Source organism: Aquirufa antheringensis (assembly GCF_023921165.1).
Taxonomy (GTDB): Bacteria; Bacteroidota; Bacteroidia; order Cytophagales; family Spirosomataceae; genus Aquirufa; species Aquirufa antheringensis.
This window is the reverse complement of sequence record NZ_CP049835.1, coordinates 561,029-791,714: the sequence shown is the minus strand read 5'-3', so window position 1 is coordinate 791,714 and position 230,686 is coordinate 561,029. Positions and strand designations below refer to the sequence as shown.

Here is a 230,686-nt window from a genome sequence, read left to right as displayed (position 1 = left end):
TTGAACATCTAGAACTAAACGTCTCCCACGTCGATGACGCGCACCGTAAATTAGAAGTCGTATGGCGAAGATACTAGAGCACAATCCCTTTCAGGATTTACTTTCAAAACAGGGCATCGCCCCTTTAGAGGCGATGGCTTGGACAAAGCAGAATGCCCAAAGCATCCGAATCAGTCTACCTAAGGAATCCGATCCCAACGAAAACCGCATTTCTTTAAGCCCACAAGCCGTTGCCTTATTAACCAATAATGGCCACGAAATTGTGATCGAAAAAGGGGCTGGTGAACGTGCAGGCTTCAGCGATTCTGACTATTTATTAGCCGGCGCGAGTGTGAGTGAGGATGTGGCGATGATTTGGCAAAGTGCGTTGACTTTAAAAATTACCCCTCCTACCATCGCAGAAATCGCGCGCATGAAAGAAGGTCAAGCCTTTATTTCGAGTGCCTCGTACCAGCATTTGTCATCCGAATTAATCGATGCGATGAATGCCAAAAAGCTGATGGCCATCGGCCTAGAATTCGTCGAAGACAATGGCGGCGGCTTTCCTTTCATTAAAATAATGGCAGAAATAGCCGGACAATTGATCTTGCCGATAGCCACCGATTTAATTCAAAAGAAAAATGGATTGCTGTTAGGGCATGTCACAGGTGTTCCTCCATGTAATCTAGTGCTGTTAGGTGCGGGTCAGGTGGTGGAGCAAGTGGCGCGAGCGGCAGCGAGCGCAGGAATTCAGTTCCAAGTTTTCGATAAAGACATTTATAAGTTACAACGCCTAAAAGCGGCGCTGGGATTCCCCATCGTCACGCAGGTGATTGATTCGGAAAATCTAGCTAAAGCTTTACAAGAAGCCCAAATCATCGTAGGTGCCTTGCGTTCAGACAGCGGAATTACTCCTTGCATCGTGACGGAAGAAATGGTGAGCAAGCTGAAACCTGGAACGTTGATTCTGGATGTTTGTATTGACCAAGGCGGCTGTTTTGAGACTTCAGAGCCTTGTACGATTCAAAAACCCACCTTCGAAAAATACGGCATCACTCATTTCTGTGTTCCTAACATCCCATCCCTTGTGGCTCACACCGCTAGTTTAGCGATGAGCAACCTCATGACGTCTTTCATCTTGAAGGCGGGGAAGACCGGGGGGGTGGAAGAAATGCTTTGGCAAGGAAAATCCTTCATGAAAGGCGTATTCTGCTACCGCGGCTTCGTAACACAACCAAGCACCGGAAAATTGTTCCACAAACCTGTCAAAGACATTCAATTATTATTACTAAGTAAGAGTTAAATCATGATCGAAGATTACACAGCCCTTTCAAACGCGCCTAATTCCCCGGACTTAAACGGAAAATACTTAGGTCTCATTTCCTCTGATTTCATCAAAGTAGCCGATGCCCTGAAAGAGGCGTCTTACCAAATCAAAAAACGAGGATTCTCCGATTTCCCCATCTTCGTGACCTCCCAACGTCCCATCGAAATCGGCCAAAAACTGATCGGCGTAGGTGAATTGCACGAAAATAAGTGGAATTACCATGCTTCGATGATGGAAGAATTTGTGCAGCGTAAACTCATCGCAGAAGAGAACATGGAGCTCTTCGTCCAAAACTTCAAAGATATCGAAGAATTCGCTTGTCTTTTTGTGGTGGATGGACAGTTTACGAATTTTGTGTTTATTCCTTTTCCAGAGGAGGGGTCGGAAATTAGAGAGTAAAGATTATAGATAATAGAGTAGAGAGTATAGATACGGTTATTTATCTCTACTCTACACTCTATAATCTCTTATCTATTTTGGAAAACGGATGAAAATCCTGCACCATCTGCGTTAAATACGCCCGATCCAAGTGGGTATAAATCTCCGTCGTTAAGATCGATTCATGGCCTAACATCTCCTGAACGGCGCGCAAGTCAGCTCCGCCTTCAATTAAATGCGTTGCGAATGAATGGCGAAAGGTATGGGGGCTGATTACTTTCGTGATGCCTGCTTTCGCGGCGAGGTCTTTGCAAATCAAGAAAACCATCACCCGGCTTAATCCTGAACCTCGGCGGTTTAGAAAAACGAAATGGGTGGCGTCTTTTTTGACGGGCACAGATGGCCTAACTGATTCCAAATACAAATTCAAATACTTGAATGCATCGCGGCCAGCGGGAACCAAACGCTCTTTGTCGCCCTTTCCACGGACTTTGATGAAGCCTTGATCTTCGTAGATATCTTCTCTTTTTAGGCCAATTAATTCAGAAACGCGTAAACCGGCCCCATATAAAAATTCCAGCATTGCTCGATTTCGTACCCCTTCCGGACTAGAGAGATCTGCCTGTTCAAGTATAGCCGTAATCTCGTCGAAAGAGAGGGTGTCGGGTAATTTGCGCCCCATCTGGGGATTTTTTACGTGAACGGTGGGGTCTGCTTTTAGCGTGCCGTCGAACACGAGAAATTGAAAGAAAGCACGGATGCCCGATAGAGTACGCGATTGGGTGCTTGCTTCGATACCTAAGGAATGTAGGTCTTTTAAGAAGGCCAAAATATGAGATTCCTCTACCTCGCTAATCGCAATAGGAGCAATAGATAGATAGGTGGACAGCTTTTGGATATCCCGTAAATAGGCTTCGTGGGAGTGCTTAGATAAGCCACGCTCTATTTTCAAGTAATCACCAAAAGACTGGATTTCTGTCTCCCACATATACATTTTGTGCTATGAATCCCGTAAATTTAAAGTAATTACGTATTTTTACACCGCATGTCCCTTTTTAAATATGGTAAGAAAGAAAATATTAATCCTGAATGGTCCTAATTTGAATTTATTAGGCACACGAGAACCAGAAATCTATGGGGCACAGACGTTCGAGCAGTTTTTGGAAATCTTACAAGATAAATTCGGCCAGCAACTAGATATCTCTTACTTCCAATCCAACGAAGAGGGAGCTTTAATTAATAAATTGCACGAAGTGGGATTTACCTATGATGGCATTTTATTCAATGCGGGAGGGTATACACACACTTCGGTGGCCTTAGGCGACGCAGTAGCAGCCATCAAAACACCCGTGATTGAAATTCACATTTCAAATGTTCACGCACGAGAAGAGTTCCGCCACCACAGTTATTTAAGTCCTAAAGCAAAGGGAATCATCGTCGGTTTAGGCTTGCGCGGTTATGAATTAGGCCTTTATTCTTTCCTTTAAACCATGTTATCCTTCTACCCTGGCCCCTCTAAGGTTCATCCAGAGGCCCTTGGATACATTCAAGAGGCTTTTGAGCAGGGTATTGTCAGCATCAACCATCGAAGTGAGCGATTCGAAAAACTGCTCGAGGCTACATTTGAGGTGCTTCATCAGAAATGGAATATCCCATCGAATTATACCATCTATTTCGTTTCTTCCGCTACTGAGGCTTGGGAGATTGTCATTCAATCCCTTGTTAGAGAAAAATCAACTCACGTATATAATGGAGCCTTTGGAAAAAAATGGGCGCATTATGCGGCATCCACCGCAGAATCTATTGAGTTCTCTTTAGACCAAAGCTTAGCAGAAATCGGCCTTCAACTAGGTCCTATCAAGGGAGATACGCTATGTCTAGTTCAAAGTGAAACTTCGAATGGGACCGGCCAGCAAATACGAAGAGCTGATTTTCAATTAACCGAAGACGCCCTAATCGCCGTGGATGCCACCTCCTCAATGGGCGGAATTGAATTGCCGTGGGATGAAGCCGATGTTTGGTTAGCATCCGTACAGAAATGCATCGGAATTCAAGCGGGAATGGGCCTACTCATTTGTTCTCCCAAGGCATTAGCTAGGGCAAAAGAACTAAATCGATCGACGCATTATAACGATGTTTTGTTTTTGGAAGAAAACAGAAAAATGTTTCAGACGCAAATGACACCGAATGTGTTGAGTATTTACCTAGTTTACCGATTAACGCAGCAGCTGCCTTCGTTATCAGAAGTACATCTTGCCACTTTAGCTAAAATGAAATTGTGGACGAATTTCTGGGACAATCAACCTGATTTTAGCTATTTAATAGAGAACCCAGCGTTGCGTTTGCCTACGGTTTTGGCCTTAACAGGGGACCCAGGTAAGATTAAGCAGTTGCATCAACTCTGCTTAAAAAAAGGGATAGAACTAGGAAAAGGCTATGGCGCTTGGAAGGAAACCAGTTTCCGTATTGCAAACTTCCCCAGCCATACGTTTGAAGATATTGAAACACTCATCCAAACCATACAATATGAACTTTAACTCAAAAGAGATTTTATCCTCCTCGCTGATCCTTTTTTCCGTGATTGATATCTTAGGGTCCATTCCCATTATCATCGAATTGCGTAAAAAAAATGGAGATATACATCCTGGACAGGCGACTTTAGCCTCGGGAATCATCATGATCGGGTTCTTTTTTGCCGGAAAATTCATCCTCCATTTATTAGGGGTCGATACTAATTCCTTCGCCATGGCGGGGGCCTTGATCATCTTCCTCATCGGTATGGAGATGACGCTTGGTCGAAACATTTTCAAAAGTGAAGAAATCGAGACTAATACGCATTCCATTGTACCATTAGCCTTCCCTATCATCGCTGGAGCGGGAACGATGACGACTTTAATTTCCTTGAAGTCACAGTTCGAAGAGGAAAACATCATTATCAGTATCTTCATTAACCTCGTATTCATTTACATTGTCTTGCGTTCTAGTGTCTGGATTGAGAAGAAACTAGGAAATGCAGGGACGCAGATTTTGCGCAAGATTTTCGGGGTAATTTTGATTGCGATCGCGATTAAAATCTTTAAATCACGTTTGATGTAGATGGCCAAAAAACAAAAATATTACGTGATTTGGGCGGGTCATCAGAAAGGAATCTTTGATTCTTGGGCGGAGACCGAAAAGAACATCAAAGGCTATGCGGGTGCGCAATACAAGTCTTTTGAATCGAAAGCCGAAGCTGAAAGCGCGGCTAAAAAGAATTATTGGGCCAGCGTATCTCCTGCTTCTAAGACGAAAACGCCTCGCTTAAACGCGGCTAAAATTGTTGTTCCAAGTATTTCGGTGGATGCTGCCTGCGCAGGCAATCCAGGTAAATTGGAATACCAAGGCGTAAATACAGAAACGAAAGAAGTGTTATTTGCGCGCGGTCCCTTTCCAGAAGGCACCGTTAACTTAGGTGAGTTTTTGGCCATTGTTCACGGTCTGGCCTATTTAAAGAAATTAGATTGTCCCTATCCTTTGTATTCAGATTCGAGAACGGCTATTGCTTGGGTAAGAAACAGAGCGATCAAAACGAATCTTGAGCGCAATGCACGAACGGAAGAACTATTCCAGATGGTCGATAATGCCATCGCGTGGTTAAAAAGTAACCATTACACGACTAAAGTTCTGAAATGGGAAACGGAGGACTGGGGTGAAAATCCGGCGGATTATGGCCGAAAATAGATCTACTTTTGAGTTCAAACAATTTTCGCTACATCACGGTAATCCGGGATTGAAGATTAGTACGGAGGCCTGTCTTTTTGGCGCTTGGGCTTCTATGAAGGCACGGGGTAATTGTCTAGATATTGGAACGGGATGTGGTTTGTTAGCTTCCATGCTCGCACAGGCCAATCCCACTTGTTCGACGAAAGCACTTGAAATTCACCCCGAAGTGGCCAAAATTGCTTCCGAAAATTTCAATAGCAGTCCTTTTAAAGAACGCCTGCAAGCCATCGAAGCGAACGTTTTAACATTTAAGTCAGAAGAAAAATTCGATTTCATCTGCTCTAATCCACCTTTTTTTACAAATCACCTCGCGGCTTCGGATGAAGCAAAACACATGGCGATTCATGCGGATCATTTAAGTCCGGTAGATTTAGCAGCCTCCATTGATCGACTACTAACAAAAGAGGGAGAATTTGCGGTGCTGTATCCGGAAGATGTTTTGGCCCAATTCGAACAATCTCTACAGGTAAATGGGCTATTCTTACATGAAAAGGTAACCATCCATTCCACCCCCTCTAGCCCCGTATTACGCGTAATGGCGAACGGATCTAGGAAAAATAATCCAATCAAACAGGACCGAATAAATATCAAAACAGAACTAGGGGAATACAGCCCGGAGTTCATCGAATTATTAAGACCCTATTATATCATCTTTCCTTCGCAATAATTTTGTATTTTTGCTCGTATGTTACAGCTATCCATCGTAGTCCCTCTTTATAACGAAGCCGAATCGCTTCCAGAACTATGTTCTTGGATCGATCGAGTGATGAAAGAAAATGCATTTTCTTACGAAATGATCTTCGTAAACGATGGCAGTAACGACAATTCCTGGGAGGTTTTAAAGCAATTATCCACGCAGTACAGCACGATTATAGCCATCTCTTTCGCGCGTAATTATGGCAAATCGGCAGCTCTTCACGAAGGATTCAGCAAGGCTTCTGGCCAAGTGGTGATCACGATGGACGCCGATTTACAGGATTCCCCAGATGAAATCCCAGAATTATATCGCTTAATTACCGAAGAAAATTACGACCTGATTTCAGGCTGGAAACAGAAGCGCTTTGATCCTATTTCGAAGACGATTCCAACCAAATTATACAATGCAGCAACCCGCAAATTGTCAGGCGTTCATTTACATGATTTCAATTGCGGCTTGAAAGCCTATAAAATTGAAGTAGTGAAAACGTTACGTTTGTACGGTGAAATGCACCGCTACATTCCGGTTCAAGCGAAATGGAACGGATTTACGAAGATTGGCGAGAAAGTAGTTCAACACCAGGCGCGCAAGTATGGAGTGACTAAATTTGGTTTAGAGCGCTTCCTATATGGTTTCTTGGATCTGTTATCGATTTCATTTGTGCAGATTTTTGGCAAACGTCCGATGCACTTATTTGGAAGCCTAGGAATCTTGTCCTTTTTAACGGGTTCTGGTTTGACCATCTATTTAATGGGTGTTAAAATTTATAACATTGCTTATAATTTAAAGTACCGCAATGTCACAGACAATCCGCTGTTCTTTTTAGCGCTAGTGGCCATCATACTGGGTGTACAGCTCTTTTTAGCCGGTTTTATCGGAGAGTTATTGATTACGAACTCAGATAAGACGACGAATTATCAAATCAAGGAAGAAATATCCTAATTATGCCAAACAATGATCTAAGCTGGCTAAGCCGCTCTGAACTCTTGATCGGACCGGATGGGATCGATAAATTACAAAAATCACACGTTTTAGTTGTCGGATTAGGGGGCGTAGGCTCCTTTGCCGCTGAATTCATCGCGCGTTCTGGTGTAGGCCGAATGACCATCGTGGATGGAGACGTAGTCGATCCTACGAACCGTAACCGACAATTACCCGCTTTAGCGACAAACCATGGGGTTTCTAAAGCCCAAATCATGGCCGAACGCCTACTAGCCATCAACCCAGCTCTTGAATTAACGGCAATCGAACAATTCTTAAGTCCTGAAGAGGCGAAGAACTTGTTAGAAACGACGAAATTCGATTACGTCATGGACTGTATCGATTCCGTAACCCCTAAAGTCACCTTGCTAAAAACAGCTTATGACTTGGGATTTAAAATCGCAAGCTCCATGGGAGCAGGCGGAAAAATGGATCCCACCCAAATTAGAACAGCTGATCTCCTGAATACCCGCGAATGCTATTTAGCCTCTTTAGTGCGCAAGCGTATTCGCAAGATGGGAGTAGGCAAAGGGATTAAAGCGGTGTTCTCTTTGGAAAAAGTCAAAGACGAATCACTTATTCTGACTGACGGAAGTAATTTTAAGAAGTCCGCTTATGGAACGATTTCTTATTTACCAGCCGCCTTCGGAGGCGTAGTCGCATCCATCGTCATTCGCGATCTATTAGACGAACCCATACCGATGGAGAAGAAACTTAAATTACCCAAAAAAAATGATCAAAATAGGCGTCATTAATGTGTCTGACCGGGCTAGCGCGGGTATCTACGAAGATATTCCTGGCAAGGCCGTAGTCGAATTATTAAAAGAATACCTCGAATCCGATTTCGAGGTGGTGTACGCCGTCGTTCCCGACGAACAAGACCAGCTCGAGGCGAAGATGATCGCAATGTCAGAAGAGGTTTGCCTGCTTGTCACCACTGGAGGAACAGGTCCAGCCCTGCGCGATGTCACCCCAGAAGCGACAGAGTCAGTTTGCCAAAAGATGATGCCAGGTTTCGGCGAACTAATGCGCTCAGTCAGCTTGCAATACGTTCCTACCGCTATCCTAAGTCGCCAAACAGCGGGCATTCGCAATCAAACGTTAATTCTAAATTTACCAGGAAAACCGAAAGCCATCAGACAATGCTTGGAGGCTGTTTTCCCAGCCATCCCTTATTGCATCGATCTAATTGGTGGACCATTTTTAGAGTGTAGGGAGGAGAATATGAAGGCTTTTAGGCCAAAGTAGAGTATAGATTATAGAGTAGAGATAAGAGATAAGAGATAAAAATCTATACTCTCTACTCTATAATCTCTACTCTTATTCTTCATTAGCTAACAACATCCCATAAAGCCTCTCCGTCACTTTCCCCCTCTTCCCATCTCCTATCTGTTTCCCATCAATGGAGAAAATAGGCAAGACACGTTTCGTGCTACCCGAAGTAAATACTTCGTCCGCATTCATAAAATCGGCTAATGTGCAGGCGCCTACTCGAACTTTGAACTCAGTGGAAGCTAAAGCAATCACCTTTTTACGGGTGATTCCTTCTAAAATATGGTCTTCGGGTGTGTGAATAACCCCGTCTTTGACATAAAACAAATTAGAGCGTGAGGACTCTGAAACGCCGAACTCAGGTGTGTGATAGATCAAATCATCGCCACCTGCAGCTCGAACCGCAGGCATTTCCCGTAAAGCGAAGGCATAATTCAACGATTTAATATCCGCCATTTCACGCTTGTACTCGCGACTCATTAGACGCATTCCAGCGGTAGGCTCGGCAAACGCGAAGACACTCGGAAAAATATACAATTCAGACTCCCCTACCGGATCGAATCCATTTAAACTAAATCCAGCCGTTAAAACCAACTTAACTCCCAGGCAAGGATCGACGGAAAGCGACGCAATCTCATGAATTAACGCAGCCAGCGACTCTTTAGAATAGCTATGCGACAAACCCATTTTCGAAGCCGAACTCAAAAAACGATCCAAATGATCCGACATAAAAATGGGCTTTCCATCCATGATTCGGAAGAAATCGAAGATGCCAAAACCGCGTAAAAAACCGACATCCTTAACGGACACAGTCACTTTTTCAGGATCTTGCCATTGGCCTTTATAATAAATGGGATATGCCATTTTGTTGTAGTTTTTGGACTAAATGTATGGTTTCTTGGGCCTCCTTCACGTCATGGACGCGCAAGATAGAGGCTCCTTGCAATAAAGCAACGGTGTGTAAAACGGAGGATCCATTTAATGCCTCATCTGCCGTAACACCTAATTCTTTCCAAATCATGGTCTTGCGCGACAACCCTGCTAAGATGGGAGCCCCTAATAATTTAAAAGAGCGTAAATGAGCTAATAATTGATAATTATGATCTATTGATTTAGAAAAGCCAAAGCCTGGATCCACAATCAAATCCTTGAAGCCGCGTGAGCGCAACTCTTGGACTTTTGGCAATAAATTGTGCAATACCTCTGCTACTACGTTTTGGTAGTTTGGTACTTCGTGTACCTGGTCGAATCGTCCTACGCTATGGCTCAGAATATAAGGAACTTGATTTTCAACGATGTAATCGAACACACCTTCGTCCATTTGACCTGCACCGATGTCATTAAACAGATGTGCGCCAGCCGCTATAGCAGCCTTTGCAACCGCCACTCGGTAGGTGTCGATAGAAATAATGACAGTAGGAAAGGCCGACGAAATCGCAGAAATTATGGGACAAACCCGATCTATTTCTTCCTGTGGACTCACCGATGCTGCTCCGGGTCGAGTCGAATGTCCGCCAATATCCAAAATCAGGGCACCGGCAGCGATCATATCAGAAGCCTGTTTCAAGGCTAAATCAACCGATGAAACGCGGCTTCCCTCATAAAAAGAATCAGGGGTAATGTTCAAAATTCCCATGATTTGGGGCTTCGAAAAATCAAGCAATTGCCCATTTAAACGGATTGTTTGACCTGTGGAAAAAAGAGCGTCCAAATCGAGTGAATTTTAGGATAATTTAAATAATTTTGTAGGCTATAAAAACGTGAGCATCGTCTAAAAACTGTATCTATGAATAGGGACTCAACGCCTTCCCAAACCGAAATCGAATATCGCCAAGTAATTTCATACTGCAAAGCCTTGTTTGATAAAAAAAACAAAGATTACGGCACTTCATGGAGAATTTTAAGACTACCTAGCTTAACTGACCAAATCTTCATTAAAGCCCAACGCATTCGCAGCATCCAAGAAAAAGGAGCGCAAAAAATTGAGGATGGCATCGAGGGAGAATTCATTGGCATTATCAATTACTGCATCATCGCTTTAATTCAAAAATCACTGGAAGGTTCTGATCAAATGGAATTTGCCCCAGAGGAATTAGGCCGCATTTACGATGAGCAAGTAGAAATTACCTTAGAATTATTGCGCAACAAAAACCACGATTATGGTGAGGCTTGGCGGGACATGCGTATCAGCAGCATGACGGACTTGATTTTGATGAAAATCTTCCGCACAAAGCAAATTGAAAACAATGACGGCAAAACATTGGTTTCGGAAGGCGTAGAAGCTAATTACCAAGATATGCTTAATTACGCCGTGTTCTGCCTAATTACATTGAAAGGCGAACAACAACAGCAACAACAACAGCAATAATGACCAAAATCGCGAAGATTTTATTGGTGGGAATTTTCCTCTTCTCAGGTCTTATTAAATTAAACGACCCAATAGGAACCCAACTAAAACTAGAGGAATACTTTGAGGTATTCTCGGTGGACTTCGCCTTTATGGCCGGTTTTTGGCAGTTTTGGATTCCTTATGCGCTGGTTCTTTCCATCCTATTAAGTAGCTTGGAAATCGTTTTAGCCGTTGCCTTAGCGCTAAATTACCGCATCAAACAGACATTATATGCTTTTGTGGGCATCCTTGCTTTCTTTGGATTCCTAACTTTCTATTCAGCCTATTTCAACAAGGTAACGGACTGTGGATGCTTTGGCGAAACAATCAAATTAACTCCCTGGACGTCCTTCTTAAAGGATGTTTTCTTACTCGTTCTAACGGCCATTTTATTAATCGCTAAAAAACCGGCAGATAGAAAATCAGGGAAATGGGTTTTACTCACATCAGTCCTTAGCATCGCATTAGGAACATTCTGCTATTTCCACTTACCTATCAGCGACGGATTACCCTATGCGGTAGGTGATCATATTCCTAGTAATATGAAGGAAAGGGAGCCCTTAAAATTCACCTATGTCTATAAAATTAAAGGTGTTGAGACAACTCTAACAGAGATGCCGACGGACACGACGGCGGAATTCATTTCGATGCAGGCAACGAACGAAAAAGAGGCCAAACCTTTGATCACCGACTACCAATTTTGGGCGGAAGGAGACACAACAAATTATACACAAGAGAGCTTTAAAGGCGCTAAACTGATGATTATCATCCCTAACATTCACCACATGAATGAAGGAGCGATACCGCAAATTGAGCAACTGACAAAGGGTTTAAAAAATATCACTGTTTGGCTTGTCTCTGCTTCCCCTGACGCGGAGGTTAATGCCTTGCGACACAAATACCAATTAGCGTTTCTTGCTTTATCTGCAGACACGAAAATATTAAAAACCATCATTCGCTCTAGCCCAGGATTATGGCTAGTAAAGGATGGAACGGTAAAGGGCAAATGGTCTTCCTATTCCTTACCTACCGCGGATGAAATTCAACAAAGCCTAGAATAAAAAAGAATGAAGAATATCTATTTAGTAGGAATGCCCTCCTCGGGTAAAAGTACCTTAGGAAAAGAATTAGCAAAGAATATCGGATACTCCTTTATGGACATGGACAAGTTAATTGAAACCCGTGAACAAAAGACCGTATCGGAGATATTCTCCAATTTTGGCGAGGCACATTTCCGCGAAATAGAAAAAAAGACGCTGAGAGGCTTTCAGCCAGATCAATCCATGGTGATCGCTACGGGTGGCGGGGTACCTTGCTTTCATGACAATATGGATTTCATTAAAGCCAATGGGGTCAGCGTATTTTTAAATGTGGACGTAAATGATTTAGCCAAACGTTTGTACAAAGCGCAAGGCAATAATCGTCCTTTGTTAGATAAGACCCAAAGCGAGGAAGTAGTCATCGCCTCCATCAAAAAGACCTTTGAGGAGCGCTTACCATTTTACCAGCAAGCTGATATTCAAGTAGACGGAGAAATTACTGTGAGCCAATTACTTTGGCTTTTAGATCAATACTTACCCGTTTAGAAGTAGATTCCGCCTCCTAGCATCAGCTGAGTGGACGTCAAATCTAATGTAGCTGAACTAAAATCCGCTGTATTCTTTAGGGTATACGGTGTATAGGCATCTTTCTGGGTCCGTTGAATAGCTGTCAAATCTAGATAGAATGTTGATTTTCGATAGCCAATCCCGCCCGAAAATTGAAATGCGTTACGATCGATCGTGTCATAGCTTTGCGCATATCCACTTCCAAACATCGCCACCCCACCACGTAAACTAATGGACGGTGAGACCCGTATTTCAGATCCCACTTTCACATTTAAAGCACCTTCGAAATTGCGGGAAATTTGACCATTGTACTTCGTCTGGAATGCTTGATTTGCAGAACCACCTAATTCAGCAGAATAAACTTTCATTCCTCCAAAACCCACATATTCCAAGTCCGCCGTCAAGAAACCTCTCTTTGAAAAGAAAAAGGCAAAACCACCCGAAACTTTCATCGGACTTAAAAACTGGTAGGTAAACTCATTTGTTGTTAGTCTCATCGGATTTACTTTCGTAATTGTGATGGGATTTCCGGTGGAACCTATGGCCGGAATGCCGATGACATTAGGGAATAAACGCGCATCATACGTCTCATTCATCTGATCATAATACGTAGGACTTCGGAAGGCAAAGGACAATCGCAAAGATGGATTCACTTTATAGATTCCTCCCAGACTTAGCCCAATCCCAGACCCTGAAGTCAGTAAGGTCTCAGCGTACTGAAAGCCTGAAACGTATTTTGCGCCCACAAATTCATCCTCCCAGGTAGTCGAAGAACTCGCATTAATTTTAGAAAAATGGAGGGTTGCACCTACATACAACTTATCGCGATAGGACGCACCATAAGCAAAATCCCACGAAGTTAATGCTCCTGAATTAGAAGCAGATCCATATTGCTTCGTAGGCAATAAAGACTGAAAACGCTCAAAAGGAGCGCCACCTGTGACTGAATTAGGATTAATCAAATACGTTTGGTAGGCCAAAGCTTCGGCAGAAGATGCCGTCCCAGAATAACTATCATACTCCTCATCTAAGGAAGCGCCTGTGGCTCCTTTATCATTTGCCTTTTCAATGAAATTATCAAGCAAAGAACTGCGATTATTCGTACCTGAAATCTGTAGCGGCTGAATAAAAATTGCTTGACGCGAATAGCCAAATCCGAAAGCCCCATGCCAATCTCCTCCACCGAGGTAATTTCCGGAAATCACCATGCCCAGTGTGGGCATTTGAAATTGATTATCAGACGCCTCACCAGTCGAAGACAAATACACCGATTTCGTTTGAACAGCGGTATAGGCAAGACTCATGTTCACCTCAGAACGCGTATAAAAACCAAGACCAGCGGGATTACCTGTAAGTGAGCTTAAATCAGCGCCTAAAGCACTAGACGCGCCGCCTAATGCCTGCATACGTGCTGTTCCTGTTGAATACGAAGTGGAGAATTGCTTCGCTAAACTAGGATAGGTATAGATTTGGGCCACAGCCACGTTCAGCGTACAAACGCTGAAAAATAAGAAAAGAGCTTTTTTCATGATCGTAAATTAACGAGGACCGCGACTTGAACCACCTCCGCCACCGCCGGAACTAGAACCTCCGCCAGAGCTTGGGTTACTATAAGAGGGAGTTGAAGTGGAATTTGATCTCTGGCCTCCATCTACCGGAGCTGCACGGTATTCATAATTTGAATTACGACGCGGTGCCACATATTGTTGAGAACCAGAACCCGTACTGTTGTTCTGTTGTGTATTCACACGTGGCAAATTATTTCCTTGCGTATTATAGGAATTATTACCCCCACGAGGAGAATTCGTGTAATTACCGCCTGAATTTCGGTTATTCGAACGATCGTCCCGCGGCCCAAAATTTTTCCGTTCACGGGTATCATTGGTCATGTATTGACCACTGTATCCCGTATAATTTCCACCAGGACCATAATAATTATAATTCCGGTAAAAGGAATTAAATCCAAATGGACTGTAGTAGGGACTATAAAAATATGGATCGTAAAAAAGACTATTGTAAGGACTATAAACTGAATAAGGACTAAAATATGAATAGCCCATACCTAAACTAAACGTGGTATACGGATTCACGAAATAGGAATACGATGGGCTCCAATACGAGAATGGTGTATAACGGTAGCCATAACCAAGGTACGGACTATTGTACAAACCATCTGAAAGTCCTTGCTGATAAGCAGATTGATACAAATTAGGATTAACCGTATTGCGCTGAGCTAGACCTTCTTCCTCCTCTATCACCTCCACATCATCTTCGGCTAAATCTTGAAAATCGAGGTATTTCTTATCTTTAGCGGCTTTCGTAGCCTGCGCTTTCGCTACCTGAACGGAACGATTCGCTTCATCGTATAAATCATCTGTGGCGTAAGAATTGTTAGTCACATTCACGCAGCTGGAGAGGATTCCAAATCCCACTAGCACTAGATAAGCAAAGGATTGATTTTTCATGGTTTTTAGCGGATGATGTCAATTAAAAGCCTAACAAAACGTATCTTTGTAACGTTCCATTTTTCAAACGTAAAGTAAACGAAAAAACGAACAATACATGACGATTTTAACATAATTTATGAGTAAATCCCTACCAAGCCGCGCGGACAATTATTCTGAGTGGTACAACGAATTAGTGAAGAGAGCAGATCTAGCTGAAAATTCAGCGGTGAGAGGCTGTATGATCATTAAACCTTATGGCTATTCCATTTGGGAGAAAATGCAGCGCGCATTGGATGATATGTTTAAAGAAACGGGCCACACAAATGCCTATTTCCCCCTTTTCATCCCTAAATCTTTTCTTTCGAAAGAGGCTTCACACGTGGAGGGTTTTGCCAAAGAATGTGCCGTCGTAACACACTACCGTCTAAAGAATGACCCGAATGGCGGCGGAGTGATCGTCGATCCAGACGCGAAATTAGAAGAAGAATTAATTGTGAGACCTACCTCGGAAACGGTGATTTGGTCCTCTTATAAAAACTGGATTCAATCCTACCGTGATTTGCCTTTATTGATTAATCAATGGGCGAACGTAGTACGTTGGGAAATGCGTACGCGTTTATTCTTGCGTACGGCGGAGTTCTTGTGGCAAGAAGGCCACACGGCTCATGCGACAAAGCAAGAGGCGATTGAAGAGACCGAGCAGATGTTAGAGGTATATGCGGAATTCGCAGAGACTTTTATGGCGATGCCAGTATTGAAAGGAATTAAGACGGCGAATGAGCGTTTCGCAGGTGCGGATGAAACGTATTGCATCGAAGCGATGATGCAAGATGGGAAGGCGTTGCAGGCGGGAACGTCGCACTTTTTGGGCCAAAACTTCGCTAAAGCCTTCGATGTAAAATTCGTTAACAAGGAAAACCAATTGGATTATGTATGGGGAACCTCTTGGGGTGTTTCGACGCGTTTAATGGGTGCCTTGATTATGGCGCACTCCGATGACCAAGGTTTAGTCTTGCCTCCTAAATTAGCTCCCATTCAGGTCGTGATCGTTCCGATCTATAAGGGTGAAGAGCAATTAGAAAATATCAAAGCGCGCATCAATCCATTAGTGAAAGCGCTAAAATCTCGCGGAGTATCCGTGAAGTTTGACTTCGCTGAGAACCAGAGCCCAGGCTTTAAATTCGCTGAATACGAATTAAAAGGGGTTCCGGTACGTCTTGCGATCGGTAACCGTGATATGGAAAATGGAACGATCGAATTAGCACGTCGCGACACGAGAGAGAAGACGAGTATGCCATTCGAGGGAATCGAAGACGTGATCGTGGATACCTTGGAAGACATCCAAAAAAGCATTTACCAAAAAGCCTTTGACTTCAGAGCAGCGAATACCTTCGAGGTGAACAGCTGGGAAGAGTTTACAGCTAAAATCGAAGATGGTGGATTCCTTTCTGCGCACTGGGATGGTTCATCTGAGACGGAAGAGAAAATCAAAGAATTAACAAAAGCGACGATCAGATGTATTCCTTTAGATGCAAAAGAAGAAGCTGGAAAATGCATCCTAACAGGAGCACCTTCCAGCCGCAGAGTTATCTTCGCGCGCGCCTACTAGGACACGATATTTTTCAATACTTCTAATACCCGATCGATCTCCGTTCGGGTATTATTTTTACTAAAGGAGAAACGAACGGCCGCACCCGTCGCTGTCGGGTTCAAGGCCGACAATACGTGTGAACCCACCGAAGTACCGCTCGAACAAGCGCTACCGCCTGAAGCTGAAATCTTTTCGATATCTAATTGAAACAACAACATGTCGCCGTCCGCCACCGATGGAAAACGCACGTTCAACACCGTATACAAACTATTTTCTACATCCCCAGAAGCTCCGTTGAAGGAAATGCCCGGGAATTGCTTTTGTAAACCTTCGATGAAATACGCTTTCAAGCCTTTGATGTAGGTTGCGTGCTCGTCCATGGCGGAGTAGGCCATTTCTAGGGCTTTGGCAATACCAATCATTCCATACACGTTTTCCGTGCCTCCACGCTGGTTACGCTCTTGCGCTCCACCGTGCATCAGCGGACTGAACTTCGTTCCGGCTTTTGCGTACAAGAAACCAATACCCTTTGGACCGTGGAATTTATGCGCGGCACCCACCATGAAATGCACTTTCAAGGCTGAGGCGTCGTGCTTGTAATGGCCCATGGTTTGGACCGTATCGGAATGAAATAAGGCTCCATATTGCTCGCACAGGTCGCCCACCGCGTTTAAATCCAATAAATTACCAATCTCATTGTTCCCGTGCATCAAACTCACAATCGCCTTATCTGAAGAAGCTAATAATTCTTCCAAATGCGCTAAATCAATCGCTCCATCCGGATTCACGCGAACTAATTTCAATTCCGCTAAACCGAGTTTCGCCCAAGCCTCCGCCGTATGCAATACCGCATGGTGCTCTAAAGGCGACGTGATGATCACCTTGCATCCTCCGTGCAAAACAGCTGATTGCAAGACCGTATTATCCGCTTCCGTTCCACCAGAGGTAAAGAAAATCTCCGATGGCGACGCCCCTAATAAAGTGGCGATCGTTTTACGCGCCTTTTCTACGGCCACTTTAGCTTGGCGACCGTGGGAGTGAATCGACGAGGGATTCGCAGTAAAATTCTCGAAATAAGGCTGCATCTCAGCCCAAACAGCTGGATCCACCGAAGTAGTCGCCGCGTTATCTAGGTAAATAGGTGTTTTATCTGACATTTAAACTTTTGCGATTTCTTCAATCACGTGTATAATTTGTTGAGCGAGTGTATCCGCTTCAGCCTCCGAAGATGCCTCCGCGTAAATCCGAATGATCGGTTCCGTGTTCGACTTGCGTAAATGAACCCAGCGATCTGGAAAGTCAATTTTCACGCCATCGATCGTGTTTACATTTTCATTCTTGTATTTTTCTGCCACCGTTGCGAGAATTAAATCGACGTTCAGGTCAGCGGATAATTCGATTTTGTTTTTGGAAATCACATACGCCGGATAGCTCGCGCGCAGTTCGGATGCTTTGATGCCTTTGTTTGCCAAATGCGTCAAGAACAATCCGATCCCCACCAGGGAATCACGTCCGTAATGCGACTCAGGGAAGATCACGCCTCCGTTTCCTTCGCCTCCGATGATCGCGTTCACCGCTTTCATCTGAGTCACCACATTCACCTCTCCTACCGCTGCCGCGTGGTATTCGCCACCTGCTTTGCGGGTTACATCCGCTAAAGCGCGGGTAGAAGAAAGATTGGATACGGTATTGCCAAGCTTCACAGAAAGCACATATTCAGCTACTGCCACAAGTGTATATTCTTCACCAAAAGGTGTCCCATCCTCCGAAATAAAGCAAAGGCGATCCACATCTGGATCCACCACGATTCCTAAATCGTAATTTCCGCCTTTCATTTTCGAGATCATCTCCGTTAAATTCTCCGGAAGTGGTTCTGGGTTATGACCAAAATGACCAGTAGCCTCGCCAAAAATCACATCCACGTGCTGAACACCCAAAGCTTTCAACAACATAGGCACCACGATTCCTCCCGTCGAATTCACTGCATCGACTAAAACGCGGAAGTTCGCTTTTTCAATCACTGATTTATTTACCCAACTCAAACCTAACACGTGATCCACATGCTGCTGTAAAAAGCTATCGTCTTGGGTTAATTGACCTAACTTCATCACGTCCGCAAAATCAAAATCTTGATTTTCTGCGATAGTTAATAAGTCTTTTCCATCCTGATCCGAGATAAACTCTCCACGATTATTCAATAATTTCAAGGCATTCCATTGCGCTGGATTGTGGCTAGCGGTGATGATGATTCCACCCGCCGCTTTCGTCCACGGCACCGCTAATTCAACAGTTGGGGTCGTAGAAAGACCGATATCTAAAACATCCCAGCCTAAACCGATTAAGGTATTCGCTACTAAGGAACTGACCATTTCTCCGGAGATACGCGCATCACGACCTAACACGATCGAGTTCGATGGATGTCCTTTTTTCTTTAACCAGGTACCATAAGCCGCTGCGAAAGTAACGACGTCGAGTGGACTTAAACCTTCGCCCGGTTTTCCACCGATGGTACCACGTATGCCTGAGATTGATTTGATTAGTGCCAAAACAAAAATGAATTAGAATGAATAGATGATCAAAATTAAAGAAAATATCCCTATTTTTCGATGAAAATTTAGCTAAACCTATCCTACATGAATTCCGAAAGATTAGAGACCATTTTGGCTCGAATCCAACAACTGCGTATGGCAGTGATGGGGGATTTTGCTTTGGACTTCTATTTTGACCTTCAAACCTCTACAGGAGAATTTTCTCTTGAAACCACGAAAGAAGTGCATTTGGCTTCCGAGCCGCGGGCTTATTTAGGAGGCGCGGGTAATGTGGCGAAGAATCTAGCTGTTTTAGGTGCACGCGTATCGGCCTTTGGGGTACGCGGAAATGACCTTTTCGGAAGAGAGATGGCACATCAGATGGCGGCACTAGGTATCGATGCGACGAACATTAAAGAAACGAATATCGATACCCCTACCTATTCGAAACCGCTGCAAAAAGAGGAAGAATTGAATCGAATCGATTTTGGAACAAGGTCTTCGAATTTTCAAGCACAGACAGGAGAGCTCCTACAAGCCTTAGCTGCTGAAACGTTCGACTGGATCATCTTCAATGAACAATTTAGTATTCCCCTATTGCAAGCGCAACACATCGAGTCGCTAACTAATCCACAAGCCATAGCAGATCTTCGCAGCTTAGGTAGCTTTGCTAGAAACCTCCCTCTAAAAGTAAATGAGGCTGAGTTTATCAAAATACACCAAAAGCCAGCCACTCCAGAAAACATAAGAGCGTGGGCTAACACGAGAAACAAACCAGTATTAGTCACCTTAGGCGAAAAAGGAATGGTATATGCCAGTACAAGTGAATTTCATCACCAACCTGCTTTCCCAGTGAAAGGCCCCATCGATACGGTGGGTGCGGGAGATATGGTAGTAGCAGGTTTTTCTGCGGCGAGAGCGGCGGGGGCCTCGGTGGAGGAAGCTTGTGAATTCGCCTCTTTGGCCGTACATATCAGTATTCATCAACTAGGTGAAACGGGCTCCGCGAGTCCGGACGCCATTAGACAATTACACGATGGACATACAATCGCTTAGAGCAGAAATCAAGGACTATACCGAGGGCGCTTTGTTGCCCTTTTGGATTCAACGCACGGTCGATATGAAACTGGGTGGGTACATAACCCACTTCAATGAATTTGGGGAGGATGCGGGGGATGATGAGAAGTCGTTGATTGCGATGACGCGATCCGTATTTACGTACTCGCAGGCCTATCGCCACGGTTTTGGAGGAGAGGTTATGAAAGAGATGGCTACACATGGAGTTCGGTTTTTATTGGACAAAATGTGGGATACAGAACACGGCGGTTTCTATTGGATGGTCAACCGCGCTGGTGAGGCGACAAACAAGCAAAAGATCGGCTATGGCCACAGTTTTGCGATTTATTCTTTAAGCGAATATACCCTGGCGACGGGGGATCCGGTAGGATTAGAATATGCGGAGAAGGTGTTTGATTTACTCCAAAAATATGCCGTTGATACCCATCACGGCGGTTACTGGGAATTCTTTGCAGCAGATTGGTCGCTGATGGGACCAGGCGCGCCGGGCGGGGACCGCAAGACCTTAGATGTACACATGCATTTGATGGAAGCGTTTACGACTTTATATGAGGCAAGTGGAAAAGAGATACACCGCAGAAAGCTAAAGGAGTCAATTGATATTTTGATTTATAAAATAATGGACCCGAAGACGGGGACAGGTATTCCTCAGTTTTGGGCGGACTGGAGCGTAGCGCCACAGATTAAATTCGATATCGTGTGGGGATGGGATCGTTTTCAGGAGGGAGGCCAAAAAGCCTCAGCCGTCGACAATACCTCCTACGGCCACAACTCGGAATTTGGCTGGCTCTTATTGCACGCGTTGAAGGTAGGCAAGATTGATGTCGCACCCTATTTGGACAACATCAAAAAAGCTTTCTACCATTCGATGGAAAATGGCCTTGACTGGGAGTATGGCGGAGTCTTTGTGGAAGGATCGCACAGTGGTGGGCCTACGGATGTAGAGAAAGAATTTTGGCAACAAGCTGAAATGCTCATCGGAATGCTGGATGCTTATTTATTAACGAGGGATCCGCAATTCTTGAAAGCCTACGAACAAGTGCATCGCTTCGTTTTTGACAAAATGATTAACCGAAATACGGGTGAATGGTGGCCGTTGATGACCCGTGAGGGGGAACCGATTTGGCGACACATGGCCCATAACTGGAAGATAAATTACCATAATGTTCGCTCGATGATTCTCTCCTATGAGAAGCTAGGCGAAATAAACCTAAACCTATGACAAACATTAGTCGCCGCGATTTATTAATTGCGTCTGGAACTGCCGCGGGAGCGGCCTTTTTACCTTCCGCTGCCTCCGCCGCACCGGTTGCAAAGGCTCATAAATTCGAATTCTCATTGAACATGAGTACAATTATGGGCCAAAAGTTAGGACTCATCAAAGAACTCGAAGTCGCCTCCGCGGCTGGCTTTCAGCATTGCGAGATTTGGGTACCTACGCTAGAGGCTTATTTGAAATCGGGCGGAACGCTATCAGAAGCGAAGAAACGCATCGATGATTTAGGAATTAAGATCCAAAACGCCATCGGCTTTGCTCAGTGGATTGTAGATGATGAGGCGACTCGCAAACAAGGTTTGGAACAAATGAAACGTGAGATGGATATGCTCGCGCAATTAGGCTGTTTCCGCACCGCCGCACCACCGATGGGCGCCACCAAAGAAGCTGGCCTCGACCTACGCCGCGCCGCAGAACGCTACCGCGCCATCCTCGACTTAGGAGTCAGCACCGGCGTGATACCCCAACTGGAAATGTGGGGACACTCGAAAAATCTGAACCGCGTTGCTGATGTCCTTTTTGTAGCCGCAGAGGCAGGTCAACCTAACGCCAAACTTCTATTAGACGTATTCCATATCTACAAAGGCGAATCCTCCATCGACTGCCTCCACCTAGTAGGAGAAAACTCGATCGAAGTCTTTCACGTAAACGACTACGTCACTTCCATCAAACCCACCTCCATTACGGACGGCGATCGTATTTATGCGGGGGATGGAGAAGCACCCATTAAAGAAATCATTAAGCGCTTAAAGCCATCCGAAAAACCGGTTATTCTATCGTTGGAATTATTTAATAAGGAACTTTGGGCACAAGATCCTCTGAAAGTGGCTAAGACTGGACTGGAGAAGATGAAGAAGATGATTTAGGGATAAAAAAAAGAGCTCGTCTTGCGATGAGCTCTTTTAATTTATGTTGACCTACCAGGATTCGAACCTAGAAAACCAGAACCAAAAACTGGTGTGTTACCATTACACCATAGGTCAATACCATAATGTGATGCAAAAGTAAGGGCTTGCACCCAAATTATCAAATGTTACCGAAAAAATAATTGAATTATTTCGGTCATTTTTTGCTACAGCGCTCACAATCAGCGCATCAAATTCGATTATTCTTATGCTAATTCTATAGAAGAAACGACAGCCTCCGCGTGAATCTTACGAACAAGGCCTTGCAATACTTTACCTGGTCCACATTCGATGAATTCGGTTGCACCTGCGGCTACCATCGCTTCAACTGACTGTGTCCAACGAACTGCACCTGTTAACTGTGAGATTAAGTTCGCTTTGATTTCAGTTGGGTCTTGAGATGGCTTAGCGTTCACGTTTTGGAAGATAGGGCAAATCGGCTTTACGATTTCGGTTGCCTCGATCGCTGCGGCTAACTCCACTCGAGCTGGTTCCATATAAGGCGAGTGGAAGGCTCCACCTACTGGTAAAGGTAATACGCGCTTCGCTCCTGCTTCTTTCAATTGAATACCCACTGCTTCGATTCCTTCTACTGATCCGGAGATCACGACTTGGCCTGGGCAGTTAAAGTTCGCAGCTACTACGGATGGACCGTAAGCCTTACAAATTTCTTCAATCGTTGCATCTGGCAAGCCCAAAACGGCAGCCATCGTGCTTGGCTCGATTTCGCAGGCCTTTTGCATCGCAAGAGCTCGTTGGTACACTAATCGTAATCCATCTTGCCAGCTTAAACCACCTGCAGAAACAAGGGCAGAGAACTCGCCTAAGGAGTGACCTGCTACCATCGAGGGAGCGAAATCTTTGCCTAATTTGGCGATCAAAATAGAATGTAAATAAATCGCAGGCTGCGTCACTTTCGTTTGCTTCAATTCCTCCTCTGTTCCCTCGAACATCACAGCCGATAACGAGAAACCTAAGATGGCATCCGCCTCATCGATAATCTGCTTTGCCAAAGGAAAATTCGTGTACAGATCCTTTGCCATACCTGGAAACTGAGAACCTTGACCTGGGAAAATATATGCTTTCATTTGAATGATTTTTGATTAATTGTTTCACAAAGATAGGCCAAAAGCCCTAAATGGCACAATCGTCCACCGATTTACCCCAAAATAATCGATTCTTCGCCACCCAATCATAGCCTTTATCCAATAGGCCAGCAGGCAATAAAAAAACCAAACGAAGAGGTTGAAAATACCAATGGGCATTCACTAAAATGCGCGATAGGGCATCCGATTTCACATAGACATCATGACCGACTACCCATTTAATACTATCGATGTCAGGAAGAATGAAATCTGTAAAAGAGGTCTCCGGGATAACAGGCAGATCACCCGTTACCATCCGCTTCAGTAGCTTAGAAGCGAAGCAGCAAAAGCGGCAATTACCATCGATTAATACGATTCCGTCCATTTTAGCGAACTAGTTCTACCCAGCCTTTCAGACTCTTGTTTTGTGCAGATTTGTCAAAAAGATCGAAAACCACATCGCACGTATAGAAATAAGACGAGGCAGCCATCTGAACTCCGTTTGAATCCGTTCCATTCCAACCAAAGCCATCCAAAGGCCCCGCATATTGGTAAATCAATTGGCCGTTGCGATCCACAATTTTGGCACTGACAAACGAAACAAAACGAGGGCAGCGCATCGGCTTAAAGGAATCATTTAGTCCATCACCATTAGGACTAAATAAATTAGGCAAGTCAAACGAAGCACAGTTCTCTACGCAAATCTTGTTACTAGGCGTACTCTCCTTCCCTAGCGCGCTGACCGCCGTTACATAATAACATCCTCGGTAGGAGTTTTGAAGAATGTGCGAGAAGTTCAACGTGGAAGAAGAGGCTAATAAGGTATAGGCAGACGAAGGGTCTTTAGCATAATAGATCTTATAACTCACAATATCTGGATCGCAAACACCGGAAACCGTAGGCGTCCAAGTAAGTTGATTCGTAAAACTGCTAAACGAACAATCCGCCTTTGCATTTAACGATGCACAATCCACGGAATAGAGCTGCAAAGAGGGTGGACAAGGGAAAATATCTGTCTGCGGAATACCACAAATGATTTGCGATTTATTAATTAATTCCATCGCGGGCAATCCAGGCCCATACGAACCCAATGTCTCCACGTAATAGCAATACGATGAATCCGTCTTCATGGAAATAGAAAACGTCCCATCCGCTGCATAAGTATCTGCACCTGAATCCACATATTTAAAGGTCGCAGCCGTGGTCACCGGCACATCTGCTATACGGTTAAAAATCCCAGAACCTCGTTGCGTTTCACGATAGACACGGTGCACCTTGTTTTCATTCGTCCAAGGAACGGTCGCCGCCCAAGCTAATTTCACCGAGGCGATGGCTACTTGCGTACTTAACGGTACGTTCGAAGCAGGAGTAGGCGACTCGAGTAAAGTACGCACTCCATTCAGCGTATAATAGAAATCCGTCCGGTAGCGGTAAGTAACAGCGGAAGTATTAATCCCGGTATCTGTGTAAGACGTATCATTTACCGCGGTGCGTATCGAAGCTGAAATAGGCGAACCAATTGCACTAAAAGCACCCGTTCCAGCCGCGCGCATCAATTGATAGGCATAAGGACCTGGATATTGCAAGGTATCTAATTTTATTGGACGTGTCCAGCGCACAAGGTTCTCCCCTGCCGTCGTACTCGTCTTAAGTACCGAAACATTCGTCATGATAGGCGAAGCGCTCGCGATCAAATAACAAGCCGAATTAGACATCGGACTGAAATCATCTACTCCTTTCGAATTCGTAAAGGCCACCACTAACACATAGGAGTAGTTTGTGTTTTTCACGATCGCATTATCCGTATAGCTCGATGTGCTGATAGGCAATCGAGTCAGTTCTGTATAGCCAGAAGCCGTCATTCCGGTCGCACAATTCGCATTCACCGTGGCATCACAGGCACCTTGTTTGCGGTACAAAATCAACGTGGCGTTAGATAAGGCGCAAGTATAAGAAGTCCATTTAAGCGCGATGGAGGTTCCAAGGCCTGCTGTAGCCGTCACATTTTTCACCGCTGGAGCTAAGACGCGGATGTTCCAAATCTTACTATCCACTAAATTACTCACCCCTGCATTCGTCACAGGCGGAAAGTCCTCTGCCTTGAAAAAGACATCATAACCCTCTTTTCGAATGTGAACACAATCTGTTTGCCAGTTGAAGGTACCTATAGCCGTAAGAGCCGTTTGGCGAGCCGCCGACACGAAAGTTGCGTTAGGAGGTTTTACCGCATAGGAGGAATCAATCGAATAGACATTTCCGCTACTTGTAATGGATATCGGATCCACCCGGCCCGTTTTGGAAACCTGATCAATGGCTGTGATCGTTTGATTAATCCGGGTTCCTGCCTGAACGCACACGTCTGCAGGGATGTTTAGAAGAGGTCCTCGATTGTCTAAATCCTTCACTTCAATCTGCATATCCCGAACAGTTTCAGATATTTTAACTCCATTCCTCCATTCCTCGATGATAAAAGCGCAGTTATATAAGCCTACTTCTTGGGGTGATTTCCAGATTAAATCCCCGTTTTTAGCATTCATCGTAAAAGAGGATGGGGTAGCCGAGACTTCATTCGGTTGTTTGAAATTAGGGGCTAATAAACCTCTTCCTGCCGGATCACAGCTGAGTTCTGCTCCCGTTCTGGAAACAGATAAGCGGTAGGCCAAAGAATCTCCCTCCGCGTCTACCGCATTCGAATTATGTATAAAGGGCTGACCGACTACAGCAGTCAAATCGACTGCGGGATTTAATAATATAGGCGTTGAATTTAAGCCTAGACCCGCATTAATGGAAAAAATGGTTTCCACATAAAAAGCAACATCGACCGAGCGAGTGATGTTCAACACGCCATCATTTCGGTTAGGAACTGCCACAGACACCTTGTAGAATAAGGAAGCGGCTGGATAGGTATATTGAATTTTATAGACATTTTTCATTGTCCCATTTCCCAGATTAATGGGATAACCTGCAGAACGACGCGCCGGTAAAATGGAAGAACCGTCACCAAAGCAAAAATTCACCACATTCTGCTCCACGTTCGCTCTGTTATTTTCCGTGTACGTCGTTAAGGTGAATTCGAAAGTCAATGTTTTATCTGACACACGCTTTACTGTGATCTCCCCCCCCTTTAAGTGGGTCGCTTGTGCTGCAAAACTTAGCCCGCACAAAAACAGAAAATAAAGGCTTATTCTTTTCAGGTACATAAAACATTTTTGATTAGCTGTAAGTTAAGAAGGCAATTCGTTTTTTTCAAAAAAAATGGATTTTTTACGTTTTAAATTTGATAGAGCGGCGTTTCGATTGTAGTTTTGGTAGCTAAAAAAAATCGAACCTGTTCGTTTATTTTTATTTCCTCTTAACAAATACATTTATTTATGGCTTGGTTAGCAAAATCACTTAATTCATCTCTCGGGAAAAAGCTCCTGATGGCCATTACGGGCCTCTTTTTAATTAGCTTCCTGTTAGTTCACTGCAGCTTGAACGCTCTAATCTTCCTAAATGATGGAGGTGTCGCTTTTAATGAGGGCGCCGAGTTCATGGGCACTAACCCAATCATCCGTACCATGGAGATTGTGTTGTTCGCAGGATTGTTATTACACATTTATGATGGTTTACGCCTTTGGTTAGAAAACAAATCGAAGCGTCCTGTCGCTTATGCGAAGGTAGATGGCGCTGCGAATAGCAAGTGGTACTCTCGCTCGATGGGCCTTTTAGGAACGCTATTATTATTGTTCTTAATCCTTCACTTGAAGCACTTTTGGTACTTCTCTCGTTTAACCGAGGGCTTAGAGGACCATACGTTATATGCAGAGATGCAAGCGGTATTTGTGAACCCAGTTGTCGTAATCGTTTATGTATTAGGATGTATTTCGCTAGGTTACCACTTGTTACACGGTTTCTCTAGTGCTTTCCAATCCATCGGTTGGAACCACCCTAAGTACACTCCGACGATTAAAACAATCGGTGCGTTCGTCTCGATCGTTATTCCTGCGGTTTTTGCTGCGATGCCGATTGCCTTTTATTTCCATTTGATTCAATAATATTTCAGCGATTCGATTGATATGACAAAATTAGATGCCAAAATTCCAGAAGGCGCGTTAGCCGACAAATGGACCAAATATCGTTCCAGCGTTTCCCTAGTAAACCCTGCGAACAAACGTAGCTTAGAGATCATCGTGGTAGGTTCAGGCCTAGCAGGTGCATCTGCCGCTGCCTCGTTAGCTGAATTAGGATATAAAGTAAAAGTATTCTGTTTCCAAGATTCTCCACGTCGTGCGCATTCGATTGCCGCACAAGGAGGTATCAACGCAGCGAAGAACTACCAAAACGACGGTGACTCCGTTTACCGTTTATTCTACGATACCATCAAAGGTGGTGACTACCGTGCGCGTGAGGCGAACGTCCATCGTCTAGCGGAAGTATCTGGAAGCATTATCGACCAATGCGTAGCGCAAGGGGTTCCTTTCGCTCGTGAATACGGCGGATTGCTTTCTAACCGTTCATTCGGTGGAACGCAAGTACAACGTACGTTCTACGCGGCAGGTCAAACTGGACAGCAATTATTATTAGGTGCTTATTCTGCTTTGCAACGCCAAGTGGGAATGGGTAACGTAAAAATGTATACTCGCCACGAAATGCTAGATGTCGTAACAATCGACGGAAAGGCTCGTGGTATTATCGCTCGTGATTCAGTGACAGGAGCTTTAGAGCGTCACTTCGGACACGCTGTGTTATTGTGTACAGGTGGTTACGGAAACGTATTCTACTTGTCTACTAACGCGATGGGATCGAACGTAACAGCGGCTTGGAAAGCACACAAAAAAGGTGCCTACTTCGCTAACCCTTGTTACACACAGATTCACCCGACGTGTATCCCGGTTTCTGGCGATCACCAGTCGAAATTAACCTTGATGTCTGAATCCCTTCGTAATGACGGTCGTATTTGGGTTCCTAAGAAACAAAACGATAACCGTAAGGCGAACGAGATTCCAGAAGACGAAAGAGATTACTACTTAGAGCGTCGTTATCCTGCGTTCGGTAACTTAGTACCTCGTGATATTGCCTCACGTGCAGCTAAGGAGCGTTGTGATGCTGGTTATGGTGTAGGAACGTCTAAAATGGCGGTTTACTTAGACTATGCTGCGGCGATCATCCGTTACGGAAAAGGAGAAGCGAATAAAAACAATATGCACAATCCATCAGATGAAGAGATTCAAGCGATGGGTAAGGCAGTCGTAAAAGAGAAATACGGTAACTTGTTTGACATGTACAAGCAAATTACGGGTGAAGATCCATACGAGGTGCCTATGCGTATTTATCCAGCGGTTCACTATACGATGGGTGGACTTTGGGTAGATTATAACTTAATGACTACTGTTCCTGGTTTATACGCTTTAGGAGAAGCTAACTTCTCTGATCACGGCGCTAACCGTTTAGGAGCTTCAGCCTTGATGCAAGGTTTAGCAGATGGTTATTTCGTGATTCCTTACACGATCGGTGCTTATTTAGCATCAGAGATTCGTACGCCAGCGATGTCAACGGATTCAGAAGATTTCGTCGCGGCAGAGAAAGCGGTACGTGATCGTTTAGAGACCTTGATGAACATTAAAGGATCTAAGCCAGTCGATTACTTCCACAAGCGTTTAGGTAAGATCATGTGGGACGAGTGCGGTATGGCTCGTAGCGCAGAAGGTTTGAAAGCTTCTATCAAGGAGATTCAAGCTCTGCAGAAAGAATTCTGGTCAGATGTGAAGATTCCAGGTGAAATCGATAACCTAAACCCTGAATTAGAGAAAGCGGGCCGTGTGGCTGACTTCTTAGAATTAGGCGAGTTAATGTGTATTGATGCCTTGGATCGCAACGAAAGTTGTGGTGGTCACTTCCGTACGGAATACCAAACAGAAGACGGGGAAGCCCTTCGTGATGACGAGAACTACGCCTACGTAGCGGCTTGGGAATACGAAAAACAATCGAGCTTCAAACTTCACAAAGAAGAATTGAAATACGAAAACATCAAAATTGCTCAAAGATCTTATAAATAATTCGATACAATGGAAGGACATTTAAACCTGACACTCAAAATTTGGAGACAAAAAAATGCAAGCGTAGCTGGTAAGTTCGAAACTTATCAGGTGAGCGGCATCTCCACAGATATGTCATTTTTGGAAATGATTGACGTGTTAAACAACCGTTTGATCGAAGAAGGAGATGATCCGGTAGCGTTTGACCACGATTGCCGCGAAGGTATTTGCGGTATGTGCTCGATGTACATTAACGGTCGTCCTCACGGGCCAAACCGAGGTGTTACGACTTGCCAATTACACATGCGTTCTTTCCAAGATGGCGAAACGATCACGGTTGAGCCTTGGAGAGCGAGTGCGTTCCCAGTGATTAAAGACTTAGTGGTGAATCGTTCTGCTTTTGACCGCATTATCGCGGCAGGCGGATTCGTTTCCGTAAATACAGGAAATGCACAAGATGCAAACAACCTACCCATTCCGAAAGAAAATGCAGACGAAGCTTTTGCAGCAGCGGCTTGTATCGGTTGCGGTGCTTGCGTAGCGGCCTGTAAGAATGCCTCAGCGATGTTGTTTACGTCTGCTAAAGTTTCTCAGTTAGCTTTACTTCCTCAAGGACAGGTAGAAGCAGCGTCACGCGCACAAGCGATGGTTGCTCAGATGGACGAAGAAGGTTTCGGTGCTTGTTCAAACACTGGTGCTTGCGAGGCTGAATGCCCTAAAGGCATCTCGATTGAGAACATCGCGCGTATGAACCGCGAATATTTCTCAGCGACATTCTCGTCTAAATAATTTTCATTTTATAGCCCCTGGATGCAATTTCAGGGGCTTTTTACGCCCTTGTTTTTAGAACCTACCCATTCCAAATCTGCTGAACGCAATCCACCTGCTGGTTGGATTGAAGTGATATGCGGTTCCATGTTCTCTGGTAAAACAGAGGAACTGATTCGCCGCCTAAAGCGCGCGAAAATCGCACAAATGCGCGTCGAAATCTTCAAACCAATGGCGGATACCCGCTATCACGATGAGGATATCGTTTCGCATAACCAAAATTCCATCCGCTCTACACCGGTTAACAACTCGGGAGAAATCCTTTTGTTAGCGGGCGATTGCGATGTGATCGGTTTAGATGAAGTACAATTCTTTGATGATCACATCGTAGAGGTATGCAATTCACTGGCCAACCAAGGCAAACGAATCATCGTCGCTGGATTGGATATGGACTTTAAAGGGCAACCTTTTGGACCTATGCCCGGCTTAATGGCCATCGCTGAGTTCGTCACGAAGGTACACGCCGTTTGTGTAAATTGTGGCGCAGCTGCGCATTACTCTTACCGCAAGGTGGAGCAACAACAAACCGTCTTATTAGGCGAAACAGAGTCTTACGAGGCACGCTGCCGTTCTTGCTTCCATGGCCAAAACTAAAGACCCCTCTTTCCGAAAACTCATCCAACGTTTAGTGGCTCGTAAGCCTAAGAACCTGGACCAGCAATTTTTTCAAGCTCACACCGAAGTTTTCAAGAAAACCGATTGCCTGACCTGTGGCAATTGCTGTCGCACGACTAGTCCGATGTGGAATGATACGGATATCCAGCGTGTTTCTCATTTATTCAAAATGAAAACCTCCGCTTTCTTGGATGCCTATTTAGTCCAAGATTCTGACGGCGATTGGGTGTATCCGAAAGCTCCTTGCCCCTTTTTAGACTTGGAAGATAATAAATGCGGCATCTACGATCACCGCCCCAAAGCCTGCCGGGAATACCCCCATACCGATAGAAAGAACATCATGGGGATTTTAGGATTAACCTCAAAAAATGCGCTCATTTGCCCCGCAGTGACACAAATTCTAGAAAAAATCGAGCAAATTTACCCTTGAACCACTTTTGATTTGAAATTCACGTCAAAAATCGGCAATTTCGTAATTCAATAAATCAAAACTATGGCAGCAGCAGAATACTTAGGAATCGATGTAGGTGGAACCGGCGTTAAAATGGGAATCGTCCACGCAGACACAGGTCAAATCAACAATTTTCAAAGTTATGATACTGCTACCTGGAGAGAATCACACCATTTTTTAGAGCGTTTGGCGGATGCGATTGCCTTGCAATTATACCAACACAAGAATGTCAAGAAAGTGGGAATTGGTCTTCCAGGTATCCTAACAAAAGACCGCCGTACCTTAATCGAGATCACGGCTATCCCTGAAATTGATGGATCTCCTATGATTGATATGCTAGAAAAACGTTTTCCTGAGCATGCTTTCTTTATGGAAAACGATGCGAACGCAGCGGCTTTAGGCGAATTTTACTTCTCTCCTGAGAAAACAAATATGCCAGAGGACTTCATTTTCATTACCTTGGGAACAGGTGTAGGTGGAGCGGCAGTCATTGACCGCAAAATCTTCTTAGGTGGTGATGGTAATGCGATGGAGCCAGGTCACGTGCCTTCTCGCGATGGAAAAGTATTAGAGCGAAACGTAGGAAAGAAAGAATTATTACAAATGGCTACCGCCATGCGTGCGGCCTACACGGGCAAAACCTCGCTTCCTGCAGATGGAACTATTTCAACGACGGCTTTAGTGGTAGGTGCAGAAGAAGGAGATGAATTAGCCTTAGCGATTTGGCACGAAGTAGGAACGATGCTAGGTGATATGCTCGTTTCATTGATTCGTATCCTAGATATCAAAAACATCTTCATAGGTGGCGGATTATCAGCCTCTTACGACTTCATTTTACCAAGTATAGAGAAGCAGTTAAATTACTGGTTAACGCCAGCTTATTTGGAAAAATTAACTATTAAGAAAGCCTTATTAGGCAATGACGCAGGTCTTTTAGGGGCTGCATCGCTTTGTTTTTAAGGTAAACAGCCTAGAACAGGCTAATTAGAATGAAATTTGTTTGATAAATTCAACTTTAATTCTAATCTTTGCAACGTTTTTGAACCCCAAAATAATATTAAAATGTCAGATATTGCAGAAAAAGTAAAAAGCATCATCGTTGAAAAATTAGGTGTAGAAGCATCAGAAGTTACTCCTGAGGCATCTTTCACAAACGATTTGGGAGCTGACTCTCTAGATACAGTTGAGTTAATCATGGAATTCGAAAAAGAATTCTCTGTTTCTATTCCAGATGATCAAGCGGAGAACATCCAAACAGTAGGCCAAGCTATTACTTATTTGGAAGAGAACGCAAAGTAATCGAAGCAACCATAAAAATTATGTCAATTAGTTAACAGTAATCAGGTGGATTTTTCCATGGGATTTCTCGGACTGATTGACATTTTTTATTTTAAGCAGATTCATAAATAACAAGAATATGGAGTTAAAACGAGTAGTTGTCACGGGCTTAGGCGCCCTAACCCCCATCGGGAACACAGTCAGTGAATATTGGGATGGATTAAAGAACGGCGTAAGCGGTTGTGGACCCATCACGAAATTCGATGCGGAAAAATTCAGAACTCGTTTTGCTTGTGAATTAAAGAACTTCAAGGTAGAAGATTTTATCAATGCCAAAGAAGCGCGTAAAATGGATCCATTCACTCAATACGCTGTGGTGGCGGCTGATGAAGCCATCGCTGATGCGAATTTTGACATGGATTCCTTAAATAAAAACAAAGTAGGTGTTATCTGGGGATCAGGTATCGGTGGTTTGAAGACATTTGAAGACGAAATGATTTATTTCGGACAAGGAGACGGAACCCCGAAAATCAATCCATTCTTTATCCCTAAGATGATTGCAGATTCATCATCAGGCCAAATTTCGATCCGCAATGGATTCCGTGGCCCTAACTACGTTACCGTTTCAGCTTGTTCTTCTGCGAACAACGCGATCATTGATGCGTTCAACTATATCCGCACAGGCCGTATTAACGTGTGTGTAACGGGCGGTTCTGAGGCTCCAGTGACGATTGCATCGGTAGGTGGTTTCACCGCAATGCACGCCATGTCCACTCGTAATGACGATCCAGCTACAGCTTCACGTCCTTATGACGTAGATCGCGATGGTTTCGTGGTAGGAGAAGGAGCGGGTGCCTTGATTTTAGAAGAATACGAGCACGCTAAAGCGCGTGGAGCAAAAATATACGCGGAATTAATCGGTGGAGGTTTCTCTTCTGATGCTCACCACATTACAGCACCACACCCAGAAGGTTATGGCGCTTTATTGTCGATGATAGATGCCTTAGAAGACGCAAACATCAAACCAGAAGAAGTAGATTACGTGAATACACACGGAACATCCACTCCGATTGGTGATCCACAAGAGATTAAAGCGATCGTGGATTGTTTTGGAGAACACGCTTACAAAATGGCCATCTCGTCTACGAAGTCGATGACGGGTCACTTATTAGGTGGTGCAGGAGCAGTAGAGGCGGTAGCGTCTGTATTAGCGATTCAACACCAATTTGTCCCGCCTACGATTAACGTATTTAACCGCGATCCAGAAATCGATCAACGCATCGACTTAACGGAAAACGTAGGTAAAGCACGCAAAATCGATGTGGCATTGAGCAACGGATTTGGTTTCGGTGGTCATAACGCAACGGTTATTTTCAGAAAAATCTAAGACAAATATGGCCGTAAAATCTCTCCTAAACTGGTTAGATCCGATTCGACTAGACGAACGAGAGAAATTCTTAAAGAAATCGGTTACTCATCTTATTGGGGCTAGTCCAAGTAATTTAACCTTATATAGACTAGCCTTTTTACACTCCTCTGCTTCGAAAGAGAGTGTGGCAGAAAACTACAAAGAGTCGAATGAACGCCTGGAATTCTTAGGCGATTCTGTCCTAGGGATGATCACAGCGACGTATTTGTTCCAAAAATTCCCCTTCAAAGACGAGGGTTTCTTAACTGAAATTCGTTCTCGAATGGTCAGCCGGGAGTCTTTGAATGTAATTGGCCGTAAACTTGGCCTAGAAGAAGTAATCGAGTACGAAACACAGCGCAAAAACGCGATGTCCCGCACCTCGATGTACGGAGATGCATTGGAGGCTTTTGTGGGAGCTATATATTTAGACAAAGGTTTCGCATTCACCCAAAACTTCATCATTAAAAAGATTCTGACGCAATACTTTGACCTAGAAGCCGTTGTACAAAACAACCCAAACTTCAAGTCAATGTTGATCGAATGGGCTCAAAAAGAAGGCAAAAAGGTCTCTTTTGAGCTAGATCAAGAGGGAGAGCACCACAACCGCGAATTTACGGCTTTGGTCATCTTAGACGGCGAAAAGATCTCTGAAGGGAAAGGTTACTCGAAGAAGAAAGCAGAACAAACAGCCGCTAGAATGGCTTGTGAACAATTAGACATTAAATAATCAACACCTATGGCACCTAATATATTCTTGCAATACTGGAATGATTCACCTGAATCAATCACATTTCAAGAGGTATTAGCCTGGGAGGTTCCCACTCCTATCATAGAATCCATTCAAGTGGATTTGTTAGCTCAGCTGAATTCAGCGCGAGCCCAAGAAAACTTCCCTAATTTTCCCTGGTCTAATCCACGCTTTTTAGAGAAATGGGAAGGCATTGCCCAAACCTTATTGTACCAAGTAGCATTACCAGCATTCATTTGGGGCTCGTGGATAGAAAGCTTGGCTGTTCCCGTTGCAGAAGACGTACCGCAGCCTAGTTTTGCCGATTTATTGAATGCCTATGAAGCACCAGATGCGCCCTATGCTCCAGCGGAAACGCCAGCAGAGCCCTTCGACTTATTGAATACAGAGGTTTATTTTGAGGCTCCAGAAAGCCTAGAAGATTCTTCAGAAGAGGAATTTACGCGACTAAAGGATTTATTAAGTGGTTCATCGGATTCTTTGAAGTCCAAAGTCGAATCGCAAATGACGCAACGCATCGCTGACACGATCAGCCTTCACCAACGAATTCAATTCATCCAAAAAATATTCCTAGGGGATGTGGCGCAACTAGAATCGTTGATTCAATTCATCGATGAAGAGGCGGAAGCTGAAACCTGGTCTCAAGCCCTTTTGGAACGCTATGAGGCGTATCGAGTAGCAGAGAATGAAGCTATTTGGCAAGAACTACACCAACTCATCGAACGGAAGTTCAACTAACTGATTTTCATTATCAGTTTTAACCCGCATTTAACCTAGAACACCCGGTAATTTCAAGGAAAAATAATCCCTTGAAAACAATCTTGTTCTTTCTAACCTCTTTCGCCTGTTTTGCCCAAATCCCCACACAGGAGGAAGAGGAAAAGCAATCCAGTTTTGATTATTATATCACCAATCCGCTAAATATCAATCTAGTATCTGAAACGGAACTACAATCCTCCCTCCTATTTAGCGCGGAACAAATCGCTTTATTTATCGCCTTTCGCAAACAAATAGGGACCTTCCAATCCATTTTAGAGTTACAAAGCATTCCGAATTGGGACCTTGACTTCCTACGCAGGATTCAGGATTTTTTAGTATGCCATCCGCCTAATCCCCGCTGGTGGAAACCCCATTCCTCTACCCATCAGATCTTATTTAAAACGGATTGGACAGCGGAGACAAAGAAAGGGTTTACAGCACCCGATTTGCGCAGCAAAACACGTTATGTGGGGGACCGAACGAATCAAACGCTTCGATACCGCGGGCAGTTAAATGCGAACCTTCGGATCGGATTTCTATTGCAAAAGGATGCGGGAGAAAAAAACCTAAGCGACTTTAGTAGTGGGTTTGTGGAGTTTAAATCGAAAGGAATTTTAGAGAAAATCATCCTAGGCGATTTCATCAACCAATGGGGTCAAGGGCTTGTTCAATCGGGTGGATTTTCTTTAGGTAAGAGTTTTGAAAGCATTAAAGCTACCCAAAAATTCAACCTAGGAGGATTAGCCTACAGTTCCAGCATGGAATATGGTTTTTATCGCGGAATCAACACCACCCTAAAACTCAGCGAATTCCTACGAATCCAAACTTTCGCATCCTACAGAAACTTAGATGCCACAACGGGAATTGACTCTACCGGAAGCAACTACTTACGCACAAGAGTAGAAGATGGCTTCCATCGAACTAACTCGGAAATCAGCCACAAAGACGCGATGCAAGAAAAAACGGCGGGGGCGAATCTAGTTTATTCTCCTCTAAGTAGGCCACTCGTCATTCAGTTCACTGGTGTTTTCACTCATTGGTCCTTATCTAAGCCTAGTGGTTTAGGTTATAAACAACCCGAATGGGCTGGAAATGAACTAGAAAATTATTCCATCAGCTTTCAATATCCCCTTCGAAACATCCGAATGGTGGGTGAATTTGCCTACTCAAATAATCATCACTATTCTCTGATACAATCCGCCGCCACTTCACTTTCTAAAAAAGTGGACGTATCTTATTTATTCCGGCACTATGGGGCAGGCTATTTTAGTCCTAAATCCAATGGCCTATCTGAAAACTCGGAAAATCTCAACGAAATAGGCCTATTCCTTGGCCTAGGTTACCAAATCAACAAGCGAATGAGGCTTAGCTCCTATGTCGATTATTTTCGCTTCCCTGGCCCTAAATACCAAATTGTAGCCACTAATACCTCTGGTTGGGAATTCTTGAGTCGATTGCAGTGGGATAAAAGGCATAGCGCCCGCGGATTCATTCAAGGCAAATGGACTCAAAAAGAAGATAAACATCTGATGATTCAAATCAGCCTGGACGGACACTACATAGCCCTTAAGTCCTGGGATTTTCACGTGCGCGCAATGGCCTCTAAACTAGGTGCAGAGATCGGGTACTTACTATTGCAAGACATCAAATGGGATCAGGGCAAATGGAATGTACAGGGACGTTTTGCCTATATGAATACGCCTACCTATGATACCCGAAATTATGCCTATGAACCAGGTGTTCCCTATTCTTTCCTCTTGCCTGCGTATGCGGGCAAGGCCATCAAAACGACCTTAGTAATGGCCTATCAATGGAATAGAGAAATCTCTGTAGCGGCTAAGTGGGCACGTATTCAATACCACGATCGAACGGAGGTGGGTTCTGGCTTAGATACGATTGAAGGGAATACCAAAACCGATATTACCCTTCAAATCAGCTATAAAATGCATTAAACGATCGCTTCGCGAACGCGCAATAATTTCTCAAGTAGACCCTCTAATTGATCTAATGGCAACATATTAGCACCATCCGATTTTGCTACCGAAGGATTCGGATGAGTTTCGATAAAGATTCCATTAGCACCTACAGCGATGGCTGCTTTAGCGATGGTTTCAATCAAAGCAGGTTGCCCACCGGTTACACCCGTCGTTTGATTCGGACGTTGTAAGGAGTGCGTGCAATCCATGATAACAGGAACGTTCATCGCAGACATCTCCGGAAGATTACGGTAATCCACTACTAGATCACCATAACCAAAAGAATTACCTCGATCTGTTAAGTAAACAACCGCCTCAGGATTCTCGTGTAATACTTTTTCTACGGCAAAACGCATGGAAGCCCCTGACATGAACTGACCTTTTTTGATATTCACGGCTTTACCTGTTTGGGCAGCAGCTGCTAATAAATCGGTTTGACGGCAAAGGAAAGCGGGAATTTGCAAAACATCGACATAAGCCGCTGCCATGGCTGCTTCTGCACTTTCGTGAATATCTGTCACCGTAGGCAAGGAATAATGTTTACCCACCGCTTGCAAAATTTCCAAGGCTTTGATATCACCAATACCGGTAAAGGAATCAATTTTAGTCCGATTCGCTTTGCGGTAGGAACCTTTGAAAATATAAGGAATACCCATCGCCTTCGTGATACCATCTATTTTTTCTGCAATCTCAAAAGCTAAATCGTTGCTCTCAATCGCACAAGATCCAGCCATCAAAAAAAAGGGGCCTTTGCCTAAATTATCTAAAGTCGGTAATGTCATGTTATAAAATATTTACTTCGGTCTCTAATGAAACGCCGAATGTGTCTTTAATTGATTGCTTTATTTCTTCAGATAGGGCCAAAATCTCAGCGCCCGTTGCCTCTCCATAATTCACTAAAACGAGTGCCTGCTTTGCATGAACCCCCGCATCCCCTCTTCTAAATCCTTTCCAACCCGCTTTTTCAATAAACCAACCTGCCGGAAATTTAACCTCCGTGCTACCCTCTACAGGATAATTCGGGATACCAGGGAATTCTGCCATCAGTCGCGATGCTTCTGAGGCAGAAACGGTTGGATTCTTAAAGAAGCTACCGGAGTTACCGATTTCTTTGGGATCAGGCAATTTACTTTTGCGGATTTCAATCACAGCATCTGCCACGTCTCGGATGGAGGGCTGGGTAATACCTTTAGTCGCTAAGACTTCCTGAATGGCGCCGTATGACGTTTTAACAGAAGGTTTCTTGGATAACTTGAACGTAACAGAACCGATTAGGTATAAACCTTTCCCGGCACGTTTGAAAAAGCTTTCACGGTAGCCAAAAGCACAAGCTTTGGCATCAAACACCTCTATCGCCAATGTCTGTAGATTCAATGCCTCCAAGGAGTCAAACGTATCTTTAATTTCTGCACCATAAGCTCCTATATTTTGCATGGGAGCCGCACCTACCGTTCCCGGAATCAAGGATAAATTCTCTAATCCGGACCAGCCATGGTTCACTGCATATTGTACAAATTCATCCCAAACCACTCCAGCTCCGCCTTTCAACCACACAAAATCAGCATCCTCCTTTACGACAGAAATACCTGGAATCGAAATTTTAACTATAAGAGCCTCTTGGGCTTGCGTAAGCAAAACATTACTCCCCCCCCCTAAAAAAAGATGGGGTAAATGGGCATATTCCCCTGATGTACGAAGGGCAACATATTGATCAATGGAACTAATCTCTACGAATTGACGAGCTTCCGCCTCAATCCCAAACGTATTAAATGCACGTAGAGAAAACATATTAAACTAATTTAGTAGACAAAAACTCCTCTAATTCAGGAACGCCAGAATGGTGAAAGGTGTCTGAATTTCCTTCCCAAATCTTTTTCCCATCCTTCAAGAAAATGATCGATTCACCCATCCGCATCACCGAATTCATATCATGCGATATGACTACGGTGGTCATATTGTATTCCTGCGTGATTTCCTGGATTAAATAATCAATTTTCACTGCCGTTAATGGATCTAATCCTGAATTAGGCTCATCACAGAACAAATATTTCGGATTCATAACAATGGCACGCGCAATACCTACCCGCTTTTTCATACCTCCTGAAATCTCGGATGGCATCAATAAAGCAGCACTCTCTAGACCGACGCGTTGCAAGCAAAGCATCGCTTGTGCGTTCTTTTCTTCGAGGGTTTGGGAGGTAAGGGTATCCAAGGGGAAACGTACATTTTCCAAAACGGATTTAGAATCAAAAAGGGCTCCTCCTTGAAACAAAACGCCCATTTCGCGTCTAATTTCTTTCACCACATCTTGATGAGCCTTTAAAAAATCACGCCCATCATACAGCACTTTACCTCGCTCTGGAACTAAAATCCCGATCATGCATTTCAACAGTACAGATTTACCTGTACCACTACCACCGATCACCATATTCGTCTTTCCTTGTTGGAAATTCGCACTAATGTCATCGAGCACTACACGACCGTTAAAAGATTTAGATAAACCCTTGATTTCAATCATATTCAAAATTAGGGATTATTGAATACTTTATGATAAATTTGATAACATTTAAATCAAAAATCTATGTTTTTCATCTTCCTCGGGGTTTTGTTGTTTATCGGCGGTAACGCGATCGCTAACCCTAATTTAGTATTCTCTAAATACAGCAAAACGTTGAAAGTCGTAGGGGCCGTTTTTGCCATCCTAGGGCTAACTAGTTCTGCCGTAGTGCAAGTAGACGCAGGTGAAGTAGGCGTTCAAAGCGTCTTTGGAAAAGTGCAATCTTCCACTTTAAATAGTGGACTTAATTTCGTGAATCCCTTAGCTAAAGTGGTCGTTTTCGATGCCAAAACACAAAACTACACCATGTCTAGCGTACACGACGAGGGCGACAAAGCCGGAGACGATGCCATTCGCGTTTTAACGAAAGATGGATTAGAGGTGGTAGTAGACTTGACTGTACTTTTTCGAATTATTCCTTCGGAAGCTCCGCATGTTTTAGCGGAGATTGGAGAAAACTACAAGGACAAGGTTGTTCGTCCCATCACCCGTACGATGATTCGCGATAATGCCGTTTATTACGATGCTGTGGGCCTTTATTCGTTAAAACGGAACGAATTCCAGCAACGCATTTACTCTGACATCGAGAAGAACTTCAAGAAACGTGGCTTAGTGTTAGAGCAATTATTGATCCGTAATATCAACCTTCCTACTTCTGTTAAGACCACCATTGAGTCAAAAATCAATGCAGAACAAGATGCACAAAAGATGCAATTCGTCCTACAAAAAGAGAAGCAAGAAGCGGAGAGAAAGCGCGTAGAAGCGCAGGGTATCGCAGATTACCAGAAGATTTTATCGACGGGATTGAGCGACAAGCAATTGCAATATGAGTCGATTATTGCCCAAAAAGAATTAGCTAAATCCCCTAACGCAAAAGTGATTATTATGGGAGGTAAAAGTGCTCCCATCATTTTAGGGAATCAATAATAAAATGGGGTACGTGATTCTAGCGAATCGCGTGCCCCATTTTATCTCGTTTCGTTTCTAAGTATTTCTTGTTGTGTGGATTAGCTGGTATCTCAATTCCGATCGAATCAACAATCTCTAATCCATAACCCATCAATCCCGCTCTTTTCTTCGGATTATTCGAAATCAAACGGATCTTGTGAATGCCTAAATCACGTAAAATCTGAGCACCTACGCCGTAATCGCGCTCATCCATTGCAAAGCCTAGTTCTAAATTAGCTTCCACCGTGTCACGGCCCTGCTCTTGCAATTTATAGGCTTTCAATTTATTGATTAGACCGATTCCTCGACCCTCTTGGAACATATATAAAATCACTCCTTTTCCCTCTTTCTCCACCATTTCCATCGCGGCGTGCAATTGTTCGCCACAATCACAGCGACAAGATCCAAAAATATCCCCTGTCACACAAGAACTATGAACACGCACCATCACCGGTTCATCTTTCTCCCAGCTTCCCTTGATCAACGCTAAGTGGGTGTCGCCAGTATTAATCTGCTTGAAAGCGACTAATTCGAAGGAACCCCACTCGGTAGGCATATTCACGCCAATCTCTCTTTTGATAAGGGATTCTTTCGCCAAACGGTATTCGATCAAGTCCTTAATGGTCACTAATTTCAAATCAAACTTATCCGCGATCACGCGCAAGTCCGGCAAACGTGCCATACTACCATCCTCGTTCAAGATTTCGATCAATACACCAGAGGGTTTAAAGCCTGCTAGACGTGCGAAATCCATCGATGCTTCCGTGTGACCCGTACGACGCAAAACACCTTCGGTACGCGATTTTAAAGGAAAAATATGACCGGGTCTTCCTAGGTCTGCCGGCTGAGTAGCCGGGTCGACAAGCGCTTGTATCGTTTTTGCTCGATCTTGCGCAGAAATACCCGTAGTGCAACCGTTGCCTAACAGATCGACAGACACCGTAAATGGCGTCTCGTGAGAGGTCGTATTTTGATTCACCATCATCTCTAAACCCAAAGCCTGGCAACGCTCATCCGTCAAGGACACACACATCAAACCACGCGCCTCCTTAATCATAAAGTTCACAATCTCAGGCGTAATCGCTTCCGACGCGCAAATCATGTCGCCCTCGTTCTCTCGATCTTCATCGTCAGCGACTATAATTATTTTCCCTTGGCGAATATCTTCCAAGGCATCTTCGATACGATCTAAGCGAATTTTATCTAGCATTTTGTAGGCATTTGAATCAGAAACACAAAGTTACACGAAATAATTCCCTTTTTGACTACCTTTGTCAATATGTTCATCGAGGCTAAAAATCTTTCTAAAAACTACGGAAAACAATCCGCTGTTCAGGACCTAAACTTCCGTTTAGAACAGGGCCAAATCGTGGGATTTCTAGGACCCAACGGCGCGGGAAAATCGACAACATTAAAAATGCTGTTAGGACTCATTTCTCCCTCAACAGGTAGCGTACTTGTCGATGGCAAAGACCCCCAAGAACAGGAGATTAGCCTCAAAAAGCGAATTGGCTATTTAGCCGAGAAAAATCCGCTCTACCCGGAAATGTATGTCCGAGAGTTTTTGGCCTTTATCGGAAACATCCACGAGCTCTCGAATCTAGACAAGCGAATCCAAGAAGTAATCGAATGGGTGGGACTTGAAAAAGAAGCGCACAAGAAAATTCAGGAGCTCTCTAAAGGATACCAGCAACGTGTAGGCATTGCTCTGGCGATCTTACATGATCCTAAGGTATTGATTTTGGACGAACCTACTAGCGGCCTAGACCCGAACCAACGGGATGAAATCCGCCACTTAATCAAAAGTCTACAAAAAGACCGGATCATTTTATTCTCCAGTCACATCCTATCGGAGGTGGAAGCCATTTGTGACCGTGTCCTACTGATTCACCAAGGTAAATTAGTCTGTGACCGTCCAATGAAGGAAATCAAGGATTTAGAGAAGTTCTTTAAAGAGAAGACAAGCTAAACAAATCAGCATCTAAGTGCGCGGGGAATTTCGCTCTGAAATCTGCTAAGTCAACAGCGGACAATTCACTCGTTAAGATTTGATCCTTAGCCTGCAAATCCAATTGTAGTCCGCCCTTAAAATCCACAAGCAAGGAATCTCCCGCATAGGATAAGTTATTCGCATCAGTCCCTACGCGATTCACTCCCACTACATAGGCTAAATTTTCAATGGCGCGAGCCTGCAATAAAGTCCTCCAAGCATTCGCCCGAGGAGCCGGCCAATTCGCTACATAAATAGCCGCATCATAAGCCATTCCTACATTACGAGACCAAACAGGAAAGCGAAGATCATAGCAGATAAATACCGCTAAGTTCCAGCCCTTGTAAGAAACAATTACCTGCTTGTCACCTGCTTGATAAAATTCGTTTTCTGCACCCATTCGAAACAAATGGCGTTTATCATACGACACAAAAGAGCCATCTGGATGGACGGCATAGAGGCGATTTAAAAAAGAATTTTGCTGTTTTACTTTTAGAGAGCCTATCATTAATGCCCCTAACCGACTTGCTTGTACCTGCATCCACTGAAGTACAGGTCCCCTACCTATTTCGGCACCGGTGGGTGACATGGAGAAACCCGTTGCAAACATTTCCGGCAAAACGACCACATCTGTTTTACCAGCTAAGTCAGCGAGCCTTTCCTCTAATTGAGCACAATTAGCGGCAGGATCCTCCCAAACTAAATCGGTTTGAACTAAGCTTACCCGTAGATTCATCATGATTGCCGGTGTTTATTTGGCAATATAAGAATAATAGATTTTCAAACGAGCTTTCATGGCCTGTAATGGCACAAAACGCGCACTTTCATTGATAATTCTAGTGTTTCCTGCAGAGTTAGCTGTCAAAGCCGGCGTAATCAACCAACCCGTATTAGGCTGCTTTCCTACTAAAAGCGATTGAACAGCCGTCGTAACATTGAAGGTATACGTCTTAGCACCTGGATCAATCGCGGCAGTTAACACACTCGAACCACCCTCTGATAGCAAATACTTCAAACCATAACTATTTCGTAGCGTACGATTCGTCGCATTTGTTTCTACAATAGATAATTGACCGATAGTTTGTTGTAAATCAATATTGTCTGCAGCTGTCAAAACCAATTCCGCCTTATTCACTGCCACATTGCGATTCCCTTTTAAGTTAAGTAGATAAGGAAATTCTACTTTCGTGGCGACACCCGTACCCGCCTGGATATAGGTGATACCACTTGTGGCAGTGGATGAAACAATGTTACCTGGATTTTGCAGAGCTGCTAAAGCACCCGATTTAGTAGACTTAATCTGGTTAAATCGAGCTAATAATTCAGGATAAAGGGCATTTGAAAGACTAAAATAATAGTCCAAATTATATTTAGTCGTATCACCAGGGTTGTGGTAATACAAAGTCATCCGAGAGTAACCTGGATTAAATCCGATTAATGCCCCCGTAGAAGTAGCCGATGCCTTGAACAACATACCCGGAAAATAATCTCTAAATCCTTTACTTCCAGCCCCTACGGTAACATCCGCGTATTTACTGAGTAATTCCCGCCCAAACGTATCTGACATTCTAAAACGCAAGGTGTCAAGACGAACAGAATCCCCATTAATGGCTTTCGAACGAATAGGTCTAGGAGTAAAGGTATGTCTTCCTAAAAGCGAAGCGTCGTTGCGAACAGCCGAATTAGCAAAATAGTCAGTTCCCCGATTTAAGCTATCTAACAAACGGTACACACTTATGGTCTGTGTTTTTGTCGTATCTCCTTGGTAATTAGCATAGGCTAAACGAAGTGTCAATGAATCAAAAACAGACGTGCTTTTAGCCCGAAGTGTATCAATATTAGACAGCTGTGTATACGCAGCAGCCTCAGCTGTACCTAACACGGGATGGGTGTAATTTCCGACTAACAAGGTATTAGGCGAACCCGTATAGATAGAATCAATCAATACGGTAGACGACTTAATCGTAACCGTATCTGAATAATTCAACCCTACTTCCACACTAAATAAATCGTCGCCGATTTCTTTAGGTGTATCACAAGATGCAAGGAATAAGGAAAGAATTCCTACCCATTTAATTGCCGGACATTTCCAAGTACGTTTTTTCGAAGAAATCGAGGTCATTGTCGGCAATGTTTTGAGAGGTTTTATGTTGATATTCATCAATAATCGATTGGATACGGCTGTTATCCGCATTTTCTAAAGAAACTATTTTGTCTGCATACTCCGCACCTATCTTGATAAATGCCTCGTAATTTCCACCGGCTAAGCTACCTAAATGTGCTTCATCTAAATCTCCGATCTTCACTTTTTCGATCAAATCGTCTGCTTCAAACGCAAAATCAAAGGCAGAATTGTGTGGAGAGAAAATAGTTTTCGAATCTTTGTAAATCGGGTGATTTTGGTAATGCGTCGATACATACAAAGGAACTAAACTAGACATCCAGTCATTGCAGTGAATGATATCAGGAGCCCAACCTAACTTCACAACTGTTTCTAAAGCTCCTTTACAGAAGAAGATAGCACGCTCGTGATTGTCCGCATAAAATGCGCCTTCTTTATCAGTAAGCACATATTTACGTTGGTAATAATCTTCATTATCGATGAAGTATACTTGTAATTTCGCAGCTGGAATACTCGCTACTTTAATGGTCAAAGGTTTTTCTTCCTCACCCATTGGAATGGTAATACCTGAAAGACGAACTACTTCGTGCAATCGGTTTTTACGCTCATTGATCGAACCGAATCGGGGCACTAAAATTCTAATTTCCATTCCCCTCTCCTGCATAGCAGTAGGAAGAGCGCGTACGAAATCAGCAATTTTTGACGTGTTTTGAAAAGGATCTACCTCACTTGAAACGTAAAGAATACGTAATTTGGCCATTCTAAATTGATTACTAGGGGCAAATTACCCCAAAAAACATTACAAAAATACAAAAAAATAATCGGATTATCACCATCATTATACAATGAAAGGTCTTTAATTTGCCTTCTGATTAAAGAACCAGATGCTAAAATCAATCTTAAAATACCTTATATCTAGTTTATTAGCCGGAGGCCTATTGTATTGGGCTTTTTCTAAAAGCCAATTGCATTGGAATGACATCATCAGCACCTTCCAGCAAGCCGATTACAATTGGGTTGCCGTTTCCGTGGTCATCGCCATCCTTTCCCACCTATTGCGCGCCTTGCGTTGGGAACAATTATTAGACGCAATGAACTATCAGCCGGGCACTGTACGCACCTTTTCAGCCGTATTAATTGGCTATTTTGCAAACTTTCTAGTCCCCCGCTTGGGCGAAGTATCCCGTTGCGGATCATTAAAAAAGACGGCGGATATTCCGTTTGAGGAATCCTTTGGCACCGTTATTACAGAGAGGATTGTGGATTTATTGAGTCTAGTAGCCCTGGTTGGAATTACGTTTCTATTTGAGTGGGAACCCCTACAGAAGAGCCTTTTCCCTACCTTGCATTTGCCGTCTGGCACCTTAATTATCACCGCTTCCATACTAGGCTTAATGGGATTAGTGATTTTATGGAAGTTTAAAGATTTTCTCCAAAACATCGGCGCCGAATCGAAAGTGGGCAAAATGATCCTCGGCTGGGTCGCTGGAATTGGTAGCATTCGCCACCTAGCCCAACCCGGAAAATTTATCGGATATAGTGTGGGCATTTGGCTTTGCTATTATTTGAGCACCTATACCCTCTTTCTTGCTTTCCCTAGTAGCGAACATTTAGGCATGAGCGCAGCGCTCACCGTTTTAGTGATGGGCACTTTTGGGATGGCCACACCTACGCAAGGAGGAATTGGGGCGTACCACAGCCTAGTGGCCTCAGCCTTTGTATTCTATTCACTTGCCTACAAAGATGGCTTTATGCTAGCCACCTTTTTCCACGGAACTCAAATGATTACTTTGTTGTTATTGGGTGGATTTAGTTTTATTTTAACCCTATTTTTACCCAAAATTTCGTCTCGTGAACAACAGAACTGAACATAAAATTGTCACATTAGTCCAGGGAATCGAACTCCGTAAACAATGGAAAGCTAACGGCGATAAAGTCGTTTTCACGAACGGATGTTTCGACATTTTGCATTTAGGCCATGTAGATTATTTGGAGAAATCGAGCGAATTTGGCACTAAAATGATCGTTGCCGTTAACTCGGATGCCTCTGTTCGTACCCTAGAGAAAGGAGTCGAAAGACCGGTGAATGCGGAGTATGCCCGAGCGCGCTTAATCGCTGCACTGGGTTTTGTTTCGATGGTTATCATTTTCGGGGATTCGACCCCTTTAGAACTCATTCAAGCCCTTCAGCCAGATGTCCTTGTAAAAGGGGACGATTATACTATTGAGACGATTGTGGGGGCCAAAGAAGTGATTGCCGCTGGCGGATCCGTCAAAACCATCGCGCTAGTCCCTGATTACTCTACTACTAAAATCATTCAAAAACTTAAACAATAAAACCATGTATTTCATTGCCATCCTTTTCGGAGTCGCAGGTATGCTTATCTCTTGGCGACTAAAATCCAAGTTCAAAACCTATTCACAAACACCCATCCAGAGCAACCTATCTGGCCACGAAATTGCTGAGCGTATGCTAGCAGATCATGGCATCACGGATGTTCGGGTTATTTCAGTGGAAGGACAATTAACCGACCATTATAATCCTGCTGACAAAACAGTCAACTTAAGTGCAGATGTATATCACGGCCGTAACGCAGCAGCCGCTGCTGTTTCAGCGCACGAATGTGGCCACGCGGTTCAACACGCTAGAGCTTACGCCTTCTTGCAATTCCGCAGCGCCATGGTTCCCATGCTGAGCATTGCAAATGGCTTTATGCCCATCCTATTAATGATCGGAATGATGGTCTTGTATTCCACCGGAAACACCACCTTGCTAGCGATAGGTGTCGCTCTCTTTGCAATGGCCACTTTATTTAGCTTTGTCACCTTACCTGTTGAATTTGACGCTTCCAATAGAGCCCTAAACTGGATTAAAGAAAAAGGAATCGTAACGCCTACGGAATATGCGATGTCAAAGGATGCGCTTTGGTGGGCTGCTATGACCTACGTCGTGGCCGCGCTGGGTATGTTAGCGCAGTTGCTGTATTATTTGAATTTGTTGGGTGGGAGAAGAAATGACTAGAGTAGAGATTATAGAGTAGAGATTATAGAGTATAGAGTATAGAGCAAAGAGCAAAGAGCAAAGATATGGTAACAAAAAAGGGAGCATTTGCTCCCTTTTTTGTTTAAATCTGGAAGAAAAGAGTCCGAAGTAAAACCATCTATACTCTCTACTCTATAATCTATGCTCTATTATTTAACGTTCAACTTCGACTTCCGATAACTATACCCAAAATAAATAACCACCCCCGCCAAGCACCAGTACATAAAACGTTCCCAGTTCGTAGAGCCCATTTGAGTCATTAAATAGAGGTTAACTAATGATCCCAAGACAGGTATTAATGATAATTTCTTGGTTACACTGAAGAAGGACATTACAGACCAGATGATAAAGAACCCGAACATGATAAAGTGATCCGCCTTCGTTTCACCTGAATATAGCCCCCCTAACCATTCGCCCAGATTTACACCTGAATAGGAAATCAGACCAAGCGCTAAAATAAGCGACAAACCCACATAGTAGCTTGAATTGATGTAAGGGATCTTGAATTTGGATTTCTTTTGATTCTCTGGATCTAGATCTAATACTAAAACACCACCGCAGACTAATACGAAGGCGAAGAGCGTTCCGATACTACTTAAATTGATCACCTCTTCCAAGTTTGCAAACAAAGCAGGAACACCTACTAAAACGCCCGTCATGATCGTCGAGAACGAAGGAGTGCGGTATTTAGGGTGAATTCGAGAAAAGGCTTTTGGCAATAAACCATCACGAGACATCGTCATCCAAATACGAGGCTGACCTAATTGATAAACAAGCAAAGCAGAGGTTAAGGCAATGACCGCACTCGCTGCTACGATTCCAGCTACACCTGGCAAGCCTACTTGCATAAACATGAAGGCCAAAGGATCCTCAATTCCAGCTAAATTTTCAGATGGCACAATACCCGTTAAAACCAAGGTAACTAATACGTAAAGGACCGTACAGATGATTAGGGCATACATCATGGCTTTGGGAATATCCCGCTGCGGATTCTTGCATTCTTCTGCGGTAGTCGAGATCGAGTCGAAACCGATGTAAGCAAAACAAACGGCCGCCACACTTTTCAACACCCCAGAAATTCCATTCGGTGCAAAGGGTGTCCAGTTCTCTACCTGCACATAAAAAGCGCCCACCCCTACTACAATCATAATGACCAATAGTTTCAAAATCACCAGAATATTGTTCGTGTTTTTAGACTCCTTAATTCCAATGTAGACCAAATAGGTAATGGCTACCGTGATCAAAAGCGCCGGAATATTAGCGACAAAATGCCAACCAAAAATGGTAGGAGCCGATTGATAGGCGGTAAAACCTTCGCGTAGGTTAACAGATAAAGCTTCAAATTTCTCGCCACTAGCTAGTGCGGAGGAGGTTTCGGTGAAGGCTCTTTTGGCAGACAAATAATCCATCGTCATAAACTCTGGCACGTGAACACCTAAACCTTCTAACAAATCCACAAAGTATTTTGACCACGAAATAGCCACAGCTACGTTCGAAATGGCATATTCTAACAGTAAATTCCATCCTAAGATCCAGGCAACAATCTCACCCAAACTCGTATAAGCATAGGTGTAAGCACTACCAGAAATAGGAACGGTAGCTGCAAAACGTGCATAACAGAAGGCCGTAAACATACAGGCCATCGCCGTAAACACGAATAACATCGATACCGCTGGACCGCCATTTGCAGATGCCTGACCGATCGCAGAGAAAATACTCGCCCCGATGATGGCCGCCACACCCATAAAGGTCAAATCGCGCACTCCCAGATTTCTGTCCATAGAATTACCCTCTATGCTTTCAATCTCTAACTGATCTGAAATAATTTTATCGATGGATTTCTTGCGAAAAAAACTTGACCACATACGGTATTGGATTGTTAATGAAGAGACAAAAATACATCTTTCTGAAAGAAATTCTAATTTGATTGATTTCGATTACCTTTGTGACATGTCAGTCGCCGTCGTTATTTTAAATTACAATGGTCGGAAATTCTTAGCCGACTTCTTGCCTATCGTCCTCGAAAACACGCAGGATGCGGCGATTTATGTAGCCGACAATGGCTCTTCTGATGATTCTTTGGCCTTATTAGCAGCTGATTTTCCTAGCGTTTCCGTCCTTTCCTGGGCTGAGAATTTAGGCTATGCGGGTGGCTATAATTTTGCTTTAGGCCAAATACAAGCCGACTATTTCGTGCTAATGAATTCCGATATAGCGCCACGTAAAAATTGGTTACAACCATTAGTAGCCTATTTCGAAGCAAATCCTTCCGTTGCTGCGGCACAACCGTTTCTATTAGATTATCATAAACCGGAGTATTTTGAATACGCGGGAGCTGCGGGTGGATTTTGGGATTCCTACGGATACCCTTTCTGCCGCGGAAGACTATTCGATACCATTGAAAAAAATGAGGGGCAATATGCAACCTCCATGGTAAACTGGGCGACGGGCGCCTGTTTAATGGTTCGAGCTGAGGTTTTTCACTTAGTAGGAGGATTAGACGCTTACCTTTTTGCTCACATGGAAGAAATCGACCTTTGCTGGCGCATGCAAAGAGCAGGATATTCCATCGCAGCAGTGGCTGAAAGTGAAGTATTACACGTAGGTGGCGGGACGTTAAACAAAGAAAATCCTTTCAAAACCTACCTGAATTTCCGTAATAACTTGATTTTGCTCTATAAAAACGTAGAACCCTCTTTACGTTTTAAGACTATTTTCATCCGAATGATCTTAGACGGAATCGCAGGAATCAAATTTTTAACAGAAGGAAAACTCAGTTCCTTTTTAGCGATCTTAAAAGCCCATTATGGCTTCTATCACTATTTGTTCTTCGAACCAAAAGCGTCCCCTGTTCAGAAAAACTGGATAAAAAGTTATTCAGGAAACATTCTAGTCGACTATTTCCTTCGAGGCAAAAAGAAATTCAATCAAATCAAATTTTAGATATCCCAGACACTTGGGTTATTTCTTTGACGTAAATAGCGACGGATATTCATCCAAAAAGCCAAAATCAAATAAATAATCACCGGGGAACCCATCGTGATAAACGAGGTGTAGATAAAGTACAATCGAATACTACTTGTGGAGATTTTAAACTTCTCTCCTAGGTGAGTACACACGCCAAATGCCTGATTCTCAACAAAAAATTTCAGCTTTTCCATAAGTGATTGATTGAAGGAACAAATTTAGTCAAATTTAAACGCAAATGACACATAATTAAAATAGTTATATATTTTATATGAATAATATAATTATATTTTCAAATAAGTGATTTATTATTTTAAAAGTCTTGCATACAATTGTTTTTTTTCTACATTTGAGAGCTTGAAAGACTTTCGTCTGGATGGCATTAATATTTTTAACATTTTTTTTATGCAAACTGGTAAAGTAAAATTTTTCAACGAGACGAAAGGTTTCGGATTCATCGTTGACGATCAAACAGGTGAAGACATTTTCGTACACGTAACTGGCCTTTCAGGTGTTACTATCCGCGAAAATGATTCAGTATCTTATGAAGTTACTGATGGAAAGCGTGGCGCAAACGCTATCAACGTAAAGAAAATCTAATTTTTCTTTCGTTTTTTTGATTAGAGCAAATCAGTATTTTACAATATATATTTAGGTTTACCTACAAAAATTGCAACATTGATCTCTAGTTAAAGAGAAATAAAAAAAGCCTTCTTAACGGAAGGCTTTTTTTATGCAATAGGGTAAAGCGATTATCCTTGAATCCAAGCAGTCACTTCGTCCTTCGTGGGCAATGCCGCATCAATCTTTAATTTTTTGCGCATCCCACCTAAGTCATTGAATACTTTGTTCGGGTTTGCTGCATCCAATGCTTCTAAGGTTAAAATACCCATCTTCTGTAAGGCAGGAATCCATACTTCAGAGATGCCTCTTTCCGCGAAAGCTGATTCAGAATCCACTTCCTTAATCACTTCTGCCCGCATTTGAGGGAAAAATAATACTTCCTGAATAGACGATTGATTCGTCATCAACATCGTTAAGCGGTCAATTCCGATACCAATACCTGAGGTAGGTGGCATCGCATATTCAAGTGAACGAATGAAATCGTGATCCATCGCCATCGCTTCGTCGTCTCCGCGCTCTGCTAAGGCTAATTGATCTTCGAAACGTTCTTTTTGATCGATTGGATCATTTAATTCAGAGTAAGCATTCGCGATTTCTTTACCATTCACAAATAACTCGAAACGCTCTACTAAACCTTCTTTCGAACGGTGCTTCTTCGTTAAAGGCGACATCTCCACTGGGTAATCCGTGATGAAGGTAGGCTGAATCAAGTTTGCTTCTACTTTCTCGCCGAATAACTCATCGATCAGCTTTCCTTTGCCCATTCCTTTGTCCACTTCCATTCCGAATTCCACACACTTCGCGCGCAATTCATCTTCTGACAAGGCATCCACATCTACTCCGGAATACTGTAAAATAGCACCTGAAATAGTTAAACGAGGATAAGGTCCAGCAAATTCAATTTCGTTCTCCCCTACCGCGATTTTGGTTTTCCCGTGTAAACGAGAGGCAACCGTTTCGAAGATTAACTCCGTCAGGTTCATCATCCAGTTGTAATCCTTGTAGGCTACATAGAATTCCAATGAGGTAAATTCTGGGTTGTGCGTGCGGTCCATTCCTTCATTACGGAACATTTTACCGAACTCATAAACGCCATCAAATCCACCTACGATTAGACGCTTCAAATATAATTCATTTGCGATACGCAAATAAAGAGGCATATCTAAAGTATTGTGATGGGTTTTGAACGGACGAGCCGAAGCTCCACCGTGTACCGCTTGCAATACCGGTGTTTCCACCTCTAACCAACCACGTTCGTCAAACATCGCACGCATCGTGGAGATGATCTTCGCACGCTTGATGAAGATATCCTTTACGGAAGGGTTAACGATTAAATCTACGTAACGCTGTCTGTAACGCATTTCTGGATCAGAAAAGGCGTCGTATGTTTGGCCATCTGCTTCTTTAACGACAGGAAGTGGCTTTAAGGCTTTGGAGAGAATCGTAAACTCACGTACGTGAACGGAGATTTCTCCCATCTGCGTCGTGAAAACATATCCTTTTACACCGATGATGTCACCGATGTCTAGTAACTTTTTAAATACCGTATTGTACAAGGTTTTATCCTCGCCCGAACAAAGGTCGTCGCGGCGGAAGTACAATTGAATACGGCCATTCGCGTCCTGAAGTTCCGCAAAAGAGGCATTTCCCATGATACGGAAGCCCATCAAGCGACCTGCTAATACGACGTCTTGGAAGTTTCCAGACTCCGGTTTAAATTCTGCCAAAATCTGATCAGAATAAACATTCACCGGGTATTCCTGTGCAGGATAAGGATCAATTCCCATCGCCAATAATTCTTGGCGCTTTTGTCTCCTCAATAATTCTTGCTCACTTAAAATCATTTGAACGTGTTTTTACGAATGAACCACAAAATTAGCCATTTCCTTTGGGATTTAAAACTCTTAAAACTTGTTAATGAGGTTGTGCGAGGCGAATTTTCGATTAATTTCGCAGCAGTAATTTTTAAATTTAAATCAAAAATAAAAATGAATAATCAGCTTAAGTCGTATGCGATCATTGCATTAATGTCCAGTGGAGTCACTTTAGGTGCCTATTCTCTTTTTAATTTAGGAAACTCATCCGGATTCTCGGATGCACCCTCCGCTTTTACTACTTCCGTATCTAATCCAAACGTACCCGGTAATCCTGGGGAATTCACCTATGCTGCCGAGAAAACTACTCCTGCGGTAGTTCATATTAAGACGAAAATGGAAGTACGCCAAAGACAACAATCTTCGAGCCCTTTTGATGATTTCTTCGGATTTGGCGATCCATTCGGTGGCGGTGGTCGTAGACAACAGCAACAACCACAGGAAGCGTCTGGCTCTGGCGTCATCATCTCAGCCGATGGCTATATCGTAACGAATAATCACGTGGTGGCTGAAGCTTCAGAAGTGACGGTCATTCTAAATGACAAGCGCGAGTACAAGGCCAAAGTCATTTCAACAGATCCATCTTCGGATTTAGCGGTTATCCAAATCAAGGAAACGAATTTACCTTTCTTGACTTTTGGCGATTCAGACGCCCTGCGCGTGGGCGAATGGGTATTAGCCGTGGGTAATCCCTTTAATTTAGAGTCAACGGTTACTGCAGGTATCGTGTCTGCCAAAGGTCGCCAAAACATCATCGACCGCGATTCTCCAGATGTTAATCCATTAGAGTCCTTCATCCAAACGGATGCCGCCGTTAATCCAGGCAACTCTGGAGGGGCTTTGGTGAACTTAAAAGGAGAATTAATCGGTATCAATACCGCCATCTATTCTCGTACAGGTCAATTCGCCGGCTATTCTTTCGCCGTTCCTGTGAGCATCGTGAAGAAAGTGTCAGGTGACTTAATCAAATACGGTAACGTTCAGCGCGGTTTCTTAGGAGTTCAAATCTCTGAGGTGAATGCCAAACTAGCGGACGAAAAAGACCTTAAAACTAGCGCCGGAGTGTACGTGGGTGGTTTCTCTGAAAACTCAGCTGCGAAAGATGCAGGTATCAAAATCAATGATGTGATCGTGAAGATCGACGGAGTAGAGACTAAATCATCTTCGAAATTAATGGAAATCGTTAGCCGCAAGCGCCCAGGTGAGGCTATTCAAGTAACCGTTAACCGCGATGGCGCTACAAAAGAATTCAAGGTTACCTTAAAGAACAAAGACGGCAACACCGAAATCGTAAAAGGCGATAATTCTACTGAATCAGCGAAATCAGAATTCTTAGGCGCTAAGTTTGCGAGCTTGACTCCTGCTGAAATGAAGAAATTCGGAGTTAGTTCAGGTGTGAAGATCGCCGAAGTATTACCGGATGGCCGTTTAGAAATGTACGGACTTGCGAAAGGTTCTGTGATCACTAAGATCAATGACCGCGCAATAAACAGTCCTAAGGAGGCAGTTGAGGCTTTAGAATCCAGAAAAGGACGCATCAAGCTGGAAGGTGTGGATGTGGATGGGTCGAGGTTTATCTATGTGTTGTAAACAGTAACCAGTAAACAGTAGTCAGTAGAGTAGAGAGTAGAGCACAAAGAATAAAGCATAGAGTATAAAGTTTGAATCCGCTTCGCGGATGAAATTGTGAAAAATACTTCACAAATGAATCGCCCCAGGCGATACCATCTTTGAACTTTGAACTTTGCTCTTTGAACTTTAAAAAGTCGCGACTGTTAACTGTCCACTAAAAAAAGCCGAAGCTTCTCGCGAAACTCCGGCTTTTTTTTATACACTGAAGAAGGTAATTACTTCTTATAAGTTACTGTTTTAACCGCTTGGATCGTACGCTCGATGCTTGGAAGAATTTCTTCGATCAAGGTAGGTGCGTATGGAAGTGGTAAGTCACGTGAGTTTACACGAACAACAGGCGCATCTAAGTAATCAAATGCCCAACGTTGTAAGTGATAAGCGATCTCAGATGAGATTGCAGATAATGGATTCGCTTCTTCTACTACAACGCAACGATTCGTTTTCTTCACTGATTCTACCACGGTGATATAATCAATCGGACGAACAGAACGTAAGTCGATTACTTCGCAAGAGATTCCTTGCTTCTCTAATTCCTCTACCGCTGGCATCACCACACGAGAAAGCATTTTACCAAAAGTTACGATCGTTACCGCTGAACCTGGTTTTACGATATTCGCTTTGCCGATTGGGATTAAGTATTCGCCTTCAGGTACTAAACCTTTGTCACCGTACATTACTTCCGATTCCATGAAGATCACCGGATCGTTATCACGAATCGCTGATTTCATTAAACCTTTCGCATCTGCAGGATTAGAAGGTACGACTACTTTTAAACCTGGAGTGTTAGCAAACCAGTTCTCGAAGTTAGACGAGTGCTGAGAAGATAATTGGCCAGCATTTCCCGTAGGTCCACGGAAAACGATAGGACAAGAAAATTGCCCACCGGACATAGACATCAATTTAGCCGCAGAGTTGATAATTTGGTCAATTGCGACTAAAGAGAAGTTGAAGGTCATAAATTCAACGATGGGACGAAGGCCATTCGCAGAAGCACCTACGGCAATACCACCAAAACCTAATTCAGCAATCGGCGTATCAATTACACGCTCCGGACCGAATTCATCTAACATTCCTTGGGAAACTTTGTAGGCTCCATTGTATTCCGCCACTTCCTCACCCATTAAAAAAACAGATGCATCACGACGCATTTCCTCTGACATCGCCTCACGTAAGGCTTCTCTAAACTGAATTTCTCTCATAAAAAAATGTAAATCTTGTGGGATTAACAAGCGGGTACAAAATTAGGCAAAAAATAGTCCATTTTCACAAAATCATGGTAATTTTGAGGAATCCATTGAAGAAAAAATCCTATGTCAGTAGAAATCGCAGCTATTTCAAATTCTTTGCCGGCTTTTTTGAGCCAAAATTCCTATTTGCAAATAGCGGTTCTGGTAGACGAGCAGACTTCAAAACATTGCCTTCCGTTAATTCAAGCCTATTTACCCAAGAGCTTCATCAAGATTCAGATTAAGTCTGGAGAGAATAACAAGCATTTAGCAACTTGCGAAAAAGTGTGGGAAGCGATGACAAAGGCGAATATGGACCGGCATGGCTTATTGATTAATTTGGGTGGTGGAGTGATCGGTGATTTAGGTGGATTTTGTGCTTCCACGTACAAACGTGGAATTGATTTTATTCAGATTCCTACGACGCTCTTAGCGCAAGTAGATGCGAGTGTGGGAGGAAAATTAGGAGTTGATTTTCAGGGTTTGAAGAACCACATTGGGGTATTCAATTTACCTAAAACGGTATTAATCGACCCTACTTTCATTCAAACTTTACCGGCTTCTCAAAAACTTTCAGGATATGCAGAAATCATCAAGCATTGCCTGATTCGTGATGCAGAGAAATGGGAACAAATCAGCCACACAGATTTCTCGGAGGTCGATTTCTCCTCACTTATAGAACATTCCGTCGAAATTAAAAAGGCAGTGGTGGCTGAGGATCCGACCGAAAAAGGGTTACGCAAGATCTTAAATTGGGGACATACCTTAGGTCATGCGGTGGAAACGTTCTTATTGGATCAAGGAAAGCGTAAGATCTTACACGGGGAAGCAATCGCCGTAGGAATGATTATGGAAGCTTTCGTAGCCTTTCAACGGGGATTGATTAGCGAACAAGAATTAGGTGATATCGAAATATACTTGTTTGAGACCTATGGAAAGGTGCCGCTGAAAGCGTCTGAAATTCCTGCGATTATAGCATTAACGCTTCAAGACAAGAAGAACAAAGGTGGAGAAGTTCGCTTCTCGCTGTTAACGGGTATTGGAGATTGCGGCTATGATATTCCGGTGAGTAAATCGGAAATGAAAAAGGCGATTGAGTACTATATTGGCTAATTATTCCATTATTATTCGATTACTTGCGGCACTTTGAAATAGGTATCATTTGTGTCAGGACCTAAAGCTAAGGCTTTGGCACGATCTAAAGTCACTTTACCCTCGTCTTCGCGGAAATGATTTAAGGCAGAGGTCATATGGACCAAAGGCTCCACAGACGTTGTGTCCACCGAATTTAGCGCTTCCATCCAGACTAAAACCTTGTTAATAGAATCTTGCATTTCGCCTAATTTAGATTCGGGCATCTCTAATCGAGCCAAATGCGCGACTTTCTTCACATCTTCTTGACTAACCTTCATTTTCTTTCGGTTTTAATTTTTTATCCTCGGGCATGTGCTTATCCAAAAAAGCATTCAAACGATCTCGATCAAGGCTAGACGTAATCGTGCCTAATGAATCGATATTCATTTCAAATCCCGCTAATTCTGGATGAACGGTGGGCAATTCCTTCTTTTTGTCCTTTTTGGCCATGTTCTTTTATAGTGCTGGGAATTTTGCCAAAGCCGTAGACAATCGCTCGATCACCTCCGCTTTACCCCATAATTGCATCGAAATCATCAAATCTGGACCTGCTCCGTTTCCACTCAAGGCCACGCGCAAAATCTGCATCACTTTGCCCATCTTAATACCATTCGCCTCTAAAACCTCATGAATCGCGTGCTTGATGCCTTCTGGCTCCCACGAATCCACACCAGGTAAAGATTGTGCAATAAATTGCAATCCACTCAACGCATCTGCATTCCACTTCGAAGCTAATACCGCTTCATCATAAATCGCTGGACGCGCTTGGAACTCTGCCACTTTCACCGCTAATTCTTGTGGGAACGTAATGCGATCTAAGAATAAAGTCACAAAGGCAAGACCCTGATCAGCTGGTAAGTTAGGCAAATAATCTGCGGCTAAAGCTGCTGGATCTTGTTGCTTAATGTATTGCTCATTAAACCATTGGGCTTTTTTTACATCGAACTTCGCGCCTGCTTTGTTAATGCGCTCTAAAGAAAAAGCATCCGCTAGTTCTGTCAAACTAAACATCTCTTGCTCTGTGCCTGGATTCCAGCCTAAGAAAGCTAAGAAATTCAAGGTGGCTTCCTTCAGGTAGCCTTCTTGCTTAAATCCTTTAGAAACCGCACCCGTCGCAGGATCCGTCCATTCCATGGGGAATACCGGGAAACCACCTAAATCCGCGTCTCTTTTGGACAACTTACCATTCCCCTCTGGTTTTAATAATAGAGGTAAATGAGCAAACTGAGGCGCTTTCCAACCAAATGCTTGGTATAATAAAATATGCAATGGTGCTGATGGCAACCATTCTTCTCCACGGATCACGTGGGTAATTTCCATGATGTGATCATCCACCACGTTCGCCAAATGGTAGGTAGGCATTCCGTCCGACTTCATCAAGACTTTGTCATCAATGCTGGACGTGTGCACGTGAACCCAATCGCGAATGCTGTCTTGGAAACGCACCTCCCCTTTCGCTGGAACTTTCAAACGAATCACGTATGGTGTTCCCGAAGCGATCAATTCCTCCACCTCAGCCGGGTCCAAGACAATCGAATTTTTCAACTTCACGCGAGTCAAAGAATTGTATTGGAAGGCAGAACCTTGGCTTTCAAAACTAGCGCGCATCGCATCTAATTCCTCTGAGGTATCAAAGGCGTAATAGGCTTTGCCATCTGCTAATAATTGATCCGCATAGGCTTTGTAGAGGTCTTTGCGTTCGCTTTGGCGGTAGGGTTCGTGTGGTCCACCCACCCCTACACCCTCGTCTGGGCTGATGCCTAACCAAGCTAAGCTCTCTAAAATATAGTTTTCCGCTCCCGGCACAAAACGCGCCTGGTCGGTATCTTCGATACGTAACAAGAATTTACCCCCCATTTTGCGGGCAAACAAGTAATTATATAAAGCGGTTCTTACCCCTCCGATGTGGAGTGGTCCCGTAGGACTAGGCGCAAAACGAACACGTACTGAATCAGACATAGTTATTATTTATAGGCAATACACGAAATCTCAACACGCACATCCTTAGGCAAGCGTGCCACCTCTACCGTCTCTCTAGCGGGAGGATTTTGAACGAAATAACGACCGTAGACTTCATTTATTTGGCCAAAATGACCCATATCCTTCACGAAAATGGAACATTTCACGACGTGATCGAACGTATAGCCCGCCGCTGTCAAAATATGTTGCAAATTCAACATCACTTGATTCGTCTCTTCTTCGATCGATCCACCTGCCTCGAAAACTGCCAAAGCAATCTGTCCAGACACATAAAGCGTGTTGTTCACCTCAACTGCCTGGGAATAAGGTCCGATGGGAGCAGGTGCTTCAGGAGATAAAATTATTTTTTTTGTCATACCTTTGAAATGAAATGCAAGTTACCAAAATTTGAGCTAATCCTCGAAATTTAAATACAGATGTTGAAACGAATTTACTCCAATAAAGGGGTCTTTTTCATGTTGCTCTCCTCGCTTTGCTTCGCGATTATGTCCGCGATCGCCAAAGAAATGAGCCACACGTTCAGCTCCATTCAACTCGTCTTTTTTCGAAGTGCCGTAGGTCTCCCCTTTTTATTAACAAGCCTTTACCGCAAACCAGCCGTTCAAGCGGGAGGCAAACTCTATTTCATTATCCTACGCGGACTTTTAGGCGCCTTCACCTTGTATTGCCTCTTCTACACGCTGGAACACCTAGGACTATCGTTAACGAACACCTATGGCCAGGCATTCCCGCTCTTCATCGCCGTTTTTAGCTTCTTTTTATTGCCAAATGAGGGACTTTCCAGCAAACAAGTTTTATTTCTGCTCATCGGCTTCTTCGGTATCTTGCTCATTTTCCAACCCGACAGCGGTGGATCGCTTTGGCATCATAGTACCGGAATCATCTACGCTATGGGAACAGCCTTAGGCTATTTAGCGATCAAAGAGGCCCAAAAGTATTATGACTCCCGCTGGGTCGTCGTTTCCTTTATGGGGGCAGGATTAATCGCTTCGACCCTTTCCCTTTTAACGGGAACGCTAGGTGGTTTTGAGAATAGCTTCGTGACGGGTGTTTGGGTGCAGCCCTCTCTCGCGGAATGGATCTGGGCCTTAGTGATGGGTCTCTTAGCTTTAGGCGTTCAATACTTTACGACACAGGCGCTATTGAACGAAAAAGCCAGCATCGTAGGCGTAGTGGGAAATAGCGCCGTTATCTTTTCTATTGCGATTGAGGTAATTCTAGGCCACGGGTTCCCCGATTTCATTACCATTCTGGGGATGGGACTGATTGTGTGGGCGGGGTACGCGGTTAGTCGACGCGGTTGAGTCGTCCTACGGACTTAGTCGTCACTGCGTGACTTAGTCGCGACTTTGTCGCTTAGTCGTTGCTTCGCAACTTAGTCGACTTCGTCTTTGTCCGTGTTCAAATTTTAAAGTTTTTTTTGACTAAATCGCGTAGCGATGACTAAGTCATGCAATGACGACTAAGCCGCTTGCGGCGACCTAATGACTTTAAATAAAAATAGCCCCAGATGAACCAGGGCTATTCTCAAACTATTTCTTAGGACTAAGCGACGCAGTCGCGACTAAATCGCGTAGCGATGACTAAGTCTCGAAGTGACGACTGTTTAATCGCTCCTCGATTAAACCGCTGCATTATTCATCACTTCGGTTTGCTTACGGATAGACTCTAAGTGAACTAATTTGAATAGTTCTTCTACGAATTCTGGATATAAAGCTAAACCTTTCGCTTGGTTTGCACGGTCGTTGTGTAATTGCTTCCAACGATCTAATTGCAATACCGCTACGTTGTTATCACGCTTGTATTCCCCTAATTTCTCTACTACTGACATACGAGCAGCCAAAACCTCTAATAATTCACGGTCGATGTTATCGATTTTCTCGCGAAGACCTGCTAATTCATCAGAGAAGTCTGCGCCATAGCTCGCGTTGCGAACTTCTAAGTCACGTAACATTTCGCCTAATTTCTCCGGAGTTACTTGTTGTGAAGCATCTGACCACGCTGCATCTGGATCGCGGTGAGTCTCGATGATCATACCATCGTAGTTCAAATCCAAAATACGTTGAGATAATTCCATCAATAACGCACGCTTACCTGCCATGTGAGATGGGTCTCCGATTAAAGGCATTTGAGGGAACAAACGCTTTAATTCAACTGCCATCGCCCACATAGGTGAGTTACGGTATTTTGTTTCTTGTGCATTCGAGAAACCACGGTGGATAGCACCTAATTTCTTGATACCTGATCCTTGAAGACGCTCGAAAGCACCTACCCAAAGAGCTAAATCTGGATTCACTGGATTCTTTACTAATACAGGAACGTCTACTCCTTTCAAAGCATCCGCTAAATCTTGTACGTTAAACGGGTTAACCGTTGTACGAGCACCGATCCATAAAACATCAACGCCATATTTCAAGGCTAATTCGATGTGCTCTGGAGTAGCTACTTCAATCGCTAAAGGTAATCCTGTTTCTTTCTTTGCTTCTACTAACCATTTCAAAGCTGGTTCTCCCATCCCTTCAAAACTGCCTGGACGTGTACGAGGTTTCCAAACACCCGCTCTCATGATGTGAGCATAACCCTCCGCTTTGATACGGCGAGCGGTTTCTAATACTTGCTCTTCTGTCTCAGCTGAACAGGGACCCGCGATAATCAAGGGCTTGCCGTTCGTCTGAATCCAGTCCTGCATCGGTACAATGTCTAAATTGGCATTCATAATAATCTGACGGTTAACGAGGACTTCCGTCCCCTATTGATTTGTTTATTTATTTCTTAAGCAATCGATAATAATTCACTTATATTTGCAACAATTTTTCGCACAAATGACAAAAAAATCATCAACACAATCCTCTGTAAGTTTATCTTTTGAGGATACGCAAATCGCCTTTGCTTCGAAAGACAATTTTCAGCTGAAGAAGTCCTATTGGATTTTCGCCACAATGAACCAAAATTGGCTCGTAAATTTAGGCACTTTTTTCATCAAATTGTTCCTTTTCCTGCATTTTCCGGTTAAAAAAATCATAAAAAGTACCATTTTCGCTCAATTTTGTGGGGGAGAAACCATAGATGGCTGTGAATCAACGATTCAAGAACTTGAAAAAGCGAAAATTGGGACCATTTTGGATTACTCAGTAGAAGGGGAAGAAAGCGAAAAATCTTTCCAAAAAACCAAGGAAGAAATCCTCAAAACCATCCGTAAATCCGCCGAAAATCCGGCCATTCCCTTCGCCGTATTTAAGGTAACGGGGATCTTTAAGGCAGAACTTTTGGAGAAAGCACAAACCGAAGCAGCTTTAAGTGAGGAGGAGCAGGAATTATTTAACCATAGCAAAGACTTATTAATCGAAATTTGTGACCTAGCACACGCCTTAAAGGTTCGCTTATTCATCGATGCAGAGGAGAGCTGGATCCAGACAACGATCGACCAATTGACCTACGAAATGATGGCAAAATACAATCAAGAAACAGCCATCATCTACAATACCTTCCAAATGTACCGCCACGATATGCTAGCGAACTTAAAAGAGGCAATCGCAGCGGCGGAGGAAAAGAACTATTTCCTAGGAGTTAAATTAGTGCGAGGGGCCTATTTAGAAAAAGAACGCCAAAAAGCGCACGAAGACGAGTATTCCGAACCCCTTCACGTCTGTAAAGAAGATACAGATCGCGATTATGATTTAGGCGTTGAATTATGCTTAAAACACGTGGATCGCGTTCATTTCTGCATGGGAACACACAATGAGTCGAGCTGTTTACGACTTTGTGATGCGATGAACGCCTTGCAAATCCCTAGCAATCATCCCAATATCTATTTCGCGCAATTATTAGGTATGTCTGACAACATCTCTTATAATTTAGCTGCCTCTGGCTATAATGTGGCCAAATACGTACCTTACGGCCCGGTAGATGCGGTAATGCCCTATTTATTTAGACGCGCAGAAGAAAATAGTTCCATCGCTGGACAAACGTCCCGCGAATTTGCCTTATTACAAAAAGAAGTAAACCGCCGAAACAACGCATGAAAAACTACCGCTATTTCCTGTTAAGTCTGTTGATTATTGCCCTAGATCAGGGAATTAAACTAGCGGTGCATACCTGGATGGAGCCTGGTTATTTTGGCCAAATCCCTCTGATAGGCGACTTTTTCAAATTACATTACACCTTAAATCCGGGCATGGCCTTTGGAATTCAAATCGGGTCGATTTGGGGCAAATTAATCTTGACGACCTTCCGCATCGTAGCTATGTTCGGAATAGGCTACTACCTACATTCCTTAACTGTTAAGAAGAGCCCTACGGGCCTTTTAATATCCGTAGCTTTGATTTTAGGGGGTGCGATTGGCAACCTAATTGACTCCGTATTTTATGGGGTTTGGTTTAATAATGCGCCCACAGGAGCTCCGATGAGCTGGTTTCACGGCCAAGTCATCGATATGTTCTTTGCGGATTTCTATGAGGGTCCGTTGCCTTCGTGGATTCCACTTTGGGGTGGTTCCTATTATTCTACCCCTATCTTTAATTTCGCGGACGCGGCCATCTTTTGTGGGGTAATGGCCATCCTGTTTTTTCAGAACAAGTTTCTCATCAAGGAGTAAGCAAATGAATCAAGGCTTTTATCTTTTCTTTTTATTAGCCTTGCTAGCGGAGATCGTTGGTACGATTAGTGGTTTTGGATCCTCTATCCTATTCGTTCCTTTAGCATCGCTTTTTATTGATTTCAAACTGGTATTAGGCATCACAGCCGTTTTCCATGTATTTAGTAATCTATCAAAGATTTTTCTTTTCCAAAAAGGAATCCACCAAAAAATCGCCCTAAAATTAGGGATTCCCGCTGTCCTTTTCGTGATTTTGGGAGCTTATTTGACCTCCGTTATTCCTTTGAAAGAGATTGAGCTCAGCATGAATTTAATCATCCTGGGATTAACCGTATTCTTGATTTCAGGGGCAGGCAAAAAAATTAAACAAACGAATTTCAATCTGTATACGGGCGGTATTATTTCTGGATTTTTAGCGGGTCTAATCGGTACGGGTGGAGCTATAAGGGGAATTACGCTGGCGGCTTTTGGCCTGGAAAAAGATATATTTATAGCCACATCTGCCCTGATCGATCTAGGCGTGGATTCAAGTAGAGCCGTGGTCTATATTATGCAGGGATATTTTACAAGCGAACATCTTATGCTGATTCCTTTTCTCATTGTCATCGCTATTGTAGGCTCCTACCTAGGCAAAAAGATATTAGCCTTCATCCCTGAGAAATACTTTCATTACGTTGTCTTAGGCGTAATAGGAACCATTTCTATTCTACAAACGATCCAATACTTTAGGGCATAAAAAAAGCCTGACCGTTTCCGATCAGGCTTCCTTATAAAGGCTTTAGCCATTACTTCTTAGGAGCTGCTGGCTTCGCTGCTGGCGCTGCTGCTGGAGCCGCTGCCGCTGGAGCTGGAGCACCTGCTGGACGAGGCGTAATTCCCATTTTCTTTAATACTAAGTCTGAAATATCTGCCTCCGCTGGGAAGTGCAATAAAACAGGGTTAGCACCTGTTCCTGGCTCGTAGTTGTTGAATACGAATGTGTATGCATTCTCGTTTGCCACAGCGTGCATGTTCTCTTCTATCTTCTTCACGATAGGTTGTAACAATTGAGCTTGCTTCTTTTGAATCGAAGTTTGTGCATTTTGTTGAAACTCTTGGATCGAAGTTTGTAAGTTTTGTAATTCCTTCTCTTTGTCTTGCTTGATGATGTCAGACGTGTTAGCTGGCATTTTCTCGTAAACAGCCGCTTTGTCTTGGAAATCTTTGATTTTAGCTTGGATCAAGGTTTGGTATTGCTTCTCCGTGTTTTTCAAATCTTCCTCTACTTGCTTAGCCTCAGGCATTTGGCTATAAATTTTCTCTTGGTAGATGAATCCGATTTTTACTTGAGCCGTTGCAGGCAACGCAGCTAATCCGAAAAGTAGGCCTGCGGCCAAAATAAACTTGTTTTTCATGTGTATTAATAATTTGTTTGTGTTCTCTGTATTATTTAGGGTAAAATTAATTCTTTTTAGGACTTTTCGGCTCTTGCGCCTCCTCTTTCTTTGCTTTTTCTACCAAATTAGGATCTAACTCTAGTCCTAATTCTTCTAAAACATAGTCAGAATAGTCATGAACCGGATTTGTGTACAAGAGGACTAATCCATCATTTGCTTTGTCAAAGATAAAATCCAAACGTTTCGCCCGAACCACCTTCTCAATCGCCTTCGAAATTTGATCTAAGATCGACTTATAGGCTGCTTGCTTTAACTTGAACAACTCTCCCTCTTCCCCAAAAACCTGATTCTCAAAAGCCTTCGCCTCTTTGCTCTTCGATTGAATCTCCGCTAGTCGTTGCTGCTTCAAATCCTCCGTTAATAAAAGCTCCTCTAGCTTGTATTCCTTTTCGAGCTTCTCTACACTCAACTTTTTCTTTTCTACTTCAGCTAACCAAGTCTTCGTATTCTGATCGATTTGCTGCTGGACTTTCGCATAATCCGGCATCTTAGAGGTAATAAATTCCGTGTCTACATAACCGAACTTCTGTGCAAACGTGTGGCTTGCAAAAAACAGAATCCCCAGCGATATAAGCAACAAACGTCTCATTCCTATCTAAGTTGTTGACCAATCGAGAAAGTGAAGGCTTGACGGCCAAAATCTGATTCTCCTGGACGCGGCTTATCAAAGCCCATACCATAATCAATTCCAATCATACCAAAGGCTGGCATAAAGATACGCGCTCCAAATCCAGCCGACTTATATAGATTAAATGGATTGTATTCCCCTAAAGAAGAGAAGTTATTCCCACCCTCCGCAAAACCTAAAACGAAGATCGTCGCTGATGGGTTTAAGGATACAGGATAACGCACTTCCATCACAAACTTGTTATAAGCAACCCCACCGTTACCATACGAACCTGAAGGCCCAATAACGCGGTCTTTGTATCCTCTTAGACCTACGATATCCCGGTTAAAGGAGAATCCTTGCACCATACCAGAGCCCCCTAAATCAAAGCGCTCAAAGCGAGTAATCTCTTTACCCCCATAAGAACCTAAGAAACCTAAGTGAGCGCGCGTATGTAAGATGAATTTACCTACTAATGGACTAAACCAACTCGCGTCCATCATCCACTTATGATACTCAATCAATAAGTTATCCTTATTCAAGCCTAACATGCTGAACGGAGGCGTTAAAGTACCTGATAAAGAGAAACTAGACCCTGAACGTGGGAAAGTAGGATTATCAATACTATTTCTCGAAAGATTCGTCATGAACGTGACAGACGTAGAAATACCTTGAGGATAAGCCCACGTATAGTAACGATCCACATCGAAACGCGAGAAAGCTAAGGAATGACTTAACGAGAAGTAATCATCCGGCCACTTTAATCTTTTTCCTAAGCTTAAAGACAAACTCGTTACGTTAAAGTGCGCGTCTACTAAGGAATCCGGCACCGCATAATTTCCGTAGCCACCACCCAGCGCACCACCGTAACCGCCGTAACCACTTCCATAGCCACCATAACCACCATAGCCTCCGCCGTAACCACCTAGTCCACTACCACCAAAGTTGTTATAACCCGTTTGGCGGAATTTATAAGGGTAGGAAATACTGCTATTTAAGGAAATAGAGAAAGAATTAGGTTTCTTACCCCCTAACCAAGGCTCCGTAAATGTTAAGCTGTAATTCTGGAACGATGCTCCGTTTGCTTGGAACTTAACAGCTAGCTTTTGGCCATCCCCTGCAGGCAATGGATGATATGATTTCGGATTAAAGATATTCTTAGCCGAGAAGTTATTAAAAACAACCCCTAAAGTACCTACAAAACCGATGTAGCCACCCCAACCTCCTGAAAGTTCAATTTGATCGGATGCTTTCTCTTCTACATTGTACTCGATATCCACGGTTCCGTCTGGACGCGGAATCGGGTTAGGGCTAATCTTCTCCGGGTTAAAATAACCAATCGTCGAAAGCTCACGTACGGTACGAATGATGGCAGACTTATTGAATTTTTGACCCGGAAGCGTCCGAATCTCCCGCATCACCACGTGATCTGAAGTCTTCGTATTTCCGTTCAAGGTAACTTTATTAATGGTCGCTTGCTTTCCCTCTGAGATGCGAATGGTCAAGTCGATGGAATCGCCCTCGATAGCCGTTTCTACAGGTTCTGCTCGGTAGTATAGATACCCATTATCCATGTAAACTGAACTTAAATCCTCGCCTGGATTTGAATTCATTTTCTTGTCTAATTCTTCTGTATTGTAGACATCCCCCTTCTTAACGCCTAATACATCGCGCAATAAAGAATCTGGGTAAATGTAATTTCCTTCAAATCGAATAGTGCGGTAATAATATTTTCGCCCTTGTTCAATAGTTAGTACTAGGTTAATGGACTCTTTATTGAAATTACCAATGGAGTCAGACTTCAATTGGAAATCACGGTAACCTAATTTATTCATCGCCGCTAGTAACTTTTCCTTGTCTTCATCCCATTTCTTAGGAACGAATTTAGACGGCTTGAAAATACGGCCAAAACGAATCTGCTTGGTATTTTTAATCTTACGCAAAATCAGTGAACGCTGACTTTCGTCAATCCCGTTAATGATGATTTTGTTTACTTTCACCTTCTCCCCTTTATCTACTGCAATTTGAAGGATGGCATTGTTTCCACGCAAGGTGTCTGTCTTAATCGTCGACTTGGTCTTCGCATTAAGGCGACCTTTTTCTTGGTAATATTTGCGAATCGTTAATTCTAAGTTTTTACGAAGCGTCTCTGTGATGATCTTACCTTTATACGTCTTCATCTTTTCGTTCAAAGCTTCTTGCTCGCCTTTTCTGATCCCTGTGTATTGGATAGAGAATAAACGAGGACGTTCTTTCAATTCGATCATCAACCAAATTTTTCCTTCCTCGGCCTTCGTGGCATAGATTTGGACTTCATCTAAAATCCCTTGATTCATGATCTTGCGAATCGCAGAACCGATCGCATCACCTGGAACCTTGATTTTATCTCCCACTTGAAGACCGGAGATATTAATCATCGAAGTTCCGTCGTAAAACTGAGAACCCGTTACTTGAATATCCGCAATGGTATATTCCTTCGGATCAGCATACGAGAAATTGGTTTCAGGCAGTGCAGAGCTGAGGGAACGAGCGCCACCCAAAATTTGGGCAGAGGCAGAATAAGCTCCTAGGATAAAAATAAGTAGGCCAAAAAAGAGGCTACGGTTATTGTGTAATCGGATGGCAATTGATTTTTTCATACGGGGGCCTCAGCCCTTAATTTAATTGTTCACTAATCTTTCCAAAACGTCTCTCACGCATTTGAAAGTCTATAATCGCTTCATTTAGATGTTCTTTTCTAAAATCAGGCCAAAACAAATCTTCAAAAATATACAACTCTGCATAGGCTAATTGCCACAACATAAAATTACTAATCCGGTGGTCTCCCCCTGTTCTGATCATTAAATCAGGGTCAGGCATTCCTGCCGTAGACAAGTACTCGTTTATCGTATCAGCCGTAATCGATGCTGCGTTTAATTCGCCACTTTTTACTTTCTCAGCAATCTGCTGAGTCGCCTGTACTAGATCCCATTTACCGGAATAAGACAAGGCTAAATTCAAGGTCAATCCCTGATTGTTCGCCGTTTTCTCCATCGCTTTTTCTAATTCAGCGCGGGATGAGGCGGGTAATTTACTGAGATCCCCTATCGCTTTCAGGCGAATATCTTTCTGGATCATTCCAGGCAATTCATCTTTAATGGCGCCCACTAAAAGACTCATTAAGGCAGTTACCTCTGCTTTAGGCCGATTCCAATTCTCTGTAGAAAAGGCATACAAGGTCAAAAACTTCACTCCTAATTCTCCACAACCTTCGATGGTCTCCCGCACCGCTTTCAAGGCAGATCTATGTCCAAAAACACGATCCATGATGCCTTGTTGCTTAGCCCAACGTCCATTACCATCCATAATAACGGCGATGTGAACAGGAACATGATGTAGATCAATTAACTCTTTCAATGTAATTCAGAATTTGTAATCAATAAGGGGCAAATGTAGTCATATTGGCCACCCTATCCAATTAAAACTTGTTAATAGGTAGGACAAAAAACGGATTGAATCGTGTAGGTAACGGTGAGGGAGGAATTCAGAAATTGATCCCCTTTCGTCAGATTAAAGGATGCTTCGCCCTCTGACAAAGGACGATCTAATGCATCTGTAAAGGTCTTTCTCGCCCCTAAATCGAATTGAATTCCCCAGCTAGGAGACAGTTGGTATTTCACCCCAACCCCGAAAGGCAAGGCATAATTCATTTTCGTATTGGTCTTGAAACCGACGCCATCTTGGTTGCCGGATACTTTGGCAAAAACCGTAGAAATACCCGCATAGAAATAGGGCGTCCAGTTGTTTACGCGTCTAACGGAGTTTTGGTAATTCAAGAAATTATATTCCACCAAGGCGTCTAAACCGAATATGGACGTTGCAAAATTCGTTACAGGAAGCGCCACTGTCACCGGAGAAACACGGTTACCGGTGCCACCTTTCAAATCCGTAAACACGGCTTGAAGTCGGTAAGCAAAAGTGGGGCTGTTTTGATAGCGCACCTGCAGATTTAAGGCAGGACGAGTCATCGCAAACTCCTTATTGTTAGGGAGTGTATGCCAATTTGCCCAGGTTCCGTGGTAGAGGGAGCCTCCTAAACCAGCACCATAAGACCAGCGTTGTGCGCTTGCAGACAAGCTAAACAACGTAAGTAAAAGCAATAAATAGAAGTTCTTTTTCATCAATCTACAAAGATAAGCATCTGATTCTAATTTACTATGATTAATCGTTTGGTAATTCTTGCTCCGGTGGAAGCGGCTAAACTAACTAAATACGTGCCCGCCGGGAATTGCGTTATATCTACTGGATAGGTATAGGTTCCGCTCGGCACTTCGCCGGCGAAAATCGATCCCAGTTTTTGACCTTGCATGTCGAAAAAAGCAAGCTCAATGCGCATCGCCTCAAAGGCTGCGAATTGGATTCGAACTTGACCGGAGGCTGGATTAGGCGCTGGATCAAGCAAGGTCACTTTGACACCCGCCTCAGCGATGAGCGGCGAATTCAAGAAGATGGGTAATCGATCAAACGACTTTTTGAAAATACCGGCAGTGCTCGTGGTGGACAAGCCTAAATGATCCGATAAAACGGTGGAATACACTTGACGGTAGTCAAAATTAGGTTTTAAATCGCCGTTGGAATCTAGATTTACTAGATTCGGATTCTCCCCTATTAAGCCTCCGCGTACGGTATTTCCGATGACGAACATAGGAGCTGCCGTTCCGTGGTCGGTTCCGGTGGTGCCGTTTTGGTTCACCCGTCGCCCAAATTCCGAGAAGGTCATCAGGGTGACTTTGTCTGCTTTGTTTTGGGTTTTTAAATCTTTCTGAAAGGCGGTTACCGCATCCGAAATCTGTTTCCACAGATTCGCGTGCTGATTCAATTGATTCGCATGGGTATCAAAACCACCGATCGTGCACAAATAAACAGGGGTCTCGAGTCCTCCTGAGATCAGTTTTGCGACGATACCTAGCTGCTTAGCCAGATTAGTGGCCGGATAGGTAACGGAATTGGCTCCTTTCAAAGCCCCATCTCGAATGACAGTAGAATACTGAATCGAGGTGCTGGAGACCTGTTTTAAAAACGCTAATTCATCCCCCGCTAAGGTTGCCGGAGGAATTTCGTCATCTGATAAAGTGCCAGAGACGAGTTGATAGAAGAGGTTAGGGTCTTCAAAAACGGTGCCGAAACGACCCATGTCCGATTGAAATAAAAGAGATTCCACGGAACCTAATTGGATCGCCATGGGGTGAGCGGGCATCGAAATGGGGTATGCAGGGTATTTTTCAGCCAAATAACGTGCCGCCCAGCCTTCCTCCCAGACTACATTCGCATCCGATCCGGTATTCCAGATGTCGGTGGCGCGGAAGTGGGAACGGTTCGGGTTTGCGTAGCCTACGCTTTGGACTATTGCCACATTTCCTTGATCATACAAAGATTTAATTCCCGTCATCGAAGGATGCAAATACATCCCATTTTTTAGGGCGAGCGCGTCAACTTTTTTGATCGCGATGTCTGGTCTTTTCGCAAAGTACGTATCGTTTTCCGCTGGAATCACCGTATTTAATCCGTCATTCCCCCCAGACAATTGAATGATCACTAACGCATTTCCTGCAGGCACAGAGGCCGCTAAACCAGCAGGCAATGCGGCGTAGGCCTGCCCGGGAATACCCGAAATGCCTAATCCGACCCCTCCAGAAAGAAGCGCCATCCGCCGTAAAAACTCAGACCTAGTTAGTTCCTTCTTCATTTTTAGCAGAGTTGAAATTCAGGTAGGCGCATGACCGCTTTGAAAAATTGCTGCAAATTCACATTAGCTCCTGGAGTGTAGGTAGACCAGTTTTTAACGATGGTTCCACCTAATAGCGTCTCAAGCAAAAAGGCTTTTTTCTTTGCGGTGACCGGAAATTGCAAAAATAAGGCTAACACGTCGTCGACGAATTCCACCGCATTCTCTGAATTCAGGAAAGTTTGCGCATACGGCACCGGAACTAATTTACCTGACACTGCCACCCCATTGTAGCGCTTACCTGTGATTAAGGAATCACTAAATCCACCTCGGTAGGAATAGGTAGTGGACGAAATCCATTCGCGCTGACCCGGCCAGCCCGCCACATCGGGTGGTTGGAAGAGTTGCATTTGAAGGACTTTGGAAAGCTCATACATATTGATGTAATCCGGAGTAGGCAATTCTAATAGCTTACAAGCACCCACCATTAATTCCGTCGGGTTTTTGATTTTACTTCCCAGGTAAGCGGGCGTAAAAAATTCTTCCGAACTAAACAGGAACTTAAGTAGCGGTTTTATTTCGTAGTTGTTTGCACGCAAGACAGCGGCCATTTGTAGGACAAAAGCCTCGTTCGGTTTGTAGTAGACGAATTCCTTGTAGAGTTTTCGACAGAGGAATTCCGCCGTGGCTTTTTGTTCAAAAATATGATCCACTAAGGAGTTAATATCGAATTTTGCCGTTTTACCCAATACCGTTACCGAGGATTCGGTATACCAGCGACCAGCCACAAAATTCGCTTTTAAGCCGCTTACTTGCCAGCCAGATAGGACTTTAGCAGCCTGCTTTACATCCGCTTCTGAGTAATTCCCAATCCCCATCGTGAATAATTCCAAAAGCTCTCGGGCATAATTTTCATTCGGTACGGAGCCGCGGGAATTATTTCCATCCAAGTAGATCAAAATGGCGGGATCAATGGAGATCTCTTTTACCAGTTGTTTGAAATTGCCAAAAGCATATTTCCTGAACAAGGCATTCTGGGCGTACATGTTTTGGGGATACTGAACCTTATCCCGCTCATTCGCAAAATGATTATGCAGGAAGAGTACCATTTTCTCCTGCATGTTCAGGCCCTCTTTGTACATTAATTTAAACCACCAATAATTGAATTCCCGGTACCAGGTGCCTACCTCGTTCGAGGTGACTTGAGAAGCGGCAGGCGGAGTATTTACCCAGGCGTTCGGAGCTGCGGGAGCCGGAATCTCTTTTAACAGGGCTGCGTCAAGTAGTTCTGAAAACGAGCCGTAGCTCATAGCAACCGATACATCGTTCTTCGAATACCCAAAGAGTGTCCTCGCTACTAAGTGCCTCACATGTGTTGAATTCCAGGCGGCCATCTTAGTCGAGGAATTTAATGCGCAAAGTCGTATCCGGCTTGGAAAAACGCTGCACGCGCACATCCAATGAATTCGCGGCTTTCGTCACGCGCTGAGGAACAGCGATCTGATCAAAGAAAACGGGGTCCGCATCCACCAAGTCAATAACCTGTTTTTTACCCTTCTCGCCTTTAATCACGAGGTAATAATGGATTTCACTCTTGTATTTTGCGTCGGTGTATTTCTTGCGGATGGTTCCATTCCAGGTCATCTCCGTGATTTCATCCGCATCGTTGTATACTTTTTGAGACCAAATGTTAGGCAGAAAAATCTGCGCCGCGAAGGCCATTCCGGTCATGGCGATTAAGATAGAGCCAAAGTTCTTACCAAAAAAGTCATCCTTGTTCGCCGATCCGCCGCCACCCATTCCTCCGAAAAGGGGCATTTTTAATTTTTTACGGGGAGCTCTTCGCGGTGGAACTGGAACGTCTGACATTTTGTTGAGGAGATTAATTTACAAATCAACTAATTTTGATTGGATTCTAACATTTTTTCGGATTAATTTATCGATTATAGTTAGGATAAAAATTCAAATTGGTAAATTGCCTTTTCATTTTTCCAAACGCCTAACAAGCACAGAATATTATAATGATTTCATTCATCAGTAAATCGGTAACGAAAATTTTTGGCACGAAATCAGAGCGCGACATTAAAGCGTTGATGCCTATCGTTGAGAATATAAAAAACGAGTACGCTAAGTTAGCCAGCTTGTCCGATGACGAATTACGCGGTAAAACGACGGAGTTCAAATCGCGCATCGCCGCTTTCTTATCCGATATAGATAATCAAATTACTTCCCTACATACCTCTGCAGAAGAAACAGAAGATGTAGATGCGAAAGACCGTTTTTTCCAAGAAATCGATGCCCTTCAACTAGAGCGTAATACGCGCTTAGAGGTCGTATTGATGGAAATATTGCCAGAAGCCTTCGCGGTGGTGAAAGAAACTGCACGTCGCTTTACAGAGAACAAACAATTAGTTGTAACAGCAACCGTAGAAGATAAATTCATCGCTTCTAAGAAGAAGAATGTGGTGATTGAGGGGGAGAAAGCCATTTGGAAAAACCAGTGGTTAGCTGCTGGAAATGAGATTACCTGGGATATGGTGCACTATGATGTGCAGCTAATCGGGGGTATTGTATTACACCAAGGAAAGATTTCTGAAATGGGTACGGGTGAAGGAAAAACACTCGTTTCGACCCTTCCTACGTATTTAAATGCACTTGCTGGTCGCGGGGTTCACTTAGTAACGGTGAATGATTACTTAGCAAAACGTGACTCCGAGTGGAATGCACCCTTGTTTGAATTCCACGGCTTAAAAGTGGATTGCATCGATAAACACGAACCGAATACAGAAGAGCGTCGTGTCGCTTACATGGCGGACATTACGTATGGTACAAATAATGAGTTTGGCTTTGATTACTTGCGCGACAACATGGCGCGTAGTTTAGAGGATCAAGTCCAAAGACCCCACCATTTCGCAATGGTCGATGAGGTTGACTCCGTGTTAATCGATGATGCGAGAACACCATTGATTATCTCTGGACCGATTCCAAGAGGTGACGAGCAAGAGTTCGAAACGTTCCAACCACGTATTTTTAAATTAGTAGAAGCACAGAAGCAGATCGTTCAGAACTTCTTAGTGGAAGCGAAGAAATTGATTGCCGCTGGTGATAAGAAAGAGGGCGGTTTGGCCCTATACCGCGCCTACAAAGGTTTACCTAAGTCTAAGCCATTGATCAAATTCTTGTCTGAAAACGGCATGAAGCAATTGATGAACGAGACGGAGAGCACGTTCCTAGCAGACAACCAAAAATTGATGCCAGAGGCAGTAGCGCCGTTATTGTTCACGATCGAGGAGAAGAACAACCAGGTGGAGATGACCGAAAAAGGGTTGGAATTTATGAGTGGCAACACCGAGAATCCGAACTTCTTCGTACTACCCGATTTGTCGATCGATTTAAATAAAATTGAGCAAAATAAGGAATTATCTGACGCGGACCGTTTAGGCGCGAAGGAGCAATTAATCCAAGAATACAACGAGAAAGCATCGCGTATTCACACGGTGAGCCAGTTATTGAAGGCCTATACCCTATTCGAGAAGGATACGGAATATATCTTAGTAGATGGCAAGGTGAAGATCGTGGATGAGCAGACGGGTCGTGTGATGGAAGGTCGTCGTTATTCGGATGGCTTGCACCAGGCGATTGAGGCGAAAGAAGGGGTGAATGTAGAAGATGCATCCCAAACCTATGCCACGGTAACCCTCCAAAACTATTTCCGTATGTACCACAAATTAGGCGGTATGACGGGAACGGCGGAGACGGAAGCGGGTGAGTTTTGGACGATCTATAAATTAGATGTCGTTTCAATTCCTACGAATCGTGTCATTCAACGTAAGGACCACGAAGATAAAGTGTACCGCACGGTGCGCGAGAAATACAACGCGGTGGCGGATGAGATTCAAGAATTAGTAGCGAGCGGACGTCCGGTCTTAGTAGGTACGACTTCGGTGGAGAACTCGGAATTATTGAGTCGCTTGTTAACGATTCGCAAGATTCAACACAATGTTCTTAATGCCAAACAGCACGCACGCGAGGCGGAAATCGTCGCAGAAGCGGGTCAGTCAGGCAAGGTTACGATCGCTACGAATATGGCGGGTCGTGGTACCGATATTAAATTAAGTATAGAATCTAAAGCTGCTGGTGGTCTTGCGATCATCGGTACGGAGCGCCACGAATCACGTCGCGTCGATCGCCAGTTACGTGGTCGTGCAGGTCGTCAAGGGGATGTGGGTTCGTCACAGTTCTTTGTTTCCTTAGAGGATAACTTGATGCGTCTTTTCGGATCAGACCGTATCGCGAAAGTGATGGACCGTTTGGGAATGGAAGAAGGCGAAGTGATCCAACACTCGATGATTACCTCATCGATTGAAAGAGCACAGAAGAAGGTGGAAGAGAATAACTTTGGCATTCGTAAACGTCTATTAGAATACGATGACGTGATGAACTACCAACGTAACGCCATCTACAAACGTCGCCAAAACGCCCTTTTAGGCGAGCGCCTATCATTGGATATTATCAACATCTTGTTCGACGTGTGCCGCGACATCGCGACGCAGTTTACGAGCTACGACGATTTCGAATTGAAAACGATCGAACTTCTTGGAATGGAGCCGCCATTCGATGCGTCAGCGTTCAATAAATTGAATAATGACCAAAGAACGGAACAATTATTCCTAGCGGCAGAGCAACATTATAAGTCGAAAAACGAGGTCATCGCCTCTCAAGTCATTCAGGTGGCGCAAGAAGCGAAACAACACGGCTATTCTGGCATTCAAGTGCCGATTAGCAATGGACAAATGACGACAGGTATCGTCGTAGATGCAGACAAAACGATTTCAACACAAGGTAAAGAGGTGGTCAAAGAGATGGAGAAATTCATCACCTTATCGCTGATCGACCAAGAGTGGAAAGAGCATTTACGCGAGATGGATGATTTGAAACAATCGGTTCAAAACGCCGTATTCGAACAAAAAGACCCTTTATTGATCTACAAATTCGAATCCGTGAACTTGTTCCAACGTTTCGTAGCCCGCGTGAACATGGATACCATCAGCTTTGTGATCAAAGCTGAAATTCCAGCGGTTCAACAAACGAATCAATCGTCTGCCAAAGCACCGAAAGAGAAAGCACCTAAATTGCAAATGAGCAAGGACGATGCAATTTCTTCTTTATTAGGTGGCCTAGCTGGTGCTCAAGAGGAATACCACGATCCGTCTACTCCTTCAGTAGAACGCGCGGCACCTCGCCAAGCCATCAAAATTGCAGACCGTAACCAACGCGTGACTGTTCAATACGCTGACGGAAGCATCAAAGAAGATGTGAAGTACAAGACGGTGGAACAGGATGTGGAGAGCGGGAGAGCGGTGGTGATAGCATAGTCGGCGCAAAGCGCCTCAGTCAAAGAGGGTCGTTGCTGCGCAACTTATGTCATCGCTAAGCGATTTAGTCGGCGCAAAGCGCCTCAGTCAAAGGGTCGGCGCAAAGCGCCTTAGTCAAAGGGTCGGCGCAAAGCGCCTTAGTCAAAGCGTCGTTGCTGCGCAACTTAGTCATCGCTAAGCGATTTAGTCGGCGCAAAGCGCCTCAGTCAAAGGGTCCGGAGAGAAATCAATCTTTTCGGACTTTTTATTTTATAGCATGCAATGACTAAGCCACGAAGTGGCGACTAAACGACGAAGTCGTGACTAAATCGCGCAGCAATGACTAAGCCACGAAGTGGCGACTAAACGACGAAGTCGTGACTAAATCGCGCAGCGATGACTAAGCCGAAGGCGACTAAGCCACGAAGTGGCGACTAAACGACGAAGTCGTGACCAAGTCCGCAGGACGACTAAACGACGAAGTCGTGACTAAATAAGAACGATGTCGTCGGCGTTTGCGACTTCCACCCCACTGCTCGCCCCCTCCAGCTCCGCTTTCGAGCATCTAGCCCTAGCAATGGCAAAAGGTGTTTTAGTGGAGTCTAGTAATTCGATGACCTCGCCTTTCATGAAATCGCCGAGTATTTCGGTGATGCCCACGGAAAGGAGGCTTTTGCGGGAGGTGATGGCTTTGACGGCGCCTTTGTCTAGGACGACTTTGCCGGTGATGAGGCTGCCGGCGGCGAGCCATTTTTGGCGGGCGGTTAAGCTGGCTTTGCCTGCTTCGAAGACGGTGCCTATTTTTTCGTGTAAGGCGTCTACGATTCCGCCTGCGTTGTCTAGTCCGAAAATCACGACCTTAATCCCTAAGCGCATGGCCAGGCGGGTGAAGGTGAGTTTTGAGATCATGCCGCCTAAACCGGTGGATGAGGTGTCAGAGGAAACGACGGATAAAGTGGAGGCGTCGATTTTAGGCACGTGGCGGATAATTTCGCCGTTTGCGTCTAAAAGGCCACCTACGGAAGTAGATATTAAAAGTTTTTCTGCGCCAAAGCCGGTCGCGATCAAGGTCGCGAGTTCGTCGTTGTCGGAGAATTTAAGTTCGGTGTTAGAGACGACGTCATTTTCGTTTGCGATGGGAATGACGTTGCTTTTCCAAAGTTCCGTGTAGGTTTCCTTTAATTGGAGGAAAGATTCGCGGTTCGAAAAGTGGTGGCGTTCGCAAAGCGATTGGGCGATGGCGATGCCGTATTTTGAGAAATACTGGTTGTATTTAGCGATGAGGATGGGGTTTCCGATCGCTGCGGCCGCTTTTCGTTCTGAAAGCGTGCCTTTGTAATTGTTTAAAAAGGCCTTCCCTGCGGCGACGGCTCCAGAGGAGACGAGGACGATGTGGTAGTCTTTTGTGAGGCTGGAAACTTGTTCTGCGATTTTCTCCAACGTCTGCTCGTTCACCTCCCCGTTCTTGTGGGTGATGGAAGAGGAGCCGAATTTGATGACTAGAATGGGCTTAGACATACCGCAATTTACGTTAAATTGTGGGTTTCTGAAAATGGCAGGTGCTTTTTAGGGCTTTGGCAAGTCTTCTCAGGTAAGCTGAACGCGGAATGTCAACGGCTCCGTAGCGCAAGACGTTATCGTTCATCATCTGCGAATCTAAGAGCTGGTAATTTTGTTCGCGCAGGATTTGGACCAAATAATGAAAGGCAATTTTCGAGGAATTAGAGACAAATGAGAACATCGATTCACCGAAAAAGGCCGCGCCCAAAGCCACTCCATACAATCCTCCCACTAATTTTCCGTCTTGCCAAGCTTCGACCGAATGAGCTAAACCCATCCGATGTAATTCCGTGTAAGCGGCAATCATTTCTTCCGAAATCCAGGTCTCATTCTCCGTGGGACGCGGCAAGGCACAATTACGCATGACTTGTTCGAAACTGGTGTCAATGCGAATTTCGAAGCGCTTTTGATTGATAAAAGGCCGAAGCGATTTAGCGGGCTGGTAACTTTGGATCGGGATTATCGCGCGAGGATCTGGGCTGTACCACAAAATCTCTCCGGTCTCTTCTGCCATGGGAAACACGCCAGACGCATACGCGTAGACGAGTGTTTCTGCAGTAAGTGGCGTAGAAGCGGCCATGAAATAATTTATTGATTATTGGGATTTAAACGAAGATTTCACGAAATTCGACCTTTAAACGCGGTTGTCACGTGACAAAGCTTTGGCAAAACTAAAGAATGGCCTTTATTAAATCAAATTATTACGCTACCTCTCCTCTTCGACGAAGGAGACGATTTATCTTCCGGGTCTGATACCCAGCAGGTTTTTGTGTAATTTGTTTCCTTCTTTTTTTTTCGTCCTTACATGAATAAATATACCGTTCAAGTGGCTAGCGAACAACATTTCGACCTAGCCGAATCCATCTGCCACGAGATGGCTGAATCAGCCAAAGCCCGCGGAACCGGAATTGCCAAGCGTACTCCCGAATACTTACAAGAAAAGATGTCCGAAGGGAAAGCGATCATCGCCACAGATGACGTGGATGGCTCTTTTGTGGGTTTCTGTTACATTGAAACCTGGCAACACGGCAAGTTTGTCGCGAACTCCGGTTTGATCGTCAAGCCTAGCTACCGCCAGTATGGGGTGGCCAAAGCCGTGAAGATGAAAGCCTTCGAATTATCGCGCAGCCGCTATCCAGATGCTAAAATCATTGGTATCACCACGTCCCTAGCGGTGATGAAAATCAACTCGGACTTAGGGTATGAGCCCACGACTTTTGCGGAATTACCGGTAGACGATAATTTTTGGAAAGGCTGCGAGTCTTGTGTGAATTTTGACATCCTAACTAGAACGGAACGCAAGATCTGTTTATGCACGGGAATGATTTATGATCCAGAGAACCCGGATAAGAAAACAACAGAAGAGAAAGATGAGAAGTGGTTATTCTTAAAGAATATCGCCGATTTTACCCGTCTAAAGAAGTTTAAAGAAAAATTACTACTGCCTTTCACGAAGAAAGCAAAATAGAAATAATATGAGCAAGCCTAAAGTAATTCTAGCGTTTAGTGGTGGTTTAGACACCTCCTTTTGTGTGAAATATTTAACGGAAGAGCGCGGCATGGAAGTGCATTCGGCCTTAGTAGACACGGGTGGATTCTCGCCGGCGGAGTTGAAAACGATCGAGAAGAAAGCCTATTCGCTGGGTGTGACTTCGCACGTGACCTTAGATGTGGTGGAGGAATACTACCAGGATTGTTTGAAGTATTTAGTGTACGGAAACGTCTTAAAAAACAATACGTATCCCCTTTCAGTCTCTGCAGAGCGCGTTTTTCAAGCTACGGCAGTCGCTAAGTATGCTGCCAAATTAGGAGCCAAAGCCATCGCGCACGGAAGTACAGGCGCGGGCAACGACCAAGTTCGTTTCGATGTGGTGTTCAGAATTCTAGCACCGGAGTGCGAGGTGATCACGCCTATCCGCGACTTGCAATTATCGAGAGAAGCAGAAATCGAATTCTTAAAATCGAAAGGCGTGGTGCAAGAATGGCACAAGTCGACTTATTCGATCAATAAAGGCCTTTGGGGTACATCCGTAGGTGGAAAAGAAACGTTAACCTCAGATGGTTATTTACCAGAAGAGGCTTGGCCTACGCAATTAACCAAGACTGCTCCTGAGAAAATTAGCTTGCAATTCGAAGCGGGTCAATTAGTCGGTTTAGATGGCAAGAAATTCCCATCGACCGTGGCTGCGATCCGGGAGTTAACGGAAAGAGCAGGTGCTTTTGCGATCGGACGTGACATCCACGTGGGTGATACGATCATTGGGATTAAGGGACGTGTGGGCTTCGAGGCTCCGGCGCCCTTGATCATCATTAAAGCACACCATTTATTAGAGAAACACGTGTTAACGAAACACCAATTGTATTGGAAACAAAACATTGGTGATATGTACGGAACGCTATTGCACGAAGGCCAATTCTTAGAGCCGGTGATGCGTAATTTCGAAACGTTCTTAGCGGATACGCAAGGAAATGTGACGGGTACGGTTTACGTGACCTTATCTCCTTACCAATTTATGGTGACGGGAATGGAATCGAAATATGATTTGATGTCGTCTGTTTTTGGGGCGTACGGAGAAATGAACAAAGCGTGGACAGGTGACGACGTGAGAGGATTCTCGAAAATCGCCTCGAATCAAACGATGATCCACCGGAAAGTGAACGAACAATAAGATGGCAAAGATCGGAATCGTTGGGGCCGCAGGCTACACCGGAGGGGAATTACTCAGAATTTTGGTGAATCACCCGGATGTGCATTTGACCTGCATTTTATCGAATTCACAGGCGGGAAAATTGATCTCGGATGTGCACACGGATTTATTGGGCTCTACGCATTTACGTTTTAGTAAAGACCTAACACCCGTAGACGTCCTCTTCTTATGTTCTGGACACGGCGAATCGAAGAAATTCTTAGCCGCGAACGACATTCCTTGGCACACCAAAATCATTGATTTAAGCACGGACTTCCGCGATGAATCCGAAGGCTTTGTCTACGGTTTAGCTGAGTTCCAAAAAGAAAAGATCCAATCCGCGACTAAAATCGCCAACCCTGGCTGTTTCGCCACTTCCATCGAATTAGCCCTTTTGCCTCTAGCGGCAGCTGGTTTAATCACCGAAGACGTGCACGTTTCAGCCATCACCGGTTCAACTGGCGCGGGTCAATCACTTTCGCCTACGAGCCATTTCTCCTGGAGAAATAACAATGTGAGTGTGTATAAGACGTTTACGCACCAGCATTTGGCAGAAATTAAACAGACTTTAGGTACAAAAAAGGCTATCCATTTTATCCCTTACCGCGGCAATTTCTCGCGCGGGATTATGGCAAATGTGTACACGCCTTACAGCGGGACGCAGGAGCAGGCCGAAAAACTATACGAAGATTTCTACGCGAATTCGCCCTTTGTTTTCCTTAGCCCAGCCGCGGTGGATGTGAAGCAAGTGGTGAATACGAACAAGTGTTTTCTTCATTTACAGGTCCATGAGGGCCAAATCCTCATCAGCTCCGTGATCGATAACTTGATTAAAGGTGCCTCCGGCCAAGCGGTTCAGAATATGAATTTGATGCTGGGGTGGCAGGAAGATGCTGGATTGAAATTAAAAGCCATTGGGTTTTAGAGTAGAGAGTATAGATTATAGATTATAGATTAGAGATATAAATCTCCTCTCTCTACTCTCCTATCTATAATCTAACGTAAACATCTCTTCTCTCTACTCTATTATCTATTATCTACCTATTTATGCAACTATTCAACGTATACCCCCTCTACGACATTGAGCTTGTAAAAGCCAAAGGAAGTACGGTGTGGGACAAAAACGGCCAGGAATACCTGGATTTATATGGTGGTCACGCGGTGATTTCCATCGGACACTCGCATCCTACCTATGTGAAGCGAATGACGGAGCAGCTGAATAACATTGGCTTCTACTCGAATTCGATTATCATTTCGGGTCAGCAGGAGCTAGCAGAAAAGCTGGGTCGCGTGTCTGGATACGAAGATTATACCTTGTTTTTAACGAATTCAGGAGCGGAATCAAATGAGAACGCCTTGAAATTAGCGTCGTTTCATACGGGTCGTAAGAAGGTGGTAGCGTTTTCGAAGGCTTTCCACGGGAGAACGGCGGGGGCTGTGGCGGTGACGGATAATCCAAGCATTGTGGCGCCTATTAATGACACGTCGCACGTGAGTTTCTTGCCATTTAATGGTTTGGAGGGATTGGAAGCGGGGATTACGGAAGAAACGGCGGCGGTGATTGTGGAAGGAATTCAGGGTGTGGGTGGTATTCAGGTGGCGAGTGATGCGTTCTTGCAGGCGTTGAGAAAGCGTTGTGATGAGACGGGGGCGCAATTGATTTTGGATTCAGTGCAGTGTGGCTATGGCCGTTCTGGGCAGTTTTTCTCGCACCAGTTTGCGGGGATTCATCCGGATATGATGACGACTGCCAAAGGTATGGGCAACGGCTTCCCTATTGGTGGGGTGTTAATCGCGCCTCATATTCAGGCGAGTTATGGTTTGCTGGGGACGACTTTTGGGGGGAATCACCTGGCTTGTACGGCGGCGAATGTGGTGCTGGATGTGATTCAAGAAGAAAAGTTGATCGAGAATGCATCGAAAGTAGGTGACTATATTCAGAAAGAGCTGAAAGGCATTAATGGAATTACGGAAGTGAGAGGTCGCGGTTTGATGATCGGGATTGAGGTAGAACAGCCTGTGGGGACCGTGAGAGATGCTTTATTATTTAAAGAACACATCTTCTGCGGTTATTCTGGGAAGCACACCTTGCGTCTTTTGCCGAGCTTAGCTATCGATCAAAAAATTGCGGACCAATTTTTACAGAGTTTAAAAACGGTTTTAGCAAATTAACCCTTGCTTTTGAACTAGAAATGTGATTATTTTGCGTTTCTTTGTTCAAAACACAAGAGCAAAATAAAGCGTAAAAACAATTATTTATCCTTATAATGGCATTAATTACAAAAATTAGAGAGAAGTCAGGAGTAGCGGCGGCGGCGATTGCTATCAGTTTAGTATTGTTCCTAGTAGGAAGTGATATTTTCCAAGGTAAATCCTCTTTGTTCGGGTCTAACTCGCAAGAAGTAGGTGAAATCGCTGGAGAGAGCATCCTGATTCAAGATTTCCAAAAGAAAGTAGAAGAAGCTACGCAGAATTACACAGCCCAAACGGGTAAAGGACCCTCTGAACAAGAGGCGAGCATGATTCGTGACCAAGTTTGGAACCAATTAATCTTAGACATCGCTTACAAGAAAGAATTCGATGCCTTAGGAATCAAGGTTTCTGACGAAGAATTAATCGACATGGTTCAGGGAAATAACATCCACCCTTCTGTTCGTCAGCAATTCACAAACCCACAAACGGGTCAATTCGACAAGACTTTCGTCGTTCAGTTCTTAAAGAACTTGAAAACATTGCCAGTAGAGCAACAACAAGCGTGGGATCGTTTTGAGAAGTCTATCTCTCAAGATCGTATCCGTGCGAAATACGAGAACTTACTACGTATGTCTAACTACGTGACTCAAGCTGATGCAGCGAAGGAATACCAAGCGCAAACGGCGAAGTTCAATTCGAAATTCTTATTTGTTCCTTTCTTCTCTATCCCAGATTCGAGCATTAAGGTGCAAGATTCTCAATTAGAGGAGTATTTAGCGAAGCACAAAGACGAGTTCAAAGGAACAAACACGCGTTCTATCCAATACGCCACGTTCCCAGTAATTCCTACGAAACAAGATACGGTAGAGTTCTATAACTCGATCAAGAAGTTAGCGAAGGATTTAGCGGTAGCCCAAAACGATTCAGCGTTCGCGGTATTGAATTCAGATGTTCGTACCCCATATTTAGTTTCTTACTCAGAAATTCCACAAGCGGTGAAAGAGCAATTACCTACGTTCCAAGTGGGTGGTATCTACGGACCGTTCAAGGAAGGTTTAACGTATTCAATCTACAAATACGGTGGCGTGAAGAAAGATACCTTGTTCACGATGCGTGCTAGCCACATCTTGATCGCACCAGCGAACAAGTCGGATTCAGCGAAGGCGCAAGCGAGAACACGTGCAGAAGGAATTTTGGCACAAATTAAGGGAGGCGCGAGCTTCGAGACTTTGGCCCAAATGAACGGCATGGACGGCACCGCACAACAAGGTGGTGACTTAGGATATTTCAAAAACAACGGTGGAATGGCGAAGTCATTCGAGAAAGCGTTATTCGGTTTCAATGGTGCTGGTTTAATGCCAGGTATCGTAGAGACGGAATTCGGTTTCCACGTAGTGAAAGTAACGGACGCGAAAACAAACACAAGCTACAAGTTAGCAGCGATCAACAAAACGATTGCTCCTTCTCAAGCGACGATGGACAAAGTGTTCACGACGGCTGATGCGTTTGCGAATGCAAATGGCAACTTAGCTTCGTTCGAAGTGGCGTTGAAAAAAGATCGTAACTTGATCATGATGCGTGCTGAGCGTTTGACTGAAAATGCTTCTGCGGTAAATAACTTATCGAACGCACGAGAAATCGTACGTTGGGCATTTGATGACAACACAGCGGTAGGCGATGGTTCTAAGAAGGTATTCGAGCAAGATTCTCAATACATCGTGGCTTACGTAACAGGCAAGTCTGAGAAAGACAATGTGAAAGTAGAAGACTTCCGTTTAGAATTAACGGCTTTAGTTCGCAATCAATTGAAAGGCGAAATGATCGCTAAGAAATTAGAGAACAAGAAAGGTTCATTAGAGCAAATCGCACAAGCTTATGGCGCGGGTGCTTTAGTAGAATCGGTTCAAGATATTACCTTAGCTAGTGGTATGTTAAATACAGCGGGTCCTGATGCAGTCGCTTTAGGTCGCATCGCAGGTTTGAAAAACGGTAAGCGTTCGAAAGTATTCGTAGGAGATAACGGTGTGTTTATCGCTGAGAAATTAGGCGGTGCTCCTGCTCCAGCTTTAGCGGATTACTCTAATTTCAAGAACCAAATCCAAATGATGAACACACAACGTTCTTCATTCTACATTAACGAAGCGATTAAAGAAAATGCGAACATTGTAGACAAGCGCTACAAGTTCTACTAGGATTTAGAAATTTCGATTAGAAAAGCATTCTGCAAGGGATGCTTTTCTTGTTTACCACCTATATGAAGACGCACTTAAAACGTTTTAGCGCTTATTACCTCATCGGTATCGGAGTCCTTCTGATGGCGTTGAGCCCTTATGTGCGCGGACGTTTTGACCTGAGCGAGGACGGCAAGTATACGCTGAGTGAGTCGAGTGAGATCATCTTGAATAGCATCGATGCGCCCCTTTTAGTGCAAGTTTATTTAGGTGGGGATGATTTGCCGGGAGGTTTTAAACGTCTCCAAAAAGAAACGTTGGACCTGCTCGCCGATATGCAGTCTAGCGCAAGCGCGAAGATGGAAGTGCAAGTCATCGACGTTTACGATGAATATCCTACGGAAGAGGCGCGCGCTTCTTTGACACAGCAATTAGATTCTTTAGGCATTCCGCCCACTAATTTAGTTCACCAGGAGAATGGCAAACAGGTACAGCAATTAGTTTTTCCGGGTTTGGTTATTTCCAAAGGCGCCTTAAAAACCGGCGTGCTTTTGCTCAAAGGAAACAAGTTAGCGAGTCCAGAAGAGATTATTAATCAGTCTGTCGAAGGATTAGAATACGAGATCGTGCAAGGGATCCAAACCTTGTTGCCACAAGAGCGCAAGAAGATCGGTTTCTTTGTCGAATATTCGTCTACCCCGGCGATTGCCCAGATTGATCTGGTGAATAGCTTAAAACGCAAATATGACCTATTTCCAGTGGACTTAGCGGCCTCTCCTACCTTGGACGGCTTGGATGCGATCTGCGTCTTGAATCCGACACGTGAATTCAGCGAATCAGATGCCTATAAAATTGATCAGTTTATCGTCAAAGGCGGTAAGGCCTTGTTCCTGGTGGATGGCGTGAAAATCGATACGTTGGAGAATCAAGGTTTAGCCATCAGTCCGCGCAAAACCGGTTTAGAAAATATCCTGTTCCATTATGGTCTACGCATCAACGCGAACCTGGTGAAGGACGCGCAGCTTTCTGGGATGATTCCTCTGAAGGTGGGCAATATGGGCAATAAGCCTAACATCCAGCTGATGCCTTGGCCGTCTTTCCCCTTATTGAATGGCAATCCCAAGAACTTGATCACGAAGAACCTTGATGCGGTCTATGGCCGTTTCGTTTCCACGATCGATACGATTTCTGGAGTCGCTTTGCGCAAAACGCCTTTATTGCGCACCAGTCAATATACGCAGGTGGCGAAAGCCCCTTCCCTGCTGTCGTTTAGTTCTGCGGGCAAGGATTTTGACCCAGCGGCTTATAATGCCGGAGTTCAGACGGCGGCGTATCTAGTGGAGGGCAAATTCGAATCCGCTTATACCAATATGACGCAGGACACGAACTTCGTGGCTTCCAGCGATAAAGAATCAGCGATTTTGGTCGTGGGCGATGGCGATGTGGCCTTGAATGGCGTGGATTATCAATCGCAGCAGGCGCTGCCGCTGGGTTTTGACCCGTTTATGAAGAATACCTTCGCGAACAAGGACTTTCTGTTGAACGCGTTCACGTTTTTAATCGAGGAGAATTCGCCGCTGTTAGCGCGGTCTAAATCGATACAGCTGCGACCTTTGGATAAGGCCAAAATCCAAGCAGACGGCACCTTCTACCAAGTGATTAATATTGCGGTGCCGCTTCTTTTTGCTACGCTGTTAAGTTTAGCCGTAGTCTTTTACAGAAAGAGGAAATACAATCGCTAAATACATATGCCAAAACCTTTGGTAGAAAGCTTAAATTATTTTAACTTCAAGGTTTGAACGACAGCCTGTCGAAAACCCTTTTACACGTATCATAAAGCTAATATATAATGAAGTTTCTAGTCGCCTCTAATGTCCTTTTAAAGCAATTATCAGCCATCAATGGCGTCGTTGCTTCTAACCCGATTATTCCTATTTTAGAGAACATCTTAGTGGAATTAGAGGGTAATACCTTGATCTTAACGGCATCAGACTTACAAACGGTGATGACGACGCGTTTAGAAGTGGAAGGATTCGAAAACGGATCGATCGCTTTACCAGCGCGTTTATTGTTAGAGACTTTACGTAGCTTACCAGAGCAACCGGTGACGATTTCGGCGGATCAAGCGACTTTTGGCGCAGAGATCTCGACTCAAAACGGTCGTTTCAAATTATCAGGTGAAAACCCAATCGACTTCCCACGTATCCCAGAAGTAGCGAAGAATCAAACGATTTCTTTGACCTCTATGGTTTTAGGAGAAGCGATCGCCAATACTTTATTAGCGGTTTCAAACGACGATATGCGTCCAGCGATGACCGGTGTTTTAATCCAAATGATGGGCGATCACACGAACTTCGTAGCCACTGACGGTCACCGTCTAGTGCGTTACCGTCGTAATGACATTCGTCCGGATGCACAGAGTAGTTTGATTTTGCCAAAGAAGGCTTTGGCCCTATTAAAATCCACGCTACCTGCAGATGACACGAACGTAACGGTTGAATTCAGCGCTTCAAACGCTTTCTTCAGCTTCCAAAGCTTCTCCTTAATCTGCCGCATCATCGACGAGCGCTTCCCAGAATATGAGAACGCTATCCCGAAAGAAAACAACGAGATCTTAACAATCAACCGTTTAGAGTTCTTGAGCTCGGTAAAACGTATCTCGATCTACTCCAACAAAACAACCCACCAAATCCGCTTAAAGCTATCCGCTAACAAGCTAACGCTTTCAGCAGAAGACTTGGATTACTCAAACGAAGCGAACGAAGTGCTTGCTTGCGACTACGCAGGAAAAGACATGGAGATCGGTTTCAACGCGAAATTAGTTTCTGAATTGTTATCAAACCTTTCAGCGAAATTCGTAGACATCAAATTAAGCGAGCCTAACAAAGCTGGATTGATTATTCCATCGGATCAAGATGAGAATGAGGATATCTTGTTACTTGTTATGCCGGTGATGTTAAACTCTTATAATTAATAGAGTAGAGATTATAGAGTAGAGAGTAGAGATAAAATCCTTCGGACTAAAATTTGAAATATGAAAAACTTATTTTTTGCCCTATTGTTTGTTTCTTTTGCTAGCATCGCGCAAGACGAGCCAGCAGGTGTACGTTTCTTCGAAGGAACTTTCAGGCAAGCGATGGCCAAAGCCAAGAAAGAGAACAAAGGCATCATGTTCGATGCGTATACGACTTGGTGTGGTCCTTGTAAGGTATTAAAGTCAAAGGTATTCCCTAACCCAGAATTAGGCGCTTACATCAACGAACACTTCGTATCTATCGGTGTGGACATGGAAGCGGGAGAAGGCCCAGCCTTAGCGAATATGTATCCATTAGAAGGTTATCCTACCGTGTTCTTTTTAGATGCCTCAGGCAAGGTGAAGAAGAAGGTCTTAGGCCTGCCGCAGGGTGGCGCGAAAGAGCTGCTAGCGATTGCGAAAAGTGTCAAATAAATATGAATAGAAAAAGCCCCGATCAGGGGCTTTTTTTATTGTGATTAAATCCGGAATTAAATAATTCCTTCTCTCTCCGCCTGGTTCTTCATATCGTTTATTTCCACCTTCTTCGTGCTGCGCTTGCGCATCTGGATGTTGATGAATTCTACGAATAGGGAGAATGCGATGGAGAAGTAGAGGTAGCCCTTAGGGATTTGGCCTATGGAGTTGCCTAGGATGGTTAGTTCAGAGTCGTGGCTCGCTTCTGCAATGAGCATGAAGCCGATCATGATTAAGAAGGATAGTCCCAAAACCTGCAAGGACGGGTGATTGTTCACAAAGCGGCCTACAGGGCCCGAGAATCCCATCATAATTAAGGCAGATACGACTACGGCGATTATCATCACCGGCATGTTATTGGTTAGGCCTATGGCCGTTAAGATGGAGTCTATGGAGAAGACGAGGTTGATGAGGGCGATTTGGGTTACGACTTTGGCCACTGAATTAACGGCTTTCTTTGTGGTGGAGATTTCGTGCTCCTCGCCTTCTAGCTTTTGGAAGATTTCATTCGTCGCTTTATAAAGTAGGAACAAGCCACCCACAAAGAGGATAATCGCCTGACCAGACGGTGCGGCCTTCAGCCACGGATAGTCGATGTGCGTGAAGGGTTGCTGCAGCGAAATCAAGACCGAGATCCCGAACAACAGGATAATGCGGAAAACCATTGCCAGCATAAGACCGATATTGCGCGCCTTGCCCTGCTCCTCTTTAGGTAAGCGGGAGGCCGTAATCGAAATAAAGATGATATTATCGATCCCTAATACGATCTCCAAAAACGTCAATGTCAATAAACTGACAATACTATCTACCGAAAGCAATGATTCCATAAAAATATTTTTCTGCCGCAAAGATGGTGTGTTTCAGGCAGATAATCAAAGAAAAGGGCCTCTGAGACAAAATTTATCAACTTTTTTCAAACCCAGACTTGCATATTTTAAAATAAAATAAGATATTTGCAAACCCATTCAACGAAATGGTCCTATAGCTCAGCTGGTTCAGAGCACCTGCCTTACAAGCAGGGGGTCCTAGGTTCGAATCCTAGTGGGACCACAAAAACCACCTCAAACGAGGTGGTTTTTTTTATTGCCCTACATTTAGAGCTGCCCCTAGCTTATTTTGGTTAAAAAACATAGCTTTATACGTAAAAACCAGCCCCCATGACCCTACTGAATAATTCTCTCAATGTTTTCAACGAGCCTTTGCTGATTTGTGGAACTAGTCCGATGACCGGGGCTTATCGAGATGGTTGCTGTAACACGGGTGTGAACGATATAGGGACACATACGGTTTGCGCTGTTGTGACCAATGAATTTTTACAGTTTTCCAAAAGTAGAGGTAACGACTTAACCGTGGATTACCCCGCATCTGGTTTTAAAGGTCTAGTGGAGGGAGATAAATGGTGCCTTTGTGTATCGAGATGGATAGAGGCCTATCAAGCTAATGTGGCACCTCCCATCCTATTAATGGCGACACATCGTAAGACTCTAGAGTATATCTCACTCGAGGAGCTGATGAAGTTTGAGTATAAGCCATTGATAAGTGAGTGACAAATGGCTAGTGCCGATTGTTGATACAAGGCACAAGGTTTAGATTTAATAGAGTCAAAAAGTGGACTTCCTACACAGAATCTTCTTTTAAAAAGCGCAATTGTAACACCTTAGCATGCATTTGTTGATCCTCTGTAGTTCTCTCTTTATTTTTTCTACGAGCTTCTGCCAGTTCTATATCAGCTAATTTTCTTTCCTCTGGAGTTAGACGATTTTCAGATACAACAGAGTCAGCTAACTCGGCTAAGGTGAATTTATTTTTAGCAGATTTCATACCTTATATTTCTTTAAAAGATTAATCAGAGTATTTGATTCTTAATAATTTTGCTTGTTTCTGTAACTATCCAGTTTATTGACAGCCAAAACTTAAGACAATGGTATTGTTACATAATTTTTATCGTCCAAGAAATTATTTTCAATCTTTCTTGAATCATTTTTAATGTTTCCAAAATAGCTTCTTCTTTAGGTAGTTCTCCAAATACCAGATTTTTAAAGTCTCCGCTGTAGGTTGATTTCAACTCATCCCAAACCTTCTCCAAGTCTTTAAATAGTAGTGCTTCACTCGGATGATGGACTAACCCTCGATTGTTACTTCCGGTAATACGGCTTCTAAAACAGAGCTTACTTCTTTTAGTTTTGATTTTAACTTATTATCTGTTTCTCCTTCACGTCTCAATACGACCAAATCAATATCTTCCGAAAATCGTTCGATCATATGGTAGCATTTGGATAGTGCCGTCCCGCCTTTAAAAACGGTTTCTTTACCAATAGAATCGTTAAAAATGGTAAACAAAGCATAAGTAACCCAATAGTCTTTTTCTACATAATTGGCAGGGATTTCCATTTTGTCCGCAGTAAACTGAACCGCTTGCCTAAATAGGGTTTTGTTTTCGTGCAACTTCATACCATATTCCATTTATCAGTGGTGGATAACACTTTGGATGCTCCTGTTAATCTATACGTTGTAATGGGGTTCAAGGACTTAAAAAGCAGTTCTGTTGCATTGCCTTGTTGTAATTGATCTAACAATGAGCCTACTAAAGCCCTTGTGGCGGGTGGATAGTTTAACGCTAATCGAACGAGCATATTGATTTCTTTGTCCGTTAAGTTTTTAATGATTGCCAAAAACCTTGCACAAGATGCCTCTACGGTTGCATCGGGTATTTTCTTGATATACCTAATAGCGTCCAACAATTGTAACAAAGGAATATTCTCTTTAGTAATCGTGTTTTTCTGTTTTAAAAAAGCGATTTTATAGCGCTCTCTTATAAAGTTAGGCCGAATCTGATTTTTACCGATTTGTATCGTATTGCTCACCTGTGTCGTTAAGCCCAGTTGGTTGTAGATGCCGTAACCCGTGAGATAACCAGTTATTTTTCCGTTTTCTTCCAATAGGTCTTTTACTACTTGAACCTGACTAGGTTGAAGATTGCCAAATGGGGTGGTTTCAGGTTTATAGTATTTTCCTTTAGCTAGTTTCGCAATTTTACCCGAAGCCACCATCCGATTCAGTGCTTTTATCACCGCTTCTTTTCGATTCACCTCTGTAATAAAATTAGCATAGGTGAATACATAGCCCTTAGGAAGCCTATCGATGTTAAATGCTATATATTCAGTTATTTTCATTCTATTTCTATTGCACAAATATACCTAATTTGTCCAGTTTATTAGCAAAAAAACTGGACATTTTTAGATTTGAATGAATGGTCAAATATTCCGTAGCAGGTAGACCTCGTAGATGGGTGATATATGTATTTCGCCATTTTTTAAAAATCGTATATGGAGCATATATCGATTATTCTACGCAAAAATGCGTCGATTAAGGAAATTAATCGACGCAAGGTGTTTTTAGGACTAAAAGCATTCCTATTTAAACCAGTTCCAAAATTTCGAACTAAATATACTCACAGAGGTCTTATTGTACACTTTGTTATACAGGGCCTTCTTCGGGTTAGTTAACCAGCCATAACCTCTTGGGGCTTTCAGGCCTAGACTATTTTTAGCTATACGGGTCAAAGAGGTCCTAGCCGCAATACTTTTAGAGATCGATACTTTTCTAATGCCAAATTTCATACCATCTGTTTTTCTCAAATTACTTTGAATGATAGATTTACACAACGAATTGACTTCATCTGACATTTTTATAACACGTCATAATCCAGCAAATACCACGAATGCTTGACTCCCGCTTTCATTTTTACCGCCTGAATGGATATCCTACTTAAAGAAGTTACGGGTATTGCTTATGAATGACAATACTATCAACCTGGTAATCCTCGTATTGTGCATCAGAAAGAAAAGAAATAAGTAGAAGTGAGGATACTAAAAGTAATGATTTGAACATGAAGACTCCTAGGATGATTTCGAGGTAGAAACGAATTCCTTTAAATGAAATTATTGAAGAATGAAAGATTGACCTTAGATGACAGAAAGATTTTGGAATTACATTACTATACGTATCCCAAATTAACTTGCAGCACGCAATAGAAAATCAATTCCTGTAACAATTGACCTCATTTACCACCATAATAAAGCAAAGAAAAAAAATATAAGTCATTGCAAATCAACAAATTAACTTGAATATTTAATAAGGCAGCTGATAATTTTAACTTAATGACTCAATCAAAATGGATAAACTTCTCCATTTTGATTATCTTCGTTTAATAATAAACAATTTATTAAACGTGAAGGAATTTTTAAGATTTTCAGGGCACGAGACATTTCATTGCAAGGAACAGTGGCTAACTAAAGGAGTGCAACTATTTGACAACAAGGAAGTTGACGCATTTAATGATGACATATTTTCTATAACTGAACTTGGTGTCGGTAAAAATATGGTTAAGTCAATTCACCATTGGTTAAAGGCATTTGGCTGGATTAATTCAGATGGAGCTATAACACTTATTGCCAGAAAAATCATTGAAAATGACATATTTTTAGAAAATGAAAGCTCTATTTGGCTTTTACAATATCACCTCTGTAAGGATGAATACGCTTCAATCTACAAAATCATATTTTTAGACTATTTTGCCGACAAGGTAACACAAGAGTTCTCGGAAAAGTCAGTAATAAACTATATCAACAGGAGACTTCTCCAAAATGGAACAAAATCAGTTTCTGAGAATACTCTATCCTCTGACTTCAATGTTTTCATTAAGACTTACGTTGCGCCAGTAAAAAATATTAAAACAGTCGAAGATGACTTTAATGCTCCATTATTACAACTAAACTTGATTTCTAAAACAAATAGAAGAAACGAATCAGGTGAATTAGTATATAAGATTAATTTAGGTGAGCAGAGCTCTATTTCTCCTTACTTATTTATGTACTTTATTTGCGACTCTTTTGAAAATGAAACGGTAATAAATCTCGATTCAATCAGAAAAATACTTGGTTCATATTTGTGTCTTACATTAGATTCACTTGAAAATTTGATTTCACAAATATGTACACTTGACAACAGATTTGTATATAAAGACGATGCTGGTATCAAGCAATTACAGATAAAAACTAACACACCAGACTTCAAGCAAGATTTATTATCTTCTATATATGAGAATTAGTAACAATATTTCGACAAATATTTTAAGAGATAGCGGTAAAACTCTTGAGTATATAGTAACAGAAAACACTAAAGAAATATTCGAAAGAATATTCCTTAGACCTACTAGTTCCTCTAAATCATTCAATTTAATTGGAAATTACGGAACCGGAAAATCTACATTTTTATGGGCTCTAGAAAGGAATTTAAATGGCGAACAGCTTTTCTTCAATACTCTTGACGATAAAAAAGGTTTCAAGGCATTTGAATTCATAAAAATTATTGGGGACTCAGTTTCTTTTACTCAAACCCTAGCGAATGAGCTAAAGATTGAAGGAGAAGTAAGCAATAGTGCAATAATTGAGGCTTTACAAAAGAGATTATTAAAAGCTAAGAATAAATCAAAAGGGCTTGTTATTTTAGTTGATGAATTCGGTAAATTTTTAGAATTCGCCGCCAAAAATAATCAACTTGAAGAACTTTTTCTTCTACAAAAATTAGCAGAATGGGCAAACAATGATGAAACTGAAAGTTATTTCATCATTACCTTACATCAAAACTTTGCTACTTATGGTAAAAATTTAAATAGTCAGGATCAACTTGAATGGGAAAAAGTTAAAGGACGATTTACAGATTTATTATTCAACGAACCTGTTGAACAACTAATATTCTTTGCAAGTAATAAGCTAAAGGATTTTAATCTTAAAGATTCTGATAAAGACAATTACAACGACCTACTGTCATTAATTAAGGAGTCCAACCTAATTAGCTATAATAATTTAATTACAGAAGAACTTTCTTTAGCACTATTCCCATTAGATTGGATTTCAGCAACAGTATTAGTCAACTCGTTACAGCGTTACGGCCAAAATGAACGTTCATTGTTTTCATGTCTGAATGACAAATCTGAAGTTTCAATACATAAACGTAAGAATGAGTTTTACTCAGTTTCCAATGTATTTGATTATTTGGTTTACACATTACCATCAGAAATTTTAAGTCCTGAAAATCCACACAAACCTCAATGGAGCTCAACCTTTAAGGCAATCGAAAGAGCAGAACTTATATTTGATGATGAATACAAACAAGCCGTAGAAGTCATTAAAACAATCGGCTTATCAAATATTTTCACAAAGGCTGGAGGCACATTTGATGAAGTGTTTTTATCAAAATATTTTCAATTTACGAGGGGAGTCGACATTACAGAAATACTAGCCAAATTAGAGAAGGCTGGTATAATAAGATATTACAAGCACAGTAATAAATTAAACTTTCTTGAAGGAACAGATATTGACTTAGAGAGAGAGTTAATTGCCGTTTCTAAAGAGATAAACCCTGACTTTTCAATTAAAAATGAAATATTAAACCTTACAGATTTCCCAATCATCCTCGCAAAAAAGTATTCGTCAATTACAGGTACATCAAGATTTTTCGAATTTAGAGTAAATGAATCACTGGAAAATATCAATGATGCTGAAGGAGCGATTGACGGTTACATTAATTTAATTTTTGACTTTGAGAATAAAGAAGAAATTAAGCAATGTTCATTAAATCATCAATCTAATATTTTCGTTCAATACTTCAACTCAAACGAAATAAGAAGCACAATTTTCAAAATATTACAGTTAGAAAAAATAATCTCTAAATATTTTGATGATATAAACGCCAAAAAATTATTAAAGGATGAGAAAGATTTTTACACGGGAAAACTAAAAGACCTAGTGACTAATTCTTTATTCATCGGAAATTCAAACTCTTGGATTTATAATGGAGAAGAACAAAAAAATATTAAAAGTAAAAAGGACCTAAATGAACTTATAACCAAGATTTGCTTCAATATTTACCCAAAAACTCCCTATTTTTTCAATGAATTAATAAATAAGGAATTCTTAAGTACCCCCATAAATTCCGCAAGAAAAGCTTTAATTACGAGGTTACTTGAAAATGAGACAATAGAAGATTTAGGATTTGAATCATCTAAATTCCCTCCAGAGAAGGCAATATATTTAACATTATTGAAGAAAACTGGAATTCACCGATACAGCGAAGATGGTAAACAATTCCAAATATATGCGCCTCAAAGACACCGTAATTCCATTGCTAATGTTTTTGAGGATTCTTTAGTGGATATATGGGAAGAATGTGAAAAATTCCTAGATTCTTGCTTTTCTAAAAATAGAAACCTTAATGAACTCTATTCGATATTGCGAAAAGCACCGTTCAAATTAAAAAAAGGCTTTATAGAGTTTTGGATTCCAATTTTCCTGATTTCTAAAAGAGAAGAATTTGCTATATTTCACACTACAGGGGGATTTACACCATATCTTTCAACAGAAACCTTAGATTTGATTCATAAAAAACCGAGCGACTTTTCAATCAAAAGTTACCAAGTATCAGGATTCAAAATCAATTTATTAGAAGGATATAAAGAAATTACTCAAATAAATAATTCCACAAACGGACTTAACACAACATTTTTGGCCATTTATGGCAATTTCTTAAGATTTCACAGAAGCCTAACTAACTATTCTTTAAATACAAAAAATCTTAGCCCTCAAGCAATTAGACTAAGAGATTCCATAAAACTTTCAAAAGATCCGGAAGACGCATTATTTAATAAATTTCCAGATGCATTGGGTTTTTATGCTTTGAATAATGAAACGGATTCAAAGGTTGTATCTTCTTATGTTGAACATTTACAAAATGCCATTTCTGAAATTAGAAAATCCTATTCAGACCTAATAGATGAAATAGAGCAAAGTATATTAGATAGTCTTAATTGCATTAATACTAATTTCCCAAATTATAAAATAGAAATTAAAGAGAAGTTATCACAGATTGATTTGAATCGGCTAACAAAAGTTCAACGAGTATATTTTGAGCGCCTTACCTCCCCATTAGATGATAGACTTAGTTATATTAAATCAATAGCTGATCACGCAATAAACAAAAGAATAGAGGATTTATTAGATGAAGAAAAGATAATACTTAATTCTAACATCAAACTATATTCTAATGGATTACTAAGCGCAGTTGAGATTCACCAGTTCAACAAATCTTCAAAAGAGGGTAAAATGATTGAGTTAAATCTAATTGGCGAAAATGGGATAAATCAGCAATTAAAGGTAGTAATTAATAAAAAATACGATAGCAAAGTAAATATATTGAGAGAACAATTAATCAAAGAATTAGAACCTTTCACATTAGAATTCAAAAAAGAACTATTAGTTGAAATATTAAATCAATTAATCACCAAAGATGAGTAAAGTTAACCACGTTTTAGGGATTTCAGGCGGCAAGGACAGTGCTGCGCTTGCCATATATATGAGCAAGCACTATCCTGCATTAGACATCAACTATTATACCTGTGATACAGGAAAGGAATTAACAGAAACATACGAACTTATTGATCGACTGAATTCTGTGTTGGGAAAAAAAATTACAGTGTACAATTCAATGGATTTAGAGAACTCACCATTGAATAACCCCTTTGATCACTTCCTTGCAGTTTATGGAGGATATTTACCATCACCAAATTCAAGATGGTGCACAAACAAGTTAAAATTACAGCCTTTTGAGGCTCATATTAAAGATGAGCCAACAATTTCATATGTAGGTATACGTGGTGATGAGAATAGAGAAGGATACATTTCTAAAAGGGAAAATATCCAAACTATTTTTCCATTTAGAAAAAATATCTGGAGCGAAGATGTAATTAAAAAGGTTTTGTCAAATGAAAATTTGAGTATTATCCAATTACTCTACGAAGAAATCGGGAGGGAATTTGAAACAGATTTATCAAAAATCAATCAAATTGTTAGTCAACCCATAAGTTTTAAATTCACTCAATCTCAAAAGCTCAACGCATTATTAGATTTAAATCTAAAGCTTTTCAATTATGTAATTTTCCGTTTCTTAAAAACCACTGACTACCCAGTTGGAAAACTTGATAGTTTCCCATTGATTGACAATCAGGACATTATAAAAATAAATGATGTATTTGAGATTTTAGAAAATTCAGGTGTTGGAATTCCAGCATATTATAAACCCGTTGAATATCAAGTTGAGATTGATGGAGAGGTAAAATCCGGACACTACTCGAGAAGTAGATCAGGCTGTTTTTTCTGCTTCTATCAACAAAAAATTGAATGGGTGTGGTTATTAGAGCAACATCCTAATTTGTTTGAAATGGCTATATCATATGAGAAAGATGGATATACTTGGATGGAGGAGTCCTTAGTTCAATTAAAGCAAGCAGAAAGAGTTAAAGCCATTAAAAAGGATCATTATTTGAAGACAATGAGAGCTAAAAGTAAGACCGGTACTAATTGGCAAGATGAGATCTTAAATGCGGAAGGCGAAGGCTGTGCTAGCTGTTTTATTTAAAGCCATTGTAAGTCAATATCTGAGAGTGACCACCAGATGGAACTTCATAAGAGAATTCTAAATCAAAGAAGCATACCCATTCATATAAATTATTGATAATGTATTGCTTCTTCAATTCCCAGCTTCTAGGGGTAGGAACTGTTGTAGTATTTTCTTGAATCCAAGTTACACATCCACCATAATGAATCGAACAATTAGGTCGAGATTTCACAAAATCTTTGAGTTTAACTACAAATGGGTGATTATTAAATTGACTTCTCAAATGAACATAAAACTCAGCTTCAAGCATATTAGGTTTTAAATCAAACAAAACCATATCATGAGAAATAATTCTAAATTCCTCTTCATTTAGACCTGAAAGATCATTAATATTTTCAAATAAAATCAAAGGAGACTCTGTCATCGGCAACTGAGAAATCAAGAAGGAATCTACTTGCTTTTTTATTGTATCTAATATTGGATAGTTCAAAATGGGCAATTCTGTATTTGATACGAGCTTATTTATCTCATCAAATAATTTCTGATCAACATATTCGCTATCAAATATAATTTTATTTAGGTAATTAAAAGTCTCAATATTATTGAAAGTGTTTGCTCCAGCTAATTCATAATTAAAATCACCTGATTCCCCAACTCCTCTATTAGTAATATTTGCTGAGCCAAATATCAAATCAGATTTATGATTCCAAAGCACCTTTAGGTGAATGCGCGTATTTCTATATAATGCGATATTGTTTTCTCTACAATAATAGTATAAATCTAAATCCGAAACCCCTAAACACAAATCTCTGATTTCCCATCTAACTATTATCCTTTTAATAGAATTAGATGAATTCAGTTTTCGAATTTGCTCTGTTTTAATATATGGAGAGAACACAGTAATATCTTCATTCGCGGCGGTAAACTCACTGCATTTATAAAATAAATTAAAACCACTTAATAACAACATGGGAAAGCTTCAAAATTGATTAATCATTATCATCAGTAGTATTATCTTTAAACTTATCAGGGTTTATAGACATTTTTAATTCCATCATAAATTCATTTAATTTGGAAGATACGTTCGATCGATAAATATCGAATATATCTTCGTACCGATCTGCATTATCATTAATCATAGTTTGCATAGTTAAAGCCATTGAACTCAAAAGCATTTCTATTGAAATTGCAAATTCTTTTAATTTAAGAGTACTTTTTAATGGATCGATAATGTTTATATAAAATGAATGATTAGTATTTATAATTACAATTTGGACTGTTGCTACTTCTTTTAAAGTAAAGAGTTGATTAGTCTGATCAGGCGCATATAAAACCAAAGTTTTAGTAAGTCCTGAAGAGAAAACATCTACTTGTTTTATAATATGCTCCTCAGAAATATGCATAAAACGGTCCTTAAGAAATTCAATAAACTCAGTCTTTCTTTCTTGACTCCAAGTACTTTTGGCCTTACCAATTATTTCGACAATAGGTTGCTCAACAACTCTAATTGGACTACCTCCATTTCCACCACCATCCAATCCAATAGAAGACAATGCAGATGCTTCTTGTTCTTTAAACTGTTTTGCATATTCAGACAGTTTATCCTTCATTGTTCTAATTGTGCTGACTAGATTTTGTGTCATATTCGCCCACAATATCTCTTTCATCTGCCCAATTGTAAGAATTTCATTTCGATTTATTTCTTGAATCGAACTATTTTCAATGAAGTTAAAGTCTACACTTTGTTTTGTATTACTTATTCCCATCAGTTCATCTAAATCAGAATCGAATAGAATTTCAATTGTCCACCATCTTGCAACTTCTTCAGAGACATTATATAAGCCAAAACTACCAAAGTCAACCTCCCTACCTGCTCTCATAAAAAAGATGTTAGCACTCTTAAAATTCTCTTTACCAAGCATCTTCATTCGCATCACTTTACCTATTTCCAGATTATCACTTCCCCCTTTACCTACTCCTGGCTTTGTGATATCTTTATAAGCAAATGCAGCTCTAATCTTATATTTATAAATTTTACCGTTTAATTGAATTGGTGTTTCAAAGTCAAATTTGTCTGGTAATTTCTGAAAAAGTGGCAAATTCGTTTCATTTTCAATACAATTCTCTATAAACTTTTTATAATGAAAACTTGAGTTAAATTCTGGTAATGAACCTAGCTGCAAGTGCTTTCCTGCATTTTCTTGATTTCTTGCGACATTCCATAATATTTCAGTAATATAGTTTTTTTGAGTAGTAAGAAATAAGGGATCAAATGGTATAATTTTCGTTATGCTATTGGGCTCTGTATTATTCTCAAGATATTCAGCAAAGGTAACTGACAAAGTTTCCGTCAATTTATATCTATATATCCTTCCTAAAAGAAGCTTTCCACGTTCTATTATAGTACTAGAACGAGAAGCATCAACTCTATCTAATTTTGACCAAATTATTATTGAATTGACATCTTTGTTAACTTTTGAAATAATCGAAGTGGGAGGAACCTTAGATATTGCATCATCATATCCTGGTTCAGCTCGATTTGGTTGATCATCCAAATCTAGAAATACATAATTCCAATTATTAGTACCTTTTACTCTAGAGTAAATCTCAACTTTACGACCAACACTTATTGAAGAATTAGGTAATCCAACTCCAAATTTCCCTATTCTTTTATCACTTGTGCCTTCTCCAACTGAAAACATTAAACAATAATTAAGAATGTCAACCGGCATTCCTTTACCATTGTCCGTAATTATAATTTTATCAATAGTTTGAGACCTGCGTTGACCTAACATTACTGATTTCTCAAAAAGCAAAATCTCAATTAAGCTAGCCTCGGCATCCACGGAATTATCTACTAATTCTGCTAATGCATAGATTGTTGACTTATATCCTGCACTTCTCTGTTTTTCAACATATGCAGTTCCGTATAAATTTGGCATAATTGTTAATTGTTTAAAACTCTATTTTCTATGAATAAAAATTCGTGTAAATAATCAAAATTGTCTTTAGTGAGATAGACTGTATTTTCATCATTACCACCATTAAGTGGCCCTCTCATACTTCTACCTAAAATTTGCAATGCCAATGTAGGTGAAGAAATTTGACCTAAGACCATAATTGAATTCATCCCAGGCACATCGATACCTGTTGAAAGAATATTATGATTTACCAGCACGTTTAAATTATTAGATTTATCCCCAAAGTCTTCAAGAAGTTTTTTTCTTATGTAAGGATGTGTTTCTCCAATAATCAAGCCATTCGAAATTCCATACTTTTTCAAATAAATGGAAATAGCAATTGCGTGAGATTTGGATTCTGCAAAAATTATTGTGTTTTTATTTTGTTGAATTAGATCCTTACACCTCTCTAATACATTATTATGTAATATTTTATAATAATCATTGAGACTATTTCCTTTTTCTGGATTTAAAGTGTAGAAGTGTAACGTAGAAAGATATTTCTCATTTTGCAATTTAAGAATTGGACTTTCTACTGGTACATTGTTAGAATCTGTTAATTGAATTTGCGTTTGAAAAATTCCTTTGATTGAATTAAAATAGCTATCATCATTTCTGAATGGAGTTGCTGTAAACCCTAAAATCCGATGATTGACATTCTGATTTTTATAAAACCTTAAAACTTCTGAGTACGTAAGTGCATTTGCACCGTGCGCCTCATCAATAATTAATAAACAAGTATTTGAAAATAATTCCAACATATCGTTGGTTGCAAGTCTCTCAGTAACTAAATCAAAAGTTGCAAAAGTAATTACAGGAGTTATTTCATGATTTATTGAATTGAATTTCCCAAAATACCTTTGGGCAATTACCTCTCTGTCTCCTTTTTGTCTCCAATATTTCAGAAATGAATTTAAACTTTGCTCACTCAATTCTTGAGAATCAACAAGCCAAACAATATTTAATTTCTCTTCTTGATTTATGATATTATTGTGATTTCGAAAAACATCAATCAACACCTCCATCGCTAATACTGTTTTTCCTGCCCCTGTTGGCATCGTTACAAGTAAATTCGGGTTTTGGGTGTCACTAAGCTTTTGCTGAATTCGCTTTTTAAGCTCTAACTGATAATAGTGCGGAAAACCTAATGAACCATTTGATAAACCGTGAACAGCATTTGAATGCTCTAAAGAACTTCTATTATCAGTTTCTGTAATTTTTTTGTAACAATCTTCGATCTCAAAATCATCAATAAATAAAGAAACATTATTTAAATATTTCTCCATTAAACCTTGATGATTGATCCCCATTTCTCTCAGAATAACTGAAGGGATAAATTCTAAAAGAGTTTTTCTGAGCTTTATATTATTCACCAATTGAACTCCTTTTTGCAAACAAACTGCTTCATCTACAATTTTAGAATTTATAACATCGCTATCATTTGACGAAAATGTATACCTGAGTATTTTGGAGGTTTCTTCTCCAAGCAAATGCATTTTATTATGGTTATCTAAATTAGAAACAAGTTTTACTAAAGTCATATTTTAATCTTTTCGTAGTCTAAACAATACATTTTCTATGAAAAGTCGAATTGCAGGATTGCTAATTCTAATCTCTTCTTCCTCAAATATCTTCTTCAACTTCTCGAAATCAATATGATTTGGATTTCTCTCAATTAGCAATTCAGTTTTATTAGTTGAGACCGAAAAATTTAATTGTACATCAGAACTATTATTGTAATTTGATAAATAATATTTAAAAGAAACGGAATCGAAATTAACTTCCTTCCGAAGATTTCTTCCCCATATAATAGGCTTTATTTGCGCCTTGGTAAACTTATTGCCAGGATACTTCATATTTAAAAGCACACAAATTTCTCTGGCTAATAAAGGAATATTAGATTCTGCTAAAATTCCAACAATTGCTTTTTCAATTTGAATTTGATCCATTATTAAAAACTAATTCTTATAATATTTTCAGGCCGTTTACTTAGCAAACGAAAAACGTGAGAAACTTCAAATAAGCCCGAATTACATGCGCTACCATTCGAAATAGCCATTTTATATATTTGGGAATTCATGAAATCAATAGAATTACATGAAATCAATTCAATATTTAAAATATTAGGGATTTGAAATTTTTCCCATTTAGGTAAAATTCCAATTTCATTATTAATGAAATGCTCAATTATTTCAATTCGTTTCTTTATTGCATTTTCTTGACGGACATGGATTTCATTTTTAGCTAATAAAGATGCTTTCCCTATTCCAACTATTAAAGGAGTATTACTTGTACCTGCTCTTAAACTAAACTCTTGATTTCCTCCGTGAATTAATGGTGCAATAGAAATACCATTACGTTTATACAAAACACCTATTCCTTTTGGTCCATAAATTTTATGTCCACTAAATGCTAACATATCAATATTGTCTTCGATAACATCTACATTTATTTTACCTATTGCCTGAGTGGCATCACAGAAAAAAGCAACGGAATTTTCCTTAGCAATTTGACCTATTTCTTTAATTGGTTGAATTACCCCAACTTCATTATTAACATACATTATGGCAATTAAAATTGTACGAGAAGTAATTGATTCTTTAAGATCATTAAGTGAGATATGGCCATTTTCATCAACATCAAGATATGTAACACTTATACCTCTTTTCTCTAAGTACTCACAAGACTCTAATACAGCTTTATGTTCTGACTTAACAGTAATAATATGATTACCAGACTCAAAATTTTCTTCTATAAACCCTTTTAAGGCTAAATTTATAGATTCAGTCGCTCCAGAAGTGAAGATTATCTCTTTTGTTTGCGCATTAATTAAATTAGATACATTTTCACGAGCCTCATCAATAGCCGATTTTGCTATACTACCATAATGATGACTACTCGAAGAATTACCATACAACTCACTAAAATAAGGCAGCATTGACTCTAGAACCCTTTTATCTACCATTGTAGAAGCTGCATTATCCCAGTAAGCTATCAAATTATTATTTTCCATTTAATCAATTCTAACCCAAATTTACTAAAGAATCTCCACCTCCCCCGGCATTCCCCTCAATATCCGCTCCACCGGCTCCATACTATTTACCTCTACTTCGAGAAGCCAGGAGCCATCTTTTTGGTCCGTCAAATAATCAGCCGTTGCCGGATAATCATCTTTTAGGAAGAGCATAGCGCGCATGCTTAATTTTAGCTGGATAGGAAACTTCTCTCCTGAATCATTAAAGCCAAAAACATCGGGTGTCAACAAGACGTGAGCTTCCTTAAATTTATAAGTTTCTGCTAGTATTTCAATGGATCCCATCCGCTCCAGCTTGAAATATTTATTCTGCGCATCCGCTGGTTCATAGGCACAGAGGTAAGTATTGTTCGCCGTAAAACCGATAGGTTCTACTAAGCGATCAGCGATCGATTCACTACTTGCAGACTGGTATTTGTGAAGTATGACTTGCTTTTCGTCCTTTATCGCCTCGTTTATTTGCTTTGCTAATTTGGCCAAATGCCCATGTACGATGTTCGTAGCAAAGATATTAGATTCTTCGAGGGAGGGTTGTAAATAGAATTTATTATGATCGTCTTTGCGCACCTCGAACCCCAGCTCCGCTAACAAATCCATGTAGCGATAACAACTCCGCTCCGATATCTCTAACGAAGCAGCCAGCCTCTTAATGGATTTAGCCGGGAACGTCTTCAGCAATGTGATGAGCTTAAAAACCCGCAGGATTCGATTCTGATTAAACATAGAGCGATGAATGAATACTAAACTTACTATTTTAATTGATTCACAGGCAAGGGTTTGACTTTATTTGGCAGAGAAAAAATGTATTCTGCAGGTTTTTTTACCGCTTAATAAATTTTATGGCGTTTGACCCTAGTTGTCAGTGGGTTTGTTGAGATTGCCTACATGAAAAAATTCCTCCTTTTAGCATTGCTGTCTTTTAGTGCGTTTGCCCAGACGGCTGAGTCGTATCGTTTGAAAGCTGCTGCACATTTTGAGAATGGTCGGTATAAGGAGGCGATTGCTGCTTTGACTTTGGCAATCAAATTAAAACCCAAAGACGAAAAGGCCCTAAGAAATAGAGCCATGTGCTACGAAAGACTAGAGAAATTCGACTTAGCCCTAAAAGACAATCTCGAACTATTAAAAATAGACAAATCCGCTAGTACGCTAGGGAGTATAGGATACGATTACCTATGGCTCGAAAAATACGAAGAGTCCAGAAAGTTCCTCAACGAGGCCATCGCCCTCTCCCCCACAGATGTCATCATTCGCTACAATAAAGCCCTCACCTACCAATACGAGCAGAACTATACTCTCGCAGTCGAGGCCTATGACGAGGCCTTAAAAGTAGATCCCTACCATACGACCAGCCTCATCTCTAAAACCAGATGCCTCCTACGTTTAAAACAATTCGACAAAGCTTCCGTCCTCGTAGACAGCTTCTTTCTGAAAAAGAATTTCGACGTAGAAATGCTCCTATTCAGAGGTGACATCAAACTACACAACGGGGCCGTGGAAGCCGCACTCAACGACTTCACCAGAGCCATCGCCATCAATCCTGAGGACATTATCCTCCTGATCAGAGCGGCTGACTGCCTAGCTGAACTTTCGCAGTTTGATGAAGAGGCAGCCGTGCGAAAACGAATCGTCACCGTGATGGAAAAACAAGGCGAAACGAAAGAATACCGGGCCATCAATTACGGCCTACTGGGCTTCGCTTTGTATAACGCGTTTCTGTGGGAAGAGGCGCTGGAGAACCTTTCTAAGAGCATTGCACTCGAACCTTCTGCTACGTTTTATTTCTACCGCACAGCCGTGAAAGCGAAACTAAAAGACAATGTAGGTGCGTGTGAAGACCTCAAAAAGGCCCAAGAACTGAACCCTGAAGAGGCGGAGAACTACGAGGGCTACTTCGCGGATACGGCGGAGTTTGAGGAGTTTTATGAGAGTTGTATGGGTGGGGTGTAGGGGGTGGGCTATTTTAAGTTCTTCTTTAATCGCTTAATATCCTCTTCTATCTCCTTTAAACTTTGCTCTTTTTCTAGAGCAATCTGATCCAATTTATATTTGTCAAATTCCTCGCCAGATTTATTTAATGCAAATTCATGGCTTATTTTCCCGGCATGAGTCAATAGCTCGCGTCCATTAAGTTGCAAAATGCTATCTAAACGCTGAACCCAATCAGCCATGTACATGGGTGTCCCCTGTTGCGCCATAGTCTCAGCGAATGCCAAAAATTGCTCTACTAATAATCCAAGTAACTTCATCTCAGATTCATTCAAATAGTTTTTAGCAATACTTACGTCGGCTTTTTTAACGGGTAATGATTTATTCCCACTAAATGATTGCATTCCCATCAATGGCAAGCTGGCATCCACTCTACGATAAATTAACTCTGCCGCTGTTTGCGAACTGATTGCCCACAATAATTTGTTTTGAATTATTTTAAAAAATTCAATTGTTTTTTCACTTTTAGCATCATAATCGATACTAGTCGTGTAGATATCCTTGATTTTCTGATAAAAGAATCTCTCTGATAGTCGAATTTCTCGAATACGTTCTTGCAACTCATCGAAATAATTCATCGCCGCCCCTGACTTAAATCGATCATCATTCAATAAGAAACCTTTTATAATATATTCCTTTAAACGCTGAGTGGCCCAAATCCGAAACTGGGTACCCTGTGGGGATTTTACACGATATCCCACAGAGATGATTACGTCTAGATTATATCCATTTACCTCAACCTCTTGGGTTTTTCCTGCGATAGCGCCATGTTGAGTGGTTATTCGGAATTTCCGAACTACCACTTTTTCATCTAGTTCACCTTCCGAAAAAACATTCTTGATATGTTCGTTTATGGTAGACTTAGCTTTACCAAACAATTCTGCCATTTGAACTTGAGTCAACCAAACCGTTTCATCTTCTAAACGAACATCGATCTTAATGTTTCCGTCAGACTTTTGGTATATAATTATATCGCTATTCACTTTAGTAGATGTTTAGAATTTCGGGCTTGAAATGGATAAAAGAGGTAGCCTCTTTCAGCTTAAACAAACTTAAAAAAAAGTAGGAGAGTAAACGAATTAAAGAGTAGCAAGAGATTGATAAATTATTGAACTGTTGCATTAAATGCAACAGTTCAATAATCATTTGGCTTATAACCCTGCACATTTTTGCATTGCCTGCTAACCAACTTACCGTGAAAAGTTACCAAAAATGACCACTTTTCACGGTAAGTTGATAAGGCTTACTTGGTGGTTTACTTTATAATTTCAGACATATAGAGTCAAAATTGGGTCGACTGGATCAATCCTATTGCTTTAATTCTCTGTATTTAGTAAATTAAATAAGAGACATTAATACCATGGAACATAAGAAAAAACTTTTCTCCATCGACAACGAAAACATTCGAGTGATGATTAACCTAGGCTTCGATGGCGAAGACCTTAAACTCGATGGCTACGACATAGGCAAATCCGTCAGTGACATGTGGGGAGATTCCGATTACGAATACTCTATCACCGTTTCCGAAGGTGAATTACCCAGACTTTATGAATTGAATCGGGTGCCCTTTGGCAATAAGAAAAAACTTATATCCGTCTTAGCTAAATTCCTATCTGATAACAAGGCCTTTACGCTATTCCATGATTACCTGAAAGAAAACAATATTCCATTTACCTGTTTTAGTTATTAGAAAAGATATGTTAAAAAAAGCAATTGAAATCGCAACAGAAGCCCACAAAGGTGCAACTGACAAATATGGCTCACCCTATATAAACCATGTCACCAGAGTGATGAATTTAGGGTCTACTGAGGAAGAAAAGATCATAGGAGTACTTCACGACGTAGTTGAAGACACTCACTGGACATTTGAGAAACTAGAGGCAGAAGGGTTTTCTTCTGAAATTATGGAGGCGTTGAAATGCGTGACTAAAATTTCCGAAGAGGAAGATTATGAAGAATTCACACTTCGAGTTTCTAAAAACCCTTTAGCCGTGAAAGTCAAGATAAATGACCTAACGGATAATATGGATATTAGAAGAATTCCAACGCTTACTGAAAAAGATTTGATCAGGTTGATGAAGTATCACAAGGCTTATCGGTTTTTGAGTTCCGTGAATTAAGGCTAAAATAAAAACATACAGTTCCAAGTTGTCTGAGATTTCTTTAAATATTTGGAATTTAATCAACCAGCCTTTCAAATCCATGAAGTATGTCCATAGAATCTTGTATAGTCAACGCCGATTCCTTCTCCAGCTGAGTTTTCAATAATCGCCTTTTGTTCTCTTGATTGTAAACTCTGACAGCTTCATTTATATAACTGTTTCTAGACACCTTAAGCTCACGCTTAATTTCTTCAACTTCGTAGAAGATTTCGTCGTCAAGTTTAAGTGCGATTGTTTTCATGAGGCTAAGGTAAATTAATGTACGCTAGATAATAGTTAAAAAGATAGATTTAATCACCTTTTCTCAACTTCCTGCGATTCTTATTCCGATTATAATAACTCCGGGAATTAATTCGATTCTTAAATGCCCTTTTAGAAGAGCTCACTCCCATTCTGGCGTGGGCTTTTCTTCTTTGACCGGTTTGAGTAGTACTTGCTCTGGAGTAAGATGACTTCCTCGTTTTCTTCGAATAGTCGATGGGTTTAAGATCGCAGGAAAAGAGAAAAGAGGAAAGTAGAAGAAAGGAAAGGATGTTTTTGTCAAACATGGGTTAATCGAATTATGTTTGAATGTACTAGTTTAGAAACACAGAAGCAATCCCCTGACCTTATTTGGCAATTATTTACCTCTCATCACATTACCAATAAAATTGTAGTTTAAAACACTTTTGTTTTTTACTTTGTTGTTGATTTATTCATCCATCTAATCGTAAAAACCGAATGAAACCTACCCTACAATTTTTTGTGCGAGGAATAATGGGATTATTCTTCCTACTTTTTGCTGCAATGCCTTCAGAGGCTCGTTTTTCTGCCTATGCTAAAGAAGATTCGAGTTTGTACAAGCAGTTTAAAGGATCGGTTTTGGACAGCAAAACAAGAAACGAACTCATCTACGCGAGCATCACCGTTTCCGGAACCACCATCTCCACCATCAGTAATAGCGAGGGTAAATTTTCCATCAAAGTTCCCGCCGAAAATCAGCATGCAACCCTCCTCATTTCCTTCCTAGGCTATAGAAACAAAGTCGTTTCCATCCAAGATTTAAAGCCCGAAAAGAATGTGTTGTATTTAGAACCCAGCACAACCTTTCTGGAAGAGGTGGTAGTAAAAGGTGGTGATGCAAAAAATATCTATGCTGGGGTTTTGGCAAATCGTCTACAAAACTATGGCGACGATCCCATCCAAATGACGGCTTTCTACCGCGAAACCATTCGCAAACGCCGCACCTACGTCTCCCTTTCAGAGTCCATCATTAATGTGCTGAAGCAACCCTTCCAAAGCGGTTCACAAGATCAAATCAGTCTATACAAGGGCAGAAAAAATGCCGATTACTCGAAGTTAGATACAGTCAATTTCAAACTCCAAGGTGGTCCGTTTTCCGCCTTGTTCATCGATTTAGTGAAGTATCCTGACTTTATCTTTTCAAACGAGGCCTTCGAACTATACGATTTCAACCTAGAAGAAAACACCCAGATAAATGACAACCAGGTTTTAGTATTAGCCTTCAAACAAAAACAAGGCATCGAAACCCCGCTTTATTACGGGAAATTGTACATCGATGCGAAGAGTTTGGCCGTCGTTAGTGCCACTTTCGCCCTGAATGTCGAGAATAAAGTCAAAGCGGGGCTCATGTTCACGCGCAAAAAGCCAGCCGGCCTTGACATCTACCCTACTGAAGTCCGCTACCAGATTAATTATAGACAACAAAAAGACAAGTGGATTTATGCCTATTCTCGCGCGGATTTGACCTTTAAATTGAATTGGGCCAAACGTATCTTCAACACCGTCTACACCACCTCCATCGAAATGGCGGTGACCGATTGGAAAAAACAAGAAAACAAAGAGAATCAAGACACCCAAAAACTAAGTTCTAACGTCATCATGTCTGACAAGGTGAAGAGTTTAGGGGATCCAGATTTTTGGGGTAAATACAATATCATTGAACCCGAAAAATCGATCGAAACGGCTATCCGGAAACTTCAAAGAAAGGCGCTAAGTGAGGGTGTGGAATAAACTATAAATAACTTAACCACCACTTTTCCTTATGTGCCGTCTTGTAGGAATCATACCATTTACACAAAGGGTATAGGCCTAGAATCAACAGAATCCAAATTAGGTAAACGATTTCTAGACTATACCCTTCTCCCGGAATTTGAAAAAAGAAGGGGATTTTCTGAAGCGCTTTCATGGCATCATCAAGCGAATGTCCTCTGTAAAAAAACAAGACGGCCGTGATGGAATGCGCCAGATAAAAGTGCAGGATATAATAGAAAAATGCCGTTCTTCCGAATGTGCGGAATACGTCCGTCAGTTTATTATGAATATTTTCTAAAAACGCCAAAGCCAAAATAGCTATCCCAATCATCACGGACATATAGGCCAAAGAAGGCGGATATTTATTCACATTCATAAAGGACAAAAAGTTGGCAAACCCATTTGCCTGAGTCGTCCAGGGATGCGGATCCCCATAGACATTGATAGCTCTTAAAACGACAAAAAAGCCTATTAAAAATGACCCGATTCTTGTTAAGATTTTTTGCCTTTGAGCTGACGTGAATTTGGCAGTAAAAAAAACTCCAAAACAATAACCTAAAATCATCAGACCCGTCCAGGGAACAAAAGGATACATAATGGCCAAGTAGTGATCACCCACGATGGGATAAACCGCAAATAAACCATGGTGAAACAAATCCCACCAAAACCCAGCCTTAAACCCAGGCTCAGCCTCCCAAAAGTCCAAGACATTATGCCCCAAAACAATCACCAACCCAATGGCCAATACCACTTTGTAAGGCAGACGACTCAGAAAACTCAAAAGAATCATACTAATCCCAATTGCCCAAATAACCTGCAACACGATTAAATTATAAAACGGATTAAACGTAATGGCTAACGATATCAAGACCAATTCCACGAAAATCAACCAAATCCCCCGCTTAAACAGAAACGAACTCAATTCTGCTTTCGACTTGCGAATACTTTGCAAATAAATAGAAAGCCCCGACAGAAAAACGAACGTAGGCGCACACAGATGCGTAATCCACCGCGTAAAATACAACACAGGGGTCGTCGTCAACACATTCAGCGGATCACCCGTATAGGCCTGATCGTGCACAAAATCCCGGACGTGATCGAGCGCCATAATAACCATGACAATGCCTCGTAATACGTCGATGGAATCGATTCGCTTCAGGGTGGGGATGGTTGACATAAATGCTTATTGATTAACGTAGGAATGGTATTCTATAAAATTACTAAATTAATTTCCGTAATTTCATCCATCACTCAAAAACACATAATCAAAACAACATGGGACTATTTTCAGCCATTTTAGGAAACGCAGGAACCGTTAGTAAGGAGGATTTATTGAAAGATTTTGGCAAACTCCTGATTGAAGGCGAAGACATCGAACTAGGCTTCAAACTCATCAGAGATACCTTCATATTTACTTCTAAGCGCCTTATTTTAGTAGACAAGCAAGGACTCACAGGCTCTAAGACAGAATACAAATCTATCAACTATAAAAGCATTTCGCGCTTCAGTATCGAAACGGCTGGGACTTTTGATCTAGATGCGGAATTGAAGATTTGGATCTCTGGGGAAGCTCAACCCAGTATCAGAAAGCAATTTAATAAATCAGTGAATGTGTACGATGTGCAGAATGTGCTGGCGTTTCACGTGTTGAAGTAGTGATATTGGAGTTGGGAGCAAATTGCAGATTTTGCAAATTGCTCCCAAATTCAGTTGTTGGATTTTATAATCCAACAACCGAGTTTTCCTCGGTAATTGGATTAAATCGATAAATTTGCACTAGGATAATTCATCCAAAGCATCTTCATGAGAAATAAAATCACCTGCATCCATTCTTGCTACGGCTGCATCAATTTCTTTGTTGTATTGAGTTTTACCAATTCGATCAGATGAACTAACCTCTTCAAATAAACTTTTAATAACCTCTAAAACGAGTGATTGTTGACCTATAGGCAATAAAGGCAGATAATTATCCACTTGCTTTTTAATCGCTGAGGTTGTCATAGGTCAAATACTTATTTTAACAAACATACAAAAAAACAATAGAGAACTTGGATATAAGCTAATCAAGAAATTGATAACTACTATTTCTTTGCGGGTAAGGCCGACAACAATTTTTGGAGAAAACCATCTATCGACTTATCCTCCATCCAACGAACCACGACTACTAAATCGTTCTCCTGATCCACATAAATAGCATTCGTGCCATTCCCGATGTGTGCATAGCCGGTAGCGGGTGCGGAAGGATATAGCTTGCGATCTGTATTCAAAAAGTAATTCATAAAGCCATATCCTGTATTCGCGACGGTAGGCGTTGTAGCCTTACGAATCCAGTCTTCCGATAAAATTTGCTTACCATTCCAATTTCCCTTACGCAACGTTAATAAGCCGAATCTGCCCATATCGTAGGCATTAATAAACATTCCACCCCCAAAATGGCCTCCCCCACTAACCGATTGAATCAGCTTTCCATCAATAACAATCCACGCATTTTTATAACCAGTCCAAGCCCAGGTATTGGATGCCCCGATAGGGTTCATAATGTTCTCACGCAACACTTCTGGTAAGGGTTTTCGCCAAACCAAGGTCGCCGCCAATGCCAACGCATTCACTCGCGTGTCATTGTATTTGTACACCGTACCGGGTTCAAATCGCTTCCGCGTCGTCCACTCTGCTATTTTGTCTGAAGGTCGATCCGCCCAATCCGGCTTGCCCCACAAAACGCCTTCCCAATCACTCGTTTGTCTCAACAAGTGATCCCAAGTGATCTTGCGATTGTGCTCGGTTTCGAAAGGATAGATGAATGATTTTTTCGAGATCGGGTTCTCATTTAATGGAGACTCCCCACTCATTACCTCAACAGGAGGCAAATAGGTGTATACTTTATCATCTAATGAACTAATTAACCCTTTTTCGTTGGCCAAACCTACTACAGAGGACAAGAAACTCTTCGTCACACTGTGCGTCATTTCCACAGCCGATGGATTTCCCCATTCCGCAATAATATATCCCTTATAAATGATGATTCCAGCCACAGGGCCACGATCCGCCATAGGCCCGATCGGATCAGAAAAGGGCTCCTTTCCGAATTGCATCGCCTGGGAGAGCCACAAGTTTTTAGGTTGGGTTGTTTCATGGGTTTTGGCAAAATCCACTGCCTCCTTCACTTTGATCGTATCAATCCCGAAAAAAGCAGGTGACTTATGTTCCCAGGTTTTAGCGGAAGGATAGTAGATTCCTTTCTGAGCGGTTGCACTCACAAAGGTAAATACGAGTAAAATAAGTAGACATTTTTTCATAGAATCTATTGATGCATATTGTACAAGAGCGTCTTGATTTTGAATTCATTACCCGATTTAACGAATATAAATACGTCCACCCCTTTATGACTAAACTTTCCGTTCAGGTAAAATTCATACGGAACCCAAGCCGTCGCAATTTCTTGGTCAATTAAAATAGGTCCCCACGAAAGTACTCGCTCGTCCATTTCACCCGGTTTTCTAGTCATCACATTTTGGATAAATTTAGTGGCTGGCACCTCCCTGACCACATTTCCCTCCGGCTTCACCTGGCTAATATGCAATAGAGCATTGCTCGTAAAACAAGACTTCAAGGCAACAGAATCCACGGATTTCATCGCGGAAAAGGTCTTTAAAATAACTGCTTTGATTTGGTCTTCGTCTTTGGTTTGGCTTTGACCCATCGCTAGCAAAGGGAACAAGAATAGGAGTAGAAATAAATTTCTCATTGATTAAATAATTCGTCTAAAAAGTTCGCTAATGTATGATCCTTCTCCGTCACCTGATTACCTGCATCGTGTGTCGTGATTATTACGTGAACCCGATTGTAGGTATTCGACCAAGTGGGATGGTGATCCGTTTGGGTGATAAATGGAGTGGCGTCCTGCATGAACTGCATCGCTTCTTCGAAAGTGCTGAATTCGAATGTTTTCTCAAGGGATTGATTGGTTGTCTTCCAGGTGGTCATAGGGTTAGTCAGGGATTTCATCTGGTTTTAAATAGACTATTTTATCGCCCTGCATGACAACTATTTCTGAGTTCTTAGCTTTTTTGTAGGCGATTAGATCCGCTTTCACGAGTTTCATGCCTATCTCGATTTTATCCAAAGTAGACAATAAGGCTTTTACCTTACTTGTTTTAGTGCTTTCCATAATGCTAGATTTTTGATTTGCAAGCCACTCTTAAAATCATTGCGACATATCACTACTGGAAGAGTGCTGGTATTATCATAAATAATCCACTCATCTACCATTGGCAAATATAGACGAAACAAATTAGTAATACCTGATTTATAGCGTCTTATTGATTTAATCACAAAAAACTGATAATTTCAATAAAACCTTCCAACGCATGAAACACCTTATATTCCTCCTCCTCTCCTTCTCCACATTTGCTCAAGACATCCATTTCAAATCGATTCTAGTCGACACGCACAACGACTGCTTGACGGCTTGTATCGAGAAAAAGGTATCGCTGGACCAGGATTTAACGGGGATTAATCACTCGGATTTAGCGCGATTTAAGAAGGGAGGCGTGGATTACCAGCTGTTTTCTGTTTGGTGTGATGGAGAAAAAGCGAATCCCTATGCATGGGCCATGCGGGAGATGGATAGTTTGTATGCGGTGGCAGCCAGAAATCCGGATAAGGTGGTGATTGCCAAAACCAGGAAAGAGATCCAGCGCGCCTTAAAAGAGCAAAAATTAGTGGCACAATTCGGAGTGGAAGGTGGTCATATGATCGAGAATGATCTACAGAAATTAGAGACTTTTTATAACCGGGGAGTGCGGTATATGACACTTACTTGGAATAATTCCCCCGGCTGGGCAAGCTCGCATGCGGATGAGAAGAATCCGGATTACAAGGGGCATAAAGGCTTGACGGATTTTGGCAAAACGGTGGTAAAAAAAATGAACCAACTAGGTATGATTGTGGATGTTTCACATGTGGGTGAGACGACGTTTTGGGATGTAATTAATACGACGACAAAACCGATTATTGCTTCTCACAGCAATGCTTACAGCATTTGTCCGGTATCTAGAAACCTGAAAGATGATCAAATTATCGCTATCGGGAAGAACGGCGGAGTGATCCATCTAAACTTCTTTTCTGGCTTTGTAGATGTAGATTTCTTCAAAAAAGATGCAGCATTCCGCAAAAACCACGCTGCTGAAATCGACTCCTTAATTCATTCAGGCATGCAAACGGAATATGCTTTCACCGCTATTTCAGACAAATATCCACTTGAAAGTGATGCCATCAAACCTGATCTAGAACAACTGATGAAGCATTTTGACCACATCGTGAAACTGATTGGAGTGGATCACGTGGGTTTGGGATCTGATTTCGATGGGATTAATTCAGCGCCTAAACAACTGAAAACGGTGTTAGATTATCCGCTTTTCACTCAGGCATTAATCGCAAGAGGTTATTCAAATAGGGATATTACCAAAGTATTAGGAGGAAATTTCCTGCGAGTTTACAAGGCTAACGAGAAGAAAAACTAACTAAAAAAATCCATTGCTAAACGAAATGTGTTGCAATGCGCTTCCACGATATCCTTAATATCGGGCGAATAGCCCCCTCCGAGCGCAACTACAACGGGAATTTCATGCTGCTTGCACAAGCTAAAAACGAAACGATCGCGTTCCTTACAATCAGCCAAACTCACCGACAATCGACCTAACTTATCTGTTGCTAAAATATCTACGCCAGATAAATAAAAGATAAAATCAGGTTTTTCGTCTTTGATTAATCGCGGTAACGTTTCAGCCAAAATCGATAGATAAGTGACTCCATCAGTGCCATCCGATAACCCAATATCTAGATCGGACTTTTCTTTGTGGAAAGGATAATTGGTAGCGCCATGCATACTAAAGGTGAAGACACGCGATTCATTTTGGAGAAGAGATGCAGTCCCATTCCCCTGATGCACATCTAAATCTATAATTAATATTTTACTAGCTAATTGATGTTTTAGCAGGTAATTAGACGCAATCGCCATATCATTCAATAGACAAAAACCCTCTCCTCTATCCGCAAAAGCATGGTGTGTGCCACCTGCCACATTTAGAGAAACCCCACTTTCAAGTGCAAAGTGACAGGCGTCTATTGTTCCTTGGGTGATGATTAATTCGCGTCGAACAAGTAGTTCAGATTGTGGAAATCCTATGCGTCGCTGTTCAGAAGCACTAAGTGATTGATCTACTAATTTAGTTAAGTATACCGCGTCATGCGTCCACAAAATCACATCTTTTGTGCACGATTTGGGAGAAAAAAACTGCTCTGGATGACACGTCCCTTCATGAAGTAACTGCGCCGGAATTAATTCATACTTCAGCATGGGAAACCGGTGATTTTCCGGCAACTCATGTGCGTAAATGGGATCGAAAGCAATTTTAATCATTTCACTAGTGGATTACGAAACGACCACTTTTTTCTTTCTTACGGGCTTCGCCACCAATTAAACTCCTAATTCTTCAATTTGTTCAGAGACAATTAACATCTCAGATGCTTTAAAATTTTTAAACATGATTCTTGATTTTTAAAATGTAAAGCCCGAATTCGGGAGAAAGCAGGTATAAAAAAGAAAAGTGGCCAAAAAGCTTTTGGCCACTTTCTCAAAAAATAATCACCCCAAATGATTAATTAGGTAAAACCACAGAGTCAATTACGTGAACAACGCCATTGCCTGCCATTAAGTCAGCCACTACTACCGTAGAAATACCTCCTTTTTCGTCTTTTAAAATCACTTTACCGTCCTTTAAAGAAGCAAGTAAAGTAGCTCCGCTAACTGTCTTCAGCGATAAAGTTCCTTTCGCATCATTGATTGCTTTCACCACATCTCCAGCAGCAAATTTACCTGCAACTACGTGGTAAGTTAAGATTTTAGCAAGCGTTGCTTTATTCTCTGCTTTCAATAAAAATTCAAGCGTTCCTGCTGGTAATTTTGCAAAAGCTGCGTTTGTAGGAGCAAAAACCGTAAACGGACCTGCACTTTGAAGCGTAGTTACTAAATCTGCCGCCTTAACAGCTGCCACTAAAGTAGTGTGATCTGCTGATCCCACGGCGATATCTACAACTGTTTTCTGAGCGCTAACAGAAAAAGATAAAGCGATTGACGCCACTAAGGACAGAGCTAATTTTTTAAACATCATGATTCTTTTGTTTAGATTGTGTAAGTCTATAACTCACTTATTATCAATAAGTTTTGAAGAATGGGATTTATATTTTATTTATGCCGAAACCAGCAATCAGTCCGCTCGTTTTCATAAGCCTTAAAAACCGTATTTACGGGAGCTCCGTGGTGTAAATTGTCATTAAATCGCGTTCTGGCGAGGTAATTAAAGGCACCCATATCGCCCGTATAAGCCGTTTTATTAGTGTGATTATAGGTTGAATGCAAGGCACACAGCTGCTGCAAAAAATCAAAAAACAGAGGAAAATGTCCTCCGAAAACACCGCAATTTAAAAGTACCTCGGAAGCAAAACGTTCCTCATAGGCCGCATAATCTGCCATTTGCCCGCGCAAATGCTCCCCATGTGCCAGCATCCACTCATTGTGCAAGGCTTTAGGCTCATCGCCGCAAAAAAGGAAATCTGGATTAGCAGTAAAAAGAGGTTGAACGAAAGGGTTTTGCGCCACCGTCACATCTGATACATCCGTCACAAAAACACCCTTAACCTGCGTAAGCTTGGCTAAATAATCGCGGTAGACAAAATAGCGAAAGACATTCGGATTAAAAGAAGGATTGTATGTGATGCGCTCGAAAGAAATGTACTCTGTTGAATACTTTACACAGGTCTGATCCGAAAAACTATTGTGAAAAATAACCCCTTTCAGCTTCGCCGCCGCAACTGATTCCGCCCATTCTCTGACAAGTTCATAGGAATCATCCGCTAAGGTCATATTCCGATTCACATCATACACTCCCGTAATGTGACACGCTAAAACAAGATCTTGCATGATTAATTAGCGTTCAGCAGAAGTTCTTGCTTTAATAAAGCACAGGTAGAGTTCGGATTATTGCGGTAGTAAATGTAAGATCTTTGGAATACCTTCTTCGTTTTAAATTCAATCTCTGCGCGCTCGTAGAAGGCAGAATCCGCCGCAAAACCGCCTTTAAAATCGATACTTTTAAACACTTTTTGATGGCCAAATAAAGTCCCAAAAAGCACCGCATCATCTAAATGAATAGGCTTACTTAGATCATTTTTATCCGGAACATAATAATCTTCCACCGTGTCCACCACGGTCTCCGCGGTTGAACAAATCAAATCCACATTTTCAATTTCTTTCAAACAGGTGCTTAAATGATAGGGCTTGTACTCGTCATCACTGTCTAAAATGGTGATAAATTCCCCCACACTGTTCAACACACCGCGATTAATGGATTCGGCTTGACCGCGATTGCGGTGCCTAATATAGACAATCTTCTCCTCGTGCGCTTCCACATATTCGAGAAGTGCTTTTCGATCATTTTCCGTACTACCATCATCAATGATGATCAGTTCGAAATCTTGAAAATCTTGGTTTAAAACAGAATCAATGGCTCTTTTGGTTAATTGAAAGTCCGTATTATAGACGGCCATCAACACCGATATTTTAACATTCTTAGGCATGATCTGCTAATAAGTTCCACCAATATAGGCTTTGCAGGAGCAAATTTAGTCAAATAATACCAAAATCGTTTTACCCAATAAGGATGAATCTATTACCGTCTCCTACCTAACGCCTTCCCCATCCTAGTGCGACTCGCTTTTGAAACTCTGGCTTGGTCTGCAAAGTCCGTCCATTTAGAGATCGAAACCTCTACTTGATCCAGGATTTCATTGGCATTTTTTAGCCCAAATGTATTCGCCAATTGAAGCAAATGCGTTCTGCCGGGGTTTTTACTTTCTCCCGCTATTGACATACTGTGGTGACCATGAGCAGATTGGGAAAAAGTTAAATCATACGGTGGCGCTAAGGTCCAATTTCCTTCTGCATCCATTAAAAAAGAGACATTCTTGCTATGGTCATCTCGATTTTCGCTAAAAACATTGTAGGCAGCTAGTCGTAAAATTTTCTCTATGGCGGCTACATCTTTTTCTAAATGAAAGGCACATTCCATGAGATGCCCATAATCTAAACTACTTAATCGGTAATTATCTTGCAACATCGCAGCCGCCGAATGTAGATGAATCCGGTTTCCTATTGTTCGATCAAATCGTTTCGTCCCAAAAAAATAACTCCCTGACTGTCCTTCAAATAATCGACTGTCACTCATATCCAAGCCTGCCTCTTTGGCCATCAAATAATACGCGTATTCCACTTGAGCCATATCCGAAACATCAGAGGTAGACCGAAATTTCACTATCCAAGGTTCGAAATGCAAAGGCATTTCGGTAGCTCCTAAGAACAATTCCTCTGTGAGTGGATTAAATCCCACATTCGCTTTAGGTCGGGCTCCTCCACTACTTCCACCCATGGCAAACAAATCGTCTAAAAAGTCACTAGGCTCATCCGCTAACACTTTTTTTACTTCGATTTCCATTTCCTCCAATGCCGAAAAGGAAGCATTTTGCACAAGGTCTTCTTCCGCAGGCTGGTAAATTAAAGCACCTGGCCCTGTTTGACCTACTAAGGATAAGCGCAGTAGCGGATTGATCTCTTCCAAAGAAACACCCGAAGCTAACAACTTCCTATCCACTAATAATTTTCCCCAGCCATCAGGCAGCGAATCATCAAACACACCAAATAACCCTGAAAATAACGAGGTGGAACATTCTTGAATTTGAGCACTCCGCTTCAAATGATAGGGAGAAATATCCCAAGGACCCTCTAAAAAAGAAGTTGCATATTTAAAATAAATACATTTTTCTAGCAACGCGAGCTCGCCCACTTCCACTTGCTTTGGCCCAAAATCTAACATCACTTTCAACTTCTCCATGGAATCAAATTTTTAAGTGAACAATTTTTCCACTCTTTTATCTACTTGACGAGACACAAAAACGGAATCAAAATCATCCAGACAATCAAGCAGATGTGCTAATTGAACTAATGATTCTAAAGAGATCTTTCCAGTCCTTTCAAAACGCTTGATACTCCCAAGCGAAACTCCGGAGCGAAGAGCTAACTCTGCTTGCGAATAACCTGCTTGCTTCCGCAACACGCGTAATTTACTGGCTAATTCTACCTGCGTAGCTAAAGGCGTCTTATGCAAAAGATATGAATTCATAATAGATAATATAATAGCTAAATATAGATAATTTTATTAAAAATAGCTATTATATTAACCATAAATCATGATTTTAAAAACACCAATTTGTTCCCTTATCCGTTTCTGGAACAAGTGCTACATTGATTTTTCAAGTAATCCACTTATGTTTAAGAAAAAAAACGATGAACAAACTATTACTAATTTTCTTGTCGATTTTCGCCCTTACTTCCTGCACAAAAAGTGAAGAAACGGCGGATAACTACTTTTCTTACCCTGACAGCCTGGAAGCTGGTGGAGTGAAAATGATTCCCATTCAAACACCTGCCGGTACCTTTAAGGTGTGGACGAAGCGTTTTGGCACTAATCCTAAGATCAAAATTCTCTTATTACACGGCGGCCCGGCGATGACGCACGAATACATGGAATGTTTTGAGACTTTTTTCCAAAGAGAGGGCTTCGAATTCTACGAATACGATCAACTAGGCTCGTATTATAGTGACCAACCGACGGATTCGACACTTTGGAAAACGGAGCGATTCGTAGAAGAGGTAGAACAAGTTCGCAAGGCCATCGGTGCAGATTCGTCGAACTTTTACATCATTGGGAATTCATGGGGCGGCATTTTAGGCATGGAATATGCACTGAAATACCAGAAGAATATGAAGGGACTTTTGGTCTCAAACATGGTAGCAAGCGCTCCAGAATATGGAAAATATGCGGAGGAGGTTTTGGCCAAACAGATGGACCCTAAAGTCCTAGCGGAAGTAAGGGCGATCGAAGCAAAAAAGGATTTTAACAATCCGCGTTATATGGAATTATTGATTCCTAACTTCTACAAGGAACATATTTGCCGCTTACAAGAATGGCCAGATGCGGTAAATCGATCATTTAAACATGGAAACAGTTCGATTTATGTGAGAATGCAAGGTCCGAGTGAGTTCGGAATTAGCGGACTTTTGGAAAAATGGGATATCAAAAATCGCTTAAAAGAACTCTATGTTCCTACGTTGATGATCGGTGCAAAATACGATACGATGGACCCTAAAGCGATGGAAGAACAAAGTAAATTAGTCCAAAAAGGATCCTATTTATACTGCCCTAACGGCAGCCACTTAGCCATGTGGGACGACCAAAAAGTCTACATGAACGGTGTCATTTCGTTCATTAAGAAGGTGGATGGGGAATAATCTCCCTTATTCATTAGGAGGCCGCCTCGAAAGGGGTGGTCTTTTTTTATGTATGACTGTCTACAAAATTGAACCCTAGGGTCTATTTCTCGCCAATCGCCGCGCCCTTAATTTTGCCAAGGAAACAAAAATTCAATGACACCCATACATAATCTAGAAGCTAGATGAGGAAAATTTACACCCTGTTACACATCGTTTGCTTCTTCTTTATTCAAACGAATACGGCTCAAACTGAGTATCGACTAACCCCAGTCATTCAAAATTTCAAATCAATTACAATTAAAAGTAGCCGATTGCCTCTACACATGAGTTTATTGGCTTTTACCGTACTACTCGCTAGTTTAGGCATCCATCAATCGCAAAGTAGAAATCGTAAAAAACTAAGTTGGTTATGCGAACCTGAACGCAAGTTACTTGACCATTTACTTCAAAATAGAGACCAAAATATAACGACAATCGATTTAAATGAACTTTTAAATTGCGCTAAAAAGTCACAAGAAAGCCAAAAAAGAATCAGGCACCTCGTTATTAACCGCATCAATTTCCATTTAGAATTTAGGTTTAAGATCAAAAATGCCATAGAACGATCCCCATCTGAGGAAGACAAACGCATGCTTAATTACCACCTTAAACCAGGGATAGAAAACCAGATTAAATCCCTTCTACATCCTTAAAACCAAGTTTAACAGCGGGTCATTTTCATAGGAATCAGGGTAGAGTATATCGTTTATTTTACCTATTTTGGAGAAATAAACCTCCAACCTATGAAACTAATTGCCTTATTATTAGGCCTTTCCACTCTCGTCAATGCGCAAAGTTTATTAAAGGACGCAGTCTCTTTCCGTCTAGGGGCCTCTGTTAATCCCAGAATGTTAGTGGAAAATGAAGCCTACAGAAATATTGCTAGCAACGAATTCACCAGCCTAACAGCGGAAAATCACATGAAAATGATGCTGATTCATCCAGCAGCAGATCGTTTTGACTTCACGAAAGGCGATGAAATTGTGGCTTTCGCAGTGAAGACGGGCAAGCGAATGCATGGACACACCTTGGTTTGGCATAATCAAGTTCCGCACTGGATGAAGGATTTTCAAGGCGATCAAAAAGCCTGGGAAGAAATGCTGAAAAACCACATTCAGGCTGTCGTTACGCGGTATAAAGGCCAGGTTTCTGGGTGGGATGTGGTGAACGAATCGTTCTTAGATGACGGCAGTTTGCGGCCTTCTCTTTGGGCAGATCATATCCCGGATTATATCGCCAAAAGCTTCCAATGGGCCCACGAGGCAGATCCCAATGCCCTTCTATTTTACAATGATTACGGCCAAGATGGCCATCCTAAAAAGATGCAGGCCATTCTTGATCTGGTGGCTGACCTAAAAAAGCGTAACATTCCTATTCACGGTTTAGGCTTGCAGATGCATATTAATGTGGATTCGAAACGCACAGAAATTGCAAGGGTAATTGAGCAATCTGCCCAAACAGGTCTCGTTATTCATTTTTCGGAGTTAGACATCGCTGTTAATCCGAAAAACAATCCGGAGTATATCTATGAAGCAAATACGCAGAATGAATTATTCCAATTCATATTTACGTCGTTTCGTGCTATTCCGGCGAGGCAACAATATGGCATCACGTTTTGGAACATCTCCGATAAAGACACCTGGTTACGTGGCTATTTCAAGCGACCTAAAGAATATCCGCTCCTATTTGATGAAACTTATGTTAAAAAACCAGGTTATCATTCTTTAGTTAACTATTTACAACATGCAAAATAAAACAAGGTGGATTCTTCAGGCGTCCCTAGGCCTGTTGCTAACCGGTGCGGGACTTTCCATGGCAATCGATGCTGGTCTCATTAAACTCCAAGGTGGCGATTGGTTCTTTTATGGAACAGGCGCATTGGTCATTTTCAATGCAGGGCTCTGTCTAGTTATTGATGCCGCGCGATTTAAATAATTAAAACAATAATTCAACTTTATGGTTTAGATAGTACAATTTTTTATTTCAATAATTATATTGATGCCAACACTTGTATACGATATTGCGATTATAGGTGCTGGAGCGTCAGGATTGCAGCTTTTGTATGAATTGACACAGGCGAATCCTGAACAAAAAATCTTACTCCTTGATTCAGGAGATCGATCGGCAAAGAGTTGGTGTTTTTGGGAAAATAAAGACGCATCCTGTTTTCCCTTTTTAATCGAAAAATCGTGGGATTCAATGCTCTTTAAAACCTCTAAAGGCGAAAGCATCACATCAGAAATTAACCCACTTGCCTACCATTACATTTCTTCAAGTAAATTTTTCACCTACTTTTTCGAGGATTTCATACAAGCGAATACGAACATTACACACCTAAATACGTGGGTTTCTGATTTGCAAGAACTACCTACGGGCGTGAAAATTAGCTGTAAAAACGGACAAATTTACCAAGCTAAAAAGGTGGCTGATTCCAGACCCGTGAAATCCACAGAGCCAAACTTAATCTTCCAACATTTCAGCGGCAAGTTCATAGAGTTTGAGGAGCCTATAGTGAACGACTCTTCTGTAACGCTAATGGACTTCAGTTTACCTGCTTCCACTCCTGAAATGGCGGTATTTCATTATATATTGCCCTTTAGCAAAACAAAAGCACTCATTGAAACAACTGTTTTCACGCGTGCTGCGTATGATCAAGAGGCTTATGAAAAGATTTGGCAAAAATACATGGCCCTTACCTATACCAATCAAAAATATACGGTGCTCTCGAATGAAACTGGGACCATCCCCATGGGTGTAAAAACACAAAAAAAAGAAGGCCCTATTTTTACCATCGGTGCAGCTGGTGGAAATATCAAAGCCTCCACAGGTTATGCGTTTACGCGAATGCACGCTGATGCGATCGATCGAGCGCAAAACCGCAGCTCTACGCCGCCAGCTCGTTTTCATTTTTACGACAAAATGCTGTTGAAAATCATGCAAAATGAGATGATCAAGATTCCTGAGGTCATGGATCGCCTGTTCACACGGGTCCCTAAAAAAGAAATACTTAATTTTCTGGATGATAAAACTTCGCTGATAGACGAAATTAAATTACTTTCCCAGCTCGATATCCCTTTGTTTATCAAACACTTGCTGAGATGAAAAACTACCTAGGCGCCCTTGCTACCTTTCTTTATATAGTTACGTATTTCCTTGTAGGACCGTGGTCGAGCTCCATTGATTTATATATAAGCGGCTTTTTGCTGCTTGCCATCGGGATTCCACATGGCGCTGGAGACCATTTAATTGCGGCAAAAATCGCCCAAAGAGAAAATCTCACTTTTCATTTGCGGCCATTTATCGTGTATTACCTGGGTATCATGCTGGCTTATGCGGCACTTTGGTTCGTTTCTCCTTTGCTTGCATTCGTTATTTTCATTGCCATTAGTGTGTTTCACTTCGGAGACATGGAAGATGTGCAGCCAGTTGAATCCAATAAAACCTGGATCAATCTGGCACAGACCCTTTGCCTAGGTGCGGGAATTTTGTCTTTTATCTTGTTAAGTCATTGGTCAGAGGCTTTTGAAATTATCTCTTCAATGCAAGTTAAAGTACCGCCAAGCTTGCCTAAATTTTCTTTACTTGTTAGCCTTTTGTTGTTGATTTTAGGTTTCCAAAAGAAAAACGTTCACCCTTTTTTCAATACTTTTTTTGCTTTAGTTTTCGGTTATTTTCTGCCGCTAATTCCCGCCTTTATCTGTTATTTTTCGTGTTGCCATGCCATCACCAGTTTTGAAGGCATGCGAAAGCACCTGAAAATGAAAATAGTGGAATTGTACAAAAAACTAATCCCATTCTCTGCAGGGGCTATTTTACTAGGGATAGTTTATATGAAATTGGCTACCAATAACTTACAAGTTTATCCCATTTTCATATTTCTTTCCTTACTGACACTACCGCATTTTCTACTTATGCATAAATTAATAAAACGCCCAGATTGAACAATTTGTACAATTTTAATTTTTTTTTAAATTTTTTTTACAATATTTGAAACAATTGCCGACATCATATGTTTAGTTAACAGTTTAACTTTAAATCATTAACATTTATGGAAACATTAAACATTTTATTGAACGGCACCCTAGCTGCCGGAGATTACATCGGCTTCACCTTCTTTACAGGTTACATGTCGATGCTTGCTGCTTCGATCTTCTTCATTGTAGAGAGAGGTACAGTAAACGATAAGTGGAAAACATCTCTTTTGATTTCTGCTTTGATCACCTTTATTGCGGCAGTGCATTATTTCTACATGCGCGGTGTATGGTTAGACACTCACGAGTCTCCTACACAATTCCGTTACATTGACTGGACTTTAACTGTGCCGTTAATGTGTATTGAATACTTCTTGATTTTAAAGCCAGCAGGTGCTAAAACAGGAATGTTATCTCGTTTAATCTTTGGCTCAGTAGTAATGCTAGTTGCGGGTTACATCGGAGAAGCAGTAGTTCCAGCTCAAAACGTGATGTGGGGAATCATCTCTACCTTAGGATGGGCATTAATTATCTATGAAATTTACATGGGTGAGGCTTCTAAGTTAGCAGCAGCTTCTTCTAACGAAGATGTAAAAACTGGCTTTAAAGTAATGCGTTGGTTCACTTTAGTGGGCTGGGCAATCTATCCAGTAGGATACATGATGTTACCAGGTAACTTGTTATCAGGATTCTCAGGAAACATTGACTTAGCTTACAACATTGCTGATGCGATCAACAAAATTGGTTTCGGCCTAGTTGTTTGGAACATCGCAAAAGGTGCTACGGCATCAGAAGCGAAATAATAGTTATTTCCAAAAGGAAAGGGAGCGGTCATCGATCGTTCCCTTTTTTTATGCCCAAAATTTAGCTAGCTTAGGGCCTGATAAACCTCCTACTATGCTCTCCCCTAAGCGAGTTTCTGATTCAGAAACAACGATTACCGAATTAATGATCCCCGCCTTCGCAAACTTCAGTGGCAAAATTCATGGAGGCACTTTACTCTCTTTAATGGACAAAGTAGCCTACGTTTGCGCGGCAAAACACAGTGGCAATTATTGCGTAACTGTGGCGGTAGAAGGAGTGGAATTCTTTAATCCTGTCGAAGTGGGCGACCTTGTCTCGATTAAAGCATCCGTGAATTACGTTGGCAGAACCACCATGATCATAGGCATGCGAATCGAATCCTTAAAGCCCAAAACCGGTGTTGTCACCCACACGAATTCCTGCTACTTTACCATGGCCGCCAAGAACGACGATGGCGAATTGACAGAAGTTCCGGGCTTGATTTTGGAAAATGAAACACAAACACGCCGCTTCGCCGAGGGTAAATTACTCCGAAAACTATCGCTTGAAAAGCGCGAATTATTAAAATCCGACCTCAAAAATATCTACTCCGGCGACATTCGTAAGATGTGCGATGGAGAGAAATGTGAATTGACTTACTAAACCTACATAAACATGAAAAAAATCCTCTTACTTCTTTCGCTATTTGCTTTCAGCGCCATAGCAAAACCCACAGGCACCTACAAAATCGTCGTCGAAGGCTTCGACTGGGGCGCTGGAGTCAACAAAGTCATTCTAGCCTTGAATGACACCACCTCTAAAGTGAATGCAGCAGACTTTACCGTTTATGCTAGCCGAAAACTAAGCACAGGCCCTATCGCGGACCAAGACACTAAACGCGAAATCGTTACTGCTTACGTTTCGGATGAAAATGGTGCGCGTATTCGTACCGGCAAAAACATTACGCTCGTTTTATCCGTAGGACCTCAGCTACCCATCAGCTCCCCTTTTCAATACCTGAGAAGTAAAGGAAACGTTTGGGTGGATTATTCCTTAACCATCGTACAGCCTAAAACTGGGCAGATTTGGGATACATCTACAGGCAAAATCATGCCATTGATTGATCAATTTGACCTCACTGGCAAATACGTTTTCAACGATAAATTGACGATGTCTTATGCGACTTTTAACCCTAAAGTAAAGAAGGACAAAGCGCCTTTGATCATCTGGCTTCACGGCGGTGGCGAAGGTGGGACGGATCCTACTGTTCCTTTGTTAGGCAACAAAGCAGCCAACTATGCCGCTGAAGGCATCCAATCCATTTTCGAAGGAGCCTACGTATTATCACCACAATGCCCAGGCGCCTGGATGCACAATACGCAAGGGGTGGGCACACAAGGAAAAGATAACGACATCTACAATGAAGGTTTAATGGCCTTGATCAAGGATTATGTCAAAGCAAATCCAGGCATCGACCCTAGCCGCATTTATGTGGGCGGTTGCTCGAATGGAGGCTATATGGCCTTGAAATTGATCTTCTTGAATCCGGATTATTTTGCGGCTGGCTTCATTAGTGCTTTGGCCTATAAATCAGAATACATCTCTGATAGCGATATTCAGAAGATAAAAAATGTGCCTATTTGGTTTGTACACTCCAAAGACGATAGAACCACCATCCCTGACATTACAGTCGTTCCTGTATTCGATCGTCTTCGCAAAGCAGGTGCAAAAAATGTACACTTTACGTATTACGATCACGTAAACGACATCACTAATTTCTACGGCGGAAAAGGCTTCGAATACAACGGCCACTGGTCCTGGATTTATCTACATGAAAACCTGCCCAGAACGGATCTAGATGGTTCACCCGTTCGTGTGAATGGCAAGCCAGTTTCCATCATGGAATGGATGGCCGCTCAGAAAAAAGGGAAATAAGTAAAAAGGACAGCTTTACGTTAATACCTCCTTTTAAAATAATCAAAATGAAATTCACTAAACACCTCCTCCTCCTATTCAGCCTCCTTTTCATAGGCGAAATCAGTGCACAAGCACCTAAAATTGTGGCCGGCATCAATGTCGACCGGGTAAAACGATTAGAAAAATTTGTTCAGTCCGAAATGGATAAGGGAAACATCCCTGGTGCCGTGACGATGATTATTCATAATGGCCAAGTGGTTCACCAAGGGGCTTTGGGATACAAAAACGTTGCGACTAAGGCACCCATGGCTACGGACGATTTATTTTACATCCAGTCCATGACGAAACCCATCATCTCCACGGCATTCATGATGTTGTATGAAGAAGGGTATTTTAAATTAAGCGACCCTGTTTCGAAATACTTACCAGAGTTTAAAAATTTGCGTGTCGTAAGAAGTGTAAATGATGGCCCGGATGCTCCTACGGATTCGTTAAAGTCGCAGATCACGATGACACAATTATTAAGTCATAGTGGTGGATTAACGCATGGTTTGGACCAAAACCCTGTTCAAATTCGATTCAGAAATGGCTATTTCAAACCAGGAATTAAAACAATTCAAGAGCGTGTGGCTAATATGACGAAGTTCCCCTTATTAGCGCAACCTGGAACAGAATGGAATTATAGCGCTGGACCGGATGTGCTTTGTGTGTTGATTGAAAAGTTCTCTGGGATGAGTGTGAATGAGTTTTTGAAGTCACGCTTATTTGAGCCTTTAGAAATGAAACATACGGGGTATAATGTGCCTAAAGAGGAACAAGCTAAAATTGTTGCCTTGCACTCTAAGGGTAAAAATGGGACGATTTCTGTGGCGGCAAATCAGCCTCCTTTTGAAAACGTAACGGTTTGGAGTGGGGTGAATGGCTTGTTTTCGACAGCCGCAGATTATGCGACTTTCTGCCAAATGATGCTGGCCGGCGGTACCTATAAAGGTAAACAATACTTGAGCCGCAAAACAGTGGAATTAATGACCTCCAATCACACGGGTGACTTATTCCCAACTCCAGGAACAGTATGGGGCCTAGGCTTTGCTGTTGTAAAAGATGGCCCAGCCTCTCAAACATCTGCATCAAAAGGATTATTCTATTGGGGTGGAGCGAATAACACCCACTTCTTTATTGACCCGAAAGAGAAACTTATTGCTCTATTTATGACCCAGGAAAGCAATTTCACCTGGGATTACCATAATAGTTTACGCCAAATGGTTTACCAGACTTTGACAGATTAATACAGAAAGCCGGGCATCGTCCCGGCTTTTTTTCTTGCTCTAGCGCAAGAATTACTCCTATTTAATGGCGGATATTTGACCTAAGGATCGCGACCCTCAGGTGACTACCGAAAAACCTAATAAAAGAGTAGGTGACCATTATTTACATACCTAACCATGATATACCTAAAATCAACAACTCAGAAATCGAATCGATTTCTAACTGGAATTACCTTAGCGGTGATGCTCATTTCAAGTATTCAATTTAATCCTAGTCCGACTTTCAAAACATCGGAGGCGTGTTTTGTTAAAATTTTTAAATTGGAGATTTTCGGCCTATTTGATGATGTAAAACACAACACGGAAGTTGATCTCTACCTTTTCGGGATTAAAGTTTTCTAATAAACGGGTTAGGGCCTTGGTCCTAACCCCTATTATTCTTCCCAATACTATGCTACATAAAATCGTATTATTACTCGCCCTTTGCTATTCCTCTTTAGGACAAATACGCGTTCTAAATGAGAAAAACCAACAACCTATCGAAGGTGTGGAGGTCTATTCCTCTACAGGCGTTCTGATGGGGCTTAGTGATGCAAAAGGAGAAGTTGAGCTGAAAACTTCAGCTACTTTTCTATTTTCTCATTTTCTGTACGAAAGTAAAACAAGCCCAGCGACACCGCAAGTTTATTTAAAACCACGCAGCATTCAGTTAGCTGACGTTCAGGTAAAATCGAATAAACGAAAAATGGGCGTTTTACTAAAAGGCTATTTCCGGAGCTTTCAATTCAGAAATGATAGTCTAGAGTTTTTCAGTGATGGGGAGATAGAAGTCCTAGTACCTGCCAGTCCAAACAAAAGCGTCGAATACAAACGGATTCAACAGCGAAATTTGAAAGGCCAATTGTTTAAAATGGCTTCTCAGGGAAAATCGACGAGTTACGGCATGACCATCACGCTCCCTCCTATCCTCGAATTAATTAGAACTAGAGATTTGCAAGCCTCGGCTCAATTCTTAAATGCGAGGCAAGATTCAGTTGCGCTCATACAAGCTGAGACAGGGGTTCGCTGGGGTCAAATGAATCGAATAAATGCCCAACTTCTTCAAGTGGCAATTCATCACTATCCATTAGGAAAACCTCAAATACTTAAAAGTTTGGGAATGGAATCGCAAATCATAGTGAATGACGAAGAAAGTATCGCTCAAGTCGAGAATAGAGAAAACTTCGATCCCATCCAGCTCATCTATCATAAGAATGTGAATAAAATAGATTTCAAAGCAAAAGGAAAATCCCACTTTGATCAGTATCATTCTATCACGGAATTTTTTATTCATTCCGCTGAGATCGAAAAAGGGGACGAAAAAGGATTCTCCAAGAGAACTTCATTAGGGAATGAGACTAGGTACAGCGACCCTTATTGGGAAAAAGCAGCTTCTCATCCGAATTTCAAACCACTACCATCTGCCATAGAAGAGGAAATTAATCGACAAACGAAGGAGAAGCATTTGCCTTAAACGACTTTCCTTTTGCCATTCTACTTCTAATTCTACTTAATTCGGAAGGACTGATATTCAAAAATTGAGCAATGTATTTATCAGGTACTTGTTTGATATGTGCAGCAAAGTGAAGACAATAATACTCGTAACGCATTTGACAATTACCCATGTGTAAAATCAAGTTCAGGTGTTCCATTTCAAAAAAATAGAGCTCCATTAGTTGACGAAAAAGAAGAGAGAGAACAGGAATCTGAACGAATAGTTGATCGAGTAAGCAACGATCAAGGTAAAGTAGGGTTGTTAGCTTAATCGTTTCTGAATGAATGATTGTTACTTTAGCCGGTTGGAAACTAGCAGCTGATAAACAGAACGTCGAGGGGAGGACAAAACCTCGATCTATAGTGGAGTCTTGCTGTGTTGTGTTAGGCATTGTAGAAAAGTGTCGAAGAAGGCCATCCGCAACAAAATACAAACGCGGTTTCGAATCGACACAAGAGGTAATGGGCTGATTACGTTTAGTCTGCTGGTATTTAAAAGCACGCAAAAAGATCGCTAATTCTTCAGTCGACAATAGATGAAATGATTCCAAAAACTGACTTAATCGCTTCTTTGACTCTAGGTTATTCATAGTGGTTATCCGTTTTAATGACACTAAACTAGTGGATTCAAAAGAGTCATAATAACAGTAAACTGATAATATGCGATTTGCTTCCTGATTTTATCTTATTTTTGTACATGAGTAAATTATTGAGCAAAACACCTTTGAACAGGACGAATTGGATTGCAGATGCTGACATCGAATGGGAAATCCTAGACGAGTCTTGCAAACGCAAAATCATGGCATATAATGATGGTCTCATGATCGTGAAGGTGCATTTCAAAAAAGGAGGAGTAGGTGCGATTCACCAACATATCCATACCCAAGGTTCGTATGTAGAAAGTGGGGTTTTTGAGGTGATAATTGGTGAAGAAAAAAAGATCCTGAAACAAGGTGACGTGTTCTTCATTCCTCCCTCTATTGACCATGGTGTAGTCGCTCTTGAAGAAGGAGTTTTAGTGGATTCTTTCAATCCTATGCGTGCAGATTTTATCCAATGAAAATAATCGTCATAGGTGGGGGTGCCGCTGGATTTTTCGCGGCAATTTCTGCCAAAGAACATAATCCTGAGGCCGAAGTAACCATCTTAGAGAAAACCTCCAAGTTTTTAGGGAAGGTCAAAATATCTGGTGGTGGCCGATGCAATGTCACCAATGCCACGTTTAATTCCCGTTTGCTTTCAGAGAATTATCCCCGTGGGGAGAAATTCCTCCGTAAGGCCTTTGAAGTATTCAATGCGTCCTCGATGGTCGAATGGCTAGAGACTCGAGGTGTAGCTTTGAAGACCTACCATGATAACTGCATTTTCCCCCTTTCAAACGATTCCCAAACCATTATCGATTGCTTCATGTCCGAAGCTCGACGCTTGCACATTAACCTGCATAGTAGTCAATCGGTGGAGGAAATAAAGACTTCACAGAAAGGATTTCGTATCCATTGCCGGGATACAGAATATGATGCTGATCGCGTGATTGTGACGACGGGTGGACAACCGAAGATGTCGGGATTGCATTGGCTCGCTGATATTGGTCACGAAATCATTCCGCCAGTCCCTTCCCTATTTACTTTTAACATGCCACAAGAACCGATTCGTGATTTGATGGGTATCGTGGTGGAGAAAGCACGTGTACGAATTGAAGGCCAAAAGCTTATCGGCCAGGGACCTCTATTAGTTACGCATTGGGGAATGAGCGGTCCTGCTATTCTGCAGCTGTCGGCTTGGGGAGCTCGGATTTTAGCAGAGAAAGAATACCGATGCGCCATCCTGGTGAATTGGCTAGACGAGACAAAGGAAGAAGAGTTACGTGCGCAAATCACGCAAGTCATTAAAGAGCATGGGGCCAAAATGATGGCCAATTTGAATCCCTTTGCGATGCCGAATCGACTTTGGGTCTACTTACTAGAAAAGAATGAAATCAAGACCAGCCTCCGCTGGAATGAATTAGGAGGCAAAGCGCTCAATAAATTAATCAATACCTTGATTAACGACCGGTATGTGGTGCAAGGAAAAACGACCTTTAAAGAGGAGTTTGTCACTGCGGGCGGCGTTGACTTACAAGATATCAGTGTCCAAACCATGGAAAGCAAAAAATGCCCTGGCTTATTCTTTGCGGGTGAAGTCATGGATATCGATGGCATCACCGGTGGATTCAATTTTCAAGCCGCTTGGACGACTGGATTTATTGCCGGAAAGAGCGCTGCTAGTTCGCCAGCATTTCCCGAATAATTTTCAAGTGATGTTCCGAATGCACATATAAAAACCGAAAAGTTTCCTTCTTTTTCAAATCCCCAAAAAACGGATGGGTGAAATAATTACCGGCTTCTACGTTTTCTAATTCCTCTACTCTTTCACGACATAAGGCCACATGCGCTCGCAAGGTCTCCTGTGTAATTTCCCCTGGAGTCACGATTTTAGGTGCTCCCACTTTTCCTCTTGGAATCACACCGCGCCAAAGAATCACATATTTCAAAGGTTTAAATCGCCACTTGTACTTAGTCGGATCTGAGCGCTTCACCCCCTCAATAACAGAACTAATCACTAACAAATCATGCTCAATTTGCCAACCTACTGTAGAAGCTGAAATCGCATCATTCCTAACTTCAAGTTGTGGAATAAAGCTTTCTAATTCGTCTAATTGCTTACGTAGTTTTTGCATAAGGCAAGTTATCAATTTTATCGGTTTTGTAATAACCTGAGGTGCCTAAGGAGGTTAAGATACCGGCTTTGGCCAAATCTAAAAAGCCATCCTCCTCCTGTATTCCAGCTGGCACATAGGCTTGCTGCAAAGATCCAATAACTAAAAAAGTATTATTCAATTCAATGGGCATCAGCTGCTCAAATTTCAATACATATTGAACGGGAGACTCCGCCACGAATGGCGCAATGCACCCTTCGCGATATTCCTCCTTCAATCCTGTCATCTCGAATTCCGAAACGCCATCCGGGTATTTCGCACTCGTCTGATGCGCTTGTTTGTACATCGATTCCGTTACTAAATTCACGGTATAAATACCCGTTTCTTGGATATTTTGTAAGGTATGAGGTGCCGCCGCCAATGGACGATTAATGAAGCCGATCAAGGCAGGATCCGCTCCTAAATGAACGATATTACTAAAAACAGCCAGGTTTGAAACTCCATTACCGTTCACCGTTCCTATCAGCGAGAGGCTCTTAAATCCACTCAAGGAGTTAATGAAATTAGCGCGGGTGAAACGATCCCAGGTTTGGAGTTCAGAAAGAGAAAAATGTTTGCTCATAAAGGTAGAAGTGACTTTTATCACTTTTTATGGCTTAAAGATAGGCTACATTTGACTAAACAAATAATAACACCATGAAAACGCAAGAGATTTTTGTAGAAAACATCAAGTGTGGCGGATGTATGACAAGCATTAAAAATGCTTTAGAGAAAATAAAAGGAATAATAAAAGTAGAAATCGATAAAGACGAGGAAAAAATTAGCTTAACCGGCGATCAGTACCAATTAAGCGAGGTCATCGATTCGTTAAATAGTATGGGTTACCCACAAAAAGGAGAAAACTCCGTGTTCAAACAAGCCAAATCCTATGTCAGCTGCGCGATAGGGAAAATGAGCTAAAACAAAAGAGGCCCACCGCGAGATGGGCCTCTTTCTTTATCTAGAGATGCATTATCTAGCAATCAAGCTATATAATTCCGCATCTTGCTGCGGTTTCACCTCGCAAGTATTGTTAAAGTGCATCGTCGCAGTATTTGCTGTATCGAACGTAGGCCAAGCTGGGATACCTTTGTGACCCGGGTTACCCGTTTTAGCAAAGTTAATCCAAGACGAACTCATGCGATCTGCTAAGACATACGCTTCTTTTCCGCCTCCTGTCATTTCCTCGCAACGCGCGATGTTGTTAAAGCAGAACGGTAGTTCCATGCAGTGGAAAGCTTTGTATTTACCATCCATCACTGGCGATTGCCAAGTCATTAAATACATGTAAACGGGTGCCGCTTTCAAGGCAGATTTTTCTTTTGCTTGAACTACTGCACCTGGACGGAACATCACGTCCACATCCATTAAATCAGATGGCTTCGTGTCATTCGGATAGGCTTTCTTTACGGCTGCCTTGAATGCCTCCGCTTTCTCGCCATAGGTTCTTTTAATGTACGCATCCACTTGTTCTGCTGTCGCATCAGACATTCCTGTCATAATGGATGGCATGAATTCGTTCTTCACCGTTCCGATTAATAAAGGCACGTCTTTTGATAGTTCGAATGCCTCTTTCGAGAACAATTGGTAAGGTAATAAGTCGCCATCTACTGATGGCCCCCAGCTAAGGCCGAAACCAACCACCGGCTTACCGGCTGCTTTCATCTGCGCTGCGATGTTAGCTAATGCTTTCTTTCCTGCTGAAGCTAAGACCGGGTACGGGATCGATTGCAAGCTATCAACTTTCGCTGCAGGGATGTTTAAAGCTTTCAAGACTTCGGCAGTGATGCTTTGGGTCGTTGCTTTGTCTAACATGTTTGCGCGGAATGAACCACTTTGGTTGATTGCTTTGCTGAATAAACCTTTCGCTGATGGCATCGCCATCAAGGTATTTACTTTCGCGCCTCCGCCCGATTGCCCGAAGATGGTTACGTTTTTCGCGTCACCCCCGAAAGAGCCGATGTTTTCTTTTACCCATTCCAACGCCGCACGCATATCCAATACGCTATTGTTTGCCGAGTATTTGTATTTTTCGCCGTAAGCCGATAAATCTAAATAACCCGTAATGTTCAACCGGTGTGAGATGGAAACGACTACAACGTCCCCTTTTTTGGCCAAATTCTCTCCATCATACGACGGCAATTCAATCGCCGATCCAGCAGTGAATCCACCACCGTGAATCCAGAACATCACCGGACGCTTCTTGCCATCATTGATACCAGGCGTCCAGACGTTAATGCGCATGCAATCCTCATTCGTGAAACCCCAGTTGTGGTTGAATACGAATTCTGATTCATCCTGAATCTGAGTTGTTTCATCAATTAAAGGCGAAACCGGACCATAAGACATAGACGAACGAACACCAGCCCAAGGTTTAGGCTTGTGAGGTGCCTCAAAACGAGCTGCCTCCGCGTACGGAATACCCTTGTAGGTATAAATTCCACTGTGAATATACCCACGTACTTTACCGGCATCCGTCGCCACCACAGCCACGTCTTTACCCGTTGTAATTTGCGCTTTTAAGCCCATGGAGGCCATAATCAGCGCACTCGCCATTAATAATTTTTTCATAAGATTAGTTTTTATAGAATTTGTCTAAGAACTCATAACGTGCGTCATCCGTCGCCTTGATTGCTTTGGATTCCACATCAATCACCATCACACCTGGCTCCTTATCTTGTGGAGCTGCTGCTGGCCAGTTTGCCAAAGTTCCTCCGTTCGGATTTCCCGTCTTTACGAAGTTCGCGAAATAGGTGAACATCGTTTTAGAAACCGTATAATCATCCTCCGTGAAAGCGTAATCCTTAATCAAGTGCAAGTTGCCCATGCAATATTCGATCTCACAAGCGTGAGGAGCTCCCACCGCTGGACGAGGTTTCGGTGCATTTGGATCCGCTTTCACTGTTCCCCCAGCTAAACCTGACGCGACTGACTTGTCCACTAATGGAGCGCGGTGGCGTGAATATAAATAACGGTATACCGGTTGCGTTGAATTCTTACGATGTAAATCAAACCATTTCCAAGTGCTGTACGAAATGAAACGATCTGCCGCTAGAGCCGTAGCCGAACGTTCGATCACATCCTCTGAACCTGATGGATATAATTTCAAAACGGTTTCATGATCTGCCGGATACGCTTCTTTTACCTTAGCCACATAATTATCATGCGTATACGGTTTTCCTTGCATAAAGGCTCCACCCGGAATCTCCGCTGAGTTCCAACCTAAAAGAAGCGGAACCATCGATTGCTGTTTTGCATTGAAAATCTCTGGTAAGCTTTTAGGTAAGAAATAGCCATCAAGCACCGTAGAGAAACTAACCGTACGTGTTTCTTGAGCGATTTCAAATAATTCGCGAGATGACATGGCGCGTAAATCTTTCAAAGACTTAGCTCCAGCTTTTTCTGCAAAGGCTACACCTACTTTCTCTGCTTGCGCTAAAGGAACAGGAGACATTGTCGGATTAATTCCCGCACCACTTTCTCCGATCGCTCCGGCGATTAAGCCTTTTGATAGAGGCGATGCCATTTGGACAGATACGGAAGCCGAACCAGCTGATTCCCCAGCGATCGTCACTTTAGACGCATCTCCGCCAAAAGCAGCGATGTTCTTCTTCACCCATTGCAAGGCTAAGTTTTGGTCTAAATAACCATAATTTCCAGACGCCTTATAAGAAGCCTCCGCTGATAATTCCGGATGGGAGAAGAAACCAAAAAGGCCTAAACGGTAGTTCACCGTCACGACTACGATTCCCTGTTTCGACATCGCCTCGCCATCATAGCGTGGCTCCGATGCATCCCCCGCGAATAATCCACCGCCGTAGAAATAAACTAAGACCGGTAAATTTTTCGTATTTCTTTTAGCTGGAGACCAAATGTTCAGATATAAACAATCTTCGCTAAGACCCGCAGAACGCGATCCCATATCTCCAAATACAATCGCCTGAATAGGACGTGGTCCAAAAGCTTTTGTTTTTTTCACTCCAGACCAAGGTTCAGCCGGAACTGGTGCTTTCCAACGTAAATCTCCTACCGGTGGTTTGGCAAAAGGTACACCGAAATAAGTCTGAACTCCTGTTTGTGTATTGTAATCACCTTCGATGATTCCTGATTCGATTTTAGCCTGAACAGGCATTTTAAAATCAGTCTGTGCAAACGCGCTAGACGCAATTAGGCCTAGCAGGCAAGTAAGTTGCCAGATTCTTTTCATAGTTTAGTTGTTAAATAGGTTTATTGTCAATAATTGATACAATAATAAAACAATCTTTTGGAAAGTCCTATTGTACGAATTTCAATATCGAAGCCGCCACCTTTCCAGGCACCTCTTCCATAGGCACATGTCCTACGTTTTTATAGATCTCCGCTTTGCTTCCTTTGATATCTTTCAAGAAGTTATCGACGTTATTCACCCCGATCAGGTTGTCCTTATCGCCCCATAAGATCAAAGTAGGCGTCTTGACTTCTTTAATGCTTTCTGGATTACCTTTAAATGAGCCTTTGAAAATCATCAATGCGGCTTCTCTGTTTCCTTCTCTAATCGCCACATCATGGAAACGCTCTACTTGCTCATCCGTCACGCTAGCTGGATCGTAATAAACGGTCTCTAAACTTTTTCGAACCAATGCTTTGGGTGTAGCATACAGTAACAAATTATTGATCACAGGAGTGGATGCCAGCTTAAATCCTAAGGAACCACTCTCCCCTTTCTTCGGGTATCCGGCCGCATCGATCAAGATCATTTTAGCGAGACGTGATGAATTGTGTAAGGCATAATTCCAGGAAATTGCCCCGCCTAACGAATTCCCAGCTAAGATGAATCGCTTGATTTTTAAACGCGTAGCAAAGGAATCGATGAACTTCGAATAATAAGGAAAATTATAGGCCATTTCAGGAGATGGTCCGGTTAAAGCAAATCCAGGTAAATCAAGACTAATTACTCTTTTGTGAGCTTTAAGTGAGATAACCACGCTATCCCAGGTGTTCAAAGACGAAGACATACCGTGCAATAAAATCAGTGGCAAGGTATCAGTTGCGACACCCTCGTCCCGGTAATGCACTTTCATTCCCATGATAGGCATGAATTTAGAATCCTTGTTCGCGTACAAAGGAATCAACTCTTCTACGGGTCTATCTCGTTCACAGATGATCAACAGTAAAATAACAATTAGGGCAATAAAGCCCCCTAAAATCTTAGCGATTGTTTTCATATAATTGATTGAATACCATTTTGAATGTGCTGTGTGTTTGGCCTCTGAACGTTACTTCTGGACCATACACATATAAATTTCCTTTTCCCACTTTCGCTTGGAAAGCGGCTACGCCATCTTGCAGATAAGCTTGGCCAAAAGCCCAACCACTGCGCAACGTTTTCTCCGTCGCGAACCAAGCTAATGGAGTTAATACACCTCGTGAGATCGACTCCGGCGCTAACTTAAATACGGGGCTAGCTGCGAAAATGACATCCGCTTTAGTCGCCATTCCCCAGTTTGCTGGTGAATTTTGATCTACCGTCACTTGCATCACACTACCCGGAATATAGAATTTCTCTCCTGGCAAATTGCGCTCTTTTCCTCCCACCATTTCCACTAAAGCATTCTTTACAGGCAGATTTAAATGATAGGCCAAGTTCGCACTCGATCCGATCGTGATGATATCTCCGCCCTCTTCTAAGAAAGCGCGAAGTGCAGGTACAGATTTTGCTGCAGTAATCTTACCCATTGTCTCTTGGTATTCCGCTGGAATATCAGCCTCTACTGGTTCTTTCTCATCCCACTCGTTTGCTGGCTCAGCTCTCAAGCCTGGAATGGCCCCTTTGACAAAAATCAACACATCAAATTTCGAACGTAGGCTACCTTTATCGATTTCTTTTGCGAACACTAATTTGAAGTCAAAATGGTGTTGCTCTAAAATCCAACGCAACCAACCTGACGGCATCGAACCACCATAGGTATCCCAAAGACCCACACGCTTCGTGCCTACTTTACGGGAAACATCAGCTGGCAAAGCATTAAGTGCTTGTGTTTTTACGGTCGCCTTCGCCAAAATGTCCGCTGCCGCCACACTGTGTTTCACATAAAATGCTGAAGCGTTTTTCGACACTTCTACACCCGCTTTTAGCAAATCATTCAATAAGGTGAACGATGCGTTATCCGAAGTGGAGAATGAATAATAAACACCGGTAGCAAATACGGGTTTAGCCTTTTGAAGTTCGCCGTAAGGAAGGGTTTCGAATGGACCGTTTACGTCTTCCAAAATGCGGTCAAACTGAATCCCCATCGTATAAGCAGGTGTCCAGCCAGCGGCATCATACGGACGAACCGGAGGGCCGCCTGGGTATTGGAAGTCATTCGGGTGATCTTGTGGTTCGAACATATCGATCACGTGAGGGCGGAAAGCTTGATTTGTCTTTACCACATAAGAACCCGCTGGATAGGCTTTTCCTTTTACCTCAAAAGCTTTCGTAGCCTTCTCAACCCGAATACCACTTTTAATCAAGATATTAATAAAGGCAATACCAGAAGTCGATTGATCTGCCGTCACGATATAGGCTCTTGCATCACGAGTCATTGGATTCTTGTATACAGCAGCAAATAAACTGTCTGCTTTCTTCTTGTAATTTCCTCCCGAAATCTCCGCTAACTTCTCCACTTTGTTTGGAGACATCGTCCAGTAATCCTGAGATCCTAAATCAATCGATTTCTTACCCATCTTGTAAATGTTCATCAACACCTCTTCGCGGTAACGGGTCGCATAATTCAAGACAGCATAGTTCAAAGAAAGCGAATAATCAATCGAGTTCTTGAATAACCATTTGCGCGGCGTGATGGGGAATGGTGTCGCCGAATTAGGGATTAAACGACTAGGTACTAATGGGATGTTTTCCGGCGTCGGATCCCCAATGATCTCCGTTAATAATCCAATAATGTTGTGATAATAGGCTGTGGTGCGTAATCCACCATTCCACCAAGTCGAATAAACCGAACCTGATTTCATCGTGTAACCCGGCTTGCCTTCTGCGTTTAGGCGTGAGCTCATCGCAGCGCCTAAGGCGTCGATTCCCGTAATTAGAAGTGGATCGTACACGTAATTGAATGGATCACGGTACGGAGGACCAGCGACTACGGTTCCTGCAGGACCGGTTTGGTGGTGGTTGTACAGAATTTGAGGCATCCACTCGATGTATTGTTGGCGAGCCATGTTAGTCGACTCACTCATATTCATCATGTAGAAATCGCGGTTATTATCGTGTCCGATGTATTTTTCATACAAACGAGGCAAGTTATCTGTCGAGCGTTTCAGCGTATCTGCTTTGCGCATGTACCAATTGGAAACGAGTTCCTGACCATCTGGATTCGCGTGAACGAAAAGGATGATGGTGTTTTGGAGGATACGTTTCGTTTCCTCGTCGTTTCGTGTCGTGAACTGGTAGATCGATTCGATCCATTGGTGAATTCCTACCGTTTCTGTGGCGTGCAGTCCGCCGTCGATCCAGACGATGGCTTTTCCTTCTTTGGCCAAAGCCTTCGCCTCCTGCTCAGACAAGCCTTCCGCCCGCGCCAAGCGCTGCGAAATGGCCTTATACTTCGCCAGATTACGAATATTAGCGGGATCAGAAACAATGACCATGTATTGATTTCGGCCCTCTTCCGTCTTTCCAATCGACTGCAATTTCACGCGATTAGACGCTGCGGCGACCTTTTTCAGGTAGCCTTCCGTCTGCGTAAACGTAGCTAAATGGTAATTATCGCCTATGTTAAAGCCAAAATGCGATGTAGGACTAGGAACCTGCGCGCGAATCGTCAGCGACGCGAATAATAGAACGAGTAAGATTTTTTTCATAAGTTGAATCAGGTAAGCTTTAAAGATAGAAATATAGAAATTAATATTTAGCTTCGTGGCAGAAAAATACCAAGCTATGTTTAAAAAAATATCCTTTATTGGCCTGATTGCGATGGCCGCTTTAAGTACCATGTCCTTAACGAATGCTCCAGCTGTTGCTGAAGAGCCAGCAGAGGTTAATTACACCAAATATTGTGCGTCTTGCCACGGCGAAAAAGTGGAAGCGTTCGTGGACCGCAAATGGAAGCACGGAGATAAAAAATCAGACATCTTAAACAGCATTACGCATGGCTATCCTGATGCCGGAATGCCTACTTGGAAAGAGGTTTTGGCACCTAAAGAAATTGAAAAACTGGCAGATTTAATCGTTGAAAATTTAGCCGGTGTTGAGCAATATAAATTTGCCAATAAACCAACGTCAAACATCTTCAAGTCAGATGGAATGACCATCGTTTTAGATACGATCGCCACTGGTTTCGATAGCCCTTGGGGTTTCACGCAGTTACCTTCTAACGACTATTTGATTACAGATCGCGCGGGTGTATTGTATTTAGTAGATCAAAAACGCAACAAAACGGCGATCAAAGGAACGCCCGAAGTGTATGCGCAGGGACAAGGTGGTTTGTTAGATGTCACACTTCACCCGCAATTCGAGCAAAATGGCTGGATCTACCTATCCTATTCTAAGTTTAAAATGGAGGATGGTGCCAAAGTAAACACAACGGCCATCGTTCGTGGAAAAATAAAAGACAATAACTGGGTAGAAGCGCAAGAGATATTCGAAGCGAAACCTTACACGAAAACATCTTTCCACTACGGATCTCGCATTACATTTGACAAAAAAGGACATCTATTCTTCTCTGTAGGAGAACGTGGAATGGAAAAAGTGTTCCCTCAGAGTTTAGATAATGACAATGGTAAAATTCACCGTTTAAATGACGATGGAACCGTACCAGCGGATAATCCATTCAAGAACACAGATCACCCGAGCATCTATTCTTATGGACAACGTAACCCTCAAGGTTTGACGACGAATCCTTGGACGGATGATATTTGGGAGACGGAGCACGGTCCTCGTGGTGGTGATGAAATCAACATCATCAAAGCAGGCAAAAACTACGGCTGGCCAGTCATTACCTATGGTATTAATTACGATGGAAAACCGATTTCAGCGATCTCTAAAAAAGACGGAATGGAGCAACCTATCTCCTATTTCATCCCATCGATTGCCCCATCTGGTTTAACGTTTGTGACGGGCGATAAATACCCGGCGTGGAAAGGCAACTTGATGATCGGATCACTACGTTTCAACTATTTGAATCGTGTGGAGGTTAAGAACAACAAGGTCGTGAAGCAAGAAAAGGTATTGTTAAACGTAGGGCGTATGCGCAATGTGAAGCAGGGCCGCGATGGGTACTTGTATGTGGGGGTGGAGAGTCCGGGGATGATGTTCCGTTTGCGTCCGCAATAGAGTAAAGATGGTAGAGTAGAGAGTAAAGATAGTCCGAAGGTTTTATCTATACTCTTTACTCTATCCTCTCTTATCTTCGTTAAAATTACCGCTCATCAAAAACCCTTTCTTTGATTAACGTTTTTATGGGAACTTTGTCCCCATGAAATTAATTGCCCTACTACTCATTTGTTCGATTACGGCTTTTGGCCAAAATTCCTTACACCTCCGCCTTCAAGATGCTAATAAAGAAGCACTGCCTTTTGCAACAGCACTTTTGAAAAAAACGACTGATTCAAGCCTTGTTAAAGGGATGAATACAGACGAAAATGGAGAATTACGGGTTACTAAATTACCCCTAGGTAAATTCACCTTAACCCTCCAATCGACGGGTTTCAAACCTACGAAAATCGCCTTAGATGAGATTTCAGCGGATACTCAAATCGAATTAGGGGTCATCACATTGCAGCCATTAAGCACCGAATTAGCGGAAGTGAAAGTGACGGCAACAAAACCGTTCATCGAAAAAAAGCTAGACAAGACCATCGTTAACGTGGAGAATTCTGCCATGGCGGCTGGAAATACGACCATGGAATTATTAGAGCGTTCTCCAGGTGTGATCGTGGACAAAGATGGCAACATTTCCCTAAGAGGAAAATCGGGTGCTGCGATCATGATTGATGGGAAAATTTCGTACTTATCCGGTGCAGACTTAGCGAATTATCTGAAGAATTTACCCGCAGACCAGGTTTCTCAGCTAGAGATTATGGCCAATCCGTCGTCAAGATATGACGCGGCTGGAACGGGTGGAATCATCAATATTAAGTTGAAAAAGAATTCAAATATTGGGTTGAATGGTTCTGCGAACGCGACTTTGGCACAAGGAGTCTATTCTCGCCAAAGTACGGGGGTGAATTTAAACTACCGAAAGAATGGCTGGAATTGGTTTGGGAATGGTTCCGTAGTGAACCGCAAAATGCTAGAGCGAAATAACCTAACGCGTTATTTTAGAGCCCAAAATGAAGTTTGGGAAAATGGATTTGCCTTCAAAAATGAGAATCAGACGACACAATTGAAAGGTGGGGTGGATTGGTACTATTCGAAGAAGACGACTGTAGGAATTTTGGTTTCTGGCAACATTAACCAATTTACTTTACGCGATGGATTGAATCAGACGGTACAATATACGAGTGCTGGAACGGCTTTGACCCGCTTAAATACGTTTAATAATGTCGGAAATCCGAGTCATAATTATGCTGCGAATTTCAACTTCAAGCATAGTTATGATAGCACGGGTCGGGAATTAACCATTGATGTGGACTATGCCCGTTTTGTGGACAATAGCGGATCCAATTTGCGTTCACAGTTCCAGCGAGGGGATTTCAGCACCTTGCGTGCAGACTCCCTTTTGTTAAATAATGCAAACTCCTTGGTAGATCAATATTCCTTTAAATTAGACTACGTTCTTCCCTCCTTTTTAAAATCAAAATGGGGTACAGGTTTAAAATCGTCCTATGTGAAAACGGATAACGATTTACGCTTCCAGGGCAAGAACGATGGGGACGCTAATTTTACTTTTTTAACAGGCCAAAGCAACCACTTCGTCTACACCGAGCAAATTCACGCGGCCTATTTGAATACGGAACGTGCCATCGGCAAATTTAGTTACCAGATTGGCTTACGTGGCGAATGGACGGTAGCAGATGGATTGTCTCAGGCCTACACAGCGAACTCGAAAGATTCCACATTCCACCGTGACTACGCGCAGCTATTCCCGAGTGCTTTTTTACAGTATGATCTATCCAAAAACCACAGCTTAGGCTTGAATTATTCGCGTCGAATTGACCGACCAAGTTATGGGGATTTGAACCCATTTGTATTCTTTTTAGACAACTATACGTTCAAAGTGGGAAATCCAATGCTGACCCCTCAGCTAACGAACTCGGTGGAATTAAGCCACACGTATATGGGGGCTTTCAGCACGATTTTAGGCTATAGCCACACCACAAATGTGATCACGGAGATACTAAAGCAAGACACGCAGGCTAGAAAATCCTACCAAACATCAGCTAATATGGCGGAGAGGACTAATTACAGCCTTGGATTCTCCTTGCCTATCCCCATTGCGAAATGGTGGTCTACAAATAACGACATCTACTTTAACCGAGCAGAATTAGTCGGGAAAGTAGAAAATGCGAATTTAAGTCCGGTCAATAATCAATTTTACATCAGCTCGAACCACATCTTCACCTTGCCAAAGGCCTATCGTCTTGAAATCGGCGGCAACTACTTCTCGGGAGGTTTAGAGAGTGCGTTTATTTTTGGAGCTGGAGGTGCACTAAACTTAGGGGTCCAAAAAACCATCTTAAACAAACGCGGAGTCATCCGCCTCAATGCGCAAGACGTACTTTTAACCTCTAACCCAAATGTATTTATCAAATACGGCGACCTAGATATCATCGTTCGTCCGCGTCAAGATTCACGTGTGGTTCGATTGAACTTCACGTACCGTTTTGGTAATATGGCCATTAAAGGGGCGAGGGAGAGAGCGACGGGGTTGGAGGCGGAAAAGAGTAGGGTTAAATCGAAATAATTTAGATTCAAAATTTCAGCTTTAGTATTATCCTACTGAAATTGTGCTGCGCAATAATTTCTTGTAGAATAATACTAAAGCTTCTATGCTTTGAATCTAAAACTTGATTTATCTCCTTTCTATACTTTCTTATCTCTAATCTAAACAGAGAGAGAAGATTAAAACGAAATGCGTAAAAATATCTCGTTTATTTAAATGTAAATCTAAAATTGCGCTGCGCGATAATTTTGTGATTTACATTTAAACAAACTCTCTGAGATAAAGAGAGAGAGAGAAGAATAAAACGAAATGCATAAAAATATCGCGCAGCGCATTTTTAGCATTCGTTTTAATCTTCGATATCTATTTCTTCTTCGTTAATCCTCTTCCTCTCCCTAGCCTCCTTCATCTTCTTACTTTCAAACTTGTAGCTAAAGCCGATATAGTAAATGCGAGTTTCTTTCTTGCGTTCGAGGTCGCTGACAAAGCCGAAAGGACGGGAATCGTAGATCGTTTTTTGGGTGTTAAATAAATCGTTAATCCGGGCATTTATCGTGAGGCGACCTAGGTCTTTTTTCACGCCCAGATCCACGGTATAATACGGACTGATAATTCCTAAAGGATTAATCTGAGAAGACTGGTAAATTCCTGAAAGCTGTGCAGACCAATTGTTTTTCCATTTGACTTGCTGATTTAGGCGAGAGTTCCAGCTCCAGCGGTTTTGAGCTACTTGGGTTCCATTAATCAAACCTTGTAAATCGGTCTGGTAGATTGACGAACTAAGGGTTATTTTGAAGGCCTTTGAAACGGTCCAAGTGCTGAGATTCTCGAGACCCCAGGCACGGGATTTGGAGATATTCTCATAGCGGGTTAAGGTCGTATCGCCATTCAAAAAAGTACGAACACGCCCCACTAATCCGGTAATTTCGCGGTAAAATAGGGAATTTGAAACCGATAAAGAAGTAAAATCTTTCACGTGGGACAGCTCTAAAAGAAGCGCCTTTTCGGGCTTCAACGATGGATTACCCGCATTCAAATTAAGTGGATCCGCAAAAGAAATAAAGGGATTCAAGGACTTGTAACTGGGCCTTGTGATCCGGGAAGAAAGGGCAAACGAAATCGACTGTGAAGCAGAAATGGGGTGCAAAATGGAAAGTGATGGAAATAGATTCACATAGTTTTGTTGTACATCACCCGCAATTTCAGTGGCCTCGACGCGGATCCCCCCATCTAACTGAAGATAACGCGCTTTTTTAGAAAAAGAAACATAGCCCGCTTGAATGTGTTCTTCATACGTAAATCCATTCGAACGAACGCCATCTTTTACATAAATCCCCTCCTTCTGTTTCTCATATAAGAAGGAATTTTCGAAGAAGCGCGAGTTCAATTTGAACCCATAGTCGAGCGAAAGTTTTTTCGAAAACGACTTAGTCCAATCCCCTTGCAAGAGCAGAGTCGAGTTTGTACTAGAGGCAGACGAACGCTCATTGCGAACAGGAATGTTTGGATTAGGGGTATCAAAATCCCCGTAAAAATAATGCTGGTAGAATTGATTCGCGTCGGAACCTTGGTTTTGGATCCATAAAAAATCGATCTTTCCGTTTGCGCTTGGACTATACGATAGGTTCAAATCAAAACCAGAATCACTTCCTTTCTTGTCCGCATCTCGGGCATAAAATCGATCCGCCGCATAGCTGAATTCGCTTTTGTTAGAGCGCACTTCGGAATTGTGGTCAGACGATAAACGGCCGATAAATGAAATCCCGAAAGTCCGATCCTTACTAAAAGTATAGATCGAATTTAATCGAATAGACTGGTTATAATCGCGGTTGATTTCATCCGTTGTTTGGGCGATTTGGGAAAAGCCGAAGGGACTTGGGTTTTCTCGGTAGAGGTATTGGTAGTTGTTGCGCGTGTTTTGGCGTAAATTCAAATCTACTACATGCGTCCAACGTTTGTAACCTTTTGCATAAGTAGCCGAAAGGGCATATTTATCATTCGTTCCTAGATTTGAATTTAGGCGTAAAGACTCCGTTTTCGATCCTTTCTTTAAAATGATATTTAAGATACCCGAACTACCTTCCGCAGAATATTTAGCGCCCGGATTCGAGATGATTTCAATACGGTCGATCTGATCTGCGGGATAAAGACTTAAGGCATTTGCCCGAGACGAGCTTAAAATTCCGGCTGGTTTTCCATCAAAATAGATGGTCAAATTTTGATTACCTCGGTAATTCACATTCCCATCGCTGGTCACATAGATGGAGGGTATATTGCTTAAAACATCATACAGATTACCGCCCAAATTCGTCAAATTCGCCCCCACCTGAAATACCTTTTTCGAGGGATCACTCGCCATTTCAGAGCGAATGCCAGTAACCCGCACTTCCTGCAAAGTATCTTTCTGCGCAAAGGCGTAAAATGGAAATAGAAGAAATAGAAACTTATGCATCTAAGTCAAGAGGGCCGGACTCATTCTCTTTGGAAAAATAATACACCCTTAATTGTGCAATTCCACGCTGGTAATCGACTTTAACTACCTGCACTTTGTGAATCGGATAACCAGTACGCTCCGTTAAATCTTGTAGCAATCCCGCCCTTTCTGCTGGCTTAATCAAACCTAGATTTTCATAGTTCAGCGTTTGAAAATTTTCGTGTGTCAATTGCAAGGTCCGGCCTAATAAAAAAGTCATCGCGACTAGCACCGAATTTGCGACTAAAAGCATCTCGATATTGACTAAAGAGGCCAAAGAGTTGATAATTCCTAGTGTCACCACTAAGAAAAAATAGCCCATTTCACCAATAGGCACCGTCACGGTTCGGTAGCGGAACATGGAAAATAAGGCAAATAAACCAAAGGCAAAACCAAACTTCAAATCAGCCTCCGCTAACAGATAACACAACACAAAAAGGATGGTATTAAATAGGAAAAAAGTAAAAACGAAGTCGTTATTGCGGTACTTAGGGTAATAGATAAACCGCACGACGATGAACGTAAAAAGTAAATTCAGTGCATACCGAATCAAAAAGGTTTCTAGCATTTGTTCTTATTTATCTTCAAATATAACCATTTCCTATTATCTGCCCTATTCGCCTATTCATCATTTTGCTGAAGGCATTCATCGACTCGTGATAATAATCATTTATTTAGCGCGTTAAAATTTGCAATATTGCATATACAAACCCCTCCGAAAATGGAAAACAAAATCAAACGACACGCCTTTTTAAAGTCTTTAGGCCTGAAAGGAGCCTCTCTCTTAGCCGTTTATTGCGGCGTTTCCTCCCTTTCTTCTTGCACAAATGAGTCCGTAACACCCGCAAGCAGCGCTGATTTCACCCTCGATTTAACAAACGCGACCTACAGCAAATTAAATACGGTAGGTAATTATGTCATCGCGAATGGCATTGTTGTAGCGCGCGTTTCCAGTACTACGTTTGCTGCAGTAACTCAAGTTTGTTCACACGAAAATAAAGCCAACGTCATCTACAGTGGTGGCGGTTTTTATTGCACCCAACATGGGGCCACTTTCTCTACCACTGGCGCTGGTACTAATGCAAACGGTAGTAAGGGCATTAAAGCCTATCAAACAAGTTTATCTGGAACCAGCCTTCGCATATTCGCCTAATGAAAAAAATACTCCTACTCCTATTTTGTAGCACCTCCCTTTTTGCGCAGGATGACCTTCTTGACATGTTAGAGAAAGAGGATGCAAAAAAAACCACCTTCACTCAGGCCACATTCAAAGGAACGCGTCTGATCAATGGGCAAACGGTGGAGACATTGGCGAAACAGCACTTGAATTTTTGGATCTCGCACCGTTTTGGATCCATCAATTCTGGATTCATTGATAATTTCCTGGGTTTAGATGAGGCCAAAATCCGTTTAGGCCTAGAATACTCCTTAACCGACAAATGGCTTTTAGGAGCTGGTCGTTCGACTATCGAGAAAACCTATGATTTTTACTCGAAATATAAAGTGTTAGCGCAATCGAATAAAATGCCCATCACCGCGACTTTGTATGGTGGCATGACGACGAACACAATGCCCACAGGCTACACGACTTCGAGTGGAAATGTGATGAGCTATCAAAATAATTTGCAACGCCAGTCCTATTTTGGCCAACTACTCATTGCCCGCAAATTTAGCGACAAACTTTCGCTGCAATTGATGCCCACAGTTTTGCATAACAACAAATCAGAATCCATCTACTTAGATAATAATTTGTTATCGATGGGTTTTGGGGGTCGATATAAACTCACAAATCGCCTGAGTGTTTCGGCAGAATATTATAAAAATATCGTGGACAAAGAGGATTATGAGGAAGGCGCAGGCGTAGCTTATCCTTACCAAGATTCCTTTTCTGTCGGTTTTGATATCGAGACAGGCGGACACGTTTTTCAATTGCATTTGACGAACTCTCGCGGAATGACCGAGAAACATTTTATAGGCCAAACCCTAGGCACCTGGGGCGCAGGCGACATCTTTTATGGCTTTAACATGGCCCGTACTTTTAGTTTAGAACCAAAGAAAAAATGAAAAAATTATTCCTTTTAGCCCTGTTATTTGTTGGATTTCAATCCAAGGCACAGTTATTTATGACGACGAACGGGGAAGTTTCCTTTTTCTCCAAAACTCCAATGGAGGACATCGATGCCGTCAACAAATCTGTATCCAGCATCATCAATACGGCTACGAACGAAGTAGCCGTTCAAATGCGCATCACAAATTTTGTCTTCCCTAACAAGTTAATGCAGGAGCACTTCAATGAGAATTATTTGGAAAGTGAAAAATTCCCTTCTGCGACTTTCAAAGGGAAAATCAAAGAATCCGTCAATCTAACAGTGGCTGGAACTTACCCTATCACCGCTTCCGGATCTGCCACCATTCACGGAGTGACTCGTCCCATTGAATTGAAAGGGACGATTGTTTCCACGGGTTCGACATTAGCTTTAACGTGCCAGTTCGAGGTGAAGTTAGTGGATTACAAAGTAGATATCCCTAAGATTGTTTTTGCCAAAATCGCCGAGGTCATTAAGATTTCTTCAAAAATGAACTATACCAAAAAATGAGAATTCTAGGACTTATTTTAAGCATTTTCGTATTTGTTTCTTGCCTAAATGACAAGAACAGTCCTTTGGCTTATCAACCGATTGTGGTGGATACTACGACTGTTGTTACCCCCATTAATCCTAGCACTCCTACAACGCCCGCTACAAATTGCAGCCCAGACACGGTCTATTTCCATCAAACTATTCTTCCACTGATCACGTCTAATTGTGCCATGAGTGGCTGCCATGATGCCATTTCGAAGAAAGACGGCGTTATTCTAACGGATTATACGAACATCATGCGCGAGGTAAAAGTAAGCTCGCCGTCATCAAGTGATTTATACAAGTGCCTGATAGAGACTGGTGAAGATCGAATGCCACCGGCACCCGCAGCCGAATTTAGTTTGGCAAACAAAGGACTTGTCTTAAAATGGATACAACAAGGGGCAAAAAACAATTCCTGTTCTGCCTCCTCTGCCACCTGTGACACTACCGCCGTTTCCTTTTCAGCCACCGTGTTTCCTACCTTGAAAACCTATTGCACCGGTTGCCATAGTGGCACAACGCCATCAGCAGGCATTGATTTAAACTCCCACGCAGCTGTAAAAGTGTATGCGGCTAATGGCAAATTGATGGGTTCCATAAATCACGCGGTTGGATATATTCCAATGCCATCAAGCACATCTAAACTAGGAACTTGCGAGATTAGCCAAATCAAAGCCTGGATCGCAGAAGGAACATTGAATAATTAATTATTCGTAAATTGGTAGCAAAAACCTGCTATGAAAGGCCTTTTATTCACTTTCAGCATCATTGCTGCTGTCATTTTAACGCTTATTTTTCCTGAGCCCTTTATAGGTTTGGGTACATTGAAATTCAAAATTTTCATTATTCCCCTGTTACAACTCATCATGTTTGGCATGGGGTCCACGATGAAAATGGGTGATTTTGCGGAGGTATTGCGCTCACCTAAAGCCGTTGTTTTAGGAGTCTTCTTCCAATTTACCATTATGCCCTTCGTGGGTTGGGGCCTCACTAAGGTTTTTCAATTTCCGGCAGAAATCGCAGCGGGTATTATTCTAGTGGGTTGCATGCCTTGCGGTTTGGCGTCTAATGTGATGTCTTATCTTGCCAAAGCCAATGTAGCTTTATCACTCACCCTGACGTCAATAGCTACGCTATTAGCCCCTTTGCTTACCCCTTTACTCATGAAAAACCTCGCAGGGCAATTAATCGAAATCGATTTATGGGCGATGGTGTGGGAAATCAGCAAATTAATCATCATCCCTATTGCAGTGGGGGTCCTTTATAATCGATTACTGGGTTCTCGCTTTCCCTGGTTTGAAAAAGCATTACCCAGCATTTCCATGTGGAGTGTAGGTGCCATCGTTGTCATCATTACAGCAAACGGAAGAGACGCACTTGTGGCTGTAGGTCCGGTGTTAGTTTTAGTTTGTCTATTGCATAATGTGTTTGGATTTATGCTGGGCTATTGGGGTGGTCGCTTAAGTCGATTGCCAGAAAAAGATTGCAGAACCATAGCAATTGAAGTAGGGCTCCAAAACGCGGGACTCGCCTCTGGCCTGGCCATGGCGATGGGTAAAGTGGGGACACTAGGCTTGCCAGCGGCGATTTTTGGCCCAGTCATGAACATTAATGGCTCTGCACTGGCGAATTATTGGAAGGGAAAATAAAACGTAAACCATTTATTTTCCCTAATTTTAGTAATTATCTGTTCTTAAAATCATACATGAGAAAATTATTTCTCTACTTGTTTCTGTTTATCCAATTCGCGGCACTAGCTCAATCTAGTTGTCCGGCACCGATCATCTCGGGGAATACAGCCAATTCCAGATGGCGAGTTATAGGTAGTGAAGTAAAGACATTTAATGCTAATTCTTGGATTCAGTCCCCTGCTACTCTTACCCAAACCACCAGGCAATACAAATTAGAAGTAAAAGGAACTTACGGCATTGAAAATAGCATAAACCATCTCGATGCCGCTTACCAAAGCCCACAATCCACACAATTAATAGGCACTGGAACACCAACCTTGATTACCGATGGAAGCAATAAATGGCTTTTGAATAATTCTGTAGCGCCTGCGCCTAACAATAATTCCGATTACCGTAGTGATCATATTTATGAATATTATTTAGGATTAGGAGACGGTTCAGCTAAATATTACTACTCCTATGCCGATCCTAGCCCAGGTGACAACAGTGGCTCACTTGAATTCACGCTATCCTATAATTCAGGGTTAGCTCAAATCTGTACAGGGGGATCAGCCACCTTAACTACGGCTGCTACCTCAGGAACGATTGAGTGGTTTAAAGATGGAGTCAGTATAAACCAATCAACACAGAGCATTACTGTCACAACACCAGGAATTTACACCTCCAAAACGACTATTGGAGGATGTACAAGTCCGGCTAGTAATCCCATTGAAGTACGATTTCTTCCTGATCCCTCCGTCACCCTAAGTGCTGTAGCGGATATTTCTTCTAATGCCGAAAGCTTTGCATTACCTTACACCAATAAAGTCCAAGGCACTGACACCTACTCTATTTATGCTGGAGCCAACGCGTTGAATGGGTTTGATGAAGTACTGAATGCCCCTATTACCACTTCACCTATGGCTATCACTATTCCTTATGGGCAGGTGGGTACATTTGATTTTAATTTAGTTGTAAAAAACTCCCAAGCAAATTGCGTCTCTGCTCAGATTCCCTTTACGGTTACCATTTATTTAGCCCCTCCAACAGGTCTAAATTATAGTACGCCTAATCGCTTTGTAGTTAACCGTCCTGTTACATTAACACCTACTTTCATAGGCCGTATTGATAATTTCACCATCAGCCCAACTGCTCTTCCAGGAGGCCTAACTTTCAATCCACTTACTGGACAAATCACAGGCACCCCTACACAAACAACAAGCACACAAACCTACACCGTATCAGGTAGTAATAGCACTGGAACTCCAACTACGGCAACATTTACAATACAAATAGTCATCCCGCCACCGACAATCACGATAACTACTGGCTCTGAATATGTATTTACTCAATACACCCCTATTAGCGCTATTTCACCTTCTGTAACCGGTTCAGATGTTACCTATCAGTTACAAGGAACATTACCTACAGGGCTTGTATTTAATTCAACTGATGGATCTATATCCGGAACACCTCAAGTTCCTATGCCTAGAACTAGATTTGTCATTATAGCAACTAACTCAACAGGACCGGCTCAATCAGAAATTTTCATAACGGTTCGTATCGCTGCTCCTACGAATTTAGCCTATGTTGTTCCCTCTCGTTTTTACACAGGAACTACCATAACGCCTATTACACCCACTAATTCAGGTGGAGTCATTTCAACATACACGATTGACCGACCTTTACCTACCGGATTAACTTTAAATCCTAACACAGGAGTAATTTCAGGGACTCCCACTGCCATCGCTGCTGCTACAGCTTACGTGATTACCGGTACAAATTCAACGAGTTCCACCAGTACAACCATTAACTTTGATGTGGTTATACCTCCTCCATCTAATTTTACTTATCCCGGTCCTTTCCAATTTTATCAATTTGTACCTATTACTCCTATGGTACCCACGGTAACAGGACAGGTAGATTCCTATACCATTGTGCCCGTCAATTTACCTACTGGTTTAACATTCAATACAACTACTGGAGTAATAAGTGGAACACCTACGGCTTTAAGTGATCCTACGTTATATACCATTACAGCCATCAATACAACAGGACAAGTAGTCGCCACCACGAGTTTTTCTGTCGTCATTCCTCCTCCTACTAATTTATCTTACCAAACGCCTTGGATCTTTACAGAGGGGACAGCTATTCCTACCTTATCGCCTACCGTGACCGGAGCCGTATCACGTTACACAATCACTACATTACCACCAGGGTTGAGTATCAATGCGACAACAGGTTTAATCAATGGTACTCCTACAGCCGCTGTGCCGCAAGCGATTTATACCGTTACGGCGGAGAATAGTACCGGATTCACCACTTTTGACATTGATATAACCGTTCGTATGGCGGCGCCATCTGGATTGTCTTACTTTGGGCCAAATATTTACGAGGAAAGAGTTCCTATCACTGCCTTATTGCCAACTGTAGCTGGTGTCGTTTCTAATTACACGATCAACCCCACTTTGCCAGCAGGGTTAGGTATCGATCCTATTTCTGGGGTAATTTCGGGAACACCCGCTTTGGCAAACCCCGCCACAAATTATACCATCACAGCTAGTAATTCAACAGGAAGCACTGGGGCCACCACTTCCATCACCGTCCTAATCGCCAAGCCACAAATCTCCTACACGACACCTAATGTGTTTTATGAGACGGTGGCTATTAATCCGTTAGTTCCAAACAAAAATGGAACGGTTGTTAACTCCTTTGCGATCAGTCCTGGATTACCGGCTGGCTTGAATTTTGACACGAGTACGGGAATCATTTCAGGGGCGGCGACGGTTCAATCAACTAGAACCCCCTATACGATTACGGCGACGAACACGACGGGAACAGGAACCGCAGTAGTGGATATTACGGTCACCATTCCGCCACCTACGAATTTGACCTACGTGAACCCTCCTACCTATTTTACAGGCACAGCGATCAGTACCTTAAGTCCTACGGTGACGGGTTTTGTGGCGTCATATTCGATCGACAAACAACTTCCAAATGGACTCAGTTTCGATACGAATACGGGAAGGATTTCGGGGACGCCTACGCAAGCAATTCCTAGAACTATATTTACGATTACTGCCACAAATGTGGCGGGGTCAAGTTCGTATGCACTTCCTATCACGGTATTAATTCCAGCGCCTACTGGCTTGTCTTATAATACCCCTAATGTATATGAAGAAGGGGTTGACATCAGCCCTCTGAATCCTACGGTAACTGGTTATGTTGCCTCTTATTCCGTCGCTCCGGCACTACCAGATGGTTTAATTTTAGATGTGACGACGGGACGGATTTTTGGCATACCTACTTTGGCAAAACCGACCACAACCTATGTGGTTACCGCGACGAATTCGACGGGATCTACCTCGACGAATGTGGTGATGACGGTGTTGATTGCGAGACCAAGAAATCTGGTCTATGCAACCCCAAAAGTCTTGTATCAAGACTTTCTCATCCCCGATATCGCTCCATCCGTTTCCAGAACCGTAGCGACTTATTCCATCGACCGCACGCTTCCTGCAGGGCTTTCCTTTAGTTCGACTACGGGAATCATCAGTGGAACTCCCACGGCTTTAGGTTCGATGCAGACCTATGTGATCACGGCTAGAAATAGCACGGGATCGGCGACGGCGAGTATTGACATTTCGGTGGTGATTGCGCCGCCGTCTAATTTGGCCTACTTCAGTCCCACTCGATTAATACAAGATAGTACGTTAGCACCGGTTAGACCGACCTATTCCGGTTTAGCGACTGCCTTCACGATAGACAAACCTTTGCCTTTAGGGCTCACATTCAACAATGCGACGGGAGAAATTACGGGTAAACCGAGCGTCTTCACGGGACTTATACGCTATATCGTAACGGCCTCCAATTCGACGGGGTCTACCTCTGCTCCTTTGGACTTAGAAGTATTAATTGCTCAGCCTAAAAATCTTTCCTACGCCACTCCTGTCATTTATGAGGAGGAAGTGCCCATCACTCCGTTAAATCCAAGCGTGACCGGAAAAGTAGATACGTATACGATTGACAAAGCGTTGCCGGATGGTTTGACGCTTAATCCGATCACAGGGGTTATATCTGGGACTCCTACGAAGGCGATTCCATTAACGGAATACTGGGTAACGGCTACTAATACGACGGGATCTGCTAGGGCACGACTTGTGATCACGGTATTAATCGCAAGACCTCACATTACGTATCCAGAACCTATACTAGGAGCACAAATAAATCCGGTATATACAGGCGTTGACTTATTTTTCCCAAGTAAAACGAACGCTGATTTAATCCCCGTTATCAAAGGCGTTGTGGGAAGTATTGCGATAAACCGGCCATTGCCTGCTGGATTAGTATTTGATCCTGCCACCGGAATTATCTCAGGTACACCTACCGTTTTAAGTCCGCCTACTACCTATGTGGTCACCATTACGAATAGCACTGCCGCTACTAAGGACACTATTCGGATTGCCACGGTTATTCCGCATCCGAGCAGTTTGAGTTATACCACTCCTCAGACCTATATTGAGAAGATTAAAATCAGTGCGTTGAACCCGAGTGTTCAGGGAAATCCAACGGTCTATACGGTAGACAAACCGCTGCCGGCTGGTTTAACATTGAATTCTTTGACAGGATCCATTACGGGAACACCTACGAAAGCACAAGACTTTACGAATTATGTGATTACGGCCACTAATTCAACGGGATACGACACCTTTACGATTTCAATTAAAGTCTTAATCGCCTTCCCAGAGATTGATTACCCCGCAACGGGTGTGTTCAAACAAGGCGTAGCTGTGAGCTTCAAGCCGGTCGTTGTAGGAATTGTCGATGTTTTCGCGATCGATTCTTTATTGCCTCCTGGCCTAAATTTGGATCCCAAAACGGGGCTAATTTCAGGTATCCCTACTTGGCCAGCCAAACCTAGAACCTACATTATCACGGCCACGAATTCCACTGGACCGGACCTCGATAGCACGACAATTACGGTGTTAGAAGATGTGAATTATGACACGGACAAAGATGGTTACACGGATATCGTCGAAATAGGCGGCGATCGAAATAATCCGGTGGATACAGATAAAGACGGGCTTCCAGATTACAATGATTTGGATTCCGATGGGGATGAAATTAAGGACGAGTGGGAGAATGATTTGAATTATGGCGGCCTACCTGATTGCGATCATGACGGGGTGGATAACCGAATCGACCCAGATGCCTGTGACCCGGTGGCCTTCCAGGGGATTTCGCCGAATGGAGATGGCAAAAATGATTATTTAGTCATTCCAGGCGTCATGCGTACGACGCCTAATACCTTAACGGTCCTAGATCGAGGTGGAAATATCGTATTCGAAGCAAAAGATTATGGCAATAATTGGGGCGGTGAAACGAACCGAGGGAATCCGATTTTAGCAGGAGATGGTCTATTACCTGACGGCGTATATTTCTATATTTTAGACTATAATGGCGTGAGACCTCGCGTTTCTACTTATATTTACATCAATCGATTAAAGAAATAAATGAAATTACGGATTGTGATTTTAGGGTGTTTGTTAGTTTTAGCTGGCCAAATAAAGGCCCAGACTGACCCTGTATTCTCCTTATTTCGATTGTACCCACAAATCATAAACCCTACGTTCGTAGGAGCTAGCGATAAGAACGAAATCATTCTTGTAAACCGCAACCAATGGACATCGATGCCGGGGACACCCGTCACCACTGCCTTGATGGGAAACTTTAATTGGGGAGAGAAAATGGGCGTGGGATTCACGGCATTTCTGGATCAATTAGGCCCTGTGAAAGCGACTTCAGTGAACAGCGATTTTGCCTATCACTCCTTGATTAATGAAAAATGGGCGCTCTCAGGTGGTATTCGCGTGGGGGTGACTAATTTAGCTTTGGACTTTGCGGGACTGAGTTTATTAGATCAAACAGATGAGTTATTTACGCAAAATTATTCTACCGGTTTACAGATTAATTCAGGTTGGGGAATTCGCCTAGCGAAAGAGGACAAGTTCTATGTGAGTATTTCTCAACCGAGGATGCTTTGGAATGATTTTGGCCTCCAAAACGGGAAATACAAAGACGCCTCCTTCTATTATGGCATGATAGGCAAAAAACAAGTCCTAAGTAAAGCCGTTAGTATTCACACCAATGCGATTGTGCGCGCAGCAGCTGATTTACCATTAAGCTATGACATCAACCTGACTGGGTCATTCTATGAATTACTTGACGTAGGTTTTGGCTACCGAAATGAAAACGCCATTGGTGTTAACCTGGGAGTTCAATTTAGCCCCACCGTTTATCTAGGCTACCAATACGAGATGCCCACGAATACGATTTCTAAAATCACGAATCAGACACACGAATTCGTGTTAAAGTTCCAATTCGAGCGCGGTAACTAACGCGTCTCTAATTCCGAGAACAAATTCAATCCCGCACCTCCAGCTAAGTAAAGTACTTCCGCTAACACCGCTTGCGTATAAAGTCCATCTACATCAGAATTTCCGAAAAACTGAAAGTCTGCCAAAATTAATCCAAGGCAAAGTAAGAAATTAGTGATCACAAAAAGTTTAATAGAACCCGTTACTTTAGCCACTTTGAATGCTTTTAAATAGCCTTCTGTTGCGTAGAAAAAGAAAGGTAATACGAGTAATGATTTGATATTTTTCATGTTGTTATCGTTTTGTTGATGCAAAGTTTCATTTATAGTTCGCCAAAAGTTGGCGACTTACTAAGAGTTTACTAGATTCGTACCACATGAATACGACAGATCGCCTAAAAGAGCTGAATAACTTATTTCTGCGAAAGACTTTTCCTTTGCGCGCGGCAACGGTGAGTGATTATTTCACGGAACATTTTGACCAACTCGGCTATAGCGAACGCAGCTTCAGCCGCGACCTAAAAGCGTTGAAAGAAAAGCTAGCGGAACGCTATCCTAGTTTAGAAGAGACGGAAGGCGATTTAATACGGTATTCAAAATCAGAGAACCGTTTCTATTATATTCGAGATGATATCAGCGCTTTCCCCTCTTTCTCCGAAAAGGAATTAGACCAAATCGCGTCCATCATCGATTTCAACAAACATTTGTTTACGGGGGGCAATGGAAATGGGATTGTGAATAAGTTGCGGGCGATCTCTTTGGAAAACAACCTCACAAAACACAAAGAACTTGCGAACTGGCCGGCTATCGAATTAATCAACGAGGGTGATCGCTCCGGATCTGAACACGTTAAATTTCTAGTAGACGCCATTGCCGGGAAGCAACTCATCGAAATATCGCACAAAGGTTTAACTGCCACCTCTAAAGTAAAAACCGTCACCGGGCTCCCCTTGTTGATAAAGGAATACAACAATGGTTGGTATACGGGCTGGTATGTATTGTTCCAAGAGATTTCAGACTTACAAACACGCATTTCGCTCGATAAACTTCGGCTCTTTGCCTTAGATCGAATCGAATCTATTCGACCAATTCAGACGAACTATAAAATCCGAATTCACCCAGATTTTCAACCTTCCGATTTTTTCAAAAACAACTTAGGTCTTTTTAGGGGTACCGGCGCCGCAGAGCGAATCATCATTCAAGTACGCGAAGATTCTTGGATCAAAGAATACGTCACTAAATACCCGATCCACCCATCGCAAAAATCAGTAGATGCCTTACATATTGAATTATTATTAGAAATTAATCAAGAATTAGAAAATTTTCTACTGCGCTATTCCACTGAATTACAAGTAGTTGAACCTGATCATTTACGTGAAAAGATGCGCGCAAATTTAGCCATTGCTGTATCGCTTTATCAATAAACTGATAATCTGATAGACCGGTGTTTGATAACCGAGAAATAGACCTACCTTCGCTTATTACAAAATCAATTAGTGGTTTGGTGTGCATCAAGATGAAAGAATTTTTCTTTCATCTTTTTTTTGATTTAGGAGGCAAGTAGTTTAGCTAAGTCTTTGGCTTTTAATTACAAACCTATTTCCTATACATGAACAACCTACAAAATTCACGCCGGGATTTCCTAAAGAACGCCGGCCTTATCGGAGCTGCAGCAGCTTTCCCTAATATTCTATCGAAATTTTCCGGTGAAAAAGTCAATCTTGCTTGTATCGGTATCGGTAACCAAGGCGGTTTAGACGTGATGTCATTGTACAACACGGGCCTAGCCAATATTGTCGCCCTTTGCGATGTAGACATGGGCGCACCGCAAACGTTAAAAGTGTTAGAGAAATTCCCAGATGTACCTCGCTTCCAAGATTTCCGTCAAATGTTTGACAAAATGGGATCGAAGATCGAGGCCGTTTCCATTGGTGTTCCTGATCATTCCCACTTCCCTATCACGATGATGGCGCTGGGTCTAGGCAAACACGTGTTTGTGGAGAAACCCATGGCGCGTACCTTTAATGAAATCGAATTGATGATGGCAGCGGCGCGCAAGCACCCGAAAGTAGTCACTCAAATGGGTAACCAAGGCCACTCCGAAGGAAATTACTTCCAATTCAAGGCTTGGAAAGAAGCAGGAATTATTAAGGATGTGACATCGATGACGGCTCACATGAATTCGCCACGTAGATGGCATAGCTGGGATCCAAAGATCACCAAATTTCCGGCAGCTGAAGCGATTCCTTCTTCTTTAGATTGGGATATTTGGCAAGGTGTTGTACAACCACATGAGTACCAAAAAGATTTTGTGAACGGTCAATGGCGTTGCTGGTTTGACTATGGTTTAGGTGCACTGGGTGACTGGGGTGCTCATATCATGGATACGGCACACGAGTTTTTGGACTTAGGCTTACCTACAGAAATCAATATGCTACGGGCAGATGGTCACAATAATTTCTTCTACCCGATGTCATCCACGATTCAGTTTAAATTCCCTGAGCGCAAGAATATGCCTGCGATGGATATCACGTGGTATGATGGCGTAAACAACATTCCACCGGTACCATCGAATTATGGAACGAACGAACTAGATCCGAATATTCCACCAGCGGCCAATGGCAAAATCCAACCCTCTAAATTAAATCCAGGCAAAATTATCTACAGCAAGGATTTAACGTTCAAAGGCGGATCGCACGGAAGTACGCTTTCAATTTTAGGCGATGCGGGCAAGGATTTAAAATTACCTGAAGTGCAGGCAAGTCCTTCGAATCACTATGCGAACTTCTTGAAAGCCTGTATGGGTCAAGAAAAGACGCGTTCTCCTTTCGAAATCGCAGGTCCTTTAAGCCAAGTGTTCTCCCTAGGTGTGATGGCACAAAAACTGAATACGAAATTACAATTCGATCGCAAGACGAAACAAATTACGAACAACTCCTTAGCGAATTCTCTTTTAGTGGGAGCGCCGCCAAGAAAAGGTTGGGAGCAATACTATAAAATCTAAAATTCAGGCACCACGTCTGGGATGAGTAATCTACCAGCTGTGGCCGCTTTGATTTGTTCAATAGAAACCCCGTGGGCACGCTCTTTTAATAGAAAGCCGCCTTCGGGGTTTATGTCAATCACGGCTAAATCGGTAATGATTCGCGTGACACAGCGCTCCCCGGTTAAAGGTAAATCACAAGCAGAGACTAATTTTGATTTTCCATCGGAGGTCAAATGCAACATCGCCACAATGACTCTGTCCGCAGAAGCGACTAGGTCCATCGCCCCTCCCATCCCTTTGACCATTTTGCCAGGTACTTTCCAATTCGCTAAATCCCCGCGCTCAGAAACCTGCATTCCCCCTAAAATCGTCACGTCAATATGGTCGCCACGGATCATCGCAAAACTTTCGGCGGAACTAAATAGAGAACCACCCTTTAAAATCGTAATCGGACGCTTGCTCGCATTGATTAAATCGGGATCTTCTTGACCAGGTTCGGCTAAAGGGCCAATGCCTAATAATCCATTTTCTGATTGTAATATCACTTTCATTCCTGGTGGAATATGGTTTGAGACCCGCGTAGGAATGCCGATGCCAAGGTTGACATAATCACCGTCTTTGATTTCTTTCGCTAAACGGCGGGCAATGATTTCCTTCTGTTCATCTTCTGAATGAGCTAAGGCACCGAATTTTTCAATGGGTTTGACATAGTTTGATCCCTGAAAAATGCGCTGCACATAAATGCCTGGGGTATGGATTTCATTGGGATCTAAGGTTCCCGCGGGGACTAGTTCTTCTACTTCGGCGATGGTGATACGACCTGCTGGAGCTATGACTGGATTGAAATTGCGGGAGGTTCCTTTGTAAATCAAATTGCCATCCGTGTCTCCTTTCCAGGCTTTCACAAATGAAAAATCTGCTGTAAGCGCGGTTTCTAAGAGGTATTTCTTTCCCCCAAACTCCCGCACTTCTTTCCCCTCAGCTACTTCCGTCCCTACTCCTGCCGGCGTGAAAAAGGCGGGAATCCCTGCACCACCACAACGGATGCGTTCCGCTAAGGTTCCCTGAGGAACAAGTTCCACGGATAAGTGCCCTTCTAGAATCAACGCTTCTAATAAGTGATTTTCGCCCACATAGGAACAGATGAGCTTATTGATGGCTCGGGAGGCGACTAGTTTACCTAAGCCAAAGCCTTCGATTCCCGCTTCATTCGAGATACAAAGTATTTCGGCAGTACCTGCTGCCAGCAAGGCATCGATCGCATTTTCTGGGATCCCAGTTAATCCAAAACCGCCAAACAACATCGATGAGCCCGATGTAACATCAAAAATGGCCTCAAAAGCCGAATCGTAAACCTTGTTCATTTGGTTAAATTAAACAGAATATTCTTATCTTGTAGCTGATTAATATCAAGTTTTGGCAATACTAGCTCCGCTGTTCGGCATTTTCACCTCCTTTATTCTCTTGTACTACCTTAGTTCATTGAATAGATCCAATACGTTTTTGGCCTTGTTTTTCTTGTGCTGTAATTCGGTATTGATGGTGTATTTTGGGTTGCATTATAGTAAAATCGAGTTTTGGGAGGGCATCTGTTTTGTACACTTTTTACCACTCTCCTTCTTGCTCGGCCCTGCTTTGTTTTTTTATGTCAAACACACCGTTTCAGAAGACAAGCAACTTCATTTGTCTGATTTATTGCATTTGATTCCGGCGATTTTTACGGGATTAGCCACCTTACCTTTCACGACTTTGTCCTTAGCGACGAAGACGGCGATGGCGCACGAGATTGTGAATATCACAGAAGATTATAATTTGAATTTCCAATGGGTCACTTTTGAACAGATTTTATATGGCCGTTCTATCCATTTAATTCTCTATTGTGTGGCTTCTGTGATCTATTTTCTTGTGAATAAGCGTCATCTCCTGCTGAAGTACGGTGCTTTACCCTCGAATCACCGCTTAATTCAAAAGTGGATTTTCTCTCTCATTTTTTTACAATTAGTTATAGCAGGAAATAGCCTAGGCCATATGTTAACAGTATATGCCCACAATTATGCCATTTTAGGTATACCGTCTAACGTCATTTTCAGCGAAGCGCGTTTCTTTGCGATTTGTGGTGGTGGATTTTTTGTCCAAAACTTCATTTTGTTTTTATTCCCCAAAATCCTCTACGGTAACGTTTCCTACGAGGTTGAATTAAGCGAAGGGACCATCTTACAAGAGATCAAATCTAGTTTACCCAAGAAATCCAGTAGCTTTTATGCCTTTGAAAGGGAATTAGAGGGTTATTTAGCCTCACACCCCTTTGTGAAGAAAGACTTCTCCTTGTCACAAATGTCCTTTGACCTAAAAATGCCCGAGCGATTCCTGTCGAATTACTTCAATAAGGAGATGGAAAAGACCTTTGGAGAATGGAAAAATGATTTGCGCATTGAATATGCGTGTCAATTAATAGAGGAGGGAAATGCGAAGAAGATCACCATCGAAGCCATTTCAACAGATGCTGGTTTCGTCTCGCGTTCAAAATTCATCGATGCCTTCAAGGCGCGCAAAGGGGTGACCCCTTCTACGTATATCAAAGAAAAGGCAGGAGCCTAAGCCCCCGCCTTTATCCACTTATTTACTTGCTGGCAGTAAACCTAATTGCGTCATCAATACCATATTGTCCATGAAATCTTGCTCTTCAGCAATTTTTCCATCCTTCATTTTCACGATCGTACAACCGATAACGTCTACCGATTTTCCCGTTGCAGGAATGCCAAAGAAATTACCCGTGTGCTTTCCTTTGAACTGCCAGTACTTGACTAATTTGTCGCCATCCGCAAAGATTTCCTTCACTATAAATTGACGCTCCGTGAAACCAGTTACAAAGTTTTCGTAATAGGCTTTGCAATTCGCTTTGCCTTTTACTTCTGGAACGGTATGCAAAACAGCATCCTCTACATAAGCTGAATCCAAGATATTGGTGCGACCTTCATTGATGGCCACTTCCCAAACACGCCCGTAATAAGCTACATTAGCCTTGCCTACAATGGCATTTTGCTCCGCCTCTGACGTGCAAGAGAATAATCCCACCGCTGCACAAAGTGATAAAATAAGTTTTTTCATTGTTGTTGTTTTTTAATGTTTACCAAACCTAGTTCATCTCCATCGCTAAAGCTTATTTAGGCTGAGCGAATTTGTTCCCTTTTGCGCATTTGGGAACAAATGCATTCTCCTTTTCTTTCCACAGACCCTTTTTTCAAGCGTACTTGCTGACCTAATCAAAAAAATTAATCCCAATGAAAAAATTTGTTCTAGCAGGTGCGATCATCGCATCGACATTCAGTGTCTCGGCACAAACGACAGCAGGTAAGTATTTCTCTGGCCCAGATGCTGGAAAAGCATTTCAATTAGGTTCTGAAAAAAGCAGCCAGGTAGTATTAGATGCGGTTAAAGCATACAATGCAAATGATTCTGAAAAGGAACTAACGTATTACTCTTCAGAAATGCAAAAGGACATGGTTGAATTCAACAAGAAATGGCACAACTATATCAAGAATGTAAATGATGTACCTATGGCGATCTTGCCTATTAAAGTAGCCGGTTCAAAGAATGAAATTGTATTATTGCAATCAGAAGAAACGCGTGAAGCAAAAGATGGTTCAAAAGAGAAAATGAATCTTTTTGAGATATTCGAAATAAACAAGGATGGCAAAATCAGTAACTTCAATCAATACTCGAAAATTCCATCGACTAACGAATTCGGCAAAACAACAGGCGGAAAATATATTACGGAGGATCCTAAGAATGAAGTAAATGGCAGAGCATTCCAATTCTCAAATCGCGGTGAGATTGAAGCTATGGAGAAATTCAACAAAGCCTATAATGCGATGGATGTTGCTACAGTGTTAACTTTCTTCGCTGAAAAGGTGAAAATCACTGACTTTGATGGCAACAAATCAGAGTTGACAAAAAAAGACCTTAGCCAAATGATGGATGGTTATACTTCACTAGACTGGAAATTTACAAGCATTCTTCCTATTAAGATCGCCTATACGGATCCAGTTTCAGGTGTATTTGTCACTTCTACTGAGAAGCGTGTTTCTAAGGATGGTTCTGTTTGGAACAAATCGTTAGTTGAAATTTTCCAATTTGATTTAAACGGAAAAATCTCCGGTATTGATCAATATTCTCAAGGGAGAAAATAATCCTTGCTAAGCATTTTTAAAGAGGCCGGAGGACATTGTTCTTCGGCCTTTTATTTTAACCGCTGTTTCCTAAAACTCGACGGTGCCTCCCCTGTCCATTTCTTGAAGATCCGATTGAAATAGGAAAGACTTTCGAAGCCGGTTTCGAAGCAAGTCTCAGTAACGTTCTTGTCTTGAATCAAGAGTTTCTTCGCGTATTGGACGCGGTATTGATTCACGAAATCGGTGTAAGTTAGTTTCGTCGTTTTCTTAAAATAACGGCAAAAGGCCGAAAGAGAAAGGTTGACTTCATTCGCGATTTGCTGGGTGTCGATGGGTTTTTGGAAATTTGCTTCGACGAATTGATGGATGCGGTGCATCCGTTCTTGTTGTTTGAGGATGGTTTGGCTGGAAATGGGGCGAACTTCGAGGTCCACATATTCGTCTGATACTGCCAAAAACTGGAAGATGCTCATCAACTCCATAAACTGATGAAATCGATCCAAATGTGCTAATTTTTTCAACCGTACACCGGCGATCCGCTTCGTTTCACCCGTAAAGGCAAGTCCCGTTTTCGCCCGTTCCATCAGATCTACTACCTTTTTTAATTCGGGAATTCGAACCAATCCACTCTCGAAATAGGTCTCTGGAAACTGAATCACAACCGTCTCCACCGTGGCCTTTACGCCATAATCGAAATTCAAGTGAGGAATATAGGATCCGATTAAGGCCAAATCACATCCCTCATAAGTCGAGATATGTTCCCCAATGTGGCGAATTCCTTTATCTGCCTCTACATACACTAATTCGATTTCGGGGTGAAAATGCCAATAGAAAACTTCATTCAATTTAGGGGTCAATAGAAACCTAAACGAACTATCACTATCCGGCAGAATTTGCTCTAAATTCAATTTCATTTGCCTAAAATAGTTAAATGATGAAATAAAATATCAATACAGTGCAAATAATTATCAATAGAGCAGAAAAAAAGAGGCTCAGGTCGCTATACCTTTGGCATACAAAATAAACACCTATGAAAACTGACATCCCTAACAACGGCCACTACGATATTCCCGGCAATCCCTCCACCGCAAAGAGCAGTGCGGTAAAATTAAACGACCGTTCGAACGGCGAGCCACTTCGTGTATTAAGCGAAGAGGATTGGGCGTTTTGGAAACATAATGGCTATGTCGTGATTAAGCAGGCGGTTCCGAGAGAACAAGCATTGAAGACTGCGGCATTCTTGTATGAGTTTGAAGAGAAAGATCCGAATGATTCCTCCACCTGGTATACGGAGCCACGGGCTGAAATGAAGATGAAAGAGTTAGCGAACACGGGAATGGTAGAATGTTATAATAGCCAATTGCAATGGAATAATCGCTCGGAACAGCGGGTCTATGATGCCTTTGCTGATATTTGGGGAACAGAGAAATTGTGGGTGACCATCGATCGCGCGAATTTAAATTTCCCTATTCGTCCAGGTCATGAATACAAAGCCTTTATTCACTGGGATTACGATCCAGAAACAAGACCGGTGAATGTGCAAGGCGTTTTGGCCTTAGCGGATCAATTAGATGAGAATATGGGAGGCTTCCAGTGCATCCCTGAACTTTTTCGCAATTATGATACCTGGAAATTAACACAACCGGAGGATCGCAATCGCTTCCTTCCAGATACGACCGGCTTTACCCCTACTAAAGTCAAATTAGAAGCAGGAGACCTGTTGATTTTCAATAGCTTGCAACCTCACGGAATCCGAGCGAATAATAGCGACAAAGTACGTTGTGCCCAATATATCTCGATGATGCCAGCGGAGGAAGATAACGATTCCTTGCGCGAATGGCGCGTAAACTCGTGGCGAGACCGCATCGCTCCTGAAGGCTATGCTTTCCCAGGCGATCCACGCAAATGGGAACAAACAAAATACGAAACGGCTAGCCTGAATGCATTAGGTAAAAAGATTCTCGGATTAGATCGCTGGTAAAAACAGCAAAATAATTCTTACATTAGAGCATGAAAAAACTGCTCCTTCTTTTCGCCTTAATCAGCTTTAGCACCACCGCGCAAATCGCTGAGAAAGTAAAATCTATGAAAGCCCACACGGGTTATTTCAACTTCTACTACGATGAGTCGAATGACAAGATCTTTTTAGAGGTCAAAAAGCTGAATGAGGAGTTTTTGTATACCTATTCCCTAGCGCAAGGCGTGGGAAACAATGACCTCGGATTAGACCGAGGACAGCTGGGAAATGAGCAAGTGGTCTTCTTTGAAAAACAAGGAAACAAAATTTTCCTGGTGCAGCCCAATACCCAATACCGGGCGAATACAAGCAATCAATTGGAGAAATTATCCGTGCAACAGGCTTTTGCCAAGTCCGTGTTGTATGGATTTAAGATCGAAAGCGCTTCGGATGGAGCCTACTTAATCGACATCACCGATTTTCTGATGCAAGACGCGCATGGCGTATTAAAGCGCTTAACGCAGGCTAAGCAAGGGTCGTATAGTTTAGATAAGTCCAAAAGCTCTTTGGCCTTAGACCGCACTAAATCATTCCCTAAAAACACGGAATTCGAGGCTCGTCTGACTTTTGCAGGCAATGGAACAGGAGCTGAAGTTCGCTCCGTTGTACCAAATGCGGATTACGTGACGGTGGTGGAACACCATTCTTTTATCGAATTACCGGACAATAAATACGAGCCACGCTTGTTTGATCCACGTTCAGGAGCAAACACGATCTCGTTCCAAGATTATTCTTCCCCAGTCAATGAGGTGGTATTGAAGCAATGGATAACGCGCCACCGGCTGGAGAAAAAAGACCCTAAAGCTGCCGTTAGCGAGGCAGTTAAGCCGATCATCTATTATTTAGACAATGGCACCCCAGAACCGGTTCGCTCAGCCTTGATGGAAGGTGGTCGCTGGTGGAACCAGGCATTCGAGGCGATCGGATACAAAGATGCATTTCAGGTCAAATTATTGCCGGAGGACGCAGATCCGATGGATGTGCGCTACCACGTCATCCAATGGGTGCACCGTTCCACTAGGGGCTGGAGTTACGGCGCTTCGATTACAGATCCGCGTACGGGCGAAATTATGAAGGGCCATGTGAGTTTAGGCAGCCTTAGAATCCGCCAAGATTTCTTGATCGCTCAAGCGTTGATGAACGCCCCGTTTGCGGTTGATGGCTCGGCGAATGGACCGATGATGGCCATGTCTTTGGCCCGTATCAGACAACTGGCGGCGCACGAAATAGGCCATACACTAGGTTTTGCACACAATTATGCAGCGAGTGCAAGGGAGAATTCGAGCGTGATGGATTATCCCCATCCACAGATTGATTTCAAAGGGGATCAAATAGATTTCAGCCACGTCTACGATACGAAAATCGGGGATTGGGATAAAGTATCAGTTGATTACGCATACGGCGATCACAAAACAACAGCTGAATTAAATCAAGTCATTGATAAAGCCTATGCCAAAGGGCTTCGCTTCATCACCGACTCCGACGCGCGCAACCCGGGTGGAGCACACATTTATGCACACCTTTGGGACAATGGAAAAACGATTGTAGACGAACTAGATCACATTTTGCAAGTTCGAAAAAAAGCGATAGCTAACTTCTCCGTTCACAACATTCGACCGAACGAAACCTATTCTCACCTGGAAGACGTCTTCGTTCCCTTGTATTTCTTACATCGTTACCAAACCGAAGCGACCACGAAAATCATTGGCGGTTCTGAATACAATTACGCGGTGAGAGGCGGCAAGGAATTAGTCTTAGAACCTGCTTCAGTTGCTTTACAAACACTAGCTTTAAAAGCGGTGACCCAGACTTTGGACGCGCGCACACTAGCGATTCCTAAGGATAAATTAGCCCTCTTCCCTCCACGCGCTTTCAATCATGACCGGACGCGCGAATCGTTTAAAGGCAAGACCGGCATCACCTTTGATCCGATGGGGGCAGTGGAATCCGCTGCCGATTTCACCTTGGACTTCTTATTACATCCAGATCGCTTATCTCGTTTAGCAGGAAATAAAGCGGTGAATGCGCAACAATTAGGGGTTTCTGAGACATTAAGCACCTTGTTAAACGCAACCCTTTACACGGCACACACGGATCCCTATTTGCAAGCCACGCAAGAGACCATCAATTTCAAAGTAGTTTCGTCTTTATTGAATGTGTTAAATGCGCCATCTATTTCTCCTTTAGCGGCGGCAGAAGTGAATGAGTCTGTTAAAGGAATTCGATTTATGTACAGCAAAAAGCCTGGCGCTTTCGCAAGCTATCTTGTTCAAACAATCGATCAATTCAAAGCGAATCCAGCGGATTGGAAACCGATGCAGACGCCGATGATTCCGGATGGTGCGCCTATTGGCATGGATTGTTTCGAATAGGCTGTACTCGTTTGAACACATTTGGCCCTATTTGGCCAAAGGATGTATCCTGCGGTTAGCGTAGCTTTATTCCATAGAAATTAAAACGCTATGGAAACAAAATACTATCTCTGCAAAAGTCCTTTTTACGTTTTATTAATGGGAAAAGAGGGGCGTGAAGTAAGCGTCCGTAATGGGATGATTGAAGTCTACTCACTTCGATTATTTCGCTGGAAAAAATTAGTGAATACCTTCCCAGTAAATGACGTGGTTCAGGTACGGACAATCGAAAATCTGGTACTAGCTGACACCTTCATCGCCCTCACGAAAAATCGTTTTTGTTCGCTACGGCATTTACGGCCTAAAGAAGCTTTCGGATTGAAGAGTTATGTAGCGATGATGCTTTAGATGACCAGGTAAATCGACAAAATAAGTAAAGCAATTCCCAGTAATTGCAAAGCCTTCACTTTTTCGCGGTAGAGGATTTGGCCAAAAATCAAGGTTAAAACGAGTTGTGATTTACTGACAAAGATGATTTGTGTAATCGTTGCGGTCTTGTATGCAATGTTCAGAAAAATCGATCCTAAAATAATGAAGAGGGCGAGCATTCGGATGGGTGTTTGAGGGATTTGCTGCCAATTTTTCCTTTGGAAAAGAAGAAAGACTCCTGCACATAAGGTCACGCACAATTCTAATAAAAAGGAAAACGGGATTACGCCGAGCCAAGCCACAGGATACTTAAATAAAGCATAGGACACGCCCCAGAAAAAAGAAGCTAAAATACTGCCTCCTAAAGCCTTCATAAAAGAGCTTATCGAGCTAAAATGCCAATCACTTTGGAAGAGTAAAAAAACACCTCCCACCACGGAAAGGCTTGCCATCGAATAGCTAAATTCCCAAGACTCCCCTAAAAATAAGACCGCGGTCAGCAAGCCAAAGAGATTAATCGAAGAAACAGGCGCTACCAGTGAGACTGCCTCAGATTTCATGGAGCGAACAAAAAAATACAGGCCAAACGAACTAAAAACGCACAAACCGATACTCATCGCCAGTTGCGAGGTCGTAAATACCGGTCGCGCACCTACCCAAGGGGTGAAAATCCCCCACTGATAATCCACCAAATAACAAAGACCAAAAAACGAAGTGGTATACAAGCCTCTACTAAAAATGACTTGCAAAAAGGGGGCATCCTGAATCGCTTTTTTCCAATAGGCATTACTAAAGCCATAAAAAGCAGAACTTAATAATATATACAAAAAACCTAACATGCCGCTTCTATAATGGCTACCTGCTGATTTACCCAGCCTTTATCACAACTGTAAATATAGAGCAGGTTGATTTGATTCATCGCTGCGCGCGCCTGCACTTTATTGCCTTTCAGGATAAAGTATCTGGCTTTTAACAAATACATTTTATTCAGGTTATGCTTTTCTGGAAACGAAAAATTAATCAATAAATCGTCCACGACAAATCCCTCAATAAAATCAAAAACGCTAAAATCCTGCTGATACACTTCCAATAATCGATAGAAAAAGACCAAAAAAGAAAGTTTAGACGAGAAGTCCTGCAATCCATTAAAAAATTGATGAGCCGTTTCTGATTTTGATTCCAAGATATAATCCCAGGCAGCAATTCGCCCCTTTAAATTAGGATGCATACCTTCCTGAAAAGATTGTTTACTCAACGCTAAGTGACGCTGAGCACCCGGGATATCCCGTAACTCAAAAGCTAGCTGGCATAACATCAGATTTTTAAAGACCGGCATATCTTCCACTAAATCATCCGAAGTCGCTAGAAGCCATTTACCATAGTAGCCTTGTAAGCCATCCTCTTCCACAAATAACTGCAATAGAATTCGCTGAGCCAGTTCATTCGTCTTCAATAATTCAGCAACATAGTTGATGACTGCCTCGTTATTTTGGCAACTTTGCACGTAAATCGACTGGAAGGACACGTAGAGTCGCCAAGTCACATCCTCACTCTTCGTGTCAAATGGGATTTCAAAGATTTGGGTCAATAAATCGAAATTTTTGACTTCCAAACAAAGGTCAATAATCGATTTAAACTGGTATACCTCATCCCAGGTCTTCATTTGAAATTGCTGAACTATCCCTAAGATAATTTGATCATCTTTTCGATTTCCCAAGCGATTCAAAATGAGCATTTCGTTGAAAAAATCTTTTTCGAATTGACTTACTGCTTGCTGAAAAGAGGTGAAATCAGCATAGCCTATTCCCTTACAAAGGCTATCTAGTGTAAATCGGGAGGCATTCGTGGGTCCTTTAATAATGCCAAAAAGCCTTCTCAACGTATTATACGAAATAGAGATTTTAGCTTTTCGCTCTAGTTCTTCGCTTAGTTTTTGGCAGGAATAGGCATCGATCACCTGAATACCATACACATCTTGGATGATTTTAACTAACCACTTCTTTTCATGAAAACTGATGGGTACCGATGCTGGCATAGATTTAGAACAATTACCACTCAATATACGATTTAATTCATTCAGGCCAAATCTGCCATTCCAACAGAAGACCTGTTGAGTCTATTTGGACTCATTTGGACAATTTTGCAGCGGATGCATTTGTTCCCTTTTGCGAATCTGGGAACATTTATTTTTAAAGAAAGTGGAAGACTTAACTTGGAACGATTTCAAAAATTTTAACTTAGCATGGCACTTTTTTAAAATCATTTTCGTTTTGTAAAAAACCAAATAATCAACGCCATGAAACGTATAACAACTATCACCTTGTACCTTTTTATTGCTGCTCTGGTTTTTTCTTGCCAAAAAGAGGATACATCCTCTGGCACAGGAAAATTAGCTTTAAGTGTTACCGACTCCCCCATTGATGCTAGTAATGTGAAAGCAGTTTATGTCACCTTTACAGGATTAGAATACCAAAACAGCGCCGGCAACTGGACAACTGCTTCCGAATTTACTACTCCACAAATTGTTAATTTACTTGATTTGCAAAATGGAAAGTCTTCTTTATTAGGCGAATATAGTTTAAGCTCTGGAATCTACACAGGACTTCGCTTTAAATTAGATGCTCCCACTAGAGGAGCAAATACCCCAACAAATCCAGGATGTTATGTCGAATTAACCACTGGTGAAAAGAAACCATTATATGTTCCAAGTGGCTCCCAATCAGGCTATAAAGCGATAGGCAATTTTACCGTACCTATTAATGGAACAGTCTCTGTTACCTCAGATTTTGATCTTAGAAAATCAATTATTTTGACTGGCTCAGGAAGTACCTACATCTTGAATCCTACCATTAAAATTATTGTAAATAATCAAGCCGGAGAGATAAAAGGGACTATTTCAAATGTACTTAATACAAGCAAGTATGTAGTCTATGTGTATGAAAAAGATAAATACACAACTAGCGAGAGTAACGAACCCTCAGGAGAAAATGTACGATTCCCTGGGGCCACCACAAGTACTAAGGTAGATTTAACAGGAAACTTCCAATTCTCCTTTTTAGCTGCAGGAACGTATGAATTAATTGTGGTATCAGAAAATAGCTCAGGTATTCCTACGGTTGAAAAAATAATAACGGGAGTGCTTGTGGAAAGTAAAAAATCAACTCTAGTTTCGAGTAGTCTTTGATGCTTTTGTTTCATATGTAAGTATAAGACTTTAAACTTGCGGCCACTACAGTAAGTAGAAAACCAGTAGGAGTCTCAGACGAACTTGTTCCCTTTTGCGGAAATGGGAACAAGTTCGTCTTTTTGCTATATTTGAAAAAAGACTCTCTAAACCATGCAAAAAGTGTGCGTAATCGGTGCCGGACCTTCCGGAATCACCGCCTTAAAAAACCTGTTAGATCAAGGCCTGGAGGTTGTCTGTTATGATTTCAATACGGAAGTAGGCGGTAATTGGGTCTACAATGAGAAAACGGGACACTCCAGTGTTTTCGAGACGACGCACATCATTAGTTCGAAAACCTTATCGCAATACGAGGACTTCACATTCGATGACTTTGAAAAAGGAATGCCTGACTATCCTTCTCACGATCAACTGAGACGTTATTTTCAAGGCTATGCCGCCCATTTCAATCTGTATCCACACATTGAATTCAATACGTTAGTGAAATCTTGTGAACTAGACGAAGCGAAGAACTGGGTGGTAAAAACGGAGCATAATGGAGTTGAAAAAATAGAAACATTTACCCACCTTGTAGTTTGCAACGGGCACCATTGGCTGCCTAGAATGCCTCAATATCCTGGAGAATTCAGTGGCAAATTCATGCATTCACACGAATTCAAAAAAGCAGAACCTTTTCGCGATCAACGTATTTTAGTGATTGGTGGGGGAAATTCAGCTTGTGACGTAGCGGTGGAGACGAGTCGCGTTAGCAAAAAGACAAGTATCAGTTGGAGGAGAGGGTACCGGATCGTGCCCAAGTTTTTGTTTGGAAAACCGAGTGATGTGGTCGCCTCGCGCTTAGCCTGGTTACCCACAAAATTGAAATTTTTCTTGTCTGAATTATCCGTCAAAATATTCTCTGGGTCCAATAAAAATTATGGACTTCCTGAGCCAGAACATAGCATCACGGCTACCCATCCCACGATCAATGAGGAATTATTGTATAAAGTGAGGCATGGCAAAGTGTTTCCTAAACCCGATATCGATCATTTTGAGGGTAAAAATGTCCATTTCAAAGATGGATCTGTGGAGGAATTTGATACGATCATTGCTTGTACAGGGTATATTTTAGAACATCCCTTCTTTAGAAAAGACTTCCTGAATTACAGTGAAGGCGATGTTCCTTTGTATTTGAAAATGTTGCACGAGAAATACGAAAATCTGTATTTCGTGGGCATGTTCCAGCCACTGGGTTGTATTTGGCCAGGTTCTGAATTGCAGAGTAAAATTGCGGCGAGAGAGATTAAAGGACTTTGGAAAAGACCAGAAAACATCGCTGAATTATGCCAAAGAGAAGTCACCCATCCCCACTTGAATCAAATCAAAACCCCGCGTCATACGATCACGGTGGATTTTCATTTGTTCGTGAAGCAGCTTAAGAAACATCTACCTAACAACTACGTGAGCAAAACCCCAGTTTCATGAAAGAAACGATCGTTTTTGTGCACGGTATGAGTCACGGCGCTTGGTGTTGGGAGGAGAATTTCGTCCCCTATTTCCAAGAACTAGGTTACGAATGCATCGCACTGAATCTACCTGGGCACGAAACACCGGGAAGCACTCAGCGCATTTCGTATTCTTTAGGCGATTATGTTCAGTCCCTACACCAAGTCGTTTCAAAACTAGAGCAGCCTCCCATCATCATCGGTCATTCCATGGGCGGGATGATTCTGCAACGTTTTCTTAAAACGGGGAGGTGTAAAAAGGCTATTTTGATGTCTTCGGTTCCTCCTTCTTGCGTTTTGCGCGCGAGCTTGCGAGCGCTCTTTCGCTACCCAGGATTGATTCCCTATTTACTTCAATTGAATTTGCTTGGCGGATTCAAAAAGTATCCGCAATTAATGTTCAATGGAACTTCTCATTTCGCCTCTTTTATGTGCGCGGAATCGTTCCTTGCTTATTTGGGCTTATTTATTCCGGTCTTTCATCGAAGCACCGTTCCGATGTTAGTGGTGGGAGGTTCAGCTGATGGATTGATTACAGTAAAGGAATTTGAACAAACCTCAAAACAATACGACGCAAAACTAGAAATCATTGAGGGAGGCTCGCATGATTTGATGCTGGATAAGGACTTTGAGTTAACGGCTCAGGTGATAAAAGAGTGGTTAGGTATTCCACATTTCAAATAAATTCCCGACCTTGCCAGCCTAAACCCCAAAAAGATGGCCAAAGGCATGAATTCCCAAAAGGCGGCAAAGAAAGAAGCCGTGAAAACTCCGAAGGAGAAAAAAGAAGAAAAAAGAGAAAAGAAGAAAGCGGGCTATCAATAGATAGCCTTTTCTTTTTAGTGCATTTGAAGTACTTTTGAGGCAGATGAGCACAAAAGACCCCAAGGTATTTTTCATTACCCCTCCTTTTACCCAGTTAAATACGCCCTACCCTGCGACGGCTTATTTGAAGGGTTTTTTGAATACCAAAGGTTTGGCCTCTTATCAGGCTGACTTAGGCCTAGAAGTCATTCTCCAGCTTTTTTCCGCTAACGGACTACAGAACTTATTTGCGCACATTGAAAATTCAGGCAAAAAGCTGAATGAAAATGGGCAGCGTATGCTTCGACTGAAACAGTCCTACATTCGCACGATTGACCCAGTTATTTCCTTTTTACACGATAAAAACCCCACCCTTGCGCACGTCATTGCGGAGCAAAACTACTTGCCGGAAGCGTCTCGTTTTCAACAAGTTTCAGATTTAGAATGGGCCTTTGGGAGCATGGGGGTGCGGGATAAAGCGCGGCATTTAGCGACGCTTTATTTAGAAGATATTTCTGATTTAATTATTGATTCGGTGGATCCGCATTTTGGGTTTAGTCGCTACGCAGAACGCCTGGGCAGGTCTGCCTCGAGTTTTCAAGAGTTAAACCAGGCCTTGAATGCCCCGCTGACCTACATCGATGAATTACTAATAGATATATTAAAGGCTAAAATCGAGGCAGAAAAACCTGATCTAGTCGCCATCACCGCACCATTCCCAGGCAATTTATACAGTGCTTTGCGTTGTGGACAGTGGATTAAAAAACACCATCCTGCTATCAAAGTAGCCTTTGGTGGAGGTTATGCGAATACGGAATTACGCTCTTTACAAGAGCCGCGCGTGTTTGAATTTGTGGACTTTATCACGCTGGATGACGGGGAAACGCCTTTGATGAATCTACTAGAGTATTTGAAAGGTTCTCGGGAATTAAAAGATTTGAAACGCACGTTTTGTTGCATCGATGGAACCGTTACCTACCTGAATGGGTCGAAGGATTCCGATGTGAAGCAAAAGGATGTGGGTATTCCGGATTATTCAGATTTAGCCTTGGATTCCTATTTATCGGTCATTGAGATTGCGAATCCGATGCACCGTTTGTGGAGCGATGGAAGATGGAATAAATTGACTCTTGCGCACGGTTGTTATTGGGGAAAATGTACGTTCTGCGACATCTCCTTATCCTATATCAAAGACTACGAGGCTACGACGGCACCTATGCTGGTCGATCGTATTGAGGCGATGATTCAGCAAACGGGTAACAATGGTTTTCATTTTGTGGATGAAGCGGCGCCGCCAGCCTTGATGCGCGAAGTGGCACTCGAAATTATCCGCAGGGATTTGACCGTTGTTTGGTGGACGAATATTCGTTTTGAGAAGAGTTTTACCAAAGATTTATGCCAATTACTCGTTCGATCGGGCTGTATCGCTGTTTCTGGTGGTTTGGAAGTGGCCTCGGATCGATTGCTGGAACTAATTGATAAAGGCGTAACGGTAGCCCAAGTGGCGCAAGTAGCGGATCATTTTACACAAGCCGGCATTTTAGTACACGCCTATTTGATGTATGGATTTCCTACCCAAACCGCACAAGAGACCGTGGATTCACTGGAAGTGGTACGACAGCTGGTGGAAAATGGGGTGATGCATTCGGGATTTTGGCATCAATTTGCGTTAACCGCGCATAGTCCAGTAGGCCTACATCCAGCTGCTTATCAGATCCAAATCTTAAATCCTGAACCAGGAACATTTGCAAATAACGATTTAGAGCATGCGGATCCAACGGGAACTGACCATGCCTTGTTTAGTGAAGGCCTAAAGAAATCCTTGTTCAATTATATGCATGGAATTGGATTAGATATGCCGTTGCAGGAATGGTTTGAATTCAAAATTCCCCGCACGCAAATTCCTAAAAACTATATTAAACGCATTCTAGCACCTTCGGCAGAATCGATGCCTAAACCCACCTCAAAAATTTGTTGGCTCGGACCAGTTCCTACGAAGACTAAAAAATACCTATTATTCAGTTTAGGGAAAGAAGAAGTTGAATTAGAGGTTTCTGGAAAACTGGGTGCCTGGCTTATGGATGAATTGCCCAACTTATCCTTGGGCGCTGAAAAAACAGGAATCTTTGCTGAATTCCAAGCGGCATTTTCAAAGGCAGGCTTAGGTGATTTCGAAAACTTCTGGCAGGGAGAAATCGCGGAAGAGTTAAGGGAGATGGGGCTATTAGTAATATAGCACCGGGCTGAAAACAAAAAAGCCTCAAATTTCTTTGAAGCTTTTCTCTTAGTTGGCGGTCCGGACGGTGGGAATGAAACAAATCTGACTGAACTCAAATCGAACAAAAACGTCAAAATATAATAGTATAGGTATCATATTGGTTAGTCTAATTGTATCGAAATTGTATCAAATCAGGTCGTTCTGCTTCGGTTTTAGCACCACCCTAACCTACTTTTTAGAATCTCCAGATTTATGAATATGAGGTTTCAATGTTGGGTGCTTGGGTTTGCTTTTTGGTTTTATCCCACGTCTTTCATTCGGGGTACCACCAATTTTATTTAGCTTAGGACCAAGTTTAATTGCAGCAAATGTTTCCATAATTAAATGCCTTAAAGTAATAAAAATGATCTCAAAAATTTGACAACCCTTTTAAAATAAATGATAGTTCCAGTAGCCTCATAAGGCGGGATCAACCATTTATATAAAAAATAAAAAGGAACCGTATTTACCATTTCAAAACAACCTACAGATTTTTTTAAGGTACGAACAGGGAATAATTCTTTCCTGAATATTCTTTTTTATTACTTTTTAATCGAAAATTAATAATTCGAATATTTGGGAACAATTAATGAATAATTAAACCAAATGGAATAAATTAAACTTGGTTCCTTGTTAATCTTTTAACAAAGAAAGGATTATTTTCCCTCCATTTTTTTGGGGGAAAACCAAATCAGTCAATACGGCTTCACCTTCATTGGCGAATACTTCAACAATTGAATTATCTACAAAAATATCCAGTTTCAGGACGCCATTTTGGGGAACCACCTGCAAAGTTTCGATACTTGTGAAATTTTTGTTAAAGTCAATTTTTCCAGACTTGGTTCTGTCAAAAAACAATTTTTGAGTCATTGCATTATAAGTTAGCACACATTTCTCTTCCTCATTTTTTAGCAATTCCATTGCAAAACCATTGGAATTTCCTAAGTCAATAACTAAGCCTAGTTTGTAGGAATTATTTTTCATTTCCCAAGTTTTCGGTTTTGTCAATTCACTCGCTTTCAGTATTAACTCTTTGGAGTGGATACGATTGGAATAGATTGGCTTTTGAACTAAACGAAATTGCCCATTTTCTTTGACCAAAGATAATTTTCGTGGCATAGAAAACATCCCTCTCCTACCTTCTGAAGGAATATCTCCTGCATAGCTCCAGTTGCTACCCCAACCCATAATGATTGGATTTTTGTCTTTTGAAGGGAGGTTTTGAAAGGGGATTGCAGCATAAAAATCTTTCCCTCGATCCAATCTTAAAACCCCTTCTTGTTTGTCTGACACGAATGATTTTCCATCAAATTCCCCTACGAAATATTGCATCCCAGTAAATTCTGTGGCCTCCGCTGCGCTCGAAACCAGCATTACCCATTTTGAATTATCTGAATTTTCGACAGGAACCTTAAATAGAGATGGACATTCCCAAATCTTTGCTACATCACCCATTTTGCCAAACTCACTCAATAATGTCCACTCTTTCAGATTTGTAGATTCATAGATCTGCACCATAAATTCCAGTGGTTTTGCAACAATCATTTTCCACTTTCCTTCCTGCATGAACACATTGGGGTCTCTGAAATCCTTCAAACCGATAGCTAAGACAGGATTCTTATCATAGAATTTCCATGTTCTTCCTTTGTCAGAACTATAAGCCAAACTTTGACTCTGTGCCATACCTTCTCCATTTTTATTTAAGTGAGAAGTATATATGGCCACCATACCTTTGGTAAAACCTTTCTCAAAAAAGCCCGACGTATTTAGACTATCCACAACGGCCGCTCCTGAAAATACCATGTTAGTTGAACCATCCGCGTTCATCGTTTCAGGAATGGCAAGCGGTAGTTCTTCCCAAGTTTTAAGGTTTTTGCTCACAGCATGCCCCCAACTCATGTGCCCCCATTTATCTCCCGCTGGATTATACTGATAAAAAAGATGGTACTCTCCATCCAAATAGACTAATCCATTGGGGTCGTTCACCCAATTTTTCTCCGGAGTGTAATGGTAAGCGGGACGGTAAGTTGCAGATGGGATGCAAGCATTTAACAGGCATACAACAGCCAAAAAAGTGACTAATTTTTGCATTGATTTTGAGTTTATAATTGATGAATTAGAAAAAAATGGTAGTAGTAAAAAACTACTACCATTCGAATCATTCTTAACCTCTACTAAAATTGTTAGATGTTTTAGAAACCTGGATTTTGCTTGTATAAACCATTCGTAAAAGTGATTTCCGCTTGTGGAATTGGTAGATATTCATCCCTTCCAGCTGTAAATTTCGCTGTAGCTAAATACGGTCTTCTAACTTTCTCTTTTGAAATGTATTCATTAAGAGTTTGTTCAGCAATACCCCAACGAACTAGGTCAAAAAAACGTGAGCCTTCTGTAGCAAATTCAATTCTACGCTCCCACATTAATGCTTTCCAAGCAAAATTCTGTGTCCAGGTTGTAGATGAATAAGGCTTTACATTATACTTGGAAGCAAATGTTCCGTCTGCTTTTTTTAGTCTTCCCGTACTTGCCGCTGCTCTATTTCTGATTTGATTAATGATGTCTAAGGCTTTCTCTTGTTGTCCTAATTGAATGTAAGCTTCGGCTTGCATTAACAAGACATCATCGAAGCGTAGAATATCATAATTTTTTGCAGTTCCCATAAATGGTCCAAGTTTGAAATATGAACTACTAGAGGCCAATTGTTGAAAACGCATGGTATGAAAATTGCCATATACACCTGCATCACGTACCCAACTATTGTTGAAAGGTTTTGAATTATCATATTTATATGGGTGTCCATCGATTCCAACGGTGTGGTCAAGGCGTGGATCAACGGTTTGAGTATTTAGATTTGCATTGCTTTCATTGAATGTTTCAAAATTTGGCAAACCGTCAATATCCGTTGTATGTGCATTCACTAAGTTTTGACTAGCTGCATGAAATCCACAACATCCATATTGTGGAGCACCATGCGGATAATTCAATCCATCTTCGTAGCTCATACGTCCTGCGGTCGTTCCATCATTTACAGTAAATTGGATAGCAAAGATGGATTCTGGACCATTCTCCGTTTCCTGCAAGAAATTATCTGCAATGTCCGAGCTTAATCTATATTTCCCGGAAGAAATAACTGCTTGTGTAAGGGAAACAACCTCTTGCAATCTTGTTTTATTGATATTTACAACTTTATGAGTTGCATCTTGCTCATAAGCCTGGTACAACCGCACCTTGGCTAAATAAGCTTGAGCTGCTAACTTATTTGCACGAGCTACCTCTTGTTGTGTAGTTGGTAAATTATCAATAGCAAATTGAAAATCAGCCGCAATTTTATTCCAAGATTCATCATTACTTATCGTATTAGAAACTTTTAGAATCTCTTCATCAGAAATAGTTTCATCGAAAATAGGAATGTTTTTGTACAATCTTTTCATAACAAAGTAGCTATGCCCTCTTAAAAAACGCAATTCAGCTAAACGTATTTTTTTAGATGGATATTTGGCTTCATCTAGAGTATTTACGGCACGAAGGGCGACATTACATCTAGAAATTGACTTGAAAAGGTTTTGCCAAGAACGAGTTACAAAAGCACCAAGCGTGGGAGTAGTCAGATTATAGTGTTCTAGGGCATCTATTTCTCCAACGTCACCCGTACCACCCCCACCTTTGTAGGCATCGTCAGAACGAACACTTCCGTATACCCAGTCACTATAGATGGGTCCAATCATATCACCATTTCCAATGGCCGCATAAGCAGATGTCACCAAACCATCAATGGCCGCTGGAGAGGTCAAATCAGATGAAGACAATACACCTGTGGGTGTATAATTTAGTTCATCCTGGCAGGAGCCGAATAAAAATAGGCTCGAAACGATTATAGTTGAAACTATTATGTTTTTCATTTTTTTTAAAAATTTAAGTTTTATTACCCCCTTGGAGGTCATTCATTAATTCGATTTAGGTTTAAAAAGATGCGTTAATTCCGAAAGTGAAGGTTTTTGGAATCGGCACAGGGTCAAGGTCAATACGCTCTGGATCTGGGCTCAAGTAATTCTTGCTTTTTAACCAAAATAGGTTTTCAGCCATTCCATAAAAACGAATTCTTGAAAATACAGATTTAGGAGTGAGGGTATAACCTACTTGTATGTTTCGCATTTTGAAATACGAAGTATTGACGATGAAATAGTCAGATGTACGACCTTCCCCATTGTTATCCTTCAATGTTAGAGCAGGCACATTGGTATTTGTGTTTTGGGGTGTCCATGCGTTAAATACACCGGGACCAACATTTTCTCTACTTCTCATTAAATTATTGAAAACGGTATACACATCAAAACCTTCTCTACCCGCTACACCTGAACCGAAAATAGAGGCATCGAATTTTTTATAGGTCAAATCCAATCGTAATCCATATTCAAGTGCTGGTAAAGTGGTACCAATCCAAGTTCTGTCCAAATCATCAATTCTATTATCTCCGTTAATATCCACATATCGAATTCTTCCTGGGCCAGCACCTATTTGTTTAGGAGCCGCATCTACTTCAGCTTGCGATTGGAAAAGTCCATTGGTCTTGTAACCGAAAATATCAAATTGTGAATGTCCAATAATGGTATTTACCAAGTTCCCTGCATAAGCTGGACGTACATTTTCTGGCAATTCGGTAATTTCATCTCTGAAATGTGCAAAGTTTGAAACAAGATTGAATTTCAAATCATTTCCTACTGATCCACGGTATCCTAATACAAATTCCCAGCCTTTATTTGATTTTGATGCACCATTAACTGCTTTTGATTGTCCCTCACCAAGCGTTGCCGCTACTGGTGGCGTAATCAAAATGCCGGAAGTATTACGCGTGAAATAATCAAATGATCCGAAAATTTTATTGTTCAAAATAGCATAATCTAGACCTACGTTAATTTCATCTGTAGTTTCCCACTTTAATCCCGAATTGGCCGCTTGTGTTTGAACGAATCCTGAAGGCAATGTCCCGGTATTAGCTCCTGACAAAGAATAAGCTGTACCGATGTTCATATATTGTTCCCAAAAACCACCCACTAATTGAGCCTGAGTTGTTCCGTATCTTGTATCAAATAAACCAAAACGAGCTAAATCACCAATTTGTTGATTACCTACACGACCTACGCCGACTCTTGCCTTGAGTTCAGAGAAAATTTTATTACTCTTCATGAAATTCTCTTGGTCAATTCTCCAACCTAAAGAGGCTGCAGGGAAAATTCCATATTGATTATCTGAACCAAAACGAGATGAACCATCACGACGAATTGTAACCGCAGCTAAATATTTATCTGAAAAATTATAATCAACACGAACAAATTGAGAGAATAAACGACTTCCTGTAGAACCTCCTGAAACAGTGGTGTTTCCTGTTCCAGCATTTAGCGTAAAATAATCTTCTGACTGAAGAGCAAATCCTTCTTTCTTCGTGAATTGAAAATCCAAATCTGTTTTGATATATTCAGTACCAACTAAAAATTTGAACTGATTCTTCGCATTCAAATCCCAATTATAACGCAATGTATTTGACCAAGTAGTACTGATGTAATGATTTTGGTCAAAAGCTAAGCTATTTGTCGTACGGTTAAAAGCACCTTCCGAAAATGTAGGCGTTATCACCTTATTTAAGTATGTCGCGTTATCAACGCCCAAATTCGATTTAAAAAAGAGATTTTTGATCGGCTGAATTTCTACGAAAATATTTCCAAATGAACTCAAACGATTTGCATTGTTCCATTTCGCAAGTTCTTGCATGTGCAATGGGTTATTTCTATCCGAATAGCCTCCACCTGATGCACCCGCATAGGTTTTGCCGTCTTTCTGAAAAACAGGAATGGTAGGGACTAGCGTAGTAGCTAAAAAAGTAGTTGAAGCACCTCCCAAATCTCTTGCAGTAAGTGTTTCATTTGAATTCGCGACACGAAGATTAACACCAAACTTTAATTTATCATTGAATGCACGCGTCATGGCGTTGATGCTTCCGCTCAAACGGTCGTAGTTCGTATAACGCAACATCCCCGTATTTTTCAATTGCCCAATATTGATTTCTAACGAAGAATTTTTGTTGCCATAAGAAGCAGTAAAATCATTTTTTGTGATAATACCTGTTTTGTACATGACATCTTGCCAATTAGTATCACCGACTGGTGTATTGGCGTCTCCACCTACGTAAGGTTTAAGGGTAACGCCATTTAATTTTGGACTTTGAAAATTATTATTCCAGTCAAAAGAATATATATCACCATAACCAGCAGCAGGGTCTTGTCCATCATTGACGGAGGCTTGCCACAAGGCTTTTCCTCTATCCAAAGAGTTCAACATATTAAAACGCATGGATTTTTCTGATTGCGCAGAAATACTGCTATTGAATTGAAATTCAATCTTTCCATCTGAATTAGCCCCATTTCTTGTGGTAACTATAATAACCCCATTTGAGGCTCTTGCTCCGTAGATAGATGCGGCAGAGGCATCTTTTAAGACCTGAACTGATTCAATATTTGACGGATTCATGTTTTGGAAAACTTCAGGACGAGTCGTTGGAATTCCATCAATGATATACAATGGGTCATTATTCCCCAACGTATTGGCTCCACGAATCAAAATTCGAGAGTTACTTCCATTAGGAGAACCATCTTTTTCAATATACAAACCAGGTACACGCCCCTGCAAAGATTGCATCGGGTTACCTGAGCTGATATTTTTGATGGGTTTCAAATCAACCACCACCACTGATCCAGTCAAGTCTTGTTTTCTTTGAGATGTATAACCAACTACTACTACTTCGCTCAATTCTTTTCCATAAGCTAAGGTAATTTGTACATCGCTAACTCCTTTAATGGATACGTCCTGTTTTTCATACCCACTAAAACTTACTTGAATAGTAGAAGCACTTTCAGAAACTGAAACTGAAAACTTGCCATTTACATCGGTGATTGCACCAATTTTTGTACCAGTCACTAGTACACTTGCACCGATGAGAGGCACATTATTGTCGCCTCCTCGGACCGTGCCAGTCACCTGGCGTTGGGCGTAAGCCGCTTGTAATGTTAAAAACATCACAATAAAAGATAATAGGGTTTTTTTCATAATTTGAATTGTTTTAATTGTATGTATTAAACTTTACTAAAAGGAACTCGTACTGAATGATTATTTATTAAAAGCTGAATTTGTTCTTTGGAAATAAGAGGAGAAGCTCCATGGTGGGTGGCCACAAATGCTCCCACTGCACATGCTTCAATCAGGGCATTTTCTAGGGCGACGTTTTTTAAGAAATTTGAGATAAAGGAGGCTAAAAAAGAATCACCGCTGCCAATTGTATCCACTACATCAACCACAAATCCCGAACTGTGGAAAAACTCCTTTTGATGTAAAAGCATTGCTCCATCTTCACCCTGTGTTACACAAATCGTATCGATGTTAAATAATTCGGACAAATGATTTAGGTTTTCTTGAATTGTCCCTTTGGTACAAAACCAGCCTGATATTTCATCTAATTCAAGGTGATTAAGTTTCAGAAAATCTGCTTTTTTCAGTAAAAACGTGATAGTTTCTTTGTTGTAATAAGGTGGGCGTAAATTAATGTCCAACACTTTAAACTTTGCCACCTCCAAGAGTATTTTAAGTGTATTAAAGGTTTCCTCTGACCTGGCTGAAAGACTTCCAAAGACGAAACAATCCGAATGTTTAACTGCTTCCAATGCATCATTTTCTACTCCGATATAATCCCAAGCTACGGGTTTGACAATTTTGTAGCTAACATTATTTTTATCTTCAATATTCACTTTCACAACACCAGTTAGGTGCGTTTGTCCGTGTTGGATAAATTGCGTTGATAGCCCATTATCTTTTATAAATCTGAGCAACTCATTCCCTAAATCATCTGTGCCTACTCTACTAATGATTACAGCATTATTACCCATATTTTTCAATTGAATAGCAACATTCATGGGGGCTCCACCAGGCATTTTTCCTGTAGGAAGCATATCCCAAAGCATTTCGCCAAAGCAAATGATCTTGTTTTTATGACTCTGCATATTTCTAGTGCGTAATTATTATATTATCCATGTTCTCAAGTGATTTTCCTTTAGTTTCAGGCATGAGTTTCCATACAAAAAGCAATTGTAAAACCATCATAGAAGCAAAAAAGGCAAAGACGATGCCACCCCCAAAGGTTTCAGCAAAATAAGGGAAGGTAAAAGTGATGAAACTCGCCATTAGCCAATGTGTAAAACTGCCTAAGGCTTGTCCATTAGCTCGGACTTCATTAGGAAAGATTTCCGAGATAAACACCCAAATAACTGCTCCTTGAGAGAAACCAAAGAAAGAGATATACGCGAAAAGATAAAAAGGAACATTTAAACTCATTTGTTGGCTAAATAATGCCTGAGAAACCAAAATAAGTGTAAGAATAAGTCCGACGGAGCCCACCTTCATTAAGGTTCGACGTCCAAAATGATCAATCATCGAAATACCTAACAATGTAGAAATGAGGTTCATTAGCCCAATTCCCGCCGAAGACAATAAAGCTGAATCTTTACCAATACCTCCCATTTCAAAAATGCGGGGAGCGAAATATATAATTGCATTGATACCAGAAACTTGGTTAAATACCGCAAATAATACTGCTAACAAGATTGGCCGACTATAGGCTTTTTGGAACAAAACTACTTTCTCTGTAATGGTATTTTTCTGGATTGAGACGATGATCTGCTCAGCAGCATCTTTGTCAATAGAATGAAGAATAGTTCGTGCGGTGGAAACATCTCCTCTTTGAAGAATCAACCAGCGTGGGCTTTCAGGAATTAACATAACCGTAATGGTAAAAATAAGCGAAGGGAAGGCTTGTACACCTAACATCCAACGCCACTCATTTTCACCTATACCAGATAAAAAGTAATTTGACAGGTAGGCCATTAAAATCCCTAAAACGATATTGAACTGAAACATCGCTACCAAACGTCCGCGCTTGTGAGCTGGAGCGATTTCGGATATATACAAGGGAGCAACGACCGATGAAACACCAACTCCTAGACCGCCCATAAATCTGAATATTAAAAATACCGACCAATCGAAAGCATAAGCGGTACCTAAAGAAGAAAGCAAATAAAGAATGCCGATAATGAAAAGCGATTTTTTTCTGCCAAATTTATCGGCAAGAATACCACCAATTAGAGAGCCTACAACAGTACCTATTAAAGCAATGGAAACGGTCACTCCGTGTTCTAAGGAATTGAGTTCCCAAAGTTTTTGAAGTGTTTGTTCAACACCAGAAATTACGGCCGTATCGAAGCCAAAAAGAAAACCGCCCAAAGAAGCTGAGAGCGACCAGAAAAATATTTTAATATTTTGATTCATTACAAACTTGTTACGTTTTTAATGAATCAAAATTAGAGCAATACTTTAGGGTAGGATATTAGAATTCTTTCAAATACTTACAGTTCTGTAAGAATTTTTAAGTACTTTATTATCAGCACTTTATATAATATTTAAAGAGAGATCAATCTCATAATACAAGGATTGTAACACGAAATACCAAAATTGATACATTTAACTATTCCGCCAATCACTTGGCGTCTTATCTGTCTTTTGTTTGAAGAAGGTCGTAAAATAACTTGGGGTACTGAAGCCTAACTCGTAAGCAATCTCGGAAATGTTTTTTTCATGATCATTTAAGAGAATCTTTGCTTTTCGCAATTTATAATCAGCAATGTAATCCGCCACATTTCGGTTTGTCAAGGCTGATATTTTTCTAAATAACTGAACTCTGGACATTCCTAACTCTTGACTTAATTTCTCGACTGATAGTGAACTGTCTTGAATATTCTTTTCGATTAATGCTTCAAATTCAATTAAAAATCTTCTTTCTCCTTTCTGAACTTGATTGGGATGAATAACTTCAGTTGAGAATCTGCGTCTCATACGTTCTCGATTTTCAACCAAACCTTTCAATTTTTCCTCTAATAATTGCTGGTTGAACGGTTTTAAAATATAATCATCAGCCCCAGCTTTTGTCCCTTCAATTTGACTTTCAATTTGACTTTTAGCAGTCAATAAAATTACCGGAATGTGAGAGGTTCTGAAATCAGATTTTACCCTCTCTGTCAAAGCGAAGCCATCCATACCGGGCAACATCACATCACAAATAATCAAGTCAGGAATACAGGTTAAAATTTCTTGCCAACCATCTTCTGCGTTATCCGTAGCAACTACTGTATAGTTTTTTCCTAATTTTCGGGTTAGAAATTGGTTCAAATCATGATTGTCTTCAATCAAGATTATCGTATTCTCAAACGTGAGTTGCGTATTATTTTCTATCATCAGAGCACTATCCTCCTCAAATTCAGTGATATTCTTAGAAGAAACTATTACTGGATTTTCTAACAAAAGGGACTTTATCTCCATGATAGGAAGTACAATTCTGAAGGTGGTCCCTTTGCCTTTTTCTGAATTTATCGTGATTTCTCCCTTATGCAAGGCAACAAACTCTTGTGAAAGAGCCAAGCCTAAACCCGTTCCTAAAGAAATGTTTTTGTTTCCTCTGTAAAACAAATCAAAAGCATTAGCTTTTTCTTCGGGGGTCATACCGACCCCATTATCGGCAATGTTTATTTCAATTTTATCTATATTTCTTAAAATTGACACGTGAATCAAACCCCCATCTGGTGTGTATTTGAAAGCATTAGAAATGAGATTGAATAAGACCTTATCTAATTTTTCAGGATCAAATCCAAATTGAATCTCTTTAAAAGGACTAATAAATTGAAGATCAATCTGTTTTTGTTTTGCCTTTAAATTAAAATCTTGTACTATATCTTTGATGAAAGCAACTAAATCATTTTGCCCAATTTCCAATTCCATTTTCCCGGCATCCAACTTTCTCATCTCTAAAAATTGATCAACGAGGCGTAATAGGCGATAGGCATTTTTATTGATCAATTTTAGAGTTGATTGCATTTCCTTTAAGTCGGTACTTTTTCTTTGCAACAAATCCTCGGTCGGAGTAAGGATCAGGCTCAAAGGTGTTTTGAATTCATGTGAAATATAGGAGTAAAACCTCATTTTGTCTTCTGTTGCTTTTTTTGCTAAAAGAGACACTTTTTCTATTTCATTTTTTTGTTCGAGAATTGCCAAATTCTGCTCTTCTAAAATTCGATTAGACTGCTGTTTTTCATCTAAAAGAAAATATAGAAAAACCCCTAAAACAACCATAACCGTAAGCAAAGCAGTTATAAAATATAAAAGGTTTCCTTGGGTTGAGTAGGTTTTATTCAAATCATTAATTTTTAATGTTTCCCGCTCAATTTCAACTTGTTGTTCTTTTATTTTCTGGATTTGGGATAACATAATATTGACATTATCCGATGTTATCACATTTGTCAAAAGCTTCGTTTCTTTATTATAGGCCTGTTTATTTAGAATTTTAACAGCGGTTTGGATTACCTCAGCGCCACCCGTAGGATACAATAAAGTGGCATTTAATGTACCATTTTTAACCAATTGCATACCATTTATCACTGGAATTGCATCAATTCCAACAAAGAATAAGTCTTTTGCTTTCCCTAATTTTTGGGCCGTCCGATAGGCAGATAATGCTAAAAAATCAGTGTGCGCGAAAATAATATTCGTTTCAGGGTGATTTTTTAATATACCTGCTAATTTCTTATTTATGTCTAATTCGATATTTTTGACTTCGAGAGTCGCCACTTTATTCAGTTCGGGATAAAGGTTAATAGCCTCATTAAATCCACGATTTCTTTCGATGGCAGGTGAAGAGGTCATTTCCAATTCTAATTCAATGACATTCCCTCGACCTTTAAACTGACTAGCGATAAACTTGCCTGCCGTTTTTCCTATTTCATAGTTATCTGCTCCAATGAAAGCAGAATATTGTTCGGAATTAGTTTTTCGATCAACATAAATTACTGGAATCCCCGACTTATATATTTCATCGATAGCAGTGGAAAAGGACTTGGATTCGTTGGGAGAAATAATTAATAAGTCAATTTTTTGCTTATCAATTTCCTTAATCTGTTCTAATTGCTTTTTAGTGTCACTATACGATTCAATGATTTCAAACTTAATATCTGGATGAAATGCCAACTCCCTTCTCATTTCACTATTCATCACATTTCGCCAATCATCGTGACAGCATTGTAAAAAAACAATACGGTATTTGTATTCTTTTTTGAAGGAACATGAATTAGCAATCAGAATAATAAAAGCTAAAAGAAGCGAATTAATAAAAGTCTTCATTCAATAAAATTGGGGAATCCTTCCTAAATATACTTATGAAAAATAGACAAATACTATGAATAATGTTACAAAGTATATTTAATCAGGAGTCTTAAAGTGAAGGAATATTTACTTTAAATAAAAATAGAATTTATTTATGGCACCCGATTTAGCACCGGGCATAAAAAAAGTCCCTGAAAATCAGAGACTTAATTTGTAGTTGGCGGTCCGGACGGGACTCGAACCCGCGACCCCATGCGTGACAGGCATGTATTCTAACCAACTGAACTACCGGACCGTCTTGTAATTGGTGGCACAAAATTAGGGATTTTCTGCTTTGAAACAATACCTTTGGGTAAAAAAATAAGAAAATATGCATTTACCTGCTAGCTATGAATACCCGAATGCTCCGTATTTCGCTGAATATCTGAGTTTTGAGAAAGAAGAAAATTTATTCGAGGTATTGAAAAATCAGTCCAAAGAAATCATCGACTTGTATGATAATTTACCTAAAGGTCAAGCAGAGTTCGCCTATGCAGCAGGAAAGTGGAGCCTGAAAGGTTTATTAGGACATATGGTTGATACGGAAAGAATCTTTTCATACCGAGTTTTGGCCCTATCCAGAGGCGAAAAAACAGCCTTACCAGGATTTGACGAAAATGAATACCAGGCGGCATCAGAATACGAAACGCAGGAAGCGATGGATATTTTAGCACAATACAAGGCTACCCGTGTCGCGTCCTTAGTTTTATTGAACTCATTTTCCAGCAAGCAATGGAACCAAATGGGCCAGGCAAACGGTAAATCGATCAGTGCGCGAGCATTAGCTTGGATGATTGCTGGCCATGAAAAACACCACCTTAGGATAATTAAGGAGCGATATTTAAGCCAAATTTCTTAAATTGCCTTATGCATTTTTACAAATACCAAGGAACTGGAAATGATTTTGTGGTGGTCGATGACCGCGCTAAGACTTTTGGCCTAGATCAAGAGGCGATTGCGTTGCTTTGCCACCGCCGTTTTGGGATAGGGGCTGATGGCTTTATGCTCTTGCAAGAGGCTGAGGGCTATGATTTCCGAATGGTTTATTATAATTCCGATGGAACCGAGGGCACGATGTGTGGTAATGGTGGTCGCTGTTTAGTTCGCTTTGCGGCAGATTTAGGCATCGTGACCGAGAAAGCACACTTTATCGCGGTAGATGGACCCCATTTGGCCTATATTACACCAGAGACCATCGCCTTGCAAATGATGGATGTTCCGGGCATCGAGCAGCACAATGATGACTATTTTACGAATACGGGTTCGCCCCATTTCGTGCGTTTTACGAATCAGGTGCAGTTTTATGATGTCAAAAATACCGGTGCAGCGATCCGCTACTCCGAGGCATACCAGCCTATGAATGGGACGAATGCAAACTTCGTTGAAAAATTGGATGACCAAACGCTCTTCGTCCGCACCTACGAACGCGGCGTGGAAGATGAGACCTATTCGTGTGGTACGGGCGTGACGGCGGCGGCTTTAGTGGCCAAAACGTTTAAAAACGTACAAACTCCTATTAAAATCAAAACCCTAGGTGGTGAATTAGCGGTCAATTTCGACGGCGATGCTATCACCGGTTTTACCAATATTTTCTTGATCGGCCCAGCGAAACAAGTGTTCACTGGCACAATTTCCGCATAATATGACCTTAGATTCGACCACGCAACAAACAATTGACCAATGGCTTTCAGGCCCTTACGACGCTGAAACCAAGGCAACCATCCAAGATTTGATCGCGAAAGGCGACCAGACGACATTGACGGACTCATTCTACAAATCCCTGGAATTTGGGACAGGTGGAATGCGCGGCGAAATGGGCGTAGGCTCGAATCGAATGAACAAATACACGGTAGGCGCTGCCACACAAGGCTTTGCAAACTACTTGAATGCGTCTTTACCTGGCCAAAAAATCAAAGTTGCCATCGCGCACGATTCCCGCAATAATTCACCAGAATTCACGCGCATCGCTGCGGATATTTTCACCGCTAATGGCATCGAAGTCTACTTATTCCCGGCTTTGCGTCCCACACCACAGCTTTCCTTCACGGTGCGCCATTTAGGCTGCCAAGCAGGATTAGTAATCACGGCGTCGCACAACCCGAAAGAATACAACGGCTACAAGGCCTATTGGTCAGATGGATCACAGGTAGTAGCTCCACACGATAAGAACATCGTGAAAGAGGTGAACGCGATTACCAGCATTACCGACATTAAATTCGAAGGAAACGATGCCTTATTGCACCTGTTAGATGGCGCTATAGACGAAGCCTACTTACAAACTATTTTAGTTAACTGCCGCCAGCCGGAAGTGATCAAGCGCCAAAAAGACCTTAAAATCGTCTTCTCCCCTATTCACGGAACGGGGATTACGTTAGTTCCACCAGCTTTGGCCCTATTAGGATTCGAAGCGGTGACGGTCGTAGAAGAGCAAGCGATTCCGAACGGAAACTTCCCTACGGTGATTTATCCGAATCCGGAGGAGAAGGAAGCCTTGACTTTGGCATTAAATAAGGCCAAAGAAATCGATGCCGACCTCGTCATCGCCACAGACCCCGACGCAGACCGCGTAGGAGCCGCTGTGAAAAGCCCAGACGGCGAATGGGCCCTGTTAAACGGGAACCAAATGGCCAGCCTAATCCTGTATTACTTGTTAAAAGTATCGGATTTAAAGGGCAACGAGTTCGCCGCGAAAACCATCGTAACGACCGATTTAATCGACAAAATGTGCGCCTCTAAAGGCGTGCCTTGCTATAATACCTTAACCGGTTTCAAATACATCGCCCAAGTCATCCGCGAATTAGAAGGAAAAGAAAAGTTCCTGGGCGGCGGAGAAGAGTCCTACGGCTATTTAATCGGCGATGCTGTGCGTGATAAAGACGCGGTGGCCTCTTGCGCGATGATCGCAGAATTAACGGCTTACGCGAAAGATCAGGGCAAATCGCTCTTCGACTTCCTAGCTGAGATGTACGTAGAAAACAATTTCTACTACGAGGGCCTTATTTCATTGACCAAAAAAGGAAAAGCCGGCGCCGAGGAGATCAAACAAATGATGATCAACTTACGCTCGAACGTCCCAGCCACCGTGGCAGGTTCGAAGCCAGTTCGCGTTTTGGACTACGAAGGATTAGTTTCAACCGACTTATTGACAGGCGAAACAACACCTATCAAAGTAGGCTTAGGCATCGAGGCTTCTAACGTGATTCAATTAATCTTAGCGGACGGTTCCAAAGTATCCGCACGTCCATCGGGTACGGAACCTAAAATCAAGTTCTATGTTTCCGTGAATGCTCCTTTAGCTTCTGCGGCAGACTTCTTTACTGTGTATGCGGAATTGCAGAAGAAGGTGGGGGTTATTCAGGGGGATTTAGGGTTAGTGTAGGTAAGAGATTAGAGAGAATAGAGCATAGATTATAGAGTAGAGATGGTAGATTTTAAATCTATACTCTATTCTCTCTAATCTACAATCTAACAATCATCTCCGCAGGAGATTCGAACTTTATTCTTTGTGCTTTATGTTTTAACGGTTTCTATTTTATAATAAAATTGATATTTGAACTAGATTATCAGTTAAATCTATTCCCATCGATTAAAATTTGATTTCATTGCTGAACATTTAATTCCTCAAATGATTCAGCGATATTATTTTGACACTTCCGTATTTGGCGGTTTTTTTGATCCTGAATTTTCAAAAGAAACGATGCAAATTTTTGATCTCGTATTAGAAGGTGAAATTTTGTGCATCTACTCTAGTTTATGTGAACAAGAATTAATTCTAGCCCCTAGTCGAATAAGTAAATTAGTAGAAAAAATACCACTAGAATTCAAACAGAAAATTTTAGTAACTCCGGAATGCCTCGAATTAGCAGGTCATTATATTAAGCACAAAGTTGTGGGCTATACAAGTTTAGATGACTGCATTCATATCGCGACTGCTACAATAAACAATGTAGATGCACTCTTGAGCTGGAACTTTAAACATATTGTAAACTCAGATAGAATTACCGGCTATAATGACGTAAATTCAGCTTATGGTTACGTTAAAATTCCAATTAAATCCCCAAGGGAAATCTTATGAAAAAGGAATTACAAGTAAAGGAAGGATTTGATTCAGTGAAAACTTTTCGTCGTATTAAAACAAAAATCAGCCTTGAGATGAAAGATTTAACAACTGAGCAAATATTAGCAAGACTTGCTTTAGCCAGCAAGGAGTTTGAAATAAAATTGAAAGCACAAAGAATAAAGCACAAAGAATAATGGTGGAATCTCCTTCGGAGAGAGCTTCTTGCTGATGTTCAGCCCCTTTTTTATGTTTCAGAAAAATACATTTTATAAATCGTTGCGAAGCAACAACCTTCTTTATTCTTTGTGCTTTATGCTCTATGCTTTAATCTATACTCTCTACTCTACAATCTATAATCTAATAGCATAAAAAAAGGCCTCATATCTGAGGCCTTTTTTTATGCTAATTTAAACTCACTCGTAAAGTGGAATTCAATCTCCGGATTGTTCGTCTGATTCATGCGTAGAATCCAATCTGATTCGGCTAAGAAGACATAATTGCCGTCTTTGTCTTGGGCGATGTTTTGGCCCTTTAAGCGGACGAATTCTTGCAGCTTTTTGGGATCTTCTGAAGTGATCCAGCAGGCTTTTGTTACAGACATGCCGTCGAAGCGACACTTGGCGCCGTATTCGTGTTCTAGGCGGTATTGGATTACTTCATATTGAAGTTCACCTACCGTTCCTACGATTTTGCGGTTACCTAATTGGGGTTGCAAGAATAATTGGGCAACTCCCTCGTCGGTTAATTGGTCGATGCCTTTTTCGAGCTGTTTAGCTTTCATCGGATCGAGGTTAATCAACTCCTTAAAGATTTCTGGGGAGAAGGATGGAATGCCTTGGTAGTTCAATACTTCGCCTTCGGTGAGTGTATCGCCAATTTTGAAGTTACCTGTATCATAAAGACCTACTACGTCGCCTGGAAAACCTTCTTCGATGACCTCTTTGTCTTGAGCCATAAAGTTGTAGGGGTTCGCAAAACGAACATTCTTCTTTAAACGGATGTGTTGGTAAAAGGTATTGCGTTTAAAAGTACCGGAACAGATACGTAAGAAAGCGATTCTGTCGCGGTGTTTTGGGTCTAAGTTCGCGTGGATTTTGAAGATAAATCCAGTGAATTTCTTTTCCTCTGGTTCCACCGTACGTACATCCGTTCCACGCGCTTGCGTAGAAGGTGCGATGCGGGTAAACGTATCTAAAAGTTCTTGAACGCCGAAGTTATTCACAGCAGAGCCAAAGAACACAGGGGCGATATCACCTGACAGGTAATCATTGCGATCGAAGGGTTCGTAAACGCCGTCAATTAGCTCGACATCTTCGCGCAATTGATTCGCGTCACGTTCTCCCACGCGGGTGTCTAAATCAGCGGAATCGATGTCGACAGCGACGACTTCTTTTTCAATTTTGGTCTTATTCGCTGAGAACAAATTCAGCGATTTTTCCATGAGGTTGTATACGCCTTTGAAGTTTTGGCCCATATTAATCGGCCAAGTCAACGGGCGCACAGAGATGCCTAATTTTTGTTCTAATTCGTCCAAAAGATCGAACGGGTTTTGGCCTTCGCGGTCCATCTTATTAATGAAGATGATCACGGGAGTCTTGCGCATGCGGCAAACCTCCATCAGACGCTCCGTTTGTTCCTCCACACCCTTCACGCAGTCAATGACTAAGATCACGGAATCCACTGCCGTTAAGGTCCGGTAGGTGTCTTCTGCGAAGTCCTTGTGACCCGGCGTATCCAGGATATTGATTTTTAATTGATTGTACTCGAAGGTCATCACGGAAGTCGCGACCGAGATACCACGCTGACGTTCGATCTCCATAAAGTCAGACGTGGCGCCTTTCTTAATCTTGTTCGATTTTACGGCACCGGCTGTTTGGATCGCTCCCCCGAAGAGAAGCAATTTCTCCGTCAATGTGGTTTTACCAGCATCGGGGTGAGAAATAATCCCAAAGGTTCTACGTTTCGCAATTTCAGTTACTATCTGACTCATTCGTTCTTTATTAAAAAATCAAGGTGCAAAAATACGCCAAAAATGGGGGAATTAAAAGGGCAAAAAAAAGCCGGGGCTTTCGCCCCGGCTCCTTCTCTTTGAAAGAATTACTCTCTCGTATTCAATAATGATCTTGGTCTACCGTATAAGAAGTAAACCACTAATCCGAACAATAACCACGCAATTGCAAAGATTTGCGCTGTGCGGCCTAAGTTCAAGATTAAAAACGTGTTCACTAAGATCCCTAGTGGAGCAATGATATTTAAGCCAGACACTTTAAATGGACGGTCACGGTTTGGATCTCTGAAACGAAGAATCCATACTGCTAAACAAACCATCGTGAAGGCGAATAAAGTACCGAAGCTAGTCATATCACCTAATAAAGAAATCGGTGTAAAACCTGCCACTAAAGAAACCACCGCACCTACTAAGATCGTTGACTTATAAGGTGTTTTGAAAGTCGGGTGAACTTCTGCGAAGAATTTTGGCAATAAACCATCTTTCGCCATACCTAAGAACACACGTGTTTGACCTAACATCATCACCAACATAACGGATAATAAACCCGCTGTCGCTGCCGCTGTAATGATAAACACAGCCCAAGGTTGACCCGCTTGATCAAAAGCAAAAGCTACTGGAGCTTTCAAGGCATCGCCCGTGATATCTTTGTAATTCATCATCCCGGTTAACACTAATGAAACCGCGATATACAATACCGTACAAATCAATAAAGACGCGATAATAGCGAAAGGCATATCTTTCTTCGGGTTGATTGCCTCACCAGCTTGCGTAGAAACGGCATCAAAACCAATATAGGCAAAGAAGATCGCTGAAGCACCTGAGATGATACCACCCCAGCCATACGCAGGAAGCATTTCACCACTTTCGTGCTCTACTAAAGTCTCTTCTGGGATAAATGGAGTCCAGTTCGCTACATCGATGTAGAACGCTCCCATGATAATCACAAATAAGATCACAGCCACTTTCAAGACAACGATTAAGTTGTTCGCGCTAGCTGCTTCTTTAATCCCTTTAACAAGAATCCAAGTCACAAACCAAACGATGATTAAAGCTGGTAAATTCACCGCAGCTCCACCAAAAGTAACTGGGTCATTTGTTAAATTTTCAGGCAAATGTAGTCCAAAGAGATGGAGGAGTTTATTAAAGTATCCAGACCAACTCACGGCGACCGTCATCGCACCCATCGCATATTCGAGGATCAATCCCCAACCAATAATCCAAGCAAATAATTCACCTACCGTTCCGTAAGCATAGGCATAGGCGCTACCTTCTACCGGTAACATCGCCGCAAACTCTGCATAACAAAGTGCCGCGAAAATACAGCCAATCCCTGCAATCACGAATGATAAAGCTAAAGCAGGACCCGCGTGATAATGCGCTGCCGTTCCTGTTAATACGAAAACACCACCACCAATAATCGCACCGATACCGATAGCCGTTAAACTCCATTTCCCTAATACGCGCTTGAGCTCACTTTTTTGCATGTCTTGCTCAAACATGTGCATCGGTTTTTTTCTCCAAATACTGTTATTCATAATTCTAGTTTTTAGGATGAAATACAAAAAAAATGCTGGTCACCCTTTCGAGCAACCAGCAGAATAAATTATTTCTTTACTTTCTTCGAAGTTCCGAAGTCAATCACAATCGGTGCTGCCACGAAAATAGACGAATAAGCACCAAACACAACCCCGATAAACATCGCGAAAGAGAAACCTCTTAACACGTCGCCACCGAAGATCAACAATACCGTCACAACTAGGAATACCGTAGTCGCAGTCATCACTGTACGAGACATCGTGTGGTTAATTGATTCGTTGATCGTTTTGATCATCAATTCTTTGTTACCTAAGTCAGCATCTAAACCAATCTCCTCACGGATACGGTCAAATACTACCACGGTATCATTAATCGAATAACCAATCACCGTTAATACCGCCGCGATAAATACTTGGTCGATTTCTAATTCGAAGCCAAACAAACGAACGATACCTACCATGCCTAATACCACTAACGTATCGTGAACTAAGGCTACAATACCACCTAATGAATATTGCCATTTACGGAAACGGATCAAGATGTAGATAAAGATCGCGATCAAGGCGTAGAAGATTGACACGAATGATTGTGTCAAAATATCATCAGCTACGGTTGCTCCTACTTTGGAAGTAGAAACTACCTTAGGACCTTGAGCCGCAAATTCTTTCAATCCATTGTCTAATGCCGTACGAACCGTATTATTAGCGGTGATTGACTCATCTTCCACTAAGTAAGACGTCGTCACTTTTAATTTCGTAGGACCGTTAAAGGTTTTCACCTCCACACCTTTTCCACCAAAATCATCCGCTAATGCTTCTTTCACTTTGTCTGTCGGTACCGCTTGATTGAACTCAACTACGTATGAACGACCACCTTTGAAATCCACACCTAGGTTGAAACCACCTTGCATAAATAACACGATAGCACCTGCAGCGATTAAAGCCCAAGAGAACCAATACGAATACTTACGCTTTCCGATGAAATCGAAGTTCATTCCTTTGAAAAGATCACGCGAGATGAATGTTTCGAATGTCATTTCTTTCTCCTTACCTGCTTTGATCGCACGTTTCGCCATCCAATCCACTAAGATATGAGAGATATACACCGCTGTAAAGACAGACGTCACTAGACCGATACAAAGCGTTACTCCGAAACCTTTTACAGAACCGGAACCGAAAATAATTAAGATCACACCGATCAATACCGTCGTGATGTTACCATCTAAAATCGCACTTAACGCTTTCTCGTAACCAATGTTAATCGCATCTAACAAGCCTTTTCCTTTATGTAATTCCTCGCGGATACGCTCGTTGATCAATACGTTCGCATCGACCGCCATACCTAATGTTAACACGATACCTGCGATACCTGGAAGCGTTAAAGCTGCTTGGATTTGAACTAAAACACCTGCGATAAAGAAGACGTTAAACAACAAGGCTAAGTTTGCCATCCAACCTGGAGCACCATAGTAACCAATCATGAATACGATTACTAATAATAAACCTAAGCCCATAGACATATATCCTTGATTAATCGCCTCAGCACCTAAAGAGGGACCAATGAACGCATCTTCCACAATACGCGTAGGAGCTGGTAATTTACCTGCTTTCAAGACGTTCGCTAAATCTTTTGCCTCTTCTACTGTAAAGCTTCCTGAGATCGAAGAACGACCACCTGGAATTTCACCGTTAATGACTGGTGCAGAATATACATAACCATCTAAAACGATCGCAATACGACGTCCGATGTTCGCACCTGTCAAGTTTTTCCAAATACGAGCACCCGTTCCATTCATCGCCATCGTCACTTCCGCACGACCTGCTTGATCAAAATCTTGTGCTGCATCCGTGATCACATCACCCTCTAATGGAGCTGATTGACCTTCTGCTTTTTTCAAAGCCTCTAAAGAAAGGATCTCATCGCCATTCTTAGCTGGAATTCCTTTCGCTGCCCAAGCAAACGTTAAGTTCGCAGGGAACATCGCTTTCACTTCAGCGCGAGCGAACAAAGCGTTCACACGAGCTGTATCCTTAACATACACACCGATGTTGTTTCCTAAAGGCAAGAATAATTTCGTTAAAGCGGAACCTGCAGACGTATCTGCTTTTGCTTTTCCAGAATCCTTCGTCGCAGGAGCTGCTGCTAATTTGTTTGCCAAAGCATTAGCCGCCGTATCCTTCGTCGCCGGAGCCGCCGCTGGTGCAGTTGCTACTGGAGCTTTCGCTTCTCTATCTAATAAAGCACCTAACGCATTTAAGCCTCCGGCATATTCGTTCAATTCATAGCACTCTACGAATTCTAATTTCGCTGCACCTGATAATAATTTACGTGCACGCTCTGGATTCTCTACACCTGGTAATTCAACCTGGATACGGTTAGTACCTGGAAGACGTTGGATGTTCGGGTTAGCTACACCGAATTTATCGATACGCGCTTGGATGATCTTGTAAACGCGATCTACCGCACCGTCGATTTCTGCATCGATTACTTTCTGAACTTGTGAATCAGTTGAAGTAGATGAGATTTTACCGCGGTTCACTGAATTAGCGAATACGGATGCCAAAGTTTGGTTAGGAGCTGCCTTCGCGAATTCTTCGTAGAACAATTCGTTAAACGATTTCGTCGAAGTCGCTTGCGCCGCACCTGCCGCTGCTAAGGCTTTCTCGAATGCTGGATCGTTTGACTTACCTGATAACGCACGTAAGATTTCTGCTGGAGAAACCTCTAATACCGCGTGCAAACCACCTTCTAAGTCAAGACCTTTTTGTAAAGCATATTGAGTTACTTCTTGTAACGTATATCCGATATATACAGGTTGTTTCCAAAGGGAATCAATGAAATGTAAACGCTTCGCTGCATCTACTTTGCCATCTGCTGTCGTAGCATACTTGATAGCTTGTTCTTTTAATTGATTAGACTTCCACGTAAACGAAAGGAAGAAAATACATAAGGCTGAAATAATCGTAGACAGCCAAATAATGGCACTTTTGTAACGCATAACTTAAATGGTTAATGGTAAATGAAAAATTGTGAATGGTAAATGGTGAGCGGTAGATGGTTCCTCAGCACAGTCTACTGACTACTGTTTACTGGCTTACTGATTACTGACTACTGATTACTGTTTTCTCACGGCGCCAGAGTGGCTATAAATTGGGTAAATAAAATCCGTAAGAATTGCGTGCGATGAGTGAATGCAGGCAATTTAATGGCTTGCATCGAGCGCGCAACGAAGATTTCGGTAGGGCTGCTGAAGTTCCAATCTTGAGGAAAATCGAGTTGTAGAGTGGTAGCAGATTGATAAACGTGCTGTTCCGCCTTGACAATAGTTTGCTTAGAAGTCTTCTCCGTCTTTACTGCACCTGTTTCTACTGCGAACAGCGAAATAGGCTTAGCCACGAGCCAAAAAAGCACCGGGATAAACAGAATAAGATGGGATATTTTAACCTTCTTTTGCATTGTAGAGAGCAAAAATAGGATATTTTTCTTAGAAATCAATTCTCCGGGTAATTTTCGTAATTTTGGGGCGTAAAATAGACGCATGTTCAACTACGAAGACCCTTCCTACGTTCAAGCATTCATCCAATCGGCCCTTCGGGAAGATGTGGGTGACGGCGACCATACCTCGCTTTCTACGGTCCCAGCGGATGCGAAAGGAACGGCGGAACTAAAAGTAAAGGACCGGGGAGTTTTGGCTGGAGTAGAACTTTCTGTCGCTATTTTCAAGGAATTAGATCCTGCATTACAAGTGAAGGTATTCATTCCGGATGGAACCTGGATCGAACCAGGACAAGTAGTTTTAGAGGTCAGTGGATCCTCCCAATCGATATTGAAAGCGGAGCGTTTAGTATTGAATTGCATGCAACGAATGTCCGGGATTGCGACTTACACACGCTCTTTAGTTAACATCCTAGATGGCACACGCGCGAAATTGTTAGATACGAGAAAGACAACTCCTAACTTCCGTTTGGCAGAAAAATGGGCCTGTAAGATAGGTGGAGCGGTTAATCACCGGTATGGCTTATTCGATATGATCTTAATAAAAGATAATCACGTGGACTTTGCGGGTGGGATTAAGCAGGCTTTGGAAAAAGCATTCAGCTATGCTAAGACCTTAACGAAGCCCATTGAAGTCATGATTGAGGTCAGAAATGAAACAGAATTAGACGAAGTACTTGCGATAGGTGGGGTAAAGCGCATCATGCTAGACAATTTTACACCCGATCGCCTCCGCGATGCGATTCGCAAAATTAACGGACGCTTCATTACCGAGGCTTCTGGTGGAATTACAGAAAAAACACTCCGCGCCTATGGCGAAACGGGTGTCGATTATATTTCCGTGGGGGCATTAACCCACCAAGTAAAGAGTTTAGATTTAAGCCTAAAAGCGAAATGAATTTACAGGAAGAAGCAACCTCAGTGGGCTACATTGCCCGTTCTACCCCTAAAGGAGTCGAACTCATCACCGAAATCCAACGACTAAAGAAGGAGAAAAATGCGGTGATTTTGGCACACTACTATGTGGATGGTGAAATCCAAGAACTAGCGGATTACGTAGGCGATAGCTTAGGTTTATCTCAGGCAGCTGAGAAAACAGAGGCGGATTTAATCGTCTTCTGTGGTGTTCATTTCATGGGCGAGACGGCGAAAATCTTAAATCCCACGAAAAAAGTGGTGGTACCAGACTTCAACGCAGGTTGTTCACTAGCAGATTCTGTGCCAGTGGCTGAATTTGCCGCTTTAAAAGCCAAGCACCCGAATGCTGTGGTGGTTTCTTATATCAACTGCTCTGCCGATATCAAGGCGATGACAGACATCATTTGTACTTCTTCGAATGCGGTGCAAATCGTTGAATCAATTCCAGCAGATCGTGAAATCATCTTCGCCCCTGACGCAAACTTAGGCCGATATGTGGCTCACAAGACGGGACGCGAGTTGATCCTTTGGGAAGGCGCTTGCATGGTGCATATCGATATCTCTTTAGAGAAATTAGCGGTACTAAAGCAAGAATACCCAGATGCGTTGTTAATCGCGCACCCAGAATGCAAGGAAGTGATCTTGAAAGAAGCGGATTATGTGGGCTCGACGACGGCCCTGTTGAAATTCGTGGAAACGTCGCCTAATTCGACTTTCATCGTAGCTACCGAGGCGGGCATCTTACACAAGATGAAGCAATCGGTTCCGCACAAGCACTTGATTCCTGCTCCGGCTAACGAGCAAAACACCTGCGCTTGCAGCGAATGTCCGTATATGAAGATGAATACGCTGGAGAAATTATATAACGCCTTGTATTACGAACTGCCTGAAATCAATTTACCAGAAGCAACGCGCATTCCAGCCTACAAGGCCTTGAAAGCCATGCTAGAGATATCTGCTTAGTCGTTTAGTTCAAAAACAGCTTCGATTTCTACCGGAATATTATCGGGCAATGTTCCCATTCCCACCGCGGACCGAACGCCTATGCCATTTTCTTCTCCCCACACCTGGGCGAATAATTCGCTACATCCGTTGATGACGTACGGATGACGCAAGAAATCGTCTGTGGCATTGACCATACCTAATACTTTGATGACGCGTTTGATTCGATTTAAAGAGCCTAACTGCGCTTTTAAGGTGGCCAAAATCGCTAAACCCACCTGGCGCGCCGCTAATTTGCCTTCTTCGATATCTAAGTCTTTTCCGATCCGACCGATTATCAAAGAACCATCCGTCTGCACCGTGCCATGGCCTGAAACATAGTAGAAATGATCTATCTGTAAACCCGGTTTGTATACGCCTAAAGGTTTAGGAGCTGGTGGAAGTGTCAGGCCTAAGGCCGCAAAATTCTCTTCTGGACTAGTTTTTGCCATGTAATTGTCTGATTATTTCGGAGATTAAGCCTGTCCAACCGGTTTGGTGGTTCGCGCCTAATCCTTTTCCAGTATCTCCGTCGAAATATTCGAAGAAGAGATGTGAATCTTTAAAATGAGGATCTTGGAATTTATCGTATTCGCCATACATCGGTGTTTTCCCGTCTTTATCCGGCACAAACATCGCTAACAAACGCTCAGAAACCCCACGCGCTGCGTCTTTGATATTCATCATTTCACCCGAATTCGTTGGGAATTCTACCTCGTAGTCTGAACCATAATAGTCAGAGAACTTCGATAAGGAGTCCAAAATCAAGTAGTTCATCGGGAACCAGATGGGCCCACGCCAGTTCGAATTTCCGCCAAACATATCGCCCGTAGACTCTGCAGGCGTATAATCAACTTGCAGCGTACCTCCCTCATAGGCAAATTTATAGGGATTCTCTTTGTGGAATTTAGACAAGGAACGAATGCCAAAATCAGATAAGAATTCCGTCTCATCGAACATCCTTTTCATAATCATCTTCATCCGGTGACCACGCAAGATCGACAGTAAACGTGTCTCCCCTTTACCCGGTTCGTACCAACGTGAAATCAAGTTGGCTAAGTCTGGACGGTTATTTAATACCCATTCCACGCGGCGTTTAAAGGCCGGTAATTTTTCCAGCATCTCTGAAGTCAAGGTTTCCACGGCAAAAAGAGGAATCAAGCCCACCATGGAACGCACCTTTAATAACTCTGCCGACCCATCCTCTTTATGCAACATGTCATAATAGAACTGATCGTCTTCGTCCCAAAGATTCAACTTATCTCCACCGATCGATTGCATCGCCCCGGCAATGTGCAAGAAGTGTTCGAAGAATTTCGAGGCCATATCTTGGTAGACCGGATTCTCTAGTGCAATCTCGCAGGCAATACGTAGCATATTTAAGCTATACATCGCCATCCAACCCGTTCCATCGGCCTGCTCTAGGTGGCCCCCTGTAGGTAATTCAGCGGAACGGTCGAACACCCCGATATTATCCATTCCAAGGAATCCTCCCCCAAAAATGTTATTCCCTCCCTCATCTTTCAAGTTCACCCACCAAGTGAAATTCAATAATAGTTTGTGGAAAATACGCTCTAAAAAGATGACGTCCCCTTTTCCTCCATTCATTTCCTTATCGATCTCGTAGACCTTCCAGGTTGCCCAGGCGTGTACCGGCGGATTGACGTCGGAGAAGGACCATTCGTAGGCCGGGATTTGGCCGTTCGGGTGCATGTAATATTCGCGGAGGATAACGGCTAGCTGTCTTTTGGCAAAATCAGGATCTAATCTGGCCAAAGGCAAAGTATGGAACGCTAAATCCCAAGCCGCAAACCACGGGTACTCCCATTTATCCGGCATGGACAAAATGTTCGCCGCATACATGTGCCTCCAGGTGCTATTTCGACCATTTTTCCGGCTCGCATCTGGCTTCGGCATTGATGGATCACCTTTAATCCACTCGAATACATTATAATAATACCATTGTTTCGTCCACAGCATCCCAGCATAGGCTTGGCGCTGCAGAGAACGTAAATTATCATCCTCAATTCCTTTCTGCAATTCCGCATAGAATTGATCCGCATCGATGATGCGATCTTCGAAAACTTGATCAAAATCCGCGAATGGCTCGCGCTGTGTCACATTACTCAAACGCAGGCGATACACTTTCTTTCCTCCTGCCGGAATCTTGTCTGTGTATTTTACCGAGGCCTTCGTCCCAATGTGGTTCGGGTTAACGGCGTGTTTTTGTTTGTTTACGATGTAATCGTTAATCCCATCTTTCGTAAAATGCGAGAGGTTATCCGAGTGGTGCAAACGCTGAAAATTCGTCTCATTATCACAGAAAAGGAATTCATCCGCATCCTCTGCATACAATTTAAAACGCCCTACCACGCGGTGATCGACTTCAATAAATGAATTTCCCACCCCCGTTAGCAGTGGTTTGTAATTGTATTTCTCGTAACCCCAGCACCACGTATTTCGGTACCAAATGGTAGGCAAAACCGTGATAGGCGCCGCCACTTTCGAGCGGTTTTCTACGGTTACTTTAATCAAAATATCTTGTTCGTCCGCTTTCGCATATTCGATCGAAATATCGAAGTATTCATTATTATCAAAAATCCCCGTATCCAAAAGCTCGTACTCCGGCTCCTGACGATTTCGCTTTTTAGATTCATCAATCAGTTTTTGGTAGGGAAATGTGTGCTGCGGATACTTGTACAGCATTTTTTGGTAGGAATGCGTAGGCGTCGAATCTTGGTAATAGTATAATTCTTTAACATCCTCCCCGTGATTCGATTCCGCTCCTGTTAACCCGAAAAATCGCTCTTTTAAAATATGATCTCGGTGGTTCCAAAAGGCAAACGCAAAACAAACGTGTTGTTTATTATCTGATATACCCCCTATCCCCTCTTCTCCCCAACGGTAGGCTTTCGAACGCGCCATATCGTGGGTTATCGTCCCCCAGGCATTTCCATGGGCGGAATAATCCTCTCTCACTGTTCCCCATTGACGCTCCGTCAAATAAGGCCCCCATTTTTTCCACCCTTTATTATCGTTTCGCAATTGCAATCGTGCGCGCTCCGCTCCCAATCCTGACATAGTACTTATTTAATGTATAAATTCTTAACTTAGGTATAAATGCAAAGACCAATTTACGTAAATTGCCCCTAAAATCAGCAAATAAACGATGAAAAAACTCCTCTATTTATGCCTTCTTTTGTCTTTTTTTTCTTGTAAAAAGTCAGATCAACCCTCTACCGAATTAGCTAAAATAGTAGGAGACTACTATGAAGAGCAATTAAAACTCAATCCCGGAGCAGCCACTGCGAACGGTGATAACCGCTACAATGACCAATTAAACATCGATTTCACCGATAGCCACCGCGCACTAGTGAAATCCGTTTTAGAGAAATACCACAATTCTTTATCAGCCTTACATCGGGATGATTTGAATGCGAACGATCAAATCACCTATGATTTATTGACGCGTGACATCAAATTAGGTTTGGAGGGATTGACTTATCCAGACAATTTGACCCCATTGAACCAATTCTATGGGTTCCACTTGACTTTCGCGCAATTAGGCTCTGGCCAGGTAATGCAGCCATTCAAGACCGTTAAGGATTATGAAAACTGGGCGAAGCGAATGAAAAAAGGCGTGGCCTATTTAGATTCTTCGATTGTTTATTTCCGTAGAGGAATGAAGGAGGATTATATGTTGCCAAAGGCTTTGGTCGTCAAAATAATCCCTCAATTAACCTCTTTCGCGGTGAAAGACATCAAGGAATCCACTTTCTATGGTCCTTTGAAGCAATTCCCTGCCTCTTTCTCAGCAGCAGACAAAAAGCGTTTTACAGCCGAATACACGGCGGCGATTCAAAACGAAATTCTTCCGGCTTATGCTCGTTTAGCTACTTTTTTACAGGACGAATATTTGCCGAAGGCGCGTACTAGCACGGGAATTAGTGCCTTGAAAAATGGTGCAGCGTACTACCAATACTTAATTCGTGTCTTAACTACTACAGACAAACCAGCAGACGAAATCTACCAAACTGGGTTAAGCGAAGTAAAGCGTATTCGTACCGAAATGGAGAAAACGAAAAACGCGGTGGGCTTCAAAGGAACGTTAGCGGAATTCTTCACACACATGAAGACTGACCCGAAATTCTACCCCTACAAGACACCAGCAGAGGTTTTAGCCGCATTCCATGCCATTCATAAGAAGATGGAACCGTCATTAAAGACGATGTTTGGTCGCGTACCTAAAACGCCTTTTGAAATTCGACAAACCGAAGCTTTCCGCGCCGCCTCTGCGTCTGCAGAATACTTCCAAGGATCAGAGGATGGAACACGTCCAGGGATCTTTTATGTACCTATTTTGGACGCTAAAAAATTCAATTTCACCTCCGGAATGGAAAGTTTATTCTTGCATGAAGCGATCCCAGGCCACCATTACCAAATCAGCTTGCAACAAGAAAATGCTGATTTGCCTAAGTTCCGCCGATTCGGAGGCAACTCTGCTTATGCAGAGGGCTGGGCATTATATACCGAAAGTCTAGGCAAGGAATTAGGTCTTTACACGGATCCATACCAATACATGGGCGCCTTAGGCGATGAAATGCACCGCGCCATCAGACTTGTGGTCGACGCCGGAATGCACTCGAAAAACATGACCCGTGAAGAAGCCATCAAATACATGATGGATAACGAGCCTTTAAGCGAAGAAGGTACGATTGCTGAAATTGAACGTTACATGGCGATTCCAGCACAAGCTTTGAGTTATAAAATCGGCGCCTTGAAAATCCGCGAGATTCGCGAGCGCTTGACGAAAGAAATGGGCTCTAAATTCAAGTTATCGGATTTCCACGACGAACTATTGAAAGATGGAAATATGCCTTTAGACGTTTTGGAAACCAAAATGAACACTTGGGCAACTTCTGTAAAATAATGCAATTAACCACGACATTTCCCATTCCACCAGCACCTTCACTCTTGAATCACAGGAGTAGGGTGCTGGCGATGGGTTCTTGTTTTGCAGCCTCGATGGGATCGCGTTTGAGTAAATTGCCGCTGGAGGTAATGACGCAGCCTTTTGGCACCTTATTCCATCCTTTTGCGATTACTAGGGCTTTATCGGGAGAGGTTTCGGAAGATCTGTATGAACACGGAGGGTATTTTTTGCACCCAGATTACCATTCGGTGTTTACTTCGAATTCCTCAGCAGACTTAGTAGAAGATATTCGATCAGTGGCAACGGAGGTCGTGGATTTTAAGACCTCAGCAGACTTTTTAATCCTCACCTGGGGAACATCATTTAGTTATTTCGACAAACATCTAAATAAAACGGTGGCTAACTGCCACAAGATGCCTTCAGATCGTTTCGAAAAACGATTATCAACGGTGGATGAGATAGTTTCCCATTTTTGCTCTCTACTCTCCACTCTCCCATCTACGACGCAAGTCGTTTTAACAGTCTCACCTGTTCGCCATACCAAAGACGGTATGCAGGAGAATCAGGTTTCTAAATCTACTTTGCGCGTAGCAGCGGACATTATTTCTAAACAATTCGAGAATGTCCACTACTTTCCAGCCTACGAAATTATGCTGGACGAATTGCGTGATTACCGCTTCTATGAGGCAGATATGATCCATCCGAACCAGCAGGCGCAGGATTATATTTGGGAGCGATTTGTTTCGACTTATTTCGACCCAGAACTACAGTCAATTAGGAAGAGGTGGGATTCGATTTACCGGACTTTGGCACACAAACCTCACCCGGCTAAATTAATCGACCACCGACGTGTTTTAGAAGTATTATTAGCAGAATTAAATACCGAAAAATACCAAGAAATTGATACGTGCAAAATCGCCGAATACGTCGCGCATGAAATAAAAAACACGTATATTTGAGGTTTGAAAAGGAAAAGAGATTCATGGGAGAATTAAGCGTAAGCAAAGAGATTATTTTAGGTGCCCTGAGCACCGTTCAAGAGCCAGATCTGAAGAAAGATTTAGTGACCTTGAATATGATTAAGGACGTGGAATTAGGCGTGGGCGAAGTTCGCTTTACGGTCGTTTTAACGACACCTGCCTGTCCTCTAAAAGAGAAGATCAGAAAAGATTGCGAGGACGCGATTCACAACCTAGTGCATCCAGACCTGAAAATCGTGATTAATATGACGGCCGAAGTAACCACTTTGACCTCTAAAGACCCCCTTATTCCAGGCGTTAAAAACGTGATTGCGGTGGCATCCGGTAAGGGTGGCGTAGGTAAATCAACGGTAACGGCAAACTTAGCGATGGCCTTGAAAAATGCTGGAGCGAAAGTAGGTATCCTAGATGCAGATATTTCTGGACCATCGATTCCGGTGATGTTTGGGGCAGAAGATTTACAACCTTTAGTGACGGAGGTAGACGGCAAGAATCGCATTCAACCGATCATGCAATATGGCATCAAGATGATCTCCATGGGGTTTTTAGCTCCGAGCGAAAGTCCTGTGCCGTGGAGAGGACCTATGATGACGCAGGCTTTGCGTCAGTTTTTTGGGGATACCAACTGGGATGAATTAGATTATTTACTAATCGATCTTCCTCCGGGAACTTCGGACATCCATTTGACATTAGTTCAGCTAATTAAACTAACCGGTGCGGTAATCGTGACGACTCCTCAAAAAGTCGCTTTATCCGATGCCACGAAAGGATTAGCCTTCTTCAAGCAAGCAGGCATCAATGTTCCTTTATTAGGTTTAGTTGAAAATATGGCCTATTTCACTCCAGCTGAATTACCTGAAAACAAATACTATTTGTTTGGTAAAGATGGCGGTAAGCAATTAGCCGAGAAATACGCGGTTCCTTTCTTAGGTGAGGTTCCTTTAATTCAAGCGATTCGCGAAGCAGGAGACGAAGGTAAACCCATCGCCTCGAGTGAAGGCCCTAGCGCCGATGCGTTTGCCAGTATCGCAGCTAATTTAGCCCAGCAAGTAGCCATTTCTAACGCGAATCAAGCCTCTTAATATGGAAAACCACCCACTACATAATCGCATTCAAACCGCGTTAGATAGCATAAGACCCTATTTAGTGGCCGATGGAGGCAATGTAGAAATTGTCGAAATCACTCCTGAAAATGTGCTTAAATTAGCTCTAACAGGTAATTGTCAATCTTGCAATATGTCAGCCATGACTTTTAGAGCAGGGGTAGAAGAGGCCATCCGCAGAGATGTCCCAGAAATTACAGCAGTAGAAGAAGTAAAACCCTAATAGGCATATGATGCGGATAGGAATATTTTTTGGTGGCCCCGCACGTGAACGGGAGATCAGTTTTTTAGGAGGCAAAACAGCGATGGCCCACCTGAACAAGGCTTTGTTTCAGCCTATCCCCGTTTTCGTGGATAGCCTAGGCCATTTCATCTTGATCAGGGAAGAGCTCATTTTCGAGGAATCGATTCGTTCATTTTACCCACCTAAACGCTTACAAACTGCTCCATTCAATGTGTATATTGAATCTTTGCCTGATGCGGATGCCGTAGAGTTATTAGCGGAGGTCGGCACAATTATTCAGCCAGCTGATTTTGCGAAACACTTTGACTTTGCCTTCATCGCGATGCACGGTCCAGGTGCAGAGGACGGTAGTATTCAGGGACTATTAGAGTGGTATAACATTCCCTATTCAGGACCTAGTGTACTAGGATCGGCTATTGGTATTGATAAAGCCAAACAAAATGACTGGCTGAAGAAGTCCGTTGGTTTGGAGAAGAAATTTTTCGTTTTACAAAGAGATGATTATAACAAGTATGGCCGTGAAACTCTTTTCGAGCAAGTAAAGAAAGAAATCGGTATCCCTTTTGTAGCCAAAGCACCACACCAAGGATCCTCCATCGGTCTTGCCTTCGTGAAAGAGGATTCACTCGAGGTTTTCGATCAAGCCATTAAAAAATGTCTTTTTATCGAGGAAATTTACCGCGAGGAATGGATTAAACTAGACGAAGAGGCACAAGTAGCTTTATTACAAAAAATGGTCAACCTAGACGAGGGAATTGGTTTCCCAGTCGTGTTCCAAAAACAGGTGTACCATCATCCAGCTAACTTATTAGAAGCCCTCCGAGAATACTTCACGCATACGGTCACAAAAGCAAGCATTCAATCGATTCACTCAGAAGATGCCATCTTATTAGAGTCTTTCGTGAATGGAAACGAATTTAGCTGCGGCGTCATCCAAACCCCAGCCGGACAAGCTGTGGCCCTACCTCCTACCGAAATCGTCATCGATGAATCGGTAGAAGTATTTGATTTTAATGCCAAATACAAATCCAAATTAACGCGCAAACGCATCCCCATGCACGCAAGCCTGGCTCACCTACAAGTGATTCAAGCGCAAGTAAAACAAGCGTTTGAGGACTTAGGCTTTGGGGTTTGTACCCGCATCGACGGATTCCTAGACACAAATGGCATTGTCGTTTTACACGATCCTAATACGATTCCAGGCATGTCGCCTAGCTCATTAATCTTCAAGCAAATGGCCGAAATAGGGCTGAATGTGACAGATTCTTTGACCTACTTTATTCGCCAATCGATACGTGAACGCTTAAGAACGGGCAAAAATTATTATGCCCTTTGTTTACAATTAAAAGCCTTGGATGAGGCAATTGCAGCCTCCTTGAAAGCGAAAGCAGCACAAGAAATCCAGATATTGGAGATCGTCGGTACATCCGAAGAGGATTTAGAAGCCAGCTTCCAAGCCATCAAGGTTCAGGCAGCCGAATTAGCAGCTCTTGGAACAGAGAACTTCCGCGTTTGCACTCCTTTGGAAATCGAAGAAGGCGAAACATTGCTTCCCCTACATGTCGCTCATTTAAGTAAAGATACCGCCAAAGAAATGTTAGAAGCCATCAAAACTGGAGTTCATCCACTGATTGCTCACACGAGAGAAGCGGCTATCGACATCACTAAATTTTATACGCATGTCTAATACAGAACTGAACCCATTGCAATACCCTATCGGGAAATACAAACAACCAGAGGTCATTACACCAGAGATCAGAGCTGCTTGGATCAAAACAATTGCAACGACTGCTGACGATTTAACGGCCTTGTTAAAGGGTGTTGATGAAACTTTATTAGAGAAACCTTACCGCGAAGGCGGCTGGTCTGCGCGCAAAGTCATTCACCATTTAATGGATAGCCACATGAACAGCTACATCCGTTTCAAAATGGCCTTAACAGAAGACAATCCAACCATCAAACCTTATAGCGAAGACGATTGGGCATCTATGCCAGATGGCAATCAAGCACCTATCGCTTGGTCTATAGAGGGCTTGCGTTACATCCACTTGCGTTGGGTATATTTAATGGAAACACTAACGGAAGCAGATTGGAAGAAAACCTATTTACACCCAGAACGTGGTATTACGTATCAACTAGATAAGGTGTTGGGGATATATGCATGGCATTGTGAGCATCATTTACGTCATATTGCTTCGGTTCTTTAGATTATAGAGTAGAGAGTAGAGAGAAAAATCTACAGCTCTCTTTTAAAGAATAAAGCACTTTTTTAAAGCATAAAGCACAAAGAATAAAGCATAGAGTTGGATTCGCTTGCGGCGATGCATTCATGAAATGATTGAATATTATTGATTAAAATCAAAAGGGGCTTAGGCCCCTTTTTTATGCTATTTAAATGAAAGATGGAGAGATTCTACATTCACAAAATTATTGCGCAGCACGATTTTAGAATGTAGAATCCGACATAGCACGATTTTGGTAGTGGAAATCTAAAGTACTCAATGTGAACTTTTCTCTAAATGCTTTTTTTTGTTCCAGGGTGCAGTGGTATTGCTTGCCATCTGAACTGCTAAACCGATCATCAGCAGCGTAAACAAAATTAACACCCAGCGAAATATTTTCTGATTCTTGTTCATAGTTGATGTGTGATGTTAGCGGAGCCTTTGGTGATTTCTGACCAAGAGCTTAGACCTGGAAAATGCAAAGATACACAACCGGCGGTTTCCATTTGGATCATTTCACCAGTTAAATAGGAGGCTAGGTAAGAAATAGAAGGGTTGTGCGCGACCAGGTAGATAATAGGCTCTGTCCGCTTCGCGATCTCTGTCAAATAATCTGGTCCGCTAGAGATATACCAAAATTCAGATAACTCATATTCTGAGAAGGGTTTGCCTAGTAGTTCAGCCGTTTCTCGCGTACGGATGGCATCAGAGATTAACCAGAACCCAGCTGGGAATTGTTTTAAATGCATCCACTCCCCTAAAAGAAGCGCTTCTTCAATGCCTCTTTCTGAGAGATGGCGTCCTTTATCCTCTACCGTGTGTGGCCCTGCATGTGCGTGGCGAATGAGTATGAGTTCCATTATTCGAAGTCAGCTGCGGTTAACAAGGGAAATTTTCCAGATTTGTGTTCGGCCCCCATTTTAACATAATGCGGTGGGCCATATTTCAGACGATTAATTTGATCTTCGTTAAGGGTCTTAACCACTTTTGCAGGCGTTCCTAAAACCAAAGAGTAATCGGGAATTTCCATTCCTTCCGTGACTAAGGCGTGAGCCCCGATGAGGCAAAACTTTCCTACTTTGGCCCTATTTAATACCGTAGCCTGCATTCCCACTAAACTCCCCTCCCCTATTTCCGCGCCATGCACGATGGCTCCGTGGCCGACCGTCACATGAGGCCCAATGATGGTTTTATCGCCCTCATCTGCATGCAAAACGGCATTGTCTTGAATATTGCAGCCTTCTCCTAGGTGAATCTCCTCCACATCCGCCCGAATTACCGCGCCATACCAAACAGAAACGTCCTTCGAGATGAAAACGCGACCCATTACGCTGGCCGTAGGTGCAATAAAAATCGCCATGTTGTTTTATATTATTGACCAAATATACCTTAAATTGCGAGTCTATGAAAGAATTCTACGATTTTGGCAGATGGAAAACGACGGATCACATCGCTTCCATTGGCTGTGGTTATGGTTGGTGGGAAGTAGGCCTTTGCCTACATTATACCGCACAAAATTTAGCCCTAGTAGATCCAGTCGTACAACAGGAAGATATCCAAGATAGCATTGACTATTTCACGGAAAAAACGGGATTAATTTGGAATACGGAGGTCGAACTAAATCCGGAGAAGCTGCAAAATAAAGATCAAATTTGGGTCTTTAATGCCTGGCACGAATTGGAGGATCGCGCAGCCATGCTGGCAAAAATCAAAAGCGCCTTAAAGGAAGGTGGCATCATCATTATCGAGGAGGAAATATCCAAAGTGGAGCGTTTGCAGCATGAAGGATGCGGAAAAGACTTATTTTTTGAGCCCGAAATCATCGACGAATTCGAGCAAGCCGGCCTGAAATATATAGAAACCAAGACGAAGGATGAAGTGGCGATTTACCTCAAATTCCGAAAATGAAAGCGGTTTTTTAGCTTAAATAAAAACCTTTTCGCAAATTTGCACCGGAATTAAGCACTTATGTCAACAATCGAACGTCCTTTTATTATCGGAATCACTGGTGGTAGCGCCTCAGGTAAAACCCTCTTTTTAAGCCGATTAATGGAACAGTTCAGGACGGATGACATCTGCCTTTTGTCCCAAGATAACTACTACCGTCCTATCGAACACCAGACGAAGGATCACAACGGAATCGAAAATTTTGATCTTCCAGGGGCCATCGATGACCAAGCTTTTGCGGCAGACATCGAACGATTGCGTAACGGCGAAGTAGTGAGTAGGGTGGAATACACCTTCAATAACACGGAGAAAGTGCCTGATATGTTGCATTTTCATCCCCGAAAAATCTTAGTAGTGGAGGGGATTTTTGTGTTTCACTTTCCGGAGGTGGCACAGCTTTTGGACCTCAAAATATTCATTGACGCCCGAGATAAAATCAAATTAAAACGGAGAATCAAACGCGATAACGAAGAGCGAGGATACGATTTGCAGGATGTGATGTACCGCTGGAAATACCACGTAAAACCCACCTACGAGGAGTTTATTCGACCACACAAACGCAGTTGTGACATTGTGATTCCGAACAATCAGCACTTCGAAAAAGGACTCGATGTAATCGTTTCCTACCTAAAGAATCAGATCTAGGTTATAGTGCAACCCTTTGTTTTCCCGCTGTGCCCGCGCGTGTTTGATGATCAAATAGGCTACATTAATCATATTTCTTAATTCGCACAAAGGCACCGTAATTTTCGATTGACGGTACAATTCTTCATGCTCTAAATAGATCAATTCCAAACGATCATAGGCTCTTTTCAAACGGCGATCCGTCCGAACAATCCCCACATAATTTGACATGATGGACTCTAATTCACGCGTCATCTCCGTCACTAAAACCATCTCCTCGGGGTGGCGTGTTCCCTCATCATTCCACGATGGAATACCTTCCGGCAACACCTGGGTACCATATTCAGAAACTGATTTTTCAAATGCCCGGTGCGCGTAAACAATCGCTTCTAATAAGGAATTAGAGGCTAAACGATTCGCCCCATGTAAACCCGTAAACGAACATTCACCGGCGGCGTAAAGATTTTCGATATTCGTTTGGCTATGTTCATTCACGATAATTCCCCCACATAAATAATGTTGGGCTGGAACGACTGGAATCATTTCCTGAGACATATCAATACCTAACACCTGCAGGCAATGATCGTAAATCATGGGAAAATGCTGTAGAATTTCTTCCTTCGGAATATGACGGGTATCTAAGAAAACGTGATCCGTTCCGTTCTTCTTCATCTCAGAATCGATCGCACGCGCCACAATATCCCGAGGGGCTAAAGATAAACGCGCATCGTACTTTTCCATAAAGGTAGAACCATCTTGGTTCTTCAAAATTCCACCGTGTCCGCGAACAGCTTCGGAAATTAAGAAAGAGGGTTTTTTACCCGGATTATACAAGGCCGTAGGATGAAATTGAATGAATTCCATTCCTTGCACAAAGGCTTTTGCTCGGTAGGCCATTGAGATTCCATCACCCGTTGCGATCGTGGGATTGGTCGTCGATTGGTACACTTGACCGATTCCACCGGTAGCTAACAAGGTGGTTTTACCTAAAAAAGTTTCAATTTTATTCGTCTTGAGATTCAGCACATAGACCCCAAAACATTTCTTACCCGGCGTATCCTTCGTCACTTTCTCTCCTAAATGATGCTGGGTGATCAAGTCTACCGCAAAGTAATGCGTAAAGAAATCCACGCAAGTGTAGGACTTGACTTTGGCTAATAAAGCCCGTTCTATTTCATTTCCGGTTGAATCCTTATGGTGCAAAATACGCTTATCGGAATGGCCACCTTCTTTCACTAAATCAAATGATCCATCTGCTTGGCGATCAAAATCAGTCCCGTAGGCGATTAACTCTTTTAAACGCGCTGGAGCCTCATTTACCACTATTTCTACCACCTTGCGATCACTCACAAAGTCCCCAGCTACCATCGTGTCTTCTATGTGTTTTTCAAAGGAATCCGCTGAATCCCAAACGGTTGCAATCCCGCCTTGCGCATATTTCGTATTCGTCTCTTCCGCCACTGTCTTCGTTATCAAGGCAATTTTGATGGGGATTTGACGTTGCTGAAAATAGTCCGCCACTTTAACCGTGTAAGATAAACCAGCAATTCCAGAACCGATGACAATAAAGTCGTATGTAGGCATAGGATTTAAATAAGCAATGCAAATTAATCAAAAAGAGCCTTCAATCCGAGATACCCCCCGAAATGTGGACTTTTTTTTGTACTTTTGCCGCAATAAAAATTATAAACCCTTAAAAATCAATTTATACCCAATGGAACAATCGCCTAACAACAATTCCAAAACAGCCCTAATTGTCTTAGCAGTGCTAACGGCAGTATTAGGAGTTTTGTACTTCCGTTCGTACCAAACGACGAAGGATCAAGCTACGCAAATCGAACAAAAAGCAACCGAATTATCCAATACGCGCGCTTCTTTAGATTCGATTTCGACGCAATTAGATGCTAAAATCGCTGAGATCAAGTCTCTTGGTGGTCAAGTAGCTGATTTAGAAGCTTTGAAAGTTCAATTAGAACAAGATAAAGCCTCTTTAAAGAACTCAAACCACGCAACGATCGCCTCGTATGAAGCGAAAATTAAAGAATACAACGTGGTCTTGTCTACAAAAGACGCTGAAATCGTTGAATTGAAGAAGCAAAACGGTATTTTAACGGAGAGCAACCAAACGTTAACGACGCAAAACACGACGTTAAACACGGAGAACTCAGGTTTGAAAAACCAAAACCAAACGTTAAACGATACGCTTTCTTCAGTAAGCCAACGCAATAAAGAATTAGCACGCAAAGTAAGCATTGCTGCTGCTTTGAAGGCACAAAACTTGAAAGTGTTAGCCGTGAACGCGAAAGGAAAAGAAACAGAACGTTCTCGTTTAAATGGAAAGAAAATCGAGAAATTGAAAGTGGTATTTAGCCTAGCGACAAACCCAATCACAAAGTTAGAAAACAAGACGGTTTACGTTCGTGTATTAGATGGCGAAGGTGCTACTCTTTCTGACGAAGCAATCGGTTCTGGCCGTATCACCATCAACGGAAAAGAGCTGACGTACACAGCGAAGCAAACTTTTGAATATACGAATGATAGCCAAACCGTAGCTGTCACTTACCCTCGCGGTGGTGTTGCTTACAAGCCAGGTAAATATTCAGTAGAATTATATGCAGAAGGTTTCCAAATCGGAACTGGCGCATTCGAGGTAAAGTAATTTCCTCCTACGTTTTTTGAAATGGGCCATCCGACAGGGTGGCCTTTTTTATTTCTTCTTCTGCCAAAAGAAGGTATTGAAACCCTTGTTATATAATAAGCTGGCTCCCACGGTTTGGTTGATTTGGTAGGAGTTGAAGGAACCTAAGATGGTCGTCTGCACGTTGCGATTATAGGTCTTCAGCCGTAAACTTCCATCCGGTTTCACGAACCATTCTAAGGCCCAATCCCCCAGTAATACTTGCGGACTCGTTTGGTTTCTAGCGTCTGTAAATCCACCGCTTCTCGTGATGCGCAGGCGATCATTGAAATTATAAGAGGCACGTAATTGTAAATTCGACAAGATATCTTGGTTTAAAACACCGCCGCCCAGCGAAACAGAAATATCTAAATCTTTATTGATTTTAGAGGCCAAATTACTCAACTGATTCGAAAGCATCTCCGTAAAATTTCCCATCAAATTCCCCAGTGCTAGACCGCTTCCCCCAAATGGCGAAACCAATTGGCCAAACAACAAGAGATTACTGACCTGACGCGTTAATTCTTGGTCGTCTGTTTTGATCCGATTCGTAAAGGCTGTCACCGCACCATTCAAAGTCATATCCTTCGGATAATCCCGAATACCGATATCAAAATTCACGCTAGGTGATAACAAACGATCCTGTAAACTAATCGTCACGTCCACCGGGTAACGGCGCTTAAACTCCGGTAAATTCCCCTTGTTCGTCGTATCTAACAGAATAGGAAACAAGGAGGCATATTGGGTATAAATCGCCTTGATATTCACATTAGCCTCGAGTGGATCACCCGTCCAAGAAATCTTAGAACCTCGTTGAATGGCAAACTTTTTGTTGATTAAGTTTTGGAGAGTAAAGGTATAATCTCCTTGATCGATCGCATAATCGCCTACCATTTTAAAGGATCCTTTTTTGTCCAAATTCATCTTGATATCTCCGGAACCATACATCCGCATCACATCCCCTTTCTTCGCATCAAACTGCACCTCACCATAGGCTTCGGGAGTTAATGCTAAACGTAAGTCTAGCGTAATCCCATCCTCCTGTAGTTTAGTAGACACGGAAGCGGCGGCTTGCTCCACGTTGGTCGCCGCTATTTCACTCACAAAGCTGTAATCTTCCGCCTCTGACGCATCTTCTTCTCGATCCAAAGGAATGAATAGGCGCGTTCCTTTCTCCGATTTTAAATCAGCCGAAACGACTAAATTATCAATCGATCCAGATACCCGCATCGGACCTGAGGCATAGCCTAACCCGTAATAAATCGAGTTCGGCTCCCGGCTCGTATTTAATAATTTATACTGATCTAGGTTCGCTTGGATGTCCAGTTCAAAGGGCTTACCCTCTGGAAACTGGAGCGTGGTATTGACTAACGCTTTATTCCCTTCTGAATCTAAGACTTTCCAATTTTTGGCATAAATCTTCCGCGGGGTAAAGTTTACTGTGTCCGATACCGACATCGATGTTTTCAAATAATCAAACACAGCTCCCGCTTTCGAAAACACGATATCACCCGTAATCTCCGGTTTTGTAGGCAAACCTCCGATGTGTAAATTACCTGATGCCGAACCTTTCAAACCAGAGAAAACACCTTCTGTAAAGGGCTCCAAAATCTGTAAATCCGTCTGATTCAGCTCTGCCTTCACATTCAACTTCTGTTCCTCTTCAAAAGGCTTATAAGTCCCTGTAAGCGATAAAACCGATTCACCCAAGCGGTTTAAGTTCAGGTTTAAATCCATCGCTTTATCATCCGCTAAATAGGTTCCCACTCCTTGCAAATTCCCGATATAAAACTTATTCAAGCGCAGCGAATCCACTAATAACCAAGAGTCCAGACGCGTATGGTTGTACCAATCTTGAATCGCAATCTCCCCATTTAATTCCCCGGTGGTCTTCGTGGCAAACAAGGGTTTCAAGGTCGATAACTGGAAATGATTCGCCCGCAATTTAATGGTCTCAGTCGTGTCATTCGAAAGGCTACCTTGCAAGGAGATGGATTGATTTTGGTTAGCAACTAACACCCGATCTGCCTTCCATTCTGGCCCTTGAATCGTAATTTTATTCGCTGGATCCATTGCCCAGTCCTGACCTAAAATGCGAAAATACGTATCCTTAAATTTCAACGACAAGCCATCTTCCTCGAAGGCCCATGCCCCCGCTAGATGTGCTGAATTCTCTTCCCCTTGCTGTTTAAAATCAAGTCCAAAGTTGATCCGATCTTGATCCCAAAGCGCATCCAATTTGAAATTCTCTGTAGGTGTCAAAAAGTTCAATTGCTGCTTTCTAGAAGAGAAAACGAGACTAGATGAAACTTCAGGTGCTCCTAAGAATTTCGAACTTTGGAAGGAAAAAACAGATTGATAAAAATGGTATCCCCCTAAAACTAAGGTGTCTGGATAGGCCTCCAAACTCACAGAAAGCGTTCTCCCCTTCGAAATATTTCCTGAAAATACGGTATTCTCTCCGATCTGAACCGACGGAAAAAAGCGCACCAAAATCGGATCTACTCGATGGCAAATCACCGTAAAATCTGCCTTGTACTTGGTGTCAATTTCGTGGCGATGAGTGGCATAATAACCCCAGCGTTCATCAGACCCTTTTTGGAAAAATAACGCATACTCTTTAGCCAGTTGACTCAATTGAGATTGCAATAAACTGGGCGTAAACTCGCCACTGATTTCAGCGGAAACTAGATCTGAAGTTAACTTGTAATGCCGCTTTTGGCCAGGCCCATTTTCCGAAGTCAGCGTCACTAACTCTACATGCAAATCGGGTTTATTAGGCGTGCGCAAGGTGGAATTGTAAAAGACCGTGCGCCCCTCTAAATCATCAAAGCGATCCCCCTTAAAATCCAATTCAAAGTCCGTAGTCAAACTCAGTTGAGAATCAAGTAAACGAAGGTTGTGAAGATTCGAATGGGTTATTTCTCCCTGCATTTGATACACTGGCTTCGCTCCCCGAAGGTCAATCAAACCTGACATCGTTGCCACTAAATTCGTATCCTTCGAAATGACATCCCCTTTAAATAATTGCTTCTGGAAGTTCCCTTTTAACGTAAGTTTGTGGTAGAGGTATTGATTAAAAAAGATTTCCGAAACCTTCCCGTCAAAATCAATATTAGCCGATTTCTTGGCAAATCCACTCCCCTTCAAATTCCCTTCTGCATCCAAAGTTCCTAACATGGGCTCCATTCCCAGCAGTTTCCCTAGCTTAAATTTCTGTAATTTGATCTTCCCATCATAGCGCGAAAAGGCCATCGAATCCTGCAAATTCATTTTCACATCTGCCTCCACATAGCCTAATCCCGTCTTCAATTTCCCGGCCGTTCTAAAGACTCTGTTGTTCCCTTTGAAAAGACCATCAAAAGCCACCGGCCCTAAAATAACCATATTTTCCGCTGCCGGCTTCGTGATATACGTACCTAAATCCTGAGGATAGAACAGCGAAGAACGCATGGTGAAATCCATCTCCGTTTTGTCCACCTCAGGTAAACCTTTGAAATTAAAATCGCCTCGCAAGACACTTTTAGCACCAAAACCTAACTCAAACTTTTTCAAATCCAATTTCGCAACTGTACCTCTAAGCAAACCTTTCAAACGATACATCCCTTTGTAGTCATACATCGCCTCCACAAATCGGCCTAAATCCTCCCCTTTCACCAGCGCTCCATTAAAATCTGCCCGCATGTCCACGTCTGTAATCCAACGCGTCATCGAGCTCATATCGCGGTAATTCACTACAAATTTCCGTGTCACGCGCGAATCATTAAAGCGCAAATCCAGTTGATCAAAGCGCATCTGATGATCAGAAATCATAAACACCGTATTCAGACTTTTTACGTCAAAACCAGTCAACGGATCTTTCGTCCGCAAACCAATCGCCTGTAGTCCAAGCGTATCGTTCTTGATGTAAAAATTCTTGACTTTGGAATAAACCTTCGCTAAAGTAAAGTGCGAAATATCGAAATGACGGCGAGTCGCTTCACTCTTTACGGTGTTATCATCTAAAGAAAAAGCACCATCAATAACCTCCGCTTCCGGTATGGTAAAAATGGACGACGGACCTTTTTTCACCGTCTTTACTCCCCCCGTAATCCACTTTTCAAGGCGCAAAATAAACTCCTCAATATTCATTTTACCCGTCTTCTTTTCAAAGATTAGGTGGACATTAGGACGTGTTAAACGCGCATAATCTAAACTTGGTTTCCCGGGTTGAAGGAATAAATGGGCGATGCTAAAATTCACATCGAGCTGATCGATTTGAATCATTTTAGCGCCCCAAGGGTCTTTCACCTCCAAACCTTTAATACTGACTTCGTCGAAAAATTTCACTTGAATACCCTGCATTTTCACAGGATAACCGATTGCCTTTTCGACTTTGGGAGTTAAATAATTCGCTAATAAAGTCTGATTAACGGGAGCTCTCAGGAGGAGAATGGTGGCAAAAATCAGCAAAAAAATCCCCAGCAATCCATAGAGGATTGTTTTGACGAAGATTTTGAGATATTTGACCATATTGCCGTATTTTTGCGCAGAATTCTATTTTTATGAAGCTACTGGCTATTGAATCTTCTTGTGATGAAACTTCGGCTGCTGTCATGGTAGACGGCGTTTTGAAGTCTAATATCATCTCGACACAACTCATCCACACGGAATGGGGTGGCGTCGTTCCCGAATTAGCCAGCAGAGCTCATCAAAAATCAATCATCCCTGTCGTGACAGAGGCCCTGCAAAAAGCAAATATAAACAAAAATGAACTGAATGCCATTGCCTTCACAAGGGGCCCTGGGCTTTTAGGAGCTTTATTAATCGGCACCTCGTTTGCGAAGTCTTTAGCCTTGAGCTTGAACATCCCTTTAATCGAGGTGAATCACATGCAGGCGCACGTGTTGGCGCATTTTATTGAAGATCCCAAGCCCACATTCCCCTTCCTTTGCCTGACCGTGAGTGGCGGCCACACCCAATTGGTTTGGGTAAAATCGGCACTTGATATGGAGGTCATCGGCGAGACACAGGACGATGCCGTGGGCGAGGCTTTTGACAAAACCGCCAAACTGATCGGCCTCCCTTATCCGGGTGGTCCTTTGATCGATAAGTTAGCCAAAGAGGGTAACCCCGACCGCTTCCTCTTCTCCCTAGGTGAAATGCCCGGCTTGAACTTTAGTTTCTCTGGCATCAAAACCGCCATTTTATATTTCCTCCAAAAAGAAGTCAAAAAAAATCCCAACTTCATCGAAGAAAACAAAGCTGACATCTGCGCCTCCGTTCAAAAATCCCTCATCGACATGCTCCTACGCAAAACGAAAAAGGCGATGAAAGAAATGAACTGCACTCAAATCGCCATCGCCGGTGGCGTCTCCGCTAACTCCGGCTTACGCACTCGACTGACAGAAATGGGTTCCGAATTAGGTTGGGAAGTTTTCATCCCCGCCTTCAGCTATTGCACCGATAACGCGGGAATGATCGCCATGGCGGGACATTTCAAAGCTGAAGCAGGGGAATTCTGTGGGCAGGATGTGAGTCCGTTGGCGAGGTATGAGCTCGCGGCAAAGCCGCTCGCTTAGTCGGCGCGATGACTAAATCCGAAGGATGACTAAGACGAAGTCGACTTCTTACCCTTTCATCTCCTTCAGCGCATTCCAAAACGCCATCTTCAGCGTCTTTTCCGCATCCGTCAACGACGAAATGTAGCGTGGAAAGAAATAGACTAATTTGGATTCAATGGTATCGATCTCGGTGGTAGGTAATTCCCCTTGCCAAACAGCTGGCTGTTGACCGATAAAGATATAGCGTTTTGCGCTCGTCTCTTTTAAAAATTCAGTGAAGCTTGGTTCTTCGTCCGATGGAGTGTAGACTGACCAATCAGCGGGACCTAAAACGAGGGGAGGGGCAGAGAAAATAAGTTTTAAACGAGCTAGTTCGGCTTCGGCGATTTGGCCTACAACGACCCAAGGAGTGGAGACTTTCGGCTTAACCGCCGCAATAGCTTCCTCCTCCAAAACAACAGCAGGGGATTCCGCTAACTGTGCCTCTGACTTATCCTGCGGGACCCAATAGATCTCGTCGAACTTGTACAAATCAGCTGCTGAAATCCCCTCCATTTTGATGGTTTATGCTAATGAACCTCTTAACACACATGCCTCGCGGTCAGGACCCGTTGAGATGAAGTTAATAGGTAGGTTCAAGTGTTTTTCTAAGAATTTGATGTAATCCGCTAGCTCAACTGGCAATTCGTTGAAATCGCGCATGCCTTCTAAGCTGCAAGCCCAACCTTTCAAGGTTTCGTACACCGGCTTCACTTTGATATCGGTGATTTCGAAAGGGATTTGGTCTGTAATCGAACCGTCTGGCATTTCGTAAGCCGTACACACTTGAATCTCGTCAAAGATATTCAAGACGTCTGCCTTCATCATAATTAATTGAGTCACCCCATTAATCATCATCGCGTATTTCAAAGCTGGCAAATCGATCCAACCACAACGGCGCGGACGACCTGTCGTAGAACCGAATTCACGGCCTTCCACCCGCATACGCTCGCCTACTTCGTCCTCTAATTCCGTAGGGAATGGACCAGAACCTACGCGAGTTGCATAGGCTTTGAAGATACCGAAAACCTCTCCGATGTTTTTAGGCGCTACACCTAAACCGGTACAAGCACCCGCGGTGATCGTGTTCGATGAAGTAACAAATGGATAAGAACCGAAGTCCACGTCCAAAAGTGAACCTTGTGCGCCCTCCGCTAGGATCGTTTTCCCTGCAGTAATAGCATGGTTCACAGAATATTCTGAATCCACTAAGTGGAACTCTTTCATGAAATCAACGGCTTCGAAGAATTCCTTCTCCGCTGCGGCTAAATCGTATTCGAATTTATATACGTCCAAAATCGCTTTGTGGCGGTCGACTAATGCGTTGTATTTGGCAGAAAAATCAGGTGAAATCATATCCCCCACACGTAATCCCTGGCGAGAGATTTTATCCGTGTAAGTAGGTCCAATTCCTTTTAAAGTTGAACCGATCTTCGCATCACCTTTCGCTTTTTCGTAAGCAGCGTCTAATAAACGGTGCGTAGGCAAGATGATGGATGCTTTCTTCGAGATCTCTAAGTTCTTGCGTAAGTCTAAATTGAAGTGCGCTAAACCATCGATCTCTTTTTTGAAGATGATGGGATCCAAAACCACACCGTTACCGATGATGTTTTGAACTTCTTGGCGGAAAATTCCAGAAGGAATTTGATGCAAAACGTGCTTAAACCCGTCGAATTCTAAGGTGTGACCCGCGTTAGGTCCACCTTGAAAACGCGCAACTACTTGATACTTGGGTGCTAGAACGTCTACGATCTTTCCTTTCCCTTCATCACCCCATTGTAAGCCTAATAATACATCAACTGCCATAATATTGTTTTATTCTTGATTTCTTGCTTGGTAATTTGCTCTATGTTCACAATTCTTGTTCGTACAAGAACCGTAAAAAATAAGGGAATGGTGCATCACGTTGAATTGCAGCATTTCGCCTACTAAACTTTGGATGGTTTGAACCCGAGGATCACAAAATTCCGTGACTTTGTGGCAATCGGTACAGATTAAATGATCGTGTTGACGACGTCCATAGGACTTCTCGAATTGCGCTTGATTGCGACCAAACTGGTGTTTCACCACTAAATCGCATTCCACTAACACATCGAGCGTATTGTAAACGGTAGCCCTAGAGACTTGGTATTTCTTGTTTTTCATGGAGATATACAACTCCTCCACATCAAAGTGATCGTCCCGTAAATAGATCTCTTCCAGGATCGCAAAGCGCTCCGGAGTCTTCCGCAAACCTTTGTTTTCCAGGTAGGCAGTGAAGATCTTTTTTACTGAATCTAGTTTATCTAATTCTTGGGACATTTATGGAAAAAAAACGACGTAAAATAAGCAAAAATAACGGACAAAAACTAAGAAACTTTTCGCTCCACTTCAATTACGCCCGGAACTTGTTCCATTTCTGCGCTTAAGCTATCGAGGTGATCTGTGTCTTGTACCATCAGTGATATTTGACCTTCAAATAATCCATCTTTCACCCCTATCGTCAAGGCGGTAATGTTCACTTGCAACTTCTCTGATATCAAGCGCGTAACATCATTCACCAATCCAACTCGGTCAATTCCACGAATCACCAAGTCCACGACAAATGACATCGCAATTTGAGACGTCCACTGTGCCTTTATCACCCGATCTCCATGACGAGAAAGCAATTCTGGAGAGTTAGGGCAAGCGGCCCGGTGAATTTTGATTCCCTCATTAATGGTCACAAAACCAAATACCTCATCGCCTGAAATCGGATTACAACATTTGGCTAAGGTATAATCCACCTTATCCATATCTTCACCGATCAGCAGGGTATCAGACTCCTTGCGCTCCTTGTGGTATTGCTGCATCTCCTTTCTAAAGGATTTGCTATCCACGATGGGCGCTTGAATCGATTTCTCCGCCTGCTTTCTTTCGTGTAATTCCCGATCTAATTTCCAGTGCTTGAGCTGGTCGATGTTGATGTAGGTTTTGCCAAAACGATAGAACAAATCATTCGCGTCTTTGGCATTAAAATAAGCCCGCAACTGGTTCGTAATTTCTAAAGTCAATAAAGGATAACCCAAATGTTTCAGGCGGTGCTCGATCAAATCGCGCCCCTTAATGATATGTGATTTATTCTCTTCTTTGATGAAGTCCTTGATGCGTGCTTTCGCCTTTGTCGTAAATACGATGCGCAACCAATCTTCCGATGGCTTTTGCTTCGAAGAGGTTAGGATTTCGATCTGATCTCCATTCTGTAATTTATGGGATAAGGGAACGAGTTTTCCCCCTACTTTGGCACCTATACAACGCGCCCCTACCTCCGAGTGAATCTCAAAGGCGAAGTCCAAAGCCGTAGCCCCGGATTGCAAAACGATCAACTTCCCTTTCGGACTAAAGACAAAAACCTCCTCATGGTAAAGCGAGTTCTTAATGTCCTCCACTAATTCCACCGCAGACTGACTCTTATCGTTCGCCTCGATGGCTTCGCGTACCTGCGAAAGCCACGATTCAAACGCCTCGCTCGTCCGCGTATCCGTTCCTTTGTACTTGAAGTGTGCCGCCACCCCTTTCTCCGCAATCTCATCCATCCGCTTCGAACGAATCTGCACCTCGACCCAACGCCCCTCTTTATCATGTGCAAAAGGCTTGCTCATCACGGTCGTGTGAAGCGACTCGTAACCATTCGATTTAGGGGTGGAAACCCAGTCTTTCAAACGACTCGGATTAGGACGGTAATGATCCGTTACCACGGAATACACTTCCCAACAGTCTGATTTTTCGCGTTCTATGGGCACGTCTAAAACGACACGCACCGCAAAAAGATCGTATATTTTCTCAAAAGGTGTGTTGCCTTTTTTGATTTTGTTGTAAATGGAAAAGATGGATTTGGGACGACCTTTGATCGTATAATTCAATCCGCGCTCGTCCAAGGTTTTCTTAATCGGTTTGATAAAATTTTCCACAAAGCCTTCTCTGCTTCGCTTGTTTTCGGCTAATTTATCCGCGATTTCCTTGTAGGCTTCCGGCTCCGTATGCTTTAAGCCTAAATCTTCTAATTCCGACTTAATCGCATTCAAACCCAAGCGATGGGCTAAAGGTGCATACAGATAAATGGTCTCAGAAGCGATCTTCATCTGCTTCTCTTTGGCCATACTCGTCAGCGTCCGCATGTTATGCAAACGATCCGCGAGCTTGATTAAGATCACGCGAATATCATCCGAAAGCGTCAAAAGCATCTTCCGGAAATTCTCCGCCTGCTGCGAAGTTCCGTATTCAAATGTGCCCGCAATTTTCGTCAGGCCATCGATGATGGAGGCGATTTTCGGATTGAATTGTTTTTCGATATCGGCCAAAGTCGTATCCGTATCCTCTACCACATCGTGCAATAAAGCAGATATAATCGACGTGGTTCCCAGTCCAATTTCTTCTACGCAAATCTGCGCCACAGCTAAAGGATGGTAGATGTAAGGTTCGCCGGATTTACGACGCATTTCCTTGTGCGCCTCCGCCGAAATCAAGAAAGCTTTCTTGATCTGCTTCGCGTCATCATCCTTTAAAAAAGGCTTAGCCGTCCGCAATAATTTGCGGTAGCGCTTCAATATCTCTAAACGTTCCTTTTCTAAATCTATCTGCATCTTACTCTTTTTGAATCAGGGCCACGGCCATCGCCGAGATCCCTTCTGCTCTTCCTACAAATCCTAATCCTTCAGAGGTGGTGGCTTTGACCGAAATTTGATCCACCTCCACTCCCATCACGGAAGCTAAATTATCTTTAATCGCTGGAATAATTGGGTTCAACTTCGGCTGATCCAAAATCACCGTCACGTCCGCATTCGCTAATTCCCAACCTGCCTCGCGAATCATCTCCATCACTTTTTTCAATAAAAGCGTCGAAGCGACACCTTTCCACATCGGGTCTTTGTCCGAAAAATGATACCCAATATTGCGCATATTTGCGGCCCCTAACAAGGCGTCGCACAATACATGACAAACCACATCCGCGTCCGAATGACCTAAAGGCCCCTTCTCTGACGGAATCTCCACACCACCCAAGATACAAGGACGTCCTTCTACCCAGCGATGCACATCGTACCCTTGTCCTACGCGAATTTTCATTTGGCTATTTTTTTATACTTTAAGGTATTCGATTTTCCTTGGATAAACAAGCGCTGAGCCCATTTTTCCAAATCTTGCGTCTGCACTTCCGCGATCTTTTCCGCCTCCGTATTGACTAAATTCGCATCGCCCGCATTCGCAGCCATGGCTAAATTCATCGCCCGATTCAGCACTTCCACTTCCCCAAAAACCAAACTCGCCTCTGATTGATTCTTCACCATCTGCAAGTCTTTTTCGGCAATTTTCGAGGTCGCAAAATCCTGTATCACCTTCTCTAGCGCCTCTTCCGCCTCCTCGATCGTTACGTTATCACTTACCTGCCCCTGAATAATCAATAGGCCTGGATCGATGGAACTTGTTTGGTAGGTTCCTATCGTATCGAATAGACGCTGCTTTTGCACTAAATGCTCGTATAAATAAGAAGACTCGCCTCTACCTAATAAGTCCGCCATCAAATCAATCGCGTGATAACCCGGTTCATAGCGACCAATCACCGGATAGGCCTTGTACAGACGATTCGCAGGCACATCTGCCACGATTTCCATCGTGCGGTTTTCCGTTTGCAGCGGCTCTTGAGGTAAATTACGTTTAGGCTTAGCACCAGCAGGAATAGGGGCAAACCATTTTTCGGCTAAAGCTTTCACCTCGGAAAACTTTACTTTACCTGCAACGACAAGAACAGCGTTTGAAGGCACGTAGTGCTTTTGGAAAAAAGCCTTCACATCACTCATCTGCGCCTCCTCGATATGCTGAATGCCAGCTCCAATCGTGGGCCACCGGTAAGGAT

Annotated in this window: 211 protein-coding genes and 3 tRNA genes (2 of these 214 cut by a window edge); 113 read left to right on the top strand and 101 right to left on the bottom strand. The window is 42.3% G+C overall.

Annotated features, from left to right (window positions below; all coding sequences use genetic code 11):
• The 3 genes in view from tsaE to G9X63_RS03690 are tightly spaced (at most 3 nt apart) and all read left to right on the top strand, a layout consistent with a single transcriptional unit that may run on beyond the window.
• On the top strand, positions 1-77 hold the 3' portion of the coding sequence (gene tsaE, locus G9X63_RS03700) for a tRNA (adenosine(37)-N6)-threonylcarbamoyltransferase complex ATPase subunit type 1 TsaE (protein ID WP_130895277.1). It extends 355 nt beyond the left edge of the window; only the last 77 of its 432 coding nucleotides appear in the window; the start codon falls outside the window, past its left edge; the stop codon is at positions 75-77.
• On the top strand, positions 62-1,282 hold the full coding sequence (locus tag G9X63_RS03695) for an alanine dehydrogenase (RefSeq protein ID WP_252624399.1): 1,221 nt from the start codon (positions 62-64) through the stop codon (positions 1,280-1,282). The genes tsaE and G9X63_RS03695 overlap by 16 nt, the downstream gene beginning before the upstream one ends.
• A 3-nt stretch (positions 1,283-1,285) precedes the next feature.
• Positions 1,286-1,705 (top strand): hypothetical protein, encoded by a 420-nt coding sequence (locus G9X63_RS03690; protein WP_130923050.1) that lies wholly within the window; start codon positions 1,286-1,288, stop codon positions 1,703-1,705.
• Positions 1,706-1,763: 58 nt separating this feature from the next.
• On the opposite strand, the gene xerD is transcribed toward G9X63_RS03690, so the two are convergent.
• Positions 1,764-2,672, bottom strand: coding sequence for a site-specific tyrosine recombinase XerD (gene xerD, locus G9X63_RS03685; protein WP_252624397.1), 909 nt, complete (start codon positions 2,670-2,672; stop codon positions 1,764-1,766).
• Between the two features lie 73 nt (positions 2,673-2,745).
• Between xerD and aroQ the strand changes: the two genes are divergently transcribed.
• The 8 genes from aroQ to mog are packed head-to-tail and all read left to right on the top strand — an operon-like array spanning position 2,746 to position 8,372.
• On the top strand, positions 2,746-3,171 hold the full coding sequence (aroQ, locus tag G9X63_RS03680) for a type II 3-dehydroquinate dehydratase (protein ID WP_130895272.1): 426 nt from the start codon (positions 2,746-2,748) through the stop codon (positions 3,169-3,171).
• A gap of 3 nt (positions 3,172-3,174) precedes the next feature.
• Positions 3,175-4,221 carry an aminotransferase class V-fold PLP-dependent enzyme gene (locus tag G9X63_RS03675; protein ID WP_252624389.1) on the top strand — a complete coding sequence of 349 codons (1,047 nt, stop codon included), beginning with the start codon at positions 3,175-3,177 and terminating at the stop codon, positions 4,219-4,221.
• Positions 4,211-4,780 (top strand): MarC family protein, encoded by a 570-nt coding sequence (locus G9X63_RS03670; RefSeq protein WP_130895270.1) that lies wholly within the window; start codon positions 4,211-4,213, stop codon positions 4,778-4,780. The genes G9X63_RS03675 and G9X63_RS03670 overlap by 11 nt, the downstream gene beginning before the upstream one ends.
• Positions 4,781-5,404, top strand: coding sequence for a ribonuclease H1 domain-containing protein (locus G9X63_RS03665; protein WP_130895269.1), 624 nt, complete (start codon positions 4,781-4,783; stop codon positions 5,402-5,404). It begins immediately after the preceding gene.
• On the top strand, positions 5,391-6,113 hold the full coding sequence (locus tag G9X63_RS03660; RefSeq protein WP_252624388.1) for a tRNA1(Val) (adenine(37)-N6)-methyltransferase: 723 nt from the start codon (positions 5,391-5,393) through the stop codon (positions 6,111-6,113). The genes G9X63_RS03665 and G9X63_RS03660 overlap by 14 nt, the downstream gene beginning before the upstream one ends.
• An 18-nt stretch (positions 6,114-6,131) precedes the next feature.
• Positions 6,132-7,085: a glycosyltransferase family 2 protein gene (locus tag G9X63_RS03655; protein WP_130923046.1), complete on the top strand. Its 954-nt coding sequence runs from the start codon at positions 6,132-6,134 to the stop codon at positions 7,083-7,085.
• A 2-nt stretch (positions 7,086-7,087) separates the two neighbouring features.
• Positions 7,088-7,879 (top strand): tRNA threonylcarbamoyladenosine dehydratase, encoded by a 792-nt coding sequence (locus G9X63_RS03650; RefSeq protein WP_130895266.1) that lies wholly within the window; start codon positions 7,088-7,090, stop codon positions 7,877-7,879.
• On the top strand, positions 7,857-8,372 hold the full coding sequence (mog, locus tag G9X63_RS03645; protein WP_252624387.1) for a molybdopterin adenylyltransferase: 516 nt from the start codon (positions 7,857-7,859) through the stop codon (positions 8,370-8,372). The genes G9X63_RS03650 and mog overlap by 23 nt, the downstream gene beginning before the upstream one ends.
• A 72-nt stretch (positions 8,373-8,444) precedes the next feature.
• Here the strand turns inward: mog and G9X63_RS03640 are convergent, their stop codons facing one another.
• A complete protein-coding gene (locus tag G9X63_RS03640; protein WP_252624385.1) occupies positions 8,445-9,260 on the bottom strand; it encodes an aminotransferase class IV in 816 nt (271 codons plus the stop codon).
• The gene (gene folP / locus G9X63_RS03635) at positions 9,238-10,107 is read right to left on the bottom strand and encodes a dihydropteroate synthase (protein ID WP_252624383.1); all 870 of its coding nucleotides are present in this window, start codon (positions 10,105-10,107) and stop codon (positions 9,238-9,240) included. The genes G9X63_RS03640 and folP overlap by 23 nt, the downstream gene beginning before the upstream one ends.
• Before the next feature lie 75 nt (positions 10,108-10,182).
• On the opposite strand from folP, the gene G9X63_RS03630 reads away from it, so the two are divergent.
• The 3 genes from G9X63_RS03630 to G9X63_RS03620 are packed head-to-tail and all read left to right on the top strand — an operon-like array spanning position 10,183 to position 12,371.
• On the top strand, positions 10,183-10,764 hold the full coding sequence (locus G9X63_RS03630) for a DUF1599 domain-containing protein (protein WP_130895259.1): 582 nt from the start codon (positions 10,183-10,185) through the stop codon (positions 10,762-10,764).
• Complete coding sequence (locus G9X63_RS03625) at positions 10,764-11,846, top strand: BT_3928 family protein (protein ID WP_252624381.1); 1,083 nt, start codon at positions 10,764-10,766, stop codon at positions 11,844-11,846. Before G9X63_RS03630 ends, G9X63_RS03625 begins: the two co-directional genes overlap by 1 nt.
• 6 nt (positions 11,847-11,852) lie before the next feature.
• Positions 11,853-12,371 carry a shikimate kinase gene (locus G9X63_RS03620; RefSeq protein ID WP_252624379.1) on the top strand — a complete coding sequence of 173 codons (519 nt, stop codon included), beginning with the start codon at positions 11,853-11,855 and terminating at the stop codon, positions 12,369-12,371.
• Here the strand turns inward: G9X63_RS03620 and G9X63_RS03615 are convergent.
• On the bottom strand, positions 12,368-13,921 hold the full coding sequence (locus G9X63_RS03615; RefSeq protein ID WP_252624378.1) for a hypothetical protein: 1,554 nt from the start codon (positions 13,919-13,921) through the stop codon (positions 12,368-12,370). The genes G9X63_RS03620 and G9X63_RS03615 overlap by 4 nt on opposite strands.
• A 9-nt stretch (positions 13,922-13,930) precedes the next feature.
• A complete protein-coding gene (locus G9X63_RS03610) occupies positions 13,931-14,857 on the bottom strand; it encodes a hypothetical protein (RefSeq protein WP_252624376.1) in 927 nt (308 codons plus the stop codon).
• A 118-nt stretch (positions 14,858-14,975) separates the two neighbouring features.
• Here G9X63_RS03610 and proS point away from each other — a divergent pair, with 118 nt between their 5' ends.
• The gene (gene proS / locus G9X63_RS03605; protein ID WP_130895254.1) at positions 14,976-16,448 is read left to right on the top strand and encodes a proline--tRNA ligase; all 1,473 of its coding nucleotides are present in this window, start codon (positions 14,976-14,978) and stop codon (positions 16,446-16,448) included.
• Here proS and G9X63_RS03600 read toward each other — a convergent pair.
• Both G9X63_RS03600 and glmM read right to left on the bottom strand, forming a co-directional pair.
• The gene (locus tag G9X63_RS03600) at positions 16,445-17,587 is read right to left on the bottom strand and encodes a cysteine desulfurase family protein (protein ID WP_130895253.1); all 1,143 of its coding nucleotides are present in this window, start codon (positions 17,585-17,587) and stop codon (positions 16,445-16,447) included. The genes proS and G9X63_RS03600 overlap by 4 nt on opposite strands.
• Positions 17,588-18,976, bottom strand: a complete 1,389-nt coding sequence (gene glmM / locus G9X63_RS03595; protein ID WP_252624373.1) for a phosphoglucosamine mutase — start codon at positions 18,974-18,976, stop codon at positions 17,588-17,590. It lies immediately after the preceding gene.
• 87 nt (positions 18,977-19,063) lie between these two features.
• Between glmM and G9X63_RS03590 the strand changes: the two genes are divergently transcribed.
• From G9X63_RS03590 to G9X63_RS03580, 3 genes are read left to right on the top strand one after another with little or no spacing between them, the layout of a single operon-like run.
• Entirely contained in the window at positions 19,064-20,014 is a 951-nt protein-coding gene (locus G9X63_RS03590; protein WP_252624370.1) for a bifunctional heptose 7-phosphate kinase/heptose 1-phosphate adenyltransferase, read from the top strand.
• On the top strand, positions 19,995-21,257 hold the full coding sequence (locus G9X63_RS03585) for an AGE family epimerase/isomerase (RefSeq protein WP_252624368.1): 1,263 nt from the start codon (positions 19,995-19,997) through the stop codon (positions 21,255-21,257). Before G9X63_RS03590 ends, G9X63_RS03585 begins: the two co-directional genes overlap by 20 nt.
• Positions 21,254-22,177, top strand: a complete 924-nt coding sequence (locus G9X63_RS03580) for a sugar phosphate isomerase/epimerase family protein (protein WP_252624367.1) — start codon at positions 21,254-21,256, stop codon at positions 22,175-22,177. The genes G9X63_RS03585 and G9X63_RS03580 overlap by 4 nt, the downstream gene beginning before the upstream one ends.
• 46 nt (positions 22,178-22,223) lie before the next feature.
• Here G9X63_RS03580 and G9X63_RS03575 read toward each other — a convergent pair.
• From G9X63_RS03575 to G9X63_RS03560, 4 genes are all read right to left on the bottom strand, one after another.
• A tRNA-Gln gene (locus tag G9X63_RS03575) sits at positions 22,224-22,294 on the bottom strand.
• A 128-nt stretch (positions 22,295-22,422) separates the two neighbouring features.
• Positions 22,423-23,304, bottom strand: coding sequence for an ACP S-malonyltransferase (gene fabD / locus G9X63_RS03570; protein ID WP_252624365.1), 882 nt, complete (start codon positions 23,302-23,304; stop codon positions 22,423-22,425).
• A gap of 46 nt (positions 23,305-23,350) precedes the next feature.
• Positions 23,351-23,686, bottom strand: coding sequence for a DCC1-like thiol-disulfide oxidoreductase family protein (locus tag G9X63_RS03565; RefSeq protein WP_130895247.1), 336 nt, complete (start codon positions 23,684-23,686; stop codon positions 23,351-23,353).
• A gap of 1 nt (position 23,687) precedes the next feature.
• A complete protein-coding gene (locus G9X63_RS03560; protein WP_252624363.1) occupies positions 23,688-26,399 on the bottom strand; it encodes a T9SS type B sorting domain-containing protein in 2,712 nt (903 codons plus the stop codon).
• 273 nt (positions 26,400-26,672) lie between these two features.
• Here G9X63_RS03560 and G9X63_RS03555 point away from each other — a divergent pair, with 273 nt between their 5' ends.
• The 11 genes from G9X63_RS03555 to G9X63_RS03505 all read left to right on the top strand — a co-directional run bounded on the left by G9X63_RS03555 (position 26,673) and on the right by G9X63_RS03505 (position 37,360).
• Complete coding sequence (locus tag G9X63_RS03555; protein WP_252624361.1) at positions 26,673-27,338, top strand: succinate dehydrogenase cytochrome b subunit; 666 nt, start codon at positions 26,673-26,675, stop codon at positions 27,336-27,338.
• A 21-nt stretch (positions 27,339-27,359) separates the two neighbouring features.
• Positions 27,360-29,339 carry a fumarate reductase/succinate dehydrogenase flavoprotein subunit gene (locus G9X63_RS03550; RefSeq protein ID WP_252624359.1) on the top strand — a complete coding sequence of 660 codons (1,980 nt, stop codon included), beginning with the start codon at positions 27,360-27,362 and terminating at the stop codon, positions 29,337-29,339.
• Between the two features lie 9 nt (positions 29,340-29,348).
• Positions 29,349-30,107, top strand: coding sequence for a succinate dehydrogenase/fumarate reductase iron-sulfur subunit (locus G9X63_RS03545; protein WP_130895243.1), 759 nt, complete (start codon positions 29,349-29,351; stop codon positions 30,105-30,107).
• Between the two features lie 48 nt (positions 30,108-30,155).
• Complete coding sequence (locus tag G9X63_RS03540) at positions 30,156-30,740, top strand: thymidine kinase (RefSeq protein ID WP_236633161.1); 585 nt, start codon at positions 30,156-30,158, stop codon at positions 30,738-30,740.
• Positions 30,727-31,191 carry a YkgJ family cysteine cluster protein gene (locus G9X63_RS03535; protein ID WP_130923029.1) on the top strand — a complete coding sequence of 155 codons (465 nt, stop codon included), beginning with the start codon at positions 30,727-30,729 and terminating at the stop codon, positions 31,189-31,191. The genes G9X63_RS03540 and G9X63_RS03535 overlap by 14 nt, the downstream gene beginning before the upstream one ends.
• A 63-nt stretch (positions 31,192-31,254) precedes the next feature.
• A complete protein-coding gene (locus tag G9X63_RS03530; RefSeq protein ID WP_252624357.1) occupies positions 31,255-32,172 on the top strand; it encodes an ROK family protein in 918 nt (305 codons plus the stop codon).
• Positions 32,173-32,274: 102 nt separating this feature from the next.
• Positions 32,275-32,511 carry an acyl carrier protein gene (locus G9X63_RS03525; protein WP_130895240.1) on the top strand — a complete coding sequence of 79 codons (237 nt, stop codon included), beginning with the start codon at positions 32,275-32,277 and terminating at the stop codon, positions 32,509-32,511.
• 118 nt (positions 32,512-32,629) lie between these two features.
• Entirely contained in the window at positions 32,630-33,877 is a 1,248-nt protein-coding gene (gene fabF, locus G9X63_RS03520) for a beta-ketoacyl-ACP synthase II (protein WP_130895239.1), read from the top strand.
• Positions 33,878-33,884: 7 nt separating this feature from the next.
• Complete coding sequence (gene rnc / locus G9X63_RS03515) at positions 33,885-34,628, top strand: ribonuclease III (protein ID WP_130895238.1); 744 nt, start codon at positions 33,885-33,887, stop codon at positions 34,626-34,628.
• Between the two features lie 9 nt (positions 34,629-34,637).
• Entirely contained in the window at positions 34,638-35,387 is a 750-nt protein-coding gene (locus G9X63_RS03510) for a hypothetical protein (protein WP_252624355.1), read from the top strand.
• A 71-nt stretch (positions 35,388-35,458) separates the two neighbouring features.
• Positions 35,459-37,360 carry a ComEA family DNA-binding protein gene (locus G9X63_RS03505; RefSeq protein WP_252624353.1) on the top strand — a complete coding sequence of 634 codons (1,902 nt, stop codon included), beginning with the start codon at positions 35,459-35,461 and terminating at the stop codon, positions 37,358-37,360.
• Here G9X63_RS03505 and kdsA read toward each other — a convergent pair.
• From kdsA to G9X63_RS03490, 3 genes are read right to left on the bottom strand one after another with little or no spacing between them, the layout of a single operon-like run.
• A complete protein-coding gene (kdsA, locus tag G9X63_RS03500) occupies positions 37,357-38,166 on the bottom strand; it encodes a 3-deoxy-8-phosphooctulonate synthase (RefSeq protein WP_252624351.1) in 810 nt (269 codons plus the stop codon). The two genes, G9X63_RS03505 and kdsA, sit on opposite strands and share 4 nt — an antisense overlap.
• A gap of 1 nt (position 38,167) precedes the next feature.
• On the bottom strand, positions 38,168-39,172 hold the full coding sequence (gene murB / locus G9X63_RS03495; RefSeq protein ID WP_130923025.1) for a UDP-N-acetylmuramate dehydrogenase: 1,005 nt from the start codon (positions 39,170-39,172) through the stop codon (positions 38,168-38,170).
• A 1-nt stretch (position 39,173) separates the two neighbouring features.
• Positions 39,174-39,902, bottom strand: a complete 729-nt coding sequence (locus tag G9X63_RS03490; RefSeq protein WP_130895233.1) for an ABC transporter ATP-binding protein — start codon at positions 39,900-39,902, stop codon at positions 39,174-39,176.
• A gap of 63 nt (positions 39,903-39,965) precedes the next feature.
• Between G9X63_RS03490 and G9X63_RS03485 the strand changes: the two genes are divergently transcribed.
• Positions 39,966-40,868: a prohibitin family protein gene (locus tag G9X63_RS03485; RefSeq protein WP_130895232.1), complete on the top strand. Its 903-nt coding sequence runs from the start codon at positions 39,966-39,968 to the stop codon at positions 40,866-40,868.
• A gap of 19 nt (positions 40,869-40,887) precedes the next feature.
• On the opposite strand, the gene G9X63_RS03480 is transcribed toward G9X63_RS03485, so the two are convergent.
• Positions 40,888-42,099: a bifunctional 3,4-dihydroxy-2-butanone-4-phosphate synthase/GTP cyclohydrolase II gene (locus tag G9X63_RS03480; RefSeq protein WP_130895231.1), complete on the bottom strand. Its 1,212-nt coding sequence runs from the start codon at positions 42,097-42,099 to the stop codon at positions 40,888-40,890.
• 51 nt (positions 42,100-42,150) lie between these two features.
• On the opposite strand from G9X63_RS03480, the gene G9X63_RS03475 reads away from it, so the two are divergent.
• Positions 42,151-42,858, top strand: a complete 708-nt coding sequence (locus G9X63_RS03475; protein WP_236633159.1) for an ABC transporter ATP-binding protein — start codon at positions 42,151-42,153, stop codon at positions 42,856-42,858.
• Here G9X63_RS03475 and G9X63_RS03470 read toward each other — a convergent pair.
• Genes G9X63_RS03470 through G9X63_RS03460 form a run of 3 tightly spaced genes read right to left on the bottom strand, consistent with a single transcriptional unit; the run spans position 42,839 to position 45,761 of the window.
• The gene (locus G9X63_RS03470) at positions 42,839-43,618 is read right to left on the bottom strand and encodes an amidohydrolase (protein WP_252624349.1); all 780 of its coding nucleotides are present in this window, start codon (positions 43,616-43,618) and stop codon (positions 42,839-42,841) included. The genes G9X63_RS03475 and G9X63_RS03470 overlap by 20 nt on opposite strands.
• Positions 43,619-43,630: 12 nt before the next feature.
• On the bottom strand, positions 43,631-45,001 hold the full coding sequence (locus G9X63_RS03465; RefSeq protein ID WP_161566464.1) for a DUF4270 family protein: 1,371 nt from the start codon (positions 44,999-45,001) through the stop codon (positions 43,631-43,633).
• The gene (locus G9X63_RS03460; protein WP_130895228.1) at positions 44,952-45,761 is read right to left on the bottom strand and encodes a glycogen/starch synthase; all 810 of its coding nucleotides are present in this window, start codon (positions 45,759-45,761) and stop codon (positions 44,952-44,954) included. The genes G9X63_RS03465 and G9X63_RS03460 overlap by 50 nt, the downstream gene beginning before the upstream one ends.
• Before the next feature lie 124 nt (positions 45,762-45,885).
• On the opposite strand from G9X63_RS03460, the gene G9X63_RS03455 reads away from it, so the two are divergent.
• Genes G9X63_RS03455 through G9X63_RS03445 form a run of 3 tightly spaced genes read left to right on the top strand, consistent with a single transcriptional unit; the run spans position 45,886 to position 48,023 of the window.
• The gene (locus tag G9X63_RS03455; RefSeq protein ID WP_252624347.1) at positions 45,886-46,869 is read left to right on the top strand and encodes a lysylphosphatidylglycerol synthase transmembrane domain-containing protein; all 984 of its coding nucleotides are present in this window, start codon (positions 45,886-45,888) and stop codon (positions 46,867-46,869) included.
• Positions 46,853-47,338 carry a D-glycero-beta-D-manno-heptose 1-phosphate adenylyltransferase gene (rfaE2, locus tag G9X63_RS03450; RefSeq protein WP_252624346.1) on the top strand — a complete coding sequence of 162 codons (486 nt, stop codon included), beginning with the start codon at positions 46,853-46,855 and terminating at the stop codon, positions 47,336-47,338. The genes G9X63_RS03455 and rfaE2 overlap by 17 nt, the downstream gene beginning before the upstream one ends.
• Before the next feature lie 4 nt (positions 47,339-47,342).
• Positions 47,343-48,023 carry a zinc metallopeptidase gene (locus G9X63_RS03445; protein ID WP_252624345.1) on the top strand — a complete coding sequence of 227 codons (681 nt, stop codon included), beginning with the start codon at positions 47,343-47,345 and terminating at the stop codon, positions 48,021-48,023.
• A 170-nt stretch (positions 48,024-48,193) separates the two neighbouring features.
• On the opposite strand, the gene G9X63_RS03440 is transcribed toward G9X63_RS03445, so the two are convergent.
• Entirely contained in the window at positions 48,194-49,909 is a 1,716-nt protein-coding gene (locus tag G9X63_RS03440) for an amino acid permease (RefSeq protein ID WP_252624344.1), read from the bottom strand.
• A gap of 85 nt (positions 49,910-49,994) precedes the next feature.
• Between G9X63_RS03440 and G9X63_RS03435 the strand changes: the two genes are divergently transcribed.
• Entirely contained in the window at positions 49,995-50,987 is a 993-nt protein-coding gene (locus tag G9X63_RS03435) for a glycosyltransferase family 2 protein (protein WP_252624342.1), read from the top strand.
• On the opposite strand, the gene G9X63_RS03430 is transcribed toward G9X63_RS03435, so the two are convergent.
• Entirely contained in the window at positions 50,984-51,205 is a 222-nt protein-coding gene (locus tag G9X63_RS03430) for a PspC domain-containing protein (protein WP_130895222.1), read from the bottom strand. The two genes, G9X63_RS03435 and G9X63_RS03430, sit on opposite strands and share 4 nt — an antisense overlap.
• 211 nt (positions 51,206-51,416) lie before the next feature.
• Here G9X63_RS03430 and G9X63_RS03425 point away from each other — a divergent pair, with 211 nt between their 5' ends.
• A complete protein-coding gene (locus tag G9X63_RS03425) occupies positions 51,417-51,611 on the top strand; it encodes a cold-shock protein (RefSeq protein ID WP_130895221.1) in 195 nt (64 codons plus the stop codon).
• 152 nt (positions 51,612-51,763) lie between these two features.
• On the opposite strand, the gene lysS is transcribed toward G9X63_RS03425, so the two are convergent.
• Positions 51,764-53,479 carry a lysine--tRNA ligase gene (gene lysS / locus G9X63_RS03420; RefSeq protein WP_252624340.1) on the bottom strand — a complete coding sequence of 572 codons (1,716 nt, stop codon included), beginning with the start codon at positions 53,477-53,479 and terminating at the stop codon, positions 51,764-51,766.
• A gap of 144 nt (positions 53,480-53,623) precedes the next feature.
• On the opposite strand from lysS, the gene G9X63_RS03415 reads away from it, so the two are divergent.
• The gene (locus tag G9X63_RS03415) at positions 53,624-55,099 is read left to right on the top strand and encodes a Do family serine endopeptidase (RefSeq protein ID WP_252624336.1); all 1,476 of its coding nucleotides are present in this window, start codon (positions 53,624-53,626) and stop codon (positions 55,097-55,099) included.
• A 257-nt stretch (positions 55,100-55,356) separates the two neighbouring features.
• Here G9X63_RS03415 and G9X63_RS03410 read toward each other — a convergent pair whose 3' ends face one another.
• On the bottom strand, positions 55,357-56,340 hold the full coding sequence (locus G9X63_RS03410) for a pyruvate dehydrogenase complex E1 component subunit beta (protein ID WP_130923015.1): 984 nt from the start codon (positions 56,338-56,340) through the stop codon (positions 55,357-55,359).
• Positions 56,341-56,451: 111 nt separating this feature from the next.
• On the opposite strand from G9X63_RS03410, the gene aroB reads away from it, so the two are divergent.
• A complete protein-coding gene (aroB, locus tag G9X63_RS03405; protein WP_130923014.1) occupies positions 56,452-57,480 on the top strand; it encodes a 3-dehydroquinate synthase in 1,029 nt (342 codons plus the stop codon).
• A gap of 11 nt (positions 57,481-57,491) precedes the next feature.
• Here the strand turns inward: aroB and gatC are convergent, their stop codons facing one another.
• The 4 genes from gatC to G9X63_RS03385 are packed head-to-tail and all read right to left on the bottom strand — an operon-like array spanning position 57,492 to position 59,837.
• Positions 57,492-57,779 carry an Asp-tRNA(Asn)/Glu-tRNA(Gln) amidotransferase subunit GatC gene (gatC, locus tag G9X63_RS03400; protein ID WP_130923013.1) on the bottom strand — a complete coding sequence of 96 codons (288 nt, stop codon included), beginning with the start codon at positions 57,777-57,779 and terminating at the stop codon, positions 57,492-57,494.
• Positions 57,769-57,951 carry a hypothetical protein gene (locus G9X63_RS03395; RefSeq protein WP_130895215.1) on the bottom strand — a complete coding sequence of 61 codons (183 nt, stop codon included), beginning with the start codon at positions 57,949-57,951 and terminating at the stop codon, positions 57,769-57,771. Before G9X63_RS03395 ends, gatC begins: the two co-directional genes overlap by 11 nt.
• Positions 57,952-57,957: 6 nt before the next feature.
• Positions 57,958-59,460: a glutamate--tRNA ligase gene (gene gltX, locus G9X63_RS03390; protein WP_252624333.1), complete on the bottom strand. Its 1,503-nt coding sequence runs from the start codon at positions 59,458-59,460 to the stop codon at positions 57,958-57,960.
• Positions 59,461-59,465: 5 nt separating this feature from the next.
• Positions 59,466-59,837 carry a Rid family detoxifying hydrolase gene (locus tag G9X63_RS03385; protein ID WP_252624331.1) on the bottom strand — a complete coding sequence of 124 codons (372 nt, stop codon included), beginning with the start codon at positions 59,835-59,837 and terminating at the stop codon, positions 59,466-59,468.
• Between the two features lie 60 nt (positions 59,838-59,897).
• On the opposite strand from G9X63_RS03385, the gene G9X63_RS03380 reads away from it, so the two are divergent.
• Positions 59,898-60,785: a DMT family transporter gene (locus G9X63_RS03380; protein ID WP_252624327.1), complete on the top strand. Its 888-nt coding sequence runs from the start codon at positions 59,898-59,900 to the stop codon at positions 60,783-60,785.
• Positions 60,786-61,102: 317 nt separating this feature from the next.
• On the opposite strand, the gene G9X63_RS03375 is transcribed toward G9X63_RS03380, so the two are convergent.
• Entirely contained in the window at positions 61,103-62,197 is a 1,095-nt protein-coding gene (locus G9X63_RS03375) for a chorismate mutase (protein ID WP_130923009.1), read from the bottom strand.
• 106 nt (positions 62,198-62,303) lie between these two features.
• Between G9X63_RS03375 and G9X63_RS03370 the strand changes: the two genes are divergently transcribed.
• The 3 genes from G9X63_RS03370 to G9X63_RS03360 are packed head-to-tail and all read left to right on the top strand — an operon-like array spanning position 62,304 to position 64,811.
• A complete protein-coding gene (locus G9X63_RS03370; RefSeq protein WP_130895210.1) occupies positions 62,304-63,503 on the top strand; it encodes a proline dehydrogenase family protein in 1,200 nt (399 codons plus the stop codon).
• Positions 63,500-64,075 (top strand): lipoprotein signal peptidase, encoded by a 576-nt coding sequence (locus tag G9X63_RS03365; protein WP_338079078.1) that lies wholly within the window; start codon positions 63,500-63,502, stop codon positions 64,073-64,075. Before G9X63_RS03370 ends, G9X63_RS03365 begins: the two co-directional genes overlap by 4 nt.
• Positions 64,076-64,079: 4 nt before the next feature.
• Positions 64,080-64,811, top strand: a complete 732-nt coding sequence (locus G9X63_RS03360) for a sulfite exporter TauE/SafE family protein (RefSeq protein ID WP_252624325.1) — start codon at positions 64,080-64,082, stop codon at positions 64,809-64,811.
• Between the two features lie 49 nt (positions 64,812-64,860).
• Here G9X63_RS03360 and G9X63_RS03355 read toward each other — a convergent pair whose 3' ends face one another.
• The 8 genes from G9X63_RS03355 to G9X63_RS03320 form a co-directional block, all read right to left on the bottom strand.
• A complete protein-coding gene (locus G9X63_RS03355) occupies positions 64,861-65,469 on the bottom strand; it encodes an OmpH/Skp family outer membrane protein (RefSeq protein ID WP_130895207.1) in 609 nt (202 codons plus the stop codon).
• A 46-nt stretch (positions 65,470-65,515) separates the two neighbouring features.
• A complete protein-coding gene (locus G9X63_RS03350) occupies positions 65,516-66,100 on the bottom strand; it encodes an OmpH/Skp family outer membrane protein (protein WP_252624323.1) in 585 nt (194 codons plus the stop codon).
• A 2-nt stretch (positions 66,101-66,102) separates the two neighbouring features.
• A complete protein-coding gene (gene bamA, locus G9X63_RS03345; protein WP_130895205.1) occupies positions 66,103-68,757 on the bottom strand; it encodes an outer membrane protein assembly factor BamA in 2,655 nt (884 codons plus the stop codon).
• 16 nt (positions 68,758-68,773) lie between these two features.
• On the bottom strand, positions 68,774-69,514 hold the full coding sequence (locus G9X63_RS03340; RefSeq protein ID WP_130895204.1) for an isoprenyl transferase: 741 nt from the start codon (positions 69,512-69,514) through the stop codon (positions 68,774-68,776).
• 71 nt (positions 69,515-69,585) lie between these two features.
• Positions 69,586-70,278, bottom strand: coding sequence for a DUF6089 family protein (locus tag G9X63_RS03335; protein ID WP_130923005.1), 693 nt, complete (start codon positions 70,276-70,278; stop codon positions 69,586-69,588).
• A gap of 26 nt (positions 70,279-70,304) precedes the next feature.
• A complete protein-coding gene (locus tag G9X63_RS03330; RefSeq protein WP_252624321.1) occupies positions 70,305-71,843 on the bottom strand; it encodes a DUF1501 domain-containing protein in 1,539 nt (512 codons plus the stop codon).
• Positions 71,844-71,845: 2 nt separating this feature from the next.
• The gene (locus tag G9X63_RS03325; RefSeq protein WP_252624319.1) at positions 71,846-73,216 is read right to left on the bottom strand and encodes a DUF1800 domain-containing protein; all 1,371 of its coding nucleotides are present in this window, start codon (positions 73,214-73,216) and stop codon (positions 71,846-71,848) included.
• Position 73,217: 1 nt separating this feature from the next.
• Positions 73,218-73,691 (bottom strand): hypothetical protein, encoded by a 474-nt coding sequence (locus tag G9X63_RS03320; RefSeq protein WP_130895200.1) that lies wholly within the window; start codon positions 73,689-73,691, stop codon positions 73,218-73,220.
• A gap of 152 nt (positions 73,692-73,843) precedes the next feature.
• Here G9X63_RS03320 and secA point away from each other — a divergent pair, with 152 nt between their 5' ends.
• Positions 73,844-77,197 (top strand): preprotein translocase subunit SecA, encoded by a 3,354-nt coding sequence (gene secA / locus G9X63_RS03315; protein ID WP_252624317.1) that lies wholly within the window; start codon positions 73,844-73,846, stop codon positions 77,195-77,197.
• A 468-nt stretch (positions 77,198-77,665) separates the two neighbouring features.
• On the opposite strand, the gene proB is transcribed toward secA, so the two are convergent.
• Positions 77,666-78,694, bottom strand: a complete 1,029-nt coding sequence (proB, locus tag G9X63_RS03310; RefSeq protein WP_252624314.1) for a glutamate 5-kinase — start codon at positions 78,692-78,694, stop codon at positions 77,666-77,668.
• Positions 78,695-78,707: 13 nt separating this feature from the next.
• Positions 78,708-79,316: a leucyl/phenylalanyl-tRNA--protein transferase gene (gene aat, locus G9X63_RS03305; protein WP_130895197.1), complete on the bottom strand. Its 609-nt coding sequence runs from the start codon at positions 79,314-79,316 to the stop codon at positions 78,708-78,710.
• 225 nt (positions 79,317-79,541) lie between these two features.
• Between aat and G9X63_RS03300 the strand changes: the two genes are divergently transcribed.
• The 8 genes from G9X63_RS03300 to G9X63_RS03265 all read left to right on the top strand — a co-directional run bounded on the left by G9X63_RS03300 (position 79,542) and on the right by G9X63_RS03265 (position 89,235).
• Positions 79,542-80,204 carry a GNAT family N-acetyltransferase gene (locus G9X63_RS03300; protein WP_130895196.1) on the top strand — a complete coding sequence of 221 codons (663 nt, stop codon included), beginning with the start codon at positions 79,542-79,544 and terminating at the stop codon, positions 80,202-80,204.
• Between the two features lie 7 nt (positions 80,205-80,211).
• Positions 80,212-81,405 carry an argininosuccinate synthase gene (argG, locus tag G9X63_RS03295; protein WP_252624311.1) on the top strand — a complete coding sequence of 398 codons (1,194 nt, stop codon included), beginning with the start codon at positions 80,212-80,214 and terminating at the stop codon, positions 81,403-81,405.
• 1 nt (position 81,406) lies between these two features.
• Positions 81,407-82,348: an N-acetyl-gamma-glutamyl-phosphate reductase gene (argC, locus tag G9X63_RS03290; RefSeq protein ID WP_252624309.1), complete on the top strand. Its 942-nt coding sequence runs from the start codon at positions 81,407-81,409 to the stop codon at positions 82,346-82,348.
• 122 nt (positions 82,349-82,470) lie between these two features.
• Entirely contained in the window at positions 82,471-83,595 is a 1,125-nt protein-coding gene (locus tag G9X63_RS03285) for an aspartate aminotransferase family protein (RefSeq protein WP_252624307.1), read from the top strand.
• 95 nt (positions 83,596-83,690) lie between these two features.
• Positions 83,691-85,808 carry a peptidylprolyl isomerase gene (locus tag G9X63_RS03280; RefSeq protein WP_252624305.1) on the top strand — a complete coding sequence of 706 codons (2,118 nt, stop codon included), beginning with the start codon at positions 83,691-83,693 and terminating at the stop codon, positions 85,806-85,808.
• Positions 85,809-85,870: 62 nt separating this feature from the next.
• Positions 85,871-87,529 carry a gliding motility-associated ABC transporter substrate-binding protein GldG gene (gene gldG, locus G9X63_RS03275; RefSeq protein ID WP_252624303.1) on the top strand — a complete coding sequence of 553 codons (1,659 nt, stop codon included), beginning with the start codon at positions 85,871-85,873 and terminating at the stop codon, positions 87,527-87,529.
• Positions 87,530-87,636: 107 nt separating this feature from the next.
• Positions 87,637-88,761, top strand: coding sequence for a DNA polymerase III subunit beta (gene dnaN, locus G9X63_RS03270; RefSeq protein WP_130895190.1), 1,125 nt, complete (start codon positions 87,637-87,639; stop codon positions 88,759-88,761).
• Between the two features lie 60 nt (positions 88,762-88,821).
• Positions 88,822-89,235 carry a thioredoxin family protein gene (locus tag G9X63_RS03265; protein ID WP_252624301.1) on the top strand — a complete coding sequence of 138 codons (414 nt, stop codon included), beginning with the start codon at positions 88,822-88,824 and terminating at the stop codon, positions 89,233-89,235.
• A gap of 56 nt (positions 89,236-89,291) precedes the next feature.
• Here the strand turns inward: G9X63_RS03265 and G9X63_RS03260 are convergent, their stop codons facing one another.
• Positions 89,292-90,104, bottom strand: a complete 813-nt coding sequence (locus G9X63_RS03260) for a TerC family protein (RefSeq protein WP_130922995.1) — start codon at positions 90,102-90,104, stop codon at positions 89,292-89,294.
• Positions 90,105-90,252: 148 nt separating this feature from the next.
• On the opposite strand from G9X63_RS03260, the gene G9X63_RS03255 reads away from it, so the two are divergent.
• Positions 90,253-90,327, top strand: a tRNA-Val gene (locus G9X63_RS03255).
• Positions 90,328-90,434: 107 nt separating this feature from the next.
• A complete protein-coding gene (locus G9X63_RS03250; RefSeq protein ID WP_252624298.1) occupies positions 90,435-90,824 on the top strand; it encodes a DUF2237 family protein in 390 nt (129 codons plus the stop codon).
• Positions 90,825-90,894: 70 nt separating this feature from the next.
• On the opposite strand, the gene G9X63_RS03245 is transcribed toward G9X63_RS03250, so the two are convergent.
• The 4 genes from G9X63_RS03245 to G9X63_RS03230 all read right to left on the bottom strand — a co-directional run bounded on the left by G9X63_RS03245 (position 90,895) and on the right by G9X63_RS03230 (position 92,897).
• A complete protein-coding gene (locus G9X63_RS03245) occupies positions 90,895-91,098 on the bottom strand; it encodes a hypothetical protein (RefSeq protein ID WP_252624295.1) in 204 nt (67 codons plus the stop codon).
• Positions 91,099-91,398: 300 nt separating this feature from the next.
• Entirely contained in the window at positions 91,399-91,728 is a 330-nt protein-coding gene (locus tag G9X63_RS03240) for a nucleotidyl transferase AbiEii/AbiGii toxin family protein (RefSeq protein ID WP_252624292.1), read from the bottom strand.
• Positions 91,725-92,450: a DUF6088 family protein gene (locus tag G9X63_RS03235; RefSeq protein ID WP_252624290.1), complete on the bottom strand. Its 726-nt coding sequence runs from the start codon at positions 92,448-92,450 to the stop codon at positions 91,725-91,727. Before G9X63_RS03235 ends, G9X63_RS03240 begins: the two co-directional genes overlap by 4 nt.
• Positions 92,451-92,690: 240 nt before the next feature.
• Positions 92,691-92,897, bottom strand: coding sequence for a hypothetical protein (locus G9X63_RS03230; RefSeq protein ID WP_252624286.1), 207 nt, complete (start codon positions 92,895-92,897; stop codon positions 92,691-92,693).
• A 554-nt stretch (positions 92,898-93,451) separates the two neighbouring features.
• On the opposite strand from G9X63_RS03230, the gene G9X63_RS03225 reads away from it, so the two are divergent.
• From G9X63_RS03225 to G9X63_RS03215, 3 genes are read left to right on the top strand one after another with little or no spacing between them, the layout of a single operon-like run.
• On the top strand, positions 93,452-94,387 hold the full coding sequence (locus tag G9X63_RS03225; protein WP_252624283.1) for a DUF4007 family protein: 936 nt from the start codon (positions 93,452-93,454) through the stop codon (positions 94,385-94,387).
• Positions 94,377-97,631 (top strand): P-loop NTPase family protein, encoded by a 3,255-nt coding sequence (locus G9X63_RS03220; protein WP_252624281.1) that lies wholly within the window; start codon positions 94,377-94,379, stop codon positions 97,629-97,631. Before G9X63_RS03225 ends, G9X63_RS03220 begins: the two co-directional genes overlap by 11 nt.
• On the top strand, positions 97,624-98,751 hold the full coding sequence (locus G9X63_RS03215) for a phosphoadenosine phosphosulfate reductase family protein (RefSeq protein ID WP_252624278.1): 1,128 nt from the start codon (positions 97,624-97,626) through the stop codon (positions 98,749-98,751). The genes G9X63_RS03220 and G9X63_RS03215 overlap by 8 nt, the downstream gene beginning before the upstream one ends.
• Here G9X63_RS03215 and G9X63_RS03210 read toward each other — a convergent pair.
• Genes G9X63_RS03210 through G9X63_RS03185 form a run of 6 tightly spaced genes read right to left on the bottom strand, consistent with a single transcriptional unit; the run spans position 98,744 to position 105,447 of the window.
• The gene (locus G9X63_RS03210; RefSeq protein ID WP_252624275.1) at positions 98,744-99,700 is read right to left on the bottom strand and encodes a phospholipase D-like domain-containing protein; all 957 of its coding nucleotides are present in this window, start codon (positions 99,698-99,700) and stop codon (positions 98,744-98,746) included. The genes G9X63_RS03215 and G9X63_RS03210 overlap by 8 nt on opposite strands.
• A gap of 19 nt (positions 99,701-99,719) precedes the next feature.
• Positions 99,720-101,672, bottom strand: a complete 1,953-nt coding sequence (locus G9X63_RS03205) for an ATP-binding protein (RefSeq protein ID WP_252624274.1) — start codon at positions 101,670-101,672, stop codon at positions 99,720-99,722.
• A gap of 5 nt (positions 101,673-101,677) precedes the next feature.
• Positions 101,678-103,231: a DEAD/DEAH box helicase gene (locus G9X63_RS03200; protein ID WP_252624272.1), complete on the bottom strand. Its 1,554-nt coding sequence runs from the start codon at positions 103,229-103,231 to the stop codon at positions 101,678-101,680.
• 3 nt (positions 103,232-103,234) lie between these two features.
• On the bottom strand, positions 103,235-103,639 hold the full coding sequence (locus G9X63_RS03195; RefSeq protein WP_252624270.1) for a hypothetical protein: 405 nt from the start codon (positions 103,637-103,639) through the stop codon (positions 103,235-103,237).
• A 2-nt stretch (positions 103,640-103,641) separates the two neighbouring features.
• Entirely contained in the window at positions 103,642-104,703 is a 1,062-nt protein-coding gene (locus G9X63_RS03190; protein ID WP_252624268.1) for a cysteine desulfurase family protein, read from the bottom strand.
• Positions 104,704-104,727: 24 nt separating this feature from the next.
• Positions 104,728-105,447: a helix-turn-helix transcriptional regulator gene (locus tag G9X63_RS03185; RefSeq protein WP_252624266.1), complete on the bottom strand. Its 720-nt coding sequence runs from the start codon at positions 105,445-105,447 to the stop codon at positions 104,728-104,730.
• 162 nt (positions 105,448-105,609) lie between these two features.
• Here G9X63_RS03185 and G9X63_RS03180 point away from each other — a divergent pair, with 162 nt between their 5' ends.
• Positions 105,610-106,674 (top strand): tetratricopeptide repeat protein, encoded by a 1,065-nt coding sequence (locus G9X63_RS03180; RefSeq protein WP_252624248.1) that lies wholly within the window; start codon positions 105,610-105,612, stop codon positions 106,672-106,674.
• Positions 106,675-106,682: 8 nt separating this feature from the next.
• On the opposite strand, the gene G9X63_RS03175 is transcribed toward G9X63_RS03180, so the two are convergent.
• Positions 106,683-107,696 (bottom strand): virulence RhuM family protein, encoded by a 1,014-nt coding sequence (locus G9X63_RS03175; RefSeq protein WP_252624245.1) that lies wholly within the window; start codon positions 107,694-107,696, stop codon positions 106,683-106,685.
• 377 nt (positions 107,697-108,073) lie between these two features.
• Between G9X63_RS03175 and G9X63_RS03170 the strand changes: the two genes are divergently transcribed.
• Positions 108,074-108,403 carry a hypothetical protein gene (locus G9X63_RS03170; RefSeq protein WP_252624234.1) on the top strand — a complete coding sequence of 110 codons (330 nt, stop codon included), beginning with the start codon at positions 108,074-108,076 and terminating at the stop codon, positions 108,401-108,403.
• Between the two features lie 7 nt (positions 108,404-108,410).
• Positions 108,411-108,833 (top strand): HD domain-containing protein, encoded by a 423-nt coding sequence (locus G9X63_RS03165; protein ID WP_252624232.1) that lies wholly within the window; start codon positions 108,411-108,413, stop codon positions 108,831-108,833.
• A 58-nt stretch (positions 108,834-108,891) separates the two neighbouring features.
• Here G9X63_RS03165 and G9X63_RS03160 read toward each other — a convergent pair whose 3' ends face one another.
• Positions 108,892-109,116: a hypothetical protein gene (locus G9X63_RS03160; RefSeq protein ID WP_252624230.1), complete on the bottom strand. Its 225-nt coding sequence runs from the start codon at positions 109,114-109,116 to the stop codon at positions 108,892-108,894.
• A 479-nt stretch (positions 109,117-109,595) separates the two neighbouring features.
• On the opposite strand from G9X63_RS03160, the gene G9X63_RS03155 reads away from it, so the two are divergent.
• Positions 109,596-110,888, top strand: coding sequence for a carboxypeptidase-like regulatory domain-containing protein (locus G9X63_RS03155; protein ID WP_252624228.1), 1,293 nt, complete (start codon positions 109,596-109,598; stop codon positions 110,886-110,888).
• Between the two features lies 1 nt (position 110,889).
• Here G9X63_RS03155 and G9X63_RS03150 read toward each other — a convergent pair whose 3' ends face one another.
• Positions 110,890-112,086, bottom strand: coding sequence for an acetyltransferase domain-containing protein (locus tag G9X63_RS03150; RefSeq protein ID WP_252624227.1), 1,197 nt, complete (start codon positions 112,084-112,086; stop codon positions 110,890-110,892).
• 98 nt (positions 112,087-112,184) lie between these two features.
• On the opposite strand from G9X63_RS03150, the gene G9X63_RS03145 reads away from it, so the two are divergent.
• A complete protein-coding gene (locus G9X63_RS03145; protein ID WP_130895169.1) occupies positions 112,185-112,565 on the top strand; it encodes a PH domain-containing protein in 381 nt (126 codons plus the stop codon).
• Positions 112,566-112,685: 120 nt separating this feature from the next.
• Here the strand turns inward: G9X63_RS03145 and G9X63_RS03140 are convergent, their stop codons facing one another.
• The 5 genes from G9X63_RS03140 to G9X63_RS03120 form a co-directional block, all read right to left on the bottom strand.
• A complete protein-coding gene (locus G9X63_RS03140) occupies positions 112,686-112,910 on the bottom strand; it encodes a hypothetical protein (RefSeq protein ID WP_252624225.1) in 225 nt (74 codons plus the stop codon).
• 80 nt (positions 112,911-112,990) lie between these two features.
• The gene (locus G9X63_RS03135; protein WP_252624223.1) at positions 112,991-114,205 is read right to left on the bottom strand and encodes a serine hydrolase domain-containing protein; all 1,215 of its coding nucleotides are present in this window, start codon (positions 114,203-114,205) and stop codon (positions 112,991-112,993) included.
• A gap of 5 nt (positions 114,206-114,210) precedes the next feature.
• The gene (locus G9X63_RS03130) at positions 114,211-114,654 is read right to left on the bottom strand and encodes a hypothetical protein (RefSeq protein ID WP_252624221.1); all 444 of its coding nucleotides are present in this window, start codon (positions 114,652-114,654) and stop codon (positions 114,211-114,213) included.
• Entirely contained in the window at positions 114,651-114,914 is a 264-nt protein-coding gene (locus tag G9X63_RS03125) for a 4a-hydroxytetrahydrobiopterin dehydratase (RefSeq protein ID WP_252624220.1), read from the bottom strand. Before G9X63_RS03125 ends, G9X63_RS03130 begins: the two co-directional genes overlap by 4 nt.
• The gene (locus G9X63_RS03120) at positions 114,898-115,077 is read right to left on the bottom strand and encodes a hypothetical protein (RefSeq protein ID WP_252624218.1); all 180 of its coding nucleotides are present in this window, start codon (positions 115,075-115,077) and stop codon (positions 114,898-114,900) included. Before G9X63_RS03120 ends, G9X63_RS03125 begins: the two co-directional genes overlap by 17 nt.
• 199 nt (positions 115,078-115,276) lie before the next feature.
• Between G9X63_RS03120 and G9X63_RS03115 the strand changes: the two genes are divergently transcribed.
• On the top strand, positions 115,277-116,431 hold the full coding sequence (locus G9X63_RS03115; protein WP_252624216.1) for a dipeptidase: 1,155 nt from the start codon (positions 115,277-115,279) through the stop codon (positions 116,429-116,431).
• Here G9X63_RS03115 and G9X63_RS03110 read toward each other — a convergent pair.
• The 6 genes from G9X63_RS03110 to G9X63_RS03085 all read right to left on the bottom strand — a co-directional run bounded on the left by G9X63_RS03110 (position 116,428) and on the right by G9X63_RS03085 (position 121,144).
• A complete protein-coding gene (locus tag G9X63_RS03110; RefSeq protein WP_252624213.1) occupies positions 116,428-117,330 on the bottom strand; it encodes a histone deacetylase family protein in 903 nt (300 codons plus the stop codon). The genes G9X63_RS03115 and G9X63_RS03110 overlap by 4 nt on opposite strands.
• A gap of 238 nt (positions 117,331-117,568) precedes the next feature.
• Positions 117,569-118,081, bottom strand: a complete 513-nt coding sequence (locus G9X63_RS03105) for a fasciclin domain-containing protein (RefSeq protein ID WP_201737833.1) — start codon at positions 118,079-118,081, stop codon at positions 117,569-117,571.
• 74 nt (positions 118,082-118,155) lie between these two features.
• Entirely contained in the window at positions 118,156-118,890 is a 735-nt protein-coding gene (locus tag G9X63_RS03100) for a hypothetical protein (protein ID WP_252624210.1), read from the bottom strand.
• Positions 118,891-118,892: 2 nt separating this feature from the next.
• Positions 118,893-119,546, bottom strand: a complete 654-nt coding sequence (locus G9X63_RS03095; protein ID WP_252624207.1) for a glycosyltransferase family 2 protein — start codon at positions 119,544-119,546, stop codon at positions 118,893-118,895.
• 92 nt (positions 119,547-119,638) lie between these two features.
• Positions 119,639-120,856 (bottom strand): type II toxin-antitoxin system HipA family toxin, encoded by a 1,218-nt coding sequence (locus tag G9X63_RS03090; protein ID WP_252624205.1) that lies wholly within the window; start codon positions 120,854-120,856, stop codon positions 119,639-119,641.
• 12 nt (positions 120,857-120,868) lie between these two features.
• Positions 120,869-121,144 carry a helix-turn-helix domain-containing protein gene (locus G9X63_RS03085; protein WP_130895158.1) on the bottom strand — a complete coding sequence of 92 codons (276 nt, stop codon included), beginning with the start codon at positions 121,142-121,144 and terminating at the stop codon, positions 120,869-120,871.
• A 164-nt stretch (positions 121,145-121,308) separates the two neighbouring features.
• On the opposite strand from G9X63_RS03085, the gene G9X63_RS03080 reads away from it, so the two are divergent.
• The 11 genes from G9X63_RS03080 to G9X63_RS03030 all read left to right on the top strand — a co-directional run bounded on the left by G9X63_RS03080 (position 121,309) and on the right by G9X63_RS03030 (position 131,783).
• A complete protein-coding gene (locus tag G9X63_RS03080; RefSeq protein WP_252624202.1) occupies positions 121,309-122,313 on the top strand; it encodes a proline iminopeptidase-family hydrolase in 1,005 nt (334 codons plus the stop codon).
• 764 nt (positions 122,314-123,077) lie between these two features.
• Entirely contained in the window at positions 123,078-124,088 is a 1,011-nt protein-coding gene (locus G9X63_RS03075) for an endo-1,4-beta-xylanase (protein ID WP_252624200.1), read from the top strand.
• A complete protein-coding gene (locus G9X63_RS03070; protein WP_130895147.1) occupies positions 124,078-124,269 on the top strand; it encodes a hypothetical protein in 192 nt (63 codons plus the stop codon). The genes G9X63_RS03075 and G9X63_RS03070 overlap by 11 nt, the downstream gene beginning before the upstream one ends.
• 63 nt (positions 124,270-124,332) lie before the next feature.
• Entirely contained in the window at positions 124,333-125,436 is a 1,104-nt protein-coding gene (locus G9X63_RS03065; RefSeq protein WP_252624198.1) for a lycopene cyclase family protein, read from the top strand.
• Positions 125,433-126,275 carry a Brp/Blh family beta-carotene 15,15'-dioxygenase gene (locus G9X63_RS03060; RefSeq protein WP_252624196.1) on the top strand — a complete coding sequence of 281 codons (843 nt, stop codon included), beginning with the start codon at positions 125,433-125,435 and terminating at the stop codon, positions 126,273-126,275. Before G9X63_RS03065 ends, G9X63_RS03060 begins: the two co-directional genes overlap by 4 nt.
• 107 nt (positions 126,276-126,382) lie before the next feature.
• Positions 126,383-127,108: a bacteriorhodopsin-like gene (locus tag G9X63_RS03055; protein ID WP_130895144.1), complete on the top strand. Its 726-nt coding sequence runs from the start codon at positions 126,383-126,385 to the stop codon at positions 127,106-127,108.
• 94 nt (positions 127,109-127,202) lie between these two features.
• Positions 127,203-127,751, top strand: a complete 549-nt coding sequence (locus G9X63_RS03050; RefSeq protein WP_130922980.1) for an acyl-CoA thioesterase — start codon at positions 127,203-127,205, stop codon at positions 127,749-127,751.
• A gap of 12 nt (positions 127,752-127,763) precedes the next feature.
• Positions 127,764-129,023 carry a prolyl oligopeptidase family serine peptidase gene (locus G9X63_RS03045; protein ID WP_252624194.1) on the top strand — a complete coding sequence of 420 codons (1,260 nt, stop codon included), beginning with the start codon at positions 127,764-127,766 and terminating at the stop codon, positions 129,021-129,023.
• 47 nt (positions 129,024-129,070) lie between these two features.
• Positions 129,071-130,291, top strand: coding sequence for a serine hydrolase domain-containing protein (locus G9X63_RS03040; RefSeq protein WP_252624192.1), 1,221 nt, complete (start codon positions 129,071-129,073; stop codon positions 130,289-130,291).
• A gap of 156 nt (positions 130,292-130,447) precedes the next feature.
• Positions 130,448-130,672 carry a hypothetical protein gene (locus tag G9X63_RS03035; protein WP_252624189.1) on the top strand — a complete coding sequence of 75 codons (225 nt, stop codon included), beginning with the start codon at positions 130,448-130,450 and terminating at the stop codon, positions 130,670-130,672.
• Between the two features lie 49 nt (positions 130,673-130,721).
• The gene (locus G9X63_RS03030; protein ID WP_252624180.1) at positions 130,722-131,783 is read left to right on the top strand and encodes a hypothetical protein; all 1,062 of its coding nucleotides are present in this window, start codon (positions 130,722-130,724) and stop codon (positions 131,781-131,783) included.
• Here G9X63_RS03030 and G9X63_RS03025 read toward each other — a convergent pair.
• A complete protein-coding gene (locus G9X63_RS03025; protein ID WP_252624177.1) occupies positions 131,749-132,393 on the bottom strand; it encodes a Crp/Fnr family transcriptional regulator in 645 nt (214 codons plus the stop codon). The genes G9X63_RS03030 and G9X63_RS03025 overlap by 35 nt on opposite strands.
• A 107-nt stretch (positions 132,394-132,500) precedes the next feature.
• Between G9X63_RS03025 and G9X63_RS03020 the strand changes: the two genes are divergently transcribed.
• Together G9X63_RS03020 and G9X63_RS03015 are read left to right on the top strand one after the other, a co-directional pair.
• Positions 132,501-132,863: a cupin domain-containing protein gene (locus G9X63_RS03020; RefSeq protein ID WP_252624174.1), complete on the top strand. Its 363-nt coding sequence runs from the start codon at positions 132,501-132,503 to the stop codon at positions 132,861-132,863.
• Positions 132,860-134,089, top strand: a complete 1,230-nt coding sequence (locus G9X63_RS03015) for a BaiN/RdsA family NAD(P)/FAD-dependent oxidoreductase (RefSeq protein ID WP_252624171.1) — start codon at positions 132,860-132,862, stop codon at positions 134,087-134,089. Before G9X63_RS03020 ends, G9X63_RS03015 begins: the two co-directional genes overlap by 4 nt.
• Here the strand turns inward: G9X63_RS03015 and G9X63_RS03010 are convergent.
• Together G9X63_RS03010 and G9X63_RS03005 are read right to left on the bottom strand one after the other, a co-directional pair.
• Complete coding sequence (locus tag G9X63_RS03010; RefSeq protein WP_130922970.1) at positions 134,064-134,519, bottom strand: DinB family protein; 456 nt, start codon at positions 134,517-134,519, stop codon at positions 134,064-134,066. The genes G9X63_RS03015 and G9X63_RS03010 overlap by 26 nt on opposite strands.
• On the bottom strand, positions 134,503-135,120 hold the full coding sequence (locus G9X63_RS03005; RefSeq protein WP_252624168.1) for a flavin reductase family protein: 618 nt from the start codon (positions 135,118-135,120) through the stop codon (positions 134,503-134,505). Before G9X63_RS03005 ends, G9X63_RS03010 begins: the two co-directional genes overlap by 17 nt.
• A 74-nt stretch (positions 135,121-135,194) precedes the next feature.
• Here G9X63_RS03005 and G9X63_RS03000 point away from each other — a divergent pair, with 74 nt between their 5' ends.
• On the top strand, positions 135,195-135,458 hold the full coding sequence (locus G9X63_RS03000) for a heavy-metal-associated domain-containing protein (RefSeq protein WP_130922968.1): 264 nt from the start codon (positions 135,195-135,197) through the stop codon (positions 135,456-135,458).
• A gap of 51 nt (positions 135,459-135,509) precedes the next feature.
• Here G9X63_RS03000 and G9X63_RS02995 read toward each other — a convergent pair whose 3' ends face one another.
• The 4 genes from G9X63_RS02995 to G9X63_RS02980 form a co-directional block, all read right to left on the bottom strand.
• Positions 135,510-137,108, bottom strand: coding sequence for a carboxylesterase/lipase family protein (locus G9X63_RS02995; protein ID WP_252624165.1), 1,599 nt, complete (start codon positions 137,106-137,108; stop codon positions 135,510-135,512).
• Positions 137,109-137,112: 4 nt separating this feature from the next.
• On the bottom strand, positions 137,113-138,744 hold the full coding sequence (locus G9X63_RS02990) for a carboxylesterase/lipase family protein (protein WP_252624163.1): 1,632 nt from the start codon (positions 138,742-138,744) through the stop codon (positions 137,113-137,115).
• Positions 138,745-138,811: 67 nt separating this feature from the next.
• On the bottom strand, positions 138,812-139,741 hold the full coding sequence (locus G9X63_RS02985) for an alpha/beta fold hydrolase (RefSeq protein ID WP_252624161.1): 930 nt from the start codon (positions 139,739-139,741) through the stop codon (positions 138,812-138,814).
• Positions 139,725-142,373, bottom strand: a complete 2,649-nt coding sequence (locus G9X63_RS02980) for a M14 family metallopeptidase (protein WP_252624157.1) — start codon at positions 142,371-142,373, stop codon at positions 139,725-139,727. Before G9X63_RS02980 ends, G9X63_RS02985 begins: the two co-directional genes overlap by 17 nt.
• Positions 142,374-142,449: 76 nt before the next feature.
• Between G9X63_RS02980 and G9X63_RS02975 the strand changes: the two genes are divergently transcribed.
• Positions 142,450-143,844 (top strand): PQQ-dependent sugar dehydrogenase, encoded by a 1,395-nt coding sequence (locus tag G9X63_RS02975; RefSeq protein ID WP_252624154.1) that lies wholly within the window; start codon positions 142,450-142,452, stop codon positions 143,842-143,844.
• A 142-nt stretch (positions 143,845-143,986) separates the two neighbouring features.
• Positions 143,987-146,416, top strand: coding sequence for a TonB-dependent receptor domain-containing protein (locus G9X63_RS02970; protein WP_252624152.1), 2,430 nt, complete (start codon positions 143,987-143,989; stop codon positions 146,414-146,416).
• 328 nt (positions 146,417-146,744) lie between these two features.
• Here G9X63_RS02970 and G9X63_RS02965 read toward each other — a convergent pair whose 3' ends face one another.
• The gene (locus G9X63_RS02965; protein WP_252624148.1) at positions 146,745-148,847 is read right to left on the bottom strand and encodes an outer membrane beta-barrel family protein; all 2,103 of its coding nucleotides are present in this window, start codon (positions 148,845-148,847) and stop codon (positions 146,745-146,747) included.
• Positions 148,840-149,436 carry a DUF4956 domain-containing protein gene (locus G9X63_RS02960; RefSeq protein WP_130922960.1) on the bottom strand — a complete coding sequence of 199 codons (597 nt, stop codon included), beginning with the start codon at positions 149,434-149,436 and terminating at the stop codon, positions 148,840-148,842. Before G9X63_RS02960 ends, G9X63_RS02965 begins: the two co-directional genes overlap by 8 nt.
• 153 nt (positions 149,437-149,589) lie before the next feature.
• On the opposite strand from G9X63_RS02960, the gene G9X63_RS02955 reads away from it, so the two are divergent.
• The 7 genes from G9X63_RS02955 to G9X63_RS02925 are packed head-to-tail and all read left to right on the top strand — an operon-like array spanning position 149,590 to position 159,557.
• Positions 149,590-150,021, top strand: a complete 432-nt coding sequence (locus G9X63_RS02955; protein WP_252624145.1) for a Rieske 2Fe-2S domain-containing protein — start codon at positions 149,590-149,592, stop codon at positions 150,019-150,021.
• A complete protein-coding gene (locus tag G9X63_RS02950) occupies positions 150,021-150,932 on the top strand; it encodes a DUF5777 family beta-barrel protein (RefSeq protein WP_201737832.1) in 912 nt (303 codons plus the stop codon). The genes G9X63_RS02955 and G9X63_RS02950 overlap by 1 nt, the downstream gene beginning before the upstream one ends.
• On the top strand, positions 150,929-151,465 hold the full coding sequence (locus tag G9X63_RS02945) for a YceI family protein (protein WP_252624143.1): 537 nt from the start codon (positions 150,929-150,931) through the stop codon (positions 151,463-151,465). The genes G9X63_RS02950 and G9X63_RS02945 overlap by 4 nt, the downstream gene beginning before the upstream one ends.
• Entirely contained in the window at positions 151,462-152,196 is a 735-nt protein-coding gene (locus G9X63_RS02940; protein ID WP_130895121.1) for a hypothetical protein, read from the top strand. Before G9X63_RS02945 ends, G9X63_RS02940 begins: the two co-directional genes overlap by 4 nt.
• A gap of 30 nt (positions 152,197-152,226) precedes the next feature.
• Complete coding sequence (locus tag G9X63_RS02935; protein ID WP_252624140.1) at positions 152,227-153,138, top strand: bile acid:sodium symporter family protein; 912 nt, start codon at positions 152,227-152,229, stop codon at positions 153,136-153,138.
• 56 nt (positions 153,139-153,194) lie between these two features.
• Positions 153,195-158,672 carry a putative Ig domain-containing protein gene (locus tag G9X63_RS02930; protein ID WP_252624137.1) on the top strand — a complete coding sequence of 1,826 codons (5,478 nt, stop codon included), beginning with the start codon at positions 153,195-153,197 and terminating at the stop codon, positions 158,670-158,672.
• Positions 158,673-159,557, top strand: a complete 885-nt coding sequence (locus G9X63_RS02925; RefSeq protein ID WP_252624132.1) for a PorP/SprF family type IX secretion system membrane protein — start codon at positions 158,673-158,675, stop codon at positions 159,555-159,557.
• On the opposite strand, the gene G9X63_RS02920 is transcribed toward G9X63_RS02925, so the two are convergent.
• The gene (locus G9X63_RS02920) at positions 159,554-159,826 is read right to left on the bottom strand and encodes a hypothetical protein (protein WP_252624131.1); all 273 of its coding nucleotides are present in this window, start codon (positions 159,824-159,826) and stop codon (positions 159,554-159,556) included. The two genes, G9X63_RS02925 and G9X63_RS02920, sit on opposite strands and share 4 nt — an antisense overlap.
• Before the next feature lie 86 nt (positions 159,827-159,912).
• Here G9X63_RS02920 and G9X63_RS02915 point away from each other — a divergent pair, with 86 nt between their 5' ends.
• Together G9X63_RS02915 and G9X63_RS02910 are read left to right on the top strand one after the other, a co-directional pair.
• The gene (locus G9X63_RS02915; RefSeq protein ID WP_252624129.1) at positions 159,913-160,959 is read left to right on the top strand and encodes a helix-turn-helix transcriptional regulator; all 1,047 of its coding nucleotides are present in this window, start codon (positions 159,913-159,915) and stop codon (positions 160,957-160,959) included.
• 185 nt (positions 160,960-161,144) lie between these two features.
• Entirely contained in the window at positions 161,145-162,539 is a 1,395-nt protein-coding gene (locus G9X63_RS02910; RefSeq protein WP_252624127.1) for a Gfo/Idh/MocA family oxidoreductase, read from the top strand.
• Here G9X63_RS02910 and G9X63_RS02905 read toward each other — a convergent pair.
• Entirely contained in the window at positions 162,536-163,885 is a 1,350-nt protein-coding gene (locus G9X63_RS02905) for a 3-oxoacid CoA-transferase (protein ID WP_252624123.1), read from the bottom strand. The genes G9X63_RS02910 and G9X63_RS02905 overlap by 4 nt on opposite strands.
• 52 nt (positions 163,886-163,937) lie before the next feature.
• On the opposite strand from G9X63_RS02905, the gene G9X63_RS02900 reads away from it, so the two are divergent.
• Positions 163,938-165,119 (top strand): helix-turn-helix domain-containing protein, encoded by a 1,182-nt coding sequence (locus G9X63_RS02900; RefSeq protein WP_252624121.1) that lies wholly within the window; start codon positions 163,938-163,940, stop codon positions 165,117-165,119.
• Positions 165,120-165,137: 18 nt separating this feature from the next.
• Here G9X63_RS02900 and G9X63_RS02895 read toward each other — a convergent pair whose 3' ends face one another.
• The gene (locus G9X63_RS02895) at positions 165,138-165,629 is read right to left on the bottom strand and encodes an ester cyclase (protein WP_252624118.1); all 492 of its coding nucleotides are present in this window, start codon (positions 165,627-165,629) and stop codon (positions 165,138-165,140) included.
• 173 nt (positions 165,630-165,802) lie between these two features.
• On the opposite strand from G9X63_RS02895, the gene G9X63_RS02890 reads away from it, so the two are divergent.
• Positions 165,803-166,711, top strand: coding sequence for a nuclear transport factor 2-like protein (locus tag G9X63_RS02890; protein ID WP_252624116.1), 909 nt, complete (start codon positions 165,803-165,805; stop codon positions 166,709-166,711).
• Positions 166,712-166,761: 50 nt separating this feature from the next.
• Here the strand turns inward: G9X63_RS02890 and G9X63_RS02885 are convergent, their stop codons facing one another.
• Positions 166,762-167,607 (bottom strand): AraC family transcriptional regulator, encoded by an 846-nt coding sequence (locus tag G9X63_RS02885; protein WP_252624114.1) that lies wholly within the window; start codon positions 167,605-167,607, stop codon positions 166,762-166,764.
• A 116-nt stretch (positions 167,608-167,723) separates the two neighbouring features.
• Between G9X63_RS02885 and G9X63_RS02880 the strand changes: the two genes are divergently transcribed.
• From G9X63_RS02880 to G9X63_RS02870, 3 genes are all read left to right on the top strand, one after another.
• Positions 167,724-168,674, top strand: a complete 951-nt coding sequence (locus tag G9X63_RS02880) for a phytanoyl-CoA dioxygenase family protein (protein WP_252624112.1) — start codon at positions 167,724-167,726, stop codon at positions 168,672-168,674.
• Between the two features lie 29 nt (positions 168,675-168,703).
• Complete coding sequence (locus G9X63_RS02875; protein ID WP_252624110.1) at positions 168,704-171,082, top strand: zinc-dependent metalloprotease; 2,379 nt, start codon at positions 168,704-168,706, stop codon at positions 171,080-171,082.
• A 90-nt stretch (positions 171,083-171,172) separates the two neighbouring features.
• Complete coding sequence (locus tag G9X63_RS02870; RefSeq protein ID WP_130895107.1) at positions 171,173-171,469, top strand: hypothetical protein; 297 nt, start codon at positions 171,173-171,175, stop codon at positions 171,467-171,469.
• Here G9X63_RS02870 and G9X63_RS02865 read toward each other — a convergent pair.
• On the bottom strand, positions 171,466-172,329 hold the full coding sequence (locus G9X63_RS02865; protein ID WP_252624108.1) for a DMT family transporter: 864 nt from the start codon (positions 172,327-172,329) through the stop codon (positions 171,466-171,468). The genes G9X63_RS02870 and G9X63_RS02865 overlap by 4 nt on opposite strands.
• Positions 172,323-173,525, bottom strand: coding sequence for a hypothetical protein (locus tag G9X63_RS02860; protein ID WP_252624106.1), 1,203 nt, complete (start codon positions 173,523-173,525; stop codon positions 172,323-172,325). Before G9X63_RS02860 ends, G9X63_RS02865 begins: the two co-directional genes overlap by 7 nt.
• Before the next feature lie 261 nt (positions 173,526-173,786).
• On the opposite strand from G9X63_RS02860, the gene G9X63_RS02855 reads away from it, so the two are divergent.
• From G9X63_RS02855 to G9X63_RS02840, 4 genes are all read left to right on the top strand, one after another.
• Positions 173,787-174,674: a DUF4382 domain-containing protein gene (locus tag G9X63_RS02855; protein ID WP_252624103.1), complete on the top strand. Its 888-nt coding sequence runs from the start codon at positions 173,787-173,789 to the stop codon at positions 174,672-174,674.
• A gap of 153 nt (positions 174,675-174,827) precedes the next feature.
• Positions 174,828-176,138: a flavin-containing monooxygenase gene (locus G9X63_RS02850; RefSeq protein WP_252624100.1), complete on the top strand. Its 1,311-nt coding sequence runs from the start codon at positions 174,828-174,830 to the stop codon at positions 176,136-176,138.
• Complete coding sequence (locus tag G9X63_RS02845; protein ID WP_252624097.1) at positions 176,135-176,842, top strand: alpha/beta hydrolase; 708 nt, start codon at positions 176,135-176,137, stop codon at positions 176,840-176,842. Before G9X63_RS02850 ends, G9X63_RS02845 begins: the two co-directional genes overlap by 4 nt.
• A gap of 184 nt (positions 176,843-177,026) precedes the next feature.
• A complete protein-coding gene (locus G9X63_RS02840; RefSeq protein WP_252624094.1) occupies positions 177,027-179,198 on the top strand; it encodes a B12-binding domain-containing radical SAM protein in 2,172 nt (723 codons plus the stop codon).
• 210 nt (positions 179,199-179,408) lie between these two features.
• Here G9X63_RS02840 and G9X63_RS02835 read toward each other — a convergent pair whose 3' ends face one another.
• From G9X63_RS02835 to G9X63_RS02800, 8 genes are all read right to left on the bottom strand, one after another.
• On the bottom strand, positions 179,409-179,558 hold the full coding sequence (locus G9X63_RS02835) for a hypothetical protein (protein WP_252624091.1): 150 nt from the start codon (positions 179,556-179,558) through the stop codon (positions 179,409-179,411).
• Between the two features lie 294 nt (positions 179,559-179,852).
• Positions 179,853-181,310 carry a glycoside hydrolase family 32 protein gene (locus G9X63_RS02830; protein ID WP_252624089.1) on the bottom strand — a complete coding sequence of 486 codons (1,458 nt, stop codon included), beginning with the start codon at positions 181,308-181,310 and terminating at the stop codon, positions 179,853-179,855.
• A gap of 101 nt (positions 181,311-181,411) precedes the next feature.
• Positions 181,412-183,118, bottom strand: coding sequence for a RagB/SusD family nutrient uptake outer membrane protein (locus tag G9X63_RS02825; protein ID WP_252624087.1), 1,707 nt, complete (start codon positions 183,116-183,118; stop codon positions 181,412-181,414).
• Between the two features lie 61 nt (positions 183,119-183,179).
• On the bottom strand, positions 183,180-186,317 hold the full coding sequence (locus G9X63_RS02820) for a SusC/RagA family TonB-linked outer membrane protein (RefSeq protein WP_252624085.1): 3,138 nt from the start codon (positions 186,315-186,317) through the stop codon (positions 183,180-183,182).
• Between the two features lie 26 nt (positions 186,318-186,343).
• Positions 186,344-187,264, bottom strand: a complete 921-nt coding sequence (locus tag G9X63_RS02815; protein ID WP_252624082.1) for a carbohydrate kinase family protein — start codon at positions 187,262-187,264, stop codon at positions 186,344-186,346.
• Positions 187,265-187,268: 4 nt separating this feature from the next.
• Positions 187,269-188,585, bottom strand: coding sequence for a sugar porter family MFS transporter (locus G9X63_RS02810; protein WP_252624079.1), 1,317 nt, complete (start codon positions 188,583-188,585; stop codon positions 187,269-187,271).
• A 192-nt stretch (positions 188,586-188,777) separates the two neighbouring features.
• A complete protein-coding gene (locus G9X63_RS02805; RefSeq protein WP_252624076.1) occupies positions 188,778-191,483 on the bottom strand; it encodes a substrate-binding domain-containing protein in 2,706 nt (901 codons plus the stop codon).
• Between the two features lie 200 nt (positions 191,484-191,683).
• Positions 191,684-191,760 (bottom strand) — tRNA-Asp (locus G9X63_RS02800).
• A 75-nt stretch (positions 191,761-191,835) separates the two neighbouring features.
• On the opposite strand from G9X63_RS02800, the gene G9X63_RS02795 reads away from it, so the two are divergent.
• The 5 genes from G9X63_RS02795 (at position 191,836) to G9X63_RS02775 (ending at position 195,758) form a co-directional block, all read left to right on the top strand.
• Positions 191,836-192,363: a DinB family protein gene (locus G9X63_RS02795; RefSeq protein ID WP_252624074.1), complete on the top strand. Its 528-nt coding sequence runs from the start codon at positions 191,836-191,838 to the stop codon at positions 192,361-192,363.
• A gap of 8 nt (positions 192,364-192,371) precedes the next feature.
• On the top strand, positions 192,372-193,145 hold the full coding sequence (gene dapF / locus G9X63_RS02790) for a diaminopimelate epimerase (protein ID WP_252624072.1): 774 nt from the start codon (positions 192,372-192,374) through the stop codon (positions 193,143-193,145).
• Between the two features lies 1 nt (position 193,146).
• The gene (locus G9X63_RS02785) at positions 193,147-194,883 is read left to right on the top strand and encodes a phospho-sugar mutase (RefSeq protein ID WP_252624063.1); all 1,737 of its coding nucleotides are present in this window, start codon (positions 193,147-193,149) and stop codon (positions 194,881-194,883) included.
• A gap of 246 nt (positions 194,884-195,129) precedes the next feature.
• On the top strand, positions 195,130-195,579 hold the full coding sequence (locus tag G9X63_RS02780) for a PIN domain-containing protein (protein ID WP_252624062.1): 450 nt from the start codon (positions 195,130-195,132) through the stop codon (positions 195,577-195,579).
• Positions 195,576-195,758 (top strand): hypothetical protein, encoded by a 183-nt coding sequence (locus G9X63_RS02775; protein ID WP_252624061.1) that lies wholly within the window; start codon positions 195,576-195,578, stop codon positions 195,756-195,758. Before G9X63_RS02780 ends, G9X63_RS02775 begins: the two co-directional genes overlap by 4 nt.
• Before the next feature lie 203 nt (positions 195,759-195,961).
• Here G9X63_RS02775 and G9X63_RS02770 read toward each other — a convergent pair whose 3' ends face one another.
• The 4 genes from G9X63_RS02770 to G9X63_RS02755 all read right to left on the bottom strand — a co-directional run bounded on the left by G9X63_RS02770 (position 195,962) and on the right by G9X63_RS02755 (position 202,567).
• On the bottom strand, positions 195,962-197,554 hold the full coding sequence (locus tag G9X63_RS02770; RefSeq protein ID WP_252624060.1) for a peptide chain release factor 3: 1,593 nt from the start codon (positions 197,552-197,554) through the stop codon (positions 195,962-195,964).
• 107 nt (positions 197,555-197,661) lie between these two features.
• A complete protein-coding gene (locus tag G9X63_RS02765; protein ID WP_130895091.1) occupies positions 197,662-199,110 on the bottom strand; it encodes an amino acid permease in 1,449 nt (482 codons plus the stop codon).
• A 68-nt stretch (positions 199,111-199,178) separates the two neighbouring features.
• The gene (gene secDF, locus G9X63_RS02760) at positions 199,179-202,109 is read right to left on the bottom strand and encodes a protein translocase subunit SecDF (RefSeq protein WP_252624058.1); all 2,931 of its coding nucleotides are present in this window, start codon (positions 202,107-202,109) and stop codon (positions 199,179-199,181) included.
• A gap of 128 nt (positions 202,110-202,237) precedes the next feature.
• Positions 202,238-202,567, bottom strand: coding sequence for a hypothetical protein (locus tag G9X63_RS02755; RefSeq protein ID WP_252624056.1), 330 nt, complete (start codon positions 202,565-202,567; stop codon positions 202,238-202,240).
• A gap of 82 nt (positions 202,568-202,649) precedes the next feature.
• On the opposite strand from G9X63_RS02755, the gene nadC reads away from it, so the two are divergent.
• Positions 202,650-203,504 (top strand): carboxylating nicotinate-nucleotide diphosphorylase, encoded by an 855-nt coding sequence (gene nadC / locus G9X63_RS02750; RefSeq protein ID WP_252624041.1) that lies wholly within the window; start codon positions 202,650-202,652, stop codon positions 203,502-203,504.
• Positions 203,501-204,487 carry a quinolinate synthase NadA gene (nadA, locus tag G9X63_RS02745; RefSeq protein WP_252624038.1) on the top strand — a complete coding sequence of 329 codons (987 nt, stop codon included), beginning with the start codon at positions 203,501-203,503 and terminating at the stop codon, positions 204,485-204,487. The genes nadC and nadA overlap by 4 nt, the downstream gene beginning before the upstream one ends.
• Here nadA and G9X63_RS02740 read toward each other — a convergent pair.
• Both G9X63_RS02740 and G9X63_RS02735 read right to left on the bottom strand, forming a co-directional pair.
• Complete coding sequence (locus tag G9X63_RS02740; RefSeq protein WP_252624036.1) at positions 204,484-204,957, bottom strand: RidA family protein; 474 nt, start codon at positions 204,955-204,957, stop codon at positions 204,484-204,486. The two genes, nadA and G9X63_RS02740, sit on opposite strands and share 4 nt — an antisense overlap.
• The gene (locus G9X63_RS02735; protein WP_252624034.1) at positions 204,944-207,586 is read right to left on the bottom strand and encodes an MGH1-like glycoside hydrolase domain-containing protein; all 2,643 of its coding nucleotides are present in this window, start codon (positions 207,584-207,586) and stop codon (positions 204,944-204,946) included. Before G9X63_RS02735 ends, G9X63_RS02740 begins: the two co-directional genes overlap by 14 nt.
• A gap of 88 nt (positions 207,587-207,674) precedes the next feature.
• On the opposite strand from G9X63_RS02735, the gene G9X63_RS02730 reads away from it, so the two are divergent.
• The 6 genes from G9X63_RS02730 to G9X63_RS02705 are packed head-to-tail and all read left to right on the top strand — an operon-like array spanning position 207,675 to position 213,972.
• On the top strand, positions 207,675-209,435 hold the full coding sequence (locus tag G9X63_RS02730) for a DUF885 domain-containing protein (protein ID WP_252624032.1): 1,761 nt from the start codon (positions 207,675-207,677) through the stop codon (positions 209,433-209,435).
• Complete coding sequence (locus G9X63_RS02725; protein WP_252624030.1) at positions 209,435-210,397, top strand: GSCFA domain-containing protein; 963 nt, start codon at positions 209,435-209,437, stop codon at positions 210,395-210,397. Before G9X63_RS02730 ends, G9X63_RS02725 begins: the two co-directional genes overlap by 1 nt.
• Positions 210,398-210,420: 23 nt before the next feature.
• Positions 210,421-211,500 (top strand): Mrp/NBP35 family ATP-binding protein, encoded by a 1,080-nt coding sequence (locus G9X63_RS02720; protein WP_252624028.1) that lies wholly within the window; start codon positions 210,421-210,423, stop codon positions 211,498-211,500.
• 1 nt (position 211,501) lies between these two features.
• On the top strand, positions 211,502-211,744 hold the full coding sequence (locus tag G9X63_RS02715; protein WP_130895081.1) for a NifU family protein: 243 nt from the start codon (positions 211,502-211,504) through the stop codon (positions 211,742-211,744).
• Between the two features lie 7 nt (positions 211,745-211,751).
• Entirely contained in the window at positions 211,752-213,452 is a 1,701-nt protein-coding gene (locus tag G9X63_RS02710) for a D-alanine--D-alanine ligase family protein (RefSeq protein ID WP_252624025.1), read from the top strand.
• Entirely contained in the window at positions 213,445-213,972 is a 528-nt protein-coding gene (locus G9X63_RS02705) for a YfiT family bacillithiol transferase (protein WP_252624022.1), read from the top strand. The genes G9X63_RS02710 and G9X63_RS02705 overlap by 8 nt, the downstream gene beginning before the upstream one ends.
• A gap of 425 nt (positions 213,973-214,397) precedes the next feature.
• Here the strand turns inward: G9X63_RS02705 and G9X63_RS02700 are convergent, their stop codons facing one another.
• Both G9X63_RS02700 and G9X63_RS02695 read right to left on the bottom strand, forming a co-directional pair.
• The gene (locus tag G9X63_RS02700) at positions 214,398-214,847 is read right to left on the bottom strand and encodes a SixA phosphatase family protein (RefSeq protein ID WP_252624019.1); all 450 of its coding nucleotides are present in this window, start codon (positions 214,845-214,847) and stop codon (positions 214,398-214,400) included.
• Positions 214,847-215,347, bottom strand: coding sequence for a gamma carbonic anhydrase family protein (locus G9X63_RS02695; protein WP_130922919.1), 501 nt, complete (start codon positions 215,345-215,347; stop codon positions 214,847-214,849). The genes G9X63_RS02700 and G9X63_RS02695 overlap by 1 nt, the downstream gene beginning before the upstream one ends.
• A gap of 44 nt (positions 215,348-215,391) precedes the next feature.
• Here G9X63_RS02695 and G9X63_RS02690 point away from each other — a divergent pair, with 44 nt between their 5' ends.
• Positions 215,392-215,895, top strand: a complete 504-nt coding sequence (locus G9X63_RS02690; protein ID WP_252624016.1) for a hypothetical protein — start codon at positions 215,392-215,394, stop codon at positions 215,893-215,895.
• Positions 215,896-215,955: 60 nt separating this feature from the next.
• A complete protein-coding gene (gene udk, locus G9X63_RS02685) occupies positions 215,956-216,579 on the top strand; it encodes a uridine kinase (protein WP_130895076.1) in 624 nt (207 codons plus the stop codon).
• On the opposite strand, the gene nadB is transcribed toward udk, so the two are convergent.
• On the bottom strand, positions 216,562-218,142 hold the full coding sequence (nadB, locus tag G9X63_RS02680) for an L-aspartate oxidase (protein WP_252624014.1): 1,581 nt from the start codon (positions 218,140-218,142) through the stop codon (positions 216,562-216,564). The genes udk and nadB overlap by 18 nt on opposite strands.
• Positions 218,143-218,272: 130 nt before the next feature.
• Between nadB and G9X63_RS02675 the strand changes: the two genes are divergently transcribed.
• Positions 218,273-219,217 (top strand): hypothetical protein, encoded by a 945-nt coding sequence (locus G9X63_RS02675; protein WP_130895074.1) that lies wholly within the window; start codon positions 218,273-218,275, stop codon positions 219,215-219,217.
• A gap of 48 nt (positions 219,218-219,265) precedes the next feature.
• On the opposite strand, the gene G9X63_RS02670 is transcribed toward G9X63_RS02675, so the two are convergent.
• Positions 219,266-223,747 (bottom strand): translocation/assembly module TamB domain-containing protein, encoded by a 4,482-nt coding sequence (locus tag G9X63_RS02670; protein WP_252624012.1) that lies wholly within the window; start codon positions 223,745-223,747, stop codon positions 219,266-219,268.
• A gap of 32 nt (positions 223,748-223,779) precedes the next feature.
• On the opposite strand from G9X63_RS02670, the gene tsaD reads away from it, so the two are divergent.
• Entirely contained in the window at positions 223,780-224,796 is a 1,017-nt protein-coding gene (tsaD, locus tag G9X63_RS02665; RefSeq protein ID WP_252624008.1) for a tRNA (adenosine(37)-N6)-threonylcarbamoyltransferase complex transferase subunit TsaD, read from the top strand.
• 48 nt (positions 224,797-224,844) lie between these two features.
• Here tsaD and G9X63_RS02660 read toward each other — a convergent pair whose 3' ends face one another.
• The 6 genes in view from G9X63_RS02660 to G9X63_RS02635 are tightly spaced (at most 47 nt apart) and all read right to left on the bottom strand, a layout consistent with a single transcriptional unit that may run on beyond the window.
• Positions 224,845-225,333 (bottom strand): hypothetical protein, encoded by a 489-nt coding sequence (locus G9X63_RS02660; RefSeq protein ID WP_252624005.1) that lies wholly within the window; start codon positions 225,331-225,333, stop codon positions 224,845-224,847.
• Positions 225,334-225,342: 9 nt separating this feature from the next.
• Positions 225,343-226,623 carry an adenylosuccinate synthase gene (locus G9X63_RS02655; RefSeq protein ID WP_252624003.1) on the bottom strand — a complete coding sequence of 427 codons (1,281 nt, stop codon included), beginning with the start codon at positions 226,621-226,623 and terminating at the stop codon, positions 225,343-225,345.
• Between the two features lie 9 nt (positions 226,624-226,632).
• The gene (locus G9X63_RS02650; RefSeq protein WP_130895069.1) at positions 226,633-227,118 is read right to left on the bottom strand and encodes a Fur family transcriptional regulator; all 486 of its coding nucleotides are present in this window, start codon (positions 227,116-227,118) and stop codon (positions 226,633-226,635) included.
• 47 nt (positions 227,119-227,165) lie between these two features.
• Positions 227,166-229,418 (bottom strand): RelA/SpoT family protein, encoded by a 2,253-nt coding sequence (locus G9X63_RS02645; RefSeq protein WP_252624000.1) that lies wholly within the window; start codon positions 229,416-229,418, stop codon positions 227,166-227,168.
• Position 229,419: 1 nt separating this feature from the next.
• The gene (gene ispF, locus G9X63_RS02640; protein WP_130895067.1) at positions 229,420-229,899 is read right to left on the bottom strand and encodes a 2-C-methyl-D-erythritol 2,4-cyclodiphosphate synthase; all 480 of its coding nucleotides are present in this window, start codon (positions 229,897-229,899) and stop codon (positions 229,420-229,422) included.
• Positions 229,896-230,686 carry the 3' portion of a M16 family metallopeptidase gene (locus G9X63_RS02635; RefSeq protein WP_252623997.1) on the bottom strand. The gene runs 451 nt beyond the window's last position, so 791 of the gene's 1,242 nt are visible here — the last part of the coding sequence; its start codon lies beyond the right edge, outside the window; the stop codon is at positions 229,896-229,898. The genes ispF and G9X63_RS02635 overlap by 4 nt, the downstream gene beginning before the upstream one ends.

Excerpts from the sequence above, each read along its gene's own strand:
- G9X63_RS03695 (WP_252624399.1), top strand. The coding sequence starts at position 62 with ATGGCGAAGATACTAGAGCACAATCCCTTTCAGGATTTACTTTCAAAA.
- G9X63_RS03690 (WP_130923050.1), top strand. The coding sequence starts at position 1,286 with ATGATCGAAGATTACACAGCCCTTTCAAACGCGCCTAATTCCCCGGAC.
- xerD (WP_252624397.1), bottom strand. The coding sequence starts at position 2,672 with ATGTGGGAGACAGAAATCCAGTCTTTTGGTGATTACTTGAAAATAGAG.
- aroQ (WP_130895272.1), top strand. The coding sequence starts at position 2,746 with ATGGTAAGAAAGAAAATATTAATCCTGAATGGTCCTAATTTGAATTTA.
- G9X63_RS03675 (WP_252624389.1), top strand. The coding sequence starts at position 3,175 with ATGTTATCCTTCTACCCTGGCCCCTCTAAGGTTCATCCAGAGGCCCTT.
- G9X63_RS03670 (WP_130895270.1), top strand. The coding sequence starts at position 4,211 with ATGAACTTTAACTCAAAAGAGATTTTATCCTCCTCGCTGATCCTTTTT.
- G9X63_RS03665 (WP_130895269.1), top strand. The coding sequence starts at position 4,781 with ATGGCCAAAAAACAAAAATATTACGTGATTTGGGCGGGTCATCAGAAA.
- G9X63_RS03660 (WP_252624388.1), top strand. The coding sequence starts at position 5,391 with ATGGCCGAAAATAGATCTACTTTTGAGTTCAAACAATTTTCGCTACAT.
- G9X63_RS03655 (WP_130923046.1), top strand. The coding sequence starts at position 6,132 with ATGTTACAGCTATCCATCGTAGTCCCTCTTTATAACGAAGCCGAATCG.
- G9X63_RS03650 (WP_130895266.1), top strand. The coding sequence starts at position 7,088 with ATGCCAAACAATGATCTAAGCTGGCTAAGCCGCTCTGAACTCTTGATC.
- mog (WP_252624387.1), top strand. The coding sequence starts at position 7,857 with ATGATCAAAATAGGCGTCATTAATGTGTCTGACCGGGCTAGCGCGGGT.
- G9X63_RS03640 (WP_252624385.1), bottom strand. The coding sequence starts at position 9,260 with ATGGCATATCCCATTTATTATAAAGGCCAATGGCAAGATCCTGAAAAA.
- G9X63_RS03630 (WP_130895259.1), top strand. The coding sequence starts at position 10,183 with ATGAATAGGGACTCAACGCCTTCCCAAACCGAAATCGAATATCGCCAA.
- G9X63_RS03625 (WP_252624381.1), top strand. The coding sequence starts at position 10,764 with ATGACCAAAATCGCGAAGATTTTATTGGTGGGAATTTTCCTCTTCTCA.
- G9X63_RS03620 (WP_252624379.1), top strand. The coding sequence starts at position 11,853 with ATGAAGAATATCTATTTAGTAGGAATGCCCTCCTCGGGTAAAAGTACC.
- G9X63_RS03615 (WP_252624378.1), bottom strand. The coding sequence starts at position 13,921 with ATGAAAAAAGCTCTTTTCTTATTTTTCAGCGTTTGTACGCTGAACGTG.
- G9X63_RS03610 (WP_252624376.1), bottom strand. The coding sequence starts at position 14,857 with ATGAAAAATCAATCCTTTGCTTATCTAGTGCTAGTGGGATTTGGAATC.
- proS (WP_130895254.1), top strand. The coding sequence starts at position 14,976 with ATGAGTAAATCCCTACCAAGCCGCGCGGACAATTATTCTGAGTGGTAC.
- G9X63_RS03600 (WP_130895253.1), bottom strand. The coding sequence starts at position 17,587 with ATGTCAGATAAAACACCTATTTACCTAGATAACGCGGCGACTACTTCG.
- G9X63_RS03590 (WP_252624370.1), top strand. The coding sequence starts at position 19,064 with ATGAATTCCGAAAGATTAGAGACCATTTTGGCTCGAATCCAACAACTG.
- G9X63_RS03585 (WP_252624368.1), top strand. The coding sequence starts at position 19,995 with ATGGACATACAATCGCTTAGAGCAGAAATCAAGGACTATACCGAGGGC.
- G9X63_RS03580 (WP_252624367.1), top strand. The coding sequence starts at position 21,254 with ATGACAAACATTAGTCGCCGCGATTTATTAATTGCGTCTGGAACTGCC.
- fabD (WP_252624365.1), bottom strand. The coding sequence starts at position 23,304 with ATGAAAGCATATATTTTCCCAGGTCAAGGTTCTCAGTTTCCAGGTATG.
- G9X63_RS03565 (WP_130895247.1), bottom strand. The coding sequence starts at position 23,686 with ATGGACGGAATCGTATTAATCGATGGTAATTGCCGCTTTTGCTGCTTC.
- G9X63_RS03555 (WP_252624361.1), top strand. The coding sequence starts at position 26,673 with ATGGCTTGGTTAGCAAAATCACTTAATTCATCTCTCGGGAAAAAGCTC.
- G9X63_RS03550 (WP_252624359.1), top strand. The coding sequence starts at position 27,360 with ATGACAAAATTAGATGCCAAAATTCCAGAAGGCGCGTTAGCCGACAAA.
- G9X63_RS03545 (WP_130895243.1), top strand. The coding sequence starts at position 29,349 with ATGGAAGGACATTTAAACCTGACACTCAAAATTTGGAGACAAAAAAAT.
- G9X63_RS03535 (WP_130923029.1), top strand. The coding sequence starts at position 30,727 with ATGGCCAAAACTAAAGACCCCTCTTTCCGAAAACTCATCCAACGTTTA.
- G9X63_RS03530 (WP_252624357.1), top strand. The coding sequence starts at position 31,255 with ATGGCAGCAGCAGAATACTTAGGAATCGATGTAGGTGGAACCGGCGTT.
- G9X63_RS03525 (WP_130895240.1), top strand. The coding sequence starts at position 32,275 with ATGTCAGATATTGCAGAAAAAGTAAAAAGCATCATCGTTGAAAAATTA.
- fabF (WP_130895239.1), top strand. The coding sequence starts at position 32,630 with ATGGAGTTAAAACGAGTAGTTGTCACGGGCTTAGGCGCCCTAACCCCC.
- rnc (WP_130895238.1), top strand. The coding sequence starts at position 33,885 with ATGGCCGTAAAATCTCTCCTAAACTGGTTAGATCCGATTCGACTAGAC.
- G9X63_RS03510 (WP_252624355.1), top strand. The coding sequence starts at position 34,638 with ATGGCACCTAATATATTCTTGCAATACTGGAATGATTCACCTGAATCA.
- kdsA (WP_252624351.1), bottom strand. The coding sequence starts at position 38,166 with ATGACATTACCGACTTTAGATAATTTAGGCAAAGGCCCCTTTTTTTTG.
- murB (WP_130923025.1), bottom strand. The coding sequence starts at position 39,172 with ATGTTTTCTCTACGTGCATTTAATACGTTTGGGATTGAGGCGGAAGCT.
- G9X63_RS03490 (WP_130895233.1), bottom strand. The coding sequence starts at position 39,902 with ATGATTGAAATCAAGGGTTTATCTAAATCTTTTAACGGTCGTGTAGTG.
- G9X63_RS03485 (WP_130895232.1), top strand. The coding sequence starts at position 39,966 with ATGTTTTTCATCTTCCTCGGGGTTTTGTTGTTTATCGGCGGTAACGCG.
- G9X63_RS03480 (WP_130895231.1), bottom strand. The coding sequence starts at position 42,099 with ATGCTAGATAAAATTCGCTTAGATCGTATCGAAGATGCCTTGGAAGAT.
- G9X63_RS03470 (WP_252624349.1), bottom strand. The coding sequence starts at position 43,618 with ATGATGAATCTACGGGTAAGCTTAGTTCAAACCGATTTAGTTTGGGAG.
- G9X63_RS03465 (WP_161566464.1), bottom strand. The coding sequence starts at position 45,001 with ATGACCTCGATTTCTTCGAAAAAACGTACTTGGAAATGTCCGGCAATT.
- G9X63_RS03460 (WP_130895228.1), bottom strand. The coding sequence starts at position 45,761 with ATGGCCAAATTACGTATTCTTTACGTTTCAAGTGAGGTAGATCCTTTT.
- G9X63_RS03455 (WP_252624347.1), top strand. The coding sequence starts at position 45,886 with ATGCTAAAATCAATCTTAAAATACCTTATATCTAGTTTATTAGCCGGA.
- G9X63_RS03445 (WP_252624345.1), top strand. The coding sequence starts at position 47,343 with ATGTATTTCATTGCCATCCTTTTCGGAGTCGCAGGTATGCTTATCTCT.
- G9X63_RS03440 (WP_252624344.1), bottom strand. The coding sequence starts at position 49,909 with ATGTGGTCAAGTTTTTTTCGCAAGAAATCCATCGATAAAATTATTTCA.
- G9X63_RS03435 (WP_252624342.1), top strand. The coding sequence starts at position 49,995 with ATGTCAGTCGCCGTCGTTATTTTAAATTACAATGGTCGGAAATTCTTA.
- G9X63_RS03430 (WP_130895222.1), bottom strand. The coding sequence starts at position 51,205 with ATGGAAAAGCTGAAATTTTTTGTTGAGAATCAGGCATTTGGCGTGTGT.
- G9X63_RS03425 (WP_130895221.1), top strand. The coding sequence starts at position 51,417 with ATGCAAACTGGTAAAGTAAAATTTTTCAACGAGACGAAAGGTTTCGGA.
- lysS (WP_252624340.1), bottom strand. The coding sequence starts at position 53,479 with ATGATTTTAAGTGAGCAAGAATTATTGAGGAGACAAAAGCGCCAAGAA.
- G9X63_RS03415 (WP_252624336.1), top strand. The coding sequence starts at position 53,624 with ATGAATAATCAGCTTAAGTCGTATGCGATCATTGCATTAATGTCCAGT.
- G9X63_RS03410 (WP_130923015.1), bottom strand. The coding sequence starts at position 56,340 with ATGAGAGAAATTCAGTTTAGAGAAGCCTTACGTGAGGCGATGTCAGAG.
- aroB (WP_130923014.1), top strand. The coding sequence starts at position 56,452 with ATGTCAGTAGAAATCGCAGCTATTTCAAATTCTTTGCCGGCTTTTTTG.
- gatC (WP_130923013.1), bottom strand. The coding sequence starts at position 57,779 with ATGAAGGTTAGTCAAGAAGATGTGAAGAAAGTCGCGCATTTGGCTCGA.
- G9X63_RS03395 (WP_130895215.1), bottom strand. The coding sequence starts at position 57,951 with ATGGCCAAAAAGGACAAAAAGAAGGAATTGCCCACCGTTCATCCAGAA.
- gltX (WP_252624333.1), bottom strand. The coding sequence starts at position 59,460 with ATGTCTGATTCAGTACGTGTTCGTTTTGCGCCTAGTCCTACGGGACCA.
- G9X63_RS03385 (WP_252624331.1), bottom strand. The coding sequence starts at position 59,837 with ATGACAAAAAAAATAATTTTATCTCCTGAAGCACCTGCTCCCATCGGA.
- G9X63_RS03380 (WP_252624327.1), top strand. The coding sequence starts at position 59,898 with ATGTTGAAACGAATTTACTCCAATAAAGGGGTCTTTTTCATGTTGCTC.
- G9X63_RS03375 (WP_130923009.1), bottom strand. The coding sequence starts at position 62,197 with ATGAATGCCAATTTAGACATTGTACCGATGCAGGACTGGATTCAGACG.
- G9X63_RS03370 (WP_130895210.1), top strand. The coding sequence starts at position 62,304 with ATGACAAAAAAATCATCAACACAATCCTCTGTAAGTTTATCTTTTGAG.
- G9X63_RS03365 (WP_338079078.1), top strand. The coding sequence starts at position 63,500 with ATGAAAAACTACCGCTATTTCCTGTTAAGTCTGTTGATTATTGCCCTA.
- G9X63_RS03360 (WP_252624325.1), top strand. The coding sequence starts at position 64,080 with ATGAATCAAGGCTTTTATCTTTTCTTTTTATTAGCCTTGCTAGCGGAG.
- G9X63_RS03355 (WP_130895207.1), bottom strand. The coding sequence starts at position 65,469 with ATGAAAAACAAGTTTATTTTGGCCGCAGGCCTACTTTTCGGATTAGCT.
- G9X63_RS03350 (WP_252624323.1), bottom strand. The coding sequence starts at position 66,100 with ATGAGACGTTTGTTGCTTATATCGCTGGGGATTCTGTTTTTTGCAAGC.
- bamA (WP_130895205.1), bottom strand. The coding sequence starts at position 68,757 with ATGAAAAAATCAATTGCCATCCGATTACACAATAACCGTAGCCTCTTT.
- G9X63_RS03335 (WP_130923005.1), bottom strand. The coding sequence starts at position 70,278 with ATGAAAAAGAACTTCTATTTATTGCTTTTACTTACGTTGTTTAGCTTG.
- G9X63_RS03330 (WP_252624321.1), bottom strand. The coding sequence starts at position 71,843 with ATGAAGAAGGAACTAACTAGGTCTGAGTTTTTACGGCGGATGGCGCTT.
- G9X63_RS03325 (WP_252624319.1), bottom strand. The coding sequence starts at position 73,216 with ATGGCCGCCTGGAATTCAACACATGTGAGGCACTTAGTAGCGAGGACA.
- G9X63_RS03320 (WP_130895200.1), bottom strand. The coding sequence starts at position 73,691 with ATGTCAGACGTTCCAGTTCCACCGCGAAGAGCTCCCCGTAAAAAATTA.
- secA (WP_252624317.1), top strand. The coding sequence starts at position 73,844 with ATGATTTCATTCATCAGTAAATCGGTAACGAAAATTTTTGGCACGAAA.
- proB (WP_252624314.1), bottom strand. The coding sequence starts at position 78,694 with ATGTCTAAGCCCATTCTAGTCATCAAATTCGGCTCCTCTTCCATCACC.
- aat (WP_130895197.1), bottom strand. The coding sequence starts at position 79,316 with ATGGCCGCTTCTACGCCACTTACTGCAGAAACACTCGTCTACGCGTAT.
- G9X63_RS03300 (WP_130895196.1), top strand. The coding sequence starts at position 79,542 with ATGAATAAATATACCGTTCAAGTGGCTAGCGAACAACATTTCGACCTA.
- argG (WP_252624311.1), top strand. The coding sequence starts at position 80,212 with ATGAGCAAGCCTAAAGTAATTCTAGCGTTTAGTGGTGGTTTAGACACC.
- argC (WP_252624309.1), top strand. The coding sequence starts at position 81,407 with ATGGCAAAGATCGGAATCGTTGGGGCCGCAGGCTACACCGGAGGGGAA.
- G9X63_RS03285 (WP_252624307.1), top strand. The coding sequence starts at position 82,471 with ATGCAACTATTCAACGTATACCCCCTCTACGACATTGAGCTTGTAAAA.
- G9X63_RS03280 (WP_252624305.1), top strand. The coding sequence starts at position 83,691 with ATGGCATTAATTACAAAAATTAGAGAGAAGTCAGGAGTAGCGGCGGCG.
- gldG (WP_252624303.1), top strand. The coding sequence starts at position 85,871 with ATGAAGACGCACTTAAAACGTTTTAGCGCTTATTACCTCATCGGTATC.
- dnaN (WP_130895190.1), top strand. The coding sequence starts at position 87,637 with ATGAAGTTTCTAGTCGCCTCTAATGTCCTTTTAAAGCAATTATCAGCC.
- G9X63_RS03265 (WP_252624301.1), top strand. The coding sequence starts at position 88,822 with ATGAAAAACTTATTTTTTGCCCTATTGTTTGTTTCTTTTGCTAGCATC.
- G9X63_RS03260 (WP_130922995.1), bottom strand. The coding sequence starts at position 90,104 with ATGGAATCATTGCTTTCGGTAGATAGTATTGTCAGTTTATTGACATTG.
- G9X63_RS03250 (WP_252624298.1), top strand. The coding sequence starts at position 90,435 with ATGACCCTACTGAATAATTCTCTCAATGTTTTCAACGAGCCTTTGCTG.
- G9X63_RS03245 (WP_252624295.1), bottom strand. The coding sequence starts at position 91,098 with ATGAAATCTGCTAAAAATAAATTCACCTTAGCCGAGTTAGCTGACTCT.
- G9X63_RS03240 (WP_252624292.1), bottom strand. The coding sequence starts at position 91,728 with ATGAAGTTGCACGAAAACAAAACCCTATTTAGGCAAGCGGTTCAGTTT.
- G9X63_RS03235 (WP_252624290.1), bottom strand. The coding sequence starts at position 92,450 with ATGAAAATAACTGAATATATAGCATTTAACATCGATAGGCTTCCTAAG.
- G9X63_RS03230 (WP_252624286.1), bottom strand. The coding sequence starts at position 92,897 with ATGAAATTTGGCATTAGAAAAGTATCGATCTCTAAAAGTATTGCGGCT.
- G9X63_RS03225 (WP_252624283.1), top strand. The coding sequence starts at position 93,452 with ATGGATAAACTTCTCCATTTTGATTATCTTCGTTTAATAATAAACAAT.
- G9X63_RS03220 (WP_252624281.1), top strand. The coding sequence starts at position 94,377 with ATGAGAATTAGTAACAATATTTCGACAAATATTTTAAGAGATAGCGGT.
- G9X63_RS03215 (WP_252624278.1), top strand. The coding sequence starts at position 97,624 with ATGAGTAAAGTTAACCACGTTTTAGGGATTTCAGGCGGCAAGGACAGT.
- G9X63_RS03210 (WP_252624275.1), bottom strand. The coding sequence starts at position 99,700 with ATGTTGTTATTAAGTGGTTTTAATTTATTTTATAAATGCAGTGAGTTT.
- G9X63_RS03205 (WP_252624274.1), bottom strand. The coding sequence starts at position 101,672 with ATGCCAAATTTATACGGAACTGCATATGTTGAAAAACAGAGAAGTGCA.
- G9X63_RS03200 (WP_252624272.1), bottom strand. The coding sequence starts at position 103,231 with ATGACTTTAGTAAAACTTGTTTCTAATTTAGATAACCATAATAAAATG.
- G9X63_RS03195 (WP_252624270.1), bottom strand. The coding sequence starts at position 103,639 with ATGGATCAAATTCAAATTGAAAAAGCAATTGTTGGAATTTTAGCAGAA.
- G9X63_RS03190 (WP_252624268.1), bottom strand. The coding sequence starts at position 104,703 with ATGGAAAATAATAATTTGATAGCTTACTGGGATAATGCAGCTTCTACA.
- G9X63_RS03185 (WP_252624266.1), bottom strand. The coding sequence starts at position 105,447 with ATGTTTAATCAGAATCGAATCCTGCGGGTTTTTAAGCTCATCACATTG.
- G9X63_RS03180 (WP_252624248.1), top strand. The coding sequence starts at position 105,610 with ATGAAAAAATTCCTCCTTTTAGCATTGCTGTCTTTTAGTGCGTTTGCC.
- G9X63_RS03170 (WP_252624234.1), top strand. The coding sequence starts at position 108,074 with ATGGAACATAAGAAAAAACTTTTCTCCATCGACAACGAAAACATTCGA.
- G9X63_RS03165 (WP_252624232.1), top strand. The coding sequence starts at position 108,411 with ATGTTAAAAAAAGCAATTGAAATCGCAACAGAAGCCCACAAAGGTGCA.
- G9X63_RS03160 (WP_252624230.1), bottom strand. The coding sequence starts at position 109,116 with ATGAAAACAATCGCACTTAAACTTGACGACGAAATCTTCTACGAAGTT.
- G9X63_RS03155 (WP_252624228.1), top strand. The coding sequence starts at position 109,596 with ATGAAACCTACCCTACAATTTTTTGTGCGAGGAATAATGGGATTATTC.
- G9X63_RS03150 (WP_252624227.1), bottom strand. The coding sequence starts at position 112,086 with ATGTCAACCATCCCCACCCTGAAGCGAATCGATTCCATCGACGTATTA.
- G9X63_RS03145 (WP_130895169.1), top strand. The coding sequence starts at position 112,185 with ATGGGACTATTTTCAGCCATTTTAGGAAACGCAGGAACCGTTAGTAAG.
- G9X63_RS03140 (WP_252624225.1), bottom strand. The coding sequence starts at position 112,910 with ATGACAACCTCAGCGATTAAAAAGCAAGTGGATAATTATCTGCCTTTA.
- G9X63_RS03135 (WP_252624223.1), bottom strand. The coding sequence starts at position 114,205 with ATGAAAAAATGTCTACTTATTTTACTCGTATTTACCTTTGTGAGTGCA.
- G9X63_RS03130 (WP_252624221.1), bottom strand. The coding sequence starts at position 114,654 with ATGAGAAATTTATTTCTACTCCTATTCTTGTTCCCTTTGCTAGCGATG.
- G9X63_RS03125 (WP_252624220.1), bottom strand. The coding sequence starts at position 114,914 with ATGAAATCCCTGACTAACCCTATGACCACCTGGAAGACAACCAATCAA.
- G9X63_RS03120 (WP_252624218.1), bottom strand. The coding sequence starts at position 115,077 with ATGGAAAGCACTAAAACAAGTAAGGTAAAAGCCTTATTGTCTACTTTG.
- G9X63_RS03115 (WP_252624216.1), top strand. The coding sequence starts at position 115,277 with ATGAAACACCTTATATTCCTCCTCCTCTCCTTCTCCACATTTGCTCAA.
- G9X63_RS03110 (WP_252624213.1), bottom strand. The coding sequence starts at position 117,330 with ATGATTAAAATTGCTTTCGATCCCATTTACGCACATGAGTTGCCGGAA.
- G9X63_RS03105 (WP_201737833.1), bottom strand. The coding sequence starts at position 118,081 with ATGATGTTTAAAAAATTAGCTCTGTCCTTAGTGGCGTCAATCGCTTTA.
- G9X63_RS03100 (WP_252624210.1), bottom strand. The coding sequence starts at position 118,890 with ATGCAAGATCTTGTTTTAGCGTGTCACATTACGGGAGTGTATGATGTG.
- G9X63_RS03095 (WP_252624207.1), bottom strand. The coding sequence starts at position 119,546 with ATGCCTAAGAATGTTAAAATATCGGTGTTGATGGCCGTCTATAATACG.
- G9X63_RS03090 (WP_252624205.1), bottom strand. The coding sequence starts at position 120,856 with ATGGAGAAGTTGAAAGTGATGTTAGATTTTGGGCCAAAGCAAGTGGAA.
- G9X63_RS03085 (WP_130895158.1), bottom strand. The coding sequence starts at position 121,144 with ATGAATTCATATCTTTTGCATAAGACGCCTTTAGCTACGCAGGTAGAA.
- G9X63_RS03080 (WP_252624202.1), top strand. The coding sequence starts at position 121,309 with ATGAACAAACTATTACTAATTTTCTTGTCGATTTTCGCCCTTACTTCC.
- G9X63_RS03075 (WP_252624200.1), top strand. The coding sequence starts at position 123,078 with ATGAAACTAATTGCCTTATTATTAGGCCTTTCCACTCTCGTCAATGCG.
- G9X63_RS03070 (WP_130895147.1), top strand. The coding sequence starts at position 124,078 with ATGCAAAATAAAACAAGGTGGATTCTTCAGGCGTCCCTAGGCCTGTTG.
- G9X63_RS03065 (WP_252624198.1), top strand. The coding sequence starts at position 124,333 with ATGCCAACACTTGTATACGATATTGCGATTATAGGTGCTGGAGCGTCA.
- G9X63_RS03060 (WP_252624196.1), top strand. The coding sequence starts at position 125,433 with ATGAAAAACTACCTAGGCGCCCTTGCTACCTTTCTTTATATAGTTACG.
- G9X63_RS03055 (WP_130895144.1), top strand. The coding sequence starts at position 126,383 with ATGGAAACATTAAACATTTTATTGAACGGCACCCTAGCTGCCGGAGAT.
- G9X63_RS03050 (WP_130922980.1), top strand. The coding sequence starts at position 127,203 with ATGCTCTCCCCTAAGCGAGTTTCTGATTCAGAAACAACGATTACCGAA.
- G9X63_RS03045 (WP_252624194.1), top strand. The coding sequence starts at position 127,764 with ATGAAAAAAATCCTCTTACTTCTTTCGCTATTTGCTTTCAGCGCCATA.
- G9X63_RS03040 (WP_252624192.1), top strand. The coding sequence starts at position 129,071 with ATGAAATTCACTAAACACCTCCTCCTCCTATTCAGCCTCCTTTTCATA.
- G9X63_RS03035 (WP_252624189.1), top strand. The coding sequence starts at position 130,448 with ATGATATACCTAAAATCAACAACTCAGAAATCGAATCGATTTCTAACT.
- G9X63_RS03030 (WP_252624180.1), top strand. The coding sequence starts at position 130,722 with ATGCTACATAAAATCGTATTATTACTCGCCCTTTGCTATTCCTCTTTA.
- G9X63_RS03025 (WP_252624177.1), bottom strand. The coding sequence starts at position 132,393 with ATGAATAACCTAGAGTCAAAGAAGCGATTAAGTCAGTTTTTGGAATCA.
- G9X63_RS03020 (WP_252624174.1), top strand. The coding sequence starts at position 132,501 with ATGAGTAAATTATTGAGCAAAACACCTTTGAACAGGACGAATTGGATT.
- G9X63_RS03015 (WP_252624171.1), top strand. The coding sequence starts at position 132,860 with ATGAAAATAATCGTCATAGGTGGGGGTGCCGCTGGATTTTTCGCGGCA.
- G9X63_RS03010 (WP_130922970.1), bottom strand. The coding sequence starts at position 134,519 with ATGCAAAAACTACGTAAGCAATTAGACGAATTAGAAAGCTTTATTCCA.
- G9X63_RS03005 (WP_252624168.1), bottom strand. The coding sequence starts at position 135,120 with ATGAGCAAACATTTTTCTCTTTCTGAACTCCAAACCTGGGATCGTTTC.
- G9X63_RS03000 (WP_130922968.1), top strand. The coding sequence starts at position 135,195 with ATGAAAACGCAAGAGATTTTTGTAGAAAACATCAAGTGTGGCGGATGT.
- G9X63_RS02995 (WP_252624165.1), bottom strand. The coding sequence starts at position 137,108 with ATGAAAAAATTATTAATGGCGAGTGCGCTGATTATGGCCTCCATGGGC.
- G9X63_RS02990 (WP_252624163.1), bottom strand. The coding sequence starts at position 138,744 with ATGAAAAGAATCTGGCAACTTACTTGCCTGCTAGGCCTAATTGCGTCT.
- G9X63_RS02985 (WP_252624161.1), bottom strand. The coding sequence starts at position 139,741 with ATGAAAACAATCGCTAAGATTTTAGGGGGCTTTATTGCCCTAATTGTT.
- G9X63_RS02980 (WP_252624157.1), bottom strand. The coding sequence starts at position 142,373 with ATGAAAAAAATCTTACTCGTTCTATTATTCGCGTCGCTGACGATTCGC.
- G9X63_RS02975 (WP_252624154.1), top strand. The coding sequence starts at position 142,450 with ATGTTTAAAAAAATATCCTTTATTGGCCTGATTGCGATGGCCGCTTTA.
- G9X63_RS02970 (WP_252624152.1), top strand. The coding sequence starts at position 143,987 with ATGAAATTAATTGCCCTACTACTCATTTGTTCGATTACGGCTTTTGGC.
- G9X63_RS02965 (WP_252624148.1), bottom strand. The coding sequence starts at position 148,847 with ATGCATAAGTTTCTATTTCTTCTATTTCCATTTTACGCCTTTGCGCAG.
- G9X63_RS02960 (WP_130922960.1), bottom strand. The coding sequence starts at position 149,436 with ATGCTAGAAACCTTTTTGATTCGGTATGCACTGAATTTACTTTTTACG.
- G9X63_RS02955 (WP_252624145.1), top strand. The coding sequence starts at position 149,590 with ATGGAAAACAAAATCAAACGACACGCCTTTTTAAAGTCTTTAGGCCTG.
- G9X63_RS02950 (WP_201737832.1), top strand. The coding sequence starts at position 150,021 with ATGAAAAAAATACTCCTACTCCTATTTTGTAGCACCTCCCTTTTTGCG.
- G9X63_RS02945 (WP_252624143.1), top strand. The coding sequence starts at position 150,929 with ATGAAAAAATTATTCCTTTTAGCCCTGTTATTTGTTGGATTTCAATCC.
- G9X63_RS02940 (WP_130895121.1), top strand. The coding sequence starts at position 151,462 with ATGAGAATTCTAGGACTTATTTTAAGCATTTTCGTATTTGTTTCTTGC.
- G9X63_RS02935 (WP_252624140.1), top strand. The coding sequence starts at position 152,227 with ATGAAAGGCCTTTTATTCACTTTCAGCATCATTGCTGCTGTCATTTTA.
- G9X63_RS02930 (WP_252624137.1), top strand. The coding sequence starts at position 153,195 with ATGAGAAAATTATTTCTCTACTTGTTTCTGTTTATCCAATTCGCGGCA.
- G9X63_RS02925 (WP_252624132.1), top strand. The coding sequence starts at position 158,673 with ATGAAATTACGGATTGTGATTTTAGGGTGTTTGTTAGTTTTAGCTGGC.
- G9X63_RS02920 (WP_252624131.1), bottom strand. The coding sequence starts at position 159,826 with ATGAAAAATATCAAATCATTACTCGTATTACCTTTCTTTTTCTACGCA.
- G9X63_RS02915 (WP_252624129.1), top strand. The coding sequence starts at position 159,913 with ATGAATACGACAGATCGCCTAAAAGAGCTGAATAACTTATTTCTGCGA.
- G9X63_RS02910 (WP_252624127.1), top strand. The coding sequence starts at position 161,145 with ATGAACAACCTACAAAATTCACGCCGGGATTTCCTAAAGAACGCCGGC.
- G9X63_RS02905 (WP_252624123.1), bottom strand. The coding sequence starts at position 163,885 with ATGAACAAGGTTTACGATTCGGCTTTTGAGGCCATTTTTGATGTTACA.
- G9X63_RS02895 (WP_252624118.1), bottom strand. The coding sequence starts at position 165,629 with ATGAAAAAACTTATTTTATCACTTTGTGCAGCGGTGGGATTATTCTCT.
- G9X63_RS02890 (WP_252624116.1), top strand. The coding sequence starts at position 165,803 with ATGAAAAAATTTGTTCTAGCAGGTGCGATCATCGCATCGACATTCAGT.
- G9X63_RS02885 (WP_252624114.1), bottom strand. The coding sequence starts at position 167,607 with ATGAAATTGAATTTAGAGCAAATTCTGCCGGATAGTGATAGTTCGTTT.
- G9X63_RS02880 (WP_252624112.1), top strand. The coding sequence starts at position 167,724 with ATGAAAACTGACATCCCTAACAACGGCCACTACGATATTCCCGGCAAT.
- G9X63_RS02875 (WP_252624110.1), top strand. The coding sequence starts at position 168,704 with ATGAAAAAACTGCTCCTTCTTTTCGCCTTAATCAGCTTTAGCACCACC.
- G9X63_RS02870 (WP_130895107.1), top strand. The coding sequence starts at position 171,173 with ATGGAAACAAAATACTATCTCTGCAAAAGTCCTTTTTACGTTTTATTA.
- G9X63_RS02865 (WP_252624108.1), bottom strand. The coding sequence starts at position 172,329 with ATGTTAGGTTTTTTGTATATATTATTAAGTTCTGCTTTTTATGGCTTT.
- G9X63_RS02860 (WP_252624106.1), bottom strand. The coding sequence starts at position 173,525 with ATGCCAGCATCGGTACCCATCAGTTTTCATGAAAAGAAGTGGTTAGTT.
- G9X63_RS02855 (WP_252624103.1), top strand. The coding sequence starts at position 173,787 with ATGAAACGTATAACAACTATCACCTTGTACCTTTTTATTGCTGCTCTG.
- G9X63_RS02850 (WP_252624100.1), top strand. The coding sequence starts at position 174,828 with ATGCAAAAAGTGTGCGTAATCGGTGCCGGACCTTCCGGAATCACCGCC.
- G9X63_RS02845 (WP_252624097.1), top strand. The coding sequence starts at position 176,135 with ATGAAAGAAACGATCGTTTTTGTGCACGGTATGAGTCACGGCGCTTGG.
- G9X63_RS02840 (WP_252624094.1), top strand. The coding sequence starts at position 177,027 with ATGAGCACAAAAGACCCCAAGGTATTTTTCATTACCCCTCCTTTTACC.
- G9X63_RS02835 (WP_252624091.1), bottom strand. The coding sequence starts at position 179,558 with ATGGAAACATTTGCTGCAATTAAACTTGGTCCTAAGCTAAATAAAATT.
- G9X63_RS02830 (WP_252624089.1), bottom strand. The coding sequence starts at position 181,310 with ATGCAAAAATTAGTCACTTTTTTGGCTGTTGTATGCCTGTTAAATGCT.
- G9X63_RS02825 (WP_252624087.1), bottom strand. The coding sequence starts at position 183,118 with ATGAAAAACATAATAGTTTCAACTATAATCGTTTCGAGCCTATTTTTA.
- G9X63_RS02820 (WP_252624085.1), bottom strand. The coding sequence starts at position 186,317 with ATGAAAAAAACCCTATTATCTTTTATTGTGATGTTTTTAACATTACAA.
- G9X63_RS02815 (WP_252624082.1), bottom strand. The coding sequence starts at position 187,264 with ATGCAGAGTCATAAAAACAAGATCATTTGCTTTGGCGAAATGCTTTGG.
- G9X63_RS02810 (WP_252624079.1), bottom strand. The coding sequence starts at position 188,585 with ATGAATCAAAATATTAAAATATTTTTCTGGTCGCTCTCAGCTTCTTTG.
- G9X63_RS02805 (WP_252624076.1), bottom strand. The coding sequence starts at position 191,483 with ATGAAGACTTTTATTAATTCGCTTCTTTTAGCTTTTATTATTCTGATT.
- G9X63_RS02795 (WP_252624074.1), top strand. The coding sequence starts at position 191,836 with ATGCATTTACCTGCTAGCTATGAATACCCGAATGCTCCGTATTTCGCT.
- dapF (WP_252624072.1), top strand. The coding sequence starts at position 192,372 with ATGCATTTTTACAAATACCAAGGAACTGGAAATGATTTTGTGGTGGTC.
- G9X63_RS02785 (WP_252624063.1), top strand. The coding sequence starts at position 193,147 with ATGACCTTAGATTCGACCACGCAACAAACAATTGACCAATGGCTTTCA.
- G9X63_RS02780 (WP_252624062.1), top strand. The coding sequence starts at position 195,130 with ATGATTCAGCGATATTATTTTGACACTTCCGTATTTGGCGGTTTTTTT.
- G9X63_RS02775 (WP_252624061.1), top strand. The coding sequence starts at position 195,576 with ATGAAAAAGGAATTACAAGTAAAGGAAGGATTTGATTCAGTGAAAACT.
- G9X63_RS02770 (WP_252624060.1), bottom strand. The coding sequence starts at position 197,554 with ATGAGTCAGATAGTAACTGAAATTGCGAAACGTAGAACCTTTGGGATT.
- G9X63_RS02765 (WP_130895091.1), bottom strand. The coding sequence starts at position 199,110 with ATGAATAACAGTATTTGGAGAAAAAAACCGATGCACATGTTTGAGCAA.
- secDF (WP_252624058.1), bottom strand. The coding sequence starts at position 202,109 with ATGCGTTACAAAAGTGCCATTATTTGGCTGTCTACGATTATTTCAGCC.
- G9X63_RS02755 (WP_252624056.1), bottom strand. The coding sequence starts at position 202,567 with ATGCAAAAGAAGGTTAAAATATCCCATCTTATTCTGTTTATCCCGGTG.
- nadC (WP_252624041.1), top strand. The coding sequence starts at position 202,650 with ATGTTCAACTACGAAGACCCTTCCTACGTTCAAGCATTCATCCAATCG.
- nadA (WP_252624038.1), top strand. The coding sequence starts at position 203,501 with ATGAATTTACAGGAAGAAGCAACCTCAGTGGGCTACATTGCCCGTTCT.
- G9X63_RS02740 (WP_252624036.1), bottom strand. The coding sequence starts at position 204,957 with ATGGCAAAAACTAGTCCAGAAGAGAATTTTGCGGCCTTAGGCCTGACA.
- G9X63_RS02735 (WP_252624034.1), bottom strand. The coding sequence starts at position 207,586 with ATGTCAGGATTGGGAGCGGAGCGCGCACGATTGCAATTGCGAAACGAT.
- G9X63_RS02730 (WP_252624032.1), top strand. The coding sequence starts at position 207,675 with ATGAAAAAACTCCTCTATTTATGCCTTCTTTTGTCTTTTTTTTCTTGT.
- G9X63_RS02725 (WP_252624030.1), top strand. The coding sequence starts at position 209,435 with ATGCAATTAACCACGACATTTCCCATTCCACCAGCACCTTCACTCTTG.
- G9X63_RS02720 (WP_252624028.1), top strand. The coding sequence starts at position 210,421 with ATGGGAGAATTAAGCGTAAGCAAAGAGATTATTTTAGGTGCCCTGAGC.
- G9X63_RS02715 (WP_130895081.1), top strand. The coding sequence starts at position 211,502 with ATGGAAAACCACCCACTACATAATCGCATTCAAACCGCGTTAGATAGC.
- G9X63_RS02710 (WP_252624025.1), top strand. The coding sequence starts at position 211,752 with ATGATGCGGATAGGAATATTTTTTGGTGGCCCCGCACGTGAACGGGAG.
- G9X63_RS02705 (WP_252624022.1), top strand. The coding sequence starts at position 213,445 with ATGTCTAATACAGAACTGAACCCATTGCAATACCCTATCGGGAAATAC.
- G9X63_RS02700 (WP_252624019.1), bottom strand. The coding sequence starts at position 214,847 with ATGGAACTCATACTCATTCGCCACGCACATGCAGGGCCACACACGGTA.
- G9X63_RS02695 (WP_130922919.1), bottom strand. The coding sequence starts at position 215,347 with ATGGCGATTTTTATTGCACCTACGGCCAGCGTAATGGGTCGCGTTTTC.
- G9X63_RS02690 (WP_252624016.1), top strand. The coding sequence starts at position 215,392 with ATGAAAGAATTCTACGATTTTGGCAGATGGAAAACGACGGATCACATC.
- udk (WP_130895076.1), top strand. The coding sequence starts at position 215,956 with ATGTCAACAATCGAACGTCCTTTTATTATCGGAATCACTGGTGGTAGC.
- nadB (WP_252624014.1), bottom strand. The coding sequence starts at position 218,142 with ATGCCTACATACGACTTTATTGTCATCGGTTCTGGAATTGCTGGTTTA.
- G9X63_RS02675 (WP_130895074.1), top strand. The coding sequence starts at position 218,273 with ATGGAACAATCGCCTAACAACAATTCCAAAACAGCCCTAATTGTCTTA.
- G9X63_RS02670 (WP_252624012.1), bottom strand. The coding sequence starts at position 223,747 with ATGGTCAAATATCTCAAAATCTTCGTCAAAACAATCCTCTATGGATTG.
- tsaD (WP_252624008.1), top strand. The coding sequence starts at position 223,780 with ATGAAGCTACTGGCTATTGAATCTTCTTGTGATGAAACTTCGGCTGCT.
- G9X63_RS02660 (WP_252624005.1), bottom strand. The coding sequence starts at position 225,333 with ATGGAGGGGATTTCAGCAGCTGATTTGTACAAGTTCGACGAGATCTAT.
- G9X63_RS02655 (WP_252624003.1), bottom strand. The coding sequence starts at position 226,623 with ATGGCAGTTGATGTATTATTAGGCTTACAATGGGGTGATGAAGGGAAA.
- G9X63_RS02650 (WP_130895069.1), bottom strand. The coding sequence starts at position 227,118 with ATGTCCCAAGAATTAGATAAACTAGATTCAGTAAAAAAGATCTTCACT.
- G9X63_RS02645 (WP_252624000.1), bottom strand. The coding sequence starts at position 229,418 with ATGCAGATAGATTTAGAAAAGGAACGTTTAGAGATATTGAAGCGCTAC.
- ispF (WP_130895067.1), bottom strand. The coding sequence starts at position 229,899 with ATGAAAATTCGCGTAGGACAAGGGTACGATGTGCATCGCTGGGTAGAA.